Below are 230,686 nucleotides of genomic sequence, written 5' to 3' on the forward strand. Positions count from 1 at the left end.
CAAGGAGCTTATGAAATTGCAATAAATTGTTGAAAAGCCGCAATTTTAATAACTCTAATATCTAATATTGTAATGATTGCAATAAGTTATCCTCTTTTATATATATTAAATTCAAAAGATACAGCAATCCCTTGAGGTGTTTCATTATTAGCGATATATGCTATAAAAATTTTATTTGATACCGTAAACATGACTTTATTAAGATCATTATGGAGCGTTGGTGATTTATGATTTCCAATTATAGTTTCATTTATAACAATGGGACTAGGAATGGTAGCTTTACCTTTCATAATAGTAAAAGGTTTTAATATTGTTGAAGGTCCTGGATTATTACTTATTTATGCGGCAGTTATTGTTGATCCCCTTCTTCGTTCAATAGTATATGTACGTCGATGATTAAAAGGTAAATGACAAAGATATATACATATAATTGAATAATGAAAGAACTATTATTTATTATTCAAAATTTTAACATTATGCAAATTAATGTATTTTTTTATATAAATAGATAAAATAAATCCTAATAAATATAGTGTAAATATAGCTGTAATTATAATATCTATAATAAAAGTATAATAAAATATTTTTTTCAAGACAGACAAACTATCTAAATTGAAAAAATATTGTGAATAAATTCATTTTTCCATAGTAGCCATTGCTAAAGGGAAGCATAAATTTATATGTTTAAAATGAAAAAACTCTTTTTTTAAACTTATAAAAATCAAATGATATAAAACAAATGATAAAATGATTGGAATAAAACCAATTACAATTAATAAATTATCTAAAAAGAAATTAGTATTTTTGAAGGTATAAAAATATGTGATTATCAATAAACTGTAAATACCAATAAATGTAATAAAAAAACTACTGCATTCATTTCTATCAATATTATTTAAGTACTTAATTAATAGATTTATTGTTGTAATAGTGAATAATATAAAAAACAATAATCATATAACAAATCACAAATTAAAATAATCTTTATTTAAATATTTAATATCAAACGTACTTGATACTATAAAACCATTTAATGGAATATATCAACTTGGATTGAAGTTTTTATAACTAAGATTTTTAATATTTAAAAAAACTCAAAATAATAAAAATGAAAATGAGAAAATTAGTCCAAATCATCATAAATAAAGACCTATATTATAATTAATAATTGAATCAGTTGAATTAGATAAAAAATATTTTGAAAAAGCTAAAATACTCATTGTAACAAATCCAAAAAAAGGTACACTTTCTTTGTTTTTTTTGATAATTTTAGATAAATCCTTTATGTGAAAAATTATTTTAATAATAATTAAAATAAATAATGAACCTGATATGGTTAATAATATAAAATCTAAAAGTTTATCCAATGTAACAATTGGAATAATAATTTTAAATGCCCCACTCAAAGTTAATGATACAAGCAATATTGAAAGTATAGAAAAGGGAATGTTAGTAAAAAAAAGTTTGTGTTTTTGCATTAAACCACTCCTTATTTATAATAATTATAAATTAAGACTCTATAAAATTAATTTAAATTTTAAAGAATATAATAATTCAACTGAAATACAAAAAAAAAAAAAAATGATAAAAATTAATTTATCATTTTTTTAATTAATATTAAATACTTCAAGCAAGTCCTTTGCGATGCTTTGTAATATCAGATTTCACTTCTTCTTTTTCTTTAATGTGTGAAGTTCTTAATGCTTCTATTTCATCATAAGTTAAAAATTCATCTGTTACTTCAGAATTTGCATATTGTAGAGGACTTAGACCATACGAAACTCATGGATTTTTAAAAGGTAATAACTTACTAATTCAAAAAGTTTTTTCAGGACTCTTTCTAATTAAAGGCATTGCAAAATAATCTTTAAAAATAGTGTTAGCCTCGTTTTCAGCAAAACCTTTTATACGATCTTTTCATTCCTTTTTAGCATCTATTGATTCTAATTCTTTTGAAGAATTAAATCTATTTTTAAATAAATTTTCTCCATATTTATTTACTTCTATTTTAGAATTATAACCAACCAATAATTTTTCAAACATTTCCTTATGATTATTATCAAGTTTTTTTCATTCTTCATCAGAAGAATTATTATAATCAAGTGGAGTATTACTATCATCAAATTGAAATAATTGACCTAATCTAAACTTGCTTCTATGTGGACCATCCAATTTCAGTGTTGCTAAATAACTCATTGGGTCTGCATAATCAGGAAATCATCCAGATATAGTTATGTCATGTTTTCCTGAATTAATTTTTTCTTGAAAGTCTAAAAAAGTATTTGGTGTTTCTACATCTAAAGCAATAGGATTATTATTTATAACATTGAATTTTGCAAACATTTCAGAAACATTTTTATTAAAAGTAAGTTTACTTGTTGGATCTAAAAATACATTTAAATGAATTTTTCCATTATCTTTTAATTTTTCACTTAAATCTTTATCAACTGTTGAAAGCAAGTTTCTAAGATTATTAACATTATTTGTCTCTTCACTTGCAATATTAATGTTATCATTATGTGCTTTAGACCAATGATAATCATTGCCATCACTTAAGTCATTACCAGTTATATTATTTGCTAAATTATTAGTATTCAAATATTCCGCTTCATAATCATGATAATTTTTAGTAACTGAATTTTCTGTAAATTTAAAAGAATCTGGAACATATGAATTTCTTACATTTTTTGATACTTTAGAATCATCAAATAATTCAGAATAATATTTACCATAAATTGATTTATCTAAATTTTCAAACATAAATTTTCTTACTTCTGTAACTTGCAATAATTTAGATTTTAAAATAGATTCTGTTTTATCCTTTTGAGTGAAATAATCAGAATTTAAATAATTAAATAATAAAAGACGTGTATCTGCATACTCTGGATGGTCTTTGTCATATTCAACAAGTCCTGGAGTTTTTTTAGGTTCATTTACATCTCCAACTAAAGTTTCAAATCCAGCTTTATCATTAACATCAATTATGTAATCATTTAAAGTTCCTGCTTCAAATAATTCTCTTTTTTTACTTATACTTCCATCATTAACTAAGTATTGCTTAATTCTATTAATTTTGGTTTGTTCAGCAAAATGATAGTTTGGATTTTTATCATAAACAATTGAATTGTCCATAATATAGTTTTTTGGCAGGAAGGCTCCTGTGTAATAACCTTTTTTAAAGTCATTATCCATTGAAATATCAATTAATGTTTCTTCTTTTGTAGGTACAAAAACTGAATAAGTCAAGACAGTTTCAAAATAAGGTGCTGGTTTTAATAATTCAAATGTTACTGTTTGTTCACTCTCATTTACTTTAATTCCAAGTTTACCTTCACTTACAAATTTATTAAATAAATCCTCAAAGTTTGTTTTATTTTCAATAGCTTCATTATACAAATCTCTTGCACCAACAATAAAAAAATCTCATAAGAAATATGCATCAGCAGTATTTTCTGGATTTAAAACAAACTTAGCAGTATTTAAAAAATCATTAACTGTAACATTTGCTACTTTATTTCCATTATAATCACTTCAAGTTGCATTATTTCTTAACTTATATGTTCAAATTTTTAAGTCACTATCATGAGCACCAATATAAGGGTCATTATTTGAGTAATTTTTATTTGTGAGTTCAAATAAATCTCCATATTCTCTACCATATTCATCAGTTGCTAATGGGGTTGCATAAATATTTGCTAAAACATAAAAATCACTTTGTTGTAAAGCTTTTGGAGCAAGTCAATGCATTGGATTAGCAGGTGTAACTGTTTTTAACGTATGGGGAGGATCAATATCTTTTGTACCACATCCAATAGTAGCAGTTATTGGTGCACACAACAAATTTAAGTTAAAAAATGTTTTTAATAGTTTTTTCATATACTTTATTCCTTTTATTATCTAAAAATTATTTAAATTAATTTATTTTTTAGAGTATTTTCCAATATAATTTATATTAACATATATTTTTACTATATATTTATAATTAACTGAGAAATAAATATTAAAGGAATAAATAGAATGAAAGAAATTAAATTAAATACATATGATAATGAACTAATTCATACATACATTTTTGATGAAGTAGTTAATCCAAAAGGTATATTTCAAATAATTCATGGATCTTGTGGGCATATTTTATTTTATAAAGACTTTATAAAATATCTTAACTCTAATAACTATATTGTGATTGGGTTTGACTTAAGAGGTCATGGCAAAACTTGTAATGAAAATAATAAAAGGTTCTTTTCAGAAATTGATGGATGAACTAAAATTGTAAATGATGTTAAAACAATAAATGATTACATAAGAATTAATTATAAAGGCTTGAAAATATTTGTTCTTGGGCATTCCTTAGGTAGTTTTGTTTTAAGAGGATTTATTTCAAAATATAATTCGTTAATCAATGGCTGTATTATGACAGGAACTGGATATTATGGCAAATGATTTTTGAAACATAGAAAAAAACTAGCAACTCATAATCAAATTAAATATGGTAATTATCATTTTGATGAACAAGTTTGAAAAATTAGTTATAAACCTTTAAATAAAAAATTTGAAAAAGAAGGAAATACTGGATTAGAATGATTGAGCATAAATAAACAAAATATTTCTGAAGCAATAAACGATCCACTTTCAGGTGGAATATTTACTAGTGCTGCTTTCAAAGATTTATTCACTGGATTATTAGAAATACAAAATACTAAAAATATAAAAGCAATTAATAATAATTTGCCAATTTTAATTCTGTCTGGTGTTGAAGATAGTGTTGGTGATTTTGGTAAAGGAATTATTAAATTAAATAACTTATATAAAAAATATAATTTAAATACAAGTTATAAACTATATAAAGAAATGAGACATGACATTTTGTTTGAAAATAATAATAAGTTAGTATATAAAGATATATTAAGTTTTATAAATGGAATTAAGTAAAAAAATAAAAGCAATTACTTATCTCTTTTAATTAAATTAATCATTTTTAAAAAATTCATTAGTTTTTTATTAAAGACTTATGATTGTAAAATATTAGTATAATGATTAATTTCTTTAGCTAATTTATTAGATTTTTAAAATTATTAATAGTTTGTAACTTTAAACTGTATTCGTTAAAAAAATAGGATTTTATAAATATGATATTTTTTAAAATCTTGAAAAAGTTTTTTATGAATACTAAAATAAATAATTAATCTATTAATTCAATTACGTAATTAATTACAAAATAATAACTTTGTGAAATTACATAATATTTTAAGTTTTTGTCTTAATTAAAATTTTTTCTTGCTCATTTACAATAATTTCATCAATATTTTGTCATGCAAGAATGAACATATTTTCAAATATTTCCTTACTTGTTGATACTAAAATTTTCTTTTTTTATTTAAGTATATATAAATTAACTCTTATTTAAACTTTGGACTCATTATTTTAAATTCTCTGCAATTATTATATATACTATAAGAATTACAAGTTTCATTTAATTTATAACGAATTATAATTAATTGTACTCCAGCCCTAATAGACAAAACCTAATCAATTTTTTATTATTTTCTTCATTTTTTTAACTCTTTACAGATAAAGTTTTTGTATTTTATCATAAAATTTAGAGCATTTTTTTCTGTAAAAACAAGTATTTTTATAATGCTATACTTAAAAAAATATAGATTATGATTATTTGTTAACTATTAAATAGAAATATTTAAAAATAGGATGTGAAGATGAATAAAGTTTAACTAAAACTACATTTACTTCAACAAATTAATCTCATGCGTTTATATAATTTAATTTTTAATATATTTATTACTATGTTTTTTTAGTATTTTCAAATATAATCTCACACTTAATATAAAATTATTTTTTCTTTAAAAATTTATACCATTTTAATTACTTAGAATAAACAACCTTAAAGAGACCTGAAAATTTTATATTATTTGGCTTCTTTTTTTATTGTATATGTAAGTTTGTAAAGAGTTTCTTTTAATAATAAATTCATCAAATTTATTTAAAAATTCTTGGATACTAAGAAATATATTTCCATATTCTGCAAAAAAACATTCCTTAAATCAACCATTTAATGATTCTGTCGGAGCATTATGTTTAAAACCAGCTTCTGACATTGATAAAACAAAATTTGGGTAACATTCAATTATGTTTTTAACTATATTAGAAGTGTTTGCTGTACCTCTATCCATTTGGATAATTGAATAATCAACTTTATAATTACTTACTACATTAATAATATCCATAATTGTTTTACTTACTACTTGCGAATTCTCACTGAAATCAAAATTGTAAGCAATCATATCTCGATTGTATCAATTGTATGCAAATTCTCCTAATATTTTTGTTTTTTTCCCATTTATTATAAGATCTAAATAAGAACCATCTAAACCAATTTTATGAAAATTATATTGTGATTTAAAATCTTTTTTAATAAGGTCTGGGACAACATTGCCCCTTTGACTAGTATATTTTTTTGCAACTCTCTTAATTTTTGGTAATTTTACAAGTTTATTATTTCTTAGTTCGTTTACTATTTTATAACTAATGTTAACTGCATGATTGTCCGTAATTCAAGAACTTACATTGCGAGCGCCTGAAGCACCATTTAATTTAGTGAACTTATTAATTAATTCAATCGCACGTTTATTATACTTTCGTTTTAACTTAGTTGTCTACCTCTTGATAAAATATCATTATATTTTATTTTTCACTTAGCATAATTTGAGTAATTTACAAAAAGTGCTTTACATTTATCCTTTATACTTAGCTCAATTGAGTTATCATAAAAAATAATATTATAGGCATCATTTTTTCAAGCCTTCTTACTTGTCTGTATCTTCATCTGTTCTTTCGATAAATTCATGCAAGAAGGCATGCGCTTTTCCAAAAATTCTATTTTAGCCCTATCTTTCGATTTTTCTTTTTTTAAGTTTTTAATCTCTTTTTCGAGTTTTTGATTTTCTTTTTTAAGTAATTTATTTTCTATATCTTTCTGCATATAAATATTAACCTCACAAGGCGAATAATCTAATTCGCTTTCTAATTCATTAATATTATATCTTTTTACTCATTGATATATCTGAGCAACGCCACTTTTTAAATTTAAATCTTCTTTTATTGACTTCGGTTTTTCACCACTTAAAAATTTTTTTATAGCTATTAATTTTATCTTTTTATCTATTATTTTTGGCATAAAAAACAACCTTTCTTTTGAATATATTAGTATTTAAAGTATCACTAATATGGTCTCTTTAAGGTTGTTTATTCTCTTTTTTAAAATCATTAAAAAATGTTTTATTATGAAAAATTAACTGATGTAATACTTTTTTGTAAATAAATTACTTTACAAAAATCTTTATAACAATAGTTTAATTTTGGCTTATCAATCTATATGTATAATTGAATTACATAAATTGTATTTAATTTTTTATATATAGTAATTTTAAAAACTATTTAATATTTTAAATATTTTTAAAATAAGAAAAATAATTTTTGTTATAACTAAATTTTTCAATAATCGAAGCTTTAATAAGAGATTATTTTTTACTATTAAAATAATATATTCACTTACTGTTTTTATTACTTTTATCAAAAAAATTCTTGAATTTCATATAATTTGAAAATATTTTTCTACCGAACCAAAATATTGATAATATTTTTATGCCCTAATTTTTTGGTGTTTACTATATATTAAGTCGCAATAAATAAATACTAGTTTTAAAAATTTAAAATTTATATTTAATAAAACCAATATATTTATTTAATATTAATTATATATTTGATAGTTGATTAATTTATTAAAAAATAATTTATTTAATACTATTCAATAATCTTTTTACAAATTTTATAATAATTAGAATCAAATTTATTTACTTAAACTTAAAAGAAGTACGAGTTTTTTGTCTATAGCATTACCATTTTTTTTATAAATTATCTTACGTTCAATAATATTAGTAACCTTTCCAATGAACTTTCTATTTAGAAATGTTTTTTGTCTAGATATACTTTCATCATTATAAAATAAATATGTTTTATTTTTTTCCAAGTTTAAAAATTCTTTTTGTATACCATCAATTAAATTTTCGTCTATTTTTCAACTTGTAGGTGTATCTCAATAAAAAATTTTGTTCTTTTCATCAAAATAATTTCCACTATCAGAAAAAAGATTTGATTTAGTTCTATTTGCATCAATACAAAACAAATTCAACTCTTTATTATGCATAATACCTTGAACACCTTTCCCTTTAAAATTATTATCTGTAATATTTAAAGAACATAACGCCTGCATTTGTGAGTGATTTAATTCTACACCTATGAAAGAATCGACTTCCTCAGACAATTTATTATATAGTAATGTTTCATTTTTTAATTTGAACTTTAAAATAAATAATATTTCTTTTAAATTTATACTATTATTAGTTATAAAAATATTATTAATTGCTTGATCCAAATCATAATAGTAACTATCTGATTTTGAAGGTGCGTTATAAAAAGATCAAAGAATTATGTTTTTAATTAATTTATTTTTTGGAGTTTTTTTAGTTTCAATAAAACTAATTATTTCCATTATTAATTCTTTTATGTTAGGGAATAAGAAAGCTTTTAATATTGATATTTTTTTGTTATTTTCATCAAAAAAAGTTTTTTTATTTTTTAAATAAAAATCGTATATATCAACATTTTTTTCTATAAAATAATTCTCATATTCTTCAAAAGAGCCGTCTTCTCTATACTCTTGCAAAATAGATTTAAACAAATTATTTTTTTCGTACCTTTTTAATTTATTTAAAAAATCTTTTTTTTCAAGATTTGATAAATAAAAATTTGAATTACCCGGTGAAAAAGAATTGACATTATCAATAACTTTTTCAAGCATATTAATTTTTAAATTATTTGTTAAATTTAAAAATGGCATAAACGGATTAAACTTGTTATTTATGTTTAAATCAACATTATTTACAAAATCATAAATTTGAAGTCTTTTGTCTAAACTTTTACGTAAACCCCTACCAAGTTGCTGTAAATAAATAATTAATGATGTAGTCGGTCTTAAAAAGAAAATTACATCAACTTCGGGTATATCTACACCTTCGTTTAAAATATTCATTACACATAGATAGTTTATTTCTGAATTTTTAAATAAATCAATATTCTTATCTCTTTCAAAATTGTTGTGAGTAGTTATATAAGATGACCTTTCCCCTTTAGAAATTAAATAATTTGACAGCTCCATTGCATTTTGTGTTGATGAACAAAATAAAATTGCACGTACATCAGTTCTTTTTTTACCTAATCTTTTTATAATTGTTTTATATATAAACTCATATCTTTCAATAGTATTAAATTTTAACTCAAATTTTTTATCATTTATGCTTATATTTTCCAAATTTATAGAATCATCTTTGATAAAATAATAATCAAAATCAGATAACATTTCATTTTCAATTGCATCATACAGTCTTAATTCACATGCATGTTCATAATCAAAGTATTTATTTATATTAACACCATCTGTCCTTTCAGGAGTTGCTGTTAAACCGAATATTTGTTTTGCATTTTTAGTTATAGTTTCAAAAATTATATTAAATGTTTTAGCTTCAATATGATGAGCTTCATCAAAAATAACAATGTCAAAACTTTTTTTATCTAAGGTTTCAAGTTTATTTTGCAAAGTATCCTTGGTTATAAAGACATAATTTTCAAACTCTAAATTTTTATCTTTATTTCTGCTATCATATAAATCAATTCCAAAAGTATCATTCCCTAGTATATTACGAAATGTTTTTAAAGCCTGATCTAATATTTCTTTTGATGGTGCAACATATATAAAAGAATTTATTTTAATAAAACTTAATAGTTCCTTATATATAAAAGCTATCGTTGCAGTTTTTCCTGTTCCAGTAGCCATAACAAGTAAGTGCTTAATTTTTTGTAAATTTTTTATTCTATTTATAACTACATTTATAATATTATTTTGATATTCAAAAGGTTTATAATTAACTTCATTAAAAGACTTATTTTCAATATTATTATTATTATTATTTATAGTTAATAATTTTTGTTCTTTAATTATAAAGTCTGTTTCTCTTTGTAAATTTAATAATTCATTTATCCTAACTTCATCATTAATTTTAATAAAAGAGTTGTCATTTAAAAGTGTATTGAAGTCAAATAAAAACTGTTTTATAAGTTCTGGTTCTTTAAATTCACTAATTTTAACATTATATTCTTTTCCAGCTATTTGACCAGTTTTTGTAAAATTACTACTTCCAATATATAAACTACTAAACTTGTTACTTCTGTTAAAGTAATAAGCTTTTATATGTAACCTAGTGTTTGATTTTGTATATAAATTTTCAATGTAAACTTCAAATTTTGATTTATATTTTTTTTCTAGCTCAACTAACTGTTCAATTGCTAAAAACTTAGCTTGTCCATCATAAGTAGTTGTTATTATAATAATTTTAAAACGTTCAAATTTAGATTCATTTAAAAAGATTTCTAATCTATAAACCATTTCTGCGCTTATAAATGGCGAAATAATATAAACGAATTCCGAGCTTAAAAATTCTTTTTCTAATTCATTTCATATTTTTTTGGATATTAACTTGTTTTTACTTAAATTACTAATATAATTTTCAAGCTCAATGCCGATAGTTTTTGCTCTCAAGCTTATAAATTGCTCATCTGATACTAATTTTAAAATATTATTCATTAAATTTAATTTATCATTTATATTATCGATTGAATCTAGACGTATCTTAATATAATTACTTAACTGAATTGATAATCAATTGTTATCTACATCTTCGATTGAATCTATTTGTTTATCATTAAATAAATCTCTATAATTTTCTGTTAATAATATGTCTATTAAACCTCTTTTTCATTCTTTATTACTCATATAATTTAACCTCAATAGAAGTATAACAAAAAAATAACTATTATAAGTTAAATCATTTTAAGTATATAATTTAGTTAAAAAAAATATATATATTATTAAAAATTTAAAAGCTAAAATGATAAATATTACAATATAATTATAAAAAAACAGTATTTTTTAGATGGTGTGCAAATGAAAAGATGTAATTGATCAAACATAAGTCAAAAAATGACCAACTATCATGATAATGAATGAGGTGTTCTAAAAAATGATGATACTAAATTTTTTGAAATATTTTGTTTAGAAATTATGCAATCAGGATTAAGTTGAGAAATAATATTAAATAAAAGAGAATATTTAAAAGAGGCTTTTGATAACTTTGATTTTAATATAATTTCAAATTATAAGGAAAATAAGATATCAACTTTAATGGAAAATAAAAATATTATAAGAAATAATTTAAAGATTTTAGCTATTATTAATAATGCTAATAAATTTATTGATTTATTAAAAGAATATAATAATTTTAACAATTTTTTAAATAAATATATTGATAACTACCCTATTATTAATAACTATAAATTTGAAAATGAAATACCATCTTATAATGATTTATCTATTAAATTAGTAAAAGTTTTAAAAAATAAAGGTTTTAAATTTATAGGTCCAACTATTATGTATTCATTTTTACAAGCATCAGGAATAATAAATGATCATATTAGTAAATGTGATTTTAAATACATTAATTAATGATGTTTTTTATCTTTTTAATAAAAAAGGTTGTATAATTTTTTTATTACTTTATAATATATTACTAAAATAATTAATTAAATGTGTTATAATATTAGTGTATTTATGGAGGATTAATAAATTGTACAAATATAAGTTAGTTAAGGGTATTTTTTTGCTTATACTGTTAAGTTTATGATGAATACTTATTATTGTTTCATACAGTTACAATCTATTTAGTAATAATTTATTTCATTTAACTGATACGAACTTAAATATCGAAAGTGATAGTCCAGAAAATATAAAATACTACTTACATTATTTATTGTTAATGTTATTAATATCAACTGCATTATACGTATTAACTTCAATAATGTATTTTTTTAACTTTATTTTTAAAAAATATTTTAAAAATAAAACCTATTATTTTTTAAATGCAACTTATACTTTATATTTTATTTTAGCTGCATTAATAATAAGTTACTTTATATATATTTTAGATGATAGTTATAACATAACCTTTGAAAATTGAAATGATAATAAATATTATGATATAAGTTTTTTAAAAAAAATATTAAATATTATTAACATTGCATTAATTTGCTTTACAACAACATTTTTAATTAGTGTCTTTCTTCTAATAATAGATTTTTTTAGTTACGATAAACAATTAAAATTTTACAAACATTTGTTATTTATTAAAGATAAAAAAGCAATAAAATTTAATGAAAAAGAACTATCAAGTATAAGAAAATCTTATAGTTATTATTTAAAACATAAATTTATAACATATGAGAAATTCAACTTGTTAAAAAAAGTTGAATGAAAAAAAGAGTTTGATAATTTAGTAGTTCTACAAAATACAGAATTAGAAGAAATTATAAGCAATTACACTTATAATGAACACTTTATAGAGTTAAAAAAATATACTAATACTAATGAATTTATGATTTATATTGGTGATGAAAGACATGAAATTATATTATACCCATTTTATATAAAAGATATAACTCAATCATTTTATTATATTAATTTATCTATATATAATAGATTAATATTTAAAGCTGCTTATTATAAACTTGCAAGTAATATATCAATTACAATTGATTACAATTTGAGAGTTGTTAATAATAAATATAAAATTAACATATTAGAAGACTTTGAAATGTGTAAAATTTTATTGAAATTAACATCAGATTATTTGAATGACTTTTTGTGCATGTTATATAATAAATTGAGAAAGTTTGAAATTAATAAGTTTAAAGAGTTTTATAATATCTCAAGTTTAATTGATTATGGTGAAAGTTATTACAATGAATTTTTAAATGCTATATTTGAAAAACTCTACAACAAATATATTAATTACATAAAAGGAAATTCTATAGGAAATATCAATGATAAATCATTATTGGAAGCTTTTGATTATTTTGGGTTGACATTAGATACAAGCTATGATCAATTTAAAAAAAATTATAGATTATTTGCTAAAAAAAACCACCCTGATATTAATAAAGAAAAAAAATTAAAAATTGATATGACAGTTGTTAATAAATATAAAAATATAGTAGAAGAGTTTTACAAGCTAAAACATTAATTAAATAAAAAGACCAGTTTAATAAACTGGTCTTTTATTTAAAAATTTAATTCTTCAATATAAACTCTTATATTATGTAAAGCATTGTTTTGCATTTTTTCTCTAGCTATTCTAATCTCATCAACTTTTTTAATTATACTTTGCTCGCTATCTTTAATTCTTTCAAAACTATCTTCACATATTTTTAATAATTTTGGTAAATGTACTTCTTTTCAACTATTAAATCCTTTAATTTTTTCATCATAATCTGTTATATTTTTTTGCATTTCAAATTTATGTTCTAATTTAATTATACTTCTTATAATTTGACCAATAAATATAAAACTATCTGCATCACAAATATAAATATTTTGGCTTATATCAGATTTTTTAAAAGGTATTCCAGGATATTTTTTATTAAATGAAGTTGCTACAAGTATTCCGTATTTTGATCCTTGTTTAGCCATGTCTTCAATTAATTTTTTTTCTCAAACATTGCTTCACTCTGCGTTTTTTACTTCATAAACTATTTTACCTATTGTTTTATTATCTAAAATAACTTCTTGTAAATAATCTGCTTTTTTATCTTGTGAAGTTATTTTGATTACTTTGTCATCTTCAAAAACCTTTAAAAGTTCACCATAGACATCATGTTCAAAGTTTTCTCCTTTAATTTTATTTTGTATAACTTTATTGGCCATATTTGCCATTTCAAGTTCTTTAATTTGTTTATTATTAATATTGATTTCATTTTGATATTTAGCAGTTTCTTCTTGAAGTTTTTTAATAAACTCAGCTTCTTTTTTAGCAATTTCTTTTTCTAATAAATTATTACTATTAGATAATTCAGCTTTTAATTCAGTTATTATTTTTTGTAACTCATTTTCTTTTTTTAACACAGTTGAATTAAGTTCAGACTTATTATTCTGAACCAAGATTTCAAGTTTCTTAATTTCTTCTTTAAGATTGTCTATTTCTTTTTGTTTATTATTAGTTATTTCTAAAACTTTTTTATCAAGAATTGATTGTAAAGTTGATTTACTATTACTTAATTCAATTGTTTGTGCAGTTAATTTATTGTTTAATTCATCTAATTCTTTTTGTTTTAATATATTTAGTTCATTAATTTTTTCTGCAACTAATTTTTGAGATTCTAATTCATTATTTTTTATTATTGAATTTAAACTTGCTATATTTTCTTTTAAAGCATCTATTTCTTTTTGCTTTTCTTTTGTAATTGATATTTGTATTTCATTTTCTAATAATTTTAAGTTATTTTTATTATTGTTTAACTCAATTAATTGATCATTTATTATTTTATTTAATTTGTCTTTTTCTTCTTGAATTTTTAAATTAAATTCATTTTCTTTGATTGCTAGTTTTTTATCAAACTCAGTAGTTTGTTGTTTATTAATTTCAGCAACTAATTCACTTTTAATATTTTTAATATATTCATCTTTATGATTATCAAATATTGTTTTTAAACTAGATAGTATTCTTTCATCTTGTTTAAAATCAACATCTGTAATTTTATAATGACAATTTGGGCATTCAAAAACGAATGTCATTTTTATTCACTACCTTTCTATTTTATTTATAGAATTATTATTACAAGTAAGTATTTAAGCAGAAGTAACTTATCCCCCAAAGTATCTTTTATAATAATTAATTCCACTTATAGTATACTACAAATAAATAATTATAATATATTTATTATTGAGGTTTTTTAGATTTAATTAAATTTATTATTATATAAACTATTATGATTATACTTGCAGTCATTGCACAAGCATTTGCAATATATAACTGCATACTTTTTGTCAATAAACCAAAAGAAAATCATATTAAAGCGTTTAAAAAAGTTAATATAAACATAAACAAAGATAATGATTTAGTATCTCTTGTTTTTATTACCTTAAAAACTTGTGGTAATAACATTAATAAACTTGTTGTAAAACCCATTCAACCAATTATTTCTATTGCTAAATTCATTGCTACTCTCCCATTATTAAATTATAAATATTAAGTTTTAATTAAATTATTTAATTCACAAAATCATTTATACTAGATAACTTATAATTTATGTATAATTATATTATGAATAAAAATAATTTATTTGTCAAAATACAACTTAACAAAAAAGACTTTTGTTTAATGGTTGGAATACTAAGTTTTATTGCAAATATTTTTGTTTTAAATTTAAGAAATTTAAGCTATATAAATGCAATAATATATTTTGACATATTCATTATTTTTTTAAGTTTAATTATTACTTTAAAATCATTAAACAAACTATATACAGGCAAAAATTGTTATGATTATCATAATAGAACTTTAATACAAAAGTTATTATTAGCAAACTTATGTTTTTTATTAATTATATCCCTTACTATTATTTTAATTGCTTCAATAAGCATTAATCAAATGATAGATATGAAAGATACAATTTTTAAATTAAATTTAAAAAAAGCTCATTGAAAAAAACTTAAAGAAGTATTTGTTATTAATAAAGTTTTAATTTATTTTGTATGTTTAATATTATCAATATGTTTATTTACTGGTTATGCAATTACAATAAATGTTTATAACTTGATTAAAATTTTAAATAATAATATTAGAAAATTAGTTAAAAGAATAATTATTTTAACAAAAAATACATTATTAAAGCTTATTTTACTTGTTTATAAATTAGAAACTTACATTTTAATTGAAATAAAAGATTATTTAATTCAAATATTAAAATTGTTTAAAAATATATTTATAGTAAAAGTATTTTATAAGATAAATAGAATATATTCTTTTTATAAATGGAGCGTAATACCTTAAGTAAAATATATTTAATTTTTTTAAATTTTAATTATATATTACGAGGAGGATTTTAAATGAAAAAATTAATAAGAACACTTGTTGCCCTTACTTTTTTATCAACCCCAGTAACATCAGTTGTTGCTTGTGGTAAAAAAGAAAAAAATACAGGGTCAAACAACGAAAAAACATTAACTGATCTGCAAAATGATATGTTAGATGGAGCAAGTTTTTTATCAAAAATGATATTATCAGGAAGACATGAAAACCTGAATTATAATGTAAATGAAATTTTATCAATGTACTTAACCCCTATTCCAACTGCATTAATGATGCCAGTTAACTATAAGTTTAATAATGAAGACATTAATTTCACAACAAAACTAAATAAATATAAAAGCTTATTAGCACCTTCAATAAATAAAATAAATAATGATAATTATTCAGGGATATTTACTAGTTATGTAATGGGAATGTATGACAATGATTTCTATAATAACTTTTTAAAAAATGGTTATTTTGAAGATTCTTTTAATCAAACTGGTGGAAAAGGATTCAATAAAAAATCAGATAATGAGCTTGGAATCCTTGCTGGTTTTGATAAAGACTTAAAACTTTCAGAAGAAGAAAATAGAAAAAATCTAGCTTGAGCAATTCAAGATACTGGTGCACTAACAAACTATCTACTAGATAAAGGTTATGATGGTTCTTATCCAGGAGATACAAATGGAACAAGTAGTCCTAAAAGTTCTTCTAATGATAAAAAAGGTGGGACTAATGGTAGTGGTTATTTATATTACAATTCAGTTGTTTCCAAAGGAAAAGGTTCATATAATGCAAATAAAATTAAAAAAGAATTAAAAGACAAAATAGATGAAACTAATGTTTTTGAAAAAGCTAATATAACAAAAAAAGATTACTCTTCAAAAATTAATGGTTTATCATTTAATAAAACCGGTTCAATGATTGCAAATACTGCAGGAAACTTAAATGTTCAAGGATATATAAATAATTTCTCATCTATAATTGATGCTGTAAGTGAAAGTGATTTTGGAGCAGAAGCATTATTAAATGTATCAAATTATATGACTCCACTTTTAATTAAAAAAGGTGATACTTCATACACTATGATGCAATTAATAGCTACAAGTATGATTCAAAATATTCAAAATGTAATTAAAGATATTCAAGAAAATGAAGACTTTAAATTGTTTTTAAAAAATAAAGGTTTTGATGAAAATACGCTAAACATAACTTTCTCTAAGTTTGATGAAATTGGAGCAGGTGATTTTGGTATTCCAGGTTTTATAGAACCAAAATATAATAAGGCAAAAATAACAAGACTTTACGACAGAGATGAAAACTCTGAAGTAAGTCCATTAGATAATCTTAAAAATGTATCAAAATTTCTTAACGAATTAGCTAAATTACAAAAATCATTAACAAATGAAGAAGACATAAATAAACTATTGGTGGAATTATACACTGGAGAAGATTCAATATTTAATGATTCATATGGACTTATTATTAATGGTGCATTAACAATTAAAGGTATTGGTCAAGAATCATGAGTAAAATTAGTAGGCAAAAAAGCCGAAGGTGCTACAAATTTATTATCCCTATTATCAAATGTTTATAATGATTTATCAAAAAACGAAACTAAAGAATTATTATTAAGTGTTTCAAATAACGAAATATATAATAATAAAGCAATTTCTGATTTAAGTAGAACTGAAAAAATGAAACTAATTAAAGAATTAGGATATGATTACAATGAAAAAACATATACTGAAAACTCTTTCTTTAAAAACTACTATAATTCATTAAAAGATACTAACAAAGAAGGAGTTAAAGAAATAAACGACTTATTTAAGTATTTAAAAGAAGGTTTAAATGATGCGATGAATGAAGTTCACAATAAGGCATTACAATACATATATGATGACAAATATTGAAAAACTTCAAATGTAACTTTAAATGCCACTGATCCATCAGAATTAAATGCTAAAATGGAATTTACATTAGAGTACAATGGTATTGGAGATGCAGAATCAAACGCTGACTTACAAACTACTAAAATTGATGTTCCAAATAACTTTAATCCTTATCAAACAAAACTTAGCCATCAAGAAGATTATTTAAAAAATGAAGAATTAAATAGCCAAGTAGATAAAAATAAAGTTTCAGGTAAAGTACTTGGTAAAGAAAAACTTAATCTTGATGATAATGGGTTAATTAATTATGATGGTAAAGGTGAAAAATACAAAAATGTAAAACATAAATATAATATTGTATGACAAAACATAAGTAATAGTTCCGACAATCCTTATTGAGTTATTGTTGATGTTAAATCATATAATGAAAATGGTGAAGAATTCTATAACATATATTAAAAATAATAATTTTAAATTGATTAATAACATATTCTACATGCTGTCTTGAATATAATTCATAAAGTAAAGAATATGTTTTTTTATGTCGATTTTATAAAAGAAATATATAAATTTAAAAATAAAACATAAGTGTTTCAATATTATAGCAACCCTATAATTTTATGTATAATTAATATATGAACAAAAGAAACTTAGACACAAATAAAATCTCAATTAAAAAAGATATACTATATATTTTTATGATAGTTTTGTTTTTAACAAATATATGTGGTTTTGAAAATGGAACATCTAATCTTATAAATGTACTAATATATTTTGATATTTTTATTATGTTTTTATGTTTAGTTTTTAGAATTAAGTTATTAAAAAATATTTATAAAAATGTTAATACTATTTCAATTAATAACAAAAACATAATTAAAAATATATTCTTTATAAACTTATTTATAATTATAATAATTTTTTTATTGTCTTTATTGATAATTAATACAAGTGTCGAACAGTTAATTAATATTAGTGAAACTTTGAATAAATTTAAAATAAATCATAATTCAAATGAATATTATAAAAATTTATTTAAAATGAATATAATTATACTTTATATATTATGTTTAATATTTATGATAAACATTTTTATAAGTTATGCTATTGCAATAAATATGTATAACGCATTCAAAATATTCAATAATTATTTGAAAAAATTTATAATTTCTTTAGTTATATTAACTAAAAAGAGACTTTCTAGATTAATAGAAATTTTTTTAATTCTCAGTTTTTTATTAATACAAAAAGAAATTGTTTTAGTGATTTTTAAAATTAAACTATTTAAAGAGTATTTTTTATCAAATATATATTACAAAATAGTTCAAAACAATTCTTATTATAAATGAGTTTCAATACCTTAATTTTTATTTAATTATTTTAAAAATAAAAATTAGAGGAGATGAAATAAAATGAAAAAATTAATACGAACACTAGCAGTTCTAACTTTTTTTGCTACCCCTATTTCAACAGTAGTTGCATGTGGCAATAAAGACAAATCAAAAGATTCTGATAAAAATAATGGTAATGGAAATGAAGACCCAAATAACCCAATTGATCCTAACTTACCAAATGATTTAACTGAATTACAAAATCAAATGGTAGATGGAGCAAGTTTTTTATCAAAAATGATAGTTTCAGGAAGACATGAAAACTTAAATTACAATATAAATGAAATACTTTCAATGTATTTAACCCCTATTCCAACTGCCATGATGATGCCAGTAACTTACAAATATAAAGACAATGAAATTAATTTTGCTTCAAAACTTGAAAAGTATAGAAGTCTATTAGCTCCATCAATAAATAAAATAAATAATGATAATTATTCAGGTGTATTTGCAAGTTATATAATGGGAATGTATAATAATGATTTTTACAATAATTTCTTAAAAGATGAGTATTTTGAAGATTCATTTAATAAAACAGGTGGAAAAGGATTTAATAAAAAATCAGATAATGAACTTGGAATTCTTGCTGGTTTTGATAAAGACTTAAAACTTTCAGAAGAAGAAAATAGAAAGAATCTATCTTGAGCAATTCAAGATACTGGTGCACTTACAAACTATCTACTAAATAAAGGTTATGATGGTTCTTATCCAGGAGATACAAACGGAACAAGTAGTCCTAAAAGTGCTTCTAATGATAAAAAAGGTGGGACTAATGGTAGTGGTTATTTATATTACAATTCAGTTGTTTCCAAAGGAAAAGGCTCATATAATGCTATTAGCTCAAAAAAAACAATAATTGATAAATTAAGTATAAATGATACTTTTGAAGCTGCTAATCTTAAAAATAATGAATTCTCATCAAAAATTAATAATATGTCATTTAATAAAATTGGTTCAATGATTGCAAATACTGCAGGAAGTTTAAATTTAAAGGGTTATATAAATAACTTTTCATCAATGTTAGATAATGTTGATGAATCAGATTTTGGAGCTGAGGCCTTAATAAATGCAACAAATTACTTTACACCATTTTTAGTCAAAAAAGAAGATACTTCTAATACAAGAATACAATTAGTGGCTTTAAGTTTATTATTAAATGTTCAAGAAGCATTAAAAAATATTTTAAGTAATGACAATTTAAAAACATTTTTAATAGAAAATGGTTTTAATGAAACATTATTAAATAGTAGTTACAGTTTTAGTGAAGCAATATCTTCTTCCCAACTTATGTTTCCGAATCCTGAAACAGCAAAAATTACAAATATTTATAAAGAAAACTTAGAAAAAATAGACCCTATTGAAAACTTAAAAAACATATCAGACTTATTAAAAGAATTTTCTAAATTCCAAGTAAATCTAAAAAACCAAGAATTAATTGAAAAGTTTAAAAATGATTTTTTTATATATAAAAAATCACCATTTTATAAATCTTATTCGTTAATAATTGATGCAAATATTTTTTTTGTGGGAAGTCTTGGAGGTATCGGAGTTGATGGTTGAAAACAACTTGTTGGTGAAAAAGTTGAAGGAGGTTCAAATTTACTTAATTTATTGTCAACTACTTATAACAAGTTAGCTAATATTGACACTAAGGAAATCTATGAAAATATTTCTAACGATGAAAATTTTAAAAACAAAAACATTAGTGATTTAACAAGAAAACAAAAACTAAATTTAATTAAAAGATTAGGTTATGACTCATCAGAAAAAAAATATACAAAGGACTCAATTTTATATAATTCTTATAATCAATTAAAAAACTATGATAATGTTGGTGTAAAAGAATTAAATGAATTATTAGTCTATTTAAAAAATAGTACTAATGAATCTATGAAACCTTTACACGAACAAGTATTGCAATATATTTATGATGACAAATATTGAAAAACAACTGGTATAACTTTAAATGCCACTGATCCATCAGAATTAAATGCTAAAATGGAATTTACATTAGAGTACAATGGTATTGGAGATGCAGAATCAAACGCTGACTTACAAACTACTAAAATAGATGTTCCAGATAACTTTAATCCATATCAAACAAAACTTGAACATCAAAAAGAATTTTTAAATAATGAAGAATTAAATAGCCAAGTAGATAAAAATAAGGTTTCAGGTAAAGTACTTGGTAAAGAAAAACTTAATCTTGATGATAACGGGTTAATCAATTATGACGGTAAGGGTGAAAAATATAAGAATGTAAAACATAAATATAAATTAGTGTGACAAAACATAAGCAATAGTTCTGACAATCCTTATTGAGTTATTGTTGATGTTAAATCATATAATGAAAATGGTGAAGAATTCTATAACATATATTAATAAATGATAAGGTGAATGAAAACTCTTTTTATTAATATTTGTTTATAATAATAAGGTAAAAATTAATATCTTTTAGAATGAGGATAATATGAATAAACTAACTAAAATATTAGCAGCAGTAATTTTTTTTACAACGCCAACAATATCAGTTGTTGCATGTGGAAAGAAAAGTAATGACAATGAAAACAATGATGCAAATATAACTACAGATTTACAAAAAGAAATGCTAGATGGAGCTGAAATAATGTCAAGGTTTATTTTAGCAAGTAGACATGAAAATCTAAATTATAATTTAAATGAAATACTTTCAATGTATTTAACTCCTATCCCTACTGCTTTAATGATGCCAGTAGCTTATAAATATAAGAATCAAAATATAAATTTTAATACAAAAATTAATTCTTTTAAAAACTTATTAGAGCCAAACTTAAATAAAATAAATAATGATAATTATTCAGGTGTATTTGCAAGTTATTTAATGGGAATGTATGATGATTCATTTTATGAAAACTTTATTAATAATGGTTATTTTGAAGATTCATTTGATGAATATGGGCATACTGGTTTTAATAAATCAAGTAACAATGAAATGGGAATACTTGCAGGATTAGATAAAGAATTAAAACTTTCAGAAAATCAAAGTAGACGAAATTTAGCTTGAGCAATTCAAGATACAGGTGCCTTGACAAATTATCTATTAGATAAAGGCTATGATGGTGCATTTCCTGGTGATACAAATGGAACAACAAGTCCTCAATCAAGTTCAATTGATAAAACAGGTGGTACAAATGGTAGTGGTTATTTATATTACAACTCCATTATCTCAAGTGGTAAAGGAACTAAAAATGGACTTAAAATTGCAAATAATAGTGTTACTGAAAAATTAAGCGAAAGTAATACTTTTGAAGCTGCTAATCTTAAAAATAATGACTTCTCATCAAAGATTAATGGTATATTATTTAATAAAACTGGTTCAATGATCGCAAATACTGCAGGTAGTTTAAATATGAAAGGATACATAAATAATATGTCTTCTCTTTTAGAATCAGTTAATGAATCTGATTTTGGAGCTGAATCACTACTAACTTTATCTAATTACATTACTCCATTATTAATAGATAGTAGTAGAACTAGTGATTTAATAATGCAAGCTGTAGCATTTAGTTTATTAATTAATTCTATATCTTCAATAAACACTATACAAAATAAAGATTCAAAAATATATAATTATTTGAAATCTAAAAATTTTAATGAAGAAGTTTTAAATACTAAAATTAATCATAGTGACCCAATTGATTCTAAATTATTAACTAGTTTAAAAATTTCATCAACAATTGAAAGTAGTATTGAAAAAATTAAAACAATTAGACTATATAGTCAATCTGAAAATGAATCTGAACCATTAAAAAATTTGAAAAATATATCTGATTTTTTACTTGAGTTAAAAAGTTTTCAATCTCAATTAAGTGATGATGATAAAAAAGAATTTGCAAATTTACTATTTTTAGATGATGATTCACCTTTTAAGACAAATTATAATTTAATTATTAAAGCTAATATATCTGGGTTTGACTTTGGGGGTGTTGGAGAAGATGGTTGAAAAGCAATGATTAAAGAAGATGCATCAGGTGCAATAAATCTATTAAATTTAATTGGTAGTGCGTTTGATGGGTTATCAAGTAATGAAAGTATGGAATTAGTTAAGTCCATTGATAAAAATAATGATTATAAAAATAAATCTGTATCAGATTTAACAAGAAAACAAAAACAAACTTTGATTAAAAACCTGGGTTATGATTATTCAAATAAAAAATATATTGATGATAGTTTCTTCAAAAATTATAATCAATTATTAACTAATACTGGAATACCTGGTGTCAATGAGTTAAAAGACCTGTTTGAATTCTTTAAAAAAAGCACCAATGATTCAATGCAATTAGTTCATGAACAAGCCTTGCAATATATTTATGATGATAAATATTGAAAAATGACTAACAAGAATATATCTTCAACAGATCCAACAGAATTGGGAGGTAAAATAGAGTTTACTCTAGAATATACAGGAAATGGTGACTCTGATTCTAATGCATCTAATCAATTAACAAAAATTGATGTACCTGAAAATTTTAACCCTTATCAAACAAAAGTTGATCATCAACAAAAATTTTTAAAAAATAATAATTTAACTGATAAAATTGATTCTAAAAGAAAATCAGGAATAGTTTTGGGTAAAAGCCTCTTAGGTTATGAAGATAAAGATCTAATAGAATATGATGGAAAAGGCGAAAATTATAAAAAAGTTAAAAATACTTACAAAATCATTTGAGAAAATATTAGTAAAAACTCTGACACACCTCATTGAATTGTCACTGACATTAAATGTACAAATGAAAATGGTGAGGAATTCTATAATATATATTAAAAAAACTCTTAACAGAGTTTTTTTTATAAATCATAATTTGAACTATTATTAACATTTGAATCATTTTCAAAAATTGGTGTAATTGGTTCATTATTTTTATTTGCCATTTCATCAATAGTTTTAGTTTCTGCTTTACCTACTAATATTAAAATTCCTCCTACTAAAAGACTAGTGAACAAACCAAAAACACCTGCTCATATTCTAACTTTTACTTTACCCGATAAAAGCAATGATGATAAAATTATGTTTAATAATGCTAAAATTACAAAAGATATGCAAATTCCAAGTGAAATACGTGCCATCATCCTTGTATATGTTGCAAATTTTTCAAATTGTTCTTCATTATTTTTATAATCCTCTTTCATTTTTTCTATTGTACTTTCAATTGCCATAGCAGAAATTGCATTTAAAGAACCATAAAGTATAACTATAGAACTTATTACTATAACTACAATTGCTCCACCCTTACATAATCCATTTATTTTCATATTATATTCTCCTATATATTAATTATAAATTAATTGTATTTATTAATAAATACTTTCAACATACACTAATGAATTAATTATTAAATTTAAATCCCTTTTAAGTTTTTTTGATAATCTCTTTTTAAACTCTTTATAACTATTTATACTTTTATACTCAATAACACCTAGTGGATAATCATTTATTCTTGTAGACTTTTTTTTATGTACTACATGAAAGTTATTATATATACTTAACTTATGAAAGTTATCATCATTTTCTATACTCATTAATTTATCGATCAACTTTGGAGTTAAAAACATTGCTGCTCTAATATCATTTGATTTTAGATTTATATCATATTTTCTATTAAATAATTCCGATTCTGTTTGATAGTTTTTATCAAATTTGGTCCCTTTTGATACAACAATATTATTATAACTTTCATCAAATTTATCATTTTTATAATAAAGTTCATAAATAATAGTATAATCCACACGAGTTGTTTTACCATTTGAACGAACTGTCTTATAAGGATCATTTATAAAAAATAATGAATTTTTATTTTTAAAATTAAAAATAATATTATTAACACTATTTTTTTTATCATCAAAACTAGTATTATTAAATTTTCTCTCATTTGAATAAAAGCTTATAGTAGAGTTGTTATAAATAAACTTAATATCATTAATCAAATTTGAATAGCTTGAATTGAATAATATTCCGTTATAAAGCCTTGTCATTCGATCATTTTTAAATTGTAAGTTAGCAATTTTTTTAAATGAATTAAAAAAACCAAAATTATAAAACCTAGACAAACCATAAATTACAATTAATATAAAACCTATTCCAATAATCAAAAAAGATATAATCATATTAATTGTTAAATTATTTTTTTGGTTTGTTTTTAAGTCAAATAAAGTATACTTTAAAAGACCACCTAATAATAGTAATACTCCAATTATTAATATTAATATTCTAAAAATTATTAATCTATTTATAACTTTTAATAAATTTTCAAATTCTTTATCTTCTTTAAACTCACTATCTATTAAATCATCAATTATACTATCTTCCATCATTAATTCCCTTCATAAGTTTATAATACCAAATATAAATATAAACTTGATATTTATATTAAAAAACTATTGCATTAAACCTACTTTAATATTTTAAAATAATATAGAAGAAAAAACTCTTCAAACATAGAATAGAGGTAATTATGAGAGCAATAATCGTTAGTGATAATAAAGAAGAAATTGTAAAGTTAGTTGAACAAGAAGAACCAAAAAACTTAAAAAATGGTGAAGTTTTAGTTCAAACAACCTTATGTAGTCTGTGTCATAGTGATTTACATATGGCACAAAACCCACTTAATATAGGAGTTTCAATTGGCCATGAATCAATAGGAAAAGTTTTAAAAGTTGGTGAAGGAGTTAATAAACTGAAAGTTGGTGATTTAGTTGGTTTTCCAGCTGGTTTACATGGAGCATGCGGTAGTTGTTATTATTGTAAAAATAATGATGAAGTTTTCTGTGAACAAGCAGAATATACAACTGAAAGAGGTTATGGTACTATGCAAGATCTATCAATTGAAAGAGAGGATTATTGTATAAAACTTCCTGATAATATTGATTTAGGTGCTGCTTGTATAGCAACATGTGCTGGTATTACTGTTTATAAGGGTTTTAAATCATCGAAAATTAAAGAAGGAAGTATTGTTGCAATATTTGGAATTGGTGGTCTTGGTAATGTTGCTGTTGAATATGCTAAAAACTTTTATAAAGCAAAAGTTATAGCAATTGGTTCAAATAAAGATAGTTTAGAAATTGCAAAAAATAAAGGTGCTGATTATGTTATAAATTGAAAAGAAGAAAACTTCAAAGAGAAGTTGTACTCAATTTCACCAAGAGGAGTGGACGTTTCATTAGTTACTAGTTCTACTTCAGAACAGTTTAAAATGGCTTATGAAACATTATCACCAACTGGCCAACTAATTGCAATAGGACTTCCACCTGAAAATTTAGAAATAAATATACCTGATTTAGTTATAGGTGGAAAACAAATAATAGGATCATTGATTGGTAATAGAAATGATTTAAAAGAGTGCTTTGATCACCTTGTAAAGAAAATTTTTAATCCTGAATATGAAATCGTTAATATTGAAGAAGCTCCAAAGTACTTTAAATTAATGAAAGATAATAAACTATTTAAAAGAATCGTGTTTAATTTTAATAAATAAAAAACAGATATAAATCTGTTTTTTTAATCAATAACAATCAATTTTTCTTCCTTTACAATTTTGTTATCAGTTTGCTCTTCATTTTCATGATTTTTGTATTTACCACAAAGCATTAATACACCACCAATTATGCCTGCAAAAATTATCGATAAAACTGAAGGTAATATAATTGATTTTAAATTACCTTTTAATGCATATGCAGTTAATACTATTGTTGGTATACAAAATGTAATTGATATTATATAAAATATAACTTTTAGAATTTTCAATCCTCTATCTATTGACTCAATATTATTTGAATCACCAAATATTCTAATCAAATCTTTGTCAATTTTATTAAAATTAATTGCTAATAAAAGAATATTAACAAGATTTAAAAATAAAATAACAGAAGCTAAAGATATTGTCACAATACAACCCGCTTTACATAATTTATCTAGTTTCATAAACCAACCTTCTTTTTTTTATTATATATTAATAAATGATTAAAATATTTTTACAATGCATCTATTAAAAAATTTATTGAGTATGATAAACGTTCTATATCATACAATAACTTAGTATATAATTTTTCTTTAAAATCGCTGTAATTTTTAATATTTATATAATTTAGAATTCCAATTGGTAAAAAACGGTCATCATATTTCCTACTATATGAATCACCAAGAAAGTATAGATAATCATTTACTCCTATTTCTAACATATCTTTTGTATTTGCATTAGTTACTCTATCAATAAATTTTGGAGTTAAAAATAAGGGTGCTCTTAGATCATTTGGATTAATGTTAATATCAAACTTTTTATTAAACAACTCTGATTCAGTTTGATAAAAAGGATCAAAAGAATTAGCTTTTATTAATCTAAGACCTTTTAATTCATTAGCATATTTATAATTAAAAATCATTAATTCAAATCTTGATCCATAAGATTTTAAAATATTTTTACTATATTCTTCAGTTGGTGAAGAATTTGAATTCAAATCAGTATAAAATTTTGCAGGTAAACCATTTATCATAAAATCAGCATAATTTTCTTCATTTGATGCATATATACTAATAAACTCATATTTACCAGTTACTTGGTTTTGTTTAATGTGTATTTTTTCGTTAAAGAATATTCTAAAATCTGTTATTTTAACTTTTTTGTAAGTGTTTTTAATGTAAAACTCATAAAGTAATGAAGTTTTATCACCTCTAAATTGTTGAACTGCTAAATATTTTTTATTAATATTCTTTACAGAGTTTTTATTTATATTTTTAACTAGTCAAACCACAAACAAGACTATTGATGTTATGAAAAAAACAGATGAAATCATTCTCAAAACTGTTTCTAAAAGTGAATTTTTAAAGAAGACTATTGAACCAAAGAATCCAACAATAGAAAGCACAAAAAAAACTATTGTTAAAACAATTAGAATAATTAAAGGTTTCTTTTTTGATTTATTTTCTTGATTAAATAAACTCATAAATTTTTCATCATTTTTAAAAATTTCATCAATTTTATTTAAAATATCTATTTTATTCATAATAATCCTTATCTATTTATTTAATTTAAAATTTCTTTCTTCAAGTTTATTTTTTAATTTATATAATAAATTGTTTATAAATACTAATAAATAATGTTGAGCAACAATTCATATTATAAAAATTATAGTTAAAATAAACATATAAACTCCAACATTATTACCAATTCATAGTCTACCAGTTTCAAATTCCATAAATGGGTATGGTCAAACTGATCTATTATCTTTTAAATACATTAATCCCCTAACATAAATAAATAATAAATAACCAAATGGGTAAGCAATTGATATATAAATATCTTTTTCAATAAAGACTTTTTTGTAACTAATTTTATTTTTACCTGTTGTAATAACAAAAAGTATCATTAGATAGAGTGGACAAATAAAGTGAGTCGCTATTGTGCAAGCTATTTGATTTTTTGTGTACTGAGTTAACGATTGACCTTGATAAAATAAATCAGAAATCACCGCTGCTCAAAAAATAAAAAATACAATTAAGTTTCAATTCATTAAACTTAATAAGAAACCTGTTCCATTAACTCCTATTGGTTTTTTATTATAATTAAAAATTTTTATTATGAGTCAAACAATTGTAATTATGTTAACATGAACAGATAAAAAACTCATTAAATAGTCATAATTCATATAACTTGAAGTTGCACTATATCAATATTCATTAAAACAGCACTCGTATAAACCTCAAATTAACATTGACAAAAAGAAAATCATTAATATCAAATAACTATATCATACTGGACTTTTATAAAAAGCTTTTTTGTCTAACATAATTACCCCCTAAATCACTTTTATGATTATAACATATAAGAGTTGGAATTAATTTCAAACTACTCTGATATACCTATTGAATTAATATCATCTAATCATCGTAAACTTAAAGACTTTTTAAAATATGTATCTTTAATAAACTCATTGTTATTAAATAAAATTTCAGAGAAAGGTTTTAAAATAAGTTCATCTAATTCTAATATTATTGCACGTGCTCCAAACTCAATAATACTTTCTTTGTTATAAACATAATCAATAATCTTATTTAAAACACTTGGTTCAATTTTTAACTCAATATTATGTTCTTTATCTAAATTTAATCTAAAGTTATCAAGTTTAGATTTTATAATATTACCAATAATATTTTTATCCTTTAAATGATCAAAAATTATAATATTATCAACTGAAATTCTATTTAAAAGTTCTGGTCTATTTAAAGTTTTTATAAAGTATTTTTTAGTCGATTCAAGAATATCATGTCTTAATCTATCTTCACTTGATGAAAATGTGATATCATCTGTGCCAACATTTGATGTAAATATTATAAAAGTGTTTTGAAAATCAATATGTTCACCTTTAGGATCTGTTAAAACTCCATAATCTAATATTTGCAAAAATATATCTAAAACACTATTGTCAGCTTTATCAATTTCATCAAATAATAATAATGAGTTTGGATATTTTTTTACATGTTCTGTTAATAAACCTTTTTGTAAGTCATACCCACTATATCCAGGTGGAGGACCAACTAATCTTTGATCAGATTCTTTATGTTTATATTCACTCATATCAAACCTTTTAAAGTTATTTTCATCATCACTTAACAATTTTGATAGTTCTAAAGCTATTTCTGTTTTTCCCACACCTGTTGGTCCTGTAAAAAACATTACCCCTTTTGGTTTTTTAGAATTTGATGTTGAAAGAATGTAATTTAAGTCTAAAAAAACCATCCTCATTATTGAATTAATTTTGTTAATAGCATTTTCTTGTCCTTTAATTTTTTTATTTAACATATTAGTTAAATTACTAAACTTATTAATTTTTTCTTTAGTTAATTGACTGCTGAAATTATGATTATGTAATTTTTGAACTTCAAAAAACTTATCATAAGGATTTTTAAATAATTCATTTTGTATATTAAAAATAAAATCAAACAATTTTTCAGACTTTTCATTTTGTAGATAATTATTAAGATTTAAATTCAAATTATTATAATGGTTTATTAAAGTTTTTTCTTTTATTTTCAAATTTATATTAGGAATATTAAAATTAATTAACTCGATTCCTTCTCTATTTAATTTATTAGTTATTGTTTTAACTGAAGGAATAACAAATATAAATGTTATGCTTTTTATCAATTTAATTAAATTAATATCATCACTGCCATATGTATTTATAATTGAAGATAAGAATTTATCTTCAATATAATTTATATAATTATTAAAATCAATTATGTTAAGAGGAGAAATTATAAATACTTTTTTTGATATTTTATTTTCTTTTATAACATTAAAAAAATTATCAAATGAGGTATTTGGTTTAAGACTAAAGTTAGCTTCTTTTTTTAAATATTTATTTATTCAAACATTACAACTTTTACCTGTATTATTTTTTATAGTTTCAAATGTTTTTGTTTTGTTTTCTAAAAGACTATGAAAGTAAGAGAAATATAAATTATTATTTTCTAGAACTTCAATTACTTCAATATCTTGATAATAGTTTTTCAAATTATTTATTGTATATCCAAGTATTTTGTCATAAGGCTGACCTACATCATTAAAATAAATATCATTTATATTTCCAGAAATAAATAAAATATTTTTTTTAAAGATAAAATTTTTAATTTCATTTAAATTATAATTCATATTCAATAACCTCATTTAATTCAACAATGTTACAATTATCTTCAACAAATCTTAATAAAATATTATCAACATATTGTTCATCATTAATACATTCAGAATAATAATTTAATAATCATTCAGATAATGGAGTTATTATTTTTTTATATAAATAATTTACAACACCTCTTCCTCCAACAATAGTCAAATCTTCTTCTTTTTTTAATAGTTCTATTAAATTAGTAATAAAAGGTTTATCATAAAAAATATTAATATTGTATTTCTTTATAAATCTTGCATTTAATAAATCTAGTTTTGAAATAATAATTTCTTTTAATACATTATCACTAGAAATAAAGTTAAATGGTATTATATTATTTATACCAATTCTATTTAACAATTCTGGTCTTTTTAACTCTTCAATAAAATATTTTTTTACTGAATTAATTATCGACTCTCTAATTGTAGATTCTTTTTGTGCAATATTTACAGCTTTACTACCAATATTAGAAGTAAATATAATAAAGGTGTTTTCAAAACTAACAACTTCATTTTTAGACGAAGTTAATATTCCATAATCTAAAATTTGTAAAAATAAATCAAGAATTTTATCATGTGCTTTTTCAACTTCATCAAATAACAATACACAAGAGGAATTATTTAATAAAACGTTGGTTAACTGCCCTCCTGATTTTGAACCTACATATCCAGGTGGAGATCCAATTAATTTTAAATCAGTATGCTCATGATTATATTCAGACATATCAAACCTAAAAAACTTTGTATTATCTTTAAAGATCAATTTTGCTAATTGTTTTGCTAGTTCAGTTTTACCAGTACCCGTTGGACCAACAAAAAATAGAACCCCTCTTGGTTTTTTTGTTTTAGGATAAGAAAAATAATCTTTAAGTCCATAAAATGCAACATTAAGCGAAGACTGTATCTTTTCTATAGCATGCTTTTGTCCCTTAATTACTTTATTTAATATTACAGATGAGCTATTTATTGTTTCAATATTAGAGTTTTTTCAATCATTAATGTTTTCTTGCTTTTTAGTGTAGTATTTATTATTAGACTTATAAGGTTTTATATCTCATTTTTTTGCTAAATTTAAGTTTTTTTCATTTATAAAGTCAGTTTTTAAAAGTAAATTATCTTCTGTAGTAAAATATTCTATATTATAAATTTCTTTAATATAATTTATGATAAATTGCTTAAAATCAAGATCATTTTTATTAACTTTTGACATTTTAAAAATACTTTTAATGTTTAAAGAAGAAGTGTTTTTTATTAAAAACCTTAATAAACTTTCGTTATATGGAATATTATTTGCTTCTTTAAAATTAAATATATTGTAAAAATTTTTATAAAATATAAAACGTTCATTTTGAGTTGGATATCCTATTGACATAACTTCATAATTAATTGAATAATCAGTGAGTTTCTTCTTAAGTAAACTATCTTCATAAGTTATAAGTACAACCTTGTTAGCTAAATTAATATTTTGGTTTTTATTTTTTACATTTAATAATAAGTCTTTTAAAATTTGAACAATATGATAATCATTAGACAGTTTATTATCAAAATAAACTAAAAAAATACAATTTTCACATTTTTTATTAACTATTTTATTATTGATTTTACTAATATAATTTAAAAAACTATTTTTGTACATTCTAAAAAGTTCTGGTTTAGCAAATGAGTAATTTAAATTTCATTCGCTGTCTTTATTTGATAATAATTGGAAAGAATGAACTGAATTTTTTATTAAATCTTCTAATTCTATAATAATGAAGCTACCATCATTATCATTTATTAAAAAAAAATCATCAACATTACCATTAATTAATAAAAAATCATTATTTTTTAAGGATTTATTTATATCATAAATATAAGCCCTCATATAAAAACACCTCATTCATTTTATACTATAAGTTTATAACATAATTAGGTTGTAAGTAAATAAATGAACTGTTTTTTTAATAATTATATTAAAGCTTCAATGTATTTTAATGCTATAGACATATCATTTAAATCACTCTCTATTTTAGAGGCTACTTCGTTGATAAAATCATCATGACTTATTATTTTTAATAAATTTATAAAACCAATGGGTAATTCTTTATAATTCTCAGTAACTAATAAACTATTTACATAAATTCCATTATCGATTAATATTTCATCAAATATATCGTTTTTAATATTAGATAATTTATCAATAGCTTTTGGAGATAAAACTAATGCAGCATTTAAGTTGTTATTTTTTGTTATTACAGAGTATTTTTTGTTAAACAAAGTTGACTCAGTCTTGTAATTATTTTTAAATAATGAGTGTTTTATTATTTTGATGTTATTAAATGACTCATCATATTTTTTAGTTTCCAATTTTAAAGTATAATTAATTTTATAAATTGTAATAGTTTCTTTTTCATTAATTTTTTTTGTTTCAATTATAGGTTTATTAATTATAAATTTACAGATATTATTTTTATACTTAAACATTAAATAATTAGTATTTCTTTCACCTTGTTCAAATATTTTTTTGATATCATTTTTATAAAAACTAGGTTTTGATTGGTAATTTTTTTTAAAAATAAATTGTACGTCCTTAATGTCATCTTTAAAATCATATTGGTTTAAAAACTCATTGTATAAAGTACTCATATCTAATTCTTCAAAAATATATTTTTGCACTTTTTTATACGGTAATTTGAATATGTTTTGATTCTTATTTATTACAGTATATATAATGAAAAAAGTCAATAAAATTAAAAATATAATAATCAAGAATATTTTAATACCTAAAGTAAAGTCAAGAATTGTAAAAGAAAATATTGTTACAATCAGAACTATAAAAGTTAAAAAAAAATATGAGAATGTCCCTAAATATATATAAGGTTTTATTTTATTAAATTTAATTAAGTTATTAATTTGTTGATTAAATTGAATATTGTTTTTTAGCTCTGATAAAGTTTTTGGATTATGTTTAATCATATTTTTCTCCTTTTTACAATATTTATTTTATATACTTTAATCAACAATTGTATGTTATAGTTAAATTTTTGTTGATTTTATTCGATAATTAGTTATTATAATATTGACATTAGTCAATAGAAAGGTTTATTTATATGAATGGAGTAGCAAAAGGTGGAATTATTACATCATTTATAGGAGCAGGATTTTGTTGTATTATGGGAATCATATTTCTTTTTAGTAGTGCAGCTTTAACAAAAGTTGTATCAAATATTGACAAAACTGTAATAATTGCTATTGGTGTATTATTGTTGGTTGGTCCTGTTCTTGTTATAGTGTTTGGTTCATTAGCGCTTGCTAAAAAAACAAACGGCTTTAAATTAGCTTGCGGAATAATTGCACTATTATGTGTTGTAGTTGCTTGGGCAGCCTATTTTGTACCTTTGATTTTATTTTTAGTTGGTGGTATATTAACACTTTGTGGAAAAGCTAACAATTAATTTATAAAATATTATTATATTCATTTTAATTTATGCATTAAATATAGCGTAATTAAAATGTTTTTTTTATGCTATTTTTAATTATAAATGAGTTTATTATGGAGGTTTAAATGAAAAATGTACTAATTATTGGAGTTGGTCACATGGGTGAGGCAATTTTATCATCACTAACACAAAATAAAGATTTAAGTATAACAATTTTAAATAGAAATATAGAAAAATCATTATCATTATCAAAAAAATATAATTGCAATTATATTGAAGATAAATTAGAAATAAATGAAAATAAATATGAGTATATATTCTTATGTATAAGACCTAATCAAATAGATCATTTTTTCAATAACTTTATTATAAAAGATTTAAATGATAAACTTATAATCTCAGTTCTCAATGCATATAGTATTAATGATTTAAAATTAAAGTTTGGTGATAATTCAAATATTTTAAGAACGATGCCAAATATGAACGCAAAAATAAATATGTCAACAACCGCATATGTTAAATATGGTAAAAATAATAGTTTAATTAATCAAGGAATAAATATATTAAAATATTTTGGTAAAGTTTATGAAATAAATGAGAATCAATTTTCAAGTTTTGTAGCATTGACTGGATCTGCACCTGCTTTTATTTATTCATTTATTAAAAGTTTTAAGGATTTTGCAAAGTCAAATGATTATCAAATAAATCAATCAAATGAATTTATAAAAGAGACAATTATTGCATCAACAACTCAGGCTTTAAGTTCAGAAGAAAATATTGATGATTTGATAAGTAAAATAACTGTTCCAGGTGGACCTACCGAAGCTGGGATTGAAGAACTATTAAACAATAATTTCAATAATATCTTGATTAAGTGTTTTGAAAAAACAAAAACAAAAGCCTAGTTAACTATATCTCTTTTTTCATTATAATAAAAATCATCTTTATTTAAAATTAAAATTATTAAATATATTCAATTAAAACCAATACCTAATCAAGAAAGTATTAATAGTACTTTTTTATTGTATAAACTATAAAATAATAATGAGATTGTTCCTAAAAACAATAAAGAAGAATAAGTTATAGATATTATCAAAAATGTTTTATATTTATTTGTTACAGTATAATTTAAATTTAAAAATATAATTATGATTATTTGCAATACAAAACTAAGCAGCAAATTTAATATTATTATATAGGTGAATAATTTCTTGAGATCAAATTCTTCATAATCATTTTTTTTATGCTTATTTAAATATATAATAAAAGGTAAAGACAATGGTAATAATCAAAAAGTTAAAAATAAAAATTTCTTATTTATAGTATGGTTTGTTAAATATAATAAACTAGAAATACAAACAATAACCATAAAAACAAAGAAGAATAATATAGATATGCTTAAATAATCAAAACCACTTTTAAAGTAATTCAAAGCAAATATAATAGGATTTATAAAAAGAATATATAAATTTATTGTAATAATTGTTGTTAATAAAATTTTAGAAATCTTGTTCATTTTTTTAATATCACCTTAACAAATATTTATTATATATAATTAAAATAAAAAAAATATTAATATAAATTTTAATTAAAGCAAAAAGGAAGCTAAGTAGACCAGTATAAAATTACTGGTTTTTTTGATAGAAAGGAAATAATGCCAAAAATTTATGATATTAATATAAAAACTGAAGCCGTAAAAAGGTACAAAAACGGTGAAAATATAGACAAAATAGCTAATGATTTAAATATTAAAGCAGGATCACAATTAATAAGAATCTGATATAAGTCCTCAAAATCTTGTTATTCTTATAGTATATATAAGGATTGCAAAGAGGTTAAATTGATGAGTCAAAAGTTAAAAAAAGATTTTATTTCTAAGGAACTTAAAGAAAAAAATAAAGAAAATAAATTACTTAAGGACCGAATAAAAAAATTAGAAAAAAACTTAAAGTTTGAGATAGAAGAAAAAATGTTGGCAATAGCGAGTAAAGAAATATTGGAAAAGTCCATTCCTTCTTGCACGGCAACAATATTAATGAATTTATTGAAAATGAGCAAGAAGGAAAAGATAATGATAATGGCAACAAAAGCTTATAAATATTATGCATGCTCTCAAATATATTATTTAGTTGCTAATTATGGCATGGGAACCAATAGGTTAATAAATTATTTTAAAGTTCATAAAAATACTTATTCGAAATTCAAAATGAAATTAAAATTAGAAAACCCTATTTTGTTATACAAATACAAGCTAAAGATTCCAACTATTAATAGCTTTGAAAATGAAAGATTTGAAAATGCAGTAGACTTAGTAAAAGATTTTAAAGAAGCAAATAATGATTTACAAACAGGTTCTCTTTTAATAAGGAAATGAATTTTTGTTAATAAGAATAAAAGAGTCTCTGAAAAAATGATTAACCTAATCAAAAGAGAAAAACCTGAGGTATTTAAAAACTCATTTAGTAGGGACAATTGCAAAAAATCAAGTTATTTCAATGAATCTAAAAAACATAACTCTTATGTTAGAGATGATTTGATTGAAATGAATTACAATACTCCTAATGTAGTTGGAGTTGATGGTACTAATCTAAAAATAGAATTAAATAATTCTTCTTATAAAACAAAATTAAATTGCATGATATCTTATGACTGGGATTTAAAAACTATTGTTGCATATAACTTTGATAAAAACGAAAATTCAAACAGCTCGTTAAAGGTTTTTAAAAGGATAAATGAGTATTCAGTAAACACTAATTCAAACAAAGTAATACAATCTGACAGAGGTTTAGCTTTCTCATGTGAAAAAATATTTGAATATGTAAATAAGAAGAATAATATAGTGCATTCTATGTCTAAAAGAGGTTTTAAACATAACGCCTCAACCGAAAGTTTAAATAGATGAGTAAAAGAAAAGTTTTTTAAAACTTATGGGTGCAAATTTAAAAATATACAAAATTTTTATGATACTTTTAGAAAATTTGTTTATAACTTTAATAAACTACAATTTTTGAAATATAATATATTTGATCAAAAAAACCAACATTTATAAAATAATTGGTCTACTTAGGTTACACAATGCTTAATGAAAATTAAGTTATTATATTAATATTTTTTTTATAAATTTTTTGAAAAGTTGTTTTTCGTATTACTTTATCTTTATCATTTTCACTTGAAAGTATTGTTTTATATATAAAAATAGTATAATTTGAAAACCCTTTATAACCTTTTAAAGTTAATATATAAGTTACTCCTGAGTATTCTAAAATACTGAAATCTGATTGTAAGTTATTTGTCTCAATAAAAATATTATTTATTTCATTTGGAAAAGCATTGCCTTTTTCATTTACATCCATAACAACTTGATTTCCTTCAACACTTGAATAATCATAAATGAAATCATTATCAACATACCTTCTTTCATAAATATCAGTATAATCTTTATTAAGCTTATTATTTTCAATATCTAATGGGAAATTAAAATCATTTTCAAAAAAACTATTAAATATTGATACATTATCACTTCTTAAAAACGTTGTTAAATTCTTTTCACTGTCAGAATCACAAAAAGTTAATTCATTTGTTACTTCAGTTGCAGAACAAGAATAAACTGTAAATAATGATGACATTAAAAAGTTTAATGAAAAAAATAATTTTAAAAACTTTTTCAAATTATCCTCCGATAAATTTATTATAATTCTTTTTTGTTATATATTCTATAATTTAAGTTTATTAAAAAGAAAACCCAAAATAAATGTTACCATAAAAAATTAATTTTATTAATATGTTAAAATAGTTTTATGAAAGAGTTAAAAAATAAAAAAATAGTATTTTTATTTTATTTATTCGTTACAATTGTACCTATTTTTTGTTTACTTTTAGATTACTTTATGTCAAGTATACAACCTGTTGAAATGAACGTTGGTGAATATTCTATTGATAAATCTCTTATAAATCAATTAATATATTGATCTGTTTGGTCTTCTATAGATATTTGTATTTTTGGTTTACTAAATGCAATTAACAATAAACACAATAATATGCCAAATTGAATTACTGGTAAAAATAATTTTACAAGAATTACAGCAGAATCTTTTATTTTGTTTGTAATATGAATCGGTGGTTTAGCAGGTGGTGCAGTTGTAGGTTTTAACTCATGATATAAGATAACTAAGTCAATATTAGAACACGTATTAGTTCCAATTATTATAATAATATTTTATTTTTTAATAAATAATGAACGTTTTTCTACAAAAATATACTTCAAAAAATACTCTTGGTTTAGTTTAATAGTGGTTAGTTTATATAGTTTATTTGTTATATCAAGAGCTATTATGATTCAATTTTATGATAATAATGATGAGCCTTTTAGTCAATTTCCTTATGATCAAATGAACCCTAGTATTGTAGGTTGACCTTTAGTCATAATATTTTTTATTTTATTTTTAAGTTCATTTGTAGCTATTTCAACATTATTTAATTGACTATCAAATATAAATTTAAAATATCGTAGTAAGAAGAATAATATTGCTTAAATAAAATTGATTTTATTATTTTTATAAATATTTTTAAATTATAATTCTAAAATATTTATAGAAAAATTAACTTAGCAAAAAGAAAGCTTAGTATACCAGTATAAAAGTACTGGTTTTTTTCTTAGAAAGGAAATAATTATTTTCGAATATAAAATACATATAATATTTAATTTTTGTTATTATATAATCATTTTATATTTGTACAAATTTTAAATGGTATTTTTACTTCATTTATATATAATTATTTTAATGGAGAAATAAAAATGACAAAAGAAGATATTTTAGCAATTATTAAAAAAGAAAATGTTAAATTTATTAAGTTACAATTTACAGATATGCTTGGAATGTTAAAAACAATTGAAATTCCATCAACAAATTTAAATAAAGCACTAAATAATGAAGTAATATTTGATGGTTCATCAGTTACTGGCTTTGCAAAAATTGATGATGCAGATATGTATTTATATCCAGACATTGATACTTGATTGATACTAGAACTAGAATCAACTGATAATTATAAGGTTGGTAGATTTTTATGTGATGTTTATACTTCAAAGAAAGAACAATTTGAAAGTGATCCAAGAAGTATACTAAAAAATTGCATTAACATTATGCGAGAAATGAATATTGGACATAATTTTAATGTAGGTTTAGAACCAGAATTCTTTTTATTTCAATTAAATGAAGATAAAATGCCAACTTTAAAGCATACTGATTTTAGTAGTTATTTCGATACTCCATCACTTGACTTTAATTATAAAGTAAGACGAGAAATAATGTTTGAATTACAAAAACTTGGATTTAAAATGGAAGTATCACATCATGAAGTATCAAAATCACAACACGAAGTTAACTTTGAATATTCTAATGCGGTTGATACTTGTGATAAATTACAAACATTTAAAGTATTAGTTAAAACAATTGCAAAAAAATATAATATGTACGCAACATTTATGCCAAAACCAATCAAGGATGTAAATGGTAGTGGTATGCATGTAAATTGCTCAATTTCTGACATTAATAATAATAACTTATTTTATGATGAGAGTATGCCTAATGGACTAAGTCAGTTAGCAATATATTTTATTAATGGAGTATTAAAAAATGCACGTGAAATATCATTGTTGACAAACTCAACTATAAACTCATTCAAAAGATTAGTTCCTGGTTTTGAAGCACCTTGCTATATTGCTTGAAGTGATTCAAACAGGTCAACAATGATTAGAATTCCTGCAGCAAATAAACAAGCTAAAAGAGTTGAAGTAAGGTCAGTTGATTCAAGTTGCAATCCTTATCTAGGTTTAAGTGCAATATTAATGGCCGGAATAGATGGTATTAAAAATAAATTAACTGATTTTCAATCAATTAAAAGAAACTTGTTTAAAATGGATAATATTGAAAGAAAAGCTTTAAACATAGATAACCTTCCTCATGATTTGCAAGAAGCTATAGAATGTTTTAAAAAATCTGATTTTATCAGAAGTTTTATAGGTAATGACTTACACAGTAAGTTCATTTCAATAAAAGAAAAAGAATGATTAGATTACTCAACAGAAGTTACTGATTGAGAAATAAAAAATTACTTAAAAACATATTAGTATAAAATACTTAAAAAGTCCATTACATAATGGACTTTATTTTATTAATTTGTTTTGGAAGGATTTATAGATTTTGTTTTCTTACTTATTCTAATAAACCAAAAAGTCAACAATCCAGCAATTGCCAATCCAACAACTAAACCTAAAACTACATATAATATATAAGAAGTAGATGTTGAAGCTTCATCAAAACCAAAGACTGTACCTTGATATAAGGCATTTTCACCTTCTTTTATAGGGTTACTATTAATAACACTTGAAAAATTTGATTTTATATAATTATAAAATTCAGATGATTCTCCTAAAAATGAATCAACTGAATGACCCATTTCATGGTTTAATGTAGTAAAAATATTTGGAGAGGTTCATCAATTTTTAGTATATTGTTCTTTTGCTTCATTAACTGGAGAGTCTAAATTAAATGCAGCACCATTATAAACAATATGAGAGTATGCAATGCCCCTTGGTCCAAAAGAGTTATTTACTTGACCAGCCATGCTTGTATAACCCATAACACCTTTATTATTTCCTGAACCATCAACGATATCATCATCAGGTGAAAATATAATCGCTATTAGGTTATATTTAAATGAATCTTTTTCATTTTCTCCAAGAGAATATCAATTAGTAATATAAAATGTAAAGTTCATTAAATCTAAAATTTGATTTTTAAAAAGATTAGTTTTAATAGAACTCCAAGAATAGTAATTTGACATTGCATCAATTGCTTCTTTTAAAAATATGTTTGACCCTGATTTAGTAACAGAACTTTTTGTATTTGTTTTAAAAAACTCATCCATTTCATCAAATGATTTAAACATTCGGTCATTTGAACCTTTTACAAAATTAAATTTTTCTATAGATGAAGCAGATGCTTTATTTAAAGTATCATACATAAACTTAGATATATTTTCATAATCAATATCATTAAATCCATTTTGGAATTTTGATTGTAGCAAGTAATTTCCCAAAATAGGATTGTTGACTGAATTATGATTTAAACCTAGGTTACCTTGAAAAAATGCTGACTCAGTAGCAAAAATTACTGAGTTAGAACTATATAATTTATTAGTTGTAGCTAAATATCCAATTTCAGTATAATTGTTATACCCTAAATCATTAGCATTCATATTTGTGTCACTGCTGTTTAAATTTGTTTTATATATTAAATTATTACTATTATTATCTTTTAAATCCAATTCTACTTTTGATTTTAATGTAATTCAATCAAATAAACCATTTGTATTATTTTTTAAAACTGGATAAATATTTAAAAAATAGTAATTAACAATTTCTCATGATTTATTTTTAGCGCTATCTTCAGTTGTAGTTCATTTTGAGTATGCTTCAGCGAAATATTCTCTATATGATGTTAAACCATATAGAGAAATGTTAATAATTGGAGCCATTAATCCCATGTAAAAAAAATCTTCAGTTAAATCATTTTTATTGTCAATCATTAACCTATCATATAAATTCTTTGCAACTTCGTTTTCTTTTATATCACTATGCTTGTAAATAAAATATTGCAATGATAATCCACCTCATAAATATGAATTAATTTCATTTTCAGGATTATTTGGTGTTTCAGCTTTATTAATTGTATTATTATTTATAGAATTAAACTTATAATTATTTGTTTCAGCATTAAAATTAAATAAAGATAAAATAATTGCAAAAACATAAAAAATAACGATAAAGATGTTAAACTTTTTTTTCATTTCTAAATCCTTTTTATTAATAATTTATATTATACATAAAATTATTTATCAATTTTATTAAAAAAGGAAATTAATTTGTCAACTTGATTTATATCATAAAGATTATTTTCATTTATTAAATTTAATAAGTTATTTATAGATGATAAATAACTTAATTTGTAATTACTTTTTTCAAAATTAGTTTTTGATATTTTTAAGTCATAAGAAAAAATAGCACAAACCCCTAGAACATTAAGTTTACTATCTCTGAGTAAATCACAAACTTTTAAAGCACTACCCCCAGTTGAAATTAAATCTTCGATTATAATTACATTTTGCTTTTCAAAAAATCTTCCTTCTATTTGTGAATTTCTACCGTGATCTTTAGGTTCTGGTCTAACATATATCATTGGTAAATTCATTTTTTGACTAATCATTGATGCCCAAGTAATACCAGATGTTGCTACACCTGCAATTAAAGTAACACTTTGATAGTTTTGCTTAATTGAGTCAATAAAATAATTAACAATTTTATTTCTATATTCAACATAACTAATTAATACTCTATTATCACAATATATAGGGCTTTTTATACCACTAGCTCAAGTAAAATAATTTTCAAAATTTAGTTCAATAGCCTTAGTTTCTAATAAAATGTTTGCAACATCATTTTCTTTATTAATCATTTTCTCACTCCCTTTTTAGTTCTAAATATTTTTTATAAGGATTATTAGAATTTGTAATTTCTCTACCAACAACTATATAATCACTTTTATTATATTTTGCTTCATTAATCGTAGCTACTCTTTTTTGATCTGAATTGTTTTGTATAGATCTTATACCTGGAGTTAATGTTTTAAAATCATTAGTAATTACTTCCTTTATAGATATAGATTCTCATACAGAACAAACAACACCATCTATTTTACAATTATATGATAAAGTTGCTAAATCACATATTGATAACTTGAGTGGTTTATTTATTTTTAAGTCATTTTTTAAGACATTTTCATCTATTGAAGTCAAATAAGTGACTGCAAATATTTGTGTAGAGCAATTTAACTCTTTTTTTGCTTTATAAACAGAATCAAGCATTTCTTTTCCACCACCTGCATGAACAGTTATAATGTCAGGATTTAATTTTAACAAATTTAAGGTAGCTTTATAAGCAGTATTTGGGATATCATGAATTTTTAAATCAATAAATATTAGATACCCTTTTCTTTTTAAATACTTTATTATTTTAGGACCATACTTATAAAATAATTCCATTCCTACTTTTACAAACAACTTCTCATTTTTAAATTTTTTTAAAAAAGATTTTAAAATTTTTAGATTTGAAAAGTCTAATGCGATTATGATATTATTTTTCATTTTACATCTCACTCATTCTAAAACTTTGATATTCTAATACTTCAAGTATTGCATTAACTGTATCTAATGAAGTAAATAATGGTATTTGAGATTCTGTTGCAGATCTTCTTATTATTAAATCATCTTGACTGTATAGTTTATTCTTCTTACTCTTGGTATTTACTATTAAATCAATTTTGTTATTTTTAATGAAATCAATTATATTATTTTCAAGTTTTTCTTCAATTTTTGATACTTCTAAACTCGTTATATTTTTGTCATTGAAATATCTTCTAGTTCCTTTTGTTGCATATATTTTAAATCCAATTTCTTTGAATCTTTTAGCTAAATGAGAGGCTTCTTCTTTATTTTCACCAATTGTAAATAAAATACTACCTGTTTTAGGTATATATTGGTTTGATGCTATAAATGCTTTATAAAGAGCCTTATAATAATTACTATCTCAACCCATAGCTTCACCAGTGGATTTCATTTCTGGACCTAAATCTGTATCAACTTGTTTTAATTTCATAAATGAAAAAACAGGTGCTTTTACAAAAATATTTTTAGATTTTTCATTAAATTCTTTATAATTAGAACTTTTATTTAAATTAATATCTAACATTGCTTGTGTTGCTTTACCAACTAAATTAATTCCTGTTATCTTACTTAAAAATGGAACGGTTCTACTTGACCTTGGGTTTACTTCAATTATATAAAGCTCGTTATCTTTTATAATAAATTGAATATTTATGATGCCAATTATGTTTAAACTGAGTGCAATTTTTTTAGATGTAGTAATAATTTCTTTAATTAAAATGTTTGATAATTTTTGAGGAGGATATACTGCCATAGAATCACCTGAGTGGACACCTGATTTTTCTATATGCTCAATTATTCCAGGGATTAAAACATTATTTCCATCACAAACTAAATCAACTTCATATTCATCACCTAATATGTATCTATCTACTAATAATGTACTACTTTCACTGTCCTTTATTGCATTATCTATATATTGTTTTAATTCTTTTTCATTGTAAACAATTTGCATTGATTTACCACCAAGAACATAACTAGGTCTTAGTAAAACAGGATAACCAATTTCAGATGCTATTTTTATAGCATCTTGTTTAGTTTTAGTTGTTTTCCCAATTGGTTGATTAATATTTAAACTAGATAATAATTTTTCAAACTTATCTCTATCTTCTGCTTCATCAATGTTTTCAACTTTAGTACCAAGAATTTTCACACCTCTTTTAACTAATTCATCAGCAAGATTAATTGCTGTTTGCCCACCAAATTGTACAATTACACCGTAAGGATTTTCATAATTTATTACATTCATAACATTTTCAATGGTTAGCGGTTCAAAAAATAATTTATCAGATATTGAGAAGTCTGTTGAAACTGTTTCTGGATTGGAATTAATTACAATTGCTTTATAACCTAATTTTCTTATTTCTTCAACACATTTAACTGTTGCATAATCGAATTCGATACCTTGACCAATTCTAATTGGTCCTGACCCTAAAACAATAATGCTTTTTTCTTTGAAAGGTATGCTTTCATTTTCTAATTCGTATGTTGAATAAAAATAAGGTGTAACAGATTTAAACTCACCTGAACATGTATCGATCATTTTAAAAACAGGAATAATATTATTTTTTATTCTTTCTTGATATATCTCATTTTCAGTTTTCGAACATAATTTAGCTATTATATAATCTGAAAAACCATATTTTTTTAATTTCTTCAAGCTTTCTAAGCTCAAATTTTTATTAACTAACTCATTTTCTAAATCAATAATATTCTTTAATTTACTCAAAAAGAACAAATCAATTTTTGTTTTAATATGAATTTCATCTAAACTAATATTGTTTCTGATAGCTTGTGCAATAATAAATACTCTATTATGTGTTGGCTTAGACATTTCTTTAATTAAAATATCATTACTTACATTCTTATATTCGTCAGAATCAATATGATATTTATTAATTTCTAATGACCTTATTGCTTTTAAAAAAGATTCTTCTATAGTTCTTCCAATTGCCATTACTTCGCCAGTTGATTTCATTTGTGTTGTTAAATTAAAATCCGCATTATTAAATTTATCGAAGGGTCACCTTGGTATTTTTGTAACAACATAATCAAGTGTTGGTTCAAAAAAAGCCATTGTAGATTTTGTAACAGGATTTAATATTTCATCAAGAGTTAAACCAACCGCTATCTTTGCAGATACTTTAGCTATTGGATAACCTGTTGCTTTACTTGCAAGAGATGATGAACGACTTACTCTTGGGTTTACTTCAATTACATAATATTTAAAAGAATTTGGGTCTAAAGCAAATTGAATATTGCAACCACCTTCTATTTTTAATGCTCTAATTATTTTCAATGAAGAGTCTCTTAATAATTGGTTTTCAATATCTGATAATGTTTGACAAGGAGCAAAAACAATAGAGTCACCAGTATGAATACCAACAGGATCAAAGTTTTCCATATTACAAACTATTATTGTATTATCATTACTATCTCTTATAACTTCATATTCAATTTCTTTATAACCTGCAATACTTTGTTCTAATAAACATTTGTGAAGGTGAGATTCTTTTATACCTTGAGAAACAGTTTTTGTAAGTTCTTCTATATTGTTACAGATTCCCCCGCCGCTTCCTCCTAATGTAAAAGCTGGACGAACAATTAATGGGAAACCAACTTCATTTGCAAAGTTTTTTGCTTGTTCAACATTATAAACTATTGTACTTGCAGGTATGGGTTCTTTAAGTTCATTCATCAAGTTTTTAAATAGCTCTCTGTCTTCGGCTTTTTTAATTGCTTCTATGCTAGTTCCTAGTAATTTGATATTTAATTCTTTTAAAATATTCTTTTCATTTAAATCTAATATTAAGTTCAATGCGGTTTGCCCACCCATTGTAGGTAATATTGCATCAGGTTCTTCTTTTCTTAAAACTTTTTCAACGAATTCAATAGAAAGAGGTTCAATATAAATTTTATCTGCAATTCCTTTTTCAGTCATTATTGTTGCGGGGTTAGAATTAATAAGTATAACTTCATAACCTTCTTCTTTTAATGAAATACAAGCTTGTGTTCCAGCATAATCAAACTCAGCTGCTTGTCCAATAACGATTGGTCCAGAGCCTATTATGACAACTTTTTTAATTTTCAAGTTCTTTGGCATTTTATATTTCCTTTCCTTGTCTAATTGAATTTATAAAATTATCAAACAAATAATAACTATCGCTTGTACCTGGACAAGAATCAGGATGGAATTGAACTGAGAATGACTTTGAGTTTTTATAGCTTAATCCTTCTATGCAATTATCATTTAAACTTCTATGAGTAATTTCTACTATATCTTTATTTATTGAATTTTCATCAACAACATAACCATGATTTTGAGATGTTATATAACACTTGTTGTTTTCATAATCTTTTACAGGATGATTAATACCTCTATGACCAAATAACATTTTTTTAGTATTTAATCCATTTGCTAATGCTAATAACTGATGACCTAAGCATATTCCGAAAATTGGGTATTTCAATTGTAACTCTTTAATCATTTCAATTTGGTCAGGCAAATTTTTAGGATCTCCCGGTCCGTTACTCAACATAATACCATCAGGGTTTAATTTATTAATTTCATCTGTTGTTATATTATAAGGAACAACAAAAACTCCACAATCTCTTTTTGATAACTCTTTTGTAATTGAAATTTTTAAACCAAAATCAATTAAAACAGCTTTATATCTGTTACCAGGGATATAATAAATATTTTTAGTAGAAACCTCTTCTACATGATTTGTTTTGGGCTTAAAGTTTTTTAACTTTTCTAAGAATAATTGAATTTCACTTTCTTTACAAACTATAGCAGCCGTTAATGTTCCATTATCTCTTATTTTGTTAGTAAGCATTCTTGTGTCTATATCTGATATGCCAGTAATTTTTTTATTCTTTAAGAAATTTGAAAGTGACATTTTATTTCTAAAATTTGACCCAACTTCACAATTTTCTTTAACAACAATTCCAGAACATGTTGGAAAGATAGATTCATTATCTTCATTGTTTATTCCATAATTACCAACTAATGGATATGTAAATATTAATATTTGTCCATTGTAACTTTGGTCTGTAATTGATTCTTGATATCCTGTCATTGCAGTTGTGAAAACTATTTCATTTATTACAGAAACATCATTACCTAATGCTGAACCTTCAAATATTGTTCCATCTGATAATATTAATCATCTTTTCATTTAATATTTCCTTCCACTATTGTATATTTATTTTTTCCAAATAATTCTTCACCTAGAAATGGAGTGTTTTTAGATTTTGAAACAATTGTGTTTTCATCTAAATAATACTTTTCATTTAAATTTCAAAGCACTAGATTTGCTATTTGGTTTTCTGCAATTGAATTTTCCTTAAGGTTAAATATTTTGTTGGGGTTGTAATGCATTAACTCAACAAGTTTATTTAGAGTTATTATTTTATTTTTAACAAGTTTTGTATATAAAATACTAAAACTAAATTCTATACCAATCATTCCAAAATTTGCTTTTTTAAATTCTATAAACTTTTCATCATTTTGATGTGGTGCATGATCAGTTGCAATACAATCAATTGTTCCTTCTTTTAATCCTTTCAATAAAGCTTTTTGGTCTTTTAAAGTTCTAATTGGAGGATTTATTTTATACAATCCACTATTATCTTGAAAATTATTAACATTTAATAAAAGATGGTTTGGGTTAACTTCACACGTAATATTTAATTTGTTTTTGTATTTCTTTATCAATCTCAAAGTTTTAGCTGATGTAAGATGGCCGACATGATATTTACAACTGTTTTCTTTTAACAATTTAATATCTCTTTTTAATTGTTTATACTCAGATTTGTAACTAAAGTGCTTTATATTATTAATTTTTGAGAACTTACTCTTTTGAATCATCCCATCTTTTTTTATGGAGTTTGTTTCAAGGTGTACAGAAATTAATAAATCATTTACTTTAACTTCATTAATTATATTTTTCATTGTTATTTTGTTTTGTATTCCATATCCATCATTAGAAATGAATCTAGCACCAGCTTCTTTTAATGCTTTAAAATCAACTAATTCATCAGATGTTAATTCTTTTGTTGCTGCACACATTTGATGTATTTTAATTTTTGATTTTTCTTTTATTAATTGATTTATTTTTAAGAAACTTTCTACATTGTCAGGTACAGGTGATAGATTAGCCATTGAACATATAGTTGTCACTCCACCTTTCAATGCTGCCTTACTAACTGAACTTATATCTTCTTTATATTCATAACCTGGTTCTCTAGTGTGTACATGTACATCAATTAATCCTGGTGTTAAGAAAAAATTACTTGCATCAATTAAAGTATAATAATCTAAACTTTCAATTCCCTTCGCAATTTTAATTATTTTTTTTCCATTAATTAATATATCGTTTTTACAAAGTTTATTATCAATGAAATATGATGCATTTTTAATTAATATCATTAGAACTCATCCTTAAATAATTCATATAAAATTGCAATTCTCATATAAAGACCATTTGTCATTTGTTCTAAAAGTTTTGATTTTTCAGATTCAATTAGGCTTGATTCAATTTCAACATTTCTATTAACAGGACAAGGGTGCATTATGATTGAACCTTCTTTTAATCTGTTATACCTAGAAATATTTAAACCAAATTCTTCTAAATAATTAATCGAGTTATTTAATCTATCGGTATGTCTCTCATTTTGAACTCTTAATAACATTAAAACGTCTACTTTGTTAATGATTTCATCAATAGTTTTATATTCACCATAATCATTATAATTATTTTCAAATCATTCTTTAGGTCCTGCAAAATAAACTTTAGCCCCTAACCTTTTTAAAATTTTCATATTCGAATGTGCTACTCTTGAGTGTTTTAAATCTCCACATATAGCTACTTTAATTTCTTTAAAAGTCTTAAAGTTTTCATATATAGTCATTAAATCAAGTAAAGATTGTGTGGGGTGTTCTCCTACTCCATCTCCTGCATTTATAATTTTAGATTTAATATTTTTAGATTGTAGTAGTTCTTTATAGTACTCTTTATCTGGATGTCTTATTACTAAACCTGATATGTTTATACTTCCAAGAGTTAAAACTGTATCATATAAAGTTTCTCCTTTTTGGATAGAACTTGTTTCAGTTTGAAACTCAATAGATTTAAATCCTAACATTTTTTCTGCAACTTCAAAGCTTTTATGAGTTCTTGTACTATTTTCAAAAAATAAATTTGCAATAAATATGTCTTTCTTAAGTTTTGGAATTATAGTTTTATTATTTTTAAAGTAAATAGATTTTTCAATCAAATGATTTATTTGTTCATTTGATAACTCTTCAATAGTTAATAAATTTTCAATTTTTTTCATAAATTCCTCCATAAAAAAAACTAACCATTAAGAATTAAAACAACATCTTCATTATCTACTTCAACTAAATGAACTTTAATCTTTTCGTTGATAGAAGTTGGTATGTTTTTTCCTACAAAGTCAGCTCTAATTGGTAATTCACGATGTCCTCGATCAACTAGCACAGCAAGCATTATTTTACTTGGTCTGTAAAAATCAAGAATACAATCAATTGCAGCTCTAACAGTTCTACCTGTGAACATTACATCGTCTACTAAAATAACTATTTTATTTTCAAGATTATAGTTTAATTTAAAATTATTTGATTTTATTTTTTTATCATCTCTGTAATTTGATATGTCAACTTCAACAACATCAAGTTTTATATTTTCAATTTGTTCAATTTTTTTTGATATTCTTAAAGCCAAAAAATAACCTCTTGTTTTAATACCTGCTAAAACTACATTGGTTACACCTTTATTTCTTTCAAGAATTTCATGACAAATTCTAGTTATGGTTCTTAATATTGCTTCATTATTAAAAATTATTTTTGTTGACATAGCTACCTCTTTTATGTGTGAAAGTTACCTATAAAAAAAGTCTATCACTTATGATAGACAATTAAATAATGCTAAAAAGAAGTTAGACATTACTTATCTGCCTCTCAGGACAAATTTAAAGTATTCTTTCATAAAAATTATAACTTATTTTATAGTTTTTACAATAATTTAAACAAAAACTTTAGATAATTATTTTTTAATTTGAAGTTTGTGTATACACATTGTTCTTTCATTTTTTTTCACTTCTTTTTTGAAAAACTTATTGAGTTTAATAAAGTTAGCTTTATCCATAACTCTTTCAGACGCAATATTACTTACTTCATGAATTGCATATAACTCTCTTATATTTAATTTAGAAGAATAAAAACTAATTAGTCCAAGTAAAGCCTCTGAACAATAACCCTTATTTCTATAATTTTTATTAATAACTCAACCTAAATTACTATATTCATTATTATTTAATCTAATATCAATTGTACCAATCATTTTATCATTATCTTTTATAAAAATTCCATATTTACCGAAAGGACTAAGCATAAAATAGCTCTTAATTGAATTTATTGTATCATTTAAGGTTAAATGTCTATCAAAATCAAGATAAAATACAGTTTCTTCATCGTTGCAATATTCAAACATATCTTGTGCATTATCAATATTTACATACTTTAAATATAATCTACTTGTTTCAATGTAACTATAATTATCAATATCAATCATGATTAGTTTCCTTTTCAAGTTAAAATAATTATACTACAATTAATAATTTGTCTAATTAATAGACAAAAAAGATTTACCCTAACATTTAAATATACTTATAAATATTAAATAATAAAAATGAAAGGAGTTGATTTTATGGATGAAATTATTAAAGAAATCAACAACAGAGAAACTAATAATAAGTTTGCTTTGTTTATGAAGAATAATTTTAATAAAAGAATTGCAATGCGAAGAGTCCAAAAGTTTGGTGGATGATTAAGTTCCATGATAATGCCAATTATCGGTCTTATGATAGCATGAGGACTATTAACTGCATTCTTTATTGAAAAAGGTTGAACACCTGTTGAAGCAATTGAAAAATATATTGTTGGAAATATAATAACTTATTTAATTCCAGTACTAATTGGATTTAATGCAGGAAGATTGGTTCATAAAGATAGAGGTGGATTTATAGCCACATTTGTAGTATTTGCAGTTATAATGGGTAACCAATATAACCCTGGGTTTGCTGAAGGGTCATCTGCATCACCGCAGTTACTTTCAGCAATGATTGTTGGACCAGCATCAGCTGGAATATTAAAAGGTGTAGATAAATTACTTGAAGGTAGAGTAAAACAAGGATTTGAAATGCTTGTAAATAACTTTGTAATGGGATTTTTAGCATTTGGATTAGGTGTTGGAGCATTTTATGGAATGCCTTATATATTTAACTCAATAACTTGAGCACTTGCAGAAATGGTAAGAGTTCTAATTACAAATAAACTTATATTTTTAGCAGCGTTAATAGTAGAACCTGCAAAAATTTTCTTTTTAAACAATGCAATTAATCATGGTGTATTTACCCCACTATCATTAGAATTAACAAGAACTTATGGAAAATCAATATTATATTTACTTGAAGCTAATCCAGGGCCAGGTCTTGGTGCATTAATAACATTTATGATTTTTGATAAAAAACAAAGAGGTAATGCTGCAGGTGCATCAATTATACATTTCTTTGGTGGAATACATGAAGTATACTTCCCATTTATACTAATGAAAATAGAAATGATATTCGCTCTAATAGCTGGTGGTCTAGTTGGAGATGCAATATTCCAAATATTTGATGCAGGTTTAATAGCACCAGCATCACCAGGATCTATTATTGCAATATCAATATTTATTGCACCAGGTGCCATGAATTATGCAGGGGTATTTTTAGGAATAGCAGCTTCTTGTGGTACAACTGCATTGGTAGGATTCTTGATTCATTTTATAATGAGAAAAAAATACAAAAAAATGAGCACTTCATATGAAGAAGCAGCAGCAAAAATGCAAGACTTAAAAGGTAAAGAAAGTAAATATGTTAAAACTAATAAATTAACAGATTTACCAAAATTACAAGACGTTAAAAAAATTATATTTGCATGTGAAGCTGGTATGGGTTCTAGTGCAATGGGAGCTTCTGTTTTAAGAAAAAAACTTAAAGAGAATAATATTAATATTGAAGTTGTAAACTATCCAGTAAAGGAATTACCAAATGATGCAATGTTTGTAATAACTCAAGAACAACTATCTGATTATGCAAAACAAAAAGCACCTAATGCAATTCATAAAAGTATCTCTAACTTTTTAGATAAATCGTTTTATGATAAAATAATTTTAGAATTTAAAGAAAACTTAGAGATAAAAAATGAAGAAAGAACGACAACTTAGAATATTAAATACAATAATTAATTATAGAAAAGTTGATATTAACGTTTTAATAAAATATTTCGATATTAGTGAAAAAACATTGACTAGAGATATTGATGATATAAATAATTTTATAAAAGAATATGGTAATTTTAAACTTACTAATAATGAGTATGAAATCAAATTTGAAGGAATAACAGAAAATATTTTGTCTAAGATCCAATTAGATGAAAGCTTATTATTAAAAGAAGAAAGATTATTATATATATTTTTAACATTATTAAAAGATAAATTAGTAACTAAATCAGATCTTGAAGATGATTTAGATGTATCTCTAAATCAAATAGATGAAGACTTAAATGACTTAGACATTATTTTAAAAAAATATAATCTATCAATAAATATAACGAAACAAGGAATCAAACTTGAAGATATTTTAATTGATCAAGAAATAAAAATAATAATTGATATAATTACAAAATATGTATTATTTAAAAAAGTTTACTCAATTTTGAAATTAAATAAGATTGAAAAACTTTTTTCTAATTATGTTTATAGATCATTAAAGTTAAAATATAAGATTGATATATATAATAAAATATTTTACTGGTTATTAGAGTTTACCTCTAATCAAGTTAATATTTCAAATTTAAACTTGATAATAATGTCTATAAAGCTTACATTCTGAATGAACCATCCAAAAAATAGCATTTTATTAAATAACATAGATAATATTGAATATTATAATGAATTTATTAATTTAATAAAAGATATTTATTCAGATGAAAGTTATGAAAAGTTTTTTTATAAATGTTTAAGTTCGCAAAAAGAAGAAATTTTAACTGATTATATAAATTTATTAGATGTTAAAATTTCTAATCTATTTAATAAAAAATTGAAATTAAGCTTAGATACTTTAGAGAGAATTAAAAACCATATTAGTTCAAATATTATAATTGATAACACTGATGATTTTATAATTGAAGAATATATAAGAAACCTAACACACTATAAAACTATTTATAAAGAAATATGAGATATTAATAACGATTTACTGATTGAAAAATTTGGAGAATATAAAAATATAGAATTATTAAAGTATGAAATTTTTATTCATATACTAGTTTGATTTGATTCATACATATATGAAAAAAAACTAAAGATCTTAACAATATGCATTGGTGGAATGGGCCAAAGTGCAATGATAAAGAATCATTTAAACTCATTGTATAGAAATTCTATAGTAGAAAATATTCCTTATTCATTAGTTTCAAAAGATTATCTTAAGAATTTTGATCTAGTAATTTCATCAATAGACTTAAATGAGTTTGACTTAAATAATTTTATTGTAATGCCTATTATATTATTACTGAGTAAAAAAAATGATATTCATAAGATAATAACAGAAAAAATATATAAAAAACTTATAGGAGAAAATATGAAAAGTGAAATATTAAAAAAAGAAAATATAAAAATAAACCAGTTTGCAAAAGATAAAGTAGAAGCAATTAAACAATGTGGTAAACTTTTAAAAGAACTAGGTTATATTGAAGAATCATATATAAGTTCAATGTTAGAAAGAGAGAAAAAGTTTTCAGTCTACATAGGAAATTATTTAGCGATACCTCATGGAATGAATGATACTGGTGTATTAAAGGATGGTATTGTTGTAATACATTATAAAGACCCTATTAATTATGATTCAAATTTAGTTCATTTCTTTATTGGAATAGCTGCTAAATCTGATAATCATATTGAAATACTTTCTAATATTGCAGAAAAAATGATGGATATTGATTTTGTTAACGATTTAATAAAAAATCCATCTGCAGATAGAATCTTAAAGGAGTTTAATTTATAATGAAAATATTACATTATGGTGCAGGAAATATAGGACGTGGTTTTATTGCTCCAATATTATTCAAAACTGGTTTAGTAGAAGAATTTTATTTCACTGATAGCAATGCAGAATTAATTAACAAATTAAAAAATCAAGAAAGTTATCAAGTTATAGAATTGGATGAAAATGAGATATCGACTCAAATAACAAATTACAAAGCTGTTTTGGTAAATGAAATAGAGAATGAATTAAATGTTAAAGATATTGATATAATCACAACGTCTATCGGTTCAAATAATTTAAAATATATAAAAAACCAATTAATATCTTTTATAAAAATAAAAGAAAATGCAAATAAACCTTTAATTATTATGTGCTGTGAAAATGGAGAAAAAGTTTCAACATCTTTTGAATATGATTTATTTAATGATTATAATTTTAACAAAAAACTTATTAGCTTTGTTGATGTTATGGTTGATAGAATTGTTCCAAACGACACTTCCAATGACTTAAATATTAAAGTTGAACCTTACTATTCTTGAATTGCAGATGAAAAAAATTGAAACGATAATATTATTAAGCCAGAAACAATAACATTTACAAACAATATTGATGCAGAAATTTGTAAGAAAGTGTGAATGTTAAACGGTAGTCACGCTTCAATATCATGAAAAGAATGGAAATTATCAAATTTTAAACATAAATATATTAATAATACACTAAATAATTTAGAAGACCAAACATTATTAAATTTTTTAGAAAGTTATTTATCAGAGCTTTCAAAAGTTATAGAAAAAGAATTTAATTATGATTCTGAAAAACTAAAAGAATTTAAATTAAATGTTATAAAAAGATTTAGAAATAAATATATAAAAGATGATTTTGAAAGAGTAGCAAGAAATACAATAAAAAAAATTCAATTAGATGAAAGAATATTTAAGCCATTTATTATTGCAAATAAAAATAATATTGATTGCAAACATGTTAAAGAAACAATTATAAATGCACTATCTTATAATAATGTTAATGATTCAGATGGTTTGTTAATTGCTGAGATGCACAATAAAGGTATGACCCTTGAAGAAATATTAATTAAAACCGTTGATAATATTGATGATTCATTAATCAAAATAATAACTAATTAATATAAATAAAACACACATTAATTGTGTGTTTTATTTATATTAATAATCATTTTTTAATAGTTCAAATAAAGTTTTTAACATAATTGCTTTACCCCTACCTTTGTCTTGAGCAGTGGTTGCTATATCTAAATGTAAATAAGGCTTGTTTTCAGCAAATAAGTCTAAAAATGCTGCTGCTGTAGATGATCCAGCTCCGGCATTTGGTTGACCAGTATTTGTTAAATCAGCAATTGGTGTAGATTTCATAATTTCTAAATGTTCTCAAATCATTGGTAGCCTTCAAACTAATTCGTTTTGATTAAATGCTGATTTTTCAATTAATTGTCATAATCTATCATATTTAGTAAATACCCCAGTATGTCAAATTCCAAGTGAGAATCTCATTGCACCTGTTAGTGTTGCAACATCAAATACTTTATCTACTTTTAAATCTTTAACTGCATATGATATACCATCAGCTAATACAAGTCTACCTTCAGCATCTGTATTATCAATTTGAACTGTTAATCCATTATATGATTTAATAATTGATTCAGTTAATGTACCATGACCACCAATTCTGTTATCAGTTAGCATTGAAATCGAAACAACATTAGTTTTTGCTTTACATTTTGCTAAAGCTAATACAGTTGAAGAAACAATAGCGGCACCTGACATATCAAACTTCATATTAGCAAGTCCTGCTGCACCTTTTAAGTTATATCCACCTGAATCAAATGTTATTCCTTTTCCAACTAGACCAATTTTTTCTTTTGATGAATCGTTATTGTACTCTAAAATAACAACTCTTGGTTCTATTTCTGAAGCTGCGTTTACTGCTAATAATAAATTTAAACCAATTTTTTCAATTTCTTTTTTTGTTAATATAGTGCATTTAACTCCGTCTACTTCCTTAGCCTTAGTTTCAATTAATTCAGCTATTTTTGGAGCAGTTCCTTCATTTGGAGGTAAATCTTGTAAATCTCTTGCAAAATTAACAAACTCCATTTTTATAATGCTTTCATTAAATAATGATTCTAAATCTAAATGTTTAGTTGTGATTAAATTGTAAATATAATTAGATTCACAACTTGAATTAGATTTTCTACTAATCTTTTTATGATCATTATATAAAATTGAATCAAATATAGTTAAGGCTGCACGCTCTTTTTTATCAGAATAGAATTCTAAGAAAGTATCTAAATCAATGTTTATATTATAACTATTTGTTGATATAAAATTGTTTAAATACTCTTTTAATTTTCTTAAACAATCACAGTTTTTAAATGGCTTACTTTCATTTGAACAAGCTATATACATATATAATGTTTTATCCTCAGAAATTAAAGTTACTGAACCATTTTTTTTATTTATAAATGGATTTTTTAATTCATGAACTAATTTTAATGTCAATTCTTGTTTTTCTTTATTAAAAGTTAACATTATTTTTCCTCTCTTACTTCTTCCTTATTAACTATTACTTTACCACTTTTTTTTACTTTAATAGTTTCTAAATTTATTTTATTTTCTCTTTTTCCTTTTTTGCTTAATTTTCAAAATATTAAAACGTAAGTTATGTTTACAACCACGAATAATAAATGCACCACAACAAATAGTAACAAAATTGTAAAAAATGTATATACGATACTACCAATAATATCATCAGAATTTGAATTACCAAAATCAAATGTTTTATTAGAAACTGGTGCATAAGGGAAAACTATTTCAAATGGTATTGAAGAAAATCTATCATCTGTTAAATATGTAAATATTCTAAACAATAAATAAAATGTATAAATTCATGGGTATGCAAAATAACCTCAAAAATATGTTTTAAAATATTTTCTTATATTAAAATTCGTTAAATCAATATTTAAAAAAGTATATGTTATTGTTGAAACTGGTATTACTACGTGAAGGAATAAAGAATATATTCAATCAATAGTTCTTGTTTCATAACTGTTTTTTAAAGTTGCTGGAAACAAAACACATGTGTAAGTAATAAATGTTACTGTTATATAGCAAGTAACATAGAGTAAAAGAGTTTTATTTTTACAAAAACGTATTTGATTATCATAAAATAAAACCCTTATTAAAAAATAAGCTCCGACTAATGCATTGCTTTGAAATGTAAAAAAACTTGCAAACTGTCCTTGAAATAAAACTGGTGAGAATGGGTAGTCCACATTTCTTAATCAATGTTTATTAACCATATGTTCAATATAAACAAAAACTAGCATTGAAAATATTGATACACACATAAATAATTCTCAATAAAAAGTCTTGTTTTTTCACTTGTTAATTAACATAGTAACCGCTTTCTAACTATACAAAAGATACACTTACTGTTTTTGGTTGTATACCAATTGTTTTTTTTATTAACTCATATGTTGAATTAATAATTTTATTTTGATCTATACTAAAATTATTTCTATCTTCAATATTTATAACAATATTAATAAATAATGTTGTTTCGTGTTCTCAAACTACTCTAACATCTAAATTTAAGGTCTCATCTATATTAGATTTTATATCTTTATGAATAATTTTCTTTATTAATTGGTCTTCAATTTGAATATCTCCTAAAGAGTTTTTTTCTAAAGTTATGTACATAATTTCTTCTTCCTAATTTGCTCTTCCATAATATTTTGCATCATTTGTATTAATAATTACTTTTTCACCTTCTTTAATAAATAAAGGTACAGTAACTTCTAATCCAGTTTCTAGAACAGCTTTTTTTTGTGCACCACTTGTAGTATCACCTTTAACTGCTGGTTCTACTTCAGTAACTATTAGTTCCATTTTCTCAGGAATGCTTATTCCTAAAATTTCACCGTTATATTCTGTTAGTTTTACCATAGTTCCGTCTGTCAAGAACTTTAACTCTCATTCTAACTTTTCATTTGCAATTTCAACTTGCTCATATGTTTCAGTATCCATTAACATACAAATACTTCCATCATTATATAAATATTGCATATCTTTTTTTTCTATAAGGGCTTTGTCAACCTTATCTCCACCAGTAAAAGTTAAATCAACACGTGCACCTGTTCTAAGATTTTTTACTTTTAATGAGACTTTACCTTGTTGTCTTCCAGTTTTAGAAAATGAGTTCTCTAAAACTACAAATATATTACCATCATATAAAAATGTATTTCCTGGTCTTAAATCATTAACTAACATTTAATATTCTCCTTATTATGTCAACATTTTTATTATAACTAATTTTCTAAATTATTTAAACACCATACCTGGTTTAATAAAACAATTTTGTTGTTTATAATAAACTGAAGATTCAAGCATTTTTTTACCTTCTCTTTGTAATTCTAATATTCTAATATAACCATTCATAGTTGCTACAATAATACCTTTTTTATCAATTAATACTATTTCACCTGGAAAAAAAAGTTTTAAAGGTATAATAAGTGGTTCATCATCTTTTATTAATGCAGTTTTCTTTATTTTTATTCTTTCATTTTCTAAAAAAGTATATGCAATTGGTGTTGGAGATAATGCTCTTACAAAGTTATGAACTTGAATTGAAGATTGATTTCAATTAATCTTTTCTTCTTCATTTTTTAAGTTGTATGCAAACGTAACTTTGCTTTCATCTTGAGGTTTTGGTTTAATTTCATTATTAAATATTTGATTTATATTATTTTTTACAATTTGATATGCTAATGATGATAATTTATCAAATAAAACTCCATTATCATCATTTTCATTTATACAAATTTTACTTTGAACATATACATCCCCAGCATCCATTTTTTTTATCATTTTCATTAATGATATTCCAGTTTCTTTATCTCCATTCATTAATGAATACTGGACTGGACTACCTCCCCTATATAAAGGGAGTAGACTTGCATGTACATTTATACAATTTTTAAATAAATTTAAAATCTTATCTGGTATAAATTGACCATATGCACAAGTTACTAAGAAATCAGGTTCATAATTTATTATAGTATCTAATAATTCTATAACTTTGTTAGGTTGATAAATAGTTATGTTATTTTTTAATGCAAATTCTTTTAATGGAGATACGATGATTTTTTTTTGTCTATTTAATGCTTTGTCTGGTTGAGTTATTATAAAGCCAATTTCATAACCTAAATCAATTAATGCTTGTAAAGGTTTTACAGATATTGAAGGTGTTCCACAATATATTATTTTTTTCATTTTAATATTCCCTTTTCAAAAATGCAATGTTTATTGATTAACTCAAGAATTGATTGCAATAGTGCAACCATTGCAAGCGTATCTCTATCACAATACTTTAACATATACGGTCGTAGCATTGTTTCATACTCATCTTGAGAAATTATATTATCAAGATATTGTCTAAAAATTTTACTAGCTACATCACCTTTATTTATAACTAAATCCTTGTAAGACAATTCAGGCGCAAGTGCGGGTTGCGTTTTTTTAATTGAATATGAACCTTTAAAATTTGGGTGATATATTAATCAATTGTTTTTAGACTTCTTGAAAAATTCCATTAGATCAATTGTATTTGCATAAATATATTTTAAAGGTTTTGCAAGTGATGGGTATGTCATTATAGCATTTTTTATAACTGTTTTTTCAAACGCTTTATTATAAGCGACATAAACACCTGGACCAAATTCAAAACAATCTTTAATAAAATTAGTTCAGAATTCTGGTCTTGGATCTTTTTGTTTATCTGCAATAAAATTCTTATGTTTTATACCCTTCCCTGTTCTATAATCAAAATCAGATATCAAAAATGAATGCATAGAATATTGAAAAGGTATTTGTTGATAAGACCAAGAATTATTATACTTAGGTATTGCTCATTTAACTGTTTCAAAGTCATACATATATATTTCATTATATCTATATTCATTTAACAATTCAGAAATTTCAAATAACCTATCTCTATCAATAAAACATGATGTATCAGTTTTATTACTTTTAATATATGATTTGATTACATTGATTAGCCTAATTTGGTCTTGTTTAAAAACTTCTTTGTTATCGATATAATAATAATCACTTGATGGGTCTTTTATATTCATTATATTTACTTCGTCACCAAATTCACTATACAATTTAGCAGCCTTAGATTTAAATGTTGAAAAGTCGTATATGGAATAATCATTTTTATCATAATAATCAACAACATGGTGACACACTTTATTAACTCAACTACAGCTTAAAGTTTTATAATTTATTTTCGGTGAATAACAATCATTTTTCATTAAGAATGATTCATTAGTAAAATTACGTTTCATCTCTGAAAATATTTTTTCAAGATTAAAATTAGTTGTATCATTAAAAATATTATTAATTAAAGATTTAAAATCAGGGTGTACTTTTGTATTTTCTAAAAATGATACTATTTTAATTAATTTATTATATTCAATATCTGAAGTTTTTTCATCTTGTAATGTAAAACTATCCATAAATGGTTCAATTTCTGATTCATAATCAGGACATTCATCTTTATAAATATCAAAACTTTCAGATAAATCAGTTTTATTCTCAAAACTTCCTCTTATATAATTTGGATTTATTAAACCAACTCTTACATCATCTACAATATATCCATTTTTTTCAAGTACATACTTTTGATATAAAACATCATAAAAATACTCTAATTTAGATTTAGTAGAAGCTTTAAATTCAATAATTACAACATGATTATTACCATTGTTTATTAAAACATCACATTTAACTTTATAACTATTATTGTCATATTCAAATGATGGTTCGAAAAGATATTTTATTTTATTATCAGCTAATGTTTCCTTAGACAATATTACAGACTTTTCAAAACTAAATTCACTAAAATCTTTATATGAAAAATCAGTTTTATTTTTATTATTTTCCTCGATTAGTTTATACTTGAAATAATCAATTGCTGCTTGCCCTACTAAATAACCATCTTCAACTGAATCATTATTTGGGACTAAGGTTGCAAATTCTGGATCAGATTCAAAATCTTTAATTGCTTTTTCTATGTTTATATCGTCTATTGAATTCTTGTCTTTGTAAAACTTATTAAAAACATCTAAAAAACTAAATTTGCTAGTATCTATATCGTCTTCTAACTCTTCATCAGTAACTCCGTGTATTGTTATTATATTGTTTTCTAATAATTTTTTTGTAGTTTTCATATTATCAAGTGAATGAAATATTCAAGCAATTTTAGGGCATATATTCATATAAACTTTAAAATCTTCTTTAGATATTTTAAATCCCATAATTTTAACTCCTTTTATTGACAACTTATTTTGGTGTATTGTTTAAAGTTTCTTTATATTTAAATGATATAATAAAAATGTAAGTTTAAATAGTGTTTAACTATTTAAACTTCAATTATAAGGAGGAATTATGAAAAAATTATTAGGAATTTTAGCTGCAATTGGAGTTGTTTCTTCAGCTAGTGGTAGTGTTATTTCTTGTGGGAATAAAAATGATAGTGCAAGTAACGAAGTTAAAACACCATCTATTAATGCTATTAATGATCAATTTTTAAGCGTGAATGAAAAAATAGAAAACTTAGAAGTTAATATTACAAATCCTGTTAAAGACACAAAATTAACAGCTACTTCAAACAATGATAATGTAACAGTTGAATCTTCACCTGAAAAAGATGATAATTCTACTGGTAAATTTACATTGGTAATAAATGGTAAAAAAGAAGGAACTTCTTTAATTACTTTAAAATATGGAGATGTATCTTCAACATTCAATGTAACTGTAGATAAAAAACCAGAAGAATTAACTTTTAATGATGAACAAGACGAATCTAAATTAACTACTTACCTAAAATCAACTGTAATATCTGATAATGAAATTAGTGAAATTAATACATACCATGATATAAATATAAATGAAAATAATACATTTGGAATGGATTATAAAAAATCATTTTATGATGTTGACGATGTAAAATTAGATTTTGAAGGTTCACATTATAGAGATAAAAACAAACAAGTTGAAGAAAATGACGATGAAGCAAGTATATATATTTATGGATTAAAAAATATATTTAAAGAATTAAAAGATTTAAAAGGTGAGAAAACTGAAAAAGATGGTAAATTTACTATTAACTCATATATAGGTTTTATAAACGCTTCAAAAGATAGTAAAGATTTCTCAGTTTTAATTTATAATGTCACACTTGAAGGTGATACAGCAACTGAACAAACAGATGCAAAAGCGACAAAAGGTTCTGAAAAATTAGCTTATAAAGGAACTTTCGAACTTAAATAATAAAAAATATTTAGTTTATTATTAATAGACTAAATATTTTTTTTATTTATTTTCTGATCTTAATTTTGTTAATAATTCTTTCATATGTGGTTTTATAACTTCTTGTTCACCACCATAAACAACTTGTACATTTGTACCTTTTGCAATTATACCAGTGGCACCACCAAGGCTCATTATTCCCTGTTTATCAACAATAGATGCATCAATAACAGTTACTCTTAATCTTGAAGCACATGAATCAACAGATTTAATATTTGATTCACCTCCTAAATACTCAATTATTTTAGTAGCCTTAATAACTGCTGCTTGTTTGTTGCCGCCATCTTGATCTTTATTTTCTTTTTTTGATTTAAAATCAGATTTTGTAAATAATTTTACTTCTCCAGCTCTTCCCGGAACTTGGACTTTACCATATTTAACAGCAAAATAGAATGCAAAGAAGTATATTGGAGCCATACCTAGACCAATAACAATTGCTCAATGAGCATTTGTTTTTAAATAAAATGGTATTAATCCAAATACAATATAATCTATCATTCCACCTGATACAGTCATACTTACATGAACTTTTGCAAAACCTGCTAACATAAAGGCAATCGCAGCTAATGGCATATGCACTCCATAGAATAGTCAAGGTGCCAAAAATAAGAATGTAAACTCTATAGGTTCAGTAATTCCTGTTAAAAAGCTAGTAAATGCAGCTGAGAAATAAATTCCCATAACTGATTTTCTATTTTCTTTAGGTACATTTAATCACATTGCAATTCCAGCTGCAGGTAAACCAAATAACATAAAGCCAAATTTACCAGATTGGAATCTACCTAGATTTAATCCCATTTGTGCTAAATCATCAAAGTTCAATAATGGTTCAGTGCTGTTTTCATAAATTCCTCCAAGTGCAGATAACTTATTTTTTGCACCTAAAACTCAATACATCATATATTGATCACCAATTAACTGTGATTTATCTTCTAGACCTTTTAAATATCTGATAACATCTTCAATGTTAGCACCATTTGAACCAATTGTAGTTTGCCCATTTTCATAAGCTTTTTCAAGAGTATCAATTATAGAACCTCCAGCAGATGATCATCATAAAGGTGCATAGAAAACGTGATGTAAACCAAATGGTATTAACGAACGTTCAATAACTTCATAAATTAATGAATCAGCACCAATTGGTAATTTTCCTGAATTTGTTCCAAATCATTCAAGACCTTTTCCAACGGCTGGTCATATAAATATAAAAATAAATGATAACGGTATTACTGCAAAGAAAGTTATAATAGGAACTAATTTAGAACCTGAGAAAAAACTTATAAATGCAGGTAGTTGTGTTTTATGAAATTTATTATACATTATAGCAGAAATTGCTCCAACAAAAATAGATGCAAAAACTCCAGTATTTAAAGAAGTTATTCCGACATTTGAAGTTATCAACCCAGCAGGTACACCATTCCATCATAAAATACTATAGGATGAACTTACTAATTGTTTTCAACCTCCATCACCTTCATTATCTCAAACAAATCCGCTTTGTCATGCTTCTCCAGCAGTTTTATTATCTTGACCTACTTTTCAAGCTCAATCATAAACATCATTTTGTTTTAATAAAGCTGCTTGTATTCCATTCATTACTAAGAAACCAACTATTGCAGTAATAGCCGCGACCCCAGAATCATCTGTGTAAGCAATTGCGACAGATACAGCAAATAATATAGGTAAATTTCCAAACGCTACATCGCCCATAGTGTTCATAGTTTTACCAATATATCAACCCGCAGTATACTCAGAAGTATTTGCAGCAATTGTAGCTCCAACACCTAAAAAAACACCTGCGATCGGCAGTAATGCGATCGGCAATAAAAATGCTTTGCTTAATTTAGATAAATTAGAGCCAGTTACAGCTCTAATATTAGACCAAGTTCAAACTTCTTTTAAACTTCTGCCTTTTTTAGAACTTTTTTTTATTTCTTGCTCTGACATAATAATATCCTTTCTATCGAACTAATGTTCATAGAAATAATACCATTTAATAAAATAAATTTCAATAAATTTTCCAACTTTATATCTCATTATCCAATATTAAAATTATTTGAAAAAATCAATATATATTAATAAAAGTGTTTTATACTAAAATAACTTTTCTTTTTTTCAAGCTTATAATTTTGATTATAAAACAAGGTATTCAAAAAAAGTAATGACATATGGGGATAAACATTGTTATTTTACATAAATTATATAATTTAATATCAAAATTAGTAGTATGTTCAACTTTAAAAATATAAATCATTTTAGTTCTAATATAAAATGAACTAAATTCTAACAAAACTAAAACTATAGCATAAATTATAAATGAATATTTTCCTAAGCTGAATACATTTTGATTAATTATTATAGAATATACAAGTCATATTTCCAAAAGTAAAAAAGCTAAATAATTAAAGTAAAAAATATTACGAGCTTTTTTAAACTCCCCATTTAGTAAATTTTTTCTTAATGATGTTTTTTCTTCCTGATTGTTTTCAATTACATTTTCATTAATATTTGAACCTTTAACTATTTTTTCTTTAAATAAAAATAAAATAGCCAATATAAAAAAGAATGGTAGAAAAACTATAATGACACCATCTTTTGTTGTTAAAATTGATAGTACAAACATTATAAAACTAATAATTGAGATCAATTCTACTATTTCTGGGATAATTTTAATTTTCATTAATGTTAACACAAACAAAGTAATAGTTAAAATTAATGTATAACTGATTGTGAATGAATATAAAACTATCGTTTCAGTATAACTTTGAGTAATATTTGGGGCACGATCATTAATAATGTTATAAATTATAGAACCTACACCAGTTACTATATAAAGTAAATAAATTGATTGTAAAAGTAACTGATAATTTTTTTCTTTCATTTAATTTCAACTTCTTTCTAAATTTAACTAATAGTTAAATATACTAATAATTACTTTAAACTCCTTTTGGTAAAATCACAAATATTTTAAGTTATTATAGTTGTTAATAATTTGTCTTTAAAATCATTTAATATATTCTATTTAAATATCTTGATATATCTTTATTTTATTATTTATTTATCAAGAGTATTATTATTTAAAAATTGAACATAACTAAAAATAATAACTGTAATAATTAACTTTCCTATTAGACTTACTATTATTCATCTCTTATGATTCCTTTCAATCTTTTAACTACTATTATTATATTACAATTTATTTATATAAAAATATTTTATATAAACAAAAAAGTGTTTTATTTTTGTAGATAGTGTTAATAAATCATTATGTTAAAAGTAATTAAATAAAATCTAAAGAATTAGTAATTAAATAACCCGGATATAATCATAAACTTTGATTTATTAAATGTTGATTTACTTTTTACTTTCGTTAGCTTATTCCTATGATTAGCATAAAAATTAAAGCTCTTTCTAGTTTAAATTTATTCTTAAATAATTTAAAGATAGAATTTATTTTTTATTAAAGCACTTAAAACTAAAAATAGCTCAAACATTTTAAATTTATTTGTAATGTTTTAAAATTTATTTAGCAACTTTATCCTTAAATTCATCGTATTTACCAATAGATATAAGATTATATGTTTCATCATTATTCAAATTTATACTTTTTAACTTAAATTGTTTTTGGTTAAATATAATAAAAATTATATAAGATAAAAAACTTACTACTGGAACAAATAACATAAATAAATTTGTTATAAAAATTTTCTTATTTGTTTCAATGTTATATTTAAACACTTGAATAAATTTAACTCTTATTTGAAAAATTAATACTTCGAAGAAAAATAAAATTATATAAATAGTTAAATCATTGTAACTAAAAATTATTGGTTCCTTATTATTTTTAATTGAATATGTTATATCTATAATACCAAAAACCAAAATAATTATTTGAGTTATAGAAAGTAATAAATACCCAATTATATTTATTTTTCAAATTGATAAAAAAACTTTTTTCATGATTGTTCTGATCTCCCTAATACGGCTATAACAAGCTTAAATTTTAAACTAACCACCATTATTGAAACTGCAACTTTTAAAGAATTAAAATATAAGTGCTACTATTCTTAAATTTATAAAATTAATAATTAAAAGTATTTATAGTCTTTGCATAATTGATGATTAAAATTAATAAAAAAGTTTAATTTAACTGATGATAATGATGATTGAAAACCATTTTCTACAAAATTTGTAAAATAATTAATTTATTATTTATTATGTAAATTAATTTAATTTAATTAAAATATAATTTCCAATAGAATCACAATTATAATCTTTGTCTAATTAACTTCTTATATGATTTTTATAAGAGTATCAATTTTCTAAACTAATAAAACTTATTTTAGATTTTTTTAGATAAACTATTTCTTGTTGATAAGTATAAATAATCATTGTTATGATACTCTATTTTATTGTTTTGTATATAAAAGATTAGAATTTAAAAATATTTTTGTATATGTTTTTTTATATATCCATTCTTTATATTTATATTTAAGATAATAAATCATTTATATAAACATTATTATTATATAAAATTACTTTTAAGTTTACAATAAGAGTAAATAAGAAACATTTTATTGAAAATAGTTAATTATTTTAAATCATAATTAATTAGTTTTAAATATTATTTTCTTTAATTTATTAATACTTATAAATATATTTATTTTTTAAGTCAAAATTGATTAAAATACTTATTATTTAGAAACGACTATTATTAATATACATGACCCAGCAAATACAAAACATATTAAAATACTGAAGGTTAAAAAATGTTCTTTTGTAAAACTTCATATACCAGCTAACCCGCCCCTATAAGATTTATCTAATTTAATAGTGCTAGTATTTTTATTTTGTTTACTCTTTAAAACTAGTTTCAATATTATTAAAATTATTGCTATTATTAAAAAACCAATTGCAGAACCTAAAAATATTCATTTCTCTGTAGTCATTATATTAATCCAATCTATTTATATTTTTATTGTAATTAATTAATAATAAAAAATCTAGTTAATTAAACTAGATTATATATTATTTATTTCTTCTTGGAATAAACTTAACGGTAGTGTCTTTAATTGCTTTATCAATCTGATGTTTTGATTCTAAGTCATTTTTTTGTTTAGAATTTACTTCCTTTAAAGTTTTCAATTCTTCTTTCATTTGTGTTTTTTGTTCCACTAATCTTAATTTTTCTTCTTCTTTTAAAACTTTTTTCTCTTCTTTTGTTAACTTAACTTTTTTCTCAGCTATAGCAATTCTTTTTCTGGTATCTTCAAGTTCAAGTTCTTTATTTACTTGTCAAGTTGTTGTATAATTTTTCTTTCCTTCTTTTGTAGTAATTCCTTCAACTTCAAAAGATCTAGTTGCCATTAATTTATTTGTTTTTGCTTCAAAAATGTTAACAACTACATCAAAAACATCTCTATACTTGTATTCAGGTCCTTTTCTTGCATAAACTTTTTCATATTCCAGTTTTACATTTTTTAAATTATTACTTTTAGATAAGTAACTTTTTATTTCTTCTCTAACTATTTTTTTTCGTTTTTGTTGCTCAACTTTTTGTGCTTTTTTACTTGTGATAGATGAAACAACAATAAATATTAAAACTATAACTATAACTACCCCAATAATAGCGGGTGTCATTAATTCACTCATAGATAATCTCCTTAATACAATTTAATTTTACAATAAAATTTTAAAAAACACTATCAATAATGCCACCACCAATACAAATATTATTTAGGTATAATACTGCTTGTTGCCCTTCTGTAATTGCTCTTAGTGGCTTTGTAAAAACTATTTTTAAATTTTTTGAATCCATTTTTAAAACTTTTACATCTACATCTTCTTGTCTGTATCTAAACTTTGCAGAGCAAGTAAATTCATCATCTAAAAAATAACTGTTTGGTTTAATAATTCAATTGAAATTGCTAACCAAACAACCATTTGAATATAAATATTTTGTTTCACTTTGACATGATACATATAGGATTTTTTTCTCAATGTCCTTTTTTGCAACATAATAAGGTTCTTTATAACCACCTAAATTCAAACCTTTTCTTTGACCAATTGTATAATACATTACTCCTATGTGAGATCCAAGCTTTGTATTTGTTTCAATGTCAATTATATCTCCAGGAATGTTAGGAATATAATTTTGTAAAAACTTAGTAAAGTTTCTTTCTCCAATAAAACATATACCAGTTGAATCTTTTTTATTAGCAACACTCAAACCATAATTTGATGCTATTTTTCTGACTTCAGGCTTTGTATATTTATACAATGGAAATAATGTTTTAGATAATTGAAATTGATTTAATTCAGACAAAAAATAACTTTGATCTTTATTATCATCAACTGCTTTTAAAAGTTCAAACTCTTTGTTTTTTTCATTATAAATTACACCTGCATAATGGCCCATTGCTATAAAATCTGCACCAAGTTGTTCTATTGCATGTTTAAGAAATAAGTCAAACTTAATAAATTTGTTGCATAAAATATCAGGATTGGGTGTTCTACCTTTTTTATACTCTTCTAAAAAATATTCAAACACTTTATCTCAATACTCTTTTATAAAATCAACTCTATGTATTTTAATATTTAACTTTTCTGCAACTTGAATTGCATCATTATAGTCTTGTTCTTGAGGGCATATATTTCCATTAAATGAGTTACCTAAAAAGTCATTATTAATATTACTATCTCAGTTTCTCATAAACAGACCTTCAACATCATATCCTTCATCTAATAATAATTTAGCAGATACAGATGAGTCTACTCCACCACTAAGACCTACAATTACTTTCTTTTTAATTGCTATCACCTTTTTTATTTAACTTTTTAAGTTTCTTCTTTTCTTGTTTTGCAATTTTTGAAATATTTTTAATATATTTTGAATCATCTAATAAACTTTCAAAATCTTTAAATTCAACAATATCTTTATTTGTGTCTTCATTTTTTAATTTTTTTGCTTTTTGGACAATCTTACTTAATAATTGAGTTGTATCTGATGATTTATTTTCAAAAATTTCTTTTACATGTTCTTTTAATTCTTGTTTTGAACTGTAATTATTTAAAACTTTATTAAAATCATCTAAGGTATCACTAACTGTATAATCATAATCACTTGTTATAGGGACTCTTTTATTAATTTCTTTATTTTTTAAAGATTTTGTCTTATCTTTTTTAAAATCTGAACTTAATTCTTCTAAAATTTTTGAATCATCTTCTTTTAAAATATTTTTTTTAGGCATTTTTTCAATAACATTTGATTCTTCACTTAATTTTTGATCTATTACTATATTTTTTTTAGATTCATTTAAATTGTTATTTAATGTTATTTCGCTATTGTTAATATTTTCTTGCAAATCACTTTGTTTATTATTTTTATTTATAGAATCAGTTCTATTATCACTTGTAGATAAATCAGTTTGCTTTAACATATCATTCATTTTAGACTCGAATAACTCTTCATTCACAAAAGAGTTTTTATTATCTTGTTTTTCAGAATCATTATTTACACCAGAGTTATCGATATGCTCTTTTTCAATGTCATCATTTAACTTGTCATAAAATTTACCAAAGCTTTTTTGTAAATCATTAAAGAAATCTTGGTCTTCTTTAGTCATATTTTCAGAATAAAATTGCTCATTATTTTTTTTATATTCTTGGTAAGCAGTTTTGTTGTTTTTGTAATCTTTACTGTGCAAATATTTTTTAAAGCGTGAATTTTGAAAATCTGAACGTATTTTTGTTTTAATCTTAGAGAAGTTGTTTTTTATTTCTTGCATATCTAGTTCAGTTGATTCTTTTTTTTCTAATGAGGAATCATTATTAATAATATCTTCACTTATAATTTCTTTTAAACTTTGATTAGTCTTGTTTTTATCACTAGTACCAACAACATTTATTTTATTATTAGGAGTTTCATCAACATTATTTTCTGCTTTTTTATATTTTTTATCAATTTCTTCAGTAATAAAATCTTTTAATTTATCTATAATTTGATCTGATGCAATCTTATCATAATAGCTTAAATTACTTTTACTACTCTTTGGTTCGTTTGTTTGAGATAATTTGTAATTTTTAAAATTATCTTTTAATTTAACATTAATTTTATTTAATAACTTATCTTTATCAAGCTGTTCTTGTTCATAAGCTGCTCTTCTTAAAGTTATAATTTCTTCTCTTATTTTAGATGGTTTTTGAAAAGCATATTTATCTTGAATACTAAAACTTTCATATCTTGGCTTTTGTAAGTCGAATTTATTAAAAGTGATTGTTTTGTCTTTAGGTTTAAAAAAGTTTGAATTTGGATTTTGAATTAAAGATATTTTATTATTTTTATTAATTTCATTAATTTCATTGATGTCTATTGTTTTGTTTAAATCATATGTTGTTGAAAAGTCTAAATCATCTTCAAATCAAAACCTTTCGTCATCTTCATAATCCTCATCTTCAATTATTCCATCATAACCTTCTTTTAGAATTTTTAAAACCTTAATTTTTTCAGACATTTTAATCACCTACTTTTATTTTTTATTATTTCATTTGAATGTTAGTGAAGATATTATAAACAATAAAACTATTATTAATATAGCCCCTAATAATGGCTGTCAAGTGCTAGTAAAGTTTTCATATTTTACATCGCCATTATCTACTCAACTACCAATATTAAAACCAGCCTTGTTTCAATCAATAGAATTATATTGTGAATACAACAATAAAGCAACTGGGTATTTTAAAGGTATTAAATATGAAAATATTCTTACCCCTTCAACAGATTCATACAATCTTGGATCAAGCATAACTCCTGAAAAAAATATACAAGTGAAGTATATTATCATTGCTATACCTTCAGAAGCTCCACTGTCTTTAACATTACCACCAATTAATGTAGCAATTCCGATTGCCATTAAAGCAATTAAACTTATTGCCAATATAAAGATACCTCAATTCATATCCTTATAAAGTTCGATTACATCTTTACCTCCAATAATCATACCTGCTAATATTTCTATAATAACTCCTGATCAACCTACTAAAAAGTAAAATAATCATAAACTGAAAACAAAGTTTTTTTTGCTTATACCAGTTGTATCAACTCTCTTTAAGAATATAGAATTTTTTCATTCTACAATTGAAGAAGATAATGAGGTGATAGTAGTTAGACAAGGTAGTGCTAAGTAACCTAAAATTGTGCTACCTTTATTTGTTGAATTCTCTTTTGAAAAAAGGAAATAAAATAAAGTTGTAAAAAACAATGGAACAACATATGTAAATAAAGGCCCTCTTACATTTTTATAAAATGATTTACCAATTAACTTGAATAATTGTGTTGAAATTAAAAAACTTTGTTTAAAACTAAAATCTTTTTGAAAACTAATTCTTTCAGTGTTTTTATTATTTTTCACTTAATTCACCTCTATAAAACATTTCCATTAAATTTCTAACATTTTTAAATTGTTCTTTAACTTCCTCAATAGATTTATCCATTAGTACTTTTTTATTATCTATAATAATTATTCTATTACATAATTTTTCTACTTCTTCAGGATGATGAGAAACAATTATAAGAGTTTGTTTTTTAGAAACAACTTCTTTAAAAAAGTTTAATATTTTAAATTGCAATTCCATATCTAAACCAGTTGTTAATTCGTCTAATACAATCAACTTGGGATTATTTATAATCGATAATAATGCATTAAACCTTTGTTTTTGACCACCACTCAACCTATTTAAAGGAGTTTTATAAAATGTTTTTATTTCAAATGTTTTATCCAATTCCTCAAATTTTTTAATTGAAAAATTAGGAAATACTGATGTATAAAATTCTATTATATCTTTGGCGCATAATCCAGAAGGTCAATTACCCTCTTGAAATTGTATTCCAATTTCTTGTTTCAAATTTTTACCAATGTTAATTATAATTTCACCTTTTGTTGGTTTAGTAATTTTAGCAATCATTTCAACTAAGGTTGTTTTTCCTGCTCCATTTTTTCCTAGAATTGCCACAGATTCACCTTGATTAATAGTTAATGAAATGTTTTGCAAAATAGTTTTGTTTTTAAAGCTTTTAGTTAAGTTTTTTATTTCCACTAATTTCATATATTCTCCTATTTAATTCTAACATTTTTAAGACTTTATTGCTAATTTAAGTAATTATGAACAAAACCAAAAGAATACTTTTGGTTTTGTTCATATTAATCTAATAAATTATTACTTACTTTAAATTCAGTTTCTTTTTCAAGTAACTCAAACGCTGCTTTTTCGGATTTAGATAATGTATCTGGAATAACAATGTTAATCTCTAATAATAAGTTACCCCTGTTCGAGCTTTTAACACCTTTATATAAACCATGATTTTTTACAGTTATAACATCACCATTTTTTATTCCTTTTGGGATTTTAATTGTTTTATTACCATCAAGTGTAGTTATTGTGATTTCATTAGATAACAAAGCATCTATATAACTTAAATCAAATTTGAATTTAATATCATAATCATCTACAATATTTAGCCTATTTGATGAACGTAAATCTATATTTATATATATATTGCCTTTTGATTTTGAAACAGTTGAATAATTACCTATATTTCTCATAACAATTTGTTGACCTGGTGTTAAACCTTTTGGAATTGGTATTTTAATTGTTTTATTTTTTACAAAACAACCATCACCTTTACACTCTTTACAAGGATTTTTAATAATCTTTCCTTCTCCATTACATTTTGGACAAGCTTGTTGAGTTTGAAATTTTGCTATCCCCATGTCTTGAACTACTGTAACAACACCTTGACCTTTACAAGTGTCACAAGTTGTAATGTCACTTTTTGACATAGCTCCAATTCCATTACAAGTTTCACATTCTGATACTAAATCTAATTTAACTTCTTTATCAACACCAAACATTAATTCCTTTAGATTTAAATCTACATCAATTACTATATCCTTAGCTCTTGAACTTCTTGAGTTTGATGCTCTTGAGCCTGAAGAAAATCCTGAACTACTTCCTCCACCAAAAAAACTTGAAAAAATATCTGAGAAGAAATCGTTTCCACCACCCATGTTTGAGAAAAAGTCACTGAAACCAGATCCAAAACCACTAAATGAAGATCCAAAACCACTTAAACCATCGTGTCCAAATTGATCATATGCTTTTCTTTTTTTATCATCTAACAGTACCTCTGCAGCTTCGGTTGCTTCTTTAAACTTATCTTCTGCATCAGGCTCTTTAGAAATATCTGGGTGATATTTTTTAGCTAACTTTCTATATGCTTTTTTTATTTCATCTTCACTAGCATTTTTAGAAACACCTAATACTTCATAATAGTCACGTTTTTTCGCCATTATAAACTCCTATATATCTATTGATAAAAAACAACCAAATGGTTGTCTTTAGTTGTTATTTTTTATCTTCTTCTTTATTTGAATCATCTATTTGTTCATTAGGTTGATTCTGAGCTTGTTGAGCCATCATATCTGATGCCATTTTCATTGCTTGTTCTAATTCAGTCATTTTTTTCTCTAGACCTTCATAATCATCTTTTGCAATTAACTCTCTAATTTCTTTTGCTAATTCCTCTGATTGTTTTTTTTGCTCATCATTAACTTGATCTTTTGCTTCATTTAATGAAGATTCTATAATATTTAAATAACTTTCTGCTTTATTTTTTAATTCAATGTTTTTACGTTTTTTCTCATCAGCTTCATGGTTTTCTTCTGCTTCTTTAACCATTCTTTTAATTTCATCTTCACTTAGGCTTCCTGAATTAGAAATTGTTATAGTTTTTTCTTCATTTGTATCTTTGTCTTTTGCAGTAACTGAAACAATACCATTAACATCAATTTTGAATGTTACTTCAATTTGTGGAACTCCTTTTGGAGCAGGTTTTATACCAGTTAATTGAAATTGTCCTAATGATTTATTATCTGAAGCCATAGGTCTTTCACCTTGTAAAACATTAATATCAACAGCAGGTTGATTGTCAGCCGCAGTTGAGAATACTTGTGATTTTTCAGTAGGAATTGTTGTGTTTCTTGGAATTAATGGTGTCATAACTCCACCCATAGTTTCAATACCTAAAGTAAGTGGTGTAACATCTAATAACAATACATCTGTAACATCACCAGCTAGAACCCCACCTTGGATTGCTGCTCCCATTGCAACAACTTCATCTGGATTAATAGTTCTGTTAGGTTCTTTACCTAATAATGATTTAACCATTTCTTGAACAGCAGGTATTCTAGTTGAACCCCCAACTAATAATACTTGATCAATTTCAGTAGCTTTTAACTTAGCTTCACTTAATGCATCTTGAACTGGTTTTTTAGTTCTTTCAACTAAATCTTTAGTCATTTTTTCAAATTCTGCTCTTGAAAGTTTTGTTGAGAAGTTTACAGGACCATTCTCATTCATTGCTATGAATGGTAAATTAATTTCTGTTTCTAATTGACTTGAAAGATTTATTTTTGCTTTCTCAGCTTCATCTTTAAATCTTTGTAAAGCCATTTTATCTTTAGATAAGTCAATATTTGCTTCTTTTTTAATTTTATCAGCTATTCAATCCATGATTTTTTTATCAAAATCATCTCCACCAAGCATATTATCTCCTGATGTAGATAAAACATCATAAGTACCATCTGCTAATTCTAACAATGAAACGTCAAATGTTCCACCACCCAAGTCATAAACAAGGACTTTCATTTCCTTATCTTTTTTGTCAATCCCATATGCTAAAGCTGCAGCAGTTGGTTCATTTATAATTCTTTCAACTTCTAAACCTGCAATTTTACCTGCATCTTTAGTAGCTTTACGTTGTGCATCATTGAAATATGCAGGAACAGTTATAACAGCCTTGTTAATTTTAGTTCCTAATTTATCTTCGGCATACTTTTTAAGATATCTTAATATTTCTGCAGATATTTGTTCTGGTGTGTAATCTTTATTTTCAAGATTTCTTTTTTTATTTGTACCCATATCTCTTTTTATTGATATTGCAGTGTTTGGATTTGTAACTGCTTGTCTTTTAGCTGCTCCACCGACTATAATGTCATTGTTCTTAAATGCAACAACTGATGGTGTAGTTCTTTGTCCTTCAGGGTTTTCTAATACCATTGGTTGACCACCTTCCATTATTGCAACACAAGAGTTTGTTGTTCCTAAATCTATACCTATAATTTTTTCTTTTGCCATTTTAATATTCCTCCTAATTTTTATTTTGCAACTTTTACATTTGCATGTTTTATAACTCTATCATGTAATTTATAACCGTTTGATATAACATTTGTGATTTTACCACTGCTAAATTTTTCTGTTTCAATTTGTTCAATTGCAGAATGCAATTCAGGATCAAAATCATCTCCCTCTTTTACATCTATTCTTGATATTCCTGAATTTGAAAGTGCTTGATCTATCTGACTTACAATCATTTCAAACCCCATTAAATAATTTTTAATTTCAGGATTTTCAGGTGAAGAATTTAATACACTTCTAAACATATCAATAGCAGGTAATATATTCGATGCTAGTTTTTCACCTGCATATTTTTTGATGTTTAAGTATTCATTTTGAAATCTTTTAACAGTGTTTTGACTATCTGCTACTGCCATTAGTTTTTCTTCTTCTAACTTCTGATTTTTTTCAACTAAATCTACTATTCAGTACTCAAGTTTTTCGATGTCTGATATTTCTTTTTCTTCTTTTAATTCGTTGTCAATTTCGGTTTTCTCTTGATCTAGTTTTTCTTGATTTTTTATATTTTTATTTACTTTTTGTTTTTCGTTTTCAATATTTCCATTTATTTCTCTTTTTAATTTATCTATTAAATCAAAAAGTTCTTTACTATTTTTTGGTTCCATCTTTACTCCTCTCCTAAAAACTTACTTTCTATTTTTTTTCGAATTCAATCAAGTAAATCAGACACCTTATCATATTCAATTCTTTTCGGTCCTACAAGCGCAAGTGCAGCTTTATTACCAAGTTCAGTTGTGAAATCAGTCTTTACAACAGCGAAATCATCATTTTCTATACCTGTTTCAAACCCAATTGCAACAGATGTTTTTGAACTTTTTTTGCTTTGTGAATTAAACCATGCAAACGGTGAAGCAGTTTCAATAAATTCAATGATACTTTTAATTTTTTTTGGATCATTAAACTCTGGATTTTCAAGCAAATACTTAACTCCACTAGTTTTTGACTTATTAGATTCTGTATGAATTAATGCACCAACCAATGTTTGCAATATAAATTCACATTTTTTTACTTGTTTTTTTAATATTGGAATGATTACTTGAGACTTTGTTTCAATTTCAGAAATTTTTGAGTTAATTAATCTTTCATTGAAAAGGTCTATTGAAATAGTAAGATCATTTAATGCAACTTGGTCTAAACTTATAGTTTTATTTTGAATATGACCATTAGATAGTACAAATAAAACTGCCGCTTTAGTATTGGTTAGTTGTATTAATTCAACTTTAGAAAGTTTAACTTCATCAATTTCATTTGAAGTAACAACTATTGTTGCCAACTTTGTCATTTCGCTTATTAAGTTAGAGGTCTTGTCTAAAATTTCGTCAATAGACAAATCTCTTTTTGAAAATATTTTTTCAATTTTAGTTTTAATGTTGTCGTAATTGTTAACTTCCATAAGATTATCAACATAATATCTATATCCCTTTGTTGATGGAACTCTTCCTGATGAAGTATGGGCCTTTTCTATAAAACCTTGTTCCTCAAGAAATGCAGATTCATTTCTTATGGTTGCTGGTGAGACTTCTATTTCAATAATTTCTTGTATTCTTTTAGAACCAATTGGAGATGCTGTTTTAATATATTCATCAATAATTGCTTTTAAAATTTGTTCTTGACGTTTTGATAGCATCTATTTCCTCCATTAAAAACACACAATCATAGTTTACCAATAGCACTCTAATTATTCAAGTGCTAATTTAATTTATTTGATGAAGTTATAACAAAATTATTATTTTGTACATCAACAACATAATTTCTCTTAGGCTCTATTTCTTCAGATACAATGGCTCTAGCAATTAATGTTTCTAAATTTTTTTCAATATAACGTTTTATAGGCCTAGCACCATATTCTTTATTAAAGCCTTCATCTAGTATTTTATCAATTACGATTTCAGTAAAGTTTACTAAATAATCATTGTTAATTAGTACTCTTTCTTTTAGCTCATTTAATGTTTTTATAATTATTTCTTTAATTATTTCTTTAGATAATGAATTAAAAGTAATTACATTATCAATTCTATTAACAAATTCAGGTCTAAAGAATTTTTTTAGTTCTTTGTCAATCACTTCTTGATCAATTAACTCGCTAGGCGTACTCATCAAATATTCTGAAGCTATATTAGAAGTCATTATTATAATTGTATTTTTAAAATCAACTGTTTTACCAAGTGAATCAGTTATTCTACCATCATCTAATATTTGTAAGAAAATATTAAATACATCAGGATGTGCTTTTTCAACTTCATCAAAAAGTACAATTGAATAAGGAGTTCTTCTTATTGCTTCAGTTAATCTTCCACCTTCTTCATAACCAACATACCCTGGTGGAGAACCTATTAATTTTGATACTGATTGTTTCTCCATATACTCTGACATATCAAATCTAACCATTTTTTTATCACTACCAAATAAAGTTTTTGCCAATGATCTAGCTACTTCTGTTTTACCAACACCTGTTGGTCCAAGAAATAAGAAACTACCAATTGGTTTGTTTGGGTCTTTTATACCACTTCTACTTCTTAAAATTGCATCCGAAACAAGGTCTAATGCTTGATTTTGTCCTTTAACCATTCTCCTTAGATTTGTTGATAAATGTAGTAATTTTTGTTTTTCAGACTCCATTAGATTTTCAACTTTTATTCCAGTTCACTTTGAAATAATTTTAGCAATTTCATCGTCTGTTACTTCCTCTGACATTAATTTTTCTTTATTATTATCTAAAGAACTTAATAATTGTTTTTGTAATGCAGGTAATAAAGAGTATTGAATTTCACCAGCTCTTTCGTATTTTCCTTCTGATTGAGCGCTTTCTAATTCCAACTTCAATGAATCAATTGTTGATCTATATTTGTTAATATTTGCAAGTGATTTTTTTTCATTTTCTCATTTTGAATTTAACTCTTCTTGACTTTTCTTTAAAGTTTCAAGTTCTTTTTCACATTGTTGTAATCTTTCAGTTGATTTTTCATCAACTTCTTTTGATAATGCTGCTTTTTCAATTTCTAACTGCATAATTTTTCTATTTAATTGATAAAGTTCAGTTGGAACTGAAGCAATTTCTGTTTTAATTGTCGCACTTGCTTCATCAACTAAATCAATAGCCTTATCAGGTAAAAATCTATCTGAAATATATCTATCACTTAAAACAGCAGCTGCAATAAGAGCGTTATCATGAATTCTTACTCCATGATAAGTTTCAAATCTTTCTTTTAAGCCCCTTAGAATAGATATTGTTTCATCTATAGTTGGTTCACTTACATATACCTTTTGAAATCTTCTTTCTAATGCAGCATCTTTTTCAATATATTCTCTATATTCTTTTAAAGTGGTTGCACCAATTACTTTTATTCCACCTCTGGCTAATGATGGTTTAAGTAAATTTGAAACATCCATTCCTCCACCATTACCTGTTTTACCAGCACCCACTATTAAATGTAGCTCGTCAATAAATAAAATTACTTCTCCATTCTCTTTTTGAATTGCATTTACAATACCTTTAATTCTAGCTTCATAATCACCTAAAAAACTTGCTCCAGCCATTACACTACCCATATCTAATTCCAATATTTTTTTGTTTCTTAGATTACTTGGTACATCACCTTTGTTGATTCTTTGAGCTAAACCTTCAGCAATTGCAGTTTTACCAACTCCTGGTTCACCAATTAGGACTGGATTATTTTTTGTTTTTCTACTTAAAATACGGATAACTCTCATTATCTCGTCATCTCTTCCAATTATTGGGTCAATTTTTCCTTCTTTTGCATCCAATGTTAAATTCCTAGTATATTTATTTAAAATATCTGGGTCATTCATTGGGTCCGGTCTTTGATTAAAGTCCATATTATACCTCCCTCTTGATTAGCACTCTCTACACTTGTTTGCTAAACAATATAATAATACTAATATTTTTAGCAATGTCAATATATAAGTGCTAATTTTTTTAAATTTTTTACACTTTTAAAGTTAGATGTTAATATCTTTATGAGGTAAAAATGAGACATTTGATAAAAAGCATGAATAATTTGCAAAAATATCCTCTAAATTAATTATTTAGAGGAGGGCCAATGAAAAAGTTCAATAGAAGTGATCTTATTTTTAAAATAACTTTTTGTGCTTTGTTTTCTGCTTTTTTAACTGTTATAAATTTAATATTTTACTTATTACCAGGAATAGAATTTTCATTTCTTATTATAGGTGTACTTTGTTTAATAATGAAAGCTGATATTGTATTTATGATAACAATATGTACTAGTTTTATTTCATTTTTATATAAAACACCTTTATTTGATGGTATTAGTTACTTATTAACAAATTTAATAGTTTTTAGTTTATTTACTTTAACTAGAAAGCATTTATTAAAACAAAGATGGTTAATTTTTGTTTTTTTTATTTTAATTAGTATGGTATATCACAGTTTAATTTTCTTACTTTGATATTCAGTGACTGATTATAAACAAGCACTAGCAATTTACTTATCAAAAACAATTGATATTCACATTATATTTGTTTTATATCTTATATTACCAATACTAATTTTTAATAAAATTGAAAAGGTTATATACAAATTATCGTCTAGACATTTAAAAATTATAAATAATGATTATGTAAAATATGTAGAAATAGAGGTAAGCAAAATGAATCATTATAGTGATAAGAAAATTAATTATAATTTTCAAATGATTTCTCTAGTATTATCAATGAATTTATTATTAAGTTTCTTTTCTTTTGTACCATTTGCATTAAATAAAACTTTTAACCATTATTATATTGCTTTAATATTAATTATTCCAATACTAATGTTATTTTTTACACCATTATGAATGAAGTTAAAGAAAAAAACAAGTAATAGAATTGTATTAATTCACAATTCAATTGGTTTGCTTTTAGCAATTGGTTTAACTATGACATCATTTGTATTAAAAAATAATACTATTGCAATAATATTATTAATTTTTGGATTAATAACATTTGGTATATTTATTGCCGGTTATATTCCTATCAATATTGAAATAATTAAAAGTTATTGTATTAGAACTAACAAAAAAATCACTGTTAATAAATTATTAACAATGATAGGTTTTTTATTAATACCAATTCCATTTATATTAGATAACTTTGTTAATCCAATATATAATTTAACTTACTTTATGTTGTTATCATTATTAATAGTTTCAATAATGATATTAAACAAAAACATTATGAATGAAGGTAATGTTTTAAATGTTAATAAAGAAGATTTTAAAATTGCATTTAATAATAAAAGATTTATGATAAGTATTTTTACTCAAAATTTTTATATGGGTATAGAGAAGTTTTTTGAATATGGTCTAATATTTTTATTCCTTATTTGGTTCGATAATAATAATGTAAGTTACAATTTAATACAAGATAAATTGTACATTTATATAATTCTGGGATATTTAGTTAATTACATTGGTAGATCATTTGGTTATTTAATTAAAGTAAATGAGAATAACACTAAATCATGAAATTACTTTTCTAATAGTCTATATTTGATTGCATTTATTATATTACTAACTTTTATTATTTCAAATGTATTTATTAATTTAAATAATGTAAATCTATATTATAAATCTGTTTTAATTTTCTCACAGTTACTTATAGGGTTTGCATACATAATATTAAAAAGAACAAGAAATAATTTCTATAAAAAAATCCTCAATAATGAAAATTTAAATGGAGCATTTATATTAGATCATGTAATTGGTAATGTTATGTTTTCATTGATAATTGCTATTCTATTTATATTATTCTTTATGTTAGTAACAATTAATATTTATACAATTATAACCTTAATCTCTATACTTTTATTAACTTCACTAGTTATGTTGTTAATTAATATTTATATAATAAATCAAAAAAATCAAAATTTAGTTCAAATATAAATTTTGATTTTTTTCTTTCATAAATGTTACAAATAATTGAAAATAAACATTTATCATTAATTTTAAAATACTTTTTTCAGAGTTATTATAATTTTTAAGTAGACTAACTTGAATTAAGAAATATTTTAACTGCAAGTATTTGTAATCTTTAAAATGTTCAAAGTTAAAACTTAATAGTTTGTCAAAGTTAAATATTAGTTTTCTTAATTCATCTAAAATATAAATTTGTTCATTATCAAAATGAATTCCTTTTGCATTAAGAGCTTCTCTATCCATTATAAAAAGTATAATTTTGTTATTTGAAATATAACTGTCTAAGGGTTGCTTAAGTGTTTTGTATTTTTCAGTTATTGAAAATCAAATATTTTGATCATATCTAAAAGTTAAAATAACTAAAATTTTTAATAAATTAATAATGTCAATACTATAGTTGTAATTTGTGTTTTCTAAGTTTTGCTTTAAATTTTTTATTAATTTATTTATAAATAAATCATTAATACCAATTTTTTTAGTATAAGTTTCTAATTGTTTAAAATTTTTCTTTTTTATTGATATATTAATAATTTGTTCTAACTCGTATTCAACTTTTGAAATGCTTAAATTCATAAAAGTTGTAAATAGTTTTTTTGGCAATATTAAATGACTATAACCATCAAATTTATTTTTTATATTGATATTATTTAAATAAGCAATTTTTTGATTCATATGCTTCCCCTATTAAATAATCGATTTAAAATTATAAAAATGATACTAAAATTTCATTTAATATATTTATTCCTCTAGCAGTACACATTAATTTATTATTCATTATAGTTAATAAACCTTCTTTAATATTATCATTGATAGGCTTTTGAAAATATAAATATGCTTTATTGTTAAGTCCTTCTTTAATATCAATACCATCAATTAATCTTAGACCCATCATCATTATTTGAAAGTATAAATCACTAGTACTTACTAACTCATATTCTTTATTGTATTTAAGATAATTTCCTTTGTTATTTGTTAAATAAAAATTATTATTAATAAATTCAAATCCACTTGCTCCAACACCAACTCCTGCAAATAAATCACAGTTCCAATATGATAAGTTGTGAATAGATTTTTTATTAGATGTTAAAGAATAATTAGATATTTCATACCTTGAATAATCCAAGTCCTTAAGACCATTGTTTACTATATTATCAAAATCTTCATCATTTGATGGTTTTTTTAATTTCATTTTACCTCAAACTGAATTTTCCTTCATTATTAGTGAATATCATGAAATATGGTCTGGTTTTAAATTGCTTATATAATCTAAATCTGTGTAGATATTGTTGGGTTTTTGATCAAACAAATTATACATTAAATCAATGCTTATATTATTAAAACCAACTTTACGAGCAGTTTTATATGCTTCAATTGCTTTAGAATTATCATGTACTCTACCAATTTTTTTTAATAGTTCATTATCAAAACTTTGCACACCAATGCTTAATCTATTTATATTATGTTTTTTATAAATTTTTAATTTGTCATATGTAACTGATTCAGGATTTAATTCAATACTGTATTCTGAAACATACTTAGTATACTTATCAAGTATTTTGCACATTCTAATAGTTTGTTCATTATCTAAACAACTGGGTGTTCCACCACCAATATAAATTGTCTGAATGTAATCTAATTTATCATTATAAGAATTTAATTCTAGTTCTAATTTATCTAAATATTCATAAATTAACTCTTCTTTTTTTGTAGGTTTTTTGACCTTTACAAAGTCACAATAAAAGCAAATATGTTCACAAAATGGAATGTGAACATATAAACTTTTAATATCTTTTTTTATTGACCAAATTTTCATGGTTTTAATGACTGTCCTTTTTTTCTTCTAATAATTAATCAAGGAATTAGAATTACAAATAAAAGCAATAGTATAACTATACAAAATATAATAATACATATTTTATTAGCTCTTTTTTTAATATTTTTAATTTCTTGTTCTGGTATTATTTCATATCCATAATATGAGATAATATTATTTTTTCTATTTCTTGTTGATATTATATTAACTACATGAACCAATAAAGCTACTAATAAAACTATTATATTTACAGTAATTTCTGATTCTAATGTTTTTAAAGTTCCAATTGTTCAAAATAATACATATGCAGTTTTGCCAGCTTGAGTTTGCAATGTGTATAAAATTCCAAGCACTATTGAACCGAATATATAAGTTGAAAAACATATTCAATTTATATAAATGGATCTAGAAATTAATGCTTTATAATTTCTAGTTATAAAATATGGTATTGACTCATTTCCCATTAATAAATCTCTCTCATATTTCTTTACATTTGAAAATAACAGAGTGAAATCAGTTAAACTAATTCCGAAAAATCCTACAGAAATAATTAAAAGAAGTATTGAAAAGAAAGGATACATTACTTGTTCTTTTTTTAATCCAATAAATTTAGAAATTGAATCATCAGTTTTATAATATACAGCCAACATAAGTGATGTAGTTAAAATTCCTACTAAACCAACTACAAATAATAAAAATACTCTCAACTTTTCGCTTTTAATTTCACGCCCAATTTCTTTAGGTATAATTGATGCTTCTTTTAATCTTTTTTTGTATGTGTTATCAATTCTATAAGGATTATAATTGTTTGAGCTTGATGGTGCATAATTTACATTATTAAAGTTCATATTTTGATAATTATTATGAAATTGATTAATATTTGAGAACTCTTCATAACCATATTGCATTTGATCATTGTAATTGTTGTAATTATCTAAATAAATAGGTCTATTATATTGCTGTTGATAATCCATATTATTATTTTGTAAATATGAATTATTATATGGATCAAAATACTTGCTAGGTAAATTTAAATCATTTTGATAATAATTTTGATAGTTATTATCATTTATATAGTTGTTATTTTCAAAATCTAAACGGTCTTGTCTATAATTATTCAAAAATTGGTTTTGAGATCTGTAATTATTATCATATTTATTAGGAATGTAATTTTGATTAACTGTGGGGTTATAATATTGATTATTTTGCATTTGATATTGATTGTAGTTTTGTTCTAGATTTAATTTATTATAATTTTCATTATATTTTGTCCTATTTTTTAATAAGTTTTCTTGATAAGATTGAATATTTTCAGAATTATTTTGAGGTTGTATATTACTTTGGGGTTGTATATTATTTTGAGGTTGTATATAAGGATTGTACTGATTAAATTGTTGTTGATTATTATAATTTTGTTGATTTTGATTATATTGTGAAATTTGATTTGGGTTATTGTTTAAAGAATATTGTTGTGATTGATTATCAATTTGTTGAAAATTCTGACCATAATAATTTTGAGGTGAATGATTAGGAAATGAAAAATTACCAACATTTTGTGGTTGTTGATTATTTGTTTGACTTTTTGGTTTTATAAAATCCATTCATTTGCCCATAAAAATGCCCCTTTTTTATTGACTATTCTATTTTCTTTTTAAATTTGATTTATATGTTTTTCTAACCTTAGCGATTTCAATTTCAAAATCATTACGTAAGTTTTCAAACTTTTCTAATCTTTTAAATTCATCAGCACTAACTTCTTCTTTTTCATAAATAAATTTGCGATTTTTTTTAAATAGTATATATAAATATGATACTAAACAAATAATTCCTATAAAAGAAAAAATTAATAATACAACTCACAGTGATAATGAAAAGTCTAAAACTTTAAAAGAAAAATCTAATAAGTTAATCATATAATCACCTTTTTTTAGCCCTTAATTGCAATGTTAGTTTACAATTGTTATTATATTACCATAAAATTTAAATAATTTTATAAATAAATATATAAGTTAAACCTAAACTTTAAAAAGGAGTAATTATGAAAGAAAAATGAGAAAAATTAACACCTAATGAATTAACAGAAATTGAATATGATGTAGCACTAAACAATTCAACTGAACCACCTTTTCAAAATAAATATTGAGATGAACATAGAGAAGGAATATATGTCGATATATTAAGTGGTGAACCATTATTTGCATCAACAAACAAATATAATTCAGGTTGTGGATGACCCAGTTTCACAAAACCAATAGAAAAAGTTGTTGTTAAAGAAAAGTTAGATTTATCACATAATATGCATAGAACTGAGGTTAGAACAAAAAATAGTAATATACACTTAGGGCATGTATTCACAGATGGTCCTATTGAAGAAGGTGGTTTGAGATATTGTATAAATTCAGCATCTTTAAGATTTATACCTTTAGAAGAAATGGAAGATAAAGGTTATCAAGATTATATAAAATATGTGAAATAAATTAATAATTAACTATATTAAAAAAACATATTCTTAATTTAAAAATATGTTTTTTTAATCTTTATAAAATAAATTTTTATATGCATTATACTTAAATCTTATTTTTTTCTTGATTCCTTAACTTTATTAATAAGCTCCTGAACAGAGCTAAATCCTAGTTTATTTAATTCTTCTTCTAATTTTGTTGCAATTTTGTAGCAAACTAATGGATCTCACATATTTGCACTTGCAATACCAACAGCAGTTGCACCTGCCATCAACATTTCAATAGCATCTTCAACATTTGCGATTCCTCCAACCCCAATTATAGGAATGTCAACTTCGCTTGAAACTTGATAAACTAATTTAATTGCTAAAGGTTTTAGAAATGATCCACTTACTCCTCCAAACTTATTTGATAAAACAGGTTTCATAGTTTTAATATCTATTTTCATACCACTAAGTCCATTTATCATTGTTAATGCATCTGCTCCAGCTTCTTTACAAACTCTTGCTGTTTGAACGATATCAGGTTCTGTTGGTGATAATTTTACATAAATTGGTTTATGCGATGCTTTTTTAACATTTGTGATTAACTCATTTAAATAATCATAATTTGAAGTCATAATTATACTATCTTTTTTTACATTAGGACAAGATACATTTAGTTCAATTGCATTAATTACTTTTGCGTCATTAAGCATTTCAACCATCTCAACATATTCTTCAATAGAATTACCTGCAATACTTGTTATGACAGGTACATTCATCATTTCAAGCAACTCAATTTTAGTTTCAACAAACTTTTTTATGCCAATATTTTTTAGACCAACTGCATTAATGTATCCACCTTCAATGGATGCAAATCTAGGTGTTTTATTTCCTTCCTTTGGAAGATAAGTAACTGTTTTAGTTGTAATTGCACCTAATTCTGATAAATCATAAACACTATTAAAATACTCACCATGAATCAGTGGTCCTGATGCAATTATTATTGGATTTTTTAATTCTATCCCTGGTAAGTTAACTGATAATTTATTCATTTTCTCTCCTTATTCTAAAAGTGTACTCAAATAAAAAGCCTATCTAAATGATAGGCAAAATAATGTCTCTAATAAAGAAAAAATGACATTACTTATTTGCCTCACTGGACAAATTTAAAGTATACTTTTCATTAATATTATATACATAAAAGTTGAAATATAAACCTTAATATAAAAAAACTATTTTATTTATATAAAATAGTTTTAATTTCAGCTTGCAACTAATGCATCAATGATATCGCTTTTTCATTCATCAATATCAATATCATTTAAAAAGAAGTCTATAAATTGATCTCTGAAATTAATTATTAAATTTGCAGAGAAATCACTTTCTTCTATCTCTAACTCTTTAAGTTTATTAACAATTACTTCTGGGTATTCTGGATTAAAAGATATTGATTGCACACAATCTTCAGCAAAAAATTCTGCATCCCCTTCTTCTTGAAGTGAACCAACTAAATTTGAGTATATTTCTTCACCTTCTAATGTTATTTTTTTAACTTCACTAGAAATTTCTTCTAAAGTTTTTCCTTCATTAATCATTGGATCATAAAGTTTATCTATTTCTTCTCCGAATATTAGAATAGCAAAATATGAACTCATACCTGCAACTAATTCTTCAAACATTTTGTCCGCAGTTTCATCTGGTAATTCATCAATGTAGTTACTTATTGCTTGTGCTTGTGATTCTGTCATTTTTTTATCTCCTTAACTTATATAATTATCTATTAAATTATTTATTTTTATCAATTTATTTATAAAATTATTTTAGTTCTTTATAATGTAAAGGTTTTTTAGCAAGATTTCTTTTATGATGTGAAATTTTATGTAAATAATCAACTCTATTTTTAACTTCATTTGCAACGTTTTTATTTGATAAGTAATCATCAATTAAATCATAACTAAATCCAATTTCGCTTTCATCGGTTTGATTTTCTCACAAACTTGCAGTTGGTGCTCTATTAATAATACTTTCAGGAACTCCTAATATTTTAGCTGCATTTCTAACATCTCTTTTTAACATATGAATTAAAGGTACTAAATCTACTCCACCATCTCCAAACTTAGTAAAGTAACCAATATGTCATTCACATAAATTATCTGTTCCTAATACAAGATAGTTGTTTGATTGTGCAATTGCATAAAGTGTTGTCATTCTTAATCTTGCTTTAGAGTTTGCAAGTGCTAGTTTTGATAGTTCAACACCAGAATTAATAAGTTCATTTTTAAATGTTAGAAAAGATTTATAAAGATCAACTTCAACAAGATTATTAAATTTTAACTCTTTTATCAAGTCATTTTTACAACTTTCATCCAAATCACTAGACTCACATGGCATCCAAACTACTGTTGTATTATTTGGGAATGCTCTTTGAGCAATTGCAGCAACAACAGCAGAATCAATACCTCCACTTATTCCAACAACAACTCCTTTTTGATTTGCATTAATTACTTCTTCTTTTATTCAATTAACAAGATAATCTAAATAATTGTTTAGTTCTTTATCATTCATTAGCTAATCCATCCATTCTAATTCAATATCAAAAATCTTAACAAGGTCGCCTTTTTTGGCACCTTTTTCTCTTAGCATATCATAAACTCCTAATTTTTTTAATTTTTCATTAAACAAGAGAATATTATCATACGTTGATATCGGTGTTTTTAAATAGATTTTATGAACATCTTCTCCAAGAATATTTCATTTGTTTTCTGATATTTTTTCAATTTTTAAATCGTTTAGTTGACCTTCAAATTTATATAACTTAAAGTCGTTTGTTTTTTTAATTCCAACAAATTTATCCTTACCTAGAAGGTTGTTTTTTTCAAGTGTATCACCAATTAATATTAATAAATTATCTATATTTTCTTTTTTCAAACCTGAGGTCTCAATTATTAATTTATCTTTATATTTTTCTTTAAAATAAATTAGATTAATTTGTGCTTCTTCTAAGTCCATTTTATTTGCTATTATTATTTCCAATCTATTTTCAAGTTCTAAATTATAAGTTTTTAATTCGTTTCTAATTAGCTCATAATTATTAATAACATCTTCCATGCCATAATTACCTGACATATCAATTATATGACATATAATTTTACATCTTTCTATGTGCCTTAGAAAGTCAAAACCTAAACCTTTACCTTGACTTGCTCCTTCTATTAAACCAGGTAAATCTGCAACTACAAAGGTTCTGTTTTTTTTATCAATACACAAACCTAATTGGGGATTCAAAGTAGTAAAGGGATAATCTGCAATTGTTGGTCGAGAATTAGATATTGCTCTTAACATTGTAGATTTACCTGCATTAGGTAATCCAACAAATCCAACATCTGCTAGAACTTTTAATTCTGCTTTAATATTAAAAACTTGGCCTAGATCTCCTGCCTCAAAATTTGTTGGTGCTCTGTTACGTGAGTTTGCAAACCTTGCATTTCCTCTTCCACCTTTACCACCTTTAGCAATAACTTCTTTTTGATTATGTTGTAAAAAATCTGCTAATAATTCATTATTTTCTGAATTATAAAGAACTGTACCTACAGGAACTTTAATTATTATGTCCTTGCCGTTTTTACCATGCATATTTTTTATATCACCTTTGTGACCATCTTCTGCATAGTAAAATTTTTGTAACTTTAAATCAAGTAATGAAGTCTTACCTTCATCTGAAATAAAAATGACGTCTCCACCGTCTCCACCGTCTCCACCGTTAGGCCCACCATTTGGAACGTATAGTTCTTTTCTAAAAGATACGGCTCCGTCACCGCCTTTACCAGCTTTAATATTAAAAAACGCTAAATCTACAAATTTCATATACTACCACTATTTCTACCTTTATTCTGTTTTAGAAACAGATATCTCGTTTTTTAACAATTGAAAATAACATTCTGAACATAAAAAAGTTGGTATACCTTCAGATGCATTTTTATCATCATAGTTTTGTCAATCATCAATTAAATCTTTTAATAACTCTTCAATTTCAACATCACTAACATTAGGATTATTGTCATGTATTTCTTTAACCTTATTGCCAATTGGTTGAGGTATATCTTTATATGCATATTCAATTGTTTCAATACCACATAAAGAACATCCAATATTAAATGCTTGAATCATAATATTATCATAGTCATTAAATATGATGAAATCATCTTCAAAAAATTTATCCTTTTTAATCATAATTAAATCATATCATCTAATTCTCTTAAAATTAGCATTACATTGGTATGATCAAATGAAATTGAATTTATAATTATTGGATCAGGTGATATTCCCATAGCATTAAAAGTCTTTAAAATAATTGCAATTGTTAAATCATTTAAACTTAAGTGCATCGATGAAAAACTTGGAAATTTAAAATAATAGTATGAATTTAAAATATTTAAAGAAATATTAAATAAAGAAGGATCATAATGATATAGTAAGTTTTCTATGTTTTTTTCAATATTTTTTAAAAATAATTGAGATTCTTTGACGTTAAACTTAATTGGATTTATTGCAAATTTATAATTATTTTTTACTATAACAAATTCTTTATCAATTTTTTGTTCAATCAATATCATTAATAAAAATGTTTTATTTTCATCTGAGTTTATTGGATTTATCAAATATTCTGAAATATCATCTATTATTTTTCTTGCATTTAGCTCACGTAAAAAATCAAAAGCAACAAGATGTGAATGTTGGTCATTTTCATTTTTCATTACATAAACAACTTTTTCTAAGCTTCATGAAAATAATTTTCTTTGACTTAATTCCATATGTTCATTAATGTAATCATTTCAAGTTTGTAAGTACTTTTCAAACTTTTCGGGGATGTATGGAGCTAACAATTCTTCATTAATAATTTTAAGAGCAGCTTCAAAATTATTATTATCGATTAATGTGCTCAATTTTTTAGAAACATCTTCATAATAATTTGCCATAATTCTCCTATAATAAACTTAATATTATTTATAATTTTATCATTTAAGAAATTATTTTAAAAAATAATGTTAATAAATTAAAAAAACTCCTTTAAAGAGTTTGTTTATTAATCATTTGTTTCAGGTTTATTTTCAACTTTTGGTTCAACTGGTTTAACTACTTTTTTACTAGTTTTTGATTGTGACACAGCAGCATTTTTTTTATCTTTAGAAACAATAATTTCCTTAATTCTAGCAGCTTTACCTGATAATTTACGAATATAGTATATTCTTGCTCTACGAACACGACCTCTTTTTAAAACATCAATAGAATCAATTATTGGTGAGTGAACTGGGAATGTTCTTTCAACAAAAACACCATTAGAGTTTTTTCTTACACAAACTGAGAAAGTTATTCCACTACCTTGTGTTTTAATAACTACTCCCTCGAATGCTTGAATACGGAATTTTTCTCCCTCTTTTATTTTAACATTAACTCTAATTGTGTCCCCTGAAGTAAACCTAGGTAAGTTACTATTTAATTGTTCATCAACTATTGATTTTGTAGTTTTTGTTAACATATTCATATTAGTTTTCTCCTTTCGAATCTTTTAGTTCTTTTAAATATTTTATATCATCTATAGATAAAGTATCATAATTAATTAGGTCCGGTCTTTTATTATAAGTATTTTTTAACCTTTGTTTATTTCTGTAGTCTTTAACTTTTGCATGATGACCACTTATTAATACATCTGGTACTTTTTTACCTCTAAAATCTAAAGGTTTAGTGTAAACAGGGTGATCTAACAAATTGTTTTCAAAACTATCATTTATATGAGAATCTTCTTTTATTACACCATTTATTAGTCTTGTAATTGAATCGACTAATATTAAAGCAGGAAGTTCCCCACCAGTTAATATGTAATCTCCAATTGATATTTCAAAGTCTACATAATCCAATACTCTTTCATCAAAACCTTCATAATGACCACAAATTATTATTATATGTTTGAAGTTTTTGCTATACTCTTTGGCAATGCATTGGTTAAGGGTAATTCCTTGAGGTGAAGTTAGAAGAACTAAACTATCTTTAGTTTTACAACTTTCAATTGCTTTAACTACAGGCTCAACCATAATAACCATACCTGCACCACCACCATATTGATAATCATCGATTTGTTGGTTGTTTAGAGTAGAAAAATCTCTTAAGTTTAAAATTTCAACATCTATTAATTTTTTTTCAACTGCTCTTTTTACAATTGATTCATTTATATTTGTCTGAATTAGATTAGGAAATAATGTTATAATAGTAAATTTCATTATACATCTAACCTTTCAATATTTTTAACATAAATGACTTTATCTTTATCATTTATATCAATAATGTACTCGTCAACTAATGGTATTCATATATTGTTTTTATTAAAGTTAATTTTAACAATTCAATAAAATCCATTGTTAATACAATCCACTATTTCATAAGCAACATTTAAGTAACTAACATTGTAATTTAAATAATTTAATTTTTCAATAAAAACTAATGATTCTTTTTTTATAAAAACTTCTTTATTTATCATTTTAGATGCAATATCAATATTATTAATATTTTCAAAACTTATAATAAAGTTATTATTTTTTATTCTATAATCCATTACTTTAAATGGTTCAAAGAATTCTCCATTTTTTAAAAAAAATACTTCATCAACTATATCAAGAGATAATTCTAAATCCTTAACTATATTGAACTTTAACCAACCCTTTATACCAAATGTTGAAGTTATGTTGCCAATTTTTTTAAGTTTATTTTCCATAATTTTCACATACTTCAATGTCGATTTGAATTTTCTTATTTAGAAGAGATATACTAGAGTTTAATATCGGCACTAAATAGTTTATAATACCTCTTTTATCTTTGTTTTTAAAAAGAGTTGCAAAGTTATCATAAGTAACAATTAAAAAATTTATACTATTATCATCTTCATATTGAAATTTAAATACATACTTTAAATCCTTTGGCAATAATTCATTAAAAATTTTACTTAGCTTTATTGTCAATTGATCAATACTCAACATTATTTATCTTCTTTAGTTGTAGTTGTTTTTTTAGCTACTGTTTTTTTAGGTTTTACTTCTTTTTCAGCAGAACTTTCAGTAGATTTAGTTGTTTTTTTAGCTACTGTTTTTTTTGGAGCAGCAGCTTTTGCTTTTTTAGGTTTTGATTCTTTGCTTGATTTAGTACTCAATTTAAACTCATGAAGTTGTTTTAAAATACCATTTTTAGAAAGAATGTTTCTAACTGTATCTGTTGGTTGTGCACCATCTTTTAATCATTTTAAAGCTAATTCATTTTGTAAATTTACTTCACCATTTATAGGGTTGTATGTACCAACTAGCTCGATGTATTCACCATCACGTTTTACTCGTGAATCTGAAGCCACAATTCTATAAAAAGCAGCTCTTTTTTTACCAGCTCTTTTTAATCTTAATTTAACCATAAATTCCTCCTTTAAATTAAACCTTTATTATAATATATGTTTAAATAAAAAGAGTCAAGTACTTTTACTTGACTCTTTATATTATTTTTTTATAAAAAAACGCAATATGCGTTTATTATTTTATTTCTATAATGGCGCCCACGAGAAGATTCGAACTTCTGACCCTACGCTTAGAAGGCGCATGCTCTATCCTACTGAGCTACGTGGGCATACAAGTAAATAATAGCAAAAAATATTTATATTTTCTATATTATTTATTTTTTTTTAAATTTAATTCAATTTATAGTAAAAAGGAATCTATGTATAACATTAATATACATTATATTTATATAATAGATTTTAAACTTAATGAACTTAAAAAAAGATGAATAATTTTATTTTTTTTTAAATCTTTTATATTTAGATTCAATAATATAAAATTCACATAAAAATTCTAAGAAACTTATTAATCGATTGAATAAACTAAAAACTATTAAAATATAATACATTTAATAAAAAAACCAACTATTTATAAATATTTGGTTTTTTAAAGTTCAATTTTTTTTTGCTTATTATTTTTACTTTAGTTATATTTTTTTGTTTTTATTTAAGTCTTACTGTACATTGTTTTTTTTAAAAACGTTATAAGCAATAATCCAAAAATTTTCAAAAATAATTTCTGGTGTATTTTTAAGTATTGTTTTAATTTCAATATTTAACTCAACAAATTGCTTTGATAAAGCTTGGTTTAAAACTCACGAACAAGCTCTAATATATTTTAAAAATAACTTGTATAATTTTTCATAACTTAATGAAGAACTAATTTTATTTATATATCTTTTTTTAGCCAAATCTAAATAATTTATATATTTATCAAAATATAATAAATCTAAATCATATGATCTAACTTCAAAATTTTTAGGATTTATAAATTGATTATTTATAAATTCTTTTACTTCAGTATAATTTGAAAAATTGATTAATTTTAATGATTTAGAGCTTATATAAATAAAATATAATATAGATAAAATTGAAAGTATATAAATAATAGAATTAGTTAGCATATATTGTAAATAACCATCATCAGTTTGTGAAAGTATAAAACAAAACCCAATGAAAATTAATGTACTAAAAATAATAAAGCATATATAAGAAGTATATATTTTTCATTTTTCATTTTTTAAGTAAATTGGAAAAGTTGTTGTCAGTGATTCTTGATTAAAAATTTTTTTAACAGAAGTAATATTTCTTCAAAAAATGTATCTAAAAATTATATATCCAAAATAACCTAAAGATATAATAGGAATAATACCTAAAGAAATATAATATCACATTTTAGAATTTTTCCATTTCTAATCACACAACTATTGATCCAAATATTGCATATAAAACAGTTAAAGTTAGAATATATGAATAAAGAGATATTATAAATTTCCTTGTATTTAGCAATATATTTCCAGATTGTAATGACGTTTCATAAATTGATGCCATTATATAAGTTTTTGATGAACAAACTTTTTCTGATTTACTCATTTCATTATCATATTTTACTGAATCGATGCTGAAATTTCCTAGTTCATTTATTAAATTTCTCATAATAAATACCTTTCACAAATTCTTTATTATATTAACACTTAAATGTTTAAGTCAAAAACAGATAAGTTTTTTCGGTTTTAAAAAAAGTTAAAGCAGAATTTAAGTATTAATATGATTGAAATAACGAATTTGTATTAAATAACTATTCGTATTTAACAACTCAATTTTTTAGTTTAGAAGGAAGTTCTAAAAACTGAACAAAATATTCTTTGATGTGTCCTTCTAATTCATTTTCATAATACTCTAATAAACTAACAAATTTTTCATATAAATTATCGATAGTTTCTTTATTCTGAACTGTATGGTCTAAAGGGTGCGGTCCAAAAATAATAATTACTATTTTAAATAACTCATATAAATCATAATTTACAATTTTTGGTGTCTTTGGTTCAATACCTAACATTATATTAATTACCCTACCTATTCTTAGTAAAGTAGTATTATCAGTAAAGTCATTAAGACTTTTAAACTCTCTTTTAGTTATATCAACAATTTCTTCTTCTGTTAACATAAAATCATTTTCAGTAATATTTTCCACATTAACTTTTTGTTTAAATTTATTTTCTTTAACTTCCTCAAACAAGTTCAATACATTTACAAAAAGCTTTTTTTTGATAGCAATTTTGTTGTCAATTACTTGCGGTAAATACTCATGAGATAATAGTAAAGATCTTAGTTTAGAAAAAGTATATTTTGTAATTTCTATACAATCCTTTAGCATTTCTTCATTATAATCAATAAATCTATCACCTTTTGATTTTATATAAGGTTCAAGTAAGTCAGGATTTATATGTTGAAAATTAAATGGGGATAAGATTTTTTTTGTAGACTTTCTTAATTCAAGTTTTAATTTATTATTTTTATCAATGAATTTATCAGAACTTAAAAATAAAGGTAAATAATCTTCTAATAAACTATAAAGTTCTTCACCATCATCTAACATTGTTACTGCTGTAATTTCGTCTTTCATTAATATTGTTGTTAATTTTGTTAACTGTAATAATGCTTTATATCTTTCACGCGTTGTAAATAAATCTCACTTAGAAGATGAAAAGTTAGATAAAAATATTGCTCACTCTTCTTCGTTTTGAATTAATTCATATGTTTCAGTTAAGTATTCTAATTCTTTTGGTTTTCATTCTCTACCTGTTCTGTATTTTCTTAATAATAACTCTTTTTGATAACACTTATATACTCTTTGATAAAGTCCTTTTGTATCATAGCTTTTTATTAAATTTAATGTAAGTATAAAAGGATAAGGAAGGCTAGTTTTAAGAGAGTTATCATCAGATTTATGATTTATATCGTACTCAAAAATAGACAATGATTCTCTTATATAAGATTTATATGTAGATTTTCATTGTTCATAAGTTTTAAAACAATATTCATTTATATAAGGTATTAATAAATTTGAAATCAATAATTTTGCTTGGTCAACTTCTTCTTCATTTTTAAAAAATAGTTTTTTAGGTTTATCATTTACATATCTATATTTAATTTTGTATAATTCATCATAGTTTTCAATTATATAATTAGTAACTATATTGTGATGAGAAGATTCTAATTCATTACTTATAATATTTTTAAATAAAAAATATTGTACAATCCCAACAAAAGTTATTGGATATAAATATCTAAGTAACTCTTTTTGTGTAGTTATATAGTATTTTAGTTCAGCATTTTCATCAGCAACTTTATGTAGCCCATATCAAAAAATACTTTGCTTATAAAATTCTTTCATATTACCTCTTAAATAAGATCATATTTATCTATAAATTCTTTCAAATCTTTTATTGCTCTATTATAGTATAGTTCTTTTTTTTGTTCTTTTTTCAGTTTTTGTTCGATTTTTAAATCTTCTACAATACCCCAATTAGCCTTCATTGGTTGAAAATTATCACTGTCTGTACTTATAATATAATTTTGTAAAGAACCCATAACAGTAGTCTTAGGAAAGCTAATTAAATCAAGATTATTAATATATCTATAAACATTTATAGCTGCAATTAAACCCGATGAAGCAGACTCAACATAACCTTCAACTCCAGTAATTTGTCCAGCAAAAAATAAGTTATTATTCGATTTTAACTGGTTATAACTATTAAGAAGAATTGGTGAATTTATAAAATTATTTTTGTGCATTACACCATATCTAATGAATTCTGCATTTTCTAAACCAGGAATCATTCTGAATACTCTTTTTTGTTCTGCAAATTTAAGATTTGTTTGAAAACCAACTATATTGTATAAGGAATCTTTTGCATTATCTTGTCTTAACTGAACAACTGCAAAATTATTGGTTCCGTCATCATTTCTTAAACCAGCTGGTTTTAAAGGTCCGTAAGTCAACGTTTTATAACCTCTTTTAGCCATTGCTTCAACTGGCATACAACCTTCAAAAAACTTAAGATTTGTTTCATCTGAAAGATGTAAATCAATAGTTTCAGCCTTTATGAGTTCATCATAAAAATTTTTATACTCAATTTCATTCATAGGACAATTTATATAATCTTTGCTTTCTCCTTTATCATATCGATTTTTTTTAAAACAAATATCCATATTTATAGATTCAAATTTAACAATTGGAGCAACTGCATCAAAAAAATAAAAATAATCCTTACCAACTAGTTTAGATATTTTATTTTGAAGTCCAATACTTGTTAATGGACCTGACGCAATTATAGTAACTTCATTGTCATTAAAGTCTAAAAACTCTTTTTCATAATAATTAATTAATGGGTTTTTAATTAATGTTTCAGTTACACATTTAGAGAATTGTTCTCTATCAACTGTTAAACTTTGCCCTCCAGGTATAGATGTTTTAATAGCACTTTGGATTATCAAAGAATCAAAAAACATCATTTCTTCTTTTAATGTTCCTATAGCATTTTTATTATCATTTGATCTCAATGAATTTGAACAAACTAATTCAGCAAATGTATTAAGTTTTTGAACTGGATTTTTTTTGATTCCCTTCATTTCAAATAATTTAACACTTATGCCCTTTTTGGCTAACTGTCAGGCAGCTTCACAACCTGCCAATCCTGCCCCAATTATATTTACTTGCTTTTTCATTAATTTATTATAACAAAAATAAAAAAATAAAAGCACTATGCTTTTATTAATCCATTAGACCAGCTTCATAAAGATTTTTGAAATGACCTGGTATTTTTTTAAGTTCATCAAATGTACCAACTTGGACAATTCCTTGATCACGTCCAAGAACAATTATTTTATCTGCATTTTTTATTGTACTTAATCTGTGAGCAATTGTAACAGTTGTTCTTCCATCCATCAATGCTTCTAATTTTGTTTGAATTTCCTTTTCAATAATATTATCCAAAGCACTTGTAGCTTCATCCAATACAAGTAATTTTGGATCTTTTAAAAACATTCTTGCTATTACTAATCTTTGTTTTTGACCACCGCTTAATATAAACCCTCTTTCTCCTAAAATAGTGTCATATCCATCTGGTCAAGATTTTACAATATTATCTAATTCTGCTTTTTTAGCAGCATCAATAATTTCATCATCTGTTGCATCAAATTTACCATATCTTATATTATCAGCAACTGTACCAAATAAAATTTGTGGTTCTTGTTCAACATAACCAACGTGTTTTAAATAACTAGCCAATTGAACATCTTTTAAATTTATTCCATTATTAATTAATATTTCACCTTTATATGGGTCATAGAATCTTAATAATAATTTTGCAATTGTTGACTTACCTGCTCCGGTTTCACCAACAAAAGCATAACTTTTACCTTTTTCAAAGACAAAATTAAATACTGGTAGCACAACTTTATTAGGTTTTTCTGGGTATCTAAATTCAATATCTTTAAAAATTATATCTCCATCAATAGAAGTTATGATTTTACCTTCACCTTCATTGTAATGAGGGTTTAATCTTGGTTGAGCTTTTATTATTGCATCAATTCTCGCAGAAGAAGTAGAGGCTTGAACCATACCTGCGTTAACTCTCGCAAGTTGCATTAATGGTCCAACCATGGTACCAACACCACTTATGAAAGAAGACAATACTATTGATAATTGAGCACCATTACCGTTATAAAGTAAAGCTGCAGCAATTACAATTACCATTTGTATTGAACTTATACCTGCAACCATAACAGTAATAATTATTGATTGAAGTTTTATAAGGCTTTTTGATTTTTTAAAATAATCCTTATGTAAAAACTTAAATCTTTCAGTTTCATAAACTTCTGTCCCAGATGCTTTAATTAAATTTATTGTGCCTATTCTATCTGTTACATCTCCATTTATATTTGTAATAGAGTCTCTTGTTTTAAACATAAGTTTTTTTACTATACCAAAAGTAGAAAACATAACAGTCATAATAGTTGCCATAGTGACAATAACAACTAGTGTTAGATTTAAATCAATTGTAACCATCATAATTAATGAACCAAAGAATGTGAATATTGCAGATAATAAAGTAACTGGAATAATTTGTCCTTGTTCACCAACTATTTGAGTGTCTGAAACAATTTTTGTTAAAATTTCACCAATTTTTTTATCTGAATAATAACTCATATCTTGCTTGACTAAATTTTCTAAGGCTTTATTTCTTAAAGATATTTCAATATTTTTACCCAATAAACCTGTTAAATAATTAGATAAAAAAGTAAATATTGCTAATAATATAAAAAATACTATCTGTAAGTATATTCAGTCTTTCCAACCAAAATTAAGACCAAAAAAATTTGAATAACAAGTATATACACCATCTGATAGTGTTGCATGTATAGGAACACCATTAGCTGATAACTTTTCTAACATTTGATTTACTGCATCAGAAGTTGGATTATCACCTAATGAATCAATAGAACTTTGAGCCATTAAAATTGACATTATATTTTGAATTATTTTGGGCCCCACAATTGTAGTTATTGATGATAATAACGTTAACAAAACTATAAAAAATGCAAAAATAGGTCTCTTTTTTAAATATTTAAAAATAATACCAAAAAAAGTTTTTGCTTTTTTACGTTGTTTTTTTATTGTCTTTGGTTTTCCTATAGAAATTTCTTTATCCTTCATATAATCACCAAATTAATTATATTACATAAAATCAAAATAAAAAAAGAGAGATAATAATTTATCTCTCCATTAAAATTTTATATATCATTTGTGTGTCGGGAATAAAATGATTAATTTAATTTTATTAGGTATTAACCTTACAAGCGTCATATTTCTATGACAAAAATATTATATAACAAATTTAATTAAAATCTACACTTATTTAAAATATTTTAATATTTTAGTACCTAAATCTAGAAAATTATTATTTATAGCAGAGGATAATTCAATCTCTGGAATAGATAATACCTCCTTACCTTCATTAATATAATAATTAAATAAATTTATGTACTCTTTTGTATTAACACAATTTAGAAATAAAGCAAATTTAGATAAATTTACTTGTAAATTGTTAAAAAATGAGTCATTTTCAACAATTACACTATTTTCATTATAAATTGTGCTTATAAATAAAGTATTTTTGAACTTATCATTATAATCAAGACTATTATCTATAAAAAAATTACTAATACTTCCTTTTATAGAATAAATAAACCTATTATTAGATTCTAAATTGTTAAAAAACATGTTTTTAATATTTACACTTTCACTAGAAACAATTATTGTATAGTCATTATTTATCGCATAATCTAATATGTAATTAATACTTTGATCATACTTTTCATTAGTTTCATTATCAGCATAAATTGATAATGTTTTATTGTAATTTGATAATAATTCAAGATTTCCTACAAAATATAAAACAAATGGTGGTTTATAGCTATTTTTTAATTCTGATGGGTATAATGGATTTAATAATGTAATGAAATTGCATCTTATTTGCTTTTTAACATCTTGTAAAATTGAAAACTCGATTTTTTCTTTGCTCTCTAATGCTTGAAAAATTTTGTCTCAATCACCATTATACTTTAATGAAAAATATAATAAAACATTATCCATTAATTAAACTGAAATACTTTATGAGCTATAAAATCATTACCATAGTTTTTATTATCAGGATTTGTAAAAGATACGAGTTTCCCTTCAACTCCAATTGTTAATTTATCATAATAATCAAATTCATCACCCAATACATTATTTCAAATTTTAACACATATAAAATCTTCTTTAACTTTTGAAGTGCTCAAGGCATTATTTCTTGGAACCCTTATTATTAATTTATAAAGCTTTTTGTCTCCATCTTTGGAATTATACACTAATTCTGGGTTTCCTTCCAATTGCCCTAAAATTGTAACATTATTCATTATTTTAACCTCCCATTTAATATATCGATAAGAATATTAAAATAATTCAAAAATATTAAAAAAACTTGGAATACCAAGTTTTTCAGTACAACTAAATTTAAATAGAAAGAATTGTTTTTAAGTTTTGTATTAAGTTTTCACATTTATTTTTAGCATTGTCTAATGAAGAATCTACACATACAAAATATAGTTTAATTTTTGGTTCAGTACCACTTGGTCTTACAGCAAATCAACTTTTATCTGTAAAGTAAAATTTCAATAAGTTTTGTCCTGGCATATTATAAAGACCATTTAAATAATCTTCAACAAACATAACATCAAGATCCCCTATTTTTTCAATATTGTCATATCTCAGTTTTTTCATCAGAGGTTCTACTTTTGATTTAATTTCTGTAATACTAAAATTTAGGTTTATTGTATGTGTGTAATAATAACCATATTTTTCATATAGATCATTTAATACGTCAATTAAAGTTTTATTATATTTGTTTTTGTAATATCATGCTGCCTCAGTTAACATCATCGCAGCTTGAATACCATCCTTATCTCTTGTTGAAGAATCAATTACATAACCATAGCTTTCTTCATAAGCAAAAACAAAGTTTAAATCTCTTTCTTTTTCTTTTAAAATTTCAGAACCCATTCATTTAAATCCTGTTAATGTTTTAACGATTTTAACATCATAACCTTCACTGGCAATTCTATCTCCTAAATCACTTGTTACAAAACTAGAATATAATGCAGGGTTTTTAGGCATTGTATTACTTAATTTCATTTGACTTAATTTTCATTCAATTAAAATGGGACCTGTTTGATTTCCATCTATTCTAACTCAATTACCATTATGATTTACAGCTATACCAATTCTATCAGCATCAGGATCTTGAATAATTATTAAACTTGCATCTTTATTTTTTTCTGCATACTTATAAGGATATTTTCATGCTGGTTCAAATTCAGGATTTGGGTTTCCAACATTTTTAAAAGTAGAGTCTTCAAATGAGTGTTCTTCTACTTCGATAACCTCATAACCATTTTCTCTTAATAATTTTGGACTAAATTCAGAACCAGTTCCGTTTACAGCAGAGTAAATTATTTTAAAATTATTTCTATCTTGTTCTTTATAAAATTGTAAATTGTTAATCATTAGACAGTATTCATTTAAAATAGATTTATCAACTGTATATATAAGTTCTAAATCAACTTTATAATTTCAATCTAAAATATTTTCAATGTCACTAATGTATTTTGAAATAATCAAAGTATCAGAATCAATTAACTGACATCCGTTTTCATCATATATTTTATATCCATTATACTCAGCTGGATTATGGCTAGCAGTAATTACAATACCACCTATTGCATTTAATTTTCTTGTTGCAAAAGATACAACAGGAGTTGGTTTCATTTCATTATTTTCAAATAAGTATGCTTTAATTGAAAAACTAGTTAAAATTTCAGCAACTAATTTTGCGAACTCTTTTGAAAACTTTCTATTATCATGACCAATTACTACTCCTCTTGATAAATCCTGAGGATATTTTTTTAATAAATATCTTGCATAACCGATTGTAACTTCTTTTATTGTGTATTCATTAAAATGTCCTGGTCCTGCACCTAATATACCTCTAACTCCAGCAGTTCCAAATTCTAATTTATTTTCAAAAGCTACTTTTAATTGTTCATTATTATAATTAATTAATTGATTTTTTAATTCTTCAGAAATTGTTTTTGAGTTCATTCATTCTTTATATAGTTCATTTTGTTTATTAAAATTCATTAGTTTCTCCTTAACAAGATACACAGGTTTATAAGATAATCTATGAATATCTAAAATCCCATAACTTTGTAATGCTTCAATATGTTTTTTTGTACAATAACCTTTATTTTTTATAAAATTATAATTTGGAAATGAAGTATGATACATATTCATAATTCTATCTCTATAAACTTTTGCAATTATACTTGCACATGCAATAGATAAACTTAAATTATCTCCTTTAATTATTTTTAAAAATTTATAATTTTCAATATAAATATCTTCACCATCAATTAGACATAATTCAGGTTTAACTCTAAGTTTTTTAATTGAATCAACCATTCCTAATTGACTAGTTTTTTTAGGATTTAATTCATCTACAACCTTTTCATTATACTCACATATTGCAAAAGTTATACAATTATTTATAATTTCTTCATATAAAGATTCTCTTTGTTTTTCATTTAATAATTTTGAATCTTTTATTAATGGATTAAAATAATTAGGTTTTAATATGACTGATGCCACAACAATTGGACCAGCCATTGCGCCACGCCCTACCTCATCACTTCCAGATATTAATTCTACATTATTTATTTCTTTTATATTTTTATCAAATAAAAATCTAGAGTTATTTATCATTCAACAGTTAAGTCACTTTCAGTAGTTTTATCAATATCTATGTCATCCAGTGTTAAAGAATTTATTTCAACGACTTCTATTGGTTTTTCAAAAGATAGTTCTCCTAGTTTACAACCAATTACATCATTAATAAATCAAATAATTGCTCTGTCAATGTCATATATATCGTCTACAATAAGGTAATTATTTTTTATAGCTATTTGTTCAAAGATTTTATATGTATCATCATAATTTATTGGTCTTAAAGCAATATTTTTAATGTTATATTTATTTTCAATTAATGAAGGATAACTATTATAAATATACCTCATAATTTTAGTTGCAAATCTTTCCTTAGGAACAAGATCTAATTTAACAGAGTTTATTGCAACACAATTACAAGCCACAGTTTCATTTTCAAACTTTGAAGGCAATAAACCTGGGGTATCAATAATGTTAATGTTATTAGTTAGATTGAATCTTTGAAGCCCTCTAGTTAAACCTGGTTTATTTCCGACTTTTGCAGTTTTGCCTTTAGCTAATTTGGTTATAAAAGTTGATTTTCCAACATTTGGAATTCCAACTACCATAACATTTAATTGAGGGTTTTCAATTCCTTTATTTTTTTGTTTTAATTGAGTTTCAATTGTTATTTCATTAATTTTTTTTATTATATCTTTGACTATGTCAGAGTTTTTATTCTTAATAAAATAAGTAGGAGTATTTGTTTGTTTATAATAATCATTTCATAAATTTGTGACTCCCTTGTCGGCTATATCACATTTTGTAAAAACTAATAATTTAGTTTTTTTAGCTAATAATTTTTTTAACAGTGGATTTTGTGAAGAATACGGTGCCCTTACATCTACAATTTCGATAACTAGATCAATTATTGGTAAAGTAGCTTCAATGTCTTTAATTGTTTTATTCATATGACCAGGGAATCAATTAAAACTTGCTTTTTCTTTATTCATACATACCTCTATTTATGATATTTTTGATTATTAATTATTTTAAATGCTCTATAAATTTGTTCTAATAAAACAACTCTAATCAATTGATGAGCAAGTGTAATTTTACCAAAACTAATCTTATTTTTGTAGTTTTTCTTAAAATTATCACTAAAACCATCACTTGGTCCGATTATGAAACATAATTTCCCACTTTTTAATGAAAAATTATTTCTTATAATTTCAGCAAAGTTTAGTGAATCAACTTGTTTTGATGATATATCTAGCAAATATATATCGTAGTCTTTTAATTTAGATATACGTTCACTAATATTATATTCATTTTTATTCATATTATCTTTTATATTTCCAAAATCTAATTCTTTAATTTCAATTAAATCAATTTGGTCAAATAATTTTATTTTTTTTAAATAAAAATCATTAATTATTTCATATTCTTTACTAGTTTTGTTAAAATATATCAATTTTATTGGCATGTTTCTCCTTATTTATTATCTAAAACTATATAAAAACAAATGAATAATATGGTAAAATATTTAAAAGATTTTGGGAGACAGAAGAGATGGCAGCAGAGAAAAAACACTTTCAATCAATTCTTGACTATAGACCACAATTTGAAAATATTATTGACGCTTTAGTTCCAGATATTCAATTTTCTTATTCAGCTATTATGAATAATACCACAATTCAAACATATTTTAATATGTTGTCAATGGAATACTATGGTTATGAATATTTTCAAATAATGAGGTTAAATAAGTTAGAATTTAAATTAAATGATAGAACATTAAATCTTACAGTTTTAGAAATGGTTTATAACATTTTACTTCAAATTATTGATAGAAAATGAAGATATTCAGAATATATTGCATATGATATGTATATCTTACCTTTAAGAATTAGAAAATACATAAATGCTATGAATTATAGATTTATTGAAACTGAAACAGCAAATCAAAAACCAATTTTTAAATTAGTAAGTCAAGAAACAAGGGTTTTAATTGAAGATTTAGTAGATCAATTTCAAGATGATAGACTTAATAATATCATAGGTCAGTTTAGAGCTTGTGCACCTCATGAATTAGAACAAAAATTGATTCTATTTAAAAACTTATTAGCATTTGTTTATGAAGGTAAAACAATTGTAAACCAAAGATTTGGTCAAACATTTTCAGAAATTTATTATAAAGACGTTTATGCATTAGAAACTATCAAGTCTGATTCAATGACTACAAAAGATAAAAAATTTGTATCTAAAGTTATAGATGAAGTTTTCAATATTTCAATAATTGTAATTTTATTAATGTCTGATTCAATGAAAACAGGAATATGAAAAAAAGTAATTGAAAAAGAAAAAAGAAGAGTTGAAATGGAAATGACAAGAAAAGCCATAGAAGATGCCAACAGAAGATTAGAAGCTATTGCTCAAAAAGAAAAAGAAGTGCAAAAATTAGAAACAAAAAAATAATCATTTAATGATTATTTTTTTTATATTGGTTGACTAGTTGAACTTAATACGATTTCTTTTAAAGAAACCTCTTGTGGTAATTCATATGCATAAATTATAATTTTTGCTACATGTTCTGATGTTAAACCATTATTATATTTCTTTTTAATTTCAATATAATTTTCAAGAACTTCTTTGTTTTTAGTTGTAGATAATAAATTAGTATCTACAATAGCTGGTGCAATTGTAAGTACTCTTACATTAAATTGAGCTAATTCACGGCGTGACTGTTCACTAATTGCATGAACTGCAAATTTTGTTCCATTGTAGATTGCTCTATTTTCACTTGTCCATCTACCTGCGACTGAACTAATATTTATTATAGTACCAGTTTTTCTATTTTTCATGTCATTAATAACACAATTCATGCCATTTAAAACACCTTTAATATTTATATCAATCATTTCGTGTTGGGTTTCAATATCAAGGTTGTATATTTTATCAAGTGGCATTATACCAGCATTATTAACTAATAAATCAACTTTTAAATTGAAAAATGATTCTGCTTCTATTATTGCATTTTTAAAATCTTTAAGGTTTTTTACATCAACACTTTTACACATACAATTATCTAAACCTAGGTCTTCAATTAAGTTTACTCTCCTAGCCAAAAGTAAAAGCTTATATCCTTTTTTATTTAACTGAATTGCTAGTTCTTTTCCTATACCACTTGATGCGCCTGTTATAACAATTAATTTATCCATAATAACCTCCATTAAATATATTTTAATTTTTTTTTTAAAAAAATAAAGACTTGATTGTCTTTATCTAAATTTATTAAATCCACCACCAAAATTAGGCATTTTTCCTGATTTTAATTGTTTAGCCATTTCTAATACTTGTTTTTTACCTTTATCAAACTGATTAAGTAAATCATTATATTCCTTTTCACTACGACCAGAACCTTTTAAAATTCTTTGCTTTCTGGTTATAGCTTTTAATACTCTTGGTTCACGTCTTTCTTTTAAGGTCATTGAATTCATAAGTATTTTTGCAACAATTAATCTCTCTTGTGCTTGATTAACTTGTTGTTCTGATACTTTGCCATTCATACCAGGCATCATTTTCATTATTCCGCCAATATTACCCATTTTTGCAACTTGCTCTAATTGGTTTCTTAAATCTTCTAAATCAAATTGACCAGCAAACATTCTTTTCATGGTTTTTTCCATGGTTCTTTGATCAACAACATCAGCTGCTTTTTCGAATAATGTTTCTACATCACCCATACCAAGGATTCTGTCTGCCATCCTTTTAGGGTGAAATTCTGCCAATGCAGAAATACCTTCACCTTCACCTATAAATTTAATAGGTAACTTTGTTATGTGACTAATTGAAAGAGTAGCACCACCTCTAGCATCACCATCTAATTTAGTAACTATAACACCAGATAATTTTAATAGTTTATCAAACTCTTGGGTAACATTAATTATATCTTGTCCTGTCATACCATCAACAGTTAATATAATTTCAGTAGGTGAAACCTCTTTTCTTATATTATTTAATTCTTTCATTAATTGTTTATCAATTTGTAGTCTACCAGCAGTATCTAATATAATAACATCAAAATCATTTTTATCAGCATAATCTAATGCTTGTTTTGCAGTTTTAACAGGGTCTTGTTTACCTTTTTCAAAAACTTCAAGACCATTTTTTTCTCCTAACTCAACAAGTTGATCAATAGCACCTGGTCTATATATATCTAAAGCAACTAATAATGTTCTTTTTTTATGTTTTTTTGATATTAAGTTAGACAACTTCCCAGCTGTTGTTGTTTTACCAGCACCTTGTAATCCAACCATCATAATTACTGAAGGTTTTTTATTGATTTCAATTGGTTTATTTACTTTTCCAAGTATTTCAACAAGTTCATCATGAACAAGTTTAACCATTTGTTGGTCAGCTCTAACACCTTGTTCTATATATTGACCTACTGCTTTTTCTTCAATGTTTTTAATTAAAGTTTTAACTACATCAACATTTACGTCAGCTTCAAGAAATGCTAATCTTATTTCACGAAGTACATCTTTAATATTTTCTTCATTAAGAGTCGATTTTTTTAAATTTTTTTCAATCGACTTTTTCATTCTATTGGCTAAAAAATCTCCAAATCCCATATTATTCTCCTACTTTAAAATTATAACATACATATTTTACTAGATTTTTAATGACTCTCTTTTCTCTCTTATAATAGTTAAGGTTATTTCACCAGGAGTTTTATTAATTTTATTAATCTTATCTTTTAAATTAATAATTAATTTTTTTAAATGATAATCATCAACTAAATTAGGATTAACTATTACCCTTATTTGTCTACCTGATTGAAGAACATATGCTTTTGAAACACCTTGTTCAGATAAGCATACTTTTTCTAATTCATCCATTCTGATAAAATAATCTTTTGCATCATTATTTCTTGCCCCTGGTCTCGCTGCGCTTATACCATCAGCAATTGCTACAATTTCTGCATATACTGATTCTTTTTCAACATCATCATGATGAGAGTGAAGTGCATTAATTATAATATTATTCATATTATATTTTTTTAAAATTTCTACACCTAAACTAACATGGCTTCCTTCTTCTTCAAAATCCACAGCTTTACCAATATCATGAAGTAATCCAGCTATAAGTGCAGTCTCCTTATTTAAGTCTAATTTGCTTGCTATCTCTTTTGAAATTCTAGCAACTTCAATTGAATGTTGCAATACATTTTGACCATAACTTTGTCTATACTTTAATTTACCAAGTAATTTTATTATTTCATTTGGAAATTTATTAATAAGATTTAAATCCTCTACAACTTTAAAACCAGTTTCATCAAAGTTCTTTTCAAGTTTTTCTGATTGAATAATTATTTGTTCTTCAATTGATGCTGGCTGTATTCTACCAATTTTTATAAGTTGTTTTAGTGACATATAGGCGATTTCTCTTCTAATAGGGTTAAAAGATGAAATTACAATTCTATTAGGTGTTTCATCAACTATAATATCTACACCACAATACAATTGAAATGTTTTTATATTTCTTCCTTCTTTACCAATTATTTTACCTTTTCAACTATCATCTTCTAATTCAAAGATTGTTGTATTTTTGTCTGATGTAACTTCTATATTACATTTTTGCATTGCATCAACAAGTATTTTAGTTGCAACTTCTTTAGATTTGAATCTAATCATTTCTTGTTTTTCTTTTATTTTTTCTGACAATTCTAAAAAATAATTTTCTTCAACAAAATTTAATAGTTCATTTTTAGCATCTTCTTTTGTAAAACCACTTACTTTTTCAAGTAATGAAACTAGTTTTTTTTCTTTTAATAGTAATTCATTTCTAATATTATTAATATTAATTTTCTCTTCTAAAATAAACTGTTTATTACTATTTAAGTCTTCTAGTTTTAATAAAATTTCATTATGTTGGGTTTCAATTTGTTGCTCTTTAAACAGCAATTCATTTTCTCTTAAATGAAGTTTGTTTTTTGCTTCAAACTTTAGTTGTGATGCTTCATGTTTTGCTTCTGCTATAATTTTTAATTTTATATCTTTAGCTTCGTCTTTTGCTTTTTGTATTACATATTTACGGCGACGAGAATTTAATAGTACTGTTATACTAATTACTAATGCAATTAGAATTAACATCAATATTATAATTACCATAATATATGTTTCTTCTCTACTAATTATGTTTGCTTCAGGCATTGTATCTCCAATCCTATAAAGCGTGGATATTGTAATTAATAATTACAACATTATAATTTTACATTATTTTACTAATATATGAAATATATGTTTATAAGAAATAATAAGGGGAACGCTATTTATAATAAATTGAAAACTTACTCAAAATTTCTAGAAAATAAATTAGTTAATTATGTTATGAATAGTAATTTATTATTTCACAAGATTATAATAATCTTGTAGATAAGTATGAAAAAAGCTATTTAAAAAATTATAATTAAAAATTTATTAAATATGATAAGAAATTGGTTACAAAAAAAAGTTAGGAAATATCAAAAAATTTAGTATGTTCTGAGACATACACTTATAGAAAATTAAAAATATAAAGCGATTGAACTAAAAACTTTTATTCATAAAAATACTGGTTAAATATCATTAACTCCATTAAGTCTACAAAAAAGTAAGTTTTTTTCAAAGGTAATAGAAATTATTATGGTTTTTGAAACGCAAATGTAAAACTAAATAAGTTAGTCAACGAAAAAACTAAAAAATTAAAATAAATCTTTGTTTAAGTGTTTAAAAAAGTTATCAATTAGAAAAGAGAAATTTAGTTCTAAGACAAGCGACAACACCAAAAAGAGAAAAGAATTTATTTATGATAAAACTTTGAAACGAGAATTAATTAAGTGCTGTAATGCCATTATTACATTTTATTACACTTTCATGTCGACCAAATATTCAGATGAGATTTTAGCAAGAATATACCACAAATATTTATCACAAATATATTAAGGTAATCTTGTTAATTATGAGTAACTTTAAAAAATTTTACTAAAAATAGAAATGTTTTTATCTTTAAACTAAAAAGAATTTTAAGATAATATGGGTTCTAATACTCAACTGAAATTTATTTAACATTATTTAAAAAATACAACAAAAACATTTTTAATATATCGGGAAAATGTTTTAATGGAATGAAATTCAGTCACAATTCAAATAATATAACAACAAAGAATTACATTGGTAAATTTAAAATATTAAAGAGTTGAATGCTTATTTATCATATCTAATCCGAATATTTAATATAAAAATAATACTAAATGTATATGATTTAACAGAAAGTCATAATTTAATTTTTATATAAGCTAAAATATATTAAACAATGGTTTAAGAATAAGTTATGGTATTTAAAATTAATAGTAATTAATGGTTTAGATCCAAAATATTTAAAATCAAAAACAAATTTAATTGCCACAAAACCAAAAAAGAGCAAGCTATATAAATGATTATGACATGATTTATTTAGTTAGATGAAACTTAATCACGATAGGTTAAATTATAATATTTTAAGATATTAAAACTCATATTACACAAAAAAACTAAAGTACCCAATGTAAGCAACCAAGAAAATATTGTAATAAGTATTTTAATAACAAAAAAAAGGAATATTATACTATCAATTACATTATTGACATAGTTTTAAAATTTATCATTAAAAAAGTGGACTCTAACAAATCAGTTATGTAAAATATATTTAGGTGATATCAATGAAATATATAATAAATAATAATATTCAAATCTACAGAGGTAAAGGGAAAATAATTATAGATGATTTTGAATTTTTTAAAGAGACAAAATTAAAATTTGACAAAAAAATGATAGAAGTATTATTATTTTTTAAATCAGAAAAATCAATGTTAGATTTTATAAATAGTTTTAAAATAAAATCAGTTAATGAAGCAGAAAAAATAATATATCGTTTACTGGAATTAAATATTTTAAAAATATATAATAATAAGAAATGTATAAAAAATAAAACTATTTTAATAATAGGTTGTGGTGCAATGGGTAGTCTGTTGTATTTATCTATAAGTAAATCAAATTACATAAAAAAAATAATATTAATTGACGATGATATAATTGAGAAAAAAAATTTACAAATGCAAATTTTTACAATAAAAAATATTGGCAAATTTAAAGTAGATATTCTTGAAGAATTATGTTCAAATGACTCTAAAATCATAAAAATAAAAACTAAAATTAATTCTGTAAATGAATTATGCAAAATTTTTAAAAATCATGCACCAGATATATCTATACTTTGTGCAGATGAACCTGATTGAAAAACGAATGCAAATATTATTAAGCAAGTATCTGAAATTTTTTCTAAACCTTATATTTTATCTAAAGGTTATATAGGAAACATTACTGCTTTACCTGAGTTTTATTATCCTAATGATAAATCTGAATGAAATATTGATTCCGGAAAAGAAGAATTATTAATAAAAATTGAAAATAAAATTGAATTTCATGAATTATTACCTTCCATATTTATAATTACTAAACAATTAGAAAATTTTTTTGATAATAAAAAACCTATTTATTATAAAGAAAAAGGTTTCATAGACAAAAAAACAATAATAATTAAAAAATATGAAAAAAACTTATAAATTATTTATAAAAACAGGAAAAATTCTTGAATGTTTTAGAGGTTTCAAACAATTAAAGAAAAAAAAATATGCAAGATATATATTGGATAAAAAATGATCTAAAAATCCTTTCATAAACATTCCAAATAAAAATTTATCTTCAGCTACTAACTCAATAATTTTTAGATATATGACCTCTATAATTTTGTTTTTTTGTCAGTTATAAGAAAAATATAAAGAAATAAACATTATTATTATCTTATACAATGAAAACAATATTGATAAATTTTCTAAAAAAATTTTGAAAGTATTAAGCGAACTTTTAGGAATAAATATTCAAGTTATAAAAAAAGATAAAATATATCAAAAAAGAAATGCCAATTGATATAACATTAAAGTTTCTTGCTGTAGAGGATTTTATAACGAATTTAAAGTTGATTGAAATAATGTATATTATATAATTCATATTATACATTCGTTAAAGTTTTATAAAATTAAATATAAAATAAATCTTTGAGAAAAAGCATTTAAATTGGTTAAAAACTCATACGAAAAAAGGCTATTAAATTTAAACGCTTTTAGTTATTTTGTTAGAAATGATCATTCAATTGCTTTAAAATACTTGAAAAAAATTATTATTGATTCAAAAAGTAAGTTTGAAAAGGTTAACTTGATTGCATTCTACAAGTTAAAAAAACATAACAAAAAAGAGGCTTTAAAATATATAGAATCAAAATACACAAAAAAAGAAATACTTAAACTAAATTACAATAATGTTTATTGCAATTTGCTAGCTAAAAACTATTCTTCAATTAGCCAAGATTATTTTTTTATAAAAAAAGTTTTACTAAAATGTTATAAATACTCTAAAAATAATGTAGATCTTATATTTGAATTATTAAAATATATAAATTTTAATAAAAAATGAAAAAAACTTTTAGTTAAAATGAATGATTATGGATATTATGACAATAGAGTTTTAGAATGGATGGGAATCGATACTTTTAGCGACTATACAAAATTATCTTACGTTATATTTAATTATCTAACTAATAGTGATTTAAATCTTAATTGTAAATTTAGTAATAATAATATATTAATGCTATCACAAAAGTTTTTAAAAAAGGAGGTGAAATAATGAATGATATTTTAGAAATTTTGGAAGATGCAGAAATTATCCCAGAAGCTTTAGAACAAATGGGTAATTGTTGAAACTTAAATCATTAGTTTTAGCTGCTCTATAACACTTTAAATGTTTTATAATAAAAAATTTAAAGTGTTTTTTATTATAAAACAAAAGAAATAGGAGTTTATAATGAAATATTTTAATAAATTAAATTGATTACAATACTTGTCATACACATTTTTAACTTTATTAGGTAATGTATGTTATTTGGCAATGTCATATTCTTTTTCATTCATTATTGATAAAGCAATTGAAAATGATTTTAATAGTTTTTTATTTTGATCAGGACTTTCATGTTTCTTTATTATAATGCATTTATTACTTGAATATATTGGAGAATTAGTTCTTAATTCAGCTTTAACTTCTTTAAATACATACCTTAGAGAGATTATTGCGAAAAATACGTTTAGTGACGTCTATCAGCTAAATTTAGATTCAGGTGAATTTATAAATTTGAATTCAAATAAAATTAGTCAGATAGAAAATAATTATTTCCAAAGCATTTTTGAAATTACAAAATGTTTACTAGCAATTATTGTGAGTTTTATTTTAATAATATATATTAGTTGAATTGCTTTAATGCCAATTTTAATTCTGTCTATAATTGTTACAATAATTCCTTTTTCAATGTCAAAAATGAGTCAAAAAGCGGTTAATAAAACTAATGAAGAAAATGATAAATTTTTACAATCTTCAAAAGATATATTTAATTCATATTGAACTTATTGAACTATGAATTTATCAAATAAGCTAATAAAAGATATAAAAAGTAACTCTATAAAACTTGAGAAAAAAAATAAAAGAATGAAAAATATTATGTCTTTAAGCTCTTTTTTAAATCAATTAATTCTTTTTTTGGGACAAGTTATTTTAATAATAGTATTTAGTTATTTTTATTTGAAAGGATTCATTAATAGTATTGGAATTATTACAACTTTAACTACAATTAGTGCAACATATGTATTTTTTGGAAATAATAGTATTAGAGCATTTATGAAAATCTTATCTTTTAAAAAAGTACTAAAAAATGACTATAAATTAATAAATGAAACAATTGTTGATGACTTAATAAATAATAAAATTGATTTAAATGATGACTTAAAAAAAATAAAATATGAAAATTTAAATTTTAAGTTTATAAATAATAATAAATTTACAGTTAGTAATTTTAATTTAGAAATAAATAAGGGTGATAAAATATTGATTCGTGGAAAAAGTGGAATTGGTAAAACAACCTTATTAAAATTATTATTTAATCCAGTTACAAAAAACTCAGGAGAAGTTTATATTAATAATAAAAAAATGGTAGAAAAAGAAATTAGAAACTTTGCATCATATGTGAATCAAGATAGTATTTTGAATAAAGGTACACTTTATAGCAATTTAGTTATTGATGATAATTATGAAAATAGACAAGAAGTTTTAAATTATTTTAACCTATTAAATATGAAAGATTTAATTGCAAAATTACCAAATGGTCTTGATTCTATGGTTGAAGATAATTTTTCTAATTTTTCTGGTGGTGAAAGACAAAGAATATCGATTATAAGATCATTATTATCAAATAAAAGTTGATTTTATTTAGATGAAATAACTTCATCACTAGATGAAAAAACTGCTAATATTATTTTCGATCTCTTTCTTAATGATCAAAATAAAACAATAATAATGATTTCTCATAAAGTTAATAATGATATTTTAAAAAAATTTAATAAGATAATAGATTTATAAATTACAAAATTAAAACAAGTAAACTAAGTAGACTATTTTCTAAACTTGCTGTAAATTAGTTATAATTATAATTAATTTATTATGTAATAATACTCTTATAATTTATGCTCATTGTACTTTATTATTAAATTAATGTTTAGAATTATTTATTATAATGTTTTTAAACTTTCATTTTCTGACTATTTTAATTAGTTTACTTTCCATAAAACTATAATAATTTTTTGACTCCTAATTTATTTAAAAATTAAGTCAATATTTTTATTCAATGTTGCATTATAAATTATTATTTCTTAAGAATTGTATTTAATTCATTTTTATATATTATTTAATATAGTCTAGATTATTATTTAATTTTATATTTCATTGATGTTTTCATTTTTTTATCTTTAATAATTATCTAAAGTAGTTTTATCAAATCCACTCCTATACATATTATCTAATATTAATATGTATATAATGAATTTTAAAATATTTAGTTAATAATATTTCATACTTATACTTGATAAGAATTTTAATTTAGATTTTATTTAAAAAATTATTATTCTAAAATAGACTTAGTTTTTTTTAAAGAGTAACATAAAAAATTTATAGTCTAACTAATTTAATTTTTTTAATTTTTAAATTTTAAAACATTTATTATTTATATAAAACACAAATATATAAGTTAAAAAACTTATAAATCTTTGATTACAAATTTTTAGATACTTAATCAATCTGTATTCTTAATCAAATAAATAAAAACTGCTTTTATAGCAGTTTTATAGTATTTAGTAGGATGTCTTAATCCATTTTAATATTTCTTTTAGCCAAGAATATTATTTTACATTGCTTCATTTAGTTTTTTTGAGATTTCTTCATACTTATCTGGGTTTTTAATAAATCACTCACGTACAGATTCTTTTCCTTGGCCGATTTTTTCATCATTATAAGAATATCAAACTCCTGACTTAGTTAAAATATTATATAATGTTGACATTTCAATTATTTCTAGCTCTCTGTCAATTCCTTTGTTATAATTTATAACTATTTGACAAGTTTTAAATGGTGGAGCAACTTTATTTTTAACAACCTTTACTTTTATTTTGTTAGCACTTGCCTCTCCATTTGTAGAAATTGTTTCACCTTTTCTTACTTCAATTCTTACAGAAGAATAAAATCTTAATGCACGTCCTCCAGTAGTTATTTCTGGATTACCAAATATTACACCGACTTTTTCACGTAATTGATTTATAAATATTACTATTGTATTAGTTTTTGAAATAATTCCATTTAACTTTCTTAATGCTTTGGACATAAGTCTTGCTTGCAACCCTATTTGTTGATCAGACATTTCGCCTTCCAATTCAGCTTTTGGAACTAAAGCAGCAACAGAATCAACAACTACTACATCTATTGTATTTGATCTTACCAACATTTCAAGTATGTCTAATGCTTGTTCACCAGTATCGGGTTGAGCTACAATTAAATTATTTATGTCAACTCCAATATTTTTAGCATACTTTGGATCAAGAGCATGTTCTGCGTCAATAAATGCAGCTCTTCCATTTAATTTTTGTGATTCAGCTATAACATGAAGTGATAATGTAGTTTTACCACTTGATTCAGGTCCAAATATTTCTATAATTCTACCTTTTGGTAACCCACCTATTCCAACTGCTTTATCTAATAAAAAACTACCTGTTGGTATTGATTCATGTTCAAGACTTATGCTGTCACCAAGTTTCATAATTGAACCTTTACCAAATGTTTTTTCAATTTCCTTTAAAACATTTTTAAAAGCTGGATCATCATATACATTTTTTGACATATTTAGAACTACCTCTTCTTCGTTCTTTTCTAGTATTTCTTTTATCATATAACCTCCAGTTATATAATCGACTAGAAAATAAAAATAATTAATTATTTTTTAAATTGTTTAAAAATTCATTAATTATTTTATTTATTGCTAATATTTTATATTTTTTTCTACTTATTTTGCTTTTATTTACAAATTTTAGAATAAAATTTTTATCTTTATACCTATAACCGATATAAGATAAACCTTTTAAATCATTATCTACATTTGATGGTGGCGCATAACCAGTAAATGCAAAAACAATATCAGTATTTAATAGTTTTTGGGTATTTTTTAACATATCCTCAATTGTTTCAACTGAAACAGCACTATATTTTTTAATTATATTTTTATCAATATTTAGTACATCTACTTTGAAATCATCACTATAGCAGCAAAATGCTCCTTTAAACAAAACACTAGAATTCTTATAGTTTGTAAAAAGGTTTGCAAACAGACCACCAGTAAATGATTCACAAGAAGAAACTGTTAAATTATTTTCTCTTAAAAACTTTATTAGTTTTTTCATAAAAACATCCTTAAAAAATATAGTGAGAATAATTTATAATAACCCACGTTCTGTAACAATAAATGCATCAACTATCTATCTATCACTAATGTGATTTAAAAACTAATTCATTTCTCAGTTTTTAATTCCTCTACCAAAATTTGAGTTTCTTGCTTGTGGAGTTTACCCGTTCCATTTCACTATTTCTAGCTAATCGTCCCTGTGGCACTTTATAAAACTAATCATAGGATAGTTCATCCCTTAGACTTGTTTATGTCATTACCATAAATATGGTATCTAGAGTTATTTTTTTCTCTAGCACAATCACTACACCCATCTCAGAGTGTGCAAGCGTGGAGTTTCCTCTATATTATCTTTCAAATACAGCAGTTGATTCAAAATTATTCTCATTTATTATAATAACATTAATTATTATAACTACAAATATTTGTACTATTATTTATAAAGTTTTAAAAAAACATTATATTAAAAATTATTATCAGCAAAAAGGAAACTAAATAGACCAGTATAAAAGCTAAAATATTTTAAAATAAATAAATTATGTTTAATATATGAATATTGTTATGTAGAAATACTAAATTTATCTTTTAATGTTTTTGTACCTTCAAGTGTTTTTTCTGTTTTTGCAAAAATAATACCCAAAATTGATCCTAAGGCTAAAAATGTACCTCCAATTCCACAAAAAGTAAATAAAAACCCTGTAATTAAAATCCAAATCCCATCTTCTGTATTTGATTTAGAATAAATAAAAGGTATAGAGGAAGTAAATATCATTATTCCCCCGATAACAATACCTATAAAATAACCAATTCTTTGTTTAATAGAACCTTTAAAATTAATTAAAGTTATAATAGTTACTAAAACACAAACAATTATAATTAAAACCAAAAATAGACCAATACCAAAATTCTTTATTGCAGTTAATGTTTCTTCGACAAGAGAAGATAATCACTCTCCAATAAATTTAATTTGCATTAAACTACTTATAACAATTGATTTAATACTCATCATTATAACTGATAAACAAAATAATGGTATAGTTGATGCAAGTGTAAAATAAGAACCAGCATTTGTAAAAGACTTTGCTAACCTATCCATAAAACCTTAAATTACTTATTATAATTTTCTTTTTCTAGTTTTGAGATTCTTTTAATAATTGCAGAATTATTCACACCAGCACGAGTTAAGTTTTCTAAATCCGAGTTTGATTTTTCTAATAAAGATATTTTATCTTCTAGATCTCTTTTTAAACTTTTTATTTTATTTTCAAGATCTTGTATTGTTTTAATATATTCTTGTTCACAACTTTCAATATATTTATAATCTTCATAAATTATATCTAAAAAAGAATCAACTTCTTCAACTTTATAACCTTTATATTCAACTTCAAAATCTTTTTCATAAATATCTTTTTTTGAAAGTTTTAAATACCCTTTAGTTTTTTTCATATATTTGCCCTTTATTTTTTTATATTATATCAACTTTAAGTATAATAAATGAATATTTTTTTAAAAAATATTTTGAAAATTTAATCGCAGTTTAAATGAAAATTCAACCTAAAATATTACTATCTTTAATCATTAAAAGGTAATTAAGTTAATATAAAAATTAATATTTTAATGTAAATAATTATAAATAAAAAAATTAACTCTTAAAAAAATGTTATTGATTAAATATATATATTTTTTGAGTTAAATTTTCTTATTGAAAGTATATTTGTTATTACTCCAATAATTAATAATATAGTTGGAAAAATAATAGAGTTTCATCAATGAGTATTATAATTAGATGATTGTTTCACAACTACTCGCTCATTATTTATAATTGAATCACTAAATAACTTATCTTGATATATGTCAAATTCTAAAATATAAAATATAAAATACTGAGGTAAAAAATATTTAGCATAATTTAAAACTTTTATTTGATGGTCCATGAATATATCAATTATATATAAAACTCAAACACTTACTATATATATAGAAACTATCCCAAATATAATATTATATAAAAAAACTTTATCTGTAACATAAATTGAAGTAACTAACATAATTGAAGATATTAAAAATATTAAAATCATAAATTGTAATGATTGATATAAAAATGAAGCAAAGTAATTTTTAGCATCTGCACTAATCGCTGAAAACAATAATAATATTAAAAATGAAGGCATAAATATAAACAAGTTATATAAATAAATAGAAATAATTTTTGATAGGAACAAATCTTTTCTAGTGCTTTTAATTGTTAACCAAAATGATATATAACCTTCGTTTATATCCTTAATTATATTTTTGTTAATTACAACCATATTTGCAATGATAAACAATATTATTGATGGTGTACTATAGGTAATGTAATTTAAAACATCATAAACACTAAAAGGAGTGTCACTAGTGTTACCAACTGTTGTTGTAGTAGGAGCAATATATGGGAATTTACTATAACTTATATGAGTAATTAAAGTTAATAATAATGTTGGAAAGGTAAACAAGAATAAGATAATTGAAAAAAATATTATAAAGCTTTTATTTAAAAATAAAAAAGAGTTAATAAACTTGTTTTTAATATTAAAATTAAACTTCTTCATTGAAAATTACCTCTTCCTCATTTATTGTATCTCCAAATAATAAGTTAAATTCTTTTTCTATTGATAACCTATTATCCATATTTGACTCTTTTATTAATTCACCATTTTTAATAAAAATAACCCTATCACATAATTTATCAATTTCTGCATATATATGTGAACACAATATAACAGTTTTATGTTTTTCTTTAAATTTTTTTAAAAGAATAACAAACTTTTCTTGCATAATTGGATCTAAACCCGAAGTTGGTTCGTCAAGAATAAGAACATCTGGTTTACTCATTAAAGATAAAATTATAGCTACTTTTTGTTTATTACCTTTTGATAATTTTTTTATTTTTTTGTTTAAATCTAACTCAAAATAAGTTATAAGAGATTTTAAATATGTTTCATCTAGTTCGTTAATAAATTTTTTCTTTATATTTAAAAGTTGTTTAACTTTGATATTTTCATATAATTTTATTTCTCCAGCTATAAAACCAACTTTTTCAATTACTGAATCATGATTTAATCACGTATCATATTTATTAATAGATATTGAACCCGAATCAGGTTTTAAAAATCCCATTACTTGATTTATTAATGTTGTTTTACCCGCTCCATTTGGACCTAATATACCTACAAATTCTCCATTATTAACTTTCAAACTTATATTTTTATTTGCTTGAAAATCTCCATTTGATTTGTTTATATTTTTAATTTCAATCATAATATTCCTTTCACAAACTTTTGTATAAAAAACTAATTTAACTTTTCTTATATTAATAAATTGTTATATTAATAAATTTAAATTATAATAACTTAAAATAAATTACACTTTTATTAAAATACTTATAAATTAAATAAAGTATAATTAATAATTTAAAAACTTTATATCTAATAGACTTATTTTAAAAATAGTATTTTAAAATAGTAAATCTCTTTTTTAAAATAAAAATAATTCAAAACTTATACTTAATGTTTGCTTAAAGTATTTAAAACCGTATACATGTATTTAAGTTAATTATTAAATTCATGTTTCATTAGTTAATATTTTTGAAAAATAAGTTTATTTCAAACTAAATATAGATTAATATTTTTGTGCTTTATTTTTTAAATAGTTGATATTTTTAATAATTTTGTAATACTATAATACTTTTATTTACTATTATAGTTAACACTTTTTTATCAGCTCATACGTATAATTATCTATACTTGTTTATTGTATAATACTAAATAATTAAATAAATACATATGAAACTTATTTTCTAATATAAAACTTATTTATAAAAGGATCTAAGCTTGAGAGCAAGAAAAAAATTTCCTTGGGATATTTTTATCATCTTTATCTTAATAACTATTCTTTTGAGTTTTAAATTATTTTTTGTTTAAATTAAGATTATAAAACTAGAATAAATATTTCACATAATCATATTGTTTATAATATTACTAACACTTATTTTATTTATAATTTTTTAATATAAAGATACAACTTACGTTTGCTTATAATTTTTACAATTATTTTTATTTATTTCATAATAATTTTTGACATTAAGATGTATGAGTTATTAAAATATAAAAATAAATAGATAATATATTTATTTAAATTATGCAAATTATATATTGCTTAAAATCAGAAGTATATATTTTTAATTATTTAAAAAATATTCTTAAAAGAATAAAATATACTTAATAAGTTTTTTGCAGCTACTAATTTTGATATTATCTAACATTTTAATAAACTTTATTTATAGTTTGTTTCTTTCCATAGGTTCAAATTTTTAAAAAAATCTGCTTATAATTTTAATTATATAATTTTATATTTTTGTAATTTATCTAAAAATTTATAATATTTTTGATTACTCTAGCTTTTAATTTTTTATAATAATAAAATTAAAACTTTGTTTGATTACTTTTTATATAAAAAAACCTTGAAGTAAAGTACAGAACTACTAAATTAGTAGTGTAGCTTTTGCTTCAAGGTTTTTTATTTATATGAGAAAAATATATTGCATATATTTTTTTATAAATTGATTAAACATATATTTTTAATTTAATTATTCTTTATTAATATTTTGAATTTTAAATTTTAAACATAATTTAATTATTTATTTAATATCAGTTATGTATTTGTATTACTTTTAGTAATAAAGTCAATAGTATAATTTTTTGTATTATTAAATTTTGATAAAGGAAATCATTCACCATTTAATTCAAACATAATATCAATTTCACAAGATAATAAATCATCATATAATTGTTCTTCAGAAATCACATATATTAATATAAAGACATTTTTTGTTGGTTTTAAAGTTTTATCAACTGTAAATTTATTTCCACCAAAATTATTAGACTCAACTACTTTTTTAAATCAAGAATCTACAAGTTGTTGATACTCATTTTTATTTTTATCAATAAAACCAGTTTCTATTATCGACTCATTTTTAATTATTTCATATGCTTTATTAAATAAAGTGTTCATATTTGAAGTAATAGTACCAGTGTTTGAACAAGAAGTAACTGACAAAATTGGAGTTGTAAATATAATGGATGTTGATAAAATAGATAAAAACTTTTTCATTATTTATTTTTAACTCCTTTTATTATATCTGCTAAACTTCTGACTCCACCATTATCATTTTTAGAATTATTTATTATATCAGATATTCCTGTTACTTGATTTTTCTTTGTTACTTGTAGATATATTTTTTCAAGTGACTCTTTGTTTTTATCAAAATAGTTGCTGTAAACAGTTTTACCATCTTCTATAATAACAATTCGAGTAATTAATTCTTCTAATTCATCAATTAAATGACTTGTAATTAATATGCCTATGCCAGATTGTGCTAATGCTCTAATTATATTTAAAAATTCTAATCTATTTTTTACATCTAAATTTGCAGTTGGTTCATCAAGTATTATGTAATCAGGTGAACTAATTAAGCAATTCATTAATAATGCTTTTTTTTGCATACCTGCACTTAAATCTTTAAAAGTTTTTTTCTTATAATCATTTAAATCCAAAGAATCACATAAGCTATCAAAGAGTTTAGTTGCTTCATCTCTATTTACATTTGATAACTCAGCTTCTAATAAACAATAATCCTTTAAAGTAATATTTTTTGGATAAACACTCTGATCTGGAAAAAAGCTTATTTTGTTAATATATCCACTTGTATATATCGATACATCTCCATTTAAAACATCTCCACTATCTTTTTTATATTCATTAAAAATAGATTTTATAAGTGTTGTTTTTCCAGCACCGTTATCACCAACTAACCCAATGATATCTCCAGGTGAAATTACTAAATTGAAATCACTTATTCCTTTACCATTTTTAAATAGTTTTGAAACATTTATAATATTTATCATTATTTGTCACCACTTTTCTTATAAATTCTGTTAATAAATAATACATACGATAAGGCAATTAGCAATATAGAAGTACTTAATCAAAATGCATATATTCCTTCTATATAAAATTTTGTTGAGTATATATCATATGTTGGTTTAATATTAGGATTTAAAAATGTATCCATATAATTGTTTTGATAAACAACATTAGCAATAGGTCCTCTTAAAAATAAACTTGTTTGAATAAAAGAATTATAATAATTATTTGTAGAATTAAATGTATTAGACATTATAAAGAAATGATTAAATGGATTTAATATGTAGTTTAATTCTATAGTCCTATAATTTAATAATGAATTCATAAAATATTCTGAGTAACCTGGTTTATCAAATGAAGAATCATCTAATACATTATTTAAAATGTCAAATAAACCTAAATAGTTATATGGTATTGTTAAATTTTTATTTAAATAATTAAAGTTATTTTCAAATTTAACTTGGTTATGAATTTTTTCATCACTAATATTTTGATAAATTTGTGGTGTTGAGTAATCTTCAATTGTATAACTATATTTAAAAACATTATATATTATTTTATACAAAGAATTGATTTCACTATCATTGGCATTAGGTTCTATAATACCTAAATGATCTTTTTTAAACAAACTTTTAATTCCATTATCATACTCAAGAGAAGACAAATGATTATTTTTAAATAATGAGTTATCAAAATAATCTTTAGTATTTGCTTCTGGGCTAATTGTTGGTGATATCATATACAAACTTTTTGCAAATAAATCTTTATCTTGAATAGATTTAATTTGTTTATTGAAATCATCAGGTATTACAAGAGAGATTTTAAAAATACCATTACTACTTTCAAAGTAGTTTTTAATGAAACTTGATAAATCATTTGAGTTATCTTTACTATTATTTATTCTATAAAGTTCTGGTATTAAAAAACTACTTGTAAACATTTTTATTATGAATTTTTTTACATATTCTTGATTGGTAGTTGAATTTTCTTGATTTATTATTGAAACATCAATTAAATTAATAACTTTTGAGTATTCATTTATTAATTTTTGACTATTAAAATAATCATCATAAATTTTATTTACTAATGAATTATTTTTATTTCTCTCTTTATATATATCATATGTTGATAAATTTTTTATTGCATTATTATCGCTAATGTCAATTACACCAAACATAATAAATGTTCCAGGTCCTAATATTGGTGATAATATAAAAAGAATTGAAAACATTCAAGAAAATGGTAATGTTTTTTTATAACTTTTTGTTGTTACTGAAAATAATAATACTAGTCAAGTTATAAAAAAGTCATAAGCTATTAATACAAAAATACCAATAGAATAATTATTTGAAGCAATTGGCCTGAATGATTTTTTTGAGATAAATGATAAAACAAAATATAATAAGTAAACAAATAATATAAAAATAGTTGAAACTAATTTATTAACTAATATTTTAGAAAAAAATATTGTAGTAGGTTTTCTACCTTTTCTCAACATTAAAGATTCGATATTTGAAACATGATCTTGAATAAAGGACTCCGTTAAATTTGTTATATTAAAATAACTTATATATATCATATTTATTAAAATAATAAATATCATAGCACTTGTTATAACCATAAAACTTTCAGCCATTGAAAAAATAATTATATTTATTAATATATTTATTAAAATAACTGATATTAAAGGGACTAAGAACGTTTTTTTCTTTACTGTTCTTAAAAAAGAAAACTTAAATATAACTTTCATAAATTAAAATTCCTTTTCAATAATAGAGAAAGTGTATTCCCCTAATAATTTATATGAAGTAATAATTGAAGCTATTTTAATTACAGCATTTTTTACAATATTATTTTTCTCATCCAGAGAACCTTCTTTATAAATAAATTCATAATCTATTTGTAAATATGGAGTTTCATAATTAAAATATTTAAAATATGTTATTAAAAAACTATTTACTTTCTCTTCAAAACTTGATTTTAATGTTCCAGTTTTAACATCATTAAAAGGTATCATTTCTAAATAAATTGGGGTTTGGTTCAATTTTGGTTTTGGGTCACACGAAATTGAACTAAATGAGCTAATACCTATTAATGTAAATAAAAACATTGAGCTTAACATCCTTTTCATAAGTTTTATTCCTCTCCATTATAAATAAATTTAATAGTTATATCTGATTTATTATTTATAGAATAGTTCGCTAAAGATTTTCAACTATTTTCAAAATATATAAAAGTTTTTACTACATAAATTATTTCTTTTCCATCTCCAAAATAATTTGGTTTAATGGAGTCATATTTATAATCTATTAATATTTTGTTTTTATCATTTATGTCATTACTATCAAAAACTATTTGATAATCTGACAATTTAATTGTATTTAATAACTTAAATATTCATTCTTCCAAAGAGCTTTTCTCATCTTTTGTATACACATGTTTATTTTTTTCAGCCTTATTTTCTAAATACTTTTTAATAATAGTAAAATTATTACTATATCTTGTATATTCAAAATCAAGTGTACTACATGAAGTTGACAAGATTGTTGTTGATGAAATTAAAGCACTGGAAAATATACTAATAAATATTTTTTTCAACATTACCACCTAACCTTCCTTACTCTTAACATATATTTTTTTGTAATAAATAAGAAAAGAGAGACTAAAAATTGAAATTGGTATTAAAATTCATGCTAAATAAATGTATTCTAACTTAAAAAACGAGTTAGTTAATTTATATTCTCCATCAATGCTAGGGTCTTTAAAACTTTCATATTCATTAGTTTGTAAGACATGAGCATAATAAGGAATTGGAAATATTAAGTTTTTATATATAAATTGGTCATAATAATTATCTTTGGAACCCATATTATTAGACATTACAAATATTTGAAGAAATGGATTTAAATTATAAAAATTTTTACTTATGCTGTAAAAGTTATAAAACTCATATAAAGATTTCCCTTGATCAACACCTGGTTCTTGTAATAATTCTGTTAAAAAATATATAAATGTATGATAATTATATGGAATTCTAAAATACTTATTAAATGTATCAATATGTTCATAGAAATCAAATATATTAAAACCAAATGAATTATAATAAAACTTTGTATTTGAGTAATAATACAATACTTGGTTTTTAATAATTTTATTTATTTTACTTAAATCATTTTTGTTGTAGTTGTCTAGTATTTTATCAAAATTTGTAAAACTTTCAGGAGAACTTAATCCACTTTTTTTAAATAATGATTTATAAACATTAGTGGAAAAATAAGAGTTATCTCAATAAATGTTTTTATTGAATATTGGGTCAACTTCTTCGGGTGCAGCAGTAACTAAATCCATTAAGAAATCATCTTTTTTTTGTAAATCTAATAACTTAGTTGTAAAGTTTTTACTAAACTCAATTTTAAAAGAAGAATTCTGATCATTCAAATTAAAAAAGTCTTTTCAAAAGTTTATATATTGATTATTATTATTTAAAATATACATTTCTAAAGACATAAAATTATTCATAGTATAATCTATAATTAAACTTCTAGCACTATCAATAACATTTGATTTCGATTCAGTACCAGAATAATCAATTTTTAAATTCTCATCTGAAAATAAATTCTCATATTGACTTTTTAAACTTGCTTTACTTTTGTAATCATTAAATAATTTTATTAATATTGAGTTATCATTTTTTCTTTCTAAATAAGAATCATATTTACCATAATTATATGCATTTGTTGTCTCTGAAAAACTTGGTTGACCCATTGTTATTAAGTAAATAATCATTGGTCCTAAAACTGGATATAGTCCAATAAAAGTTGTAAAAATTCAAGGTAAAGGTAATGTTTTTTTATAACTTTTTGTAAATACAGCTAAAAACAATGTAATAGCAGTTATAAATAAATCAAAAGCAAATAGTACAAATAAACCTAATGAGTACTTATAAGTTACTATTTCCTGATATTGATTTTGAACTAAAAATGATAATAAAAAATATATTAATATTATTAGAAATATATAAGAGAAAGAAACTAATTTGTTAATAAATATTTTTGAAAAAAATATGTTCTTAGGTTTTTTTCCTTTTCTTATCATTAGTGACTCAAGGTTTGATATATTATCTTGTATGAAAAAATCAGCTATATTTGAAATATTAAAAAAAGCTAAAAATAGAAAATTTATAATAAATACTGGAATTGTACTGATTGTAATTGTTGAAAAACTTTTAGCAATTAAAAAAATACATAACATTAATATGATATTTATTCATATTAGTATACTAAAACCAATAATATACATTTTATTTTTAATAACTCTCAATAATGAAAATTTAAAAACTGTAAATCTATTCATATTTACTCCTTGATATAAATTTAACACAAATAATTCCAATTATAATTAGTTTCATAGAAATTATTTTTATCCATCTTTTGAGTAAATGTAACTTATTTCTAAACTATCAACATACTTATCACTTGATTCATTTGCAGAAATTGTCGCTTGTACAATATTAAAAGGATAATTTTTGTTAATATAAACATCCTTGACGGTTAAATTTGTATTATTATTCTTATTTATAATTAATAATAATTCCTCTAAAGTAGGTAAATCATCATTTCCACTAATTACATCTAAATCAGTTTTTGTAATAATATCTTTTAAACTAGTTATTTTTATGTATTCATAAGTAAATGTAATTGATCCATAAAAAAAATTGAAACTTTCATTACAAGTAAAAGTTGCTTGAGTTGTAGTAGTTTTTTCTAATTCAAAACTACTATTTCAATAATTTATAAAGTTAGGATTAAGACTTCATATACTACGTTTTAAAGTATTTAAATCAGGCAAGTCCTTAGTACCTTTAATTACACCTAAGTTTGTTTTTGTAATAATTGTATTTATATTTTTTCTAAAATAATAAAATAAATTTAAAACCCCATAATAATTTTCACAAGTATCTTTAGCTTTTAATACAAGTTCTACAGGTGTATCTTGATTATTTCTTGATATAACATCTAAATCTAAAGCATTTAATTTATAATTTTTATTTTTATTATTTGTTATTTCAATCAATTCTTCTATTGTTGTGTTTTCAACTGATGAAGAATTGTCAACTAAATCAAAATTAATAAGTGATGAAAATTTTTCTTCACTAACAAAATTTAAATAATCAAAGCTTATTTTGTAATTGTAATAAAAGGTTTGTGTTCCTTTAAAGTTAGAACTTGTACTTTTAACAGTTAATTTAGATGATTTATTTTTTATAATTTCTTCAAATAATACATCTTCTTCTTTTAATTTTATACCTGTATATTTTTCGTTTATTTCTCTTAAAAGTATACTTATATTTAATGTTTCACTTTCATAATCAGATTTTGTAATATTTTTTTGTAAAATTGCTGACAAATTATTATTTATTAATGATATATCTTTTTTTTCATCTCCATTAATTATAAAGTTAAGTTTTAAATTTTCTGCTGTTTTATATGTCAATAATAGATTAGCAGAACTTTTAAAAGTCTCTTTTATGGGGTCTATTTTAAGTTGGTAATTTATTTTTTCATTATCATTAGTATTTAATTTATTAAGTGCAACACTTTTAAAGTAAATGCCCTTGTCTAAATCTTCTACTTTCAATTCAAAATTTGAGATTGGTCTAATAACTGATATATTATAATATCAAGTTTGTTTTTGAGTATTTATTATATAATCATTATCTGGTTTATCTATACTAATTATTGATCTACTAGTATCATCATAGAAATTTATAATAAAACTTTTAGAAACAAAATTTTCAACTTCTATTGTTATAGTGTCTTGTCCAACTTCACTTCCTTTTAAAATAATCTCAAATAAACTCTCTGTTTTAGATTCCTTAATTGTGTTTAATGTAACATATGAGTTTAGATTTGTTGATTTAGCAGTGACAGTCCTATAATATTGATTGAAAATCTGAAATTTTACTTTACATTCTTCATTAATGTTTGAATATTGAGTGTCAATGTCTGAAATGTTTGGTTCTGGTTTTTTATCATCTACTCAATTATTATTAAAATAGCTTCCATTATTACATGAAATTACAAAAAAACTTGACGTTGAAATAATTAAACTTAAAAGTATTAACGTAACTTTTTTCATACTACACCTTTATTGTTATTTTACCACTTTGTTGATAAAAAATTTTTTTAGTTTAAAATTATAAAAAAGGAGAGATTAATTTGTTTAAAAAAACTTTATTTGTTTTTTTATTAATATTTTTTAGTTCATTCGGATTATTTTATAAATCAAATGAGCCAATTTATTATAATAATATTAATAATCAAATACTGAATAACAATTCAGAACTTTCAAGTAATAATTCTGAGTTAATGTGAGGTGGGATATCTTTACAGTACTTTTTGTATAAACATTCAAATATAAATGAAAATGATTATATTAAAAAATTAGTTAGTGGATATAAAACAAATCATTCTAATACACAATTATTAGAAACTCAAGAAGAAATTTTTTATATGTATTATATATCTAATGCACTAAATATTTCATTATATGGCGTATCAAGTTACAAAGAGTTCTTCGCAGAAGCATATTCTAAATGACAAACAACAGATTTAAGTAGGGCTAATAAGGCTTGAGAACTACTAAATTATTACTTTTTACATATTTACAATAATTTAAAGAATCAGTTTTCAGGTTCACTAGATAATTCAAAATTTACAAATATAAAAAAAATAATTGATGATGATTTTAGTTTAAATAATTCATTAATATATAAAACTAATTTATCTGAAAAAGCAACTGACCTAAGCTATGATAGTTTCTTGTATAATAATGATGATTTTGGAGTTAATGATTTTACAGGTTACAATAATAGCGGAATTTCATATTCTTATAATTTATTAAATGCTTCAAAATTAGCTTGAAATTATTCAACTGAATTAATTAACAAAAATTTAGCATTGAGTGATTTTGTATATAGTTCAGTTAGATTCTTAGGTAATTCAAGTGTATTATTATCTAATGAGTTTGGTGAATCTGGTTTTGATAAGAATAAGTTAGGACAAATCAATTATGATATTTACACAAAGGCGTCATCTAAGTCAATAAATGAGTTCACAAAGATTATTGAAGATGATGATCTTAAAGAATATAAATCATTTATAGATCTAGATACATTTTATAAAAATCACACTAATACAAATTATAATTATTCAAATATAAGTTTAAGTTCTACAATTTCAGCTATGAAAGTTTATTATAATTGAGATGATTCAACTGAATCAAGGTTTAAAAAACAAATATTAGACATGTTCAATTTAACTACATATATCACAAGTTACAATGGTACAAATTTTTACAAAAACTATTTAATTGGTTTTATTATTTCACCCGATTATCCATTAATTGGAACAAGTCAAGGAACCATGGCTTATACAGCTAACATGACTACTACAATAAATAATGAAAAAACTACTTATTTTTCTTATTTAGTCTATACAGGGTTATCAATGACACAATTTAAAAATGAGAAAGATAATGATCAATATTTACAAGGTTGATGAAGTAGTCCTAATGTGTTTGCAACTTTAAATCATGAGATGGGCCATGTAATTGATGGTTATTTAAGTCAAAATAAAGATTCAGCCGAAGACTTAAAAAATAATTTTAGTTCAAAAGTTAATATATATAATAACAAAAGTTTATATAAAGGAAAAATTTTTGGTATAGATGAAGTTGAAAATAATTCAGGTAGCTCTGAACCGACAATTGGTAATGAAAGTGTTGGTTCAAAAACAACATTTAATATTGTTTTATTTTCAATACTTGGTGCTTCATTATTCTTAATCGTTTTAATCCTTTTAATTGTATTATTAACCAACAAAAAAAATAAAAACAAATAAAAAATGCATTTAAATATGCATTTTTTATTTATTTGAACTATTTTTTAAAATAATTTAATCCTAAAACTTCAAGTGCAGCTAATGTAACAAAATTATAAGGTTTATTAAAATGAGGTAAAAAGAACATATCAACTAATGGTAATTCATCAATTGTCATTTTTTTCTGTATTGCAAGTGATAACATATGTATTATTTCAGTATGGTTAGATTCTGAACCTACTTGTGCTCCTATTAATACTCTTGTTTTTTTATCCCATAAAAGTTTCAATCAAACTGGTTTTGTTGTGCTCATAAATTCAGGTCTATCATTATCAGTAAATAAGATGCTATCATAATCCATACCTAATTTTTTTGCAAAATTTTCAGAAACACCAGTTGATGCCATGCTAAAGTCAAATACAGATATTGCATTTGCACCTGTGAAACCCATTTGAGGTAAAGTATTGTTTGTAGCAATATTAATTGCAGCTAATATACCTGACCTTACTGCTGTAGTTGCAAGTGCAATTTGAGTGTTCTTGTCTTGAGTTAAATTAACAACTTCTGCACAATCACCAATAGCATAAATATCATTGTTTGAAGATTGCATAAATTGATTGGTTTTTACTATACCTTTTTGATCTAAATCAACAATTCCCTTTAATAATTGTGTTTGTGCCTTAATTCCAACTGATAAAACTGCATAATCAACATCAACTATTGTTTTATCAGTTTTAATTTGTTTCAGCTTACCATTTTCTCCAACAAATTCAATAACTTTTTGTCCTAAAAGACTATTAACATATGCATTGTCCATTCTTTTTTGAACATGATTTGATAATTCAGAATCAAAATAATTTGGCATAATAGAAGTTTCAACATCTATTAAAGTAACATTTTTATTGCTTTCAACAAATGCATCTACTAGTTCAACTCCAATATATCCAGCACCAATAACAGCTACATTTTTAATATTTTTGTCTTCATTTGCCTTTTTAATTTTTTGAGCATGATAATAATTTTTACAAATTTGTACGCCATCTAAATCAACTCCAGGTATAGGAGGTAATATAGGTCATGAACCTGTTGCAACAATTAATTTGTCATAATTATCTTCAAATTGTTCATTTGTATCTAAATTCTTAATTGTTACAGTTTTATTTTTATCATTAATACCAATTCATTCATGGTTTTTATGAACACTTATCCCTTCACTTTGCAATAATTCTGGAGATGCGTAAAATAATTTTTCTGGTTCCTTTACTTCTCCTTTAACTCACAAAGCTATTCCACAACCTAAAAATGATATTAAATCATTTCTTTCGTATGCAACAACTTCTATATCTTTATTTAATCTTTTTAATGTTCTTGCAGCAACTGTTCCTGCATGATTTATTCCTAGTATAATAACTTTCATAGATTCTCCTTAATAATTTCCAATAAATTGTAATTTTATAAAAAATATTATCACTATTATATTACACTATTTATATCACTAATAGTTGAATAAAATTAAATTTAATTACTTTAATAAATAATTAAAATTAATTTTATTAAAGTTTCAAATATAACTGTATTATGATATATCTATTTTATTAAATCTTTTTATAGAAAATAATAATAAGATTAAGCAAATAATTATAATTACTGCAAATTGATAAACAGGGTTGAAGTATTGATTATAAGTATCAGTTAGTATATAAGAATTATTATCAACATTAATATTAAAAGAAGTATAGGGTAAAAATAAATTATTTTGAGTTGTAAAATCAATTTTTGAAGTACTACTTGGTACAAATCAAAAATCATCAAAATAAAATCCTGAATATTTAGTATATGTACATCAAACTGCATAAAAAGGGTTTAAATAAGAAACATAGTTAATTAATTTTCTATTAGCTAAGTATGTATTATAATTATCATCTTTAATTATATTATAATTTAAAACATTGTAATAAATTGTTGTATAATTTATAAAATAATTTTCTAATACACTTGCAGTCAACATTGTAGGAAATGTTAAATTATCATCAATAAAGTTTTGTAAATTATCCCCATTGCCTAAAATTAAAGACACATTTGATTCTAATCTACCAGTCATCTGATATTTAAAAACTTCTGATAAGTCTTTGCTTGAAAATGTTATTTTTGTATTATTTGATTTGTTTAAAGCATAGTTATTAGTACTATCTTTAGTAAAATATAAAAAGTTCCCAAAATAATCACTTTTCTCTTTGTTTAAATCTAAGAATATATTTATTAAATCATTAGTTAAATTTTTAAAATCTATTAAAATTTTTTTTGTTTCATCATTTACTTCAGACAAAGTTTGATCAATTTCATCAATTGATTTAAAGTGACTATCTAATACATAGTTCAATTCAACTTTATCTCCAATTTTTCATAAAGCTTTTTGAGCATCTGTGTTTAAATTTATAATTGTTCCTGTATATTGTTGTTTTAATTTTGTGTGACTTATTAAATTTAATTTTTCATCTCAAAAATCATTATATCTAATTAAAGATTTGTCTATAGAATCCAAGTTTTCTTTTGTAAAGATTGTGTCAGAATCAAAATTAGTTAAATATGCATTAATCGCATTTGATAAATACTTATATTTTATATTTTCATTTTTTAAGTAATTTTGTAATGTAAAAGAATCATAAATATCATTTGAATGATATTGAAATGTTTTGCTACCTTTTACAAAATTAAAATTAATATCATCATTTTTAGTTTCAAATAACTTTATTGGTATATTTGCAATAAAAGAAAGAGATAAAAGTATTGTTGAAATAATTAATGTAGGTTGAGAACCTAGAAATAAGATTAAAAAAATGATAAATGTAGATAGGCAAAATAGAATCAGTAAACTCATTCATAGAAGTACAAATGATTTTCTTAATAAAAAGTAATCTATATTTAACGAGTTTATGAAAAAGCCTATCAAATTAAAAAAAATAAATGAAAAAAATATAGATATTGCTAAAAATGAAAGAGAACTAATATATTGTGAAAAAAACAACTTTAATCTAGAAATAGAATTAGACAAAATAATAAATGTTGTTTTATCTTCTTGTTTTTTTACAAAAAATAAATTTATAATCCTTATAATCATTAAAAAGAAAAAGACATTTATAAAAATTATAGAATAAAAATCATAAATAATGTTCTTTGTTTCACCCTTACTTATTAAAAAATACACTATTGAAAAACTTATTGTAAACAAATTTATAAGTACTAAAAAAATTATATAAACTTTTTCTAAGAATATGGCTTTTATTGAGAATACAAAAAGACTCCAAAAGGAGATAAATTTCTTTTTTTTCATTTTAACCTCTCTACAATATAAATAAAAAAATAATTTATTATTTTAAGGGCCACCCCAAAATACAATTATTTTTTTATAATAATAAGTTATGCTTTTTCTATAATTGATTTGTTTTTCATATTACTTTTGTCTTTTGAAAATATAGTGTCTACTCTAAAAGTTACTTGCATAAAATCAAAATTAATTTTCAGGTTTGCAAATTCAAAATCTCCAGCTTGTTTTTCAATAAAATTATTAATTACTAAACCTTTTTCATTACCTTCTAAGTTTTTATTAAGAACTACACGCGGTCTTACAGATTTAAAGTTATAGAAGTTTCAATCATATATTGATTGGTTTCCATCGTTTAATAATTTGTTTCTAACAATAGTTTCAAGACCCGCAGCACTGCCAGAAGACTGTTTTAAAGAAAGGTTTTCATTGAAATTGTTTAATACACTATCATAATAAAGATACATATTATTTGATGAACTTCCACTAATATAATTTGGATCGAATGCATCGGTTCATAAATTAACTTTTTTATTATCATATTCAACGTTAGTTTCACCAGTGAATGCAGTTATTGCATTATCATTTTTTACATTAGTTATTCCTCAAATATTATGGAATGAATCAATTCCTTTATTTAAGTTAGCAACAATTGATTTATATGTTAGTTTATCTTTATTATTTAAAATTTCTGTTAAATTTTCAGATTTATCTATTGTATAAGCAGTTGCTACAGAAAAACTATTAATATCAGTTTTAAAATATGCTTCGCTTGTTCCTTTAATAATTAATTCTAAATTTTTTACTTCTATAAATTTGAATTTCATTGTATTGTCAATTTTTGCTATAATTTGATTTTTAACTTCTTCACTGAAGTCACTTGAATCTAAATTGTCTTTAATTATCTTACTTTTATAATTATTAAACCAAAGTTTTAAGTTAACTTCATTCTCAGTGAAATGGTTTTTATTTAAATATTCTTCGACTGAATCTTTGTTATCCGCATTATTTCTAAAAATATAATTAAATAAACTTACATTTTCCTTAATAGAATCAGATTGTCACCCATTTTTTGCAGCTTTTCAAGTGTACATATTTTCAGAAGCTTGGAAAGAATTGAATTCATAATCTCAACTATTTTTCTCTCCAATTTCATCAATAATATTTCCGCCCTTACTTTTTAATTCAACTTTATCATCAAATTCTCCTACCCCATTTACATCAGCAATTAAAGAATCCAAGAACTCTTTTCCAAAAGTTTCTTTTAATTTACTATTAATTGATTCTAATGAGTCAATTTTGTCATCGTCAGATGAACCTTTTTTTGTTGATTCAATTATAGTTGAATTATTATCATCTAGCAAATATTTATACTTAACATCATTGATTTTAGTTTTAAGAGCATTCACAATATTTCCATAAGTAGTTACTTTATAATCAAAATTAAATATGTAATTTCCAGGTTCAGCTAAACTTTCTGAATTCTCAGATTTGTAATTTATTTTTAAATTAAGATTTACATTTTCTAATGAACTAGTAAAGTTATTTTCTGTTTGCCCCTCAATGTTTTCCTCATTTAAAAATTGTAAAGTTGGATCAACACCTTCATTATTATTATAAGAAAATTTTTCAGAATCCAATTCTACAAGATTATTTTTATTTATATTATTAGTTAATATATTGTACTCATCTTTTTTTGCAATACTTTCAACTTCTTTTTGAATAGCTGATAAACTAATTTTATTTTCCACATCAATAATAAATTTTGATTTGATTTCAGAATCATTCAATACAGTTTCAAGATTTAAACTTTTTGTTTCTGCTTTTGAAACATTTTGAAAAACTTCTTTTAAAACTTTTGAGTTAAAAAAATTGTTTTGAACTGAATCATATTCAACAGCTTCGATTCAAGATTCCTTACTTTTATTAATATATTTAGTTATTACAGCATTTACTTCATCAAGATACTTATTCTTTAAACTTGAATATGATTCTCCTTCTGATTCAGGGTCTGGTGAAACACCATTAGAATCAGGGTTTTCTGAATTTTCATTATTATTTGAACCACAAGATATTATTGAAGTTACAGGTGCTAAAGTTATACCAGTTGATAATAATAAAAGTAAAAGTTTCTTCATAAATAGTTTCCTCCGTTATTTTTTTATATAAATAATTATATATTAATTTTATTTCTTATTATAGTTATTATAAAAATGTTTCGTAATTACATTTAACAATAATTCTTTAAACTTATTTTCACTTAACTTTGCAGTTTCTAAAACTTCTTGATGACTTAATTTTCCACCTAAACCTGCAGCCTTATTAGTTATTAAACTAATTCCTAAAATATTTATCCCAGCATGATGTGCTACAATGGCTTCAGGAACAGTAGACATCCCTATTGCATCTGCTCCTAAAAATTTATATGAATTTATTTCTGCTGGAGTTTCATACATTGGGCCATGAAAATATGCATATGTACCTTCTTTAACTTCTATATTTAATTTTTTTGCAATTTGTTTAGTTGTATCTATTAAATCATTATTATAAACATTGGTCATATCTGGAAATCTAGTTCCAAATTGATCATAATTTTTTCCTCTTAAAGGAGAAGGACAAAACAATCCTATATGATCTTTAATTATCATTAAATCACCTGGGTTTAAAAAATCAGAAATACCTCCACATGCATTAGTTAATATTAAATTCTTAATTTTTAAATTTGCAATAACTCTTATTGGTAAAACTACATCTGAAATGTCATAACCCTCATAATAATGAAACCTACCTTTGAAAATCAAAATATTTTTATCCATTACTTCAGCAAAAATCATTTTAGAATCATGACCTACTACTTCACTTTCAATAAAATATGGTATATCTTTGTATGATATTTCTTTAATAATATTTATATCATTTACAATTGATGATAAACCACTACCCAAGATAATAGCCATATCTATACTTTTGTTGAACTGAGTTTTTATATAATTTGTTATTTCTTCTATTCTTTTCATAATAATTTCCTAATCTATAAGAATATTTTACTAAATATATTTTTAATTAAGTTTTTAATATGTATTTTAATTCACTAAATAAAATTAATAAATGTGCATTACTTCTTTGAACTTATCTACATATTTTTTATAATTTTTTATTTGAGCTTCTTTATATTTACTTTTATACTCATTATTTATATTGTTTTTTTCTTGTTTAAAATTACTTGGTAAATCACTTTTGTTAACATTCTCAATATTTATTTTAGAGTGCTTAATTCTTAGCTTGTTTATTTTATCTTTTTTTATACTTCTTAACTTTAAAAAGTTGTTTTTTATAGCTTTTTTTTGTGCAGAATTTGATTTTATATAGTCCTTATTCAATTCATTAAAAACCTTTTTTGAAACTCTTAATTTTGCTTTGCATTCTAACTTGATATTAACTAATTTGTTTTTTAAGTCTTTCCTTTTTTCAAATGATTCATTGTGCTTTAAATATTTTAATGAACATTTGATGCATTTAAATTTATATTTATATAAATTAATTTGAGATTTGCGATATATAACATAAGTTTCTTTTAATGAACCGACTCTTCCATTTGTATATAACAACATAAAACAATAAATTAAGGTAGTGATTGAAACACCAACTAATGTTGAAAATAAGAATAAAAATGTTTGTTGCCCATAAGGAACAGAACCAAGTATTGCAACTAATGGACCACCATGTCCAGCATTATTTTTTATACTGAAAAGACATGCCAATGCTGAAGAAGTAGAGCCTCCAATCACATTACATAAAACTGTTTTTTTCGGATCTTTTAATACCAAAGGTATTGCTCCTTCTGAAACACCAATTATACCTATTAATATTGAACTAATACCAATAGTTCTTTCTTCGGTTGTGAAGAATCTTTTCATAAATATTGTTGATAAACCCATACTAATTGGAGCGACTGGCACTGCAGCTGCATAACAACCCATTGGCTCATAAATGCCTACTTCGACTAACAAAATACAAGTTATAAATGCAATTTTATTAATTGGTCCTCCAACATCTAATGAGGCCATCGCCCCAATTAAAGCACCAGCTAATATTGTAATCGATAAACTATTTGTTTTATTAGTAAATATATAATTGATGAATTCTGAAAATCCTTGCATTAATAATCCTACTGGAGCTCCAATAATATAAATGAATATTATTGAAATACCAATTCCTCCAACTATTGGAATGAAAAAAATAGGCATTAAAGTTTTTAAACTTCTTGGTAAGTTCCATGTATTAACTCATCTAGAGAAATAACCTACACATATGCCTGATATTATTGAACCAATGAATCCCATTGGAGTTGAAACAATTGGAAGACCTGGTAATTGTATAAAATTAGATGCATCATTACCAATAAATCCACCAACAACAGAAGGTGCAATAGCAACTTTACCACCAATAGAACTAGCAATAAAAGCTGCCAATATTGGCACCATTAATGTAAATGCAGCAACACCAATTCTCTCAATAATTGAAAGAATATTATATGGTCTTTCTGAAATTGGTGGTCCAGCCTCAAAACCTCAAATAGCCTTTGATAATCCGTTTGAAGTAGCAAGACAAATACCTCCAATAATCAAAATTGGTATCATATAATTAATTCCCGAAACTATGTGTTTTAATAATGAGTTTTGTTTTAAATTATCATTACATGTTAAAACAAAATCCAAATCTTCAAAGTATGATGTAGCATTTAATTTTGCATCATTTAACAATTTTGAAGGGTTTCTTATAGCGTTAATAACTTTTGTTTCATATAGCTTTTTACCAATAAATCTAGTTTTATCAATTGGGACATCTGATGCAATTATAACAAGATCAGCATCTTTAATTTCTTCATCAGTTAATTTAGTCCCTACACCTCTTGAACCTTGCGTTTCAACTCTAATTTGATAACCATCTTTTGTTAATGTATTTAGCAATTTTTGCTCAGCTAAATAAGTATGAGATATACCAACCAAACATGAAGTAACAGCCACTATTTTTAAGTTTTCTTTTTGATTTGGAATAATATTTACATAGTTATTTTCATATTTATGTTTTAAAAACAATAATTCTTCTATTTGTGATGTTAATTGAGACTTTTTAATTGCTTCTTTAAAGCTTTTGTTATACAGTTTTTTTGTAATTTCACTTATTATATCTTTTTCTTCACTTTTATCATTTTTAGGAAGTATTATAGAAATTATAAATGATGTGTTTTTACCATCCAAAGAATCTCAAAATACTCCCCTATTATTTTTGATACATATTATATATGGTTCTATTAAACCTTCTACGACTATATGAGGTATTGCAAAACCGTCTTGCAAACCAGTAGATGATAAATTTTCTCTTTCTATAAATTTCTTATAAACATAGTCTGCATCTTTTATAAAATTTGCTTCTGAAGATTTTTCTGAAATAAATTTTAAGATGTCTTCTTTGGAAGAAAAATCTTTATTAATAAAAACCAATAAGTTTTTTTCGCTTATTCTCATTTTAACCCCCATAGTTATTATAAAACTACATTCCTATGTTAAAAAAAAATAAGCCCAAAACTTATTTTAATTATTGAAATTTATTTTTTCTTCTACTGATCTTGAAGTCATTTTTTATTGTTAAATTTGATAAATAGTTTATAAAGACACCCATTAACCAACAAACTAATATCAATGATACAATACCAGTGTAAAATAGAAAATTTCCAATAATTCTAGGGTCCATTTGTTTGTAAGGGTATGGATGGAGTGCATTAATTGGATCATATTTAATTAACAGAATTGACCTAGTTAATGCAAATAAAATATAAAGTGTTATTAAAATAAAATTGTTTCAAGAATATTTTTTAATATATACCTTGGATGTGACTATTTCTCTTTTTAAAATAAAATAAAAAATAATTATAATAACCGGAGTTACAAAGTGCTCTAAAATTGATTTAATTATATTATATCAAGTATCAAAACCAGGAACTTCCTTAGAAGATAATCCACCTAAATAAAGAATAAAACTTATCACATTTAATGAAACTATCCTTGTAAAGTTACTTTTATTTGTTATTCAAGTTGGCATATTTTTATATTTCAAATGAATTAAATTTAAAAGACCAAAAACGAAATTATCAATGCATATTCAAACTGATAAATAAATTATCTGATTTGTAATAGAATTATCAAAGTTTCTAGATTCTAAAGACTTTGGTGAGGGACTAATTGTTGACATAATTAAATCTAATATAAAACAAAATATTGGGATTATTGAACAATATAGATAAAATACCTTACTACTTATTTTCATAAAATTTATTTTAACAAAAAAGGCATAAAAAGCAAATTTTTTTAAAAAACATGTCGAAATTATTAAAGGGTTAAATATGATATTAAAAAATAAGGGTTTGTTTTTAGAAACAATTATAAATAATAGTATAAAAAATGATGATTATGAAAAAGGATACTTAATTTATAAAATGCCAATAAATTCAAAGTTAATTAATTGTGAGGGAAATATAGTGAAATCTATTTTGGAGACTAATTATTTTTGTGATTATATTGGTATTTATAATGGATTTTATATTGAGTTTGAAGCGAAAGAAACAGAAAAAACATATTTTAATTTAAATAATATAAAAAGTAATCAAAAAAATAAAATGTACAAAGTAATTGAAAATAAAGGTATTGCTTTTGTACTAATTTATTTTCATATTTATAATGAAATTTTTTTAATAGATGCAAATGACTTAAAAAACTTTAATAAAACTAAAATTGAGTATGATTTTTTTAATAATAATATAAAAAAAATCAATTTCGATAATGGTAAAATTGATTTTAATTATGTATTTAATCATTTAATCAGTTATACATAGTAATTTTTACAGAGCTATTTTTAGATTTAGAATCTAATACTTTAAATAATTCGTCTAAATTACTTATATTAGAAGAATCTATAATACTTGTAATTTTAGATATCGATATACCAACGCTTGAATATTCTTCAAGTTTTTGTATATCATTATCATTTAATTTATAATTTAATTTATTTTCGATTATTTTATAATTCTCTTTTATTTTGTTTTTTGCATATTCATCTTCAAGGTTTACTAATAGTTTATTAAATAAAGGTGATAAGTCTAAAATAGTTTTTTTAGATTTTACTACAAGTTTAATCAAATTATTTTTTAATAGTTTTGAGATTTCTATTTCAATTTCATTACTTGTTAAAGTCATATAATTTGATAGTTGAGATGGTGTAAAGTTTTTTTGTTCTTCAGTTGATAGTTCCATAATAAGCAATATTATTGAAAGTTGATTTTCTGTTAATCCTACTTTTGAATAATTAAGTATTAAAACTGCTTTTTTATTTAAATAACCACTTTTAAATAATTGATTCATTTTTTCAAAAAAAAATTAAAAGTTGCATTAGCAACTTTTAAAATTGTAATTATTTAGCAACTGCGTCTTTCAATTGTTTAGCTGCTTTAAACTTAGCAACAGTAGTAGCTGCTATTTTAATTTTTTCACCAGTTGCTGGATTAACACCTTCACGAGCTGCTCTATCACTTGTTAAGAACTTACCAAATCCTGAGATTTGAACTTCTTCCTTACTTGTCAAAGCATTTGATATTTCGTCAAATATATAACTTACAATTTTTTCTGCTTCTGCTTTAGAAGTGTCGAAATTCACTGATAATTTTTCTGATAATTCTTTTTTTGTCATAGTAAAATCTACCCCTTATTGTATCTATACTACCTTAGCGTACTTGAAGAAATTGTTAATAAGTATGCTAGGGTTAAGATTATTGTATAGTATTTTATACATTATTTCAAATAAAGGTGCATTAATTTTATGTTTTTCAATTAAAGAATAAGCTATTTTTGAAGCAGACACTCCTTCAACTGTTTTTTTATGGTATTTCAAAGCACTTAAAGCGCTGTTTTTTTCAGCAATTGCAATTCCTAATGAGAAATTTCTTGATTTAAAAGATGAACAAGTTAATATTAGATCTCCTAATGTTGCAAAATTCATGAAAGTTTCTAACTTTGCTCCAAATATTTTTGCAAACTCAAATATTTCTGCGTTACCAATTGTAATTAAAGAAGCTCTTGCATTGTCTGAAGCACTATAACCTTGTAAAATTCCACTTGCAATTGCAATAACATTTTTTAAAGCTGAAGCTACCTCACACCCCGCTATATCAGTTGTACTTTTTACTATAAAATATTCATTGTTAAATAAATCTGAGACAATATTAGCGAACTCTATGTCCTTACTACAAGCCATTACGCAAGTTGGCTTTCTTAAGATTACTTCGATTGCAACAGAAGGACCATATAATGCTCCTAAATTTTTTAATATATTTGTATTTTTTAGTTTATTAAAAATTTTATTGCTTAATAAATCTAGTTTATCTTCATCTAATCCTTTAGCAATATTAATTATTGATATTGGGTTTTTTGCATACTTAATAATATTATCAAGAGCACTATCTAATGCAAAAGTGGGTACGCTCAACACAACAATTTCTGCTTTTTCGATAGCAATTGCAAAATCATTAGTTGCTTTAATGTTATCATTAATAATAAAATCTCTAAAAAAAGCTGAATTAATATGGTTTTCATTTATATCATTAACTTGGCTTTCTTCAATACCATACATTATAACGTTATGTCCATTATCAGTTAATACATTTGCTAAAACGGTACCATATGCACCAGTACCAACAATTGTGATGTTTTTATTTTTCATTATTTATCTCCTTTCCCTAAAGATAATTTTCATAGGTACACCTGTAAAGTCAAAGTGTTGCCTTATTTGATTTTCAAGGTATCTTCTATATGAAAAATGTGCATAACCAGGGTTATTTACAAATAAAACAAAAGTTGGAATATACGCTTCAACTTGTGAAGAGTAATATATTTTTAGTCTACCACCATTATGGTTGGGTGCAGGGTTAATAAGTTGTGCTTTATTAAATATTTCATTTAAAACACTTGTTTTAATTCTTTTCTTTAAATTAGCATTCACTAAACTTATTAGTTCAAATATTTTTTTAACTCTTATATTTTCAACTGCAGAAATGAATAAAATTTTTGCATAACTTAAATACTTAAAATAAGATCTTATTTCGGTTTCTTTTTTATTCATTGAATTTGAGTCTTTTTTTTCAACTAAATCTCATTTATTAGCAATTATTATAATTGGTTTACTCTCTTCATATGCAAAACCCCCAATGTTTGAATCATGATCAGTAATTGGTAAACTAATATCTAACATTAATAAAACTACATCAGACTTATTTATAGAAGATATTGATCTTATATAACTATATTTTTCAATATTTTCATATATTTTTCCTTTTTTTCTAAGACCTGCGGTATCAATTATAGAGTACTTAATATTGTCAAACTCAATTTTACTATCAACCGAATCTGTTGTAGTACCAGGAATTTCTGAAACAATCATTCTTTTTTCACCTAACAAAGCATTTACAAAACTTGATTTACCAACATTTGGTTTACCAACAACTGCGATTTTTATTTCATCATTTGATTGTTCTTCATTGGCTTTTGGTAAATTTTCAATTATCTTATCAAGTAAATCACCAATTCCAATACCATGAGTTGAAGAAACTAGAATAGGTTCACCTAGCCCTAAACTCATATACTCATAAGAACTATTAAAATCATCCTTTTTATCATATTTATTAATAACTAAAATAATAGGTTTATTTGTTTTATATAAAATTCTTAATACAGCATTATCTTCTGGACATATACCATCTTTGTAATTTAAAACAAATAATATTAAGTCTGCTTCTTTAATTGCAATTTCAGCCTGAACTTTTATTTCCTTAGCAAACTTTGTATCTTGTAAAGTTATACCACCAGTATCAATTAGTATGAAGGGAACTGTTAGTCACTCTGCATCACCATATAATCTGTCCCTAGTTACTCCTGGAACATCTTCTACAATTGATTTTTTTTCTTTTATTATTCTATTAAATAAAGTTGATTTTCCAACATTTGGCCTACCAACAATTGCAACAATTCCCTTTTTTTTCATAACATTCCCCTTAATTTATAATTTTTTTAATTTTATTTATAACAGCATCAACAGCTTCTTCAATACTTAAATTACTTGTGTCTAAAACTCAAGCATTATCAGTAATTACAAGAGGGCCTTCTTTTCTGGTTTTATCATTTGAATCACGTTTTAAAATACTTTGATATATATCTTCATATATGTTTGGTTTTATTCCATTATTTTCATTTTGCTTAAATCTACGTATTGCACGTGATTCTATAGAACAATCAAAATATATTTTTAAAGTTGCGTCTTTTAATACAACAGAAGTAATATCTCTTCCAACCATTATAATATTTTTATTAAAAGCAAGTTGTCTTTGAAAACCAACCATATAATCTCTTACTATTTTATTATTTGCAACATACTTTATATTTGTTACAACGTCATTATCTGATAAAAAACTTGTATAATTTACTTTATTTACATAAACATTTTCGTTATCAAAACTGAAATTAAATGATTTAATCAATGACTCAATTGAACTACTTTCTAATAAATTGATTTTATTGTTAAGACAATATTTTGTATATGCCCTATACATTAATCCAGTATCTAAAAAGTGAAAATTTAATCTTTCTGAAACAATTTTCATAACAGTACTTTTGCCACTACTTGCAGTTCCATCCACTGCTATTGTTATAAATTTATCCATTTATCTCCTTAAAAATCTATAAATATTGGAACAATTATAGAAACTAACATCAAACTAAATAATAAAAATAAAATAAGTCAGATTCATTTTACTTTTCCTTTTTTTACTTTGCTAACGTACTTTTGTAGTAGTTTTCCTTGATACTTCTCTACTTTATCTTGAACATCTACTAACATTTGGTTAGTTGATCTAGAATCTTGACTTCTCATTTGATGAACAGTAGTCATTGAAATATCGTGGGAAACATTAAACTTTTTAGACTGTTTAAGTTTCAACTTTTCAATATTTTTCTGAAATAATAATTGATTATTTTTTAGACTTTCAAGATACTTTATAAACTTGTCTGATTTTAATTGAACAAATTCTTCATCTTGATTCTGATTTTTTTCATTATAATTATTTTTATTATTTGAAAGTGTTTTTTCATCTATTTTTTTTAACTCTGAAAGCTCCCTTTTTAAATCGTATTTTATATCTTCTGAAAAGTAATTTGAAGAATTGTCTTTATCTAAATATGGTTTTTCAAGTTGGTGTTTTTTGTCAAAATATTCAAGTTTTTTTTCAAAAAAGTTTTGGTCAATTTGTTTTAATTTTTCAAAAGTTGAGTTAATTATTGATTTCTCATTTTGAATTTGACTATTGTAGATAATGTCTTTATTAACTTCATCATGTAGTCTTTTATTTCGTAACATTCTTGTATTATTTTCCATAAACACCTCATCAATACTTATATTATTATAAATTAAATGATTTAATAAATGAAATTATTGTAATATATTAATATAAAAAGGAGAAATCAAAATGAAAAAAACTTGGATTGATAAAGATTTATGTATTGGTTGTATGGCTTGTGTTGAAATGGATGAAACAGATACGCTATTTATGGATGAAGATGGTTTTGCTGAAGCTAAAGATAATGATTTAGAGCTAAAAGAATGTCAAATGGTTTGTCCTACTAGTGCAGTTAAAATTAAAGAATAAAAAAAAGCATATTTAATATATGCTTTTATTTTATTAAAATGCGTTATCTGATGATTTACTTCTTAGTTCTTTAAGCATATCATATACTTCACTCTCGTATTTTTTAGTTCCATTAATTACTGACATTAAAGGATTTTCAGCAATTTTACATGGTAATTGTAAAGTATCTGCAAAGTATTTATCAATACCTTTAATTAATGCTGTTCCACCACATAAGACAATTCCATTTCTGAATATATCTCCTGCTAATTCAGGTGGTGTTTCTTCTAAAACTTGAACAACTAAATCAATTATTTTTGACAATGGAATTTTTAAAACTTCTCTCATTTCTTGAGGAGTTACTTCGATTTCTCTAGGTAATCCCGAAACAACATCACGTCCATAAAGTTTAATTGATCTTTCATCAGGATATTTTGCTAATGAACCAATTTTTATTTTTGCTTGCTCAGCAGATTTAATCCCTATTTCTAAACCATATTGTGATTTTATAAATTTAAGAACTTCTTCGTTTAAAAAGTTACCTGCAATTTTAACAGATTTTGAAAGAACTATTTCCCCTGCTGATAAGACAGCAGCATCAGAAGTTCCTCCTCCCATATCTACTACTAAATGACCTGATGGAGCGTCAACTCTAACACCACCACCAATTGCAGCCATTTTAACTTCTTCTTCAACGAATACTTCAGCAGCTCCTAAATTTAATGCTATTTTTCTTAATGCATTTTTTTCTAATTCAGTAATTACTGATGGACATGCCAATAGAACTACTGAATTTTTTAAGAATTTTTCAATTCTTAGTCTTTTAAAAATGTAATTTAACTGAGCTTGAGTTGCTTTTGCATCAGTTATTACACCATTTACCATTGGTCTAATGATTCTAAGGTTTTTATTTGCCTTTCCAATCATTTTATATGCTTCGTTACCTACTGCTACAATTCTATTTTCAGGTATCTTGTACGCAACAATTGAAGGTTCGTTATAAACGATACCTTGACCTGAAATATAGACTAATGTATAGGCTGTTCCTAAATCTAATGATACATAAATTGGTTTTTTACTTGCCATATTTGTCCTCGCTTTAATAATATACATATTGATTTTATCAAAATAAATATAAATTTATTTAAATATATGATTTATTTTTTTCATTTGTGGTTCGATTAAACCAAATAGTGTATAACAAATTGAGAATCTTGCTAATTCTATTCCAAAAATTATAAATGTGTATACTCACATCTTACTTGAGAAGTTTCCTCAGTTTGCATGATGGTGTTCATGTTCATCATGGTCATGATCTTCGTGGAATAATTTTACAAATTGATATATTTTACTCTCATCAGTGTGTGCTTCTTCACCACCTGCTGAATTAATATATATTATTAAAACGTTTATCATTGTAAATAAAACTACAACTATTGGGACAAAAGCAACCATAGGTAATCATCTTTTAAATAAGTCAACTTTTTTATTTGGGTTTTTATGAGTATATGAGTTTTTAAATACAAAATAATAAAATAATCATAAAACTCAAATAACAATAAAGTATCCAAAGGCATCAACAAGTGATGATAATGGATTGTGAATTGCTCCACCCCCATGAATTAACATATGTATTCATGGTACTATAAATGCTATTAAACTACTAAATATTGGTCCTAAACTACCTATTGATAGTGTAATTACTAAAATGTCTAAAAATCTTGTAGGTAATATAACTCCATCAATTGGTATTATTAAATGTTCTAAATATAAGTCTATTGAAGTAGCTGCAATTGCGATTGCAAGTATCATACCTGATAAGGTTAATCTAAAAGTTAAATTCCTTCTTGAAGTATAAATACTTTTTTTTCAATTAAAATCATCTTCTTTAACATCATCGTGATTTCCAAACATATCAAAATGGTGTTCATCGTGGTAGTGATCTCTTGTTTTTTTTGTAGAATCGTGATCACTTACTTTGTGATCTTGTTCATTATCTTTAATATTGTTATCCATAATTTTCCTCCTAAGGAATATTATAAACTAAAATTTATATCTAATTTATAATTTTTATAATTTAGATATAAATTTTTCAATAGATTCATTTATCATGATATATATAATAAAGTTAATACTATATTTCAATGCATTAAAACCAAAAATTATTAAAGCATAGACAAATCAATTTATATGTAATGACTTAAGAAAGTCATTAACTGATCCATAGTATCCTAAAAAATAAATATACATTGGTAATAAAAAGGCAAAGTTTAAAATAATGTTTATTAATCCTACTGAAATAATACAAAGTATAAAAGATAATATATTTAACATATAAAAGTGAAGTTTTTTATCTACTTTAAGAACTTTTGTAAAAATATGATGAAAAAATATATATATTATTAATGCTAACAAGTCAGAAATATTTAAACTAATTAATCCAACAAAATCGTTATCAATTCAACCAAATCTAATTCATGTTCCAATGAAAATAAGTATTGAAGCATAAAATGAATTTACTAATCTATAACAAATTAAGTAACTAATGAAACTAAGTTCGATTCTCAAAAATCCAAGGAAGGCAACTTTTGCAAATACTAAAAAACATACTAAAGAAATAGTTACATTAATTGCCAAAAGTAATGATAAATATGTGATTTTTTTAGTACTTAATGTAAAGTACTTCTTTATTTTTTGTTTTCAAGGATTAAAATGAATGTCAATATCATTATCATCAATTATAATAGTTTCATTATTTTTATTTATATCATTTTTCATATTTAAATCTCATTTCTATAATAATAATATAAAATAATTTTGTATTAAAGGAGTAAAAAATGAAAAAAAATATTATTGATGTAATTATTGAAAATCCAAAAGGTAGCACTAATAAATATGAATATGATGTGCTAACTAAAAGTATTACTTTAGATAGAGTTTTATATGGCGCAAATTTTTATCCAGGAGAATATGGATTTATTGATGAAACTTTAGACTGAGATGGTGATCCATTAGATGTAATATCTTTAGCAACATACCCTACTTTTCCAGGTGTAAGAGTAAGAGTAAGAGTTCTTGGGACAATTAGAATGATTGATGCAGGTGAAATTGATACAAAACTATTTGGTGTTTTCAACGATGACCCTCGTTTTAATGGAATAGAAACTTTAAATGATGTTCCTAAACACTTAAGAGATGAAATAGAAAACTTTTTTTTACAATATAAAGCTTTACAAAAAAAAGAAGTAAAAATCAATGGTTGAGGAGATATTCCAGAAGCAATTAAAGAAATTGAAGAATGTAAAGAACGTTATATTGAATATAAAGACAGATATTTACAACCCGGTGGTAGAGAAGAACTTTTAAAAGAGTGAAAAGAAAAAGGATTAGGACAAGGTTAAAAATATTAAATATATAAAAAATGCTAGTTAAACTAGCATTTTTTATATATATTTAAAGATAAGTAAAAGGGCCTAAATACTTCATATTTATAGTTTTACTATTGAACCTAAGTATTTTAAAATTAATTCTTGGAAAGTTGTTAGAGTGCACTCTTGCAGCTGCTATATCGAACTTATAACTTTCACAACTTTTGTCTACAAAAGATATTATTTCGGATTCATATTTCGATTCTAATAGACTTTTATATTTATTAATATAAAAAGAGTTTATTAATAAAATTATAAATGTACTTAAACATAATATTTGAAATATAGGATAATCTATTAAAAAAGTTAAAACCTTATTTGCATAGAATATTTCTGGATTATTTTGATTTAAATATATAAAAATTAAAGTACCTATACTTAATAAAAAAAATAAGTAAAATAATACATTTAATAATAAGGGTACTAAAACACTTAATAAGCAGTATCTTTTGATAAACTTGTCTTTTTGATATAGCTTAACATTAAATCAAATACTTGCAATGATGTAATCTATTTCATATCCAACACTTGGCATGAATCATTTAGGAATTTCAATGGTTTTCTTTTTTTTGTTTAACATTTGATATATCCTTTGATAATTCTCTTTATTAGCATATTCAATTTTTAAATCATTTGCATTTAAAAATACTTTCAAGTTTTTTATAATATCATCAATTTTACTTGTAGAAATATTAGAATCTGGTGAGTTAATTTCATAAACATTAATTTTAGAATACATATATGTGTATATCATTCTTATTGAAAGTAAGCAAATAATAGCCAAAACTAAAGCTATTAGTAATATTTTATTTAAATCTGACAAATTTAAACACCTTTCCTATCTTTTATACTTATCAAATAAATATTTTATATCTGGTTTTAAGTTATTGACTTTATTAACATCATAAATAGAACTAAAGTTTCGTACTATTCCATGAGATGCCATAAATCCATTAACAAAAAATTTACCCTTTTTATATTTAATTGGTTTTAAACTGCCACCCGCTGTAAGTCCTGCTGCAAAAAATCTTGTTCTTTCATCACTAACTAAATCATAATCACTTAAAATTGATGAAGTATCAATATTATGCTTTGACATTCAAGCATTTTCTTTTTCCATTCTAGATTCTGTTTCTTTTTCATTTGGTCAAATTTGATTATAATTTATTAATCTTGATTGCATTTTACATCCTGATGCCAGTGCAAGTGAAGCCATTAAACAACCTTCTGGAGCTCCACCGATTCCATAAACAAAATCAGCTTCTCCATTAACAACATCAATTGCAGCTAAAACATCACCATCTTGAATTAATCTTGTAACTACTCCAAGTTTGCTTAATTCCTGTATTATTTTGTTATGTCTTGGTTTGTCTAATATAATGCAACGCAAATCCTTTCTGTTTTCAAACTCTTGAAGCCTTAGAACATTATTAATTATACCTTCTGATAAGTTTATTAAATTAGAATATTTATCTTTAACAAAAAACTTTTCCATATACATTTCTGGCATTTGAAGCATAGTGTTTTCTCTAGAAATTGAAATAGTTGATATACTTCCTGCAAAATTATATGCAGCAGGGTTTGTTCCCTCAATTGGATCTACAGAGACATCAAATGTAGGAACCTCAGGGTCATTTAAATCCCCTAAAAACTGATTTACATAAAGCATTGGTGCATTATCAAGTTCCCCTTCACCATTTACAACTTTTAATTTAAAACCTCGTTCATTTCTTAACATTACTTCAAATGCTTCAACAGCTGCTTGATCTACCATGTTTTTATCTTTCATACCTATATACTTATATGAAGCTATTGCTGCAACTTCAACGGTTCTTAATAATATAATATCTTTATTCATTTTTCCTCCAAGAACAAGTTTATTATATCAATAATATTTGATTAATATTTATAGTTACTATTCTTATTTTATTTAATAAAAGTATATATAATAAATGTAAGGAGCGTTATTATGAAAGATAAAAAAAGAATACAAGATAATTTTTTTGAAGCAATTAATCAAGATTGAATCGAAAAAACTGAATTACCAAGTGGATACCCTTCTTGAGGGAGTTTTGAAATATTAAGAAAGAAATCTATTGATGATATAAAAGATTTAATTCTAGAATTAGCTAATAAAAGCAAAAATGACTTAAATACACAACAAAAGATGATTGTTTCTTTATTTAATAATTATTTAAATTGAGAAGAAAGAAATAAAGATGGACTTAATCCATTATTACCTATGATTCAAGATATTGATTTATTTAATGATAAATCTATGCTTACAAATTTTATAACAAGTTTTTCTAAAAAGTATAATACTAATTTCTTTTTTAAAATTGGAATTGACTCTGATTTTAAAGATAGTAATCTTAGAGCCTTATTTATTTCAACAATGGGTCTAGGTATGTCTGATAGAGATTTTTATGAAGAAAGTCACCCAAGACACAAAGAAATAAAAAATGCATATAAAACTTATGTAAATGATTTAGTTAAAGAGTCAAAATTAAAATTTAATACAAAGGATGTATTTGAATTAATTTATAACTTTGAAGATAAACTTGCTAAATCAATGTATAAAATGGAAGAACTTAGATCACCTGAAAACATTTATAATGTTGTAAAAGTAAAAGATTTAGATGGTTATTGTAATTTAATAGACTGGAATTATTACTTAAATGAAACAGGATATTCTAAAGCTAGTTTATTAATAGTTACTCAACCTAAATTTTTAATGAAACTTAATGAAATTTTAACTTCAATATCATTAGATGACTTAAAAGATATTATGAAGTTTGATATCCTAAGTAGTTTTAGTTCTATGACAACAGAAAAGTTTTATAAAATAGCATTTAATTTTGGTTCTGTATTTAGTGGTGTTAAGGAAATGAAACCAGAATTAGAAAGAGCTGTTGAATTTACTGATAATAAAATTGGTGAATTATTAGGAAAAGAATATGTAAAAAAACACTTTTCAGAAGAAGCTAAAAATGATGTTTTAGATATGGTTCATAAATTGATTAAAGTATATGAGAAAAGAATTAAATCACTTGAGTGAATGAGTGATTCTACTAAAACAAAGGCTATAGAAAAGTTAAATAATTTTACAATTAAAATAGGTTATCCAGATAAGTTTGAAAATTATGATGGAGTTATTATTAATGAATACAAAGATGGTGGTAGTTTATTTGAAAATGTTAATAACATTATAAATTTTCATGTAAAAAAAGAATTAAATGAAATTAATTTACCAGTAGATAAGACAAAATGATATATGCATCCTCAAACTGTAAATGCTTATTATAACCCTAGCTCAAATGAAATTTGTTTCCCTGCCGCAATTTTACAGGCACCTTTTTATGATATAAATGTATCAAGAGCAAGAAATCTTGGTGGTATTGGTGCAGTAATTGGTCATGAAGTAAGTCATGGATTTGATGATGAAGGAAGTAAGTTTGATAAAGATGGTAACTTCAATAATTGGTGAGCTGAAGAAGATTACAAACAATATTACGCTAGAACTCAAGCACTAGTTGAACAATACAACAAATATCAAATAAATGGTTCTTTTGTAAATGGTAAATTAACTTTAGGTGAAAACATTGGTGATCTAAGTGGAGTTGCAGCTGCATTAGATATTTGTAAAAATGAAGCACCTAATGACTTGAATCAATTTTTTGAAAATTATGCAATTATTTGAAGAAGAAAGTCTACTGATGAATTAAAAAATACAAGACTATTAATTGACCCTCATTCACCAGAAGAATTTAGATGTAATGGTGTATTGGTTAATATCGATGAGTTCCATGAAGTTTATGGAACAAAACCAGATGACAAAATGTATAAGAAAAAAGAAGAAAGAATTAAAATTTGATAAAAAAAATGAAGTTTAAACTTCATTTTTTTTATTCTTCAATATTGTGGTAAACATTTTGCACATCTTCAAGTTCGTTTAATTTATCAATTAATGTTTCGAAATTGTTTTTACTTTCTTGGTCTAAAATTTTAATATACTCATTTGGAATCATTGTAGTTTCAGCAACTTTATACTCAGTTATATTTAGTTTATCAAGTGTTTTTTTAACATTATTGAAAGAACTTAATGGTGCATACACAATGATTAATCCATCTTCTTCAATTACATCATTTACATCACAATCATCTTCCATAAGAGTTTCTAAAACTTTTTCAATACTAATATTTTCAAATGCAAACATGCTTGATGAGTTAAATGAATGAGAAACTGCACCAGTTGAGGCCATTTTACCATTGTTTTTATTGAATACTTCTCTTATATTAGCAATAGCCCTATTTACATTATTAGTTAGTGAATCAACAATTATCATTGAATTACCAGGTCCATATCCTTCATACCTATTAGCAATATAGTTTTCATTATCACTACCCTCAGCTTTTTTTATTGCTCTTTGAATAACATCTGTGGGTACTTGTTTAGATCTTGCTTTATCAATAGCACTGCGTAATGCTAAATTTGACTCTGGATCTTTTGAACCACTTTTTGCAGCCATATAAATTTCTTTTGAACATCTTCCGTACAAAGCAGACTTCATAGAAGCAGTTTTTGCCATACTTTGTTTTCTAACTTCATGCGCTCTTCCCATAATTCTCCTTTTTTATCTTAAACTTGTGGATTTATATATTCCATAAAATTTTTTGATTTCATGAACTTTTAATTCTCTATACTTTCCGATTTCAATATCATCTAAAGTTAAAAACTCTATTCTAGTTCTTTTCAACTTTTTCAAATAAATATCAGCTGCAATTAACATTTTTTTGACGTGATGTTTTCTTCCTTCTGCTATGGTAAGTTCAATAACAGATTCATCATATTCTTTGTCATAATTAAGTAGTTTAGCATCTAAAGCTCTGGTTTTATAATTTTCATCAATTATAACACCTTTAATTAACATTTCTATTTGTGATTTATGAACTTTACCATTACACAATGCTTGATAAGTTTTTTGAAACTCATATCTTGGGTGCATTACAAAATTTGCAAACTCACCATCATTAGTCATTATTATTGCTCCACTCACATCATAGTCCAATCTACCAACTGGAAATAATCTTAATTTTATATTTTTGAAATAATCTGCGACAGTTTTTCTGCCATCTTTATCAGCCATTGTTGTTAAAACTAATCTAGGCTTATTAAATAAATAATAAACTTTTTGAGAAACAGGTTCAACTGGTTTGTTGTCAATATAAATTTCCACATTAGGTTCAAATTTTGCTCCTAATTCATTTATTATTTTACCATTAACTTTTACAAGGTTTTTTAGAATTAAATCTTCAGCTTTTCTTCTAGAACAATAACCTCTTGATGCTATAATTTTTTGTAATCTTTCTTGATTCATTCTAACCTCTATTAAATATTTCTTTATCAGAAATATTGCTTTCTTTTAATTTTGGCAACTCTTCTAAACTATTTAAGTTAAAATATTTTAAAAACTCAGTTGTTACGTTATATAGTGTTGGTTTACCAACATCATTAGACTTACCAACCTCTGAAATTAAATTTCTTAATTTTAGTTTGTAAAATATGTTATCACAATTTACACCTCTTATATTTTCAACATCAGCTTTAGTGACTGGACCTTTATATGCAATTATTGATAAAACTTCAATACTTGCAGATGATAACCTTGATTCAGTTTTTAAATTTGCAAGTTTTATATAATATTCTGAGTTTTCTTTTTTTGTTATCATTCTAAATTTATTTTTAGCAAATCTTTGTAACTCTAAACCACACTCTAAATCTTTTTTATATTTATTTTGTATTAAGACAATTAGTTCTTCACTCTCATCAATTGAAATATCTAAAAAAATACTTACTTCTTCTAATGAAACTCCTTCATCACCATTAATAAATAGTAAACCTTCTATTAGTGAAATCTTTTTTTTATTTTCCATAAAATACTCCTATTACATAAGAACTTCAATAATTATTTTTTCTTCTAATTGTTCGATTGTTATAATTTTTTTTGCAGCTAAATCTAAAATAGCTAGAAATGTAGCCACCAACATTTTCAAACTATATTCTTTTAGATTTATTAATTCTTCAAGATCTATATTTTTAATTTTATTATCGGTAAAATATTCAATAATATCTTTTGCTAATTCCTCAGGTGAAACTTCTGTTGTTGTTAAAGTATTAGTTTCTAAGTTTTTAAATTTATTTCTCTCAATTGCATTTAAAAATATTTTTGAGAAATTATCTATATTGATTGTGTTTTTTGCTAAAGGCAGCTTATCATCATCTATCTTAGTAACTTTTATAATTGATTTTTTCTTACTAAAAGATTTTAAATACTCATCTTGTTTTTCTTTAAAAAAGTTAGTAACTTCTTTAATCTTATGATATTCAATTAACCTATTTATTAATTCTTCTCTTTCTCTTTCTTCATAATTTTCATCAAACTCAATTACTTCTTTTGGTATAAGTATCTTTGATTTTAATTCTAATAGGTATGCTGCCATAACCAAATATTCACTTGCAACTTCAATATTTAAAACTTCTAAACTTTGAATATAATCAATATATTGATTTGATAAGACCAATAAATCCACTTCTAATATATTTAATTCTTTTTCTTTTATTAAATGAAGCAACAAGTCGATTGGTCCATTAAAATTTTCTAAATTTACTGTACTTCATTTTTCCATAAATTCCTCAATTAACTATTACGAAGACTATCAAGAGTTTGACGCATGCTTTTTTCAGTTTTTAAATGTTTATCAAGTGCTAATACTATTCTACCAATAATTATAAATAATAAATTTATAGAAAATGATATATTGTAATTAAAGTTAGGGTCTGCAAAATCATGTTCTAATAAATTTCTAAGACGTCTTATATAGTGCCAAGCTCTTGAGTAAGTTATTAAGTCTATTATACTTGTCAATTCTTCAAAATCTTCTGGACTTTTTGATAAAAATGATATATCTTTTAAAAAGTCAGTAAAAAATTTCAAAGTTGTTTCTGGACTTTGTTTAGTTTTTTCTAAGTATTTACATTTTAAATGATTTGCAATATAAGTTAATTTATCAAATATTGTATATAAGTATTTAAATGTTTCATTTTGTTGATGAAATTCTGGTGTGTTTATACCATATAAAGTTTCAAAATTGATTAATGATTCAAGACTATAAGTTTTTTGCAAAAAATATTTTATAATACTTCTAATTTCAACAAAAATAGTATGATTGAAAATACCTTCTTCTGTAAAAATTGATACTTCCAAAGCCTTTTTTGAATACTTAATGTAGTTAGCAATATCATCAACTGATAAATCTATTTTTAATTCATTTTTAAATGTTATATCCAAATGTCTAGAGCTGTTTTCACAATATTTAACTAATTTTTCTATAATTGCTTCATTGTTAAAAAAAGTCTCATCTATATAAGATTGGATTAAATCTAAATAAACTTTAAATTCAGATATACTTTTGTACCCTTTTTTCTCAAGAACTTTGCTAATTTGGGCGATATCCTTAAGAGTTGTTTTATTAGCCACTTTTTTCACCCCTATAAAGTAATTATACATAAAATATTACTTTATTTATTAATTTTGTTGGTATGCTGTTTTCTTTTTATATATAATTAAAATTGAATTTAATAATAGGAAGAAAATATGATGATTAATAGAACTAAAACAAGAAAAGTTATGGTTGGAAATGTGCAAATTGGTGGAAATAATAAAGTAGTAATTCAATCAATGACAACTTCTAAAACACATAACATTAATGAAACACTTAAACAAATAAATGAACTACATAAAGAAGGTTGTGAGATTGTTAGAGTTGCTGTTTTAGGTAATGAAGACGCAGAATCATTAAAAGAACTGGTTTTAAAATCACCATTACCCATAGTTGCAGATATTCATTTTAATTATAAGTTTGCATTATTAGCAGCAGATGCAGGTTGTGCAAAAATACGAATAAACCCAGGTAATATTGGTAAATTAGAAAATACAATAGCAGTTGTTGAAAAATGTAAAGAAAAAAATATACCAATAAGAATAGGTATTAATTCTGGTAGTTTACCAAAAAATATGGTTGAAAAGTATGGATGGACTGCAAAAGCAATGGTTGAATCATTAAGAACACATATTGAAATATTAGAAAATCTTGATTTTAAAGATATAATATACTCATTAAAATCGACCGATCCATTAATGGCTATTGAAGCATATACAATGGCTAGTGAAATTTGAGATTATCCATCTCATTTAGGTATAACCGAAGCTGGAAGTTTGCTAAACGGAACTATAAAATCAAGTTTTGGATTAGGTGTAATTTTATTTAATGGTATAGGAAGTACAATAAGAATTAGTTTAAGTGAAGACCCTATTCAAGAAATTAAAGTTGCAAAAAGGCTACTTAACTCAATGGGTTTATATGAAAACATAGTAGAAGTAATTGCATGTCCAACATGTGGAAGGCTAGAATTTGATTTATCAAAAGTTGTAAAAGAAATTGAAAATTACGTTGAAGGCTTGAATTTTCCATTAAAAATTGCAATTCTAGGTTGTGTAGTTAATGGTCCCGGTGAGTCTGCACAAGCAGATATTGGAATAGCAGGCGGTAATAAAGGCGGAATAATATTTAAGAAAGGCAAGCTATTTAAAACAGTTAAACAAGAAGAGCTAGTTCCTGAACTTAAAAAACTTATTTTAGAATATTATGAATCTTGAAAAAATAAAATCCCAAATTAAAGGGATTTTTTAATTATATTCATTAATATCATTTGAATTTATTTTGTTTACATCAATTTTTGTTTTTACTTTGTCAAGCATTCTTTTTTTAAGTAGATTTTTAATATTTCTAGTAGCATTTCTATAATTTAAATAATCTGCAAAAAGCGAATTGTTTTTATAATAAAATATTAATACACTTATCAAAACTACCATACAAGAAAATGACATAATTAATGTTGTTGCAATATCAAAATCCTTTAAAGAAGTACTATTAGCAACATCATAAAAGGATAAATCAGATAAATCATTAATATCTTTAAATACCCCGTAATTAGATTTAGATATGAATTTTTCAATTGATTCAACTAAAAACTTGGCTAAAAATAGAGATGTTCCAAAAAAACCAGTTACAGGGTTTTTGGGTGCTCTATAATTTCAAAAAATACATAATGAGAATAAAGTAAATATAATTTGATTGCATAATATACCTGATAAAATACTTGAAAACATATAAATATATGGATTAGTAGTAAATGCTAATAAAGTATAAACACCAAATAATAAAAATAAGCAAGTTATGATTAAATATTTTTGTCCTAAATATTTTAATACAAATTTATAAATAAAATAAGAAACAATGATTGAAGGTACATAATAAAAATAATTAAATGATCTTAAAAATGACTCTATAGTTTCATAAGAACTACCATAATCCTTTAAATTTAATCCTATAAATAATTTTACTATTTGAGAATTATTCAAAGCACTTGTTAATGAAATTAAAAAACCTAATAAATATAGTATGAAAAAGTTGAAATTATTCTTTTTTGGTAAATTTTCAATTATATATTCATCAAAAACACCTGCTAGGTTTTTTGTTTCCTTACAAAAAAAACTATAAATAAATAAATAAATCAATATAATAACGAAAATTGACAATGATGTTATTTCATATTTTTCTTTTAACAAAATGTGATTAATTTCACTAATATAGTTACCTAATATTGTACCAAAAGTTATAAATGTAAATATTATTCAAGTAACTGATATAACATATATTCTATAATTAAATTGCTCATTATAATATAAAAAGAAAATTGAAGAAGATGATATACATATTGCTAAAAATAATGATAGAAAAATGAATAAAATAATATTATTTTCTTGTATAAAAAATTGTGTAACAGTAATTATAAAAGCAAAGAAATATGATATTTTTAATCAAGTGAATCTGTTTCTAATTAAACCAGTTATAAAAGTTGATAAGGGTTTTAAGAACAAACTAAAAAAAGAAGTTCCTAATATTAATGCAATCAAATAACTAGATTTATCAAAGTTCAAGTTAGTTGGCATCAAATTAAAATTTTTGTTAGATAAATACCCCACTACTACCCAAAAAAGAGTTAAATTTATTAAAAAGATTAGCTTTTTTGACTTTATTTTTTCATTTATGATAATATAAATCAATGTACCAATACATAAAAATAAAAGGATAGGCATCATTATTATTAAATCCCAATTAGTCATTTTTACCTCAACTATAGTATATTTTAATACAATTTAACAAATAATTATATAATAAAGAGATTAATGAGAAAACTTTGATTGTTGTGAATTATTTTTTATACTTGATAAATTAGATTGATTTTGTTTTTTTAACCTTTGTTTTATTTTTTTAATATCACTATGTACTTTTATTAAGAAAGTACTTGTTTCTGAATTAAACTCTTGAATAGAATCAATTATTTTTAATTTACTATCAATTACATAGTTTTGATATGCAACTTTTTTAAACTGTGTTTTCATACAAAAAATTATATAGGCTATCAAATAAGAAATAAATATTATTAATAAAACAATTATTGATGCAATCATCGAAATATCAATATAGATCATACTTTGCAATTCAAACAATTTAAAATAAGAAGTGCTAAATTCTTCGTTTTCTAAAAATAAAAGAGTTAATTTAGTGGTTAAAATTGATAATGGAGTAATTAATGTAAAAACCATTATAACAACTAATCAAATGGACATAGTTTTAAATTTTTTATAAGCAGTTGATGCTTTTAATACAGCTTTATTAAAGTTGCTCCCTAGTCCATAAATTGTATTAGTTTCATTATATTCATTGTTTTTATAATCATTAATTATTTGTTCATGTTTATTGATTATGTCATTTAGTTTATTTGTACCAAATAGATTTGTTTCTGTTAAATTATCAATGTTTTCATAATTACTTGCTTCTATACTTGATTTTGAAGTGTTTAAATCTTTAAATGAGTTAGCTTCTATGTTATCATTGCTAATATAATTATTAAAACTTGTGTTAATATCTTTAGATGGTTGATTTACTTGTGGGTTATTTAATAAATGGTTATTCAATTGGTTAAGGTCTTCAGTCAATGAAACAACTGAATTTAAATTTGGCTCAGAATTATTTGTACTTTTAAAAACATTATTTTGGTTGCTTGTATTAAGCAAATTTTCATATTCATTAAATGTGTTTTCAAATGATTGAACATGGTTTGAAGAGTTATTATAATTTATATATTTTCCATCCAATTTAAGATTTTCATCTTGGTCAATTTCTTCATTTTTGACAAATTCTTGGACCTTTTCATTATTGTCAATTACATTTATAGTTTTTAATGAACTAATATTTGATTGAAGTTCATTATTTTCATTATTTAATTCACTTGTTTTTAGGTTTGAAAATGTTTGGTCAACAAACTTACTATTCATTGAACTACTAAAATCACTATTATTTCTTCTAGGTTTATAAATTGGTTGAGTTTTTTCAGTAAAAAAACTTTCGACAATTTTATTACCATTAAGATTATAATTTTCTAAATCTTTTGTACTAAAATTTTCATTGTAAATTCCATTATCATTTAAAAGAGTATCATTCGAATACACTTGTTCATCATTAGTAATATCAAAAAAAGTTTCTTTTTTATCTTTATTATTTTTAAAGTCAAAAAGTGAATTAATATATTCAGTATCACTCTTATCAAAATCATTTGTTCTTTTATTTACAACAATTGACTTTACAGAGCTAGATTCGACAGTCAATACTTCTTGATTCAATAAATCTTTAATACGCAAAAAAGTCAATTGTCTATCAGATAATTGTTTATGAATTACTTCTTCGATTAAATAATTTTTTTGATTGTAATTTACAATTACTCCTTTTTTAAAACCCATTTCGCCCTCTCCTATAAGTATATCATAGGTATAAAGATTGCAATAAAATGCATTCTTTACATTAATTATAAATAAAAAAAGAAAAATAATATACTTATTTTTCTTTTTATACTTTCATTAAATCATTTTCTTTACTTTTTGAAACTTCATCTAAAAGAGAAATATTTTTATCAGTTAATTTTTGAATTTGGTTTTCAAAATCACTCTTTAAATCTTCTGGTAAACTAGAATCTTTTTTTACTTTATCAATAGCATCTCTTCTTAAATTTCTTATTCTTACTTTAAAGTTTTCTAACTCCTTCATCATTTTTTTAACTAAATCTTTTCTTATTTCTTCAGTTAAAGGTGGAATATTAATTCTTATAAGATCTGCTTCCGCTAAAGGGTTTAAACCTAAATCAGCTTTATTTATGCCAGCGACTACATTTTGCACTTGACCCCTATCGTAAGGTTTAACCACTAATTGTTGTGGTTCTGGTGCAGAAATTTGTGATGTTTGATTAATTGGTGTTAATGTTCCATAAAAATCAACCATAACACTGCTTAATATACTTGCATTTGCTCTACCAGTTCTAATTTTTGAGATGTAAGTTTTAAAGCTTTCAACTACTTCAAGCATTTCTAAATTTGTAATATCTAATAATTCTTTAATCATTTTTTGTCTCCTTATTTTATAACACTACATTCTAAATCTCCATGGGCTACTTTTACAATGTTTTCATTTCCTTTAATATCAAAAACAACAATTTCTAACTTACCATCTCTTGATAATGTTGCTGCTGTTGAATCCATTACTTGTAAGTTTTTAGTTACAAGATCATTATGTGTTAAATAATCATAAAATTTAGCATCTTTGTTTATATTTGGGTCTTTATCATAAACTCCTTTTGTACCATATTTTGCCATTAATAATGCATCGGCTTTAATTTCTATAGCTCTGATTGAAGCTCCAGTGTCTGTTGTAAAGTAACTATATCCTGTTCCACCTGCAAATAAAACTACATAACCTTCTTCAAGTTTTTCTCTAGCATTTCTATAATTATATGAACTTGTTACAGTTTTAATTTCTAATGAAGAGTAAACTTTTACTTTATCAAAATTTAATTTTCTTAGTGTAGCTTCAAATGCAAGTGCATTCATTATTGTGGCTAACATTCCCATATAATCTGCTTCGATTCTATAAAGTTCCAATGTACCAGCTAATTTACCTCTTCAGATATTTCCTCCACCAATAACTATACCTATTTGTAAACCTTCTTTTGTTAATTTTATAACTTGCTTAGCTACATCTTCCAACTTTTCTTTATCATATATATCATTCTTACCCTTTAAGGCTTCTCCTGAAATTTTTAATAAAACTCTTTTATACTTTAATGCCATAATTACCTCGCTAAAAAGATTATAACAAAAAATTATTAATTTCATTTGTTGTAATTTTTACAAATGTTAAGAATAAATTTTGTACAAAATAAATATTATTAGGTCATAAAAAAAACATCTTTTATCAATAAGACTTTTAGATGTTTTTTGAAAGCTTTTAAATTTATTTATTTTTTTTGTTTTCATCAACTACTTCTATATTTTCAGTAATTGGTTCATCATTAATATTTTCATTATTTTTTTCTGAACTATTTTCTAATTCAGTTTCTGTAATTTCTGTTTCTTCAACTGAGTCATTTTTTTTCTTATCTGATTTTTTAACTTTTTCATAAGCTGCTTCTCTATTTTTAACTTCTAAATCATTGATAAATTCTGATTGAGAAATTTGTTCTGGTTCGACACCTGAAAACTTTGCATTTTCTAAGAAAAAGCTTCCTATTAATGTACTTTTTGCAAACTTAATTTTTCTTAATCTTCTAGTTCCTTCAACAAAGTTTAAGTATACATTTTTGTTTGAATCAACATCATCTACTATTTTAGTAATTTTTTCATAATTTATTTTTTCTGCAAGTGTTATTAATTTATTATCATCAAATAACACTCAAATGTATTGGCTAAAAAAGAATAATATTACATATAATAAAACAATTAATAAATATGAGATTGCTAAGAATACAACAACAAGTATACTATCTGTATCTGTATTAATAATTTCTAGTTTTATAAAAACTATTGATAAAATTGAAAATACTAAACTAAAGAATATATTTAAGTTAAGTAATGAAAAAGATAACTTACTTAAATACTTTGGTTTTTTTGCTTTTAAAAAATTAATAAATAAATAATAAGTTAATATGGCAGGAATAGCAACAACAATAGCTGCAATTATTGCAATTATTAAAACTTGGTTATTATTCTTAAAGTCCACTAATAAATTCATCATACTAATTTCCTTTCAATTGTGCCGCAACTTCTGCTGCAAAGTCTGAAACTACTTTTTCAATACCTTCACCAACTTCGAATCTATACATATTTAAAATTGATGATTTTTTTGATTTTAAGAAATTACCTACAGTTTGTTTTTCATCAATAACATATGCTTGTTCAAGAAGTGTAACCTCAGCAATTTTTTTATTTAATTTTCCATTTAAAATGTTTTGTGCAACATTTTCAGGTTTACCAGTTACATCTGTAGTTTCTTTAATTATATGCATTTCAGAATCTTTGAACTCTTGTGGCACATCGTTACTTGATACATATTTTGGTGACATAGCTGCTACATGCATACATACGTTATATGCATCTTCTTTTGAAATATCTCCTTCAAAACTAATTAAAACAGATATTCTTTTATTTGAGTGGTTATAAACAGCTAAGTTTTTACCTTCAACAGCAGCAACCCTTCTTAATGAAATTTTTTCACCGATTGTTGCTGTAGCTTCTATACAAGCTTCATTAATTGTAGATCCACTGCTTAATTTTAAATTAAGTGCATCTTCTAATGAAGAGATATTTGATTGTAAAATTACTTTAGCAATTTCATCAATTAATGATATAAACTTTTCATTTTTAGAAACAAAATCAGTTTCCGAGTTAACTTCTATAATAATAGCTTTTTTATCATTTGAAATAGCTAAAGAAACACCTTCAGCAGCTACTCTATCTGCTTTTTTAGCGGCTTTTGCAAGTCCATTTTCTCTTAGTCAAACTATTGCCTCATCAATATCACCATTTGTAGCTTCAAGAGCTTTTTTACAATCCATCATACCAGCAGATGTCATTTCTCTAAGTTGTTTTATTAATTCAGTAGTAACAGCCATTATTTTTCCTCCTTAACTTCAACACTTTTTTCAGAATCAACAGGTTGTTTTGCAGCTTCTGCTTCTTTGTTATTATTTTGTTGATAGTTTCTTTGTTCATAATTGTTGTTTCTATTATAATTATTTTCTCTTGGTTTATAATCTTCTTTTTTTTGTGCAACAAATTTTAAAGTTGTTGGTGCTAATTTAATACCTGCAAAGTCACCATATAATTCAGCGATGTAATTAGTTATTATGTTAACTGACTCTTGAATATCATCATTTGCAGGAATAACATAATCAACCATATCTGGGTCAACATTTGTATCACAAATTGCTATTACTGGTATTCTTAATTTTCTAGCTTCTTTTACAGCAATTTCATCAGTTTTAGGGTCTACAACAAACATAGCAGCAGGAAGTTTATGCATTTGTTTTATCCCACCCAATAGTTTTTCTAATTTAACTTTTTCTTTTTTTATTAAAATTTGCTCTTTTTTAGGTCTTAAGTTTATTTTTCCTGTTTTTTCTTCATTTTCAATATCTCATAAAGCTTTTATTCTTAGAGAAATTGTTTTCATATTAGTTAAAGTTCCGCCTAATCATCTTGAATTTATATAAAAGTTTCCACTTCTTATAGCAGATTCTTTTACAGCTTGTTTAGCAGTTCTTTTAGTACCTACAAAAATAATTTTTTCTTTTTTTGCAGCAATTTGTGAGATTAATTTTTTTACATCTTCAAGTTTTCTAACTGTTTTTTGTAAATCTATAATGTGATTTTTATTTTTTGAATTGTAGATGTAAGGCTTCATTTTTGGATTTCATCTTTTAGTTTGATGTCCATATTGAGCTCCTGCATCTCATAATTGTTCTCTTGTTAAATCTTTAATCATAATTTTTTCCTTTTCTAATTTATTCGTTATTCTTCCAAGTAGTTCAAAATCTATCCACCTTTATTAAAATTGGCACTAGGATAGAAAATTCCTAAATGTGATTGCATACCATAAAATTTATATACAACAAATATAGTATATCATTTATTTATTTTTAATATTAATTATATATTTAAAACTTTTTAATTGAAATAAAAAACAATCCTTTATAGATTGTTTATTTTATTGATGTGGTGCAAATGGATCTACAACAGGGTCAGTGTTAGGAGCTATTCTTTCTGATGCTTTAATGTCAGCTTTATAATGATCACTATTTGATAGTTTTAATCCATCAATTAAATCCTTAGTTTCTGCAATTTCCTCATAAAAATCAATTAAGAATCAGTCATAAAATTTTGATGTTACAAAATCATCTAAGTTTGACGCGTTTTTATAATATTTTGAAGTCAATTCTGCAAAATGTTCTCTATGTTTTTTATAAGTTTCAAGCACTTCTATAATTGAATTGCAATTATTTTTTTCAATGCTAACTGATTTAATTTCAAATAATTGATCCCTTTCAGATAAATATTTTATAATTCTTCTTTGATGTAAGAATTCATCTTGAGCTTGTACTTGGAAAAAGTGTGCAAATCCATTATAACCAAGTTTTAAACATTGAACACTTAAGTCAAAACAAGTGTATTGCATTTTAGCATGTTCTAAAATATATTCTTCTAAGTCTTTTTTTATTTCATTTTTCATTTTCATTACCTCCGCGTAATAGATAATAATAATACATTAATTGAATAAAGTCAATAAAAATATTAGTTAATTATTTATTTCTGAATTGCATTATTAGATCATAGGCATTATTTATTTCTGCCATTTTTCTTTTTGCATTGCTAGATTTATTTCTATCAGGGTGGTACTCTTTTGCAAGTTTTCTATAATTTTTCTTTATTGTTTGATTGTCGTCAGATGGTTTTGAACCTAAAACCTTATAAGCATTTATAAGTTTTTCTTGCTCTTCATCAATATTTATATTTCTATAATTATTATTATAATTATTATATGAATTACTTGTGCTTTCATCCTTAATATATTTACTATAACTAATTGATTCTTTAATAATTTTATTCATTTCAATTAAGTCTTCACAAAACATTATAAAATATTTATCAATTTTAGAATCATTGTCCTTAAATTTAATATCAATTGTATCAAAATTTTGGAAATTAAAAATAATTAAAGGTATAACAGATTGAAGGTAGTATTTTTTATAAATGGTAAAACTTTGTTCAGCAAATTGTTTATAAATTTCAATAAAGTCATTGTCTGGAATTTTTATTCCATTTTCATAACTCAAGACTTCTAAATAAGAAAATAAATCATACTCTATATTAGTTCAGTAATTATAGTATACCTCTTGTTTTTTTATTAATTCTTGAACTAAATCAATTATATTAACTTGTTTTTTTATGTTGTTGAAATTTGATAAAAACGGGTATTTATTTATATTTTCAGTTAAATTCAAATCAATAACATTAAATGTTTTATTACGAATAAACTCTTTTTTGAATGTCTTTAATTTTGAATTTAAGCTTTTCTTATTTAATTTATTAAAAATAATTAAAATAGTTAAAATAAGTATTGCTATTGCTGCTATAACATATAAAAAAAGGTAGTTTCCCATAAAATAAATCTCCTCATATTAAAAAAAAGTACCTTTTAGGTACTTTATTATTTTGGTAAAACACTAACTTTTGTTCTGTTTTTTCCAAATCTTTGGTACTTAACAACACCTGATATTAATGCAAATAAAGTGTCATCTCCACCTCTACCAACATTAAGACCTGGGTGTATTTTTGTACCTCTTTGTCTAAAAATTATTGAACCTGCATTAGCAAATTGTCCATCTGACTTTTTAGCCCCTAATCTTTTTGATTCTGAATCTCTACCGTTTTTAGTTGATCCAACACCCTTTTTAGAAGCGAAGAACTGTAAACCTAATAAAAATTTCATTTTATTCACCTACCTTTTTTATTATAAAATTCTCTGGATATTGAGTTGATATTGTTTCCAGTTGTATTAACAAGAAGTTTAATAAGATACTTACTTCTTTTGTGTTCTTCAATATATTAACACTAATTTTATTTGTTTTAACATCAATTTTAAAACAATCATTATAAAGAGAATCAAATGCATTTAATGCACCAGATACTATACCCGTTACAGCAGAACATACAATGTCTTTGCCATAATTATCAAAGTTGGCATGACCTCTAACATTAAAATTATTAATAGTTTTGTCTACGTAAACAAATTCAGCTATAATCATTATTATTTATTTTCAACTTTTTTTGTTGCTGTTTCTTTTTTTTCAGCTACAGCTTTTGTAGTTGTAGTTTTTTTAACAGCATCAGTTTTAGCAGTTGTTTTTTTTGTAACTGTTTCTTTTTTTTCAGCTACAGCTTTTGTAGTTGTAGTTTTTTTAACAGCATCAGTTTTAGCAGTTGTTTTTTTTGTAACTGTTTCTTTTTTTTCAACAGCTGCTTTAGTAGTTACAGTTGTTTTAGTAGTTGGTGTTTTAGCTACTGTTTCTTTTTTTTCAGCTACAACTTTTGTTGAAGCACTTGCTTTTGTAGTTGTTTTAGCAGGTGTTTCTTTTTTTTCAACAGCTGCTTTAGTAGTTACAGTTGTTTTAGTATTTGGCGCTGTAGCAACTGTTTCTTTTTTTGCAGCAATAGTTGAAACTTTTGCTTCACTATTAACTTCTGATGACTTAGAAACTGGCTTAGGTTTGTTTGATAAAACTCCAGTCAATGATACCTCATCAATTTTTACCTTTGTATATGGTTGTCTATGACCATAAATCTTATTAACATTTTTTTTAGGGTGGTATCTAATAACTCTTAATTTTTTTTCTTTACCTTGTTTAAGTATTGTTCCTGAAACAACAGCATTTTTTATAAATGGATTACCGAAAGTAGAATCTACCATTAAAACTTCTTTAAATAGTATTTGTTCTCCTTCCTCTAATTTAACTTTTTCAATGAATATTTCATCACCTTGTTGAACTTTAATTTGTTTACCACCTGTTTTAATAATTGCAAACATTATTTTACCTCCGAATAGACTCGCCTTGTATGTGAATATAAAATATTTCTTAAAACATACAAAAGAGCGGTTGAATCTACAACCTAAATAATTGTACATTATTTTTTTATTAATTTCATTAAATTTTGATTAATTAATATATAAAAAAGCTAGCATTATATAACACTAGCTCAGTTTGCGGATTTTTGTGAATATTTATTTTCGTTTAGTTTTGTTCTATCAAATGAAAATGAATTATTCCCTATTTTAAAGTCCATTTTATCAACATTATTAATTACTTTTGAAGCCAATATAGGTGTAGCTATCGCACCAATATTATCAGTAAAAAATCCAGTAGCACTTTTAATAATATTTGCTATACCATCCAGAAATGCACCTGAAATACCAGCTCCACCTACAATGTTTCTTTTTTCATCTATAGTTAATTTTTGTATTTTATCACCCTTTTATAATATCGACTTATTTTTTTAATTTGTATATAATATTTGATAAAGTATTTTTATTAATCTTATATTTTTGGTGTAATTCTTTAATAATATCTTTATTTGTAAGACCATTGGTTTTTAAAGATAGTACAAGTTCTTCAATTTTGTTTTCACTAATATTATCTAAAATCTTTATATTTGATAAATCTAGTACAATTGAAAACTCACCTTTAGCAATAAAATCATTGCTATTTAAATATGCTTTAACTTCTTCTAAGGTTCCATGAATAAATTGTTCATTTATTTTTGATATTTCTCTACCTATAACAATATTTGTTTCTAATGGCAATAATAAAGAAAGTGAATTAATTCTAGTAATAATTCTATGAACAGACTCATAAAAACAAACTATAGTTGAATTATTGTTGATTTGTTCAATTATTTCATCATTTGTGTTCTTTTTTAAAAACCCTAAAAAAATATTTTTATAAGATATAAAACCACTGACCAATAAAGTATGAATATACGCTGGTCCTGCATTTACAGCCGTTATATTTATGTCATCATAAAAGTTTAAAATGCTATTAACAAAATACATTCCAGGGTCTGAAATGCATGGCACACCTGCATCAGATATAATAGATATTTTATTGTAATCATTAATTTCAGTTTTAAAGTAATCAAATTCTTCTTGCTCATTAAATTTATGTAAAGTTTTTAAACGCGTTTTAATGCTATATTTGTTTAAGAGATTTATACTTACTCTTTTATCTTCACAATATATCAAATCCGAGTTTTTTAAAACTTCTATTGCTCTTAAAGAAATATCATCTAAATTTCCTATTGGCGTACCAACTAAATATATAGTTTTATTATTATTTTTAAATGTATTTTGTATTTTAAGCATGTTACTCCTAAATAAAAAAACCTAATTAAAGGTTTGTAATTATTTTATATCTTTTATCAAAATCTTGTATGGTTCTTTTAGTTCTCTTACTTCGCAAGTATCATTAGTACTTTTACCCAGCATTGCTTTAGCAAGTGGTGATTCATTTGATATTTTTGATTCAAATGGATCAGCTTCAATAACACCAACTATTTTAACAGTCATTTCTTTTTTTGTTTTTAAATTCTGAAAAGTTACAGTAGTTCCAACTTTTATTTCTTTATTAAGATTGTTTGAATCTTCAATTATTTTAGCCTTTGAAAGCATGGTTTCAATTTCTTTTATTCTTGCTTCTACTTCTGCTTGTCTATTTCTAGCTGCATCATAGTCTGCATTTTCAGATAAATCACCTTGTGCTCTTGCTTCAACTAACTCCTCAATAACTTGAGGTCTAATAACATTAATTAAGTTTGATAATTCTTTTTCTAATTCTTCCCTACCTTCAGAAGTTAAAATTATATCTTTTTCGGTCATCTTGATACTCCTTTTACCAACTATGTAATTATACAATTAAATTATTTTTTTTTCTTGTTTTTTAAAAAATTTAATACATTCTTGAAAGTGGTTTCATTTTTAATAAATTCTTTTAAATCTTGTTCATTTAAACTATAAAAATGACTTCTATCTTTAAATTCAGTATTTATTTTATTTAATAACTTTGGTCCAACTCCTTTAACTTCTGATAGTTCATCTTTGGTGACACCTTTTAATTTTCTTTTTCTAAAACCAGCTATTGCAAAATTATGTACTCTATCTTGTATTTTTTCTAAAAATAAGAATTCTTCACTTGTTTTATCTAAATTAATAATTTTATTGTTTCAATTTAATATATGATCTGTTTTATGCTTATCATTTTTAACAAGACCAATTATTGGTATGCTTAAGTCTAATAATTCTAATTGAGAAATTGCTGCATTTACTTGTATTTTTCCTCCATCCATAATTATTAAATCAGGTAGGTTTTCAGGTTTATTAAAATCTTTTTGATATCTTCTATATATCATATTTTGCATTCTGTGATAGTCATCTTTATATTCTATATCAATATTAAATTTTCTAAAATCATTATAACTTGGAAGACCATTTTTGAAAACTACCATTGCACCAGTTACAAATTCATCTAATATGTTTGCAACATCAAACATTTCAATATGGTTAGGTATGGTTGGTAAATCTAAAGAGTGTTGAACTTTTTCAAGCAATTCATCATATAGAACAGATTTTTGATTTTTATATTTTATTTTTTCTATTAAAAATTCTTTTGCATTTTCATTTGCTAATTCAACAAGTTTTACTGATATTTTATCAACTAAATTTGATATTTTATTTGTAAAAATTAAAGATAGACTTCCAACAGAAAAATTGGGGGGGAGAATTATTAAGTCTGGTATCATATTTTTTTGATAAACTTGCATAACAAAACTTTCAAATAATTCTTGTAAATTTTCATAATCACTTTCAAATACCATACTATCTTTAGAAATTAACTTACCGTTTCTATAAAATAAAACTGTAAATGATATGTACTTTTCATCATGAAAGTATCCAAAGATATCTTTATTAAAACTTTCACTAAAGTCTACAAATTGATCAACTGTTGTGAACCCTAAATGTTGAATAATTTCTTTTATTCTTTGTGCTTCTTCAAACTGAAGATTTTCTGCTGCCTTTATCATTTTTTGTTTTAATAAGTTTTTTAACTCAGTACCTCCTTTGTTAAAAACTTTTTTTACATTTTCAATTTGTTTATCATAATAAGATTTATCAACATTTTTAAAACAAGCTCCAGAACATTGGTCTATATGATAATTTATACATGGTTTGCCAAGATTACCTTTACACCTTCTTAATGGATAAACTCTTTCTAAAGTTCTTAGAATATTTCTTGCACTAGAACCTTCTGGAAGAGGACCAAAGGATATCTTATTTTTAGGGTCATAATTTCTTGTATAGATGTAGGTTGGATCTTTTTCATTAGTTATTGAAATATAAGGATATTTTTTATCATCATTTAATACAACATTATATTTTGGTTTATATTTTTTTATTAAATTTTGTTCTAATATTAAGGCTTCTTTTTCATTTGCAGTTACTATTGTATTAAGATCTTTTATTTCTCTAACAAGCTTTGTAGTTTTAAAATTATGGGCTTTATTAAAGTAACTAGAAACTCTTTTTTTTAAGTTTTTAGCTTTTCCAACATAAATAACCTTGTTATTATTATTTAAATATATATAACAACCTGGCTTATCTGGTATAGTTTTAATTTTATCATTCATTATAACACCTGCTTATCATTAAAAAATAAATCAGTAAAACTGATTTATTAATATAATTCTTCATTTTTTAAGTATACTTCTCTAGGTTTAGCACCATTCTGAGGTCCTATGATTCCACACATTTCAAGTTCATCAATTATTTTTGCAGCTCTATTATAACCAATACTAAATTTTCTTTGTATTAAACTTGTTGAAGCTTTTTGTTCATTAATAATGTAAGTTTTTACTTCATTGAATAATGGGTCTTTTTGAACTAATTGTGTATTAACCATATTATTATAATCTTCTTCTAATGTCAAGAATTCTTCATCAAAAACTTGTTGTTGTTGTGATCTACAATGTAAAACTAACTTTTCAATTTCTTCATCGCTAATAAAAGTACCTTGAGCTCTTGTTAAAAAATTACTTCCTGGTGCCATATAAAGTAAATCACCTTTACCTATTAATTTTTCAGCACCCATTGAATCTAATATTGTTCTTGAATCAATTGATGAAGCAACAGAGAATGCTATTCTAGTAGGTATGTTTGATTTTATAACTCCAGTAAGAACATCTGTTGATGGTCTTTGTGTAGCTACAATTAAATGAATTCCAGCAGCTCTTGCCATTTGAGTTAATCTCATTATAGAATCTTCAACATCTTTTTTATTTGCAGTCATCATTAAATCTGCTAATTCATCGATTATTATTACATAATATGGAAGTTTGTTTTCATTTTTATGTTGTTTAGAGTTATAACCTTCAATATTTTTTGCGCTTGCACTTGTAAATAATGCATATCTTCTTTCCATTTCACTAATAACTTTTTTTAATGCATTATTGGCTAGATTCATATCACTAATTACTGGAGCTAATAAATGAGGAATATCAGAGTAAATAGATAGTTCAACTTTTTTAGGGTCTATCATTAAAAATTTTACTTCATGAGGTTTAGATCTCATAAGAAATGAGCTTATTATTCCATTAATCATAACTGATTTACCACTACCTGTTGAACCCGCAACTAATAGGTGAGGCATTTTATCTAATTCACCAAATAAAAAATCACCAGTTACAGTTTTACCAATTGCAAATAATAGTTTTGAATTAATTTTTTGTATTGGGGCATTTTCTATTACATTTCTTAAACCAACAATCATTGTTGATTCATTTGGGACTTCAAGTCCAACTGCTGATTTTCCTTGTATTGGAGCTTCAATTCTTAGACTTTGACTTGCTAAAGCTAATTTTAAATCATTTTCAAGACTAGTTATTGAATTAACTTTTGTTCCGGCAGAAGGTTGAACTTCATATTTAGTAACACTTGGACCAATGTTAATGTTAACAACTTTTGCATTAACCCCAAATTGATTAAAAGTTTCTTCAATAAGCTTTGCTTTTTTACCTGCATATTCACTAAGAATTGCATACTCTCTTTCATCATCAGTATTTTTTTTAAGTACATCAATATTTGGTAACCTATAAGATTCATTTACAAATAGTTTTTTTTCTGACGCTTTTCTTTTGTCAACCTCTATTTTTCTTGACTGATTATTTTGAAAACCATAATTTCCTTGACCATTTACAATTGTTCTTGCAAATTCATCTTGAATTGGTGAGGTATAATTGTCATATCTACTATAAATATTTTTTTCACTACGTTCTTCTTTAACTTCATTAATATATTGATCTAAAGTTATTTGACCTGTTTGCTCTAAAACGTTAGATTTATCCTTATTTTTATTAAGTCTTCTTAATTCGCTTGCGACTTCCAATGTGTGACCATTTCCTCCAAAAGGAGTAAGGTTAGATTCTAGGTTAAATTTTTTTCTTGCCTCTTCATTTAAAGAACTTGAATTATCAATATTATTTTTATTTTCTAAAGGTCTTGGTTGAATAAAGTTTTGATTATTTTGAAAATCATTATCATAATTTGATTGTTCATTAATTTGATAACTGTTTTCATAGTTATGTTCTTGAACTGGATGAAAACCTCTATTTGATTCATAATAGTTATTATTATGCATGTTTTCAAAATCTAAATTGTTATTGTAATCTAAATTATTTAATTCAGAAAAGTCACCTTTGTAAAAATTTTCTGCAGTGTCTTCATAAATTTCTTCTTTACGTTTTCTATTGAAACTAGGTAGTTCAATAGTTATATCAGATTCTTTAATTGATGAAAGAATTTGTCTTTCATCAAATGTTTCTTCATTATCAACATTTATCAAAGTAAATAGATTAAAGCCACTTCTTTTTTTAGCTTTTTTTGGTTTTCCATTATCTACATTAACATGTTGTTTTTTTAATGATAATATTCTTAATCTGTTTGTTTTTCTTAGTCTTTTTGGTTTTAAAACATATAATGGATCACCAGTAAATATTCATAAAGAGTTTATAAATAAAAAGAATAAAGCAATTAATAAAGCACCAAATATTGTTAAATAAGATGAGACACCACATAGAGTGGTACCGATGATACCCCCACCAGCTCACAATGTAAAATAACTATCTGGATTAGCAATTATAAGATTATGTTCGGTATTTCATAAAGAGTTACTATATCAATTATTTGTATATGATTTTATAGAATCTAAAAAAATAGACTTTGTTCAATAATTATCTACAACAAAGTTTTTTGACTCACTAGCGTAAGCAATTATGAATAAAATTGAGCTTATTAGTCAACATAAAACAACAAAAGTCGTAAATAACATAGCTATAAATCTTTTTTTAACTTTAAATTTAATACCAAAATAAATTGAGAATGCAATTATAAAAATTAACAAGTACAAGAAATATTTAAATCAACCAAAAGGGAAAGTAAAAACTACGTCATCTAGAAATTGACCAACAATTGTTATTCTTCCAATTGAAATAATATTTGTAAAGAATAAAAATAATGCACTAATAATTCAAGACACAGAATCTGGTCTTCTTTGTTTTCTTTGTATTGTGAATGCAGAAGTTCTGTCAGAGTTGTTGTTATTATTGTTAAAGTTATCCATTTGATTCACCCATTATTGCCCTTTACAATATTTTAATACAAAATTAAATACTTTTACAACTTTCAATCAAAATATTAACTTTATTGGTTACTTTTTTGTCTAATTTTTGGTTCGTAATTTATTCCAGAAAGTTCATTAACAATAACAAGAACAATTGGTTGCTTACCAGTTTCTTGTTTAATTATAGATCTTACTTTCGATACAATATCTTTTTTTATTTGATTTATATCAAAACTTTCAGGTTTTAATTTTCAATCATCTTTTGCTCTTGTTATTAAATCTACAATTTGTTTTTGCATTAATTTAAATATAGGGTTATCGTCAACTATATAAACAACACCACGCATTTGTATGTCTATAAGAGAACATAATTCTTTAGTTTTATCATTTAAATTAGCACCAATTATTACAGCTCCATCTGTTGCTAATTGTTTACGTTCATTTAAAACAATAGCACCTATATCCCCTGCTCCAATTCCATCAACAAATATATCTGCGGTTTTTATTTTTTGGTTTGAAACTACTAACTTACCATCAGGAAATACCTTTAGAACTTGGCCATTCTTTACTAATTCTATATTTTCAGATTTTACACCTGCTTCAATAGCAGCTTTTTCAGCTGATAAGAAATCCTTGTACAAGCCTTTAACAGGAATGAATGATTTGGGTTTCATAATTCTAGTCATTAGTTTTATATCTTCATAACTAGCTCTCATGGTTCAAATGTTTTTATCTGATAATGCAATTAGATGTGCATTTGTTCTAGCCAATTCATCTAATATTTCTGCATGTCTTTTTTCAACACCAGCAGACGGTGGGGTTGCAAGAATGATTGTGTCATTTTCTGTAAATTCAACAACTTCATCGTTTCCTGCTGCAATTTTAGCAAGTCTTGAATACAATAAATCACCTGCACCAGTAATTACTAAAACTCCATCTGTTGAATTCATAAATTCCTCAGTTGTGATTATATCCTTTTCATAAAGTTGTAAACTTTCTTGAACTGTTTTAGCTTCTATAATTTTTGCTATAGTTTTACCATAAATTGCTATTTTACGATCATTTTGCTTTGCTTGAGCAATAATTTCAAACAACTTAAATACATCTTCTTCAAATAATCCTAATACTAATCTATTTTTTTTGTTTTTCATTGGTCCAACTATAAATTTTTCAATTCTATGATTAGGTACTGTGTAACCAAGTCTTGAAGCAAACTCAGAGTCCGAAATTAAAGTAAGAACTCCTTTTTTTGAAATTTGTGCTAAGTGATTCATGTCTGTTGAAAAATAAGATTGCTCTGTTCCATCCATTATATAATCACCTGCATAAACAATACTTCCATCTTTTGTGTGAATTGCAAATCCGAATGATTCTGGGAACATAGAAGTTGTTCTAAAAACTTCAACTGAAACATTTTTATCAAATTTTAGAATGTCTTTGTCTTTTATTATTTTAAAATTATTTTCTCTGTTTTTTATTCTATACTTCAAGTTTCTATATTTTAATACTATTGTTGTAAGTTCGTTGCAATAAACAGGAACATCAACATCTCTTAAGATATAACTAATTGATCCTGCATTACTTGAACTTGGATTTGATATAAATATACCTTTAATTTTTTTTGCATTTTCTTTTAAAAAGTCAAAATTTGGTATTATAACATCTATTCCCAATACACTTCTTTCTGGAAATTTCATTCCTGAATCAAAAACAAAAAGTTGTTCATCTACGCTCACAATGAAAAGATTTTTACCTCTTTCATCTTGGCCACCTAAGGCCATAAATTTAATTTCTGCCATTTTTTCTCCTTTTACTTGATAAATATTTATAATATTTCATTAAATAAGCAACATAAAAATCATAATATATAAAAATTATTTAAATTATACAAATATTTATAAAAAGCCCAATTTATATTTATTATACACTTTAAAAACTATAAAATTAATATATAAGGAGCAAAAAAATGATTTCACCAGAAGATTACAAAAGAGTTAAAGATAAAGTTTTAACAATTGATGTTAGAACAAAAGGTGAATTTGAAATGTTACCACATTTTGAGTGAGCAATTAATATTGAATTCACTGATTTTATAAAGAATTATGAGTATTATTTAGAAAAATATAATCCTGATAATAAATTAATTATCACTGTATGTAATGCAGGTAATAGAAGTGGTCAAACAGCAAGTTTTCTTAAAGAACATGGTATTGACGCCTTAACACTTCAAGGTGGTATTTATGGTTATAATAAGAAATTTAAATAGATTCATTTTCAATTTGTTTTTTTAGTTTTTTATAAAATAAATTTATATTAAATCCTTTGACTGAAATAATAATATAATTATCATTTATATCATATTTAATTTTAAAATAATTTAGTTTCTTTTTATTAATTAAATTTGTAGAAACTAAATATATTTTTTTATTATCTACTTTTTCTATGTTTTCTAAACCACCCAATGATTCTAATATATTTTTATATGTAAAAGCTTTATCATTATTTTCAATTTTATATTTTTCATACTTTACAATTTTATATTTTCTTAAATTTAAATGAATTATAAGAACAATTAAAAAAATTAGAAAAATAACTGAAAATAGAGTTAAAACGATCACTAGCATTACAATATTTCCTCTTTATCTTTTATAAAAATGTCTCTAATGATTTCAATATCATTTTTTAAATCATTTTTTAAACATGTTATAACATTTATTGATATATTTGATAATTTTATTTCAATCCTTTTATCAATAAGTTTGTACTCTAATGTGTCAATTATCATAGACTCATTTGAGTTATCTTCTAACACTAATGATAAATCAAAATTCTTATCTAATATAAGTGGTGAGTTAAGTGAACGAAATTTATTGGTGCTAACTGGTGTTAATTCTTGCAATTGATAAATTCCACTTTTTCTTGGTAATATAACGGCTCCTCTAGCTGATTTCATATAACCTGTGCTTCCATTTGATGTTGAAATAACTAAACCAGTTCCATGAAATCTTTCTAAGAAATTATTGTTTATATAAATTTCAATATAAATAGGTTTTTTTTCATTTAATATTTTCATTTCATTAACAACTAATAATTTATCATTATTATTTTTAACTTCTAACATTTCAAATGATTGCATTTCATAGTTATTTGATTCAATTAAGTCTAATGTTAAAGAAAGTTCATTTAATCTATTTTTATTAGTATAAAAACCAATACCACCAAGTTTAAAAGGAACAAATTTAATTTTATCAATTATTTTTTTATAATATGAAACTGCTCTTAAAAAAGTTCCATCTCCACCAATAATAAAAACAAAATCAGGGTTTTCTGTATTCAAAATTCAACCCCTTTTTTTCAATTCTGCTTCAAATAATTCAATTTTCTCAGCTGTTTCAATGTAATCATTTTTTATTAAATTATATGTCTTCATATTAACTTCCTTTTATTAATTAATTTTACTCATTTTTGTTTTAAAAATAAATAATTGTATAATATAAAATGTAACTTAAGGAGAAGTATATGGAAATTAAAAAAAGAATGGTTTCAGGAATAACTGCAACTGGGACTATAACACTTGGAAATTACATTGGTGCAATCAAAAATTTTGTTTCCTTACAAGATGAATTTGAAATGTTTATATTTGTGGCTAATTTACATGCAATAACAACACATATAGACAAAACTGTTTTAAAAAATAATATCAAAAATATGATTGCTCTTTATTTTGCTTGTGGATTAGATCCAAATAAATCAAATGTCTTTATTCAAAGTGAAGTATTAGAACATACCCAATTATGTTGAATTTTAACATGTAATAGTACAATTGGAGAGTTAAATAGAATGACTCAATTTAAAGATAAATCTAACAAGGTTAAATCTACAAATGGAACAGACTTTATACCAACAGGTTTATTAACATACCCATTATTAATGGCAAGTGATATTTTATTATATGACCCAGATTATGTACCTGTTGGAAAAGACCAAAAACAACATATTGAATTAGCAAGAAATATTGCCGAAAGAATGAATAATAAATATGGGGAAATGTTTAAAATACCTGAAGATTATATTTCTAAAGTTGGAAATAAAATTATGGATTTACAAGATCCAACTAAAAAAATGTCTAAATCATCTGAAAACCCAAAATCATATATTTCTTTACTAGATGACTTAAACACAATAGATAAAAAAATAAAATCTGCTTTAACAGATTCTGAAAATATTGTAAAATATGATCCAATAAATAAACCAGGGATAAGTAATTTGATAACAATATATTCATCCATTACAAATATAGAACCAAAAGATGTGGAAAATAATTTTAAAAATAAAGATTATGGTGTATTTAAAAATGAAGTTAGCAAAGTTGTTTGTGATTTGATTTCAGGCATTCAAAAAAAATATAATGAAGTTATAAATTCAAATGAAATTGACAATTGATTAGAAGAAGCTGCAAATAAAGCTAGATTTATTGCACGAAAAAAACTTAATAAAGTTATGAATTTAATTGGATTAAACTATAAAAGAAAATAATATTATTTATAATAATTTTCATCAAACATTCAAGCAGATTGTTTGATTTTTTTTACTAATTTTGTGCAATCTAGTTTTGGTCTTAATTCCATACAATTTTGATGAACTGCGATAAAGTTATTTTTTTCTAAACTGATTGTTTTAAGATTAATTATAAATATATTTCAAGAGAGATCTCCATTTATTATATTTTTTTTATTCATATGGAACTTGCATATGAAACACAATTTAAAATCATTAATATCTTTATTAATTAATTTAGGAGCATTACTTCAAGCTTCTTCAAAATCATTATCATCAAATTCGATATTGTCATTAACTAAATTTGCCATACTTTATTTACTCCTTATATATCTAATTAAAACAAAAAAAATCCTTATTTTAATAAAGATTTTTCATTATTTTTTTGATTCTAATGCTTTTTTTGAAGTTTCTACTAAAACCTCAAATTGTTTTGGTTCGTGAATTGCTAATTCTGAAAGCATTTTTCTATTAATTTCAACTCCAGATACTTTAAGACCATTCATAAATTTTGAATAACTTAAACCTAAAGGTCTAACAGCAGCATTTATACGGATTATTCATAATTTTCTAAAATCTCTTTTTCTTAGTTTACGACCAACAAAAGCATAAGCCATTGAGCGAACTACTTGTTCATGAGCTTTTTTATAATGGGTTTTTTTAGTTCCATAATAACCTTTTGCTCTTTTTATTCAACGTTTTCTTCTTGCTCTTGTAACTTTACCAAATTTAACTCTTGCCATAAATTATACTCCTTTATTAATTTTGTAATAATCCATCTAATCTTTTTAGATCACTATCAGATATAAATGTTGATTTCTTTAAATGTCTTTTTTGTTTTGTTGATTTATTTTGTGCTAAGTGAGATCTGTAAGCTTTTGCACGTTTTAATTTACCTGCACCATTTTTCTTAACTCTTTTTGCTAATGCGCTTTTTGTTTTCATTTTTGGCATGTCTAATTTCCTCCTTTATTTGTTTTTAAGGTTTTTTGGGCACAATATACATATCTAGAAATCTAGTATTTAGTTTTGCATCTTTTTCAACTTTTGCTAAATCTTCAACTTTTGCAAAAAATTTATTCAAGGTTTCTTTACCAAGTTCTTGATATGTAATTTCTCTACCTTTAAATTTTAATGAAACTTTGACTCTATCTCCAGCTTCTAGAAACTCTCTTGCTTTTCTAGCTTTAGTATCTAAATCATGCTCTCCTATACCAACAGTGAGCCTAATTTCCTTATTTTCTACTTTTACTTGATTTTTTTTATTTTCTCTTTGTTTTCTTTTTTGCTCGTACTTATGTTTCCCATAATCAAGTATTTTTGCTATTGCTGTTGAATTATCTTGCATACCTACTTGCATAAGGTCTAAACCTTGTTCTTCGGCCATTTTTAATGCTTCAAACTTATTTAAAGGACCTATTTTTTGACCATCTTGGTCAATAACTAGGATTTGTCTTGCTCTAATGTCTTTGTTAACAAAGTCACTTTTATTGTTTTTTATTTCTGCCATTTAACCTCCAAAAAATAAAAAAATGTGCCTTAAAAAACTAGGAGCACATTAACTATTATTTTTATATAAAAGAATAAAGTTATACCATTTCCTATAAGTAATGGTGAGCAATGTGCGCTACTTTTTTAACAATATTATTATAATATTTTTTTATATAATGTAAATAGTTTTTTAATATTTTTTTTATTAAGCAAAAATGAAGTTAAAAAAGAGTATAAATTTAAAGTTTATTGTTTATATTTAAAAATCTTTTTAGTAATATAGTTTTTTAAATCTTTATTTTAAACAAATTTGAAAACTTATAGTTCTTAATAATTTTAAATAATAAAAAAATTTATAAATATTAGTTATTTATAAATTTATAATATTTTATATTGATATTTATATATTTTACAAGATTTTAGAGATCAATTATTCCTTCTAGATAAGATTTAATTTTTGACAATACACTTTCAATATCATCATCAAAAAATAAAATTCTATGGTTTATGTTTTTATAATCTATATAATCATAATAAAATCTTTTTGAAATTTTGTTTTTTAAAATATTATCTATATTTAAAGAAGATTTTATTGAATTTAATGCTAATTCAAAAGATGGAAAATATAAATAATCATTAGGTTTATTTATATTTTTTATTTTATAAACTAAATATCTACCATCTGAAATTATTGAGTCAAATGATTTTTTGAAGTTTAAATTCCAAGTTTTTATTTCATTATTATTTACTAATTTAGATTCTAAATAAATTTTGTTTTGCATTTTTCTTATGACATCTTCTTCACTTTCGCCAGAAACTTCTGTGTTACCAAAGACATCATATGCAATATATTGTTTTTTTAAAGTTCTTTTACCATTAATAAAAGCTTTTTCCTTCGCTTCTTCCATACTTCCAGATAATTTATTACCTTCTCTATTTGAAAAGAGCATATCATAAGATTGAAAGTATTTTACAAAACTATTAATGCCATTATTTAGAGGAAGAAATGTATCTAGTTCTTTTTCATTTACATATAAACCAGGGTTTAATTCATATTTAATTTCATCATCAATTCATTTACCATTCTCTTTTATTTTTTCTTTTCTAATATTAAAATCGCTAATACTTTGTAATATTGTGTAATTCTTACCTATTCCATTGTTTAGTTTATATACTAAATCTTTTTTTACAGTTTCATTTATATTATATATATTATTCCCTTTTAAAATATCAGCATAGGTCAATCTTTTATTAGAATTTTCTGCAAAATTAGTTAAAACTTTTTGAAAATAATTATCAAAAAATATATCAAATAGTTTTGTTTTTTCTTCTTGAGTTATATCATTTACACCGTATCTTAAAGGTAAATCACTTAAAACTCCTAAAACATTGGTTTTATTTTCTTTATCTTTTTTGTTAAGATAAACTTTTGCAGATGAAATAGTATCATCATGATAATTATAAAAATCAAAACTTGGGTTATTTTTACCAAAACCATATGACCATTTAGGCATTAATATAATAGTTACTTTTTCAACTCTATTATATTGATTTAAAATTTCTATATCTCTTTTTCAATAACGCCTACCTATTGATCAAGTTCCTTCTGAACCACTTGTATCTCACTTAGATATGTCCTTAAAATCTTTTATCATTTCAAAATTTGAAGAATATTTATTTGCAAACCTTATTTTATATGACTCATTATTTGAACCATAATATATTTTTTGAGTTCCATTTTGATTAACTCGAAACTCGTTATTTCCAGTTGGGGTTATAGTAAGTGAATTTTCGGAATCTATATCAATTACATCTGAAAAATATTTTGACATAAAATCTGGATTTAAAAAATCTTTAACATTGCTTCTAAAGTCACTAATTGTTCCTGCAAATGAGTAAGGATTAATTAATTTCGTACCATTTAAACTTTTATTAATATTTACATTTAAGCCTTCTTCAAATGATGCTAATAAGTTTTCTATATCATCAATATTAAAAGCATTATAATAATAGCCATTAACCATATAAAATATTGAATTATATATACTTAGCTTTTCTTTTTCATATAATTTTGCTTCTTCTGGTGTACTAAATCATTTTATACTATCATAACTATATTTTTCTTTTATATTTCCTTTATTAACATATGTATTTAGCGCATCAGAACTTGATAAAGTTGCATTATTGAAAACATCTCTAAATACTTGTTTACTATTATTTGTATCTAAATCATAAATTTTGTTTTCGTCCAAAATTGAATTCTCATAATCTTTAATTATTTTTGAGGGGTTAGATGATGTATATACTTTATCTATGTAAGATTTTCCCAATATGTATTCATTTAATGAATTTTCACTATAAAATCTTTGCCCATCATAATCGTTATAATTAACACTACCTATATACTTTTTGTTAGTTAAAATATCTTCTTTAAGTTTTTCATAATAATCATTATCATTCGTATTCTTAACTAAAGTAGACACTCCGCAACCAGTTATAGAAGTAACTGCGCAAAAACTTAATACTAATTTTAACATTTGTTTAATTCCTCCATTCTGTTTAATTTCACATTCTTAAAACTTCTGTTGAATCCTTAATTCAATTGTTAAAATCCAACTCATTGATAAATTGTTCATCTTCAAATGTGTAAACATGAGTTGAATTATCGTTTTGAATTTCTTCCACTTGTAAATGATTTTTTAAATATTTCCATGCTTGTAGATATGTTAAAAAATATAAAAACTTACCGTAAAATTTTAATTCATAAATATCATATTTGAAGTTATCTATTTCTTTTAGCTCATCATATATCATAGTTGTAAATAAGTCAGATGAAATAACAAGTTTATTATCAACCAATTCATTTTGTTTTATTAAACCCTTAATACTTTCTAATGAGTTTGAATAAATTTTTTTGCCATTTTCGGTATTGTAATAATATAATTTATTATAATTTGATTCGTTATTTACTTTTTTATCCAAACTATTTAAAGCAGCTTCTCTTGTTTCAAAGTAATCTCCAAAACCATCTAAATAATATTGTTTTTTGTTTTTTTCATAAAATTTATTAAATAAATCTTCAATAAATAATTCTCTACTTTCAGAAACTTTTATGTCATATTTACTTCTTGATATACAACTATCATCGACATTATTAGTTTGACAAACCGGTTTTAAGTTTAAATAATAAAATGAATTATCAATACCCGATGTTAAAAGTTTTCTAGTTTCAACATAATATTCTGGATTTTTGTACATATCTCTTTTTAAATCTTCAATTGCATTATTCTTATCAATATAATATTTACCTTTGTACTCTCATACTTTTGTTGTTTCTTGGTCATCATTAGATTTCATATAGTCTAAGGGAGCATTGAATAATTTTATTATTTGATTATTAAATTTGGGAGAATTAAATTCAAAACCAAATATTGGCATTTTATAAACTATTGTATTGTAGAATAAAGATTGATAACTATCAATCTTAGCTTCATAGGTATTTAAAGATACAAAACTAAATATTTTACCTAAATTTCATACTTTGCTTATTAATTCTAAAACTAAAAGAGGTGCCACCCTTCCTTGGACATGGCTTTTAGTGTTTAAATTATCACTCTTTTCACCAAAAGATTTTAAAACAAAACCTAAATTATCCTGTAATAAAGACGCTGCCTTAAACTCGTTTTGACTATTTATTTTAGATAATTTATCATTATTTTTTTCTTTATTTGTTTTTAACTCATTTATACTCCCTAATAAATCACTTATACCACTAATACCATCCATTATACTATCTATAATACCCAAAATATTTTTGGATAATTTAAATATCTTATTGGATATTGTATTATGTGTATAAAATGTTTGTGTGTTTATAAAAAGACTGTATATATAATCAAATGATATATCTTCATCTAATAATGAGTCGATGCCACCATCTATGTCTTTAAATAAAGTTTCAACTACATCAGGTTTGGTTTTTAAAACATTTACAACTAATTCCTTTATTATTTTCTCAAGTTCTAAATTATTATAGGATTCAATAGGAAAAACTTTATTTCTGTTTAATAATCTTTTTAATGATATCAAAAACTTATGGAACTGAGATAGATCATTGTTTTCAATATTATCTAAACCTACTGAGAAATCATCAATTATTGGATCATTAAATAAACTAACTACCTTATCAAACTTTTCTGTATCTATTTTAAATTCTACATTTAAATAATTAAGATACTTTTGTAAATTATAATCTTTATCTTTTTCATTATTAAAAATAAATTTATATATTAAATTAAACATTTCTATTCCCGCAACCAGACTAAGTGGTGTTAGAAAGGCATTTACATCATACGATTCATTTTTTTCAAATTTTAATGATGCAAGATTTTCACTAGTTTCTACATACTTTGGCCCTGTATAAAAGCCATAAATGTCAGTTTTTGGCTGAGTAATTCAATATGCGCTTTTGTTTGCATTTGCAATTGATTTAATATTTTTATTTATTAAATTGTCATCAATTTTTGTTGTTGCTAAATTGTATTCAGAAAGATTGTAATAACTGAATTCATTTCCATTATATTCAAACCCTGATTTTATATAATCTCTTAACCATGATTTAATATCATCTTTAGTCGTACATAAATTGTCTTGTAAGTAGCAATCTTTTTTTGCATTTGTGCTATTTTTTAATTCTTCTTCTATTGTTCCTTTATAATAACTTTGTGCTGAAAACAAGTTATCAAACTCTTTACCATCTACTTTATAGCTAATGTTATAACTATTTTCATAAGTATTAAGCGCTTCTTCTTTAGCTAAATAAGCACTGCCATTTTTACCTCTATAAACATTTTTTTGTAATTCATTTTCACTAGTTACAACACTACTTGATAATTCACCCTCTGAATTTATAGTGTAATTTGAAGGGTTTCTTAATGTATTCTTTTTATTTATATTAAATTTTTTTAATATCTCATTATTTAATTTAGATGTATTTTGATATATTTTATTATCTAAAATATAGCTTTTTGTTTTATAGTTATAATTTTCTATTATTGAATTATTATAAGCATAATTTTTAACTTCAGTTTCGTTCTTAAATATAATATTATTAAATTTATAAACATCATAATAATTTGTATTTGATTTTATTGTCAATAAAAGAGTTGTTAATATACTTAATAAAAGAATCGTTGACATTATTGAAAATAATATAATTTTTTTAATTTTTTTGCTTTTATCACTTTTAGTAGATAATAATTTATCAACTAAGACAGAATATGCATTTTTTATTTTTTTCATAACTTCCTCCTACTTTTATAATATAATAAAAATAAAATAATTTTTATAAATATTAAAAATTTTGGAGAAAATACCGGTTTTTTTTACAATGAAAGAGTCTTTTTAACATTAAATTTGTTTTCTTTATCCATTTAGTTGTGACAATAAAAATGAATATTGTGGAATTATATATTAAAATTCAAAAAAAGTAAAAATACTAAGATCTTCAACAAGGGATTATTTGGAAAAGTAATTAACTTATAGAAAATAGTTTAAAAAAGAATGGCACGGAAAATAGATTTAATGAACAAATTTTTTTATAATAATGATATTTTAAAATAACAATTCTCCTTTTAAGTAATTAATTTGTTATGAACAGGATAATTATAAGATATACAATAAGTCATAAACTTAAATTTTTAAAAGAAAAAATGTAAGTAATATTATATTTATATAGATTTACCATATAAATGAATTGAAAAAAATAGCATAATTTATTAAATAATATTTATATATATTGTAATATGTAAATATAAAAATTTTTTAAAAGTTGTGACATAATAAAAAATACATTAAACAAAACAAATATTAAACAACTATTTTAATTATAAATTATATTAATTTTAATTATTCTACTTACCTTAATTTTTATTTTGTAAAATCAAGCTGTTTATATATTGTATTTTATTCAAATATTATTTAGAGACTACTCTTTACCTAATGAAATATAAATCTATTAAATAATATAAATTTATAATTTTATTTTCTTAGTAATTATAAAGTTTTTATAATATAATAAAAACGTAATTATTATTGTAAATATTATAAAAAATGGAAAAAATACTACGGAGGTTACAATGAAAAAATTACTTTTAACAATTTCATCATTTACTTTAATAACATCTTTTTCTTTTAATGCAATTAGTTGTAGTAATGAAAAGGATTGATTTGAAATTATATATGATCACCCAAAAACAATGGAAGAATTAAAATCTCAAGCTGAATATTATTTAGAGAAAGAATTAGATTATAGAGAAGAATTTAAAAAAGATGCAATAAAAGACGGTATGGAAAATGGGTCTAGTTATGATTATGTTTATAATAATGATAATTGACAAAAAAGAACTATTTTCACTTTTACTAGAGCATGGTGTTATGGATATGAAATGTATAAGCTAGATAATAATTTACAATATTTAACTTTAGAATCAAAAAAGTACAATGAAGCTTATTCTATTCGAACAGTGGATGAAGAAAGTTTTAAAGGTTATTATGAATCTTATCAAAAAGAAAATGAATTTCCTTATCCTAATAAAAAATACTTCAATTATTTAGAAATGGCATATAATTGAAGTATTGAGAAGTAACTTAATTATTTTTATAAAATAAGTTTTTAATAATAGGTTATCTTATCCCATAATACAAGATTTAATAAATGATCTTGTATTTTTCTTTTTTTATTAAATATTATTAATTTTAAGACCAAAAAAATTTTATATTGAAGGAAAATTGAATTTAATTTATTGAAAAAAGAATAAAAAATAAATTAAAAAATATTCCTAAAGAAATTTTTTTGAATATTTTATTAAGCATTTTATTAGTTTGGGTTTAAACTTTTGTCATATATTTTATATCAAATAAACGAATTATTAAAAATCAGACGTTATTTAAATATTGTTTAAATGTTGTTTTATAGCATAATGAATTATCATTTAATTAATAATTTAATTATATAATTTATTTCCATACTACATTATTAAAGTTTTTATAATATAATAAAAACGTAATTATTATTGTAAATATTATAAAAATTGGAAAAAATACTACGGAGGTTACAATGAAAAAATTACTTTTAACAATTTCATCATTTATTTTAATAACATCATTTTCCTTTAATGCAATTAGCTGTAGTAATGAAAAGGATTGATTTGAAATTATATATGATCACCCAAAAACAATGGAAGAATTAAAATCTCAGGCAGAATATTATTTAGAGAAAGAATTAGATTATAAAGAAGAATTTAAAAAAGATGCAATAAAAGACGGCATGGAAAATGGGTCTAGTTATGATTATTATTATAATAATGATAATTGACAAAAAAGAAATATTTTCACTTTTACTCGATTAATTTGTTATGGATATGAAATGTATAAGCTAGATAATAAATTACAAAATTTAAAACTAGAATCAAAAAAGTATAATGAATATTATAGTATTAGAACACTGGATGAAGAAGATTTTAAAGGTTATTATGAATTATTTGAAAAAGAAGAAGAGTTTCCTTATTATAATAAAAAGTATGATAGTTATTTAGATTTAGCATATAATTGAAGTATTGGAAAGTAAATAGGATATTTACTAATAATTTATAATTTAATTATATAATTATAAAAATTGTTTAAAAAGTTATAATATAATACTCTAACAGAATCACTAGATTAATGATACAAAGAGTAGTTTTTTACATTTTAAGAATACATTAGAAAATTTCAATAATTTTTGAATAGGTTTAGTCAGTTTGTTGTTAAAATAAATTTTACAAACTTACATATATTACAAAAAAAGAACTAAATATTATAAATTTTTTAAGTAATTTCAAGTTTAATTATTTATTCAATTTTATATTAAAGAAGATAAAAATGGAAAAGAGGATATTTTGTAAAAATCTATGGATGGTTTTCATAGTGATAAAATGCTTATTTGATTAAAAAATTTGATAGAAAGTAATTGTCATCAATTTAAAAATATATTAACTAAATAAATTTTAATGAAATAAATTTTTAAAATAACATTTTACAAAAATAAAGGGTGCATTTATAATTTATGCACCTTTTATTTTTGTAAAACTTAAATATACGTATAACTTACTACTTAAATGCAGTTACCTCAATTTCTATTAAACCGTTTTTTGGTAAAGTTTTTACTGCAAATGTAGATCTTGCTGGTTTATGTTCACCAAAAAAGTTGCCATAAATTTCATTTACAATACTAAAATTATCCATATCAGATAATAATATAGTTGTTTTAACAACATTATTTTTAGAATAACCAGCCTCATTAAGCACATTCTCTATGTTTAATAATGATTGTTTAGTTTGTTCTTCAATATTATTTTTTAACTCTGAAGTATTTGGGTCCATACCCAATTGTCCTGATAAAAATAAGAAGCCATTATCTGTTTTAATAGCTTGAGAATAAGGTCCTAACGCTTTAGGAGCACTATTTGAATTTATAATTTTCATTATTTATATATTTCCTCCAAAAAATTTTTTTCAATAACATCATAACCCAAATCTTCAAGTTCTTTAATTACATTTTTTAATTCATCCTTATGATTAATATCTATAACTAATTTTATTATCTCTCTGTTAATTTCTAAATTATTATCAAATTGAGAATCTGAGATTTTATGAATCTGTACATGGTTTTTAGTAAAAACATTAGTAATATTTGACAAATGATCTTTAGATATTGGTGCATTAACTCTCATAACAATTCTTCTATTCTCAGCAATTAATGCTCTATTTGTAATATTCATAAAAGTTGTTACATCAATATTTCCTCCAGTTAATACACATACTATTTTCTTGTTTTTTACATTTAATTTATTAAATAAAACCGCAGCAGATGTAACAGCACCTGCTCCCTCAGCAACAATTTTACAATTTTCAAATAAAAATAATATTGTTCTTGCTATTTCTTCTTCAGAAACCAATACAACATCATCTACATATTTATTTAAAATCTCAAACGTAATGTCACCTGTTTCTTTTACAGCAATTCCATCAGCAATTGATAATTTTCCTTTTACTTGAAATGGCTTATTATTTTTTCGGGCTTCATAATATGAAGGGACATTTACACTTTCAACACCAATAAGCTTGCAATTTGGGTTTACTTGTTTTATATATGTAGATATTCCAGATAAGATTCCTCCGCCTCCAACTGGAACTAAAACATAATCTGCATCTTTAACTTCTTCCATTATCTCAACACCAATTGTTCCTTGACCTAAAACAACATCTAAATCATTGAATGCATGAACTAAGGTTTTACCAGTTTCTTTAACAATTTGTGTTGCCTTAACTTGTGCATCATCAAAAAAATTACCGTGCAAGATAACTTCTACACCATAGTTTTTAGTTGCATTTATTTTTGCTAGTGGTGCAGTTACTGGCATAACTATTGTTGCTGGACAATTAAGCAAATTTGATGCATAACTAACTCCTTGGGAGTGATTACCTGCACTTGCAGCGACAACTCCTTTGGAAAGTTGGTTTTTATCCATTTCTATCATTTTTGATAAGGCTCCTCTAATTTTAAAAGAACCAGCTTTTTGCAAGTTTTCAAGTTTTATATAAACTTCATTATCTGTTAATTGACTTAACTTTGTAGCTTTAATTATTGGTGTTTTATTAATATAAGGTTTAATCTTTTGGTATTTTTCTTCTATGACTTCTTTTGTTAATCTTGACATATCTATCATAAAATACCCCCTTTCATTTGAATGGTAAACATTCATACTTATTTTATAGCACTAATATATTTAAACAATATATTTATAATTAATTCAAAAAATAGAAATAATTTTTTGTTTTTTAAATTATTTTCAAATAAAAAACCTAACTTAATTAGGTTTAATTTCTTATAATGTTTAAATCGCTATCTAAAAGTTTTGAAGCTTTATTATTTAATGTACCTACTCAAAAAAAACACTTAATTTGATTTTCTTTAGCAAAGTCTGATAAATCTTTTTTAGTACTTTTAAAAATATCACCACTATAATTAACACTTGTAGAAAATAAAGGTCCTGTTTTATTAATTACCTTTAAAATATCTTTTCGTTTTGGTTTTCTAATTCCAAACACCTCGTTATTTTTATTTTTTAATAAAATAGTTGTTGGTTCTTTTGAATTCATTAGAATATTTTTAATTTTTTTATCAATTTTTATATCCATATAAGTTAAATGCCTTAACTTTGAAATTAATATTATTAGCTTTTTGTCAATATTGCTTTTTTTAATATTATTAATTTTTCTTGCATTTTCTAGACTAACAACTGAACTAAGACCGTAAATTGTATCAGTCGGTAAAATTACAATGCTATTATTAAGTAAGTTTCCAACTGCTTCTTTAACTGCTTTTTTATTTAAAACACTATTCTCTATTTTCATACTCTTTAGATATTTTTGAAACAAATTCATCAATACTAATTTGAATTTGTTCTTCATTTCCATAAGTTCTATAAGTAACTAAATTATTTTCAAGTTCTTTTTGTCCCAATACAATTATGTATGGTGTTTTTTTAGTGATTGCATTACGTATTTTATTATTTAATCTATCATCTCTATCACTTATAAAACATCTAATTTTTTTATCATGTAATTTTGACTCTACTTGTCTTGCAAAATCATTATACTTTTCTGAAACTGGTATTATAGACACTTGAACTGGACTACATCATAGGGGCAATACTCCCATTGTTTGTTCTAATAAAATTGCTACAAATCTTTCATAAGTACCAATTAAACCTCTATGTATCATTATTGGTTTTTCTGGATTACCTTCACTATTAATAAATTCTAGATCAAATCTTTCTGGAAGTAAGAAGTCAAGCTGAATTGTAGAGACAGTTATTTCATGACCTAATGCTGTTTCAACTTGAATATCTAATTTAGGGCCATAAAACGCTGCTTCACCAACCATTTTTTCATACTTAAGGTTAAGTTCATTCAACATACCTTCTAGTTGTTTTTCAGCATTATTTCACATTTCATCATTATTATAATAATTTTCTTTATCATTAGGATCTCTCATAGATAAAGACAAGTATTTAATTTTGATATTAAACTGTTGTAAAACTTCGACTATTAACTTATAACAATTTATAAATTCATCTTTTAACTGACTTGGTGTTACAAATATATGTGAGTCAGTTAATTCCATTGCCCTAACTCTTTCAAGACCAGTTAATGAACCTGAAAATTCATATCTATGTTGGATCGCATGTTCTGCAAATCTTAATGGTAAATCTCTATAACTTCTAATTTTTGATTTATATACTGAGACGTGATGAGGACAATTCATTGGTCTTAAAACTAATGTTTCATTATCTGGAAGTTCAATTGGAGTAAACATATTTTCTCGATAATGGTTTCAATGACCTGATTTTTCATATAAAAGTTTTGAACCTAGTACTGGAGATTCAATTTGAATAAATCTATATTCGAACTCTTTTTCTTTTAGATATTTTTTTATTTCTTGTTTTAAAATTGCTCCATTGGGTAATCAAAATGGTAACCCTAAACCTATAACAGGGTCAATATTAAATATTTCTAAGTTTTCGTTTATGTATCTGTGGTCTCTTAATCTTTTGTCTTCTATACTTTTAATTATTTTTGATAATTGTTTTTTATCATTTGCTACAACAAAACTTATTTTTTGAAGCATTGTTTCTGATGCATCATTATTATAATACTCTCCTGAAAAGTTAATTATTTCTATTTCTCTAATATTAAAAGATTCTTTAAAAATAGGATATCTTACAATTAGATTTGAATCATTTATAAAAACAAATGGATAGTCAACTAAATTAAAATCTAATCTACTATTTAATAATTCATTTTTATAATAGTTGTTAAGATTTTGGTTGTAGTTTAATTCAAAATTGATGCCTTCTTTAATTAATTGTTTAAATTGATCTTTTGTTGTAGTTAACTCTTCTTTTTTTATTCTTTCTTTTGAATAAAAAACAACTGATGCTTCTTCTTTGTTAATATCTTTTTTTGGGATTGAAACTTCAGTACCAGCAAAACATTTTAATACACTCGCTTCTAATATCAGTTTTGCCAAATAGTTATTAGATGATTTAATAATGTTTTCATCTATTTCTATCAAACTTAATGAGCAATCTTTCTTTAATTTTGCCTCAAATGGTAATAGCTCATCTCCTAGTTTTGCAATAAATTTATTTGAGTCTATATTATTTTTATTAAAAATATCTAAGATTGTAGTTGGTTCATTTACTTCGATAATTTTAGAATCAATATTTATTTTCATATATTCTCCTTTATAAATATTCTCTATTATTAAAATATGGTTTAAGTACGTCTGGTAATTTTAATTTTCCATCTTCAAAATAATTTTCTAAAATGGCCGCAAAAAGTCTATCAATTGCTAATCCCGAACCATTAAGAGTATGTAAATAATTAATTACGTCACCATCTTTATATCTTGTATTCATTCTTCTTGCTTGAAAATCTAAACAATTTGAACATGATGAAATTTCTCGGTATTTATTTTGACCAGGAAATCAAACTTCTAAATCATAAGTTTTAGCAGATCCAAAACCAATATCTCCAGAACATAAAGTAACGACTCTATGACGTAAATTAAATAGTTTTAAAATATCTGAAGCATTATTAACCATATTTTCAAGTTCTTTGAATGATGTATCGGGTTCAACTAGTTTAACCATTTCTACTTTGTTAAATTGGTGCATTCTGATTATACCTTTTGTATCCTTACCTGCACTACCTGCTTCTTTTCTAAAACATAAGCTATTAGTAGTCAAATACAAAGGTAATAAACTTTTGTCAATAATCTCATTATTATATATGTTTGTTAATGGCACTTCACCTGTCGGAATTAAATATTGTTCTCCTGTTTTAAATGCATCATCTTCAAACTTTGGCAATTGACCTGTTCCAAACATAATATTTTCATTTACCACAACAGGGACAGACAACTCCATAAATCCATTTTTTTCGTGAAAATCAAGCAATATATTTCCTATAGCTCTTAGTAGTTTAGAACCCAAACCTTTATAAACAACAAATCTTGAGCCAGATAATTTTGCACCTAGTTTAAAATCAATTAGATTAAGTTTTTCTGCTATTTCTCAGTGGTTTAAATTATTTTCTTTATAATGTTCTGGGTCTCATTTAAATAATTCTGGGTTTTCAGAGTCGTCTTTTCCACTTGGAACTGATGCATCGATCATGTTTGGTAGAAATGATAAAATATAGTCTAGTTCTTTTTTAGTATTTTTTAATAATGACTCATCATTTTCTAAAACTGTGTTAATTTCTTTTACTTTTAGTTTCAATGTCTCTTTTGTTTTAGAGTCTGATTTAGAAAACTCATCAGTTAGTTTATTTTTTTCGAATCTATAATCATCTACTTTTTTTTGTAACTCTTTTCTAATTTTATTTAATGAAATAATTTTATCAATTTCATCATCGAAACTTGTATTTCTACGTTTAAGGTTTTTTTTAACTGCGTCAACATTTTCTTCTATATATTTTATATCTAACATTTTATGGTATCTCCTTCTTCTATTTATATTAAAAAGATTACGTTAAAGTGTTTCCAATGTAAAATTTAAATTTATTAAATAAATCCATAAATTCCCTTTCAATACATTATAGTTTTATATTAATTATTATACATTATAAAACTATTAAGTATTTAAAAGGCATAAGATTAATTGATTGAGTCTACTCTTTTTTTAATATAATAATCTATTTATATATTTAAAATTTAAACCAATGCGTTTGCATTAACTTTATTAATCCAGTCTAAAAATTCTTGGAGAATATATTTTTAAATATATTTACTTTTAAATTATTGAATTTATCTAGTCTATTAAAACTGAAATAGTGTTAATTATTTTTTTATTTATAAAATGAAGGAATATGTTTTCTTATCAATATCTCAATATTAAGCATGTTATCTAAATAAAAACATATTACGAGAAAAATAAGATTCTAATTTTACATAAACTTTATCTTCCTAAAGTTGTATGGTAATTTATTATCTATAATTTTATACTTATCTACTTGGCTACCTTTTTATTTAATTATTTTATATAAATACTTTTTAGGCTCTTATTAAATCATAAAAAAAATATTTATTTTAATAGAGTGTATTAAAATAAATATTTGATAGCTACATAAAAGTAGGATTTTATAGTTTAATAGATAGTTTTTTTTAAAATAAGTTATCTGATGAAAATTTTATGTTATCTGGTAGGTACGGATTTAATCTTGAGCTGTCGTGTTTAATAGAATTTGCTTTACAAAAATCTTTCAATTTTTTTATTTTTAATTTTAGTTCATCTTTTAAAGTATCTGTACTTTGCTCGTTTTCAATTCTATATTTTAAGTTTCTTATTTCTTGCTCCAATTTAAATAATTCCAATACTTTATTGTGATGTTTTTGTTTATCAAATTTTTTATACTTACTTTCAGGGATTAATGTTTTGTTTGGATAATAATTTATATCAATATGTTTACAACCTATATGATGATATCCTTTTGATATTGCCTCAGACATAGTAATGTAATCAGTATCAAACTTTTCTAAAGAAATAACTTTTCCTTCAAATGGAATACATAAATCACATGAGCTTTTTTCTTCTTTAACATATACTAAAACTTTGTTCCTTAATGCTTGTTTGTTGCCAAAGCCATTAAAGATCCCCATAATTGGTTTTTGTTCATTAGTTACTTCAATGTTTTCATTTTTATCAGTATTACTTTCATTCAGCTCTTTTGGTTCATTTACTTTTTTACTTTTTTTTGATTTAGCATCTCTAATTTTTTTTCAAGGTATAATAAAATATAAAACTATTGCAATTAACAACAAAATTAAAATAACTCAATATGGTAAATTCATTAATTGTTATTATTATTTAGATTTAAATAATAATCCTTTACTTCATATAAATTAATATTTTGTTGTTTATTACAATTCACACAGATACCAACAGAACTAGATTGAGTTTCAAAACTAATTGGATTATCAAATAAAAACTTTTTATAATCCCAACAAATTTTGCAGAATGTAAAAATATAATCTATATCTTCATCAAATGTGAATGCCATATTATACCTCCAAAAAAAATTAAAATGAGAACCATTTTAATTTTACTATATTTTATTTTTTTACTAGACTTAATTGATTTTTAAGTGCATTAGCAACATGTTCCACATCAGGACCTATTACTATTTGTAGACCCTCAGAACCTAATCTTTTTAGACCAAATGCTCCGGAAGATTTAATTTTTGCATCATCAATTTTTGAGTTATCTTTAAGTATTAATCTTAATCTTGTTGCACAATTGTCGATTGAAACAAAATTATCTGATCCTATAGCATCTAAAATAATACTTGCTTTTTGAGCATATTTATCTCCAGAAACTTTAGATTTTGTATTATCTTGTTTTGTTGAATTATTAATTGCATTTTCATCTAATAATTCGCGTCCTGGGGTTTGTAACTTCATAAACTTAATTACAAATAAGAATACAAAGAAATAAACCGCTCCAGCTGCCGCTGATAAAACTAATATTCATAATGGGTTTGATAATCATAAATTATCATGATATTTAGCTAAACCTCATGATTGAGCAAATGATATTGCATAATCAATAAATCCAGCACTAAATCCAAATCCTACTTGAATACTCATTGCAGTTGTTATTCCGACAAAAATACCTGTAAGAATTGCATGTATACCTAATAAAACAGGTGCAATAAACACAAATGAGAATTCTATTGGTTCAGTTATTCCTGACAAGAATGATACTCCCGCAACACCACCAAGGAATCCAGCTACTTCTTTACGTTTTTCTTTACGCGCTGCCATTATCATTGCTATAGCAGCCAATGGAAGACCTCCCATCATTATAGGGAAGAATCCAGATTGGAATAATCCAGATGTTGATAATCCTTTTGCAAATGCATTTATATCACCATTAACAATTGCTCCAGTTGCAGTAACGTTTCCTGTTGAAGGGCTTACTATATCACCTGTAAGAGGCATTTGGAATCAAAAGAATGTATTTAATATTTGGTGTAATCCAAATGGTAATAACAATCTATTTAAAATACCATAAACCATAGTACCTGGTATTGCAACAGCAGGGTTTGTAGGGTTTGCAACAGCATTACCAAACTTCATTAAAACAAATTGTATTCAAGGTCAAACAATAGCAAATAGTAGACCAACTGGAATTGAAGCTGCAATTGCAACCATAGGTACAAACCTTCTACCTCCAAAGAATGACAAGGCAGTTGGTAATTTAATATCTTTTAATCTGTTATAAAAATAAGCAGATAGACAACCAGCTACTATTCCTCCTAAAACTCCTATATTTAAAACATATTGAGCGCCAACTATTGTGTCCTTAGTGCTTTCATCTGCACCATAAGTAGGAACATAGAATAAACTTGAAAATCAAGTTGTTGTTTCTGCTCCAGTTGCATCTTTTGATGTAACACCAAATCTGTTCACGCCACTATAAATCATTTCTGGTAAAGTACCTTCTGCTGTCAATGCAGCTATTGCTAAATAAAATATTACAGCAACTAAGGCAACTTCTCCACGATGATCTTTTGCTAATCCGAATGCACAACCTATAGCGAATAATAATGGTAAATTATCAAACGGTATAGAACCGGGTTTTTGAATTATAAGTGAAATTCATCAACCTCAGCTGTGTTCATCTGCTAACTCCATACCAAGAGCACCAAAACGATTAAGAATTGCTGCAAATGGTAAAACAGCTATTGGAAATTGTAATGTCTTACCTAGTTCTTGAAGAAGTGTAAGAAATTTACTCCATGCATTTGGACCACTAGAGTTAGTTTTATTTACTTTAACTTTTTTTTCGCTTTTTGCGATACTAACTTTTGCTTCAGCCATATATATACCTTTCTACGAACAAAAAAGTTCCAAAATAATTATACCTTAAAACTTTAAAATTTTTTAAGTATTAAAATTATTTTGGAACTTATTCCTTATATAAGTTTTTCAATTGCAATTGGAACTAACACTAAAAACATAATATAGCCAGTTAAAGCTAAAATAATAATCCCATAATATTGTCAAAATCTAAATATCTTATAATTACCCGGAGTTATATCAAAAGATTTTTTTTGTAGCTTTTTAATTTTATAAAATTTAATAAAAAACAAAGTTGCTAATATTCCTACAATTAATCCTGCAATTCCAGCTGATAATAAAATATACGAAGTTGATTTAGATAATTCTGCTAATATCATTTTTACTCCTTGAATTTACAATTAGATTATATTATTTAATTTGTGATAATTCATATAATTTTTTAAATCTGCCATTTTTAGATTTTAACTCATTAAATGTACCAACTTCTGAAATTCCTTCTTCATCAAGAACTAATATTTGATCAAACTCTTTGATAGTACTTAATCTATGAGCTATCGCAATAGTTGTTCTACCAACCATTAAATTATCAAGTTCTTTTTTAATTTCTTTTTCTACAATATTATCAAGTGCACTTGTAGCTTCATCAAGAATTAAGATTTCTGGATTTTTTAGTATCATTCTTGCTATAACTAATCTTTGTTTTTGGCCCCCACTAAAGATAAAACCACGTTCACCAAGAATTGTATTATATCCATCTGGCAATGTTAATACAAATGAGTGTAGTTTTGCTTTTTTAGAAGCTTCTATTGCTTCTAATTTTGTTTTTGTAAAGTTTGCATATAATAAATTATCCATAATTGTTCCATAAAGGATCTGAGGGTCTTGTTCCACATAACCAACCCTAGATAAATAATCTGCTTTTTTAAGATCTTTAATATTTATTCCATCAATTAAAATTTCTCCTGAAGGTACATCATAATATCTTAATAATAATCTTGCAATAGTAGACTTACCAACTCCACTTTGACCAACTAAAGCATACCTTTTTCCTTTTTCAAACACAAAATCAAAATTTGGTAAAATAATTTTTTTTGAATCATCTGGATATCAAAATTTAACATTTTTAAATTCGATTTTATTAACTTTTTCAATTACTTCTCCATCAACCTTAAATTCTATTAAGCTTTTTGCATTATATATATAATTTAATCTCATTACGCAATTTGATAATCTTGTTAATCCACGCATTGCAGTGGGTAAAATTAGCAAACCATAAAGCATATTATAACAAGCTGTTGAAAATGACACTATTAATATAGATAATTTAGAAGATTCCATATCATTATGAATTCATACAACTAGTAATATTGAGATTATAGGCATGAATCATGAAAACAATCCAACAAAAACATTTAATATTGTTTGATAAACTACTGAGGTTTTTGCTTTAACTCAGTATTTTTTATGAAGCTCTTTTGCTCTATCTACTTCATAATTTTCTGTTCCGCTTGATTTAATTACTCTTATACTTATTAATCTATCAGTTATATCTGCATCGATTTTTTGTCTTAAATCAAATGCAATAATAATTGAACGTCTATAGTATATGAATAATATTCATATAACAACTATCATAACTATAAAATAAACGAGAATAATAGAAGCAACTGTCACATCAATTGTAAATAACAGTGTTGTCATTGTTATTAAACTTGTAATAGAATAAATTAAGTTGATTAAAAACTCATTAAATGCATCAGCTGCATTACTACTGTCATTAATTACTCTTGACATAGTTAAACCAATCTGATTTTTAGAATAATAATTCATATCAAATTCTACTAGATGTTTTAATGCTTTTAATCTTAAATAAATTTCCATTTTTCTTGCAAATAAACTTGCAAAAATGTTGGTTAAGAATTCTAAAACTATATAAAATAAATATCAACAACCACCAATTATTGATCAATCTATATAATTAAAATCTCAAAATAAAAATCTTATTGGCTGATTGGTTTGTAATGTTGTTATTAATTTATTAACAATTATTGCAATTGATGTAAATACTATAGAATCAACTATTATGAAAAATAATGCACAAAAAAATATCAAAGGGTAGGCTTTTATACCTTCACCCATTAATCTAACAGAAGCTAAAAACTTTTTTTTACTAAATGCTTTATCACTTACAAATTTTTTTCTCATAAACCACCAAAATATAAAAAGACCATTTAAGGTCTTAATTTAATTATAAATATACTATAAAATTTGATTTAAAACAACACTATTTTTTCACAATTGTTTTTTCTCTTTTTTTAATTGATTCAATTTTGTTTACATTAATTCTACTTATAAGAAGTGTTTTTTCAAGTCTTTCCAAACGCATTTTCATAAATAACATACTTGTGTATTTTTTATTTATTGAATGTAAAATTCCTGCCATTAAGAAACTTCCACCAACTCAGTTTCCTAAAAGAGTTGGTAAAGTACTTAATAAAACAAATAATAAAATATGGAAAAATTCTGGTTTTAATACACTATTATCTGCTCATTTTTGTTTAAAAATACACTCTAATAACATCATTCATAAAAAGAATGAGTTTGCAGGTCCATGTTGGAAACCACCAATTGCAAAGTAAAGTATCGGAAATATTAATAACAAAATTGCAGAGGTAGGACTTTTTGTTGCACTAGTCAATGGTAAAGTTGCAGATACTGCTAAATTACATAATATTCCTGAGAAAAAACTATAAACTATTGTCACTAAACAGGTAGTTATCATAATATCACCCATTATGTTATCACCAACACCATATAGTTTATGAATACCAGTTGTATATATTTTTTCTGCTACACTCCCAGTTTCAGTATTATGAAATGCTCCAGCTGCAACATATAATAAAGAGAATAGAAAAGTACCTAAAAAATTTCCTAATAATACTGACACTATAGCCTTTATATATTCATTAAATGATAGGCAACCTTTCATCATTGGAATGGTCGCTAATGAGTGACTTGTGAAAAGTGCTCCACCTAAGAATGTAATCAATATAATACACCCAGGGAAAATTGCACCAAGTACTAATGCTTCTAAATTTGGGGGTAAACCTTTCATAGTTGTTAAACATGCAACATATCCAAAACCTATGATAACACCACTCATTAAACCAAGTAGTATTTGTTTTATCATTGTATATTGTATTTTTTTAATAGATGCTTTGAAACCACCAAGTGTTCCACAAAGCATAAATGAATGATCACCTTCAAGTATTGAGTAATCATGTTTTTTTAATTCATCAATTTCTAATTCAATTTTTTCTAACTTGTTTGACATATAATTCCTATTTCTAATACCAATTACTTAACTTGTAATTCTTTAATATTTTCATTTCTTACAAACAGAATTTTTGTGCCTTCTTTAACTCCCCATGATTTTGCAATATCAATAATTGCTTTTTCATCACTAATAAAGGCATTTAAATCATTTACTTTATTCATAAAGATTGAGTGTCATGCACCAAATGCATTTCATATTTTTTCATTGTCACATACTCCAAGTATTGTAACATTTGGTCTGAATTTTGAAATTGTTTTAAGTAGTTCACCAGTTCTTGAAGCAACAACTGCAAAATCATATTTACCTGAAATAGTTGTATTTGCTAATTGATTTGCTATGTCTGCTCTTTTACCACTAGTTGTTTTTTGTGCATTTTCTAATTGTTTTTCATAATATAATTTTGAATAAAATTCCATTTCGGCTCTTTTGTTAATAGTTGCCATAGTTTCAACAGTTATAAATGGAAAGTCTCCGTTTGCAGATTCACCACTTAACATAGTTGCATCTGCTCCAAGTTCAGTTGCATAATAAACGTCTGTTACTTCTGCTCTTGTTGGTTGAGGGTTGTCTGTCATTGATTCTAACATTTGAGTTGCAACAATAACTATTTTACCTTTTTCACGACATTTTCTAATAATTTGTTTTTCTCAGTATGGAACTTCATAATATGGAATTTCTAGACCTAAATCACCTCTAGCTACCATTATTCCATCAGAAGCTTCAATTATTGAATCAATATTATCACAACCAACTTGTGATTCTATTTTAGAAATTATTTGAACATTTAAAGCATCGTTTGCTTTTAATATTTCTCTAATTTCATTAACATTGTCTGCTGAGTTTACGAAACTAGCAGCAATATAATCTATTCCTTGTTCAATTCCAAATTTGATATCGTTATAATCTTTTTCTGCTAAGAATGGTAAAGTAAATTCAATCCCAGGTAAATTTACTCTTTTATTTGTTTTAACAACGTGTGTATTAAATGCTTTACAAATTACTTTGTATTTTTCAACCTTTTCAACAAACATTGTTAATTTACCATCATCAACTAAAACTGAGTCTCCTGGTTTTAAGTCTTGACTCATATCATAAGACATTTGAAGTTCTTCATTTGAACATTCTCTAGTAGAGAAATCTTTTGGATCAGTATAAACAGTTACAACTGTACCAGCTTTAATTAATTGCTTACCATCTTTCATTTTACCTATTCTAATTTCAGGTCCTTTAGTATCTAAAAGAATTGAGATTGGTTTATTCATTTCTTTTCTTAATTCTTTTACTCACTCTATTCTTTCACCATGTTCTTGAAAATCAGCATGTGAAAAGTTCAAACGGATTGTGTTCATACCTCTGTCAAATAATTCTTTAATTGCATCTTTTGAGTGAACACTTGGTCCTAAAGTTGTAATAATTTTCGTTCTTTTGATTTTATCATCAAGTTTTTTCATTCTATCCTCCTATATATTTACAAAAAAAAAGTGCAATTTCTATAAAGAAAAAGCCTTTTTTTTATTTATACTAAAAACACCTTAATTATTAATACATATTAAAAGTTGTTTTGCACTTATATTATAACTAATATTTAAAATAATTTTCAAAATTTTTTTATAATTTACATACTTTTATTTCTTCAGATCTAACAACTAAAAACTCTTCGCCTTTTTTAACTCCTCAGAATCTTGCAATTTCATTAATTTCTTCTTGATTAGTTCAACATTTATCAATATCATCAACTTTATTCATAAATATTGAGTGTCATGCACCAAATGCATTTCATAAGTTTTCTTCTTGACAAACTCCAAGTATTGTAACATTTGGTCTAAATTTTGATATTGTTTTTAACAATTCACCAGTTCTTGACAATATTACTGCGAATTCATATTTACCATTTCTTGTTATATTTGCAAGTTCGTCTGCTATTTCTGCTCTTTTACCACTTGATGTTGATCTTGCAATTTCAAGTGCTCTATCATAATATATTTTTCCATAATAACTTAACTCTGCTCTTTTATTAATTGTAGCCATAGTTTGAGTTGTTATAAATGGATAAATACCTGTTGCAGATTCACCACTTAACATAGTTGCGTCTGCTCCAAGTTCAGTTGCATAATAAACGTCAGTTACTTCTGCTCTTGTTGGTTGAGGGTTGTCTGTCATTGATTCTAACATTTGAGTTGCAACAATTGCAATTTTTCCAGCTTTTCTACATTTTCTAATAATTTGTTTTTCTCAATATGGAACTTCATAATATGGGATTTCAAGACCTAAGTCACCTCTAGCAATCATAATACCGTCAGATGCTTCAACAATTGAATCAATATTAAAAATACCTATTTTTGATTCTATTTTTGAAATAATTTGTATGTGAGTTGCTTTTTTTTCTTTAAGAATTTCTCTTATTTGGTTTACATTATCTGCTGAGTTTACGAAACTTGCAGCAATATAATCTATACCTTTATCAATACCAAACTTTATATCAGCAATATCTTTTTCGCTTAAAAAAGGTAATGAAAAATCAACACCAGGTAAGTTAATTCTTTTATTTGTTTTAACAACGTGTGTATTAAATGCTCTACACAATACAATACCACTTTCCACGTTTAAAACATTTAAAGTTAATTTACCATCATCAACTAAAACAGTGTCCCCTGGTTTTAAATCAAGACTCATGTCATAAGAAACTGTCATTTCAGTACCTTTACATTCTCTTTCTTGATATTCTTTTGAAGATGTATAAATTCTAACATCACTACCTGCTTTTATCTCTTGAGAACCATCAATCATTTTACCAACTCTTATTTCAGGCCCTTTAGTATCTAAAAGGATTGAAATTGGTTTACCTAATTCTTCTCTTAGCTCTAAACATGCTTTAATTTTTTGTTCATGTTCTTCATATTTACCATGAGAAAAATTCAATCTTACAACATTCATTCCTGATTCATATAATTTTCTTATTTCATCTTTACCATTAGTACTTGGTCCAATAGTTGTAATTATTTTTGTCCTTTTGATTTTTTTCTCAATTTTATTTGGTTCATAAAATTCTATAGTATTCATAATTCTTAATCCTTTCACTATATAGCTTTATTTATTTCTCTTATTTTTTGATATTCTTCTGATTTATCTTTTCTTGGCATATTTAATGTTGACTCAATATCTCTTGCAATAAGTTTATTTTCACTCATTCCAATATATAATCCACCTTTACCTGCAACTAATTGATCAACTGCAAATATACCAGCATTTACAGCTAAATATCTATCCATCCCGGTTGGTGAACCACCTCTTTGAACATGACCCAAAACTGTAGCTCTAGTTACATAACCAGATGCTGATTCAATTTTTTTAGCAAGTTCATGTGCATCTGGGTATATTTTCTCTGCTATTGCCACAATAACACTTCTTTTTTTCTTGTTAGCAAGTTCTTTAACTTGGTTAACAACCTCTTCTTCAGTTAAAAAACTTTCTTTTGTTGAAAATACTTCTGCTCCAGTTGCTATTGCAGCATATAAAGTTAAATCACCACAGCCATTTCCCATTATTTCTACAACACTACATCTATTGTGAGATTGCATTGTGTCTCTAATTGAATCAATTGATCTTATTACAGTATTTAATGCAGTATCAAATCCAACAGTATAATCAGATGAAACAATATCATTATCAATTGTTCCAGGTATACCTATACAATTAATACCCATTTTTGTTAGTTTTTCAGCTCCTTGATAACTTCCATCACCACCAATTACAACTAATGCTTCGATCCCTCTTTTTTTTAAATTATCAACTGCAACTTTTCTAATTTCTTCTTCTTTAAATTCAGGAAATCTAGCAGAACCTATAATAGTTCCACCTCTTGAAATAATATCATTTGCAAAAACTGTATCCACTTCTTCAATTCAGTCATTATAAAGTCCTTTATAACCATCTCTGATTACAAAAGGAGTTATTGATTTAGATATCGCTGCTTTTACAACTGAAGATATCGCTGCATTCATACCAGGAGCATCACCCCCAGATGTTAAAACACCAATTTTTTTTATCATTGTTTACCTCCAACTCTATATAAATAATAATAAACCTTATAAGAGATATTTTCAAAAATAGTTAAAATTTATGTATGATAAAATAAGATTGTAAAACTTGATAATTTTAAATTACCAAATATATAATTTAATATGATTTAAGTAATAGATTGTTATGTTTTAAAAATAAAATTATTAATATTTAAGTTTTAAAAAGTATAAACAAAACCAGTATTTTTATATTTGAATATTTTTTTTACTTTTTTTTAAAAGGTTATTCAATAAACTAATTTTGTATAATTAATTATTTTAAATATTTATTAAATAAACTTAAAGGTTTTATTTTTAAAAGTTTTTTGATATTTATTAAATATACAAAAAACTTGAAAGATTAAAATTAATGATTACTTAATAAGATTAAAAGCTAAAAAACAACCATATATAAACATCATAATATTTGAAAATGTTTATTTAGCTGTTTTTTTAATAATTCCCATAAAAAATTTTTTTATTAATTTATTTTTATTTATGTGCAATAAATATTTATAATGTTTGTTGTTTATAGTTAAAAAGTATTTCTAAACTACCGTAATTTTTTTCTGATTTTTCATATGAATTTAAATATCATCCATTGTAACTTTCATTAAATTCTAAATAAACATCTTTATTTGAAAAATTATAACCTGGATTTATTTTATTTCAAGCTTGAAGCACTTCATCTGTGCTAGGCTCTTTATTTGATCCTACTATTTCACCCAAATTTTTGTTTGCTTCTGCATTTCTTAAATTTAATTTTTCCACTTTCACATCTACAGTCTTGCTTATATTGCCATATACTAAGAGAATTTTTTAATCATAATCGATATTATTTCCAATAACTTTTAATCCAGTATATTTTATAGAATATTTATTTTCAGTTATTTTATCTATGCTAAGTATTTTAAGAAATTCTGAATCATAAGATGCTACACTTGCTTCTAAAACACTTTCATTAGCGTTAAATATCTCTAATTCCAAAGATTTAGTTTCATAAACAATCGCATCTGGTACAAAAATTCATTCTGAAAAACTTGGCTCAATTTGTGAATATGAATAAATCAAAGATACGCTACCATAAACATTTACATTGTCTGCTTTAGCTTTTAACTTTGCACTTTTTTTAGTTGGAATTCCATCAAATTCAACATCAGAGATATCAAAATATTTATTATTATTAACTTTAAATAGTTGAGTAGATAATTCTGTTAGCGACGGTGTGTTGTTTTTGCCGCTGAAATTTGATAAGTTTTTTTGTGTTATGTTATCTAAATTAAATTTTGTATTATCATTTTGGTTAGCTGCACCACAAGATACCAATATAGATAATGGTGAAAAAAAACATAGTGAGCTAAAAATCGATATTAATTTTTTCATAATTTCCTCCTTAATTATTATACACTAAAATGTTTATATTTTATCTTAGAAACTAAAACTTTAATTACTTTTGAAATAAAAAATTATTGTTATTTCTTTAAAATGCATCCAATTATATTATTTTTAATAATTAATTTAATTTTTTTCTTTATATTTTTTAACTAGATGATATATATTAAATAATATATGAAATTAATTAGAATTTAATAAATGTTTAATTTAAATTTATAATAAAAATGAATATTAAATGACTTTCATTATCAATTAGCATTAATTCAAATTATTGATTGTCTAAAAAACTTTAAATTTAATTAAACTAATATATTTAAATTATAGTTAAATATAATCACTTTTTTGATTAATTATTCAACAAATTTTATAACAAAAAATGATGAACTAAATTATAGATATTTTATAATTACGTAATATTTTACAATATTTTAAATAATATATATTTAGTATATATGACTTATCAAAAATCAATGATTATTCCATATTCATAATTTAAAAAAAATCATTAAAATAATAAAAAAAGCAGAATAAATCTGCTTAATTAAAACTCAAAGAAATCATCTCAAATCATTAAATAATAAATCAATATCTTTCTCACTTTTCTTTGCAATCTTTTGCTAGACTTTTTCATATCACTTGATAAATAAATAGAAAAAACTTTAAGATACTGATTTCATAATTCTTTATAAATATTTAGTATTTTTTTATTTGTATTCTCTACAGTTTCTTTTTCGGCAGTTATTAAATAATCTGAAGAAAGCAAAAATATATTATGTCTACTCTTTATGTTATAGTCAGTAAATAATAATCTTGTATTGTTTTTTTCAAACTTGACATGTTCAAATAAGTTTTCTAATATATCAAACTGTTTTATTAAAAAATGGTCTAAAAGTTTTTTGAACTTTTGTAAAGCTTCAATAATTGTTTCAAACATCCTTACAAAACCAGGTATTAATAATAAATGTATTGATATTATTCCTATCTCTCTAACCAATATATGATCTTCAAAGGCAGATAATATCTCAAACACAAATATTAATACAGATATAAAACTAAGAAAAATGTTTATTAAAACAAATTTGATTGAGTTTAGTTCAATTAATCTATAACTTTTAAAATTCTTACCCTCTTCAATTAAATCAATGTCTAAAACTTTTATTTTACGATAGTAATATTCAGTTGAAAATCAACCTATAAATGTGAATATTAATAATAAATAACCAGAAAATGCTAAATCAACATAATGTAATATATTACTTTTTATACAGAATTGATTTAATAGTACTAAAAAAATTAATATAAAAAACAAGATAATATTTATCAAAAAATTATAGAAAGATACCTTTTTTGTAATAAACATTTTTTTTAAAATATTATTATTCTTATTGATTTTTTCTAAATAAACTTTTTCCATATTACCACTCTCAATCTGTTAATTTTTCAACATTACAAGTTGCAATAAATGGAAGATTTCTCAAGCGCTCTTGATAATCTAATCCGAAACCTATTAAAAATTCATCTCCAAATTCAAAACCATTTCAATCAGGTTTTAAATCAACAATTATTTTATTTGGTTTTGATGCTAAAGTAACAACTTTTACTTCCTTAGCTCCTAGACCTAGTATATGTTCTTTAATAAAACTTAATGTAATACCAGAGTCAATTATGTCTTCAATTAATAAAACATGTGCACCTTCTACATTAATTTTTATATCGTTAATAATTTTTGGTTTTTGTATATTCGTAGTATTACCTTCATATGATGAAACTATCATATATTCAGTAATGCAATTAAATTCTAAATCTTTTAAAAGACCTGCCATAAAAGGAACACATCCCTTAAGTAATCCAACTGTTATAACAGTATTATTTTTATATTGTATAGATTTGTAATAATTACTAATATTATGTGCTAATTCTTTTATTTTTGAATCAATCTTATTTCTATCTACTAGAACTTCTTTTACTAAAGGGTGATTTGTCATTTAGTACCTCCGATATATTATTATAATATACTACTTTAAATTATTTAAAAAAGAATCTAAAATAAACTTTGCAGCTATTTGATCTTTATTTTGTTTTTTATCCTTAATGCTAAAATTAGAAGCACTCATCATATTATTCGCCATTTTTGTTGTTAATCTTTCATCTATTTTTACTATTTTTTTTTCATCAATTAATAAAATATTAATCATAAGATAAATAAAATCATCTACCATATCTGCTCTATGACCAATTGACCCATTCATATTAATTGGATATCCTACAATTATTTTTTCAAATGAATTTTCTGTAAATAATATTTTTAATTTTTGGATTGCTTCTTCAAAGTCAAATTCATTAAATCTTATTGTACTATGGGGTGTTGCAAAATAACCTTCACTTATTGCTATACCAACTGTTTTTGAACCTATATCTAGTCCTATATATCTGTACATTTTCCATCCTTTTTAAATTTTTATTTTTATTAATATTTTATAAATACTGATTATTTATTAAAGGTTACGAGGTCTAATTTTTTTTCTAAATCAATTAACAACTGATTTTGAATAATACATATAAATAAACAATATAACAATTGAAAAATAAACATCACTTGCAAAATGATCAAGCATTGTGATTCTTGAAATACCTACAAGTAATGTAACTATTGATGCTGTCAAAATTGTTATAATTTTTAATACTTGTGTTTTTTTGTTGGGTAGATAAAAGAAAAATAAAAATACAAATAAAAGACTTGCAGATAAAGTATGACCACTTGGAAAACTATTTCCCCTACTACTAGAAAAATTTGGTTCAAAAGCATAATAAAAATCTTTATTAGAATTTATAACCTCATCTGGTCTAAGTCTTCCAAAAATTACTTTTAATAATTGGACAGTAATTTGAGAGAAGAAAATAACAAAAAAAGCATAACCTGTTTTTGAACTTATATTTGAAAGTCAATATACATCTTTGTATAACTTCTTTTTATATATATACATGTTTAATGAAAAATAAAAAATAAATGAAACTAAAATACAAACTAAACTTCCAACTAGTTTATAAAGTGATTCTTTACTATCTTTTTTAAAGTTAAATGAATCATTATAATAAAAAAATAAAACATTTATTAATAAATATATGATATTAAATAATCAATATATAATTTGTTTATTTTTTTTGGTTTTTATTAAACTATAATTTATAGTCAGTACAAAAATTAATAATAGAAAATATATAGGTATAAATATTATTCCAATACCAATTTGATCAAATATTAATGAGAACCAACTTTTTGATCAAGTTGCTGGAATAGATTTAGATATTTTTAAATCAAATATTATTAATGGTATTGATAACAAAGATATTAAAATAATTATCATTCAAAATAAAAGTCTTTTTTTTAGTTTTTTATCTAACTTAATTGCCATATAAATATTATATATTACAAATTTTCTATAAAGTCCAATGAATTTAAAAAACTATTTAAATCATATATGACTTTTTTACATAATTCATTTATAAATGATTTGTAGCTTTTAATTTTATTATAATTTAAAATCCCTACTTGGTTTATTTTAGTTTTATTCAAAGTTCTGGCTTTTGAAAAAATAATTTCATTATTTATTTTTACTTCAAAATTAAATTCTTTACTTAATTTTTTAATATTATTGTCTAATTTCTTCTTTAATTCAATTAAATCATCATTATTAATTTTACTTTCATCTAACGAGCTTTTAGAATAAAAAAAGTTTTTGTCTGTTTCTTTTTTTAAAAATAGAATGTTTTGAGAGTCTTCTTTAATTATACTTTTATTCATAGATATAGTTTCTTTACTCAAATACTTATTTTTTAAAAAAACTCTCAATATTGGGTAGACAATAAGCATAAATAATAAACTATTGCCAGTTGTGCTTTCATCAAACACATCTGTAGTTTTAAATACTTGAATTGGTTCGTGGATTGTAAATTTACCGGTAAAGTCTTTGTACTGATATAAAATAAAAGTTGAAAGTAATTTATTATTTAATTCATTATCTAATTTTAAAGAAACTAATGAGATATCTTTGTTATTACATACTTTGGCAAATGAATCTTTATATATAGATTCCAAATCATTATTAATAAACTGTAACTTTATTAATTTATAATATGATTTCTTTAATAATCTATTAATACTAATAGACAATATAAAAATTATTATACTTATCAGTAGTGATGAAATTAAAATTATAGTCGATCCTTTAAAATTAAGTCATTTAAAACAAAATAAGCTTATTATTGTTAATACCAAAATTATTCATAAACTTATAAGACTAAAAAATAATAAAATATTTGAAAATAAATTAGTAATTGAATAAGCAACCATTTTTTTAACTAACTTTTTATTATTAATGAATTTTTTATCTATTAAATTGTAAACATAATCTTTCATATACTAATCCTACAAAATAATTATAACTTAAAATCTCCACTTATATATTTTTATTCATATAGTACAAAAAGTTTGATATTAAGGCTTTTTTTAATAACAATAAATTTGAATTTTCTTTATTAATTTTTATTATAATCTTACCTTCTCAATTTATTTTTGAACCATATATACTAATATTTGATAAGTAGTTTTTAAAAACAAACATAAATTTTAAATAAATTGTTTTTGTGTCTTTAATTTTTATTTTTTTTATAATTTTTTCAAGACTTGTTTTATAAGTGTTTATCTCAACAATTTTGTTGTTACCTCATAAAAATGCGGAATCATCTATTAACTCATAATTAATTAACTCGTTATAATTATAAATATCTTGTATAGATTTGAAATAACTTATACAATCATCTTCGGTTTCAGAAGGGTTTCTTCTAAACTTAATTTTTAATTTTATGATTAATAAAATATATATAAAAAATTTGAAAAAAGATATAATTCCCATTAATAAGAAAAAAATTATGTAATATTTAATATTTATTAGGAAAATACCAATAATTACAAATATTAAATTAATAAATATAAATAAAATAATATCTATAAGTAATATTAATGCTTTTGTTTTGTATGTATAAAGATTAGTTTTATTATAGTCAAACTTTGGTAAAAGATCATTAAAAAAATTATTTATACTAAATCAATCAAAAATAGCTTTAAATTTAAATAAAGAATATGAAGTATAACTAACTATAAAGATTGAGACTAAATATATTATTAAAGTTATTAATACTATAAACTCTTCCATTTATAATCTCCTTTTTTCACATTGTTAAATCCTAGCGAACCAATTATTTTATAAGCAGTAATTTTATTGATTACATATATTATATTATAATAAATGTATTTTATTAAATTATAAACACACAGTTTAAAAGAAGCGTAAAGATTTGTGTATTAACAAATTTTAATACACAAAACTAAACTACTTTTATTACAAAACTTGATTTAAGCTGAATATTGTATAATTATGTTTAAAAGATATTTTTATTATAAGGTTTATTAAATTATTATTATCGTTAACATATTATTTATTTTTTTTACAAGAAAAACTTAACTTTTATTAGATTCTGTGATTTATTTTGTCTTTTAGCTAATGGTTACTTATTTATTTTTAAAATAACATTTATCAAACATATAAATTTCTTTTTTTCAAATATAAAAGCCACACTATTTTTTAAATTCTACCCGTAAGATATTATGGAAATTGTTTTTATAATATAAAAAAATATTTATTTCTTATTTCTATATTTAAGTTTATAACAATAAATCCATTTACACTAGGTTATTATTTTTTACCAATCACTTCTAACATAACTTTTATAAATTTTAATTATTAAATTGATAAATATATCAATAGTAAATTTACTAAGAAACTTTTTTTGAAAAGTTTAAATTTATTTTTTTATTAAGTTAATAATTTAAATTAACTTTTGATTTTATTTAAAATAGTTTGTTGTAAATTATTATTTTATCTTATGAAGTTTATAAATAAGTTAATTTTTATTTTTAAAATTTACTTTTTAATAATTATTAATAGTTGTTTGATTAGCTTTTATTTGCATATTAATATATTTTTTTTAGTTTTTTTAAAATATTGAATAGGTTTTTATTAACTCTCAAATATTTATTAGTATATAAATTTCATCTACATAATTTGCTGCGAAATAATGTATTAACGAGTATTCATAATATTTATAAATATTTTATTATTTTTTCTTTCAACAAACATTTGTTGTGTAAAGTTTAAAGTTGGTAAATCATAAGAGAAATCATTATCAATTAAATAATTTGTTTTTAATTACTTAATATTGGTGAATTTTAAGAAAAAATAAAACTTTCCAGTATTTCTTTACAAGTTAATGCAAACATTTTTTTATTAAATGTGAGTTAAGTTTTTTTTAAAGCTTTTTGTTTAATTTTTTATTTAAAATTTTTCCTCTAAACCACTCAGAAATAAGCATTTTTTTCAAATTTTGATAGGTTTATTGAACTTCATTTAAATCATTATTTATACTAAAAGGATAAAATTTTTAGTGGTTTTATATCAAACTAAAGTCAGTTTATTCCAACTTTAATATTCAAATCCTAAGAATTTTTTCTATAGTTATTTGACTTTTATATAAATTTGGCTTGATTATTTAATTTTTAATATAAATTTCAAAAAATATTTATTATATCAAAAACCAGTTATTATTATATTGGTTTATTTAGTTTCCTATTTGCTCTTATTAAATCTTAATAATATAATAAAAATACCCAAAGATTAATATTTAAGCAGCTCCTGAAAATATTTTTTAAAAAATAAAAATATTAGATTTATTTTGCTAAATCTAATATTTAATTTATAAAGGTTTAATTTTTACATTTATCCAAAATTAGAAATTGATACATTTAAACTTTTATAATAAGTTCCATATTTAATTGTTAATTTAATTGGTTCAATAGTATTTTGTTTTGCAACAATGATTCATTTATAAGAACTTTGCCCAAATGATTCACCTTCAGCTTTATTACAATAAAAATATTTTTCGTATTCGTATTCAGAATTACCTATTTCTGGTCAACCATCAAAATTAGAATATTCACCTTTCATTATCAAATTAAATTTATATTCATACTTTTGATTACCTTTCATACAATTAACTTTTAAATTATCATTTTCTAAAGATAAGTATTCATTGTCTTCTTTATCTATTTCCATCTCAAATCATGTTTTTGTATAATTGTAAGTAAGTTTAATTGAACCAATAAATCTATTATTTGAACTAGGTAATATTCTTATAGAAGTTTCACTAAAATTTTCATTATCTATATTTATATCTTCTTTAAAAATTTCTCTACCTCTAACTTGTTTATTAATTGCTCTTAATAATATATCTATAGTAGGTAGGGATTCTTTATCATTTATAATTCCTAGATCTGTATTTCTAAAATAATTTTCTAAATCTTGCGTCTGTTCAAAAATAAAGCTTACTTCAAAACTTTCACCCTTATATTTAGAGGAGGTTTCTTTAATTATAATTTCAGCACTTTCATCTGAAGCGTATCTTATATTAACATCATCTCAAGTTATTTTATTATTTACATTTATTAAATTAAAATTTTTTAATATAATATCTTTCGTAAAAGATGGTTCACTATCATAAATATAACCAAATTCCTTTATTGCAACCTTACTCAAATCAGTTTTTAAAGAATCATCTACTCTTTTATAATATTTATATGTAACAACGACTGAACCAATAAAACTTTTAGAATCTTCATTTGCTTTAATTTTTGCTTCTGTTACTGTAGGCTCTCCATCGAAACTAATATCATTTACATTATATATATCAGTTTCATTAATACTATTAATTTTAGAAAGTAATTCCACTAATGTTGGTTTATCTCCTTCCCCTAAAAAATCTCCAAGTTCTTTATATTTAATGTTGTTTAAATTTGATTTAGTTGTTTTATCATCAGAGTTACATGATAAAACAAATGATGGAACTGTGGATGAAATCCCGACAGTAGCCAATATGCATAAAAACTTTTTCATAATTTTACCTTCCTTTATATTTAAATATTAACATATAAATGAACATAAGCATATTAAAAGTTGTTTTATTTTTATAACTATGTAATTTTAAATCTTTTTATTTTTAGCTATATTACAATTTTTTTTAAACAAATATAAACCATTTATTTAAACTTTTATTACAAGTCTATTATTCTATAAGAATTATTATAATTTATTAACTTTAAATACTAAAAAATCTCAAAATTTTAAATAACAATAATATTAAAAATATATTCATCTTATATTTATAAACTTATTCAATATAAATGTTTTTGTCATATATTAATGTAGCTTGTGCATTTATGGAGCTAAATTGTTCTTCTCAAAGAGCATATATTTTATAGACAAAAATATTAAAATTATTTTCTCCTTTAGTTCCTTTAATTGTCATATAATAAATATTTAGTTCATTAAAATCCCCATAATCATTTACATAGCCAAATAATGAATTATTACATTCACTTGTTTGAACAAAAATTGAATTTATTATTGAGTTAAATGACAATAAAGAGTTTTCTTCAAAGTTTTCAAAGGCAAGCTCTTGACCTTGTAATCCATTTATATTAAATGTTTTAGAAACTTTAGTTTTTGATTTATTAATATACTCAAAATTTGCAAACTGTTTTTGATCTAGATAATCTTCATCCAACATGTTTGATTTAATAACTACTAGAGAATTTGTTAAACCAACATTTACTTCATCTTTATTCTTTACATAATTAATGAAACTTCTATTGTTTTTATTTTCCTTATATGTAAGTTCTCCCATATATTTGTTTGGTCCATCGTGATAGTCTAAAACAGAACATGAATTTATGCTAACCAAACTACTTATTATTAAAGAAAATGAAGTTAATATAGATAATAATTTTCATAAATAAAACTCCTTCTATTCTCATTTGAAATATTTTAATGCTAAAAAAGTAAATAATGATAAATAAATAAGTGAAATTGGATATATTCATCATATTTTTAAAGTATCCATACCATTAGCTAGATGATTCATCATAAGTACTGCATTACCACTTGGAATAATATATTGAATATACTTAAACCATTTATCATCAGGGTCTAATGAAACTGATGGCACTGTAGAACCAGAAAAGAAAAGCGAAAACATAAGCACTAATAACGCTATAGTCGATACTAAATTAATAGAGCTACACAAATTTGATAGAGTTATTGTGATCATAAAATGTAAAATAAAAATTATAAAAGGTAAAAATAATAAAGTAATTATCATAAAGCCGAGGTTGCTAAGTTAAAAGCAGAAATAGCTATTATGATACAAATTAAAAAAACAAAAAAGTAAAGAAGAAAATATGTAAATGCCAAAGATAAAATATATTGATATTTTGTTACTCTTGCCAATGATATTAATTTATTTCTTTTTTCGATTCTATTTGAACACATAGTTATTGAAACAGAAGATACTGAGAATGATAAAATGGCCATAATAGATAGGGGTGGAAATAATATATTCATTAACAAAGTATTTTGTCCTGTTGTTTGATTAAAGTATGTTTCTTTACCTCAAACAAATCCAAATATTAATGTCCACATAATTGGAAATCCAAAACCAAAAATAATACCAAATGGGTTTTTTATGTATTTAAATGCTTCAATCTTAATTATTTGTAACATTTTTTAATTCCTTTTCTAACAAACTTAAATTAGTACTATAATTTTCTGTAAGTTCTATATCATTAATAATTAATCCTTTTTTTAAAAAAATAACTCTGTTACATATTTTAGAAATTTCTGAAATATCATGGGATACAAATAATATTATTGGATTTCTTAGGTTAGAATACTCAGCAACTTCTTGAATTATTTTAGTTCTCCATTCATAGTCTAAAGCTGTTGTTAATTCATCTAATAACAAAAGTTTTGGATTATTTATAAATGCAATTAATAATTTAAACTTCTGTTTTTGACCCCCAGATAATTTATTGTACTTCTTTTTCTTAAAATCAATTAATTCAAACTTTTCATATAATCTATCTAAATTCTCATTAGATTTGAATAGTTTTCTATAAAAGTTAGCAATAGTATTTAAATTTAAATCTAACTCAAAATTACATTCTTGAAATACAGCATTTTTATCTTTAATATCTTCATCAAATATTAATTGACCTTGGTCTGGTTTTCTGGTGCCCATAATAATCTCTACTAAAGTTGTCTTACCTGAACCATTAACTCCCATTATTCCAACACGTTCGTTGTTTTTTATTACTAATTCATTAATATTCAAAATAACATCATTATCGTATTTTTTAATTATGTTTTTTAAAGTAATCATACATCCTCCAAAAATATTATAACAATATTAGTGTATATTAAGTAAAATTATTGTAACTAATTAACAAAAATTAAATTTTATATAGAAGGTTTTAAACCTAATTTAGAATAAGTTTTTATAAACTTTGAAATAATTTATTAGTTTATTAGTTCCCATACCAAAATTAGCAACAAAATAATATATTTGTGAGCATGCATAATATTTATAAGTTTTTGTCGCCATTATCATAATCTTTTCCTACTTGCTCAGTTTCAATAAATTCATCAATATTGTTGCCGTGCAAGAAGGAATGGACTTTTCCAATATTTCCTTACTCGCTATTGTCAACATTTTTTCTTCTGTTTTAAACTTTAAAGTTTTTTCTAATTATTATTTTGTCTTTAAGTAGATTAGTTTCTTTATTTTTTTCTTTAAATTCCTTAAAATTAAATTCTCTTTTTAACTTTTGACTCATTAACTTAACCTCTTTGCAGTTTTTATATAAATTATAAGAATAACAAGTTTTTCAGGATTTATATCAAATTATTATTAATTGCGATCCCGCTTTAATATTCAAATCTTTAGCTATTTTGTCTATATTTTCTCCATTTTTATATCTTTCTATAGCTTCTTTTCTTAAATTCTCATCATAAATTTTTGGCATTATTTCCTTTCTAACAAAAAAACCAGTACTTTATACTGGTCTACTTAGCTTACTTTTTGCTGTTTATGATAAATAATGTTAATTTTATTTTGTCTTTTTATTTTTTTTATGTTTTTTAACAATAACTATTGTGATTATAGTTATAAAAATTATTACTGCTGGAACTATTGTGAAAACTAGCAATATAGTTGTTATAGTTTCAGAAGATAAACCACTACCACTTGAATTTATGTACGGGGGTTTTGGTTTATTTGGGGGATTTGGATTAATTGGTGGGTCAGGATTAATTGGTGGGTCAGGGGGTAGAGGTTCAGGTTGAGGATAACCTTCTGGTGCAATTGTATCTAGACCCAATATAGTTTTATTAAAAAGTTTTCTGTTGTAGTAAGTTGTTTCTAAATTTTTTTTATAATTTTGTTTTTGATTAGCTTCATATTGCTTTGTTTGTCCAAGAAAATAGTCTAATGAGTGTCCCATTTCATGACTTATTGAATTAATGACAACTGGTGTTGAAATAACATTATTATAATACTGTACGTTATACTTTTCGCTAGGATATCTAGTGAAAGAATCCTTTGAAAATAATTGATATGTAGCAATACTAGAATCGTAATTATTGGATGAGTATATATATGTATAGGCAGTTGAAGTTGCACCTTCAAAAAGAGGTTTAGATGATGAGTATATAATTGTGTATATAAAATATGCAAAGTAATTTTCATTTTCATATTTAGTTATGTATCAAGCTAAATTAAATACTTTAAGAAGTAAATTTTTAAATTGTTCTACTTTTTCAAGATATCAATTATTTACATAACCTAGTGCATAAACACTTTTGGCAAAATCTATATTAGAATATTTATACTTTTCTATATATGTTAAATTTTGATAAAAAGTTGCAAGATCTTCAAAAGTTTCGAATTTTGGGTTATCAAGGACATTGTGAAATTGTTTAATTGATTCTGGTGATGCTTTTGTATAAACATCATTATTTAACTTTCCTGAGTTCAGTTATATTAAAACTTTCTTGGTTAAATTTTTTTAAAACAGGTTTAATATTCTCACTATTATATCTTTTATAAGAGTATTTAAAGGAATACTGAGGTGAATTATTATTTAATGTATATGTTCAAGCATTTAAAGAGTAATCAAGTACATTTGGTACAAATCCATATAAATAATCATAAGAATATAAATTTTTCATACCAAAGTTATCATCAACATAATAAAGATCTTCATAAGTTAAATCGGTTTGTGGTTTTTCTAAATTTGTATGAAAAATTAAACTTTTGCTTTCCTCTTTTTTAAAATCCTCATCTATTATGTTTTTTATGTAATTAAAGTCTTTCAATCTTCCAGGAGTATTTGCTTTCAGTATTTTATAAATATTTAAGAAAAAGTAGTTTAATATTTCTCATGACTTATTTTTTATACTATCATCAAAAGTTTGTCATTTTGAAACAGATTCTGCAAAAAATTCGTTGTAATCTGTTGTTGAATATAGTGATAACAATAAAGCACTTGAAACTACACTTGAATAAAATATGTTTTGTTTACTAATTAAATTTTTTTGATTGTTAAAGGTATTTGTGCTCAAATAACTATCTTTTAATTCTGAAATATATTTGTTTTGTAAAATATCTGAATGCACAAAAATAAAATATTGAATAGCAAGCCCACCCCATCCAACAGCTTTAGCGTTTTTTTCAACTTTATTTTTAATATTTAATTGATTATCATAAATATTATATTGCATATCATTTTTGATATTTGATCCATTTATAAAAAACTGTAATGTAGTTAAAATAACTATTATAATTGTTAATAAAATCTGTAAACTTTTTTTCATTTAAATCATTCCTTATTAGTTTTATTAAAACTTTTAATTAATACAAATCATAATGAATAAGTATATTTCTAAAAATAATTTTGTAATTTAATTAATAGAAGGTTTAGTTTTAATTAATACTAATTAATATATTTATAATTATATTTTTGCTTAAAAGGAGGATAAACGCATAATATTTAATTACACTGAGTTTAAAAAACCTAATATAAACATTATTGTGTCCCATTTTTTAATTCATTTACATAATAATTATATAACTTATAGTAATATATTTTATTATATATTATAAAATTTAAAAAAAATTCCACAACATTACTTATAAATATTAAGTTTGTTTTGTTAATATAGTGACTTGTTTTAACAGTTTTAAGATTACAAATATTTGCTATTTTTATAAATAGAGTATATTAATGTTTTCTAATATTTTAAAAATTAATTTTGTTATAAATCTATTATCAAATTCTCTTTATTAATTTAAATTATGATTATTAAAAATTGTTATACAATAAAAAAAATTGATGAATTATTTAACCTTAATAAAACAATTATTTATAAATCATTATTTTTTAATATCATATATTTATTGGTTATAGTTTGTTAATATAACAAATAAATTATAAAAACTATTATAAAAAACTTTTATAAAATTAAATTTATATATTTAAATCTAAGAAACATATTTTTAGAATATAGTGTAATAAATTATTAATCTTGTTAACATACTTACATATTTTTAAAATATAAAATAAATCTCAACCAGATTAAATATTTTTTTTAATATCATACTTAATAAATATGTATTTATTTTTAAAATAATTAAAAAAAATATTTAAATTTTTGTTGAATTAACTTTATAAAAAAATGGTTTTTTGACTTAAATAATAAAAATATCATGCTTGTAATTTTTTTAATTAAGTTATATTGTTTACACCATAAAAGTTCAACTTGTCCAGGTTTATTGTAGTTGATTAAAATTGAATCATTACTCACATAAATGTTATATCTTTTTAAATCAATTCAATTATTATATATTTTTTATCTAAATTACTAAAAAATTTTTTAAACTTAGGATTTATCTCTTATATTTAAATATATTAAATATACTCTTTTACTTTATTTATAAAAAGTTATTTTTCATTAAAAGCAAGATTAGTTTTAAGGTATAAATTTATTTTCATTTAAGTAATTAATAATCTTTTTTCTTTAAGTTCCTTTCAGAACTATTATTTTAGATTTTTACCCAAAAATTAATTTATTTGCAAGACTAATATAGACTATAAAACTAAAGACTTTGATTGGTTTTATATTAAATTCTAATTAATAAGATTCAACTTTAATATTTAAATCATTATCTATTTTTCTAAATTTTTTTGTAGCTTTTACGATTTGATCTTTTATTTTTTAATTATAAAGGTTTCACAATATTTTTTCTAATAAAAAACCAGTATTTTATACTGGTCTAATTAACTTCCTTTTTTTTAAATTTTTTTAATCTCTTAATTTTTATTTAAATATTTCAAATTTTAAGTGTTTTAAAATTTTATATAAAAAATTACAATTGAAATTTTTTTTAGTGTTTTATACTATTAAAATTATATTTTTTAAAAATCTTTATTTTACTAAAGGGCTATTTATTGTATAGATCGTTTATTTTATTTACATCAACTTCATCTTCCTTAATGTATTTCAAATATAAATCCTTAAGGTCTGAACCTTCTGGATTAACATAATCATCAAAAAGTATTTTTCCCTTATTTATTAATATTAGTTTATTAGTTATAATTGAAAAGTCATCAATTTGATGGGTTGTTATAAAAAATGTAACACCTTTTTTATTTAATTCTTTTACAATATTAACAAAATATTGTTTAGAAGCAATATCTAAATTGGCAGTCGGTTCATCCATAAAAATATATTTAGGTTCATTAACTAAAGCACCTGCAAATATTGCTCTTTTCTTTCAACCTGCACTTAAATGCTTTATTTTTTTATTAATATGTTCATCTAATCCAAAAAAACTTTTTAAAAATTCTGTCTTGTTTTTAAGGTCCTTGTTTTTTATTTTATGAATATTTCCAATATACTCAATGTATTCTTTAATTGTCAATGACAATGGAATATTATTACTATCAGGGAAAAAGGAAAAATCTTTTAAATGCGTACTTAATATTTTTTCATTATTATATAGAATTTCTCCTTCTTTATAATTTAACTCGTTAAATATAGCTTTAATTGTAGTTGTTTTACCAGCACCATTCGGCCCACAAAATAAACAAATATCTTTTTCTTTAAATTTAAAACTTACATTTTCTAATGCGGGTTTTTTATTTTTTTTATACTTTTTACTTAAATTTTTTACTTCTATCATTTTTTCATCCTTTACTCAATTAGTAATTTTTTTATTCTATAAAAATTTAAATATATATTAATTATAACTATTAAAATAATTACAATATAAAAAATATCATAATTAAAAATATCATACTCAACATAACTATAATCAGTTATTTTATAATCAGAATTATTAGAAACATTTTCCTTGTATACAAGTTTATAGAAGCTTCTTATCAACAAACCACTTTGTGTACTGGAATTAATTATTGCAACATATTCTTGATCATTTTTGTAAAAACCCCCGTAAGTAATAGTTTTATAAATTTCAAATGGGTTTAAATATTGGAATAGCTTAATATCATTTACATTGTTTTCTTCATCTTTTAAAGTTAACACATTAGTAAATTCAACATTAGACATTTCTAACATTAGATTATAAGTTTTAGCAATAAATCAATATAAAGAAATTTCTTCTAGGCTTGAATATTTATCAATATCATTCTTTCATAATTGTTCATTTAATAATCCGGAACTAGATGAGTCAATAAAAATGTCTGATGCAAAAAGATTTAATACCAAAAATTCTTTTGAAAAATCCAAGAAGATATTAATAAAATTTTTAAAATCCTCATTGTTAATATTTTTCATATAGTCACTTAGAATATCATAAAAATAGTATAAATTGTTATCTTCAACATAATTGTAGTTACTTTGATTAAAAATGAAATCCTCAAAATTTATTTTTTTGTTATTATTTAAATTTTTATTTAAATAAAATTTGTGACTATCATTTATAAAATTATAAAAAAATGGTGATGTATTGTTTAAATCATCATAAAAATTATTTTTTAAAAAGTTACCTTGCAATATTGATAAATCTTTTAAAGAATTTATATCAAAATTAATGTTAAAGGTATTGTTATAATCATCATTTTGATAAATACTATTTGCTATTTTATTTAAACTTTTATATCTAAGACTATTATTATTAATACTATCTGAAGAGTTATAAATTTTTTCTATTTCAGAGTAAGTTTGATTAATAATTGGACTAACATATGAAGATAATGGTAGAAAAAAAGATGTTATGCCAACCAAAATATAAATTATATATTCATTTATAAAATTTAATAATAAATATGAAATGGATACAACTAAAGTCGTTAATAAAAAATAGAAGCTATATTTAGTTATAATTAAGTTTTTAAGTATTTCAAACTTATTTGAGATATTTAAAAGAAAAAATGAGTCAATTACTAGCATTATTAAAATTAATAAAGTTATATAAGATATTATTACTAATAATCTATAATATATAGAGATTTTAATATTAACTCCTGTTTTTATTTCTAAATTAAATATATTAATTTTCCTATCATTATACAAGAAAAATTGGCTTATAGAGAAAGAAAAAATAATTAGTAAAGATGAAATTATAATAGTTTTAATTAATAAAAATTGAAAGTAGTTAGATTTCTTATCTAAAAAAGATTCTTTTTCTTTAGAAAGTATTGTATTTATGATTGCTTGAAAAATAATTGAAAAAATAATTATTGTAATAAAAAATGATATAAAGAAATAATTCTTATATATTCTTTTGTATAATAAATTTAAAAAATGAGAATTTATAAACATAGATGTATTTTTCATAATTTTATCCTAATCAAATATTTTTATATAATCGATAATCTAAATTAATAGCTTTACCATTTTTATTAAACAAATAAAATTAAACAATATTAAATTACAAATTTTATTTAGTTATAATTTAATAACTTTTTTATATTTTAGATAACCAATATACCACAAAATAATCATTAATATAAAGTACATAAAGTACAAGTAAATATAATTTACAAACTCAATGGTTTGTTCTTCTAAATTTTCAAGTTTTACTGGCCCTTCCTCATTAGAAGTATCAATAAAATATTTATATTGTAAAGGTGTGGTTGGACTTTCAAATAAATGATTTGGTGAAGTAATTGAAAATTTATCATGATAATATTTATAGTTTTCTCCAAAATAATTACCATATGAAAGTTGTGATAGTTGATTAAATGGGTTGATATGTGTAATTAATTTTATTTTATTTAGTAGCTCATCACTTGGTGTTAACTTTAAATCTATACCTTTTTTGTAATTTGATTCATAATAGTTATTTCAAAAAGTTATTTCAAAAAACATTGAGGAAATAAAATAATATAGGTCAAATTGATCTGGTGTTTTATAATTTATAAGTGTGTTTGTAAAATAGCCCTGATAGATACTATAATCTATATAACTATCGGCAGGATATGATACATTTCCTTTATAGGTCATTATAAATTTAAAATAATTATTTGAAATATCTTTAAGAGCATTTAATATATTTTCATACTTACTTTCATTTGATAAACTAATAACTTTATTTAATATGTTGTAAATTCTATTATTATTTTTCATTAAATAGTCAAACTTAAGAACAATGGGTCTGAAGTTGTAAGTAAGAGTATCTTCCATTCTAAACCCGTTTAAATTATAGTTAGTAAATTTAGTATAGTTTTCATCAAACAACTTATTTAAATAAACTATGAAATCAACATAGTTAGTTCCAAAAGTATCAATTGCCTTTTGTTTATATTTTTCTAGAATATAATCATAATTTCCATATTGATATTGAATGAAATCTGGACTTGTGTAATTATATGCTTTTTTGAAACCTTCAAATATATCAGTAAATACTTCATCATTTTTAAATTTATTTATAAAAGAAGTTTGTTTTTCATACATAAATGTATTTGCCTGATAACGATATAGTTCATTAATTTCGCTATATTTAATCCCTCCAACAGCCTGAGATACAGATATCAAAGAAGCTAATATAGAAATTATAATAAGTGATATTTTTGCTTTAATTAACAATAATAATATAAATGCTAAAGCAGAAACAATAGTTATTAATAAAAACTTATAAGCAAAAAAACTTAAAACTTTTAATTTTGCCTCTATAAAATAGTTACTTATAGAAAGTGTTAATAAGCTTTGGACTATAAAATTAAATATAAGTATTACAATGCATGTAACAAATAATATAATAAATCTTGAAAAAAAACTTTGAAATACACTAATACCGCCTTTTATTTCCAAATCTATTTTTCCTTCTTTTTTATCTACATAAAAAAGCAATGTAGTAATATAAATAACAATAATTGATAGCAAAATTACATCAAAAATCATTTTTAAAAAGAAAAAACAATCAAAATAATAGTCAATTTTATCAAAATACTTATTTGTGACATCGAAATAATTGTAAAAAGATATTATTTCAAATATCGTTGAAACAGATAAATAAACAGCTGTTAATATTATTAAAACTTTATTCATTATTAATTTCTTAAAATTAAAATTAAATATATTTAAATTAATATTTTTCATTTTATTTTCCTCACACTATTTATAAATATTTATTACTACTTTAATATTATTATATAGATTTAAATTTATAAATAATTAATTATCTTTGTTTCATTTTATAAATAAAAAAACTAATGGTAAACCAATAGTTTTATTTTTTATTTTAAGTTATAAAAAGATTTTAATCCATCATAAATTGCTGCATCACCTAGTTCATCTTCAATTTCTAATAACCTATTGTATTTAGCAATTCTATCTGATCTTGACATTGATCCTGTTTTGATTTGTCCAGTATTTAAAGCAACTGCTAAGTCAGCAATTGTTGAATCTTCAGTTTCACCTGATCTATGTGAAGTAACTGCTGTTCAACCAGCTTTTTGAGCCATTTGAATTGTTTCTATTGTTTCAGTTAAAGTACCGATTTGGTTTAATTTAATTAAAACAGAGTTTGCTGCTTTTTTTTCAATTCCTTCAGCTGTAATTTTTGGATTAGTTACGAATAAGTCATCTCCAACAATTTGAATTTTACTTCCCATTTTTTCAACTTGTTTTTGGAACCCATCTCAATCTGATTCAGCTAATCCATCTTCAATTGAAATTATTGGGTAATTATCAACTAATTTGTCTAAGAAATTAATCATTTCATCAGTAGTTAATGCATATTCTTTACCAGTAATTTTTTCAATTTTTTTGAAATGATATTTACCGTCAATGTATAGTTCAGAGTTAGCACAATCCATTGCTATCATAATACCTTCTTTACCTGTTTCATATCCTGCGTTTTTAATAGCTTCTACTAATAAATCTAATGCAACTTCAACTGGTGATTTTGCTTTAAAATTTTCTAAAGTATGTTCTTTGTAAGCTCATTCAAAGTTAGGTGCAAATCCACCTTCATCTCCAACAGCTGTTATATCATTTTTATCATGTAATAATTTTTTTAATGCTTGGAAAGTTTCTGATGCTCATCTTAAAGCTTCTTTAAAAGAAGGTGCTCCAACTGGCATAATCATGAATTCTTGAAAATCAATTGCACTATCAGCGTGTTCTCCACCATTAATAACATTTAACATTGGAACAGGTAATCTTCTAGCATTTACACCACCAATATATCTATATAAAGGAATTTCTAATTCACTGGCTGCTGCTTTTGCAACTGCTAATGAAACACCTAGAATTGCATTAGCTCCAAGATTTTTTTTGAAATCATCTCCATCAAGTTTACACATTAATAAATCAATTTCAACTTGATTTGTTACTTCCATACCAATAACTTTAGATGCTATTTTATCATTTACATTGCTAACTGCTTTTAAAACACCTTTTCCGTTATATCTTTTTTTGTCCCCATCTCTTAATTCTAGAGCTTCTCTAGAACCTGTTGATGCTCCAGAAGGAACTTTTGCACTTCCAAAACCACCAAATTCTGTTGTTACATCTACTTGAACTGTTGGAAAACCTCTTGAATCAAGTACTTCTCTTGCTTTTATATTAACTATTTTTGACATATTAACTCTCTCCTTACATAAATAATAATAACCCTATTTACAATTAATTCCTTTACTTTTAACTATTTTTTAATAGATTTTTTTTTATTATATTATATAATTTTAATAAAAAATCTATTAAAAAGTTTGTAATAAAGTAATGTTAATAATAAGTTTTTTACAATTGAATTATTTTATCAAAACCAGAGTCACTTGTATTTGCTGTGTGTGATATGAATAAAACAGTTTTATTTAATTTACAAATTAATTCTTCAATATTTTTTCTATTTTCTAAATCTAAACTTGATGTTATTTCATCAAGTATCATTATATCTTTATCCTGTAATAATGCTCTTGCAATTACAATTCTTTGCAACTCACCACCTGACATATTTTTACTTTCTGAGTTTATAATTTTATCTAATCCATTATTTTCTAATAACTTAGAAAGATTTACTTTTTTTAAAACATTAATGATTTTTTCTTCGCTTATATCATCATTAAATAATGTTAAGTTATTTTTTAAAGTATCATTAAATATAGAAATATCTTGTGGTAAGTAAGCTATCAGATTTCTTAAATCATTAATATTTAAATCTTTATAATTAAATTTCTCATTTAATATTATTTCACCATTATAGTCATCAACTAAACCAAATAATATTTTAAACAAAGTGGTTTTCCCTTTTCCAGAATCTCCTATTATTAAATACTTTTTCTGTCTTTCAATTTCTAAATCTAGGTTATGAAATAGAACTTTGTTATTTATTTTATAACTAAGATTCTTAAGTTTTAATGAATCAAATGATATATTTTTAGTTTCATAATTTATATCTTTTTCTTTAATTTTAAATTTTTTAGAGATCATTCTACCGGCTCTTAAAGTAAATAAAGAACCAAAAAGAGAATTTACTGCTTGAAAATATGTTCCAGAAAGATTTGCAACCGATAACATAGCTCCTTTTTCAGTCATGTTATTTAATGATAAAAACATTGTTAATAACATTAAAACTAATTGACTAACAATCATTAAAGAAAATAAAACAAATTTCTGTGTTGCATCTATATTACCATATGAAAATGTTGCTTTTTCTACTTTTATATTTTCAAGATTAAATAAACGATTAAATACATTTTTTTTATTAGAGTATGAAAAAACAGTATAACCATTAAGTAAGTTTTCTATTCTTTTCACAAACTCTTCGTTACTTTTAGAAAGTTTTTCAGCTTTTTTAGAAGCAAGTGGTTGTAGAATACTTGGTAATATAAACATTAAAATTGTTATTCCAAATAATGAAAGACCAATTATTCAATGAAAGTTAAATATTGCATAACAAGATAATACAACTCCAGCACTACCATCACAAATGCTAAATATTCCTGAAAAGATCATTTTATTAATTGAATCAAAATCCTTAGTTAGCCAAGATAATAATTCACCTTTTTTATATTCTGCATATTCTTTATCTGATAGGTTGTTTATTTTATTTACTATGATTTTTTTTAATTGTAAGTTCAATTTTTTAACTGTAAATACTTTCATTAATTCAGAGAAATAATAAAATACTATACCTATTATGAAAGCACCTATTAAAATGTATGTTTGTTTTAATACATAATCTATATCATTTGCAAATAAACCTTCCACAATAGAAGAAAATTTATATCCACCATAAACAATTCCTGCATTTGATATTATTGATAATATTAAATACATAAATATCAAATACCAATATTTATTTGTAACTTTTGTCATTTTGTCTCCTTTATAAATACAAAGAAGCAACTATTTATGAAAGCACTTCAAAAATGTTGCTTCATAAATTAATGTTTTTTATAATAACAAAAGTTAATCTATCATATCTCCATAAACAAATATAAAATATCTGATAGTTTTGGTTTTTTTAATTTGGGAGACATAATTATTATTAAATTGATATCTTTTTAAAAATAAGTTTTTTAATTTTACTTTAACAAATGAAACTATTTTCAAAGTATTTAAAATAAACCTAATTATTGATTTTAAGATGCTTATTATCAATAAAAATAAGTATTTAAATAAATCATGTTTTGTTAAATTATATATAAAGTAAGTTAATTCAAATGATATAAAAATTAAAAATATAAATAAATCCATAAACATAGAACTCCCAGGAACTGAGTTATATAAATATAAAGAAAATAAACAATTAAACTGTAAACCCTTAAACTGGATTAAATTAAAATCTGCTTCATAATAAAAATCGTCAATAATTTCTTTAAAATAACGTTTTGTTTTTATTAATGCAATTATACATACTATAATGCTTTGCACTCTTATAAATTGTGAAAAGAATTGTAATATAAATAGATTATCTATTTTATTATTAAGACTTAAAGAATAATAAAAAGCAATTATCAAAATAATTGGTCAATACAATAAATCTACAATCCCACTCATTTTATTTTTTAAGTTATTCATTTTTCTCTTAAACTTATAAAAGTATTTTTTAAATTATAGCATAAAAAAAATCTGTTAATACAGATT

Annotated in this window: 205 protein-coding genes, 1 tRNA gene, 1 other RNA gene, 3 pseudogenes and 1 other annotated feature (1 of these 211 running past the window's edge); of the genes and pseudogenes, 37 read left to right on the forward strand and 173 right to left on the reverse strand. The window is 23.4% G+C overall.

Annotation, left to right across the window (positions count from 1 at the left end; all coding sequences use genetic code 4):
• On the forward strand, positions 1-438 hold the 3' portion of the coding sequence (locus STURON_RS03805; RefSeq protein WP_075048558.1) for an MATE family efflux transporter. The gene continues 1,011 nt to the left of window position 1, outside the view; the window shows 438 of its 1,449 coding nt (coding positions 1,012-1,449); its start codon lies off the left edge, out of view; the stop codon is at positions 436-438.
• An 11-nt stretch (positions 439-449) separates the two neighbouring features.
• Here the strand turns inward: STURON_RS03805 and STURON_RS03810 are convergent, their stop codons facing one another.
• Positions 450-1,478, reverse strand: coding sequence for an SLAC1 family transporter (locus STURON_RS03810; RefSeq protein ID WP_144416196.1), 1,029 nt, complete (start codon positions 1,476-1,478; stop codon positions 450-452).
• A gap of 139 nt (positions 1,479-1,617) precedes the next feature.
• On the reverse strand, positions 1,618-3,876 hold the full coding sequence (locus STURON_RS03820) for an ABC transporter substrate-binding protein (RefSeq protein ID WP_075048561.1): 2,259 nt from the start codon (positions 3,874-3,876) through the stop codon (positions 1,618-1,620).
• 141 nt (positions 3,877-4,017) lie between these two features.
• Between STURON_RS03820 and STURON_RS03825 the strand changes: the two genes are divergently transcribed.
• Positions 4,018-4,932 carry an alpha/beta hydrolase gene (locus STURON_RS03825; protein WP_075048562.1) on the forward strand — a complete coding sequence of 305 codons (915 nt, stop codon included), beginning with the start codon at positions 4,018-4,020 and terminating at the stop codon, positions 4,930-4,932.
• Positions 4,933-5,918: 986 nt separating this feature from the next.
• On the opposite strand, the gene STURON_RS03830 is transcribed toward STURON_RS03825, so the two are convergent.
• From STURON_RS03830 to STURON_RS03840, 3 genes are all read right to left on the reverse strand, one after another.
• Complete coding sequence (locus STURON_RS03830; RefSeq protein ID WP_075048563.1) at positions 5,919-6,299, reverse strand: hypothetical protein; 381 nt, start codon at positions 6,297-6,299, stop codon at positions 5,919-5,921.
• Between the two features lie 359 nt (positions 6,300-6,658).
• Entirely contained in the window at positions 6,659-7,192 is a 534-nt protein-coding gene (locus STURON_RS03835; protein WP_075048564.1) for a hypothetical protein, read from the reverse strand.
• Positions 7,193-7,864: 672 nt separating this feature from the next.
• Positions 7,865-10,903: a DEAD/DEAH box helicase family protein gene (locus STURON_RS03840; protein WP_075048565.1), complete on the reverse strand. Its 3,039-nt coding sequence runs from the start codon at positions 10,901-10,903 to the stop codon at positions 7,865-7,867.
• 171 nt (positions 10,904-11,074) lie between these two features.
• Between STURON_RS03840 and STURON_RS03845 the strand changes: the two genes are divergently transcribed.
• Both STURON_RS03845 and STURON_RS03850 read left to right on the forward strand, forming a co-directional pair.
• Positions 11,075-11,632, forward strand: a complete 558-nt coding sequence (locus tag STURON_RS03845) for a DNA-3-methyladenine glycosylase I (protein WP_075048566.1) — start codon at positions 11,075-11,077, stop codon at positions 11,630-11,632.
• A 121-nt stretch (positions 11,633-11,753) separates the two neighbouring features.
• Positions 11,754-13,205, forward strand: coding sequence for a hypothetical protein (locus STURON_RS03850; RefSeq protein WP_075048567.1), 1,452 nt, complete (start codon positions 11,754-11,756; stop codon positions 13,203-13,205).
• Between the two features lie 38 nt (positions 13,206-13,243).
• Here the strand turns inward: STURON_RS03850 and STURON_RS03855 are convergent, their stop codons facing one another.
• Together STURON_RS03855 and STURON_RS03860 are read right to left on the reverse strand one after the other, a co-directional pair.
• The gene (locus STURON_RS03855; RefSeq protein WP_075048568.1) at positions 13,244-14,752 is read right to left on the reverse strand and encodes a DUF2130 domain-containing protein; all 1,509 of its coding nucleotides are present in this window, start codon (positions 14,750-14,752) and stop codon (positions 13,244-13,246) included.
• Positions 14,753-14,897: 145 nt separating this feature from the next.
• Positions 14,898-15,176 (reverse strand): SemiSWEET family sugar transporter, encoded by a 279-nt coding sequence (locus STURON_RS03860; protein WP_075048569.1) that lies wholly within the window; start codon positions 15,174-15,176, stop codon positions 14,898-14,900.
• 105 nt (positions 15,177-15,281) lie between these two features.
• Here STURON_RS03860 and STURON_RS03865 point away from each other — a divergent pair, with 105 nt between their 5' ends.
• The 5 genes from STURON_RS03865 (at position 15,282) to STURON_RS03885 (ending at position 24,118) form a co-directional block, all read left to right on the forward strand.
• Complete coding sequence (locus STURON_RS03865; RefSeq protein ID WP_144416197.1) at positions 15,282-16,010, forward strand: hypothetical protein; 729 nt, start codon at positions 15,282-15,284, stop codon at positions 16,008-16,010.
• Positions 16,011-16,066: 56 nt separating this feature from the next.
• Positions 16,067-18,382 carry a hypothetical protein gene (locus STURON_RS03870; protein WP_075048571.1) on the forward strand — a complete coding sequence of 772 codons (2,316 nt, stop codon included), beginning with the start codon at positions 16,067-16,069 and terminating at the stop codon, positions 18,380-18,382.
• Between the two features lie 176 nt (positions 18,383-18,558).
• On the forward strand, positions 18,559-19,287 hold the full coding sequence (locus STURON_RS03875) for a hypothetical protein (protein ID WP_075048572.1): 729 nt from the start codon (positions 18,559-18,561) through the stop codon (positions 19,285-19,287).
• 48 nt (positions 19,288-19,335) lie between these two features.
• On the forward strand, positions 19,336-21,696 hold the full coding sequence (locus STURON_RS03880; RefSeq protein WP_075048573.1) for a hypothetical protein: 2,361 nt from the start codon (positions 19,336-19,338) through the stop codon (positions 21,694-21,696).
• 88 nt (positions 21,697-21,784) lie between these two features.
• On the forward strand, positions 21,785-24,118 hold the full coding sequence (locus STURON_RS03885; protein ID WP_075048574.1) for a hypothetical protein: 2,334 nt from the start codon (positions 21,785-21,787) through the stop codon (positions 24,116-24,118).
• Positions 24,119-24,141: 23 nt separating this feature from the next.
• Here STURON_RS03885 and STURON_RS03890 read toward each other — a convergent pair whose 3' ends face one another.
• Both STURON_RS03890 and STURON_RS03895 read right to left on the reverse strand, forming a co-directional pair.
• Positions 24,142-24,606: a hypothetical protein gene (locus STURON_RS03890; RefSeq protein ID WP_075048575.1), complete on the reverse strand. Its 465-nt coding sequence runs from the start codon at positions 24,604-24,606 to the stop codon at positions 24,142-24,144.
• A gap of 42 nt (positions 24,607-24,648) precedes the next feature.
• Positions 24,649-25,665 carry a hypothetical protein gene (locus STURON_RS03895; RefSeq protein ID WP_144416198.1) on the reverse strand — a complete coding sequence of 339 codons (1,017 nt, stop codon included), beginning with the start codon at positions 25,663-25,665 and terminating at the stop codon, positions 24,649-24,651.
• Between the two features lie 140 nt (positions 25,666-25,805).
• Between STURON_RS03895 and STURON_RS03900 the strand changes: the two genes are divergently transcribed.
• Positions 25,806-26,825 (forward strand): zinc-binding dehydrogenase, encoded by a 1,020-nt coding sequence (locus tag STURON_RS03900; protein ID WP_075048577.1) that lies wholly within the window; start codon positions 25,806-25,808, stop codon positions 26,823-26,825.
• Between the two features lie 23 nt (positions 26,826-26,848).
• On the opposite strand, the gene STURON_RS03905 is transcribed toward STURON_RS03900, so the two are convergent.
• From STURON_RS03905 to STURON_RS03930, 6 genes are all read right to left on the reverse strand, one after another.
• The gene (locus tag STURON_RS03905; RefSeq protein ID WP_075048578.1) at positions 26,849-27,271 is read right to left on the reverse strand and encodes a hypothetical protein; all 423 of its coding nucleotides are present in this window, start codon (positions 27,269-27,271) and stop codon (positions 26,849-26,851) included.
• Between the two features lie 50 nt (positions 27,272-27,321).
• Positions 27,322-28,350 carry a hypothetical protein gene (locus STURON_RS03910; RefSeq protein ID WP_075048579.1) on the reverse strand — a complete coding sequence of 343 codons (1,029 nt, stop codon included), beginning with the start codon at positions 28,348-28,350 and terminating at the stop codon, positions 27,322-27,324.
• A 12-nt stretch (positions 28,351-28,362) separates the two neighbouring features.
• Positions 28,363-29,133, reverse strand: a complete 771-nt coding sequence (locus STURON_RS03915; RefSeq protein WP_075048580.1) for a hypothetical protein — start codon at positions 29,131-29,133, stop codon at positions 28,363-28,365.
• Between the two features lie 59 nt (positions 29,134-29,192).
• Complete coding sequence (locus tag STURON_RS03920) at positions 29,193-30,998, reverse strand: AAA family ATPase (RefSeq protein ID WP_075048581.1); 1,806 nt, start codon at positions 30,996-30,998, stop codon at positions 29,193-29,195.
• Positions 30,988-32,877 (reverse strand): AAA family ATPase, encoded by a 1,890-nt coding sequence (locus tag STURON_RS03925; RefSeq protein WP_075048582.1) that lies wholly within the window; start codon positions 32,875-32,877, stop codon positions 30,988-30,990. The genes STURON_RS03920 and STURON_RS03925 overlap by 11 nt, the downstream gene beginning before the upstream one ends.
• Positions 32,878-32,960: 83 nt before the next feature.
• On the reverse strand, positions 32,961-33,968 hold the full coding sequence (locus tag STURON_RS03930) for a hypothetical protein (protein WP_075048583.1): 1,008 nt from the start codon (positions 33,966-33,968) through the stop codon (positions 32,961-32,963).
• A gap of 134 nt (positions 33,969-34,102) precedes the next feature.
• Here STURON_RS03930 and STURON_RS03935 point away from each other — a divergent pair, with 134 nt between their 5' ends.
• Both STURON_RS03935 and STURON_RS03940 read left to right on the forward strand, forming a co-directional pair.
• Positions 34,103-34,447: a hypothetical protein gene (locus tag STURON_RS03935; RefSeq protein ID WP_075048584.1), complete on the forward strand. Its 345-nt coding sequence runs from the start codon at positions 34,103-34,105 to the stop codon at positions 34,445-34,447.
• Positions 34,448-34,557: 110 nt separating this feature from the next.
• Positions 34,558-35,337, forward strand: coding sequence for a pyrroline-5-carboxylate reductase family protein (locus STURON_RS03940; RefSeq protein ID WP_075048585.1), 780 nt, complete (start codon positions 34,558-34,560; stop codon positions 35,335-35,337).
• On the opposite strand, the gene STURON_RS03945 is transcribed toward STURON_RS03940, so the two are convergent.
• A complete protein-coding gene (locus STURON_RS03945) occupies positions 35,334-35,948 on the reverse strand; it encodes a hypothetical protein (protein WP_075048586.1) in 615 nt (204 codons plus the stop codon). The two genes, STURON_RS03940 and STURON_RS03945, sit on opposite strands and share 4 nt — an antisense overlap.
• 138 nt (positions 35,949-36,086) lie before the next feature.
• Between STURON_RS03945 and STURON_RS03950 the strand changes: the two genes are divergently transcribed.
• Entirely contained in the window at positions 36,087-37,481 is a 1,395-nt protein-coding gene (locus STURON_RS03950; protein ID WP_075048587.1) for a hypothetical protein, read from the forward strand.
• Between the two features lie 40 nt (positions 37,482-37,521).
• Here STURON_RS03950 and STURON_RS03955 read toward each other — a convergent pair whose 3' ends face one another.
• The gene (locus tag STURON_RS03955) at positions 37,522-38,100 is read right to left on the reverse strand and encodes a hypothetical protein (protein WP_075048588.1); all 579 of its coding nucleotides are present in this window, start codon (positions 38,098-38,100) and stop codon (positions 37,522-37,524) included.
• 129 nt (positions 38,101-38,229) lie between these two features.
• Here STURON_RS03955 and STURON_RS03960 point away from each other — a divergent pair, with 129 nt between their 5' ends.
• Both STURON_RS03960 and glnA read left to right on the forward strand, forming a co-directional pair.
• Positions 38,230-38,964 carry a hypothetical protein gene (locus STURON_RS03960; RefSeq protein ID WP_075048589.1) on the forward strand — a complete coding sequence of 245 codons (735 nt, stop codon included), beginning with the start codon at positions 38,230-38,232 and terminating at the stop codon, positions 38,962-38,964.
• Between the two features lie 263 nt (positions 38,965-39,227).
• Positions 39,228-40,562: a type I glutamate--ammonia ligase gene (gene glnA, locus STURON_RS03965; protein WP_075048590.1), complete on the forward strand. Its 1,335-nt coding sequence runs from the start codon at positions 39,228-39,230 to the stop codon at positions 40,560-40,562.
• A gap of 44 nt (positions 40,563-40,606) precedes the next feature.
• Here glnA and STURON_RS03970 read toward each other — a convergent pair whose 3' ends face one another.
• The 9 genes from STURON_RS03970 to STURON_RS04010 all read right to left on the reverse strand — a co-directional run bounded on the left by STURON_RS03970 (position 40,607) and on the right by STURON_RS04010 (position 51,312).
• A complete protein-coding gene (locus STURON_RS03970) occupies positions 40,607-42,283 on the reverse strand; it encodes a hypothetical protein (RefSeq protein WP_075048591.1) in 1,677 nt (558 codons plus the stop codon).
• Positions 42,284-42,324: 41 nt separating this feature from the next.
• A complete protein-coding gene (gene pyrE, locus STURON_RS03975) occupies positions 42,325-42,948 on the reverse strand; it encodes an orotate phosphoribosyltransferase (RefSeq protein WP_075048592.1) in 624 nt (207 codons plus the stop codon).
• Complete coding sequence (gene pyrF / locus STURON_RS03980) at positions 42,941-43,636, reverse strand: orotidine-5'-phosphate decarboxylase (RefSeq protein WP_075048593.1); 696 nt, start codon at positions 43,634-43,636, stop codon at positions 42,941-42,943. Before pyrF ends, pyrE begins: the two co-directional genes overlap by 8 nt.
• Position 43,637: 1 nt before the next feature.
• The gene (carB, locus tag STURON_RS03985; protein ID WP_075048594.1) at positions 43,638-46,817 is read right to left on the reverse strand and encodes a carbamoyl-phosphate synthase large subunit; all 3,180 of its coding nucleotides are present in this window, start codon (positions 46,815-46,817) and stop codon (positions 43,638-43,640) included.
• 1 nt (position 46,818) lies between these two features.
• On the reverse strand, positions 46,819-47,895 hold the full coding sequence (locus tag STURON_RS03990) for a carbamoyl phosphate synthase small subunit (protein WP_075048595.1): 1,077 nt from the start codon (positions 47,893-47,895) through the stop codon (positions 46,819-46,821).
• The gene (locus tag STURON_RS03995; RefSeq protein WP_075048596.1) at positions 47,880-49,148 is read right to left on the reverse strand and encodes a dihydroorotase; all 1,269 of its coding nucleotides are present in this window, start codon (positions 49,146-49,148) and stop codon (positions 47,880-47,882) included. The genes STURON_RS03990 and STURON_RS03995 overlap by 16 nt, the downstream gene beginning before the upstream one ends.
• Positions 49,148-50,056, reverse strand: a complete 909-nt coding sequence (locus STURON_RS04000; protein ID WP_236681156.1) for an aspartate carbamoyltransferase catalytic subunit — start codon at positions 50,054-50,056, stop codon at positions 49,148-49,150. Before STURON_RS04000 ends, STURON_RS03995 begins: the two co-directional genes overlap by 1 nt.
• A gap of 20 nt (positions 50,057-50,076) precedes the next feature.
• Positions 50,077-50,595, reverse strand: a complete 519-nt coding sequence (gene pyrR / locus STURON_RS04005; protein WP_075048598.1) for a bifunctional pyr operon transcriptional regulator/uracil phosphoribosyltransferase PyrR — start codon at positions 50,593-50,595, stop codon at positions 50,077-50,079.
• Positions 50,596-50,784: 189 nt separating this feature from the next.
• Complete coding sequence (locus STURON_RS04010; RefSeq protein WP_075048599.1) at positions 50,785-51,312, reverse strand: GNAT family N-acetyltransferase; 528 nt, start codon at positions 51,310-51,312, stop codon at positions 50,785-50,787.
• A 135-nt stretch (positions 51,313-51,447) separates the two neighbouring features.
• Between STURON_RS04010 and STURON_RS04015 the strand changes: the two genes are divergently transcribed.
• The 3 genes from STURON_RS04015 to STURON_RS04035 are packed head-to-tail and all read left to right on the forward strand — an operon-like array spanning position 51,448 to position 55,971.
• Positions 51,448-53,007, forward strand: a complete 1,560-nt coding sequence (locus STURON_RS04015) for a PTS sugar transporter subunit IIBC family protein (RefSeq protein ID WP_201775731.1) — start codon at positions 51,448-51,450, stop codon at positions 53,005-53,007.
• Positions 52,985-54,847, forward strand: a complete 1,863-nt coding sequence (locus STURON_RS05665) for a PTS sugar transporter subunit IIA (protein ID WP_082236193.1) — start codon at positions 52,985-52,987, stop codon at positions 54,845-54,847. Before STURON_RS04015 ends, STURON_RS05665 begins: the two co-directional genes overlap by 23 nt.
• Complete coding sequence (locus tag STURON_RS04035) at positions 54,847-55,971, forward strand: mannitol dehydrogenase family protein (protein ID WP_075048600.1); 1,125 nt, start codon at positions 54,847-54,849, stop codon at positions 55,969-55,971. The genes STURON_RS05665 and STURON_RS04035 overlap by 1 nt, the downstream gene beginning before the upstream one ends.
• 39 nt (positions 55,972-56,010) lie before the next feature.
• On the opposite strand, the gene STURON_RS04040 is transcribed toward STURON_RS04035, so the two are convergent.
• Genes STURON_RS04040 through STURON_RS04065 form a run of 6 tightly spaced genes read right to left on the reverse strand, consistent with a single transcriptional unit; the run spans position 56,011 to position 62,183 of the window.
• Positions 56,011-57,393 carry a M17 family metallopeptidase gene (locus tag STURON_RS04040; protein WP_075048601.1) on the reverse strand — a complete coding sequence of 461 codons (1,383 nt, stop codon included), beginning with the start codon at positions 57,391-57,393 and terminating at the stop codon, positions 56,011-56,013.
• Positions 57,393-58,259, reverse strand: coding sequence for a hypothetical protein (locus STURON_RS04045; RefSeq protein ID WP_075048602.1), 867 nt, complete (start codon positions 58,257-58,259; stop codon positions 57,393-57,395). The genes STURON_RS04040 and STURON_RS04045 overlap by 1 nt, the downstream gene beginning before the upstream one ends.
• Before the next feature lie 16 nt (positions 58,260-58,275).
• On the reverse strand, positions 58,276-58,563 hold the full coding sequence (locus tag STURON_RS04050) for an MMB_0454 family protein (RefSeq protein WP_075048603.1): 288 nt from the start codon (positions 58,561-58,563) through the stop codon (positions 58,276-58,278).
• Positions 58,564-58,575: 12 nt separating this feature from the next.
• A complete protein-coding gene (efp, locus tag STURON_RS04055) occupies positions 58,576-59,133 on the reverse strand; it encodes an elongation factor P (RefSeq protein ID WP_075048604.1) in 558 nt (185 codons plus the stop codon).
• Between the two features lie 51 nt (positions 59,134-59,184).
• Positions 59,185-60,135 carry a methionyl-tRNA formyltransferase gene (gene fmt / locus STURON_RS04060; RefSeq protein ID WP_236681157.1) on the reverse strand — a complete coding sequence of 317 codons (951 nt, stop codon included), beginning with the start codon at positions 60,133-60,135 and terminating at the stop codon, positions 59,185-59,187.
• Positions 60,123-62,183, reverse strand: coding sequence for a DUF2779 domain-containing protein (locus tag STURON_RS04065; protein WP_075048605.1), 2,061 nt, complete (start codon positions 62,181-62,183; stop codon positions 60,123-60,125). Before STURON_RS04065 ends, fmt begins: the two co-directional genes overlap by 13 nt.
• A 130-nt stretch (positions 62,184-62,313) precedes the next feature.
• On the opposite strand from STURON_RS04065, the gene STURON_RS04070 reads away from it, so the two are divergent.
• A complete protein-coding gene (locus tag STURON_RS04070) occupies positions 62,314-63,198 on the forward strand; it encodes a lipoprotein (RefSeq protein ID WP_075048606.1) in 885 nt (294 codons plus the stop codon).
• 42 nt (positions 63,199-63,240) lie between these two features.
• Here STURON_RS04070 and STURON_RS04075 read toward each other — a convergent pair whose 3' ends face one another.
• The 14 genes from STURON_RS04075 to STURON_RS04140 all read right to left on the reverse strand — a co-directional run bounded on the left by STURON_RS04075 (position 63,241) and on the right by STURON_RS04140 (position 80,328).
• A complete protein-coding gene (locus tag STURON_RS04075; RefSeq protein ID WP_075048607.1) occupies positions 63,241-65,184 on the reverse strand; it encodes a PTS transporter subunit EIIC in 1,944 nt (647 codons plus the stop codon).
• A gap of 142 nt (positions 65,185-65,326) precedes the next feature.
• A complete protein-coding gene (locus STURON_RS04080; RefSeq protein ID WP_075048608.1) occupies positions 65,327-66,118 on the reverse strand; it encodes a hypothetical protein in 792 nt (263 codons plus the stop codon).
• A 641-nt stretch (positions 66,119-66,759) separates the two neighbouring features.
• Positions 66,760-67,197 carry a hypothetical protein gene (locus STURON_RS04085; RefSeq protein ID WP_075048609.1) on the reverse strand — a complete coding sequence of 146 codons (438 nt, stop codon included), beginning with the start codon at positions 67,195-67,197 and terminating at the stop codon, positions 66,760-66,762.
• Between the two features lie 734 nt (positions 67,198-67,931).
• Positions 67,932-68,186, reverse strand: a complete 255-nt coding sequence (locus STURON_RS04090) for a hypothetical protein (protein ID WP_075048610.1) — start codon at positions 68,184-68,186, stop codon at positions 67,932-67,934.
• Positions 68,187-68,265: 79 nt separating this feature from the next.
• The gene (locus STURON_RS04095; RefSeq protein ID WP_075048611.1) at positions 68,266-68,889 is read right to left on the reverse strand and encodes a hypothetical protein; all 624 of its coding nucleotides are present in this window, start codon (positions 68,887-68,889) and stop codon (positions 68,266-68,268) included.
• 40 nt (positions 68,890-68,929) lie between these two features.
• Positions 68,930-70,048, reverse strand: coding sequence for a tRNA 2-thiouridine(34) synthase MnmA (gene mnmA, locus STURON_RS04100; RefSeq protein ID WP_075048918.1), 1,119 nt, complete (start codon positions 70,046-70,048; stop codon positions 68,930-68,932).
• Positions 70,044-71,750 carry a hypothetical protein gene (locus tag STURON_RS04105; protein WP_075048612.1) on the reverse strand — a complete coding sequence of 569 codons (1,707 nt, stop codon included), beginning with the start codon at positions 71,748-71,750 and terminating at the stop codon, positions 70,044-70,046. The genes mnmA and STURON_RS04105 overlap by 5 nt, the downstream gene beginning before the upstream one ends.
• Before the next feature lie 15 nt (positions 71,751-71,765).
• Positions 71,766-72,647: an ABC transporter permease gene (locus STURON_RS04110; RefSeq protein WP_075048613.1), complete on the reverse strand. Its 882-nt coding sequence runs from the start codon at positions 72,645-72,647 to the stop codon at positions 71,766-71,768.
• Entirely contained in the window at positions 72,637-73,341 is a 705-nt protein-coding gene (locus tag STURON_RS04115; protein ID WP_075048614.1) for an ABC transporter ATP-binding protein, read from the reverse strand. The genes STURON_RS04110 and STURON_RS04115 overlap by 11 nt, the downstream gene beginning before the upstream one ends.
• Positions 73,342-73,436: 95 nt before the next feature.
• Positions 73,437-74,585: a molecular chaperone DnaJ gene (gene dnaJ / locus STURON_RS04120; protein WP_075048615.1), complete on the reverse strand. Its 1,149-nt coding sequence runs from the start codon at positions 74,583-74,585 to the stop codon at positions 73,437-73,439.
• Positions 74,586-74,640: 55 nt separating this feature from the next.
• On the reverse strand, positions 74,641-76,431 hold the full coding sequence (dnaK, locus tag STURON_RS04125; RefSeq protein ID WP_075048616.1) for a molecular chaperone DnaK: 1,791 nt from the start codon (positions 76,429-76,431) through the stop codon (positions 74,641-74,643).
• Between the two features lie 20 nt (positions 76,432-76,451).
• Positions 76,452-77,096 carry a nucleotide exchange factor GrpE gene (locus tag STURON_RS04130; RefSeq protein ID WP_075048617.1) on the reverse strand — a complete coding sequence of 215 codons (645 nt, stop codon included), beginning with the start codon at positions 77,094-77,096 and terminating at the stop codon, positions 76,452-76,454.
• Positions 77,097-77,098: 2 nt separating this feature from the next.
• Positions 77,099-78,118: a heat-inducible transcriptional repressor HrcA gene (gene hrcA / locus STURON_RS04135; RefSeq protein ID WP_075048618.1), complete on the reverse strand. Its 1,020-nt coding sequence runs from the start codon at positions 78,116-78,118 to the stop codon at positions 77,099-77,101.
• 62 nt (positions 78,119-78,180) lie between these two features.
• Positions 78,181-80,328, reverse strand: a complete 2,148-nt coding sequence (locus tag STURON_RS04140) for an ATP-dependent Clp protease ATP-binding subunit (protein ID WP_075048619.1) — start codon at positions 80,326-80,328, stop codon at positions 78,181-78,183.
• Between the two features lie 224 nt (positions 80,329-80,552).
• On the opposite strand from STURON_RS04140, the gene STURON_RS04145 reads away from it, so the two are divergent.
• Positions 80,553-82,394, forward strand: coding sequence for a hypothetical protein (locus STURON_RS04145; RefSeq protein ID WP_075048620.1), 1,842 nt, complete (start codon positions 80,553-80,555; stop codon positions 82,392-82,394).
• On the opposite strand, the gene STURON_RS04150 is transcribed toward STURON_RS04145, so the two are convergent.
• Genes STURON_RS04150 through STURON_RS04165 form a run of 4 tightly spaced genes read right to left on the reverse strand, consistent with a single transcriptional unit; the run spans position 82,380 to position 86,153 of the window.
• Positions 82,380-83,099, reverse strand: a complete 720-nt coding sequence (locus STURON_RS04150) for a hypothetical protein (protein ID WP_075048621.1) — start codon at positions 83,097-83,099, stop codon at positions 82,380-82,382. The two genes, STURON_RS04145 and STURON_RS04150, sit on opposite strands and share 15 nt — an antisense overlap.
• A gap of 31 nt (positions 83,100-83,130) precedes the next feature.
• Entirely contained in the window at positions 83,131-84,240 is a 1,110-nt protein-coding gene (gene hemW, locus STURON_RS04155) for a radical SAM family heme chaperone HemW (RefSeq protein ID WP_075048622.1), read from the reverse strand.
• A complete protein-coding gene (locus STURON_RS04160) occupies positions 84,222-85,853 on the reverse strand; it encodes an MSC_0882 family membrane protein (RefSeq protein WP_075048623.1) in 1,632 nt (543 codons plus the stop codon). The genes hemW and STURON_RS04160 overlap by 19 nt, the downstream gene beginning before the upstream one ends.
• A gap of 27 nt (positions 85,854-85,880) precedes the next feature.
• On the reverse strand, positions 85,881-86,153 hold the full coding sequence (locus STURON_RS04165; RefSeq protein WP_075048624.1) for a TIGR04561 family membrane protein: 273 nt from the start codon (positions 86,151-86,153) through the stop codon (positions 85,881-85,883).
• 155 nt (positions 86,154-86,308) lie between these two features.
• Here STURON_RS04165 and msrB point away from each other — a divergent pair.
• Positions 86,309-86,716 (forward strand): annotated as a pseudogene (gene msrB, locus STURON_RS04170) (peptide-methionine (R)-S-oxide reductase MsrB); the annotation flags it as partial.
• A 98-nt stretch (positions 86,717-86,814) separates the two neighbouring features.
• Here the strand turns inward: msrB and STURON_RS04175 are convergent.
• The 22 genes and pseudogenes from STURON_RS04175 to STURON_RS04290 all read right to left on the reverse strand — a co-directional run bounded on the left by STURON_RS04175 (position 86,815) and on the right by STURON_RS04290 (position 105,847).
• The gene (locus STURON_RS04175; protein ID WP_075048626.1) at positions 86,815-87,738 is read right to left on the reverse strand and encodes a dihydroorotate dehydrogenase; all 924 of its coding nucleotides are present in this window, start codon (positions 87,736-87,738) and stop codon (positions 86,815-86,817) included.
• A 204-nt stretch (positions 87,739-87,942) separates the two neighbouring features.
• Complete coding sequence (locus STURON_RS04180; protein ID WP_075048627.1) at positions 87,943-88,434, reverse strand: hypothetical protein; 492 nt, start codon at positions 88,432-88,434, stop codon at positions 87,943-87,945.
• A gap of 67 nt (positions 88,435-88,501) precedes the next feature.
• Complete coding sequence (gene nadE, locus STURON_RS04185; protein ID WP_075048628.1) at positions 88,502-89,251, reverse strand: NAD(+) synthase; 750 nt, start codon at positions 89,249-89,251, stop codon at positions 88,502-88,504.
• Positions 89,252-89,254: 3 nt separating this feature from the next.
• Positions 89,255-90,550 (reverse strand): GTPase ObgE, encoded by a 1,296-nt coding sequence (obgE, locus tag STURON_RS04190; RefSeq protein WP_075048629.1) that lies wholly within the window; start codon positions 90,548-90,550, stop codon positions 89,255-89,257.
• Between the two features lie 21 nt (positions 90,551-90,571).
• Complete coding sequence (locus STURON_RS04195; RefSeq protein ID WP_075048630.1) at positions 90,572-90,916, reverse strand: hypothetical protein; 345 nt, start codon at positions 90,914-90,916, stop codon at positions 90,572-90,574.
• Between the two features lie 2 nt (positions 90,917-90,918).
• Positions 90,919-91,662, reverse strand: coding sequence for a DUF3196 family protein (locus STURON_RS04200; RefSeq protein ID WP_075048631.1), 744 nt, complete (start codon positions 91,660-91,662; stop codon positions 90,919-90,921).
• 197 nt (positions 91,663-91,859) lie between these two features.
• Positions 91,860-92,228: pseudogene (gene rplS / locus STURON_RS04205) on the reverse strand (50S ribosomal protein L19); the annotation flags it as partial.
• 1 nt (position 92,229) lies between these two features.
• Positions 92,230-92,961, reverse strand: a complete 732-nt coding sequence (gene trmD, locus STURON_RS04210) for a tRNA (guanosine(37)-N1)-methyltransferase TrmD (RefSeq protein WP_075048632.1) — start codon at positions 92,959-92,961, stop codon at positions 92,230-92,232.
• The gene (locus STURON_RS04215) at positions 92,961-93,452 is read right to left on the reverse strand and encodes a ribosome maturation factor RimM (RefSeq protein WP_075048633.1); all 492 of its coding nucleotides are present in this window, start codon (positions 93,450-93,452) and stop codon (positions 92,961-92,963) included. The genes trmD and STURON_RS04215 overlap by 1 nt, the downstream gene beginning before the upstream one ends.
• Complete coding sequence (locus tag STURON_RS04220) at positions 93,442-93,714, reverse strand: hypothetical protein (protein ID WP_075048634.1); 273 nt, start codon at positions 93,712-93,714, stop codon at positions 93,442-93,444. The genes STURON_RS04215 and STURON_RS04220 overlap by 11 nt, the downstream gene beginning before the upstream one ends.
• The gene (gene rpsP, locus STURON_RS06005) at positions 93,714-94,136 is read right to left on the reverse strand and encodes a 30S ribosomal protein S16 (RefSeq protein ID WP_075048635.1); all 423 of its coding nucleotides are present in this window, start codon (positions 94,134-94,136) and stop codon (positions 93,714-93,716) included. The genes STURON_RS04220 and rpsP overlap by 1 nt, the downstream gene beginning before the upstream one ends.
• 132 nt (positions 94,137-94,268) lie before the next feature.
• A tRNA-Arg gene (locus tag STURON_RS04230) sits at positions 94,269-94,345 on the reverse strand.
• 384 nt (positions 94,346-94,729) lie between these two features.
• Positions 94,730-95,449: a hypothetical protein gene (locus tag STURON_RS04240; protein WP_075048637.1), complete on the reverse strand. Its 720-nt coding sequence runs from the start codon at positions 95,447-95,449 to the stop codon at positions 94,730-94,732.
• Position 95,450: 1 nt separating this feature from the next.
• Positions 95,451-95,711: a hypothetical protein gene (locus tag STURON_RS04245; protein WP_075048638.1), complete on the reverse strand. Its 261-nt coding sequence runs from the start codon at positions 95,709-95,711 to the stop codon at positions 95,451-95,453.
• Between the two features lie 142 nt (positions 95,712-95,853).
• Positions 95,854-97,452: a hypothetical protein gene (locus tag STURON_RS04250; RefSeq protein ID WP_075048639.1), complete on the reverse strand. Its 1,599-nt coding sequence runs from the start codon at positions 97,450-97,452 to the stop codon at positions 95,854-95,856.
• An 8-nt stretch (positions 97,453-97,460) separates the two neighbouring features.
• Positions 97,461-98,789, reverse strand: coding sequence for a methylenetetrahydrofolate--tRNA-(uracil(54)-C(5))-methyltransferase (FADH(2)-oxidizing) TrmFO (gene trmFO / locus STURON_RS04255; RefSeq protein WP_174519108.1), 1,329 nt, complete (start codon positions 98,787-98,789; stop codon positions 97,461-97,463).
• A 43-nt stretch (positions 98,790-98,832) separates the two neighbouring features.
• Positions 98,833-100,776, reverse strand: a complete 1,944-nt coding sequence (locus tag STURON_RS04260) for an ABC transporter ATP-binding protein (protein ID WP_075048640.1) — start codon at positions 100,774-100,776, stop codon at positions 98,833-98,835.
• Between the two features lie 198 nt (positions 100,777-100,974).
• Positions 100,975-101,715 carry a DNA-processing protein DprA gene (locus STURON_RS04265; RefSeq protein WP_075048641.1) on the reverse strand — a complete coding sequence of 247 codons (741 nt, stop codon included), beginning with the start codon at positions 101,713-101,715 and terminating at the stop codon, positions 100,975-100,977.
• Positions 101,715-102,020 (reverse strand): hypothetical protein, encoded by a 306-nt coding sequence (locus tag STURON_RS04270; RefSeq protein WP_075048642.1) that lies wholly within the window; start codon positions 102,018-102,020, stop codon positions 101,715-101,717. Before STURON_RS04270 ends, STURON_RS04265 begins: the two co-directional genes overlap by 1 nt.
• A 97-nt stretch (positions 102,021-102,117) precedes the next feature.
• Positions 102,118-104,421, reverse strand: coding sequence for a ribonuclease HII (locus tag STURON_RS04275; RefSeq protein WP_082236194.1), 2,304 nt, complete (start codon positions 104,419-104,421; stop codon positions 102,118-102,120).
• A complete protein-coding gene (gene ylqF / locus STURON_RS04285; protein WP_075048643.1) occupies positions 104,415-105,374 on the reverse strand; it encodes a ribosome biogenesis GTPase YlqF in 960 nt (319 codons plus the stop codon). Before ylqF ends, STURON_RS04275 begins: the two co-directional genes overlap by 7 nt.
• Before the next feature lie 8 nt (positions 105,375-105,382).
• The gene (locus tag STURON_RS04290; RefSeq protein WP_075048644.1) at positions 105,383-105,847 is read right to left on the reverse strand and encodes a 23S rRNA (pseudouridine(1915)-N(3))-methyltransferase RlmH; all 465 of its coding nucleotides are present in this window, start codon (positions 105,845-105,847) and stop codon (positions 105,383-105,385) included.
• Between the two features lie 86 nt (positions 105,848-105,933).
• On the opposite strand from STURON_RS04290, the gene STURON_RS04295 reads away from it, so the two are divergent.
• The gene (locus tag STURON_RS04295) at positions 105,934-106,839 is read left to right on the forward strand and encodes a hypothetical protein (RefSeq protein ID WP_075048645.1); all 906 of its coding nucleotides are present in this window, start codon (positions 105,934-105,936) and stop codon (positions 106,837-106,839) included.
• Positions 106,840-106,859: 20 nt separating this feature from the next.
• Here STURON_RS04295 and STURON_RS04300 read toward each other — a convergent pair whose 3' ends face one another.
• The 3 genes from STURON_RS04300 to rny are packed head-to-tail and all read right to left on the reverse strand — an operon-like array spanning position 106,860 to position 110,576.
• Entirely contained in the window at positions 106,860-107,582 is a 723-nt protein-coding gene (locus tag STURON_RS04300) for an SDR family oxidoreductase (RefSeq protein WP_075048646.1), read from the reverse strand.
• 60 nt (positions 107,583-107,642) lie between these two features.
• Positions 107,643-108,995 (reverse strand): signal recognition particle protein, encoded by a 1,353-nt coding sequence (gene ffh / locus STURON_RS04305; RefSeq protein WP_075048647.1) that lies wholly within the window; start codon positions 108,993-108,995, stop codon positions 107,643-107,645.
• 39 nt (positions 108,996-109,034) lie between these two features.
• Complete coding sequence (gene rny / locus STURON_RS04310; protein ID WP_075048648.1) at positions 109,035-110,576, reverse strand: ribonuclease Y; 1,542 nt, start codon at positions 110,574-110,576, stop codon at positions 109,035-109,037.
• 1,526 nt (positions 110,577-112,102) lie between these two features.
• Here rny and STURON_RS04315 point away from each other — a divergent pair.
• From STURON_RS04315 to STURON_RS05670, 4 genes are all read left to right on the forward strand, one after another.
• Positions 112,103-113,005: a ThiF family adenylyltransferase gene (locus STURON_RS04315; protein WP_075048649.1), complete on the forward strand. Its 903-nt coding sequence runs from the start codon at positions 112,103-112,105 to the stop codon at positions 113,003-113,005.
• A complete protein-coding gene (locus STURON_RS05810) occupies positions 112,989-113,210 on the forward strand; it encodes a hypothetical protein (RefSeq protein WP_075048650.1) in 222 nt (73 codons plus the stop codon). Before STURON_RS04315 ends, STURON_RS05810 begins: the two co-directional genes overlap by 17 nt.
• 75 nt (positions 113,211-113,285) lie before the next feature.
• Positions 113,286-114,122: a hypothetical protein gene (locus STURON_RS04325; protein ID WP_075048651.1), complete on the forward strand. Its 837-nt coding sequence runs from the start codon at positions 113,286-113,288 to the stop codon at positions 114,120-114,122.
• Positions 114,123-114,299: 177 nt separating this feature from the next.
• Positions 114,300-115,901 carry an ATP-binding cassette domain-containing protein gene (locus STURON_RS05670; RefSeq protein ID WP_082236195.1) on the forward strand — a complete coding sequence of 534 codons (1,602 nt, stop codon included), beginning with the start codon at positions 114,300-114,302 and terminating at the stop codon, positions 115,899-115,901.
• 820 nt (positions 115,902-116,721) lie between these two features.
• Here the strand turns inward: STURON_RS05670 and recA are convergent.
• The 14 genes from recA to STURON_RS04400 all read right to left on the reverse strand — a co-directional run bounded on the left by recA (position 116,722) and on the right by STURON_RS04400 (position 130,365).
• The gene (gene recA, locus STURON_RS04335; protein WP_082236196.1) at positions 116,722-117,756 is read right to left on the reverse strand and encodes a recombinase RecA; all 1,035 of its coding nucleotides are present in this window, start codon (positions 117,754-117,756) and stop codon (positions 116,722-116,724) included.
• Positions 117,757-117,796: 40 nt separating this feature from the next.
• Positions 117,797-118,264: a CinA family protein gene (locus STURON_RS04340; RefSeq protein WP_075048652.1), complete on the reverse strand. Its 468-nt coding sequence runs from the start codon at positions 118,262-118,264 to the stop codon at positions 117,797-117,799.
• Positions 118,265-118,298: 34 nt separating this feature from the next.
• An RNA gene (rnpB, locus tag STURON_RS04345) (RNase P RNA component class B) lies at positions 118,299-118,645 on the reverse strand.
• A gap of 180 nt (positions 118,646-118,825) precedes the next feature.
• A complete protein-coding gene (locus STURON_RS04350; RefSeq protein ID WP_075048653.1) occupies positions 118,826-119,362 on the reverse strand; it encodes a hypothetical protein in 537 nt (178 codons plus the stop codon).
• 11 nt (positions 119,363-119,373) lie between these two features.
• A complete protein-coding gene (locus STURON_RS04355) occupies positions 119,374-119,712 on the reverse strand; it encodes a DivIVA domain-containing protein (RefSeq protein ID WP_075048654.1) in 339 nt (112 codons plus the stop codon).
• A gap of 221 nt (positions 119,713-119,933) precedes the next feature.
• Complete coding sequence (locus STURON_RS04360) at positions 119,934-120,854, reverse strand: hypothetical protein (RefSeq protein WP_075048655.1); 921 nt, start codon at positions 120,852-120,854, stop codon at positions 119,934-119,936.
• Positions 120,841-121,563 carry an ABC transporter ATP-binding protein gene (locus tag STURON_RS04365; protein ID WP_075048656.1) on the reverse strand — a complete coding sequence of 241 codons (723 nt, stop codon included), beginning with the start codon at positions 121,561-121,563 and terminating at the stop codon, positions 120,841-120,843. The genes STURON_RS04360 and STURON_RS04365 overlap by 14 nt, the downstream gene beginning before the upstream one ends.
• 1,392 nt (positions 121,564-122,955) lie before the next feature.
• Entirely contained in the window at positions 122,956-123,414 is a 459-nt protein-coding gene (locus STURON_RS04370) for a hypothetical protein (protein WP_075048657.1), read from the reverse strand.
• Positions 123,414-124,208, reverse strand: a complete 795-nt coding sequence (locus tag STURON_RS04375; protein WP_075048658.1) for an ABC transporter ATP-binding protein — start codon at positions 124,206-124,208, stop codon at positions 123,414-123,416. Before STURON_RS04375 ends, STURON_RS04370 begins: the two co-directional genes overlap by 1 nt.
• Positions 124,208-125,977, reverse strand: a complete 1,770-nt coding sequence (locus STURON_RS04380; protein WP_075048659.1) for an ABC transporter permease — start codon at positions 125,975-125,977, stop codon at positions 124,208-124,210. The genes STURON_RS04375 and STURON_RS04380 overlap by 1 nt, the downstream gene beginning before the upstream one ends.
• A 3-nt stretch (positions 125,978-125,980) precedes the next feature.
• A complete protein-coding gene (locus STURON_RS04385) occupies positions 125,981-126,358 on the reverse strand; it encodes a hypothetical protein (protein WP_075048660.1) in 378 nt (125 codons plus the stop codon).
• A gap of 5 nt (positions 126,359-126,363) precedes the next feature.
• On the reverse strand, positions 126,364-126,825 hold the full coding sequence (locus STURON_RS04390; RefSeq protein ID WP_144416200.1) for a hypothetical protein: 462 nt from the start codon (positions 126,823-126,825) through the stop codon (positions 126,364-126,366).
• A 9-nt stretch (positions 126,826-126,834) separates the two neighbouring features.
• On the reverse strand, positions 126,835-128,580 hold the full coding sequence (locus STURON_RS04395) for a hypothetical protein (protein WP_075048662.1): 1,746 nt from the start codon (positions 128,578-128,580) through the stop codon (positions 126,835-126,837).
• A 66-nt stretch (positions 128,581-128,646) separates the two neighbouring features.
• The gene (locus STURON_RS04400) at positions 128,647-130,365 is read right to left on the reverse strand and encodes a hypothetical protein (RefSeq protein WP_075048663.1); all 1,719 of its coding nucleotides are present in this window, start codon (positions 130,363-130,365) and stop codon (positions 128,647-128,649) included.
• An 80-nt stretch (positions 130,366-130,445) separates the two neighbouring features.
• Here STURON_RS04400 and STURON_RS04405 point away from each other — a divergent pair, with 80 nt between their 5' ends.
• Complete coding sequence (locus STURON_RS04405; RefSeq protein ID WP_075048664.1) at positions 130,446-132,128, forward strand: hypothetical protein; 1,683 nt, start codon at positions 130,446-130,448, stop codon at positions 132,126-132,128.
• 37 nt (positions 132,129-132,165) lie between these two features.
• Here STURON_RS04405 and STURON_RS04410 read toward each other — a convergent pair whose 3' ends face one another.
• Positions 132,166-133,524, reverse strand: coding sequence for an FAD-dependent oxidoreductase (locus tag STURON_RS04410; protein ID WP_075048665.1), 1,359 nt, complete (start codon positions 133,522-133,524; stop codon positions 132,166-132,168).
• A 159-nt stretch (positions 133,525-133,683) separates the two neighbouring features.
• Complete coding sequence (locus STURON_RS04415) at positions 133,684-134,985, reverse strand: hypothetical protein (protein ID WP_158500522.1); 1,302 nt, start codon at positions 134,983-134,985, stop codon at positions 133,684-133,686.
• A gap of 55 nt (positions 134,986-135,040) precedes the next feature.
• On the opposite strand from STURON_RS04415, the gene STURON_RS05815 reads away from it, so the two are divergent.
• Positions 135,041-135,262, forward strand: a complete 222-nt coding sequence (locus STURON_RS05815) for a hypothetical protein (protein WP_158500523.1) — start codon at positions 135,041-135,043, stop codon at positions 135,260-135,262.
• 262 nt (positions 135,263-135,524) lie between these two features.
• Here STURON_RS05815 and STURON_RS04420 read toward each other — a convergent pair whose 3' ends face one another.
• The 4 genes from STURON_RS04420 to STURON_RS04435 form a co-directional block, all read right to left on the reverse strand.
• On the reverse strand, positions 135,525-137,567 hold the full coding sequence (locus STURON_RS04420) for a hypothetical protein (protein WP_075048667.1): 2,043 nt from the start codon (positions 137,565-137,567) through the stop codon (positions 135,525-135,527).
• A gap of 48 nt (positions 137,568-137,615) precedes the next feature.
• Positions 137,616-138,446, reverse strand: a complete 831-nt coding sequence (locus tag STURON_RS04425) for a purine-nucleoside phosphorylase (RefSeq protein ID WP_075048668.1) — start codon at positions 138,444-138,446, stop codon at positions 137,616-137,618.
• Between the two features lie 84 nt (positions 138,447-138,530).
• Entirely contained in the window at positions 138,531-140,957 is a 2,427-nt protein-coding gene (locus STURON_RS04430; RefSeq protein WP_075048669.1) for a PTS fructose transporter subunit IIABC, read from the reverse strand.
• Positions 140,958-141,027: 70 nt separating this feature from the next.
• Positions 141,028-141,681, reverse strand: coding sequence for a hypothetical protein (locus tag STURON_RS04435; protein WP_082236198.1), 654 nt, complete (start codon positions 141,679-141,681; stop codon positions 141,028-141,030).
• Positions 141,682-141,832: 151 nt separating this feature from the next.
• Between STURON_RS04435 and STURON_RS04440 the strand changes: the two genes are divergently transcribed.
• Complete coding sequence (locus STURON_RS04440) at positions 141,833-142,321, forward strand: Holliday junction resolvase RecU (protein ID WP_075048671.1); 489 nt, start codon at positions 141,833-141,835, stop codon at positions 142,319-142,321.
• Here STURON_RS04440 and STURON_RS04445 read toward each other — a convergent pair.
• From STURON_RS04445 to STURON_RS04470, 6 genes are read right to left on the reverse strand one after another with little or no spacing between them, the layout of a single operon-like run.
• Positions 142,296-142,847, reverse strand: coding sequence for a DnaD family protein (locus STURON_RS04445; protein ID WP_075048672.1), 552 nt, complete (start codon positions 142,845-142,847; stop codon positions 142,296-142,298). The genes STURON_RS04440 and STURON_RS04445 overlap by 26 nt on opposite strands.
• 49 nt (positions 142,848-142,896) lie before the next feature.
• Entirely contained in the window at positions 142,897-143,172 is a 276-nt protein-coding gene (locus tag STURON_RS04450) for an HU family DNA-binding protein (protein WP_075048673.1), read from the reverse strand.
• A gap of 24 nt (positions 143,173-143,196) precedes the next feature.
• Positions 143,197-144,201, reverse strand: a complete 1,005-nt coding sequence (locus STURON_RS04455; protein ID WP_144416201.1) for an NAD(P)H-dependent glycerol-3-phosphate dehydrogenase — start codon at positions 144,199-144,201, stop codon at positions 143,197-143,199.
• A gap of 3 nt (positions 144,202-144,204) precedes the next feature.
• Positions 144,205-145,518 (reverse strand): ribosome biogenesis GTPase Der, encoded by a 1,314-nt coding sequence (gene der, locus STURON_RS04460; RefSeq protein ID WP_075048675.1) that lies wholly within the window; start codon positions 145,516-145,518, stop codon positions 144,205-144,207.
• A 10-nt stretch (positions 145,519-145,528) separates the two neighbouring features.
• On the reverse strand, positions 145,529-146,194 hold the full coding sequence (cmk, locus tag STURON_RS04465; protein WP_075048676.1) for a (d)CMP kinase: 666 nt from the start codon (positions 146,192-146,194) through the stop codon (positions 145,529-145,531).
• A gap of 8 nt (positions 146,195-146,202) precedes the next feature.
• Positions 146,203-146,904, reverse strand: coding sequence for a hypothetical protein (locus STURON_RS04470; RefSeq protein ID WP_075048677.1), 702 nt, complete (start codon positions 146,902-146,904; stop codon positions 146,203-146,205).
• 91 nt (positions 146,905-146,995) lie between these two features.
• On the opposite strand from STURON_RS04470, the gene STURON_RS04475 reads away from it, so the two are divergent.
• Positions 146,996-147,175, forward strand: a complete 180-nt coding sequence (locus tag STURON_RS04475; RefSeq protein ID WP_075048678.1) for a ferredoxin — start codon at positions 146,996-146,998, stop codon at positions 147,173-147,175.
• A gap of 33 nt (positions 147,176-147,208) precedes the next feature.
• Here the strand turns inward: STURON_RS04475 and mreB are convergent, their stop codons facing one another.
• From mreB to STURON_RS04490, 3 genes are read right to left on the reverse strand one after another with little or no spacing between them, the layout of a single operon-like run.
• Entirely contained in the window at positions 147,209-148,240 is a 1,032-nt protein-coding gene (gene mreB / locus STURON_RS04480) for a rod shape-determining protein (protein WP_075048679.1), read from the reverse strand.
• A 54-nt stretch (positions 148,241-148,294) separates the two neighbouring features.
• Entirely contained in the window at positions 148,295-149,170 is an 876-nt protein-coding gene (locus STURON_RS04485; RefSeq protein ID WP_075048680.1) for an ECF transporter S component, read from the reverse strand.
• 54 nt (positions 149,171-149,224) lie between these two features.
• Positions 149,225-149,932 carry a hypothetical protein gene (locus STURON_RS04490; RefSeq protein WP_075048681.1) on the reverse strand — a complete coding sequence of 236 codons (708 nt, stop codon included), beginning with the start codon at positions 149,930-149,932 and terminating at the stop codon, positions 149,225-149,227.
• Between the two features lie 59 nt (positions 149,933-149,991).
• On the opposite strand from STURON_RS04490, the gene STURON_RS04495 reads away from it, so the two are divergent.
• Complete coding sequence (locus STURON_RS04495) at positions 149,992-150,555, forward strand: inorganic diphosphatase (protein WP_075048682.1); 564 nt, start codon at positions 149,992-149,994, stop codon at positions 150,553-150,555.
• A gap of 52 nt (positions 150,556-150,607) precedes the next feature.
• Here STURON_RS04495 and STURON_RS04500 read toward each other — a convergent pair whose 3' ends face one another.
• Together STURON_RS04500 and STURON_RS04505 are read right to left on the reverse strand one after the other, a co-directional pair.
• A complete protein-coding gene (locus STURON_RS04500; RefSeq protein ID WP_075048683.1) occupies positions 150,608-151,405 on the reverse strand; it encodes a hypothetical protein in 798 nt (265 codons plus the stop codon).
• A gap of 15 nt (positions 151,406-151,420) precedes the next feature.
• Complete coding sequence (locus STURON_RS04505; protein ID WP_075048684.1) at positions 151,421-152,440, reverse strand: fructose-bisphosphatase class II family protein; 1,020 nt, start codon at positions 152,438-152,440, stop codon at positions 151,421-151,423.
• Positions 152,441-152,551: 111 nt separating this feature from the next.
• Between STURON_RS04505 and STURON_RS04510 the strand changes: the two genes are divergently transcribed.
• A complete protein-coding gene (locus STURON_RS04510; RefSeq protein ID WP_082236199.1) occupies positions 152,552-154,459 on the forward strand; it encodes a M13 family metallopeptidase in 1,908 nt (635 codons plus the stop codon).
• 28 nt (positions 154,460-154,487) lie between these two features.
• Here STURON_RS04510 and STURON_RS04515 read toward each other — a convergent pair whose 3' ends face one another.
• The 5 genes from STURON_RS04515 to STURON_RS04535 are packed head-to-tail and all read right to left on the reverse strand — an operon-like array spanning position 154,488 to position 158,120.
• On the reverse strand, positions 154,488-155,204 hold the full coding sequence (locus STURON_RS04515; RefSeq protein WP_075048685.1) for a YebC/PmpR family DNA-binding transcriptional regulator: 717 nt from the start codon (positions 155,202-155,204) through the stop codon (positions 154,488-154,490).
• Positions 155,205-155,216: 12 nt separating this feature from the next.
• On the reverse strand, positions 155,217-155,960 hold the full coding sequence (locus STURON_RS04520; protein WP_075048686.1) for a pseudouridine synthase: 744 nt from the start codon (positions 155,958-155,960) through the stop codon (positions 155,217-155,219).
• Between the two features lies 1 nt (position 155,961).
• Positions 155,962-156,516 carry an SMC-Scp complex subunit ScpB gene (gene scpB / locus STURON_RS04525; RefSeq protein ID WP_075048687.1) on the reverse strand — a complete coding sequence of 185 codons (555 nt, stop codon included), beginning with the start codon at positions 156,514-156,516 and terminating at the stop codon, positions 155,962-155,964.
• Between the two features lie 12 nt (positions 156,517-156,528).
• Positions 156,529-157,269, reverse strand: a complete 741-nt coding sequence (locus STURON_RS04530) for a segregation and condensation protein A (RefSeq protein ID WP_075048688.1) — start codon at positions 157,267-157,269, stop codon at positions 156,529-156,531.
• 11 nt (positions 157,270-157,280) lie between these two features.
• Positions 157,281-158,120 carry a hypothetical protein gene (locus STURON_RS04535; RefSeq protein ID WP_075048689.1) on the reverse strand — a complete coding sequence of 280 codons (840 nt, stop codon included), beginning with the start codon at positions 158,118-158,120 and terminating at the stop codon, positions 157,281-157,283.
• Between the two features lie 120 nt (positions 158,121-158,240).
• Between STURON_RS04535 and ispG the strand changes: the two genes are divergently transcribed.
• Positions 158,241-159,320: a flavodoxin-dependent (E)-4-hydroxy-3-methylbut-2-enyl-diphosphate synthase gene (ispG, locus tag STURON_RS04540; protein ID WP_075048924.1), complete on the forward strand. Its 1,080-nt coding sequence runs from the start codon at positions 158,241-158,243 to the stop codon at positions 159,318-159,320.
• A 9-nt stretch (positions 159,321-159,329) separates the two neighbouring features.
• On the opposite strand, the gene STURON_RS04545 is transcribed toward ispG, so the two are convergent.
• The 18 genes and pseudogenes from STURON_RS04545 to STURON_RS04625 all read right to left on the reverse strand — a co-directional run bounded on the left by STURON_RS04545 (position 159,330) and on the right by STURON_RS04625 (position 178,113).
• The gene (locus tag STURON_RS04545) at positions 159,330-160,655 is read right to left on the reverse strand and encodes an O-antigen polymerase (protein WP_158500524.1); all 1,326 of its coding nucleotides are present in this window, start codon (positions 160,653-160,655) and stop codon (positions 159,330-159,332) included.
• Between the two features lie 234 nt (positions 160,656-160,889).
• Complete coding sequence (locus tag STURON_RS04550; RefSeq protein ID WP_075048691.1) at positions 160,890-162,506, reverse strand: hypothetical protein; 1,617 nt, start codon at positions 162,504-162,506, stop codon at positions 160,890-160,892.
• 106 nt (positions 162,507-162,612) lie between these two features.
• Entirely contained in the window at positions 162,613-163,161 is a 549-nt protein-coding gene (gene frr / locus STURON_RS04555; protein ID WP_075048692.1) for a ribosome recycling factor, read from the reverse strand.
• An 11-nt stretch (positions 163,162-163,172) separates the two neighbouring features.
• A complete protein-coding gene (gene pyrH, locus STURON_RS04560; RefSeq protein WP_075048693.1) occupies positions 163,173-163,886 on the reverse strand; it encodes a UMP kinase in 714 nt (237 codons plus the stop codon).
• A gap of 163 nt (positions 163,887-164,049) precedes the next feature.
• The gene (locus STURON_RS04565) at positions 164,050-164,829 is read right to left on the reverse strand and encodes a hypothetical protein (RefSeq protein ID WP_075048694.1); all 780 of its coding nucleotides are present in this window, start codon (positions 164,827-164,829) and stop codon (positions 164,050-164,052) included.
• Position 164,830: 1 nt separating this feature from the next.
• Entirely contained in the window at positions 164,831-165,706 is an 876-nt protein-coding gene (tsf, locus tag STURON_RS04570; protein ID WP_075048695.1) for a translation elongation factor Ts, read from the reverse strand.
• Positions 165,706-166,578, reverse strand: a complete 873-nt coding sequence (gene rpsB / locus STURON_RS04575) for a 30S ribosomal protein S2 (RefSeq protein WP_075048696.1) — start codon at positions 166,576-166,578, stop codon at positions 165,706-165,708. Before rpsB ends, tsf begins: the two co-directional genes overlap by 1 nt.
• Positions 166,579-166,800: 222 nt before the next feature.
• Positions 166,801-167,322, reverse strand: coding sequence for a ferritin-like domain-containing protein (locus STURON_RS04580; protein ID WP_075048697.1), 522 nt, complete (start codon positions 167,320-167,322; stop codon positions 166,801-166,803).
• 70 nt (positions 167,323-167,392) lie between these two features.
• The gene (locus tag STURON_RS05845; protein ID WP_075048698.1) at positions 167,393-168,253 is read right to left on the reverse strand and encodes a J domain-containing protein; all 861 of its coding nucleotides are present in this window, start codon (positions 168,251-168,253) and stop codon (positions 167,393-167,395) included.
• Positions 168,254-168,300: 47 nt separating this feature from the next.
• Positions 168,301-168,582: a 50S ribosomal protein L27 gene (gene rpmA, locus STURON_RS04590; RefSeq protein WP_075048699.1), complete on the reverse strand. Its 282-nt coding sequence runs from the start codon at positions 168,580-168,582 to the stop codon at positions 168,301-168,303.
• Between the two features lies 1 nt (position 168,583).
• Entirely contained in the window at positions 168,584-168,898 is a 315-nt protein-coding gene (locus STURON_RS04595; RefSeq protein WP_075048700.1) for a ribosomal-processing cysteine protease Prp, read from the reverse strand.
• Between the two features lie 485 nt (positions 168,899-169,383).
• Positions 169,384-169,677, reverse strand: a pseudogene (rplU, locus tag STURON_RS05920) (50S ribosomal protein L21); the annotation flags it as partial.
• Positions 169,678-169,683: 6 nt separating this feature from the next.
• Positions 169,684-169,759 (reverse strand) — a sequence feature (ribosomal protein L21 leader region).
• Between the two features lie 73 nt (positions 169,760-169,832).
• Positions 169,833-169,967, reverse strand: coding sequence for a hypothetical protein (locus tag STURON_RS05965; RefSeq protein WP_269078824.1), 135 nt, complete (start codon positions 169,965-169,967; stop codon positions 169,833-169,835).
• A 169-nt stretch (positions 169,968-170,136) separates the two neighbouring features.
• The gene (rsmI, locus tag STURON_RS04605) at positions 170,137-171,009 is read right to left on the reverse strand and encodes a 16S rRNA (cytidine(1402)-2'-O)-methyltransferase (protein WP_075048701.1); all 873 of its coding nucleotides are present in this window, start codon (positions 171,007-171,009) and stop codon (positions 170,137-170,139) included.
• Between the two features lie 39 nt (positions 171,010-171,048).
• A complete protein-coding gene (gene greA, locus STURON_RS04610; RefSeq protein ID WP_075048702.1) occupies positions 171,049-171,522 on the reverse strand; it encodes a transcription elongation factor GreA in 474 nt (157 codons plus the stop codon).
• Between the two features lie 41 nt (positions 171,523-171,563).
• Positions 171,564-173,327 (reverse strand): excinuclease ABC subunit UvrC, encoded by a 1,764-nt coding sequence (gene uvrC, locus STURON_RS04615; RefSeq protein WP_075048703.1) that lies wholly within the window; start codon positions 173,325-173,327, stop codon positions 171,564-171,566.
• 47 nt (positions 173,328-173,374) lie between these two features.
• On the reverse strand, positions 173,375-176,314 hold the full coding sequence (locus tag STURON_RS04620; RefSeq protein ID WP_075048704.1) for a DNA translocase FtsK: 2,940 nt from the start codon (positions 176,312-176,314) through the stop codon (positions 173,375-173,377).
• 80 nt (positions 176,315-176,394) lie between these two features.
• Positions 176,395-178,113: a ribonuclease J gene (locus STURON_RS04625; protein ID WP_075048705.1), complete on the reverse strand. Its 1,719-nt coding sequence runs from the start codon at positions 178,111-178,113 to the stop codon at positions 176,395-176,397.
• Between the two features lie 167 nt (positions 178,114-178,280).
• Here STURON_RS04625 and STURON_RS04630 point away from each other — a divergent pair, with 167 nt between their 5' ends.
• Positions 178,281-178,580 carry a rhodanese-like domain-containing protein gene (locus STURON_RS04630; protein ID WP_075048706.1) on the forward strand — a complete coding sequence of 100 codons (300 nt, stop codon included), beginning with the start codon at positions 178,281-178,283 and terminating at the stop codon, positions 178,578-178,580.
• Here the strand turns inward: STURON_RS04630 and STURON_RS04635 are convergent.
• Both STURON_RS04635 and STURON_RS04640 read right to left on the reverse strand, forming a co-directional pair.
• Positions 178,573-178,938: a hypothetical protein gene (locus tag STURON_RS04635; RefSeq protein ID WP_075048707.1), complete on the reverse strand. Its 366-nt coding sequence runs from the start codon at positions 178,936-178,938 to the stop codon at positions 178,573-178,575. The two genes, STURON_RS04630 and STURON_RS04635, sit on opposite strands and share 8 nt — an antisense overlap.
• Complete coding sequence (locus STURON_RS04640; protein WP_075048708.1) at positions 178,938-179,744, reverse strand: NAD(+)/NADH kinase; 807 nt, start codon at positions 179,742-179,744, stop codon at positions 178,938-178,940. The genes STURON_RS04635 and STURON_RS04640 overlap by 1 nt, the downstream gene beginning before the upstream one ends.
• A gap of 89 nt (positions 179,745-179,833) precedes the next feature.
• On the opposite strand from STURON_RS04640, the gene trpS reads away from it, so the two are divergent.
• Positions 179,834-180,850, forward strand: a complete 1,017-nt coding sequence (gene trpS / locus STURON_RS04645; protein WP_075048709.1) for a tryptophan--tRNA ligase — start codon at positions 179,834-179,836, stop codon at positions 180,848-180,850.
• A 2-nt stretch (positions 180,851-180,852) separates the two neighbouring features.
• Here the strand turns inward: trpS and STURON_RS04650 are convergent, their stop codons facing one another.
• The 6 genes from STURON_RS04650 to STURON_RS04675 form a co-directional block, all read right to left on the reverse strand.
• Positions 180,853-181,182 (reverse strand): hypothetical protein, encoded by a 330-nt coding sequence (locus STURON_RS04650; protein ID WP_075048710.1) that lies wholly within the window; start codon positions 181,180-181,182, stop codon positions 180,853-180,855.
• A 66-nt stretch (positions 181,183-181,248) separates the two neighbouring features.
• The gene (gene rplT, locus STURON_RS04655) at positions 181,249-181,614 is read right to left on the reverse strand and encodes a 50S ribosomal protein L20 (RefSeq protein WP_075048711.1); all 366 of its coding nucleotides are present in this window, start codon (positions 181,612-181,614) and stop codon (positions 181,249-181,251) included.
• Between the two features lie 16 nt (positions 181,615-181,630).
• A complete protein-coding gene (rpmI, locus tag STURON_RS04660; protein WP_075048712.1) occupies positions 181,631-181,825 on the reverse strand; it encodes a 50S ribosomal protein L35 in 195 nt (64 codons plus the stop codon).
• A 25-nt stretch (positions 181,826-181,850) separates the two neighbouring features.
• Positions 181,851-182,381: a translation initiation factor IF-3 gene (gene infC / locus STURON_RS04665; protein ID WP_075048713.1), complete on the reverse strand. Its 531-nt coding sequence runs from the start codon at positions 182,379-182,381 to the stop codon at positions 181,851-181,853.
• A 400-nt stretch (positions 182,382-182,781) separates the two neighbouring features.
• Positions 182,782-184,899: a hypothetical protein gene (locus STURON_RS04670; RefSeq protein WP_075048714.1), complete on the reverse strand. Its 2,118-nt coding sequence runs from the start codon at positions 184,897-184,899 to the stop codon at positions 182,782-182,784.
• Positions 184,900-184,921: 22 nt separating this feature from the next.
• Positions 184,922-187,663, reverse strand: a complete 2,742-nt coding sequence (locus STURON_RS04675) for a hypothetical protein (protein ID WP_075048715.1) — start codon at positions 187,661-187,663, stop codon at positions 184,922-184,924.
• Positions 187,664-188,499: 836 nt separating this feature from the next.
• Between STURON_RS04675 and STURON_RS04680 the strand changes: the two genes are divergently transcribed.
• Positions 188,500-189,009 carry a hypothetical protein gene (locus tag STURON_RS04680; RefSeq protein ID WP_075048716.1) on the forward strand — a complete coding sequence of 170 codons (510 nt, stop codon included), beginning with the start codon at positions 188,500-188,502 and terminating at the stop codon, positions 189,007-189,009.
• A gap of 470 nt (positions 189,010-189,479) precedes the next feature.
• Positions 189,480-189,989, forward strand: a complete 510-nt coding sequence (locus STURON_RS04685; RefSeq protein ID WP_075048717.1) for a hypothetical protein — start codon at positions 189,480-189,482, stop codon at positions 189,987-189,989.
• Between the two features lie 521 nt (positions 189,990-190,510).
• On the opposite strand, the gene STURON_RS04690 is transcribed toward STURON_RS04685, so the two are convergent.
• The 36 genes from STURON_RS04690 to STURON_RS04865 form a co-directional block, all read right to left on the reverse strand.
• Positions 190,511-190,885, reverse strand: coding sequence for a RidA family protein (locus STURON_RS04690; RefSeq protein WP_075048718.1), 375 nt, complete (start codon positions 190,883-190,885; stop codon positions 190,511-190,513).
• On the reverse strand, positions 190,885-192,129 hold the full coding sequence (gene ilvA, locus STURON_RS04695; protein WP_158500525.1) for a threonine ammonia-lyase: 1,245 nt from the start codon (positions 192,127-192,129) through the stop codon (positions 190,885-190,887). The genes STURON_RS04690 and ilvA overlap by 1 nt, the downstream gene beginning before the upstream one ends.
• A gap of 151 nt (positions 192,130-192,280) precedes the next feature.
• A complete protein-coding gene (locus STURON_RS04700; RefSeq protein WP_075048719.1) occupies positions 192,281-192,817 on the reverse strand; it encodes a Sua5/YciO/YrdC/YwlC family protein in 537 nt (178 codons plus the stop codon).
• On the reverse strand, positions 192,801-194,702 hold the full coding sequence (thrS, locus tag STURON_RS04705; RefSeq protein WP_075048720.1) for a threonine--tRNA ligase: 1,902 nt from the start codon (positions 194,700-194,702) through the stop codon (positions 192,801-192,803). The genes STURON_RS04700 and thrS overlap by 17 nt, the downstream gene beginning before the upstream one ends.
• Positions 194,703-194,712: 10 nt before the next feature.
• Entirely contained in the window at positions 194,713-195,960 is a 1,248-nt protein-coding gene (gene serS / locus STURON_RS04710) for a serine--tRNA ligase (RefSeq protein WP_075048721.1), read from the reverse strand.
• Positions 195,961-196,634: 674 nt separating this feature from the next.
• Positions 196,635-197,321 (reverse strand): hypothetical protein, encoded by a 687-nt coding sequence (locus STURON_RS04715; protein ID WP_075048722.1) that lies wholly within the window; start codon positions 197,319-197,321, stop codon positions 196,635-196,637.
• Positions 197,321-197,530 carry a hypothetical protein gene (locus STURON_RS04720; RefSeq protein WP_075048723.1) on the reverse strand — a complete coding sequence of 70 codons (210 nt, stop codon included), beginning with the start codon at positions 197,528-197,530 and terminating at the stop codon, positions 197,321-197,323. Before STURON_RS04720 ends, STURON_RS04715 begins: the two co-directional genes overlap by 1 nt.
• A 52-nt stretch (positions 197,531-197,582) precedes the next feature.
• Complete coding sequence (locus STURON_RS04725; RefSeq protein WP_075048724.1) at positions 197,583-199,352, reverse strand: PTS transporter subunit EIIC; 1,770 nt, start codon at positions 199,350-199,352, stop codon at positions 197,583-197,585.
• A gap of 95 nt (positions 199,353-199,447) precedes the next feature.
• The gene (locus STURON_RS04730) at positions 199,448-199,711 is read right to left on the reverse strand and encodes a hypothetical protein (protein ID WP_075048725.1); all 264 of its coding nucleotides are present in this window, start codon (positions 199,709-199,711) and stop codon (positions 199,448-199,450) included.
• Positions 199,712-199,742: 31 nt separating this feature from the next.
• Positions 199,743-201,539, reverse strand: coding sequence for an ABC transporter ATP-binding protein (locus tag STURON_RS04735; RefSeq protein ID WP_082236202.1), 1,797 nt, complete (start codon positions 201,537-201,539; stop codon positions 199,743-199,745).
• Between the two features lie 79 nt (positions 201,540-201,618).
• The gene (locus tag STURON_RS04740) at positions 201,619-202,668 is read right to left on the reverse strand and encodes a formate/nitrite transporter family protein (protein WP_075048727.1); all 1,050 of its coding nucleotides are present in this window, start codon (positions 202,666-202,668) and stop codon (positions 201,619-201,621) included.
• Positions 202,669-202,691: 23 nt separating this feature from the next.
• Entirely contained in the window at positions 202,692-204,122 is a 1,431-nt protein-coding gene (gene pyk, locus STURON_RS04745) for a pyruvate kinase (RefSeq protein ID WP_075048728.1), read from the reverse strand.
• A gap of 157 nt (positions 204,123-204,279) precedes the next feature.
• Complete coding sequence (pyk, locus tag STURON_RS04750; protein ID WP_075048729.1) at positions 204,280-205,731, reverse strand: pyruvate kinase; 1,452 nt, start codon at positions 205,729-205,731, stop codon at positions 204,280-204,282.
• A gap of 17 nt (positions 205,732-205,748) precedes the next feature.
• Complete coding sequence (gene pfkA, locus STURON_RS04755) at positions 205,749-206,720, reverse strand: 6-phosphofructokinase (RefSeq protein WP_075048730.1); 972 nt, start codon at positions 206,718-206,720, stop codon at positions 205,749-205,751.
• Between the two features lie 522 nt (positions 206,721-207,242).
• On the reverse strand, positions 207,243-207,500 hold the full coding sequence (locus tag STURON_RS04760; RefSeq protein WP_075048731.1) for a hypothetical protein: 258 nt from the start codon (positions 207,498-207,500) through the stop codon (positions 207,243-207,245).
• A 48-nt stretch (positions 207,501-207,548) separates the two neighbouring features.
• Positions 207,549-208,112: a hypothetical protein gene (locus STURON_RS04765; RefSeq protein ID WP_075048732.1), complete on the reverse strand. Its 564-nt coding sequence runs from the start codon at positions 208,110-208,112 to the stop codon at positions 207,549-207,551.
• A 553-nt stretch (positions 208,113-208,665) separates the two neighbouring features.
• Entirely contained in the window at positions 208,666-209,538 is an 873-nt protein-coding gene (locus STURON_RS04770) for a hypothetical protein (protein WP_075048733.1), read from the reverse strand.
• 1 nt (position 209,539) lies between these two features.
• Positions 209,540-210,109, reverse strand: coding sequence for a hypoxanthine phosphoribosyltransferase (hpt, locus tag STURON_RS04775; RefSeq protein ID WP_075048734.1), 570 nt, complete (start codon positions 210,107-210,109; stop codon positions 209,540-209,542).
• Positions 210,110-210,139: 30 nt separating this feature from the next.
• Positions 210,140-210,562 (reverse strand): Holliday junction resolvase RuvX, encoded by a 423-nt coding sequence (ruvX, locus tag STURON_RS04780; RefSeq protein WP_075048735.1) that lies wholly within the window; start codon positions 210,560-210,562, stop codon positions 210,140-210,142.
• Positions 210,563-210,619: 57 nt separating this feature from the next.
• Positions 210,620-211,537 (reverse strand): phosphatase PAP2 family protein, encoded by a 918-nt coding sequence (locus STURON_RS04785; RefSeq protein WP_075048736.1) that lies wholly within the window; start codon positions 211,535-211,537, stop codon positions 210,620-210,622.
• A 14-nt stretch (positions 211,538-211,551) separates the two neighbouring features.
• Positions 211,552-212,541 carry a hypothetical protein gene (locus STURON_RS04790; RefSeq protein ID WP_075048737.1) on the reverse strand — a complete coding sequence of 330 codons (990 nt, stop codon included), beginning with the start codon at positions 212,539-212,541 and terminating at the stop codon, positions 211,552-211,554.
• Positions 212,542-212,581: 40 nt separating this feature from the next.
• Complete coding sequence (locus STURON_RS04795; protein WP_075048738.1) at positions 212,582-213,337, reverse strand: hypothetical protein; 756 nt, start codon at positions 213,335-213,337, stop codon at positions 212,582-212,584.
• Positions 213,338-214,957: 1,620 nt separating this feature from the next.
• Entirely contained in the window at positions 214,958-216,130 is a 1,173-nt protein-coding gene (locus STURON_RS04800) for a hypothetical protein (RefSeq protein WP_075048739.1), read from the reverse strand.
• A 274-nt stretch (positions 216,131-216,404) separates the two neighbouring features.
• A complete protein-coding gene (locus STURON_RS04805) occupies positions 216,405-216,920 on the reverse strand; it encodes a hypothetical protein (RefSeq protein WP_075060746.1) in 516 nt (171 codons plus the stop codon).
• Between the two features lie 120 nt (positions 216,921-217,040).
• A complete protein-coding gene (locus STURON_RS04810) occupies positions 217,041-217,271 on the reverse strand; it encodes a hypothetical protein (RefSeq protein WP_075048741.1) in 231 nt (76 codons plus the stop codon).
• A gap of 116 nt (positions 217,272-217,387) precedes the next feature.
• Positions 217,388-217,795 carry a hypothetical protein gene (locus tag STURON_RS04815; protein ID WP_075048742.1) on the reverse strand — a complete coding sequence of 136 codons (408 nt, stop codon included), beginning with the start codon at positions 217,793-217,795 and terminating at the stop codon, positions 217,388-217,390.
• The gene (locus STURON_RS04820; protein WP_075048743.1) at positions 217,779-218,453 is read right to left on the reverse strand and encodes an ATP-binding cassette domain-containing protein; all 675 of its coding nucleotides are present in this window, start codon (positions 218,451-218,453) and stop codon (positions 217,779-217,781) included. The genes STURON_RS04815 and STURON_RS04820 overlap by 17 nt, the downstream gene beginning before the upstream one ends.
• A gap of 343 nt (positions 218,454-218,796) precedes the next feature.
• On the reverse strand, positions 218,797-219,096 hold the full coding sequence (locus STURON_RS04825) for a hypothetical protein (protein WP_075048744.1): 300 nt from the start codon (positions 219,094-219,096) through the stop codon (positions 218,797-218,799).
• Positions 219,097-219,180: 84 nt separating this feature from the next.
• A complete protein-coding gene (locus STURON_RS04830) occupies positions 219,181-219,573 on the reverse strand; it encodes a hypothetical protein (protein WP_075048745.1) in 393 nt (130 codons plus the stop codon).
• A 511-nt stretch (positions 219,574-220,084) separates the two neighbouring features.
• The gene (locus STURON_RS04835) at positions 220,085-220,945 is read right to left on the reverse strand and encodes a hypothetical protein (RefSeq protein WP_075048746.1); all 861 of its coding nucleotides are present in this window, start codon (positions 220,943-220,945) and stop codon (positions 220,085-220,087) included.
• Positions 220,946-222,572: 1,627 nt separating this feature from the next.
• On the reverse strand, positions 222,573-223,313 hold the full coding sequence (locus tag STURON_RS04840; protein ID WP_075048747.1) for an ABC transporter ATP-binding protein: 741 nt from the start codon (positions 223,311-223,313) through the stop codon (positions 222,573-222,575).
• Positions 223,314-223,324: 11 nt separating this feature from the next.
• Entirely contained in the window at positions 223,325-224,929 is a 1,605-nt protein-coding gene (locus STURON_RS04845; protein WP_075048748.1) for a hypothetical protein, read from the reverse strand.
• A 111-nt stretch (positions 224,930-225,040) separates the two neighbouring features.
• Positions 225,041-226,693 (reverse strand): hypothetical protein, encoded by a 1,653-nt coding sequence (locus tag STURON_RS04850; protein ID WP_075048749.1) that lies wholly within the window; start codon positions 226,691-226,693, stop codon positions 225,041-225,043.
• Positions 226,694-226,830: 137 nt separating this feature from the next.
• The gene (gene eno / locus STURON_RS04855) at positions 226,831-228,180 is read right to left on the reverse strand and encodes a phosphopyruvate hydratase (protein WP_075048750.1); all 1,350 of its coding nucleotides are present in this window, start codon (positions 228,178-228,180) and stop codon (positions 226,831-226,833) included.
• Positions 228,181-228,337: 157 nt separating this feature from the next.
• Complete coding sequence (locus STURON_RS04860; protein ID WP_075048751.1) at positions 228,338-229,915, reverse strand: ATP-binding cassette domain-containing protein; 1,578 nt, start codon at positions 229,913-229,915, stop codon at positions 228,338-228,340.
• 93 nt (positions 229,916-230,008) lie between these two features.
• Positions 230,009-230,620: a hypothetical protein gene (locus STURON_RS04865; protein ID WP_075048752.1), complete on the reverse strand. Its 612-nt coding sequence runs from the start codon at positions 230,618-230,620 to the stop codon at positions 230,009-230,011.
• Positions 230,621-230,686: the final 66 nt, after the last annotated feature.

Source organism: Spiroplasma turonicum, from assembly GCF_001262715.1.
GTDB classification, from domain to species: domain Bacteria; phylum Bacillota_I; class Bacilli_A; order Mycoplasmatales; family Mycoplasmataceae; genus Spiroplasma_A; species Spiroplasma_A turonicum.